This is a genomic window from Leucobacter sp. MMO-125, assembly GCF_037148395.1.
GTDB lineage: Bacteria > Actinomycetota > Actinomycetes > Actinomycetales > Microbacteriaceae > Leucobacter.
In genome coordinates, this window is sequence record NZ_JBBCTL010000003.1 from 171,595 (window position 1) to 399,692 (window position 228,098).

General features: G+C 66.4%; 210 protein-coding genes and 4 tRNA genes (2 of these 214 only partly in view). 95 read left to right on the forward strand and 119 right to left on the reverse strand.

The features are described from left to right. The 3 genes from WFI54_RS08425 to WFI54_RS08435 all read right to left on the reverse strand — a co-directional run. Positions 1-1,350, reverse strand: partial view of a glycine--tRNA ligase gene (locus tag WFI54_RS08425; protein ID WP_336652347.1) — the 5' portion only. 36 nt of this gene lie to the left of the window's left edge; the window shows 1,350 of its 1,386 coding nt (coding positions 1-1,350); it begins with the start codon at positions 1,348-1,350; its stop codon lies off the left edge, out of view. A 202-nt stretch (positions 1,351-1,552) separates the two neighbouring features. Beyond that, positions 1,553-2,347, reverse strand: a complete 795-nt coding sequence (locus WFI54_RS08430; protein WP_336652348.1) for a polyphosphate polymerase domain-containing protein — start codon at positions 2,345-2,347, stop codon at positions 1,553-1,555. Positions 2,348-2,572: 225 nt separating this feature from the next. Beyond that, positions 2,573-3,508, reverse strand: a complete 936-nt coding sequence (locus WFI54_RS08435; RefSeq protein ID WP_336652349.1) for a 2-hydroxyacid dehydrogenase — start codon at positions 3,506-3,508, stop codon at positions 2,573-2,575. A 99-nt stretch (positions 3,509-3,607) separates the two neighbouring features. On the opposite strand from WFI54_RS08435, the gene WFI54_RS08440 reads away from it, so the two are divergent. Next, entirely contained in the window at positions 3,608-3,808 is a 201-nt protein-coding gene (locus tag WFI54_RS08440) for a hypothetical protein (protein WP_336652350.1), read from the forward strand. A gap of 131 nt (positions 3,809-3,939) precedes the next feature. Here the strand turns inward: WFI54_RS08440 and WFI54_RS08445 are convergent, their stop codons facing one another. Further along, positions 3,940-4,905 (reverse strand): GGDEF domain-containing protein, encoded by a 966-nt coding sequence (locus tag WFI54_RS08445; RefSeq protein ID WP_336652351.1) that lies wholly within the window; start codon positions 4,903-4,905, stop codon positions 3,940-3,942. Between the two features lie 1,000 nt (positions 4,906-5,905). Between WFI54_RS08445 and WFI54_RS08450 the strand changes: the two genes are divergently transcribed. Then, entirely contained in the window at positions 5,906-6,349 is a 444-nt protein-coding gene (locus tag WFI54_RS08450) for a hypothetical protein (protein ID WP_336652352.1), read from the forward strand. Positions 6,350-6,451: 102 nt separating this feature from the next. Next, a complete protein-coding gene (locus WFI54_RS08455; protein WP_336652353.1) occupies positions 6,452-6,724 on the forward strand; it encodes a hypothetical protein in 273 nt (90 codons plus the stop codon). On the opposite strand, the gene WFI54_RS08460 is transcribed toward WFI54_RS08455, so the two are convergent. The 11 genes from WFI54_RS08460 to WFI54_RS08510 all read right to left on the reverse strand — a co-directional run bounded on the left by WFI54_RS08460 (position 6,721) and on the right by WFI54_RS08510 (position 15,804). Then, positions 6,721-7,413: an SOS response-associated peptidase gene (locus WFI54_RS08460; protein WP_336652354.1), complete on the reverse strand. Its 693-nt coding sequence runs from the start codon at positions 7,411-7,413 to the stop codon at positions 6,721-6,723. The two genes, WFI54_RS08455 and WFI54_RS08460, sit on opposite strands and share 4 nt — an antisense overlap. 100 nt (positions 7,414-7,513) lie before the next feature. After that, complete coding sequence (locus tag WFI54_RS08465; RefSeq protein WP_336652672.1) at positions 7,514-8,611, reverse strand: type I restriction endonuclease; 1,098 nt, start codon at positions 8,609-8,611, stop codon at positions 7,514-7,516. A gap of 103 nt (positions 8,612-8,714) precedes the next feature. Further along, positions 8,715-11,318 (reverse strand): tape measure protein, encoded by a 2,604-nt coding sequence (locus WFI54_RS08470; protein ID WP_336652355.1) that lies wholly within the window; start codon positions 11,316-11,318, stop codon positions 8,715-8,717. A 132-nt stretch (positions 11,319-11,450) separates the two neighbouring features. Continuing rightward, positions 11,451-11,816, reverse strand: a complete 366-nt coding sequence (locus WFI54_RS08475) for a hypothetical protein (protein ID WP_336652356.1) — start codon at positions 11,814-11,816, stop codon at positions 11,451-11,453. 237 nt (positions 11,817-12,053) lie between these two features. Continuing rightward, complete coding sequence (locus WFI54_RS08480; protein WP_336652357.1) at positions 12,054-12,335, reverse strand: hypothetical protein; 282 nt, start codon at positions 12,333-12,335, stop codon at positions 12,054-12,056. Between the two features lie 579 nt (positions 12,336-12,914). Then, positions 12,915-13,469, reverse strand: a complete 555-nt coding sequence (locus WFI54_RS08485; protein ID WP_336652358.1) for a hypothetical protein — start codon at positions 13,467-13,469, stop codon at positions 12,915-12,917. A gap of 14 nt (positions 13,470-13,483) precedes the next feature. Next, positions 13,484-13,738: a hypothetical protein gene (locus tag WFI54_RS08490; RefSeq protein ID WP_336652359.1), complete on the reverse strand. Its 255-nt coding sequence runs from the start codon at positions 13,736-13,738 to the stop codon at positions 13,484-13,486. A gap of 162 nt (positions 13,739-13,900) precedes the next feature. Further along, positions 13,901-14,101, reverse strand: a complete 201-nt coding sequence (locus tag WFI54_RS08495; protein ID WP_336652360.1) for a hypothetical protein — start codon at positions 14,099-14,101, stop codon at positions 13,901-13,903. Next, the gene (locus WFI54_RS08500; RefSeq protein ID WP_336652361.1) at positions 14,098-14,382 is read right to left on the reverse strand and encodes a hypothetical protein; all 285 of its coding nucleotides are present in this window, start codon (positions 14,380-14,382) and stop codon (positions 14,098-14,100) included. The genes WFI54_RS08495 and WFI54_RS08500 overlap by 4 nt, the downstream gene beginning before the upstream one ends. Then, the gene (locus tag WFI54_RS08505) at positions 14,375-14,584 is read right to left on the reverse strand and encodes a hypothetical protein (RefSeq protein WP_336652362.1); all 210 of its coding nucleotides are present in this window, start codon (positions 14,582-14,584) and stop codon (positions 14,375-14,377) included. Before WFI54_RS08505 ends, WFI54_RS08500 begins: the two co-directional genes overlap by 8 nt. 197 nt (positions 14,585-14,781) lie before the next feature. Next, a complete protein-coding gene (locus WFI54_RS08510) occupies positions 14,782-15,804 on the reverse strand; it encodes an AAA family ATPase (protein WP_336652363.1) in 1,023 nt (340 codons plus the stop codon). Here WFI54_RS08510 and WFI54_RS08515 point away from each other — a divergent pair. Then, positions 15,803-16,126 (forward strand): hypothetical protein, encoded by a 324-nt coding sequence (locus WFI54_RS08515; RefSeq protein WP_336652364.1) that lies wholly within the window; start codon positions 15,803-15,805, stop codon positions 16,124-16,126. The genes WFI54_RS08510 and WFI54_RS08515 overlap by 2 nt on opposite strands. Positions 16,127-16,166: 40 nt before the next feature. Here WFI54_RS08515 and WFI54_RS08520 read toward each other — a convergent pair whose 3' ends face one another. The 8 genes from WFI54_RS08520 to WFI54_RS08555 are packed head-to-tail and all read right to left on the reverse strand — an operon-like array spanning position 16,167 to position 18,931. Continuing rightward, on the reverse strand, positions 16,167-16,457 hold the full coding sequence (locus WFI54_RS08520; protein WP_336652365.1) for a hypothetical protein: 291 nt from the start codon (positions 16,455-16,457) through the stop codon (positions 16,167-16,169). Continuing rightward, positions 16,454-16,756, reverse strand: a complete 303-nt coding sequence (locus WFI54_RS08525) for a hypothetical protein (RefSeq protein ID WP_336652366.1) — start codon at positions 16,754-16,756, stop codon at positions 16,454-16,456. Before WFI54_RS08525 ends, WFI54_RS08520 begins: the two co-directional genes overlap by 4 nt. After that, positions 16,737-17,525 carry a ParB/RepB/Spo0J family partition protein gene (locus WFI54_RS08530; RefSeq protein WP_336652367.1) on the reverse strand — a complete coding sequence of 263 codons (789 nt, stop codon included), beginning with the start codon at positions 17,523-17,525 and terminating at the stop codon, positions 16,737-16,739. Before WFI54_RS08530 ends, WFI54_RS08525 begins: the two co-directional genes overlap by 20 nt. Then, positions 17,522-17,821 carry a DUF3039 domain-containing protein gene (locus WFI54_RS08535; RefSeq protein WP_336652368.1) on the reverse strand — a complete coding sequence of 100 codons (300 nt, stop codon included), beginning with the start codon at positions 17,819-17,821 and terminating at the stop codon, positions 17,522-17,524. The genes WFI54_RS08530 and WFI54_RS08535 overlap by 4 nt, the downstream gene beginning before the upstream one ends. Continuing rightward, entirely contained in the window at positions 17,818-18,108 is a 291-nt protein-coding gene (locus tag WFI54_RS08540; RefSeq protein ID WP_336652369.1) for a hypothetical protein, read from the reverse strand. The genes WFI54_RS08535 and WFI54_RS08540 overlap by 4 nt, the downstream gene beginning before the upstream one ends. Beyond that, positions 18,105-18,356 carry a hypothetical protein gene (locus WFI54_RS08545; protein ID WP_336652370.1) on the reverse strand — a complete coding sequence of 84 codons (252 nt, stop codon included), beginning with the start codon at positions 18,354-18,356 and terminating at the stop codon, positions 18,105-18,107. Before WFI54_RS08545 ends, WFI54_RS08540 begins: the two co-directional genes overlap by 4 nt. A gap of 14 nt (positions 18,357-18,370) precedes the next feature. Further along, positions 18,371-18,700 (reverse strand): hypothetical protein, encoded by a 330-nt coding sequence (locus tag WFI54_RS08550; protein ID WP_336652371.1) that lies wholly within the window; start codon positions 18,698-18,700, stop codon positions 18,371-18,373. Beyond that, entirely contained in the window at positions 18,701-18,931 is a 231-nt protein-coding gene (locus tag WFI54_RS08555) for a hypothetical protein (protein ID WP_336652372.1), read from the reverse strand. Positions 18,932-19,039: 108 nt separating this feature from the next. Between WFI54_RS08555 and WFI54_RS08560 the strand changes: the two genes are divergently transcribed. Continuing rightward, a complete protein-coding gene (locus tag WFI54_RS08560; protein ID WP_336652373.1) occupies positions 19,040-19,621 on the forward strand; it encodes a helix-turn-helix domain-containing protein in 582 nt (193 codons plus the stop codon). Next, positions 19,614-20,729: a tyrosine-type recombinase/integrase gene (locus WFI54_RS08565; RefSeq protein WP_336652374.1), complete on the forward strand. Its 1,116-nt coding sequence runs from the start codon at positions 19,614-19,616 to the stop codon at positions 20,727-20,729. The genes WFI54_RS08560 and WFI54_RS08565 overlap by 8 nt, the downstream gene beginning before the upstream one ends. A gap of 56 nt (positions 20,730-20,785) precedes the next feature. Here WFI54_RS08565 and WFI54_RS08570 read toward each other — a convergent pair. Continuing rightward, a tRNA-Tyr gene (locus WFI54_RS08570) sits at positions 20,786-20,870 on the reverse strand. A 95-nt stretch (positions 20,871-20,965) separates the two neighbouring features. On the opposite strand from WFI54_RS08570, the gene WFI54_RS08575 reads away from it, so the two are divergent. Next, on the forward strand, positions 20,966-21,430 hold the full coding sequence (locus tag WFI54_RS08575) for a GNAT family N-acetyltransferase (RefSeq protein WP_336652375.1): 465 nt from the start codon (positions 20,966-20,968) through the stop codon (positions 21,428-21,430). A gap of 106 nt (positions 21,431-21,536) precedes the next feature. On the opposite strand, the gene WFI54_RS08580 is transcribed toward WFI54_RS08575, so the two are convergent. From WFI54_RS08580 to hisC, 8 genes are all read right to left on the reverse strand, one after another. Then, on the reverse strand, positions 21,537-25,298 hold the full coding sequence (locus tag WFI54_RS08580; RefSeq protein WP_336652376.1) for a proline dehydrogenase family protein: 3,762 nt from the start codon (positions 25,296-25,298) through the stop codon (positions 21,537-21,539). Between the two features lie 241 nt (positions 25,299-25,539). After that, positions 25,540-26,331, reverse strand: a complete 792-nt coding sequence (locus WFI54_RS08585; protein ID WP_336652377.1) for an ABC transporter ATP-binding protein — start codon at positions 26,329-26,331, stop codon at positions 25,540-25,542. 4 nt (positions 26,332-26,335) lie between these two features. Then, positions 26,336-27,358: an ABC transporter permease gene (locus WFI54_RS08590; protein WP_336652378.1), complete on the reverse strand. Its 1,023-nt coding sequence runs from the start codon at positions 27,356-27,358 to the stop codon at positions 26,336-26,338. Positions 27,359-27,468: 110 nt separating this feature from the next. After that, positions 27,469-28,491 carry an ABC transporter substrate-binding protein gene (locus WFI54_RS08595; RefSeq protein ID WP_336652379.1) on the reverse strand — a complete coding sequence of 341 codons (1,023 nt, stop codon included), beginning with the start codon at positions 28,489-28,491 and terminating at the stop codon, positions 27,469-27,471. Between the two features lie 238 nt (positions 28,492-28,729). Further along, positions 28,730-29,521: an ABC transporter ATP-binding protein gene (locus tag WFI54_RS08600; RefSeq protein WP_336652380.1), complete on the reverse strand. Its 792-nt coding sequence runs from the start codon at positions 29,519-29,521 to the stop codon at positions 28,730-28,732. Between the two features lie 6 nt (positions 29,522-29,527). Further along, positions 29,528-30,490, reverse strand: coding sequence for an ABC transporter permease (locus WFI54_RS08605; RefSeq protein WP_336652381.1), 963 nt, complete (start codon positions 30,488-30,490; stop codon positions 29,528-29,530). A gap of 2 nt (positions 30,491-30,492) precedes the next feature. Then, the gene (locus WFI54_RS08610; RefSeq protein ID WP_336652382.1) at positions 30,493-31,497 is read right to left on the reverse strand and encodes an ABC transporter substrate-binding protein; all 1,005 of its coding nucleotides are present in this window, start codon (positions 31,495-31,497) and stop codon (positions 30,493-30,495) included. A gap of 256 nt (positions 31,498-31,753) precedes the next feature. Then, on the reverse strand, positions 31,754-32,830 hold the full coding sequence (gene hisC / locus WFI54_RS08615) for a histidinol-phosphate transaminase (RefSeq protein ID WP_336652383.1): 1,077 nt from the start codon (positions 32,828-32,830) through the stop codon (positions 31,754-31,756). A gap of 196 nt (positions 32,831-33,026) precedes the next feature. Between hisC and WFI54_RS08620 the strand changes: the two genes are divergently transcribed. Beyond that, a complete protein-coding gene (locus tag WFI54_RS08620; protein ID WP_336652384.1) occupies positions 33,027-33,530 on the forward strand; it encodes an Lrp/AsnC family transcriptional regulator in 504 nt (167 codons plus the stop codon). Positions 33,531-33,565: 35 nt separating this feature from the next. Here WFI54_RS08620 and WFI54_RS08625 read toward each other — a convergent pair whose 3' ends face one another. Beyond that, on the reverse strand, positions 33,566-34,675 hold the full coding sequence (locus tag WFI54_RS08625; RefSeq protein WP_336652385.1) for an ABC transporter ATP-binding protein: 1,110 nt from the start codon (positions 34,673-34,675) through the stop codon (positions 33,566-33,568). Between the two features lie 194 nt (positions 34,676-34,869). Continuing rightward, positions 34,870-35,427, reverse strand: a complete 558-nt coding sequence (locus WFI54_RS08630; protein ID WP_336652386.1) for a YbhB/YbcL family Raf kinase inhibitor-like protein — start codon at positions 35,425-35,427, stop codon at positions 34,870-34,872. A gap of 201 nt (positions 35,428-35,628) precedes the next feature. Between WFI54_RS08630 and WFI54_RS08635 the strand changes: the two genes are divergently transcribed. Beyond that, on the forward strand, positions 35,629-36,447 hold the full coding sequence (locus tag WFI54_RS08635) for a FadR/GntR family transcriptional regulator (RefSeq protein WP_336652387.1): 819 nt from the start codon (positions 35,629-35,631) through the stop codon (positions 36,445-36,447). Positions 36,448-36,483: 36 nt separating this feature from the next. On the opposite strand, the gene WFI54_RS08640 is transcribed toward WFI54_RS08635, so the two are convergent. Continuing rightward, positions 36,484-37,314, reverse strand: coding sequence for a MerR family transcriptional regulator (locus tag WFI54_RS08640; RefSeq protein WP_336652388.1), 831 nt, complete (start codon positions 37,312-37,314; stop codon positions 36,484-36,486). Between the two features lie 96 nt (positions 37,315-37,410). Beyond that, positions 37,411-38,799: a pyridoxal phosphate-dependent decarboxylase family protein gene (locus WFI54_RS08645; RefSeq protein WP_336652389.1), complete on the reverse strand. Its 1,389-nt coding sequence runs from the start codon at positions 38,797-38,799 to the stop codon at positions 37,411-37,413. A 104-nt stretch (positions 38,800-38,903) separates the two neighbouring features. Here WFI54_RS08645 and WFI54_RS08650 point away from each other — a divergent pair, with 104 nt between their 5' ends. After that, entirely contained in the window at positions 38,904-39,854 is a 951-nt protein-coding gene (locus WFI54_RS08650; protein ID WP_336652390.1) for a tRNA uridine(34) hydroxylase, read from the forward strand. Positions 39,855-39,876: 22 nt separating this feature from the next. Here WFI54_RS08650 and ppgK read toward each other — a convergent pair whose 3' ends face one another. The 4 genes from ppgK to WFI54_RS08670 all read right to left on the reverse strand — a co-directional run bounded on the left by ppgK (position 39,877) and on the right by WFI54_RS08670 (position 50,848). Next, positions 39,877-40,617: a polyphosphate--glucose phosphotransferase gene (ppgK, locus tag WFI54_RS08655; protein WP_336652673.1), complete on the reverse strand. Its 741-nt coding sequence runs from the start codon at positions 40,615-40,617 to the stop codon at positions 39,877-39,879. Positions 40,618-40,834: 217 nt separating this feature from the next. Further along, positions 40,835-44,542: an SdrD B-like domain-containing protein gene (locus WFI54_RS08660; protein WP_336652391.1), complete on the reverse strand. Its 3,708-nt coding sequence runs from the start codon at positions 44,540-44,542 to the stop codon at positions 40,835-40,837. A 278-nt stretch (positions 44,543-44,820) separates the two neighbouring features. Next, positions 44,821-48,513, reverse strand: coding sequence for an SdrD B-like domain-containing protein (locus WFI54_RS08665; protein ID WP_336652392.1), 3,693 nt, complete (start codon positions 48,511-48,513; stop codon positions 44,821-44,823). A gap of 331 nt (positions 48,514-48,844) precedes the next feature. Next, positions 48,845-50,848: a M13 family metallopeptidase gene (locus WFI54_RS08670; protein WP_336652393.1), complete on the reverse strand. Its 2,004-nt coding sequence runs from the start codon at positions 50,846-50,848 to the stop codon at positions 48,845-48,847. A 168-nt stretch (positions 50,849-51,016) separates the two neighbouring features. On the opposite strand from WFI54_RS08670, the gene WFI54_RS08675 reads away from it, so the two are divergent. Then, positions 51,017-52,375, forward strand: coding sequence for an MATE family efflux transporter (locus WFI54_RS08675; protein WP_336652394.1), 1,359 nt, complete (start codon positions 51,017-51,019; stop codon positions 52,373-52,375). Between the two features lie 32 nt (positions 52,376-52,407). Here the strand turns inward: WFI54_RS08675 and WFI54_RS08680 are convergent, their stop codons facing one another. The 3 genes from WFI54_RS08680 to WFI54_RS08690 all read right to left on the reverse strand — a co-directional run bounded on the left by WFI54_RS08680 (position 52,408) and on the right by WFI54_RS08690 (position 56,746). Beyond that, positions 52,408-53,910 (reverse strand): alpha/beta hydrolase, encoded by a 1,503-nt coding sequence (locus WFI54_RS08680; RefSeq protein ID WP_336652395.1) that lies wholly within the window; start codon positions 53,908-53,910, stop codon positions 52,408-52,410. 214 nt (positions 53,911-54,124) lie between these two features. Next, positions 54,125-55,684 (reverse strand): alpha/beta hydrolase, encoded by a 1,560-nt coding sequence (locus tag WFI54_RS08685; protein ID WP_336652396.1) that lies wholly within the window; start codon positions 55,682-55,684, stop codon positions 54,125-54,127. Between the two features lie 141 nt (positions 55,685-55,825). Next, positions 55,826-56,746, reverse strand: coding sequence for a helix-turn-helix transcriptional regulator (locus WFI54_RS08690; RefSeq protein ID WP_336652397.1), 921 nt, complete (start codon positions 56,744-56,746; stop codon positions 55,826-55,828). A 115-nt stretch (positions 56,747-56,861) separates the two neighbouring features. Between WFI54_RS08690 and WFI54_RS08695 the strand changes: the two genes are divergently transcribed. Beyond that, positions 56,862-58,199 carry an MFS transporter gene (locus WFI54_RS08695; protein WP_336652398.1) on the forward strand — a complete coding sequence of 446 codons (1,338 nt, stop codon included), beginning with the start codon at positions 56,862-56,864 and terminating at the stop codon, positions 58,197-58,199. Positions 58,200-58,430: 231 nt separating this feature from the next. Continuing rightward, on the forward strand, positions 58,431-59,123 hold the full coding sequence (gene nucS / locus WFI54_RS08700) for an endonuclease NucS (protein ID WP_336652399.1): 693 nt from the start codon (positions 58,431-58,433) through the stop codon (positions 59,121-59,123). A gap of 24 nt (positions 59,124-59,147) precedes the next feature. Here nucS and WFI54_RS08705 read toward each other — a convergent pair whose 3' ends face one another. Continuing rightward, on the reverse strand, positions 59,148-59,693 hold the full coding sequence (locus WFI54_RS08705; RefSeq protein WP_336652400.1) for a TetR family transcriptional regulator: 546 nt from the start codon (positions 59,691-59,693) through the stop codon (positions 59,148-59,150). A 158-nt stretch (positions 59,694-59,851) separates the two neighbouring features. Between WFI54_RS08705 and WFI54_RS08710 the strand changes: the two genes are divergently transcribed. Genes WFI54_RS08710 through WFI54_RS08725 form a run of 4 tightly spaced genes read left to right on the forward strand, consistent with a single transcriptional unit; the run spans position 59,852 to position 62,561 of the window. Then, positions 59,852-60,493 (forward strand): biotin transporter BioY, encoded by a 642-nt coding sequence (locus WFI54_RS08710; protein ID WP_336652401.1) that lies wholly within the window; start codon positions 59,852-59,854, stop codon positions 60,491-60,493. Between the two features lie 39 nt (positions 60,494-60,532). Then, positions 60,533-61,384 (forward strand): energy-coupling factor ABC transporter ATP-binding protein, encoded by an 852-nt coding sequence (locus tag WFI54_RS08715; protein WP_336652402.1) that lies wholly within the window; start codon positions 60,533-60,535, stop codon positions 61,382-61,384. Continuing rightward, positions 61,381-61,995 (forward strand): energy-coupling factor transporter transmembrane component T family protein, encoded by a 615-nt coding sequence (locus tag WFI54_RS08720; RefSeq protein WP_336652403.1) that lies wholly within the window; start codon positions 61,381-61,383, stop codon positions 61,993-61,995. The genes WFI54_RS08715 and WFI54_RS08720 overlap by 4 nt, the downstream gene beginning before the upstream one ends. Before the next feature lie 41 nt (positions 61,996-62,036). Then, a complete protein-coding gene (locus WFI54_RS08725) occupies positions 62,037-62,561 on the forward strand; it encodes an SseB family protein (RefSeq protein ID WP_336652404.1) in 525 nt (174 codons plus the stop codon). A 124-nt stretch (positions 62,562-62,685) separates the two neighbouring features. Here the strand turns inward: WFI54_RS08725 and WFI54_RS08730 are convergent, their stop codons facing one another. From WFI54_RS08730 to WFI54_RS08745, 4 genes are all read right to left on the reverse strand, one after another. After that, the gene (locus WFI54_RS08730) at positions 62,686-63,258 is read right to left on the reverse strand and encodes an HdeD family acid-resistance protein (protein WP_336652405.1); all 573 of its coding nucleotides are present in this window, start codon (positions 63,256-63,258) and stop codon (positions 62,686-62,688) included. A gap of 164 nt (positions 63,259-63,422) precedes the next feature. Beyond that, positions 63,423-64,817 (reverse strand): purine-cytosine permease family protein, encoded by a 1,395-nt coding sequence (locus tag WFI54_RS08735; RefSeq protein ID WP_336652406.1) that lies wholly within the window; start codon positions 64,815-64,817, stop codon positions 63,423-63,425. Between the two features lie 89 nt (positions 64,818-64,906). After that, positions 64,907-66,898, reverse strand: a complete 1,992-nt coding sequence (locus WFI54_RS08740; RefSeq protein ID WP_336652407.1) for a hydantoinase B/oxoprolinase family protein — start codon at positions 66,896-66,898, stop codon at positions 64,907-64,909. Then, the gene (locus WFI54_RS08745; protein WP_336652408.1) at positions 66,898-68,937 is read right to left on the reverse strand and encodes a hydantoinase/oxoprolinase family protein; all 2,040 of its coding nucleotides are present in this window, start codon (positions 68,935-68,937) and stop codon (positions 66,898-66,900) included. The genes WFI54_RS08740 and WFI54_RS08745 overlap by 1 nt, the downstream gene beginning before the upstream one ends. A 212-nt stretch (positions 68,938-69,149) precedes the next feature. Here WFI54_RS08745 and WFI54_RS08750 point away from each other — a divergent pair, with 212 nt between their 5' ends. The 3 genes from WFI54_RS08750 (at position 69,150) to WFI54_RS08760 (ending at position 71,252) form a co-directional block, all read left to right on the forward strand. Then, positions 69,150-70,376, forward strand: coding sequence for a PucR family transcriptional regulator (locus WFI54_RS08750; RefSeq protein WP_336652409.1), 1,227 nt, complete (start codon positions 69,150-69,152; stop codon positions 70,374-70,376). Positions 70,377-70,482: 106 nt separating this feature from the next. Further along, positions 70,483-70,773, forward strand: a complete 291-nt coding sequence (locus WFI54_RS08755) for a cupin domain-containing protein (RefSeq protein WP_336652410.1) — start codon at positions 70,483-70,485, stop codon at positions 70,771-70,773. Beyond that, entirely contained in the window at positions 70,770-71,252 is a 483-nt protein-coding gene (locus tag WFI54_RS08760; protein ID WP_336652411.1) for a GNAT family N-acetyltransferase, read from the forward strand. Before WFI54_RS08755 ends, WFI54_RS08760 begins: the two co-directional genes overlap by 4 nt. Positions 71,253-71,308: 56 nt before the next feature. On the opposite strand, the gene WFI54_RS08765 is transcribed toward WFI54_RS08760, so the two are convergent. From WFI54_RS08765 to WFI54_RS08805, 9 genes are all read right to left on the reverse strand, one after another. Continuing rightward, positions 71,309-72,499, reverse strand: a complete 1,191-nt coding sequence (locus WFI54_RS08765) for a glycerate kinase (protein WP_336652412.1) — start codon at positions 72,497-72,499, stop codon at positions 71,309-71,311. Positions 72,500-72,512: 13 nt separating this feature from the next. Next, positions 72,513-72,971 (reverse strand): acyl-CoA thioesterase, encoded by a 459-nt coding sequence (locus WFI54_RS08770; protein ID WP_336652413.1) that lies wholly within the window; start codon positions 72,969-72,971, stop codon positions 72,513-72,515. 177 nt (positions 72,972-73,148) lie between these two features. After that, on the reverse strand, positions 73,149-74,705 hold the full coding sequence (locus WFI54_RS08775) for a chlorohydrolase family protein (RefSeq protein WP_336652414.1): 1,557 nt from the start codon (positions 74,703-74,705) through the stop codon (positions 73,149-73,151). A gap of 11 nt (positions 74,706-74,716) precedes the next feature. Beyond that, positions 74,717-75,562 carry an ATP-binding cassette domain-containing protein gene (locus WFI54_RS08780; protein WP_336652415.1) on the reverse strand — a complete coding sequence of 282 codons (846 nt, stop codon included), beginning with the start codon at positions 75,560-75,562 and terminating at the stop codon, positions 74,717-74,719. Next, positions 75,562-76,413 (reverse strand): ABC transporter ATP-binding protein, encoded by an 852-nt coding sequence (locus WFI54_RS08785; RefSeq protein WP_336652416.1) that lies wholly within the window; start codon positions 76,411-76,413, stop codon positions 75,562-75,564. Before WFI54_RS08785 ends, WFI54_RS08780 begins: the two co-directional genes overlap by 1 nt. After that, the gene (locus WFI54_RS08790; protein WP_336652417.1) at positions 76,410-77,297 is read right to left on the reverse strand and encodes an ABC transporter permease; all 888 of its coding nucleotides are present in this window, start codon (positions 77,295-77,297) and stop codon (positions 76,410-76,412) included. Before WFI54_RS08790 ends, WFI54_RS08785 begins: the two co-directional genes overlap by 4 nt. Then, positions 77,294-78,244, reverse strand: a complete 951-nt coding sequence (locus tag WFI54_RS08795; RefSeq protein WP_336652418.1) for an ABC transporter permease — start codon at positions 78,242-78,244, stop codon at positions 77,294-77,296. The genes WFI54_RS08790 and WFI54_RS08795 overlap by 4 nt, the downstream gene beginning before the upstream one ends. A 3-nt stretch (positions 78,245-78,247) precedes the next feature. Then, positions 78,248-79,909 carry an ABC transporter substrate-binding protein gene (locus tag WFI54_RS08800; protein WP_336652419.1) on the reverse strand — a complete coding sequence of 554 codons (1,662 nt, stop codon included), beginning with the start codon at positions 79,907-79,909 and terminating at the stop codon, positions 78,248-78,250. 59 nt (positions 79,910-79,968) lie between these two features. Beyond that, on the reverse strand, positions 79,969-81,021 hold the full coding sequence (locus WFI54_RS08805; RefSeq protein WP_336652420.1) for an amidohydrolase family protein: 1,053 nt from the start codon (positions 81,019-81,021) through the stop codon (positions 79,969-79,971). A gap of 115 nt (positions 81,022-81,136) precedes the next feature. Here WFI54_RS08805 and WFI54_RS08810 point away from each other — a divergent pair, with 115 nt between their 5' ends. Genes WFI54_RS08810 through WFI54_RS08820 form a run of 3 tightly spaced genes read left to right on the forward strand, consistent with a single transcriptional unit; the run spans position 81,137 to position 83,268 of the window. Further along, entirely contained in the window at positions 81,137-81,820 is a 684-nt protein-coding gene (locus tag WFI54_RS08810) for a FadR/GntR family transcriptional regulator (RefSeq protein WP_336652421.1), read from the forward strand. Continuing rightward, on the forward strand, positions 81,807-82,988 hold the full coding sequence (locus WFI54_RS08815) for an MFS transporter (RefSeq protein WP_336652422.1): 1,182 nt from the start codon (positions 81,807-81,809) through the stop codon (positions 82,986-82,988). Before WFI54_RS08810 ends, WFI54_RS08815 begins: the two co-directional genes overlap by 14 nt. A gap of 58 nt (positions 82,989-83,046) precedes the next feature. Further along, on the forward strand, positions 83,047-83,268 hold the full coding sequence (locus WFI54_RS08820; RefSeq protein WP_336652423.1) for an SCO4848 family membrane protein: 222 nt from the start codon (positions 83,047-83,049) through the stop codon (positions 83,266-83,268). Between the two features lie 36 nt (positions 83,269-83,304). Here WFI54_RS08820 and WFI54_RS08825 read toward each other — a convergent pair whose 3' ends face one another. Next, on the reverse strand, positions 83,305-83,469 hold the full coding sequence (locus WFI54_RS08825) for a hypothetical protein (protein WP_336652424.1): 165 nt from the start codon (positions 83,467-83,469) through the stop codon (positions 83,305-83,307). 82 nt (positions 83,470-83,551) lie between these two features. Between WFI54_RS08825 and tagD the strand changes: the two genes are divergently transcribed. Further along, the gene (gene tagD, locus WFI54_RS08830; RefSeq protein WP_336652425.1) at positions 83,552-83,950 is read left to right on the forward strand and encodes a glycerol-3-phosphate cytidylyltransferase; all 399 of its coding nucleotides are present in this window, start codon (positions 83,552-83,554) and stop codon (positions 83,948-83,950) included. A 126-nt stretch (positions 83,951-84,076) separates the two neighbouring features. On the opposite strand, the gene WFI54_RS08835 is transcribed toward tagD, so the two are convergent. The 3 genes from WFI54_RS08835 to WFI54_RS08845 all read right to left on the reverse strand — a co-directional run bounded on the left by WFI54_RS08835 (position 84,077) and on the right by WFI54_RS08845 (position 86,900). Beyond that, positions 84,077-84,856, reverse strand: coding sequence for an amino acid ABC transporter ATP-binding protein (locus WFI54_RS08835; RefSeq protein ID WP_336652426.1), 780 nt, complete (start codon positions 84,854-84,856; stop codon positions 84,077-84,079). Next, positions 84,853-85,881, reverse strand: coding sequence for an amino acid ABC transporter permease (locus WFI54_RS08840; RefSeq protein WP_336652427.1), 1,029 nt, complete (start codon positions 85,879-85,881; stop codon positions 84,853-84,855). Before WFI54_RS08840 ends, WFI54_RS08835 begins: the two co-directional genes overlap by 4 nt. 122 nt (positions 85,882-86,003) lie before the next feature. Further along, positions 86,004-86,900 carry an ABC transporter substrate-binding protein gene (locus tag WFI54_RS08845; RefSeq protein WP_336652428.1) on the reverse strand — a complete coding sequence of 299 codons (897 nt, stop codon included), beginning with the start codon at positions 86,898-86,900 and terminating at the stop codon, positions 86,004-86,006. Between the two features lie 287 nt (positions 86,901-87,187). Between WFI54_RS08845 and WFI54_RS08850 the strand changes: the two genes are divergently transcribed. After that, positions 87,188-89,755 (forward strand): LuxR C-terminal-related transcriptional regulator, encoded by a 2,568-nt coding sequence (locus tag WFI54_RS08850; protein ID WP_336652429.1) that lies wholly within the window; start codon positions 87,188-87,190, stop codon positions 89,753-89,755. A gap of 68 nt (positions 89,756-89,823) precedes the next feature. On the opposite strand, the gene WFI54_RS08855 is transcribed toward WFI54_RS08850, so the two are convergent. Continuing rightward, entirely contained in the window at positions 89,824-91,446 is a 1,623-nt protein-coding gene (locus WFI54_RS08855) for an amidohydrolase (RefSeq protein ID WP_336652430.1), read from the reverse strand. Between the two features lie 266 nt (positions 91,447-91,712). Between WFI54_RS08855 and dhaK the strand changes: the two genes are divergently transcribed. The 13 genes from dhaK to WFI54_RS08920 all read left to right on the forward strand — a co-directional run bounded on the left by dhaK (position 91,713) and on the right by WFI54_RS08920 (position 107,964). Beyond that, on the forward strand, positions 91,713-92,711 hold the full coding sequence (gene dhaK / locus WFI54_RS08860) for a dihydroxyacetone kinase subunit DhaK (RefSeq protein WP_336652431.1): 999 nt from the start codon (positions 91,713-91,715) through the stop codon (positions 92,709-92,711). Between the two features lie 46 nt (positions 92,712-92,757). Beyond that, positions 92,758-93,384, forward strand: a complete 627-nt coding sequence (gene dhaL, locus WFI54_RS08865; protein ID WP_336652432.1) for a dihydroxyacetone kinase subunit DhaL — start codon at positions 92,758-92,760, stop codon at positions 93,382-93,384. Between the two features lie 103 nt (positions 93,385-93,487). Continuing rightward, on the forward strand, positions 93,488-96,004 hold the full coding sequence (gene dhaM, locus WFI54_RS08870) for a dihydroxyacetone kinase phosphoryl donor subunit DhaM (RefSeq protein ID WP_336652433.1): 2,517 nt from the start codon (positions 93,488-93,490) through the stop codon (positions 96,002-96,004). A gap of 136 nt (positions 96,005-96,140) precedes the next feature. Next, positions 96,141-97,766: a sigma-70 family RNA polymerase sigma factor gene (locus WFI54_RS08875; RefSeq protein WP_336652434.1), complete on the forward strand. Its 1,626-nt coding sequence runs from the start codon at positions 96,141-96,143 to the stop codon at positions 97,764-97,766. 208 nt (positions 97,767-97,974) lie between these two features. Further along, complete coding sequence (locus WFI54_RS08880; protein WP_336652435.1) at positions 97,975-98,472, forward strand: hypothetical protein; 498 nt, start codon at positions 97,975-97,977, stop codon at positions 98,470-98,472. Beyond that, the gene (locus tag WFI54_RS08885; RefSeq protein ID WP_336652436.1) at positions 98,469-98,642 is read left to right on the forward strand and encodes a hypothetical protein; all 174 of its coding nucleotides are present in this window, start codon (positions 98,469-98,471) and stop codon (positions 98,640-98,642) included. Before WFI54_RS08880 ends, WFI54_RS08885 begins: the two co-directional genes overlap by 4 nt. Positions 98,643-98,961: 319 nt before the next feature. Next, the gene (locus WFI54_RS08890) at positions 98,962-99,168 is read left to right on the forward strand and encodes an RNA polymerase sigma factor (protein ID WP_336652437.1); all 207 of its coding nucleotides are present in this window, start codon (positions 98,962-98,964) and stop codon (positions 99,166-99,168) included. Between the two features lie 292 nt (positions 99,169-99,460). Continuing rightward, the gene (locus WFI54_RS08895; protein WP_336652438.1) at positions 99,461-99,598 is read left to right on the forward strand and encodes a hypothetical protein; all 138 of its coding nucleotides are present in this window, start codon (positions 99,461-99,463) and stop codon (positions 99,596-99,598) included. Between the two features lie 476 nt (positions 99,599-100,074). Further along, a complete protein-coding gene (locus WFI54_RS08900) occupies positions 100,075-100,269 on the forward strand; it encodes a hypothetical protein (protein ID WP_336652439.1) in 195 nt (64 codons plus the stop codon). A 195-nt stretch (positions 100,270-100,464) separates the two neighbouring features. After that, on the forward strand, positions 100,465-101,025 hold the full coding sequence (locus WFI54_RS08905; protein ID WP_336652440.1) for a hypothetical protein: 561 nt from the start codon (positions 100,465-100,467) through the stop codon (positions 101,023-101,025). Then, positions 101,022-106,346 carry a DUF7507 domain-containing protein gene (locus WFI54_RS08910; protein ID WP_336652441.1) on the forward strand — a complete coding sequence of 1,775 codons (5,325 nt, stop codon included), beginning with the start codon at positions 101,022-101,024 and terminating at the stop codon, positions 106,344-106,346. Before WFI54_RS08905 ends, WFI54_RS08910 begins: the two co-directional genes overlap by 4 nt. 184 nt (positions 106,347-106,530) lie before the next feature. Continuing rightward, positions 106,531-106,845 carry a hypothetical protein gene (locus WFI54_RS08915; protein WP_336652442.1) on the forward strand — a complete coding sequence of 105 codons (315 nt, stop codon included), beginning with the start codon at positions 106,531-106,533 and terminating at the stop codon, positions 106,843-106,845. Between the two features lie 252 nt (positions 106,846-107,097). Next, entirely contained in the window at positions 107,098-107,964 is an 867-nt protein-coding gene (locus WFI54_RS08920; protein ID WP_336652443.1) for a hypothetical protein, read from the forward strand. A gap of 99 nt (positions 107,965-108,063) precedes the next feature. On the opposite strand, the gene WFI54_RS08925 is transcribed toward WFI54_RS08920, so the two are convergent. Continuing rightward, positions 108,064-108,147: transfer RNA gene (locus tag WFI54_RS08925), tRNA-Leu, on the reverse strand. Between the two features lie 155 nt (positions 108,148-108,302). Between WFI54_RS08925 and WFI54_RS08930 the strand changes: the two genes are divergently transcribed. From WFI54_RS08930 to pknB, 7 genes are all read left to right on the forward strand, one after another. Continuing rightward, positions 108,303-109,124, forward strand: a complete 822-nt coding sequence (locus WFI54_RS08930; RefSeq protein WP_336652444.1) for a DUF3662 and FHA domain-containing protein — start codon at positions 108,303-108,305, stop codon at positions 109,122-109,124. Then, positions 109,121-109,642, forward strand: a complete 522-nt coding sequence (locus WFI54_RS08935) for an FHA domain-containing protein FhaB/FipA (protein ID WP_336652445.1) — start codon at positions 109,121-109,123, stop codon at positions 109,640-109,642. The genes WFI54_RS08930 and WFI54_RS08935 overlap by 4 nt, the downstream gene beginning before the upstream one ends. A gap of 2 nt (positions 109,643-109,644) precedes the next feature. Further along, a complete protein-coding gene (locus tag WFI54_RS08940; RefSeq protein WP_336652446.1) occupies positions 109,645-111,003 on the forward strand; it encodes a Stp1/IreP family PP2C-type Ser/Thr phosphatase in 1,359 nt (452 codons plus the stop codon). Then, entirely contained in the window at positions 110,996-112,390 is a 1,395-nt protein-coding gene (locus tag WFI54_RS08945) for an FtsW/RodA/SpoVE family cell cycle protein (protein ID WP_336652447.1), read from the forward strand. Before WFI54_RS08940 ends, WFI54_RS08945 begins: the two co-directional genes overlap by 8 nt. Continuing rightward, positions 112,387-113,874: a penicillin-binding transpeptidase domain-containing protein gene (locus tag WFI54_RS08950; RefSeq protein WP_336652448.1), complete on the forward strand. Its 1,488-nt coding sequence runs from the start codon at positions 112,387-112,389 to the stop codon at positions 113,872-113,874. The genes WFI54_RS08945 and WFI54_RS08950 overlap by 4 nt, the downstream gene beginning before the upstream one ends. Further along, positions 113,871-115,637: a serine/threonine protein kinase gene (locus tag WFI54_RS08955; RefSeq protein WP_336652449.1), complete on the forward strand. Its 1,767-nt coding sequence runs from the start codon at positions 113,871-113,873 to the stop codon at positions 115,635-115,637. Before WFI54_RS08950 ends, WFI54_RS08955 begins: the two co-directional genes overlap by 4 nt. Before the next feature lie 66 nt (positions 115,638-115,703). After that, a complete protein-coding gene (gene pknB, locus WFI54_RS08960; RefSeq protein WP_336652450.1) occupies positions 115,704-117,416 on the forward strand; it encodes a Stk1 family PASTA domain-containing Ser/Thr kinase in 1,713 nt (570 codons plus the stop codon). 100 nt (positions 117,417-117,516) lie between these two features. Here pknB and WFI54_RS08965 read toward each other — a convergent pair whose 3' ends face one another. The 3 genes from WFI54_RS08965 to WFI54_RS08975 are packed head-to-tail and all read right to left on the reverse strand — an operon-like array spanning position 117,517 to position 119,092. Continuing rightward, positions 117,517-118,152 carry an anthranilate synthase component II gene (locus WFI54_RS08965; RefSeq protein ID WP_336652451.1) on the reverse strand — a complete coding sequence of 212 codons (636 nt, stop codon included), beginning with the start codon at positions 118,150-118,152 and terminating at the stop codon, positions 117,517-117,519. Next, the gene (locus tag WFI54_RS08970; RefSeq protein WP_336652452.1) at positions 118,149-118,310 is read right to left on the reverse strand and encodes a hypothetical protein; all 162 of its coding nucleotides are present in this window, start codon (positions 118,308-118,310) and stop codon (positions 118,149-118,151) included. The genes WFI54_RS08965 and WFI54_RS08970 overlap by 4 nt, the downstream gene beginning before the upstream one ends. Next, complete coding sequence (locus WFI54_RS08975) at positions 118,310-119,092, reverse strand: class E sortase (RefSeq protein WP_336652453.1); 783 nt, start codon at positions 119,090-119,092, stop codon at positions 118,310-118,312. The genes WFI54_RS08970 and WFI54_RS08975 overlap by 1 nt, the downstream gene beginning before the upstream one ends. Before the next feature lie 58 nt (positions 119,093-119,150). Here WFI54_RS08975 and WFI54_RS08980 point away from each other — a divergent pair, with 58 nt between their 5' ends. After that, complete coding sequence (locus tag WFI54_RS08980; RefSeq protein ID WP_336652454.1) at positions 119,151-119,426, forward strand: cell division protein CrgA; 276 nt, start codon at positions 119,151-119,153, stop codon at positions 119,424-119,426. 176 nt (positions 119,427-119,602) lie between these two features. Here WFI54_RS08980 and WFI54_RS08985 read toward each other — a convergent pair whose 3' ends face one another. Together WFI54_RS08985 and WFI54_RS08990 are read right to left on the reverse strand one after the other, a co-directional pair. After that, positions 119,603-120,541, reverse strand: a complete 939-nt coding sequence (locus tag WFI54_RS08985; RefSeq protein ID WP_336652455.1) for a rhomboid family intramembrane serine protease — start codon at positions 120,539-120,541, stop codon at positions 119,603-119,605. 8 nt (positions 120,542-120,549) lie between these two features. Beyond that, complete coding sequence (locus WFI54_RS08990; RefSeq protein ID WP_336652456.1) at positions 120,550-121,059, reverse strand: peptidylprolyl isomerase; 510 nt, start codon at positions 121,057-121,059, stop codon at positions 120,550-120,552. A gap of 183 nt (positions 121,060-121,242) precedes the next feature. Between WFI54_RS08990 and WFI54_RS08995 the strand changes: the two genes are divergently transcribed. Next, positions 121,243-121,740, forward strand: coding sequence for a DNA/RNA helicase (locus WFI54_RS08995; RefSeq protein ID WP_336652457.1), 498 nt, complete (start codon positions 121,243-121,245; stop codon positions 121,738-121,740). A 163-nt stretch (positions 121,741-121,903) separates the two neighbouring features. On the opposite strand, the gene WFI54_RS09000 is transcribed toward WFI54_RS08995, so the two are convergent. The 5 genes from WFI54_RS09000 to WFI54_RS09020 all read right to left on the reverse strand — a co-directional run bounded on the left by WFI54_RS09000 (position 121,904) and on the right by WFI54_RS09020 (position 126,743). Then, positions 121,904-122,398 carry an NUDIX hydrolase gene (locus WFI54_RS09000; RefSeq protein WP_336652458.1) on the reverse strand — a complete coding sequence of 165 codons (495 nt, stop codon included), beginning with the start codon at positions 122,396-122,398 and terminating at the stop codon, positions 121,904-121,906. A gap of 53 nt (positions 122,399-122,451) precedes the next feature. After that, positions 122,452-123,450 carry an alpha/beta hydrolase gene (locus tag WFI54_RS09005; RefSeq protein ID WP_336652459.1) on the reverse strand — a complete coding sequence of 333 codons (999 nt, stop codon included), beginning with the start codon at positions 123,448-123,450 and terminating at the stop codon, positions 122,452-122,454. A gap of 322 nt (positions 123,451-123,772) precedes the next feature. Beyond that, entirely contained in the window at positions 123,773-124,672 is a 900-nt protein-coding gene (locus WFI54_RS09010; protein ID WP_336652460.1) for a hypothetical protein, read from the reverse strand. Continuing rightward, entirely contained in the window at positions 124,669-125,382 is a 714-nt protein-coding gene (locus tag WFI54_RS09015; protein WP_336652461.1) for a response regulator transcription factor, read from the reverse strand. Before WFI54_RS09015 ends, WFI54_RS09010 begins: the two co-directional genes overlap by 4 nt. After that, positions 125,370-126,743, reverse strand: a complete 1,374-nt coding sequence (locus tag WFI54_RS09020; protein WP_336652462.1) for a sensor histidine kinase — start codon at positions 126,741-126,743, stop codon at positions 125,370-125,372. The genes WFI54_RS09015 and WFI54_RS09020 overlap by 13 nt, the downstream gene beginning before the upstream one ends. A gap of 115 nt (positions 126,744-126,858) precedes the next feature. Here WFI54_RS09020 and WFI54_RS09025 point away from each other — a divergent pair, with 115 nt between their 5' ends. Beyond that, on the forward strand, positions 126,859-127,614 hold the full coding sequence (locus WFI54_RS09025; protein WP_336652463.1) for a PIG-L deacetylase family protein: 756 nt from the start codon (positions 126,859-126,861) through the stop codon (positions 127,612-127,614). Between the two features lie 163 nt (positions 127,615-127,777). Here WFI54_RS09025 and WFI54_RS09030 read toward each other — a convergent pair whose 3' ends face one another. Beyond that, the gene (locus WFI54_RS09030) at positions 127,778-128,350 is read right to left on the reverse strand and encodes a GNAT family N-acetyltransferase (RefSeq protein WP_336652464.1); all 573 of its coding nucleotides are present in this window, start codon (positions 128,348-128,350) and stop codon (positions 127,778-127,780) included. A gap of 128 nt (positions 128,351-128,478) precedes the next feature. On the opposite strand from WFI54_RS09030, the gene WFI54_RS09035 reads away from it, so the two are divergent. Both WFI54_RS09035 and WFI54_RS09040 read left to right on the forward strand, forming a co-directional pair. After that, entirely contained in the window at positions 128,479-129,435 is a 957-nt protein-coding gene (locus WFI54_RS09035; RefSeq protein WP_336652465.1) for an endonuclease/exonuclease/phosphatase family protein, read from the forward strand. A 35-nt stretch (positions 129,436-129,470) separates the two neighbouring features. Next, a complete protein-coding gene (locus WFI54_RS09040) occupies positions 129,471-130,193 on the forward strand; it encodes a DNA alkylation repair protein (protein WP_336652466.1) in 723 nt (240 codons plus the stop codon). Between the two features lie 296 nt (positions 130,194-130,489). On the opposite strand, the gene WFI54_RS09045 is transcribed toward WFI54_RS09040, so the two are convergent. From WFI54_RS09045 to idi, 12 genes are all read right to left on the reverse strand, one after another. Further along, a tRNA-Ala gene (locus WFI54_RS09045) sits at positions 130,490-130,565 on the reverse strand. 135 nt (positions 130,566-130,700) lie between these two features. Continuing rightward, the gene (locus WFI54_RS09050; RefSeq protein WP_336652467.1) at positions 130,701-132,257 is read right to left on the reverse strand and encodes a carboxylesterase/lipase family protein; all 1,557 of its coding nucleotides are present in this window, start codon (positions 132,255-132,257) and stop codon (positions 130,701-130,703) included. A 40-nt stretch (positions 132,258-132,297) separates the two neighbouring features. After that, a complete protein-coding gene (locus WFI54_RS09055) occupies positions 132,298-132,972 on the reverse strand; it encodes a GAP family protein (RefSeq protein WP_336652468.1) in 675 nt (224 codons plus the stop codon). A gap of 32 nt (positions 132,973-133,004) precedes the next feature. After that, positions 133,005-134,687, reverse strand: a complete 1,683-nt coding sequence (locus tag WFI54_RS09060; protein ID WP_336652469.1) for a hypothetical protein — start codon at positions 134,685-134,687, stop codon at positions 133,005-133,007. A 26-nt stretch (positions 134,688-134,713) separates the two neighbouring features. Next, positions 134,714-135,397 carry a response regulator transcription factor gene (locus WFI54_RS09065; protein WP_336652470.1) on the reverse strand — a complete coding sequence of 228 codons (684 nt, stop codon included), beginning with the start codon at positions 135,395-135,397 and terminating at the stop codon, positions 134,714-134,716. 31 nt (positions 135,398-135,428) lie between these two features. Beyond that, entirely contained in the window at positions 135,429-137,636 is a 2,208-nt protein-coding gene (locus WFI54_RS09070; protein WP_336652471.1) for an MMPL family transporter, read from the reverse strand. Beyond that, positions 137,633-138,811 (reverse strand): prenyltransferase, encoded by a 1,179-nt coding sequence (locus WFI54_RS09075; RefSeq protein ID WP_336652472.1) that lies wholly within the window; start codon positions 138,809-138,811, stop codon positions 137,633-137,635. Before WFI54_RS09075 ends, WFI54_RS09070 begins: the two co-directional genes overlap by 4 nt. Then, the gene (locus tag WFI54_RS09080) at positions 138,808-139,143 is read right to left on the reverse strand and encodes a lycopene cyclase domain-containing protein (RefSeq protein WP_442918544.1); all 336 of its coding nucleotides are present in this window, start codon (positions 139,141-139,143) and stop codon (positions 138,808-138,810) included. Before WFI54_RS09080 ends, WFI54_RS09075 begins: the two co-directional genes overlap by 4 nt. Next, positions 139,140-140,744, reverse strand: coding sequence for a phytoene desaturase family protein (crtI, locus tag WFI54_RS09085; RefSeq protein WP_336652473.1), 1,605 nt, complete (start codon positions 140,742-140,744; stop codon positions 139,140-139,142). The genes WFI54_RS09080 and crtI overlap by 4 nt, the downstream gene beginning before the upstream one ends. Next, entirely contained in the window at positions 140,741-141,718 is a 978-nt protein-coding gene (locus WFI54_RS09090) for a phytoene/squalene synthase family protein (RefSeq protein WP_336652474.1), read from the reverse strand. The genes crtI and WFI54_RS09090 overlap by 4 nt, the downstream gene beginning before the upstream one ends. Beyond that, positions 141,718-142,824 (reverse strand): polyprenyl synthetase family protein, encoded by a 1,107-nt coding sequence (locus tag WFI54_RS09095; RefSeq protein ID WP_336652475.1) that lies wholly within the window; start codon positions 142,822-142,824, stop codon positions 141,718-141,720. The genes WFI54_RS09090 and WFI54_RS09095 overlap by 1 nt, the downstream gene beginning before the upstream one ends. Next, complete coding sequence (gene idi / locus WFI54_RS09100; protein ID WP_336652476.1) at positions 142,817-143,368, reverse strand: isopentenyl-diphosphate Delta-isomerase; 552 nt, start codon at positions 143,366-143,368, stop codon at positions 142,817-142,819. The genes WFI54_RS09095 and idi overlap by 8 nt, the downstream gene beginning before the upstream one ends. A gap of 114 nt (positions 143,369-143,482) precedes the next feature. On the opposite strand from idi, the gene WFI54_RS09105 reads away from it, so the two are divergent. Then, on the forward strand, positions 143,483-144,145 hold the full coding sequence (locus WFI54_RS09105; RefSeq protein ID WP_336652477.1) for a MarR family winged helix-turn-helix transcriptional regulator: 663 nt from the start codon (positions 143,483-143,485) through the stop codon (positions 144,143-144,145). Between the two features lie 102 nt (positions 144,146-144,247). On the opposite strand, the gene WFI54_RS09110 is transcribed toward WFI54_RS09105, so the two are convergent. From WFI54_RS09110 to dnaA, 9 genes are all read right to left on the reverse strand, one after another. Next, positions 144,248-144,703 carry a DUF4234 domain-containing protein gene (locus WFI54_RS09110; protein WP_336652478.1) on the reverse strand — a complete coding sequence of 152 codons (456 nt, stop codon included), beginning with the start codon at positions 144,701-144,703 and terminating at the stop codon, positions 144,248-144,250. A 901-nt stretch (positions 144,704-145,604) separates the two neighbouring features. Further along, a tRNA-Ile gene (locus WFI54_RS09115) sits at positions 145,605-145,681 on the reverse strand. 97 nt (positions 145,682-145,778) lie between these two features. Further along, positions 145,779-146,186: a DUF3566 domain-containing protein gene (locus WFI54_RS09120; protein ID WP_336652479.1), complete on the reverse strand. Its 408-nt coding sequence runs from the start codon at positions 146,184-146,186 to the stop codon at positions 145,779-145,781. Then, entirely contained in the window at positions 146,179-148,743 is a 2,565-nt protein-coding gene (gyrA, locus tag WFI54_RS09125) for a DNA gyrase subunit A (RefSeq protein ID WP_336652480.1), read from the reverse strand. Before gyrA ends, WFI54_RS09120 begins: the two co-directional genes overlap by 8 nt. Further along, a complete protein-coding gene (gyrB, locus tag WFI54_RS09130; RefSeq protein WP_336652481.1) occupies positions 148,733-150,730 on the reverse strand; it encodes a DNA topoisomerase (ATP-hydrolyzing) subunit B in 1,998 nt (665 codons plus the stop codon). The genes gyrA and gyrB overlap by 11 nt, the downstream gene beginning before the upstream one ends. A gap of 346 nt (positions 150,731-151,076) precedes the next feature. After that, positions 151,077-151,571, reverse strand: a complete 495-nt coding sequence (locus WFI54_RS09135) for a DUF721 domain-containing protein (protein ID WP_336652482.1) — start codon at positions 151,569-151,571, stop codon at positions 151,077-151,079. Then, positions 151,568-152,728: a DNA replication/repair protein RecF gene (recF, locus tag WFI54_RS09140; protein WP_336652483.1), complete on the reverse strand. Its 1,161-nt coding sequence runs from the start codon at positions 152,726-152,728 to the stop codon at positions 151,568-151,570. The genes WFI54_RS09135 and recF overlap by 4 nt, the downstream gene beginning before the upstream one ends. A gap of 12 nt (positions 152,729-152,740) precedes the next feature. Next, on the reverse strand, positions 152,741-153,883 hold the full coding sequence (dnaN, locus tag WFI54_RS09145) for a DNA polymerase III subunit beta (protein WP_336652484.1): 1,143 nt from the start codon (positions 153,881-153,883) through the stop codon (positions 152,741-152,743). A 418-nt stretch (positions 153,884-154,301) separates the two neighbouring features. Then, a complete protein-coding gene (gene dnaA, locus WFI54_RS09150; RefSeq protein WP_442918565.1) occupies positions 154,302-155,771 on the reverse strand; it encodes a chromosomal replication initiator protein DnaA in 1,470 nt (489 codons plus the stop codon). A 325-nt stretch (positions 155,772-156,096) separates the two neighbouring features. Here dnaA and rpmH point away from each other — a divergent pair, with 325 nt between their 5' ends. From rpmH to WFI54_RS09195, 9 genes are all read left to right on the forward strand, one after another. Next, on the forward strand, positions 156,097-156,234 hold the full coding sequence (gene rpmH / locus WFI54_RS09155; protein WP_010155609.1) for a 50S ribosomal protein L34: 138 nt from the start codon (positions 156,097-156,099) through the stop codon (positions 156,232-156,234). 24 nt (positions 156,235-156,258) lie between these two features. Further along, the gene (gene rnpA / locus WFI54_RS09160; protein ID WP_336652485.1) at positions 156,259-156,717 is read left to right on the forward strand and encodes a ribonuclease P protein component; all 459 of its coding nucleotides are present in this window, start codon (positions 156,259-156,261) and stop codon (positions 156,715-156,717) included. Beyond that, positions 156,714-157,022 carry a membrane protein insertion efficiency factor YidD gene (gene yidD / locus WFI54_RS09165; protein WP_336652486.1) on the forward strand — a complete coding sequence of 103 codons (309 nt, stop codon included), beginning with the start codon at positions 156,714-156,716 and terminating at the stop codon, positions 157,020-157,022. The genes rnpA and yidD overlap by 4 nt, the downstream gene beginning before the upstream one ends. A 5-nt stretch (positions 157,023-157,027) precedes the next feature. After that, the gene (gene yidC, locus WFI54_RS09170; protein ID WP_336652487.1) at positions 157,028-157,975 is read left to right on the forward strand and encodes a membrane protein insertase YidC; all 948 of its coding nucleotides are present in this window, start codon (positions 157,028-157,030) and stop codon (positions 157,973-157,975) included. A gap of 7 nt (positions 157,976-157,982) precedes the next feature. Next, positions 157,983-158,486: a Jag family protein gene (locus tag WFI54_RS09175; protein ID WP_336652488.1), complete on the forward strand. Its 504-nt coding sequence runs from the start codon at positions 157,983-157,985 to the stop codon at positions 158,484-158,486. A gap of 85 nt (positions 158,487-158,571) precedes the next feature. Further along, complete coding sequence (gene rsmG / locus WFI54_RS09180; RefSeq protein WP_336652489.1) at positions 158,572-159,216, forward strand: 16S rRNA (guanine(527)-N(7))-methyltransferase RsmG; 645 nt, start codon at positions 158,572-158,574, stop codon at positions 159,214-159,216. Beyond that, positions 159,209-160,126: a ParA family protein gene (locus WFI54_RS09185; RefSeq protein ID WP_336652490.1), complete on the forward strand. Its 918-nt coding sequence runs from the start codon at positions 159,209-159,211 to the stop codon at positions 160,124-160,126. The genes rsmG and WFI54_RS09185 overlap by 8 nt, the downstream gene beginning before the upstream one ends. Positions 160,127-160,128: 2 nt before the next feature. Continuing rightward, positions 160,129-161,139: a ParB/RepB/Spo0J family partition protein gene (locus WFI54_RS09190; protein ID WP_336652491.1), complete on the forward strand. Its 1,011-nt coding sequence runs from the start codon at positions 160,129-160,131 to the stop codon at positions 161,137-161,139. A 66-nt stretch (positions 161,140-161,205) separates the two neighbouring features. Then, positions 161,206-161,649: an SRPBCC family protein gene (locus WFI54_RS09195; protein WP_336652492.1), complete on the forward strand. Its 444-nt coding sequence runs from the start codon at positions 161,206-161,208 to the stop codon at positions 161,647-161,649. A 403-nt stretch (positions 161,650-162,052) separates the two neighbouring features. Here WFI54_RS09195 and trxA read toward each other — a convergent pair whose 3' ends face one another. From trxA to WFI54_RS09210, 3 genes are all read right to left on the reverse strand, one after another. Continuing rightward, the gene (gene trxA / locus WFI54_RS09200; protein ID WP_336652493.1) at positions 162,053-162,376 is read right to left on the reverse strand and encodes a thioredoxin; all 324 of its coding nucleotides are present in this window, start codon (positions 162,374-162,376) and stop codon (positions 162,053-162,055) included. Positions 162,377-162,406: 30 nt separating this feature from the next. Continuing rightward, complete coding sequence (trxB, locus tag WFI54_RS09205) at positions 162,407-163,333, reverse strand: thioredoxin-disulfide reductase (protein ID WP_336652494.1); 927 nt, start codon at positions 163,331-163,333, stop codon at positions 162,407-162,409. A 102-nt stretch (positions 163,334-163,435) separates the two neighbouring features. Beyond that, on the reverse strand, positions 163,436-165,757 hold the full coding sequence (locus WFI54_RS09210) for a DUF6049 family protein (RefSeq protein ID WP_336652495.1): 2,322 nt from the start codon (positions 165,755-165,757) through the stop codon (positions 163,436-163,438). Between the two features lie 53 nt (positions 165,758-165,810). Between WFI54_RS09210 and WFI54_RS09215 the strand changes: the two genes are divergently transcribed. The 9 genes from WFI54_RS09215 (at position 165,811) to WFI54_RS09255 (ending at position 173,003) form a co-directional block, all read left to right on the forward strand. Then, positions 165,811-167,235, forward strand: coding sequence for a CCA tRNA nucleotidyltransferase (locus WFI54_RS09215; protein WP_336652496.1), 1,425 nt, complete (start codon positions 165,811-165,813; stop codon positions 167,233-167,235). A gap of 87 nt (positions 167,236-167,322) precedes the next feature. Beyond that, positions 167,323-168,081, forward strand: a complete 759-nt coding sequence (locus tag WFI54_RS09220; RefSeq protein ID WP_336652497.1) for a PIG-L deacetylase family protein — start codon at positions 167,323-167,325, stop codon at positions 168,079-168,081. 147 nt (positions 168,082-168,228) lie between these two features. Next, entirely contained in the window at positions 168,229-168,588 is a 360-nt protein-coding gene (gene rpsF / locus WFI54_RS09225; protein WP_336652498.1) for a 30S ribosomal protein S6, read from the forward strand. 3 nt (positions 168,589-168,591) lie between these two features. Then, positions 168,592-169,134, forward strand: coding sequence for a single-stranded DNA-binding protein (ssb, locus tag WFI54_RS09230; RefSeq protein WP_336652499.1), 543 nt, complete (start codon positions 168,592-168,594; stop codon positions 169,132-169,134). A 54-nt stretch (positions 169,135-169,188) separates the two neighbouring features. Beyond that, positions 169,189-169,449, forward strand: a complete 261-nt coding sequence (gene rpsR / locus WFI54_RS09235; RefSeq protein ID WP_017884085.1) for a 30S ribosomal protein S18 — start codon at positions 169,189-169,191, stop codon at positions 169,447-169,449. Positions 169,450-169,468: 19 nt separating this feature from the next. Continuing rightward, positions 169,469-169,918: a 50S ribosomal protein L9 gene (gene rplI, locus WFI54_RS09240; RefSeq protein ID WP_336652500.1), complete on the forward strand. Its 450-nt coding sequence runs from the start codon at positions 169,469-169,471 to the stop codon at positions 169,916-169,918. A 590-nt stretch (positions 169,919-170,508) separates the two neighbouring features. Next, positions 170,509-171,885 (forward strand): replicative DNA helicase, encoded by a 1,377-nt coding sequence (dnaB, locus tag WFI54_RS09245; RefSeq protein WP_336652501.1) that lies wholly within the window; start codon positions 170,509-170,511, stop codon positions 171,883-171,885. Between the two features lie 219 nt (positions 171,886-172,104). Continuing rightward, complete coding sequence (locus tag WFI54_RS09250; RefSeq protein WP_336652502.1) at positions 172,105-172,686, forward strand: hypothetical protein; 582 nt, start codon at positions 172,105-172,107, stop codon at positions 172,684-172,686. Between the two features lie 29 nt (positions 172,687-172,715). After that, entirely contained in the window at positions 172,716-173,003 is a 288-nt protein-coding gene (locus WFI54_RS09255; RefSeq protein WP_336652503.1) for an ABC transporter ATP-binding protein, read from the forward strand. Between the two features lie 66 nt (positions 173,004-173,069). On the opposite strand, the gene WFI54_RS09260 is transcribed toward WFI54_RS09255, so the two are convergent. The 5 genes from WFI54_RS09260 to WFI54_RS09280 form a co-directional block, all read right to left on the reverse strand. After that, on the reverse strand, positions 173,070-173,564 hold the full coding sequence (locus tag WFI54_RS09260; RefSeq protein WP_336652504.1) for a hypothetical protein: 495 nt from the start codon (positions 173,562-173,564) through the stop codon (positions 173,070-173,072). Then, positions 173,561-174,397 (reverse strand): LssY C-terminal domain-containing protein, encoded by an 837-nt coding sequence (locus WFI54_RS09265; RefSeq protein WP_336652505.1) that lies wholly within the window; start codon positions 174,395-174,397, stop codon positions 173,561-173,563. The genes WFI54_RS09260 and WFI54_RS09265 overlap by 4 nt, the downstream gene beginning before the upstream one ends. Positions 174,398-174,654: 257 nt before the next feature. Continuing rightward, positions 174,655-175,509: a siderophore-interacting protein gene (locus WFI54_RS09270; RefSeq protein WP_336652506.1), complete on the reverse strand. Its 855-nt coding sequence runs from the start codon at positions 175,507-175,509 to the stop codon at positions 174,655-174,657. A gap of 232 nt (positions 175,510-175,741) precedes the next feature. Beyond that, positions 175,742-177,127 (reverse strand): adenylosuccinate lyase, encoded by a 1,386-nt coding sequence (gene purB, locus WFI54_RS09275; protein ID WP_336652507.1) that lies wholly within the window; start codon positions 177,125-177,127, stop codon positions 175,742-175,744. A gap of 151 nt (positions 177,128-177,278) precedes the next feature. Then, the gene (locus WFI54_RS09280) at positions 177,279-177,689 is read right to left on the reverse strand and encodes a phage holin family protein (RefSeq protein WP_336652508.1); all 411 of its coding nucleotides are present in this window, start codon (positions 177,687-177,689) and stop codon (positions 177,279-177,281) included. Positions 177,690-177,981: 292 nt separating this feature from the next. Here WFI54_RS09280 and WFI54_RS09285 point away from each other — a divergent pair, with 292 nt between their 5' ends. From WFI54_RS09285 to WFI54_RS09310, 6 genes are all read left to right on the forward strand, one after another. Next, positions 177,982-180,459 (forward strand): hypothetical protein, encoded by a 2,478-nt coding sequence (locus tag WFI54_RS09285; RefSeq protein WP_336652509.1) that lies wholly within the window; start codon positions 177,982-177,984, stop codon positions 180,457-180,459. Positions 180,460-180,559: 100 nt separating this feature from the next. Continuing rightward, complete coding sequence (locus WFI54_RS09290; protein ID WP_336652510.1) at positions 180,560-181,663, forward strand: histidinol-phosphate transaminase; 1,104 nt, start codon at positions 180,560-180,562, stop codon at positions 181,661-181,663. Positions 181,664-181,745: 82 nt separating this feature from the next. Next, on the forward strand, positions 181,746-182,933 hold the full coding sequence (locus WFI54_RS09295) for a thiamine pyrophosphate-dependent enzyme (protein ID WP_336652511.1): 1,188 nt from the start codon (positions 181,746-181,748) through the stop codon (positions 182,931-182,933). Then, on the forward strand, positions 182,930-183,931 hold the full coding sequence (locus tag WFI54_RS09300; RefSeq protein ID WP_336652512.1) for an alpha-ketoacid dehydrogenase subunit beta: 1,002 nt from the start codon (positions 182,930-182,932) through the stop codon (positions 183,929-183,931). The genes WFI54_RS09295 and WFI54_RS09300 overlap by 4 nt, the downstream gene beginning before the upstream one ends. 28 nt (positions 183,932-183,959) lie before the next feature. After that, on the forward strand, positions 183,960-185,297 hold the full coding sequence (locus WFI54_RS09305; protein WP_336652513.1) for a dihydrolipoamide acetyltransferase family protein: 1,338 nt from the start codon (positions 183,960-183,962) through the stop codon (positions 185,295-185,297). Positions 185,298-185,313: 16 nt separating this feature from the next. After that, on the forward strand, positions 185,314-185,937 hold the full coding sequence (locus WFI54_RS09310; protein ID WP_336652514.1) for a GNAT family N-acetyltransferase: 624 nt from the start codon (positions 185,314-185,316) through the stop codon (positions 185,935-185,937). 133 nt (positions 185,938-186,070) lie between these two features. On the opposite strand, the gene WFI54_RS09315 is transcribed toward WFI54_RS09310, so the two are convergent. The 4 genes from WFI54_RS09315 to WFI54_RS09330 all read right to left on the reverse strand — a co-directional run bounded on the left by WFI54_RS09315 (position 186,071) and on the right by WFI54_RS09330 (position 190,344). Next, positions 186,071-186,718, reverse strand: a complete 648-nt coding sequence (locus tag WFI54_RS09315) for an MIP/aquaporin family protein (protein WP_336652515.1) — start codon at positions 186,716-186,718, stop codon at positions 186,071-186,073. Positions 186,719-186,812: 94 nt separating this feature from the next. Beyond that, entirely contained in the window at positions 186,813-187,838 is a 1,026-nt protein-coding gene (locus WFI54_RS09320; protein WP_336652516.1) for a cation diffusion facilitator family transporter, read from the reverse strand. A 33-nt stretch (positions 187,839-187,871) separates the two neighbouring features. Beyond that, positions 187,872-190,118, reverse strand: a complete 2,247-nt coding sequence (locus WFI54_RS09325; RefSeq protein WP_336652517.1) for a heavy metal translocating P-type ATPase — start codon at positions 190,116-190,118, stop codon at positions 187,872-187,874. 4 nt (positions 190,119-190,122) lie between these two features. After that, on the reverse strand, positions 190,123-190,344 hold the full coding sequence (locus WFI54_RS09330) for a heavy-metal-associated domain-containing protein (RefSeq protein ID WP_336652518.1): 222 nt from the start codon (positions 190,342-190,344) through the stop codon (positions 190,123-190,125). Positions 190,345-190,467: 123 nt separating this feature from the next. Here WFI54_RS09330 and WFI54_RS09335 point away from each other — a divergent pair, with 123 nt between their 5' ends. After that, positions 190,468-191,760: a glycosyltransferase gene (locus WFI54_RS09335; protein ID WP_336652519.1), complete on the forward strand. Its 1,293-nt coding sequence runs from the start codon at positions 190,468-190,470 to the stop codon at positions 191,758-191,760. A gap of 84 nt (positions 191,761-191,844) precedes the next feature. On the opposite strand, the gene WFI54_RS09340 is transcribed toward WFI54_RS09335, so the two are convergent. Further along, the gene (locus tag WFI54_RS09340; RefSeq protein ID WP_336652520.1) at positions 191,845-192,912 is read right to left on the reverse strand and encodes an inositol-3-phosphate synthase; all 1,068 of its coding nucleotides are present in this window, start codon (positions 192,910-192,912) and stop codon (positions 191,845-191,847) included. Between the two features lie 149 nt (positions 192,913-193,061). Between WFI54_RS09340 and WFI54_RS09345 the strand changes: the two genes are divergently transcribed. Beyond that, entirely contained in the window at positions 193,062-193,979 is a 918-nt protein-coding gene (locus WFI54_RS09345) for an inositol monophosphatase family protein (RefSeq protein WP_336652521.1), read from the forward strand. A gap of 54 nt (positions 193,980-194,033) precedes the next feature. On the opposite strand, the gene WFI54_RS09350 is transcribed toward WFI54_RS09345, so the two are convergent. Further along, positions 194,034-195,440 (reverse strand): amidase, encoded by a 1,407-nt coding sequence (locus WFI54_RS09350; RefSeq protein ID WP_336652522.1) that lies wholly within the window; start codon positions 195,438-195,440, stop codon positions 194,034-194,036. A 129-nt stretch (positions 195,441-195,569) separates the two neighbouring features. Between WFI54_RS09350 and WFI54_RS09355 the strand changes: the two genes are divergently transcribed. The 5 genes from WFI54_RS09355 (at position 195,570) to WFI54_RS09375 (ending at position 199,752) form a co-directional block, all read left to right on the forward strand. Then, entirely contained in the window at positions 195,570-196,670 is a 1,101-nt protein-coding gene (locus tag WFI54_RS09355; protein ID WP_336652523.1) for a metal ABC transporter substrate-binding protein, read from the forward strand. Continuing rightward, positions 196,670-197,467 carry a metal ABC transporter ATP-binding protein gene (locus WFI54_RS09360; RefSeq protein WP_336652524.1) on the forward strand — a complete coding sequence of 266 codons (798 nt, stop codon included), beginning with the start codon at positions 196,670-196,672 and terminating at the stop codon, positions 197,465-197,467. The genes WFI54_RS09355 and WFI54_RS09360 overlap by 1 nt, the downstream gene beginning before the upstream one ends. Further along, positions 197,467-198,402: a metal ABC transporter permease gene (locus WFI54_RS09365; protein WP_336652525.1), complete on the forward strand. Its 936-nt coding sequence runs from the start codon at positions 197,467-197,469 to the stop codon at positions 198,400-198,402. Before WFI54_RS09360 ends, WFI54_RS09365 begins: the two co-directional genes overlap by 1 nt. Beyond that, a complete protein-coding gene (locus tag WFI54_RS09370) occupies positions 198,399-199,229 on the forward strand; it encodes a metal ABC transporter permease (RefSeq protein WP_336652526.1) in 831 nt (276 codons plus the stop codon). The genes WFI54_RS09365 and WFI54_RS09370 overlap by 4 nt, the downstream gene beginning before the upstream one ends. Positions 199,230-199,305: 76 nt before the next feature. Beyond that, on the forward strand, positions 199,306-199,752 hold the full coding sequence (locus WFI54_RS09375; protein WP_336652527.1) for a Fur family transcriptional regulator: 447 nt from the start codon (positions 199,306-199,308) through the stop codon (positions 199,750-199,752). Here the strand turns inward: WFI54_RS09375 and WFI54_RS09380 are convergent. Both WFI54_RS09380 and WFI54_RS09385 read right to left on the reverse strand, forming a co-directional pair. Next, the gene (locus WFI54_RS09380; RefSeq protein ID WP_336652528.1) at positions 199,724-203,281 is read right to left on the reverse strand and encodes an efflux RND transporter permease subunit; all 3,558 of its coding nucleotides are present in this window, start codon (positions 203,279-203,281) and stop codon (positions 199,724-199,726) included. The genes WFI54_RS09375 and WFI54_RS09380 overlap by 29 nt on opposite strands. A gap of 329 nt (positions 203,282-203,610) precedes the next feature. Further along, positions 203,611-204,390 carry an SGNH/GDSL hydrolase family protein gene (locus tag WFI54_RS09385; RefSeq protein WP_336652529.1) on the reverse strand — a complete coding sequence of 260 codons (780 nt, stop codon included), beginning with the start codon at positions 204,388-204,390 and terminating at the stop codon, positions 203,611-203,613. Between the two features lie 159 nt (positions 204,391-204,549). Here WFI54_RS09385 and WFI54_RS09390 point away from each other — a divergent pair, with 159 nt between their 5' ends. The 8 genes from WFI54_RS09390 (at position 204,550) to WFI54_RS09425 (ending at position 211,883) form a co-directional block, all read left to right on the forward strand. Then, complete coding sequence (locus tag WFI54_RS09390; protein WP_336652530.1) at positions 204,550-205,830, forward strand: dicarboxylate/amino acid:cation symporter; 1,281 nt, start codon at positions 204,550-204,552, stop codon at positions 205,828-205,830. A gap of 98 nt (positions 205,831-205,928) precedes the next feature. Beyond that, positions 205,929-206,987, forward strand: coding sequence for a virulence RhuM family protein (locus WFI54_RS09395; RefSeq protein ID WP_336652531.1), 1,059 nt, complete (start codon positions 205,929-205,931; stop codon positions 206,985-206,987). Next, entirely contained in the window at positions 206,984-208,174 is a 1,191-nt protein-coding gene (locus tag WFI54_RS09400; protein WP_336652532.1) for a hypothetical protein, read from the forward strand. Before WFI54_RS09395 ends, WFI54_RS09400 begins: the two co-directional genes overlap by 4 nt. 199 nt (positions 208,175-208,373) lie before the next feature. Next, positions 208,374-208,610, forward strand: coding sequence for a 50S ribosomal protein L28 (rpmB, locus tag WFI54_RS09405; RefSeq protein WP_042544302.1), 237 nt, complete (start codon positions 208,374-208,376; stop codon positions 208,608-208,610). Continuing rightward, the gene (rpmG, locus tag WFI54_RS09410; RefSeq protein ID WP_017884003.1) at positions 208,610-208,777 is read left to right on the forward strand and encodes a 50S ribosomal protein L33; all 168 of its coding nucleotides are present in this window, start codon (positions 208,610-208,612) and stop codon (positions 208,775-208,777) included. Before rpmB ends, rpmG begins: the two co-directional genes overlap by 1 nt. Before the next feature lie 2 nt (positions 208,778-208,779). Then, entirely contained in the window at positions 208,780-209,085 is a 306-nt protein-coding gene (gene rpsN / locus WFI54_RS09415; RefSeq protein ID WP_336652533.1) for a 30S ribosomal protein S14, read from the forward strand. 283 nt (positions 209,086-209,368) lie between these two features. Further along, positions 209,369-209,647 carry an HU family DNA-binding protein gene (locus WFI54_RS09420; RefSeq protein WP_017884001.1) on the forward strand — a complete coding sequence of 93 codons (279 nt, stop codon included), beginning with the start codon at positions 209,369-209,371 and terminating at the stop codon, positions 209,645-209,647. A gap of 151 nt (positions 209,648-209,798) precedes the next feature. Further along, positions 209,799-211,883, forward strand: a complete 2,085-nt coding sequence (locus WFI54_RS09425) for a cytochrome c oxidase assembly protein (RefSeq protein ID WP_336652534.1) — start codon at positions 209,799-209,801, stop codon at positions 211,881-211,883. A gap of 79 nt (positions 211,884-211,962) precedes the next feature. On the opposite strand, the gene dcd is transcribed toward WFI54_RS09425, so the two are convergent. Continuing rightward, positions 211,963-212,568: a dCTP deaminase gene (gene dcd / locus WFI54_RS09430; RefSeq protein WP_336652535.1), complete on the reverse strand. Its 606-nt coding sequence runs from the start codon at positions 212,566-212,568 to the stop codon at positions 211,963-211,965. 36 nt (positions 212,569-212,604) lie between these two features. Beyond that, on the reverse strand, positions 212,605-213,294 hold the full coding sequence (locus tag WFI54_RS09435; protein WP_336652536.1) for a TetR/AcrR family transcriptional regulator: 690 nt from the start codon (positions 213,292-213,294) through the stop codon (positions 212,605-212,607). Positions 213,295-213,431: 137 nt separating this feature from the next. On the opposite strand from WFI54_RS09435, the gene WFI54_RS09440 reads away from it, so the two are divergent. The 3 genes from WFI54_RS09440 (at position 213,432) to WFI54_RS09450 (ending at position 219,326) form a co-directional block, all read left to right on the forward strand. Then, positions 213,432-216,203 (forward strand): MMPL family transporter, encoded by a 2,772-nt coding sequence (locus WFI54_RS09440; protein WP_336652537.1) that lies wholly within the window; start codon positions 213,432-213,434, stop codon positions 216,201-216,203. Further along, positions 216,200-218,242 carry a YhgE/Pip family protein gene (locus WFI54_RS09445; RefSeq protein WP_336652538.1) on the forward strand — a complete coding sequence of 681 codons (2,043 nt, stop codon included), beginning with the start codon at positions 216,200-216,202 and terminating at the stop codon, positions 218,240-218,242. Before WFI54_RS09440 ends, WFI54_RS09445 begins: the two co-directional genes overlap by 4 nt. Positions 218,243-218,363: 121 nt before the next feature. Next, on the forward strand, positions 218,364-219,326 hold the full coding sequence (locus WFI54_RS09450; RefSeq protein ID WP_442918564.1) for a quinone oxidoreductase family protein: 963 nt from the start codon (positions 218,364-218,366) through the stop codon (positions 219,324-219,326). Between the two features lie 60 nt (positions 219,327-219,386). Here WFI54_RS09450 and WFI54_RS09455 read toward each other — a convergent pair whose 3' ends face one another. The 4 genes from WFI54_RS09455 to WFI54_RS09470 form a co-directional block, all read right to left on the reverse strand. Next, entirely contained in the window at positions 219,387-220,436 is a 1,050-nt protein-coding gene (locus WFI54_RS09455; protein ID WP_336652676.1) for a lipoate--protein ligase family protein, read from the reverse strand. Positions 220,437-220,477: 41 nt separating this feature from the next. Beyond that, entirely contained in the window at positions 220,478-221,347 is an 870-nt protein-coding gene (locus WFI54_RS09460; RefSeq protein WP_336652540.1) for an alpha/beta fold hydrolase, read from the reverse strand. 161 nt (positions 221,348-221,508) lie between these two features. After that, entirely contained in the window at positions 221,509-223,149 is a 1,641-nt protein-coding gene (locus WFI54_RS09465; RefSeq protein ID WP_336652541.1) for an amidohydrolase, read from the reverse strand. Positions 223,150-223,214: 65 nt separating this feature from the next. Further along, the gene (locus WFI54_RS09470) at positions 223,215-224,453 is read right to left on the reverse strand and encodes an MFS transporter (RefSeq protein ID WP_336652542.1); all 1,239 of its coding nucleotides are present in this window, start codon (positions 224,451-224,453) and stop codon (positions 223,215-223,217) included. Between the two features lie 111 nt (positions 224,454-224,564). On the opposite strand from WFI54_RS09470, the gene WFI54_RS09475 reads away from it, so the two are divergent. Continuing rightward, on the forward strand, positions 224,565-225,200 hold the full coding sequence (locus WFI54_RS09475) for a TetR/AcrR family transcriptional regulator (protein WP_336652543.1): 636 nt from the start codon (positions 224,565-224,567) through the stop codon (positions 225,198-225,200). Between the two features lie 208 nt (positions 225,201-225,408). On the opposite strand, the gene WFI54_RS09480 is transcribed toward WFI54_RS09475, so the two are convergent. Next, a complete protein-coding gene (locus WFI54_RS09480) occupies positions 225,409-226,173 on the reverse strand; it encodes a response regulator transcription factor (RefSeq protein WP_336652544.1) in 765 nt (254 codons plus the stop codon). Then, positions 226,170-227,588 carry a sensor histidine kinase gene (locus WFI54_RS09485; protein WP_336652545.1) on the reverse strand — a complete coding sequence of 473 codons (1,419 nt, stop codon included), beginning with the start codon at positions 227,586-227,588 and terminating at the stop codon, positions 226,170-226,172. The genes WFI54_RS09480 and WFI54_RS09485 overlap by 4 nt, the downstream gene beginning before the upstream one ends. A gap of 131 nt (positions 227,589-227,719) precedes the next feature. On the opposite strand from WFI54_RS09485, the gene WFI54_RS09490 reads away from it, so the two are divergent. Beyond that, on the forward strand, positions 227,720-228,098 hold the 5' end (the start) of the coding sequence (locus tag WFI54_RS09490; protein ID WP_336652546.1) for an ABC transporter ATP-binding protein. Its footprint extends 527 nt past the window's final position; the window shows 379 of its 906 coding nt (coding positions 1-379); its start codon is at positions 227,720-227,722; its stop codon lies off the right edge, out of view.

The following is a 228,098-nucleotide window of genomic DNA, read 5'->3' on the forward strand; positions in this document are numbered from 1 at the left end:
CAGTTCAGCCAGCGGCACGCGCTCCTGCTGCATCGTGTCGCGCTCGCGCACCGTCACAGCGTTGTCGTCAAGCGAATCGAAGTCGACGGTCACGCAGAACGGAGTGCCGATCTCGTCTTGACGACGGTAGCGGCGGCCGATCGCGCCCGAATCGTCGAAGTCGACGTTCCAGTCGTCGCGCAAATCCTGCGCGAGCTCGCGCGCCAGCGGCGACAGCTTCTCGTTGCGGCTCAGCGGCAGCACAGCCACCTTCACCGGCGCAAGACGCGGATCGAGCGCCAGCAGGGTGCGCGTGTCAGTGCCGCCCTTCGCGTTCGGCACTTCCTCCTCGCGGTACGCATCGACGAGGAACGCCATCAGCGAGCGCGTCAGGCCGGCCGCAGGCTCGATCACATACGGCGTGTAGCGCTCGTTCTTGGTCTGGTCGAAGAAGTTGAGATCTTTGCCGGAGTGCTTCGAGTGCGTCGACAGGTCGAAATCGGTGCGGTTCGCGATGCCCTCCAGCTCGCCCCACTCGCTGCCCTGGAAGCCGAAGCGATACTCGATGTCGGCCGTGCGCTTCGAGTAGTGCGACAGCTTCTCCTTCGGGTGCTCGTAAAAGCGCAGGTTCTCGGGGTCGATGCCGAGGTCGGTGTACCAGCTCATGCGCTCGTTCATCCAGTATTCCTGCCACTGCTCGTCAGTGCCGGGCTCGACGAAGAACTCCATCTCCATCTGCTCGAACTCACGGGTGCGGAAGATGAAGTTGCCGGGGGTGATCTCGTTGCGGAAGCTCTTACCGATCTGGCCGATGCCGAACGGAGGCTTCATACGCGCCGCCTGCAGCACGTTCGCGAAGTTCACGAAGATGCCCTGAGCGGTCTCGGGGCGCAGGTAGTGCAGACCCGACTCGTCGTCGACAGGACCGAGGAAGGTCTTGAGCAGGCCCGAGAACGCGCGCGGCTCGGTCCACTGGCCACGGGTGCCGCAGTTGGTGCAGACGATCTCGGCGAGCCCACCCTCGGGGGCGCGGCCCTTCTTCTCCTCAAACGCCTCAATGAGGTGATCTTCGCGCTGACGCTTGTGGCAGCTCAGGCACTCCACCAGCGGGTCGCTGAACACCTCAACGTGACCCGAGGCCTCCCACACCTGCTTCGGCAAGATCACGCTGGAGTCGATGCCGACCACGTCGTCGCGCTTCTGCACCATGGTCTTCCACCACTGGCGCTTGATGTTCTCCTTCAGCGCGGTGCCGAGGGGGCCGTAATCCCAGGCCGAACGCGAACCGCCGTAAATCTCACCCGCTTGGAACACGAAGCCGCGGTGGCGGGCGAGGGCGATGACCTTATCGAGGCGGGACTGTTCAGCCATGTTCTCTTTCACTCCAAGGGGCAAGCGGGGATCTTGGGCAACGACGAGCTCAGGGCTCGGCGCATCAGACCATCCTACGCCCTCGGGTGCGCCTCGGCCCCGTCAACAAGCCCTGTCAAACATGGCGGATCGCGCGCGCAGCGAGCACCCGGCCACTACCGCCTGTGCTCGATATGCGCGGCAAGCACGGCCCGCACCGCATTCACCCCCGCAACACGCGCGGATCGGTCTGCGATGCCGCCGCAAACGGCCCCCGCAGCAGACCCTCCCACCGCTGCCCCGGCAGCTCAGGATGCAGCGCAGCGGTTCCCGTGCCGAACTTGCAGAAGCGCTGCGGGCGGTGGCCCGCCCGCCACAGCTCCCTGTCAAGCGGGGTCGCCCCCGCCACCGACTTCGACTCGATCACCACCTGGCCAGGCAACGACAGACACCGCCCGTCAGCGTCGATCCAGGCCAGACCGCTGTCAAGCGTGGCGCGGCTGCCATCGGCGAGCAGCAGCGTGGCGCGCCGGTAACGGGTGGTCATCGCCGGGCGCAACAGCGCTTCGAGATCCGGATCAAACCCCATGCCCGCCAACGACTCCGCAGCATAGGCGCGCCCCTCATCGGTCAAGCGACCCAAATGGTGCGCGGCATATGGAATGCGATCTTTCACCGCCGCGCCTCCCCCGCCGCACGCCCGCATCTCCAAGAACGCGGTGCGCGTACCCGCATACACGCGCGTGCGCAACCTGAAACCGCGTCGGCGAGACTGCGCTGCCAAGCGATAGCTCAGCCGATCAGGAGTGTCGAAATAGACCGAGGCGTACTCCGAGCCGCGCACACCATCCAAGTCGAGTGCCCGCGTCCTCGCATCAAGGCGGCGGATCACCTCCACCGCATCGGCCGTCGGCAACAGGTACTTGCGGTCGACCCGCGTCGACCCGTCAACAGCGGCAGCGAGTTCACCAAGCGTCACCCCGGTAAAGCACTCGATGGAGCGCTCAATGGCGGTCATCGCGCGGCCCTCCGCGCGACCGACACCACACCAGCAATGAGGGTGAGGCTGAGACCGGGCATACCGAACTCCAATCGTCGAACGGAGTCGGCCATGGGGCATATGCCGACCTGATCCCATTCCAACGAATCGAGTGATGCGAATGCTATGCGATTGCTGAATAAACATTCAGAATGCGCCAAGGAGGCGAGCGCGCGACGTACCGCGATCCACTCACCCCCGCAATCAGCTGAGATCGATGAGGTTCTCCGGCGACTCCCCCGCCCGCAACCGCGCAATCTGACGTTTCAGCAGCGCCGCCATCCGCGGCATCATCGCACTCGAATCACCACCGACATGGGGAGTGATGAGCGTATTCGGACACTCCCACAGTGGATGCCCCTCAGGCAGCGGCTCAGGATCGGTGACGTCGAGCGCCGCGCGCAGACGCCCCGATCGCAGCTCGGCGACGAGCGCATCTGTGTCAACGACAGGGCCGCGGGCCACGTTCACGAGCAGCGCGCCGTCGGGCATCGCAGCGAGCGCAGCTGCGTCGATGAGCCCCCGCGTCTCCTCGGTGAGGGGAACCGCGAGAATGACGATCTCGGCCTCCGCAAGACGCTCATGCAACTCCGAGAAGCCATGCACCGCAACGGCGTCACCGGCAAGATTGCGCTGCTCGCGAGCCGAACGCGCAAGCCGCTCAAGGCGCACCTCGAAGCCCGTGAGTCGCGCTTCAACAGCCTGCGCCACACCCCCGTACCCCACCAGCAGCACCCGGCGATCCGCGAGACTCGGGAAGCTCCGCAACTCCCACCGCCCCGCATCGCCCGCGCGCACGAAATCGGGAAGACCCCGCTGCGCAGCAAGAGTGAGCGCCAAAGCCAACTCCGCGGTGGAAGCCTCATGCACTGTCGTCGCGTTCGCAATCGGCAGCCCCCTGGGCAGATGCTTCGCCACGCCGTTGAACCCGATCGACTGCCACTGCACCAGCCGCACCTCAACACCCGCGAGCGCCGACAGGCGCCGCGCACCACCCCAATACGGCGGCACCACAATGTCGAAGAACGAGCGCGGGGCCGGAGTGTCAAGATCCCACTCCACGAACTCGACCCCGGGCAACTCGCCCAGAACGTCGCGCAGCGGCTCTTCAGCGGGCAGGGAGACGACGAGGTCAGACATACGATCGAGTGTAGTGTCGACGCGTTCCGCCGCGGGAGCCCCCCGGCTTTCCGAAGCTCACTGCAGCGCTGCGCCGCACTTGGCTGTACGGTAATAGATATGGACACCTCGTCTTTTGAGCGGCTCCCCGAGAGCATTCAGAAGCTCGTCGTTGACGGCTTGGACGCCGAAGTGCAGGCCGGGCTTGAAAAGCTCGACGAGGCCAAGAAGTCGGGATCGCTCGGCACCGAGCAGCAGACCGCCATCGAAGGCGACATTCGCCGGGCCGCCGAACTGCGCAACCGCTTCGCCCCCGCCTGAGCCGCACCCCCGCAAGAACCACTAGCCCGAACTGCTCGGGGGACGAGCCTCGGGTTTAGCGGAGCCACGGGCAGTCTGCGCGCCAAGGGAGCAGTGTGACGGCGGATCGCGATCCGACATCGCACACAACGTCAGCCGGCCGTGAGCAGCCCGCTTCCCTTTCGCACCCGCTTCTGCTGATACATGCGAGCATCGGCGGCGGCGATCGCGTCAGCCATCGGCACCCGGCCAGGCTCAGCCACCGCAAGGCCCACCGAAGCCTCAACCTCAGCGGCGGCGAGCGCAGCCACGATCGCAGACAAACGCGCCTCGAACTGCGCCTGGGTGACACCGTTCGCCAACACCATGAACTCGTCGCCACCGCAACGGGCAACGTGGCTGCCAGCAGCGCACGCACCCGCCAGCGCCTGCGCAGCCCGAACAATCAGAGCATCCCCGGCAGCGTGCCCATGCGCATCATTGATGCGTTTCAACCCGTCAAGGTCGATCACCGCAACAGCCACAGGATCACCGAACGCATCCAGGCGCTCCTGCGCGTCAGCAACGACCCGCTCCCAGCCACGCCGGTTCAACACACCCGTCAATGGGTCGGTCTGCGCGAGCGTCTCAGTGAACTCGAGCCGCCTACGCTCACGGTCAACCCGACGCGAGAGCGCGAGCTGCGAAGTCAACAGCTCGCTGAGCAGGAACACCAGGCTTTCATCAACGCCCTCATCGTCGCTGAGAGGTGCGGGCCGCACACCGCAGAGCACCCCGAAAATGCCCTCGCGGTCATCCCCAATCGGGTAGCCAGCATAGGCGCCGACCGTGTCTGAGGCGGCCAGATCCGAGTAGTCGGGGTCATTGCGAGAGTTGCGCACTACATGCTTCGCGCCTGCCGACATGCGACTGCAGAACGACTCCGTCCACGCAACCCGGTCACCCACCTCGAGCAGACGATCATGGTGCACATGCAAGTGGATCTGCTCGCCCCCGGCAACACGCGACACCGACCAATCGGTGAGCGGCGTGTGCGCATTGAGGTAGGCAACAACACGCTCCGCAGACTCAGTGAATGATCGGGCACCGCTCATGCCCCGCGCACCGGGTGATTGCATATCGCTAATGTAGCCCACCGCCCCGCGCCCGCGCATCCGGGGTGCGGAGAGGGTGGCTGAGCGCAAACGCTTTCGAAGCCATCCGCTCATCTGGGGCGCAGATCACCCCACTGACCCGCAAAATCGGCTCAGAAACCACAAAAGCCCGGTCAGAATTCACTTCTGACCGGGCTTTTTGCTGGTGGCGGATGAGGGATTCGAAACCTTCCGACGCTCCAGCGGATGCCTCGCGTCGGTGCAAGTTGTTGTTTTTAAGCGGAGTTTCGATTTACTCGCGGCCGTTGACGGATGGTCATTTTCGGAAAAGTGTTGTCACGTCGTTGTCACGCACTCACCCCCGGAGGCGGCACAAGAACGGTGCAACGGCACGGCACGCCGAACGAGCACAACGCGCAATTGAGCTCCGGGCTGCACCAGAAGCAGAAGTGCGGCTGAAAGATGGACGAATCCTGATTCTCAACATGATTTGTGTTCATGCCACACGAAGAGCGGAGGCGCGCAGTGGGACTTTTTGTCCAATTGTTTGGAGGCCTGCCACCCCGGGCGCTAGCAAGGCGCGCATCGCTCGCAAGGGGCCCGCTTCTTCCTGTCGGGAATAAGCGGGGACACCATGCGAAACTTCGCCGGTGTTCCTGTTAGGAATAGCGACGAAGCCCTGATCCTGGCGGGATTCATGCTTACTCCTGACAGGAGTAAGCATGCCGCCTATTCATCGCGCTACCCGGCTAAATCCCTATTCCTCTTTCTCGCGGCCGAGAGGTGGCCCAGCCTGCTACTGACAACTGCAATCCAGCACCGACCGCAACAAACAGACCTTTTTGCTCGCAGGCCGCCCTTCTTCGGTCCTTGCTCATTGCCGCCCGCAACAAGCAACTCCCCCCGGAGTTTCTGCTTACACCACTGGCATTAGTGGATAACCGCGTCCCACGTTCCGTGACAACAGGAAGCGACTAGTGCGCCGAACACTCAGGAACGAGCGAAACGGTGTCATCATTTACGCATGAAGATACGCCCGGTCCTGACTCTCTTGGTACTGATGCCCTTGGGCTCGCTGACCGGCTGCATAAGCGTGAACATTCCGGGCGCACAGAGCGCTGATGATGCTGCGCTTTCAGACACGCCACTTTCTAAGCAGCACGATCGAGACCAGCAAGATGCATGTACTGAGGTCTGGGAAAGCGCATTCGCCGACTTTAACCCGTCTGACAATGGACTACAACACACTCAGAGCGCTTTCCTCGACGCAGCCGCCAAGACGCGCAACACCCCCGGAATGGAGCACTTCGCACTCCCCTTTGAAGAACTCGGCGAAAGAGTAAGAGTCTCGGCCCAAGCTTTGAACAACGGTGCAGTTGCAGAGTACGAGCGACTTTGGGGCATAGTTGCCCAAGACACCTACTCGCTGCAGATGGAGTTGTACTATTTCTGCGGATACGACAAATAGCCAGCCGTGCAGCAGGCCCTTGAACGGGCCCAGGTGAGCACGACCGGTAAATGTCGGCAGGCCGGCGTACTCTATTCGAACATAGTTTCGAATGGAGGCGTGATGCCGAACCCAGCCCCGATCCGACTCGACGCCGACACGTGGCTGATCATGCGCTACGACAAAGACCATCCCGCGGCCGTCGTGCACAGAGTCACCGACACTGCGAACGAAACGCGCTTCCTCGTCATGTCGTGGGCTGCTGACCCGTCGAAGCGACGCATGACCGGGATCCATGTCACGCTCGAAGAGGCCGACCGCTCGGTGAAGTGGGACACCGGGCCGGTGGATGAGATCTCGCGGAAGAACGCTGGGCCTCCGAACGGACGCGCCTAAGCCGGCTCGATAAGCTCTGGCCCGTCACCGCGCAGCGGGCGCACCGCCCACTCCCGCAACTGCTCCGAGATCGGTATTGACGCCTCCGACACCGCGTCGACGAGCAGCTGGTCACCCTCGGTCTCGGGGTCGAGCCAGTCGCGCACCAGCTCTTCCGCCATGAAGACCGGCATCCGGTCGTGCAGCGACTCCATCACCCCGGCGGAGGCGCGGGTGAGGATCGTGGCCGTGAGGTGCCACCCCTCGCTCTCGGCAGCGTCAGGCTCGCGCCACCACGAGTACAGGCCAGCCATCGGGAGGATCTGCGCGAGCCCGAAGATCGCGTGTGGGGTTCGAGCGGTCTTCGGCCCCGTCCACTCGTAGAAGCCCGTGACGGGGATCACGCACCGTTGCCGCTTGAGCGGCCCCTTGAATGTCGCCTTCTCTGAAAGCTGTTCCGAGCGGGCGTTGAACGTGGGATACCGAGACTTCATCTCTTTCGCCCACGGTGGCACCAGGGACCAGTGCGCCATCTCAAATCGCTTCGCCCCGTCTTTCGTGGAGGTCAGCGCGACCGGGATCTGCTGTGTCGGCTTCACGTTCCATGAAGGCTCGTATCCAGTGGGTCGCGCCATCAGCCATTTGGCCAGCTCGCTTCCACCCGCTACGTCCATGTTCTCGTCGTAGTCGACGATGACTCTCCCGCACATGCGCCCAGGCTACGCGCCCAGTAGACGCACGAAAAGGCCCCCGCTACTCCGAAGAGCAGCGGGGGCTGGTCAGCACTTACTCTTTTGTCGCTCCGACGAGTCAGCTGTAGTAGTGAACCGTCTCTCGGATCTGCTCCGCGAAGCGGTAGATCTCGTCCAGCGAATCAATAGGATGCCGGGTTTCGTTCTTGTCAGAGTCGAATAGCCCGATGTACTTCTGGGAGGTGTTGAACCAGAGTCTCGCTACGGGGCGGCGGTTGTTGTCGTCAAGGAGCACACCAAAGTATGTCTTCGTGTCACGCTGCGCAATGCGTGAGGGAGCCACTTCGCTGCAAGCAATCGCACGCACGATCTGGAAGGCTTCGATCTCCTCGAGCGTGGTCTCGATCCCTTTGTTCTTCTCAGCGTTTTCGATAGACGCCTCCGCCACATGTTCACTGGCCTCAGAGGACGATACCGAAGTGCTGTCAGAGACAACGGCCTGGCCGCCTAGAGCTGCCTTCAGCCGATCATTCACTCGATCATTCAGGAATTGTTTGCCGGCCTTCTCCACCAGACCAGTGAACTGATCCCGCACCTTTTGAGTGAACGCTCCCTCGTACACCCGAGCGGTCAGGAACTTCACCCAATCAGTATCGGGCGACAAGAACTGCGCCGCGAGCACTCGCTTGATCTCCCCCACATACTTCAGTTCTTCAGCAGCGCTGATGATCGAATCCAGATCGAAGGCATCCTTCGTGAGCTTCCTCAGCTCGGGAACTAAGGCGGCGTCTAGATCGGAGATCTGGATGACGAGGAATGGCTTCTCATCCATCTTGTTCGGAGCGTCCAGGTCTGTGAAGAACTGGTACTCGTCCCCGTTAGTGAGCACTGCAATGCGAGCATTCGCAACTGCGAAGTATCGGAACAGTTGAGAGGCGTGCTTAATATTCAGAGGGGCACCGATGTGCTTACACTCGATCAGGATCTGAACTTCGCCGTCTTTGACAATGGCGTAGTCGATCTTCTCGCCCTTCTTGGTCCCCACATCGGCCGTGAATTCGGGAACCACCTCATTCGGGTTGAAAACGTCGTAGCCCAAAACGAGCGAGATGAACGGCATCACGAAGGCATTCTTTGTGGCTTCCTCCGTCTCGATTGTCGACCGCTGTTGGGCAATCTTGGTTGCAAGACTCGAGAGACGCTCAGCTATATCCACCGACATTGAAACTCCTGTGTTTTCGAATGCATGTAAGCCTGATCCTAGCGCTACCGAGCAGGGTGCTCCTGCCTGAGGCGACAGGCAGGAGCACCCCACTCAGTTAGCGGGCGGTGGTGTATTTGCCTCCCCGCTGTCGCTTCCGAAGCTCATGCATCACAGTTCCCACATCGGAGTGCAGATTCCCCGAAGACACGAACTGCAGATTTCCGCCGATCACAGGAGCGGCCGGCGCCTGCGGCACGACAATGATCGGCTGCTGCGTCATCGACGACGGCGCGAAATCACGCGCATTGAAGCCCCGCGAGTAGGTGCCGGCGTTGATGCTCTTCAGCAGGCTACGATGCTTCGCGGCCTCGGAAGCGCGAATCACTTCCTCACCTCGGGAGAGGCGCACCAGAACCGAGTCCGATGTTTCCGTACCGCGACCGAACACCGTTCCCGACACGATCGCGCCGCCAACACCTGGCACGACGCCACCCGCGGCGAGTCCGATCGTCCCACCGACTGCGTATCCGATGGTGCCGCCGTTAGCTCGGGTCATCGTCCCCGACCCTCCCGTGTAACGGACACCGATTTCGGTTTCGCGTCTGCGGGCGAGGGTGTTCAGTGCGGCTTCCACCTCAGCGGCACCCTTCAGCAGAACATCGATATCTTTCTGGTCGGGCATACCGAGGATCTTGTCGGTGAGTTTCTGTGCCTCGTCCGCGCTGCCGGTCAGCGCGAGTGCGGTGTCGTAGATCTGCTGCCGGCCGGCAGCCAGACGCGCTTCGAAGTTCGCAGCCGCAGCTGAAGCGCCCAGCGTTTTCGCTTCAAGATCGAACTGTGCTTTCGCGTTCTTCTCCACGTCGGCGGCATAGTCCGCGAGCATCGCACGATTCGCGGACCCCGCTACCGTCCACTCGTCCAGTGAAGCGGAGTAGCCCTCGACACCGGCCTGCGCGTTCGCGACATGCTCCTGCAGTTTCGCGTAGGACTCCTGCAGGGTCGAGTTCGTCTGCTCCGCGGTCTGCCCCATACTGTTGAGCTCGCTCAGCGCGTCGATCAGGCCGAGGAGTTGATCGGTGACGTTCTTCGCCGCATCCGCTTGCTCCAGGTACTTCCTGGCCGCGCTCTCGGAAGCGTCCCCGCTTTCCTCCGCACTCGCAGCAACCCCACCGAATGCGAGCTTTAGGAGGTCCGCTTTTTCCGTGGTCAACCCGAAATCACCTGCAGAATCTTCCAGGGCAGACTTCAGGGCGGGCGAGTTCTGAATGAACGCCCACTGCTCCCGAGCCGTCCACTTGTATCCAGTGGAAAGCTCGGCCAACGCACTCGTCATGGCGGACACATCACCAGCTTCACCAAGCTTCGCGATCTCGTTCGCGGCGCTCTTCAACGCGTCGAGCGTGGACGACAGCTCACCATCGTTGATTCGCCGTGTCCAGAACAGACCCTTGTCGGCCTTCTCAGCCGCATACTCGAGAGCTTCAGCAACGCCCTCCACTCCGACCTTCACGTCTGGCGCGATCGCGGCGAGAACCCCAAGCTTCGATTTCGTGGTCTCCGCGGCCTCACCCATGACTGTTGATGCTGACGCGCCACGCTCGAGCGCGTTCGTGAGACCCGTGAGGTCACCCTCGGCTTCCTTCACGAACGCCGCGATCGTCCCGACAATAGCTACTGCGGTTGCGGCCCGCCCCACCCATCGCAAGGTTGTGGCGGTGCGGTCTCCTGTCGCACGGAGCTTGCTGAGCGCGTCCGTGAACTCGACGATGCGGGGCACGATGAGCATCGCGCTACCCAAGAACAGGGCGCTCGCGCCGGCAAGCCCCACCAGAGTCGTGGCGCTCGTCTTCACGGGTGTCGGCAGATCCTCGAAGGCGCGCATCGCGTCGGCTGCCCAGTTCAGGAGATCGACCAGCGCGCCGCCCCCGTTAGGGTCCACGAGCGGCTTCGCGAGCTCGGCAGAGAAGTCCCGCCAAGCAGCCTTCACCCGGTCGAGCGACCCCGCGAACGTGTTCTTCACGTTGTCAGCCGCACCACTGTAGGCCTCAGTCATGCCCTTCGCGAGAGCATCCAGAGCATCCTCTGCCGACAGGGTGCCAGCAGTAATGTCCTCACGGATCTGCGCGCCAGTCTTGCCCATCTGCGAACCGATCAGGTCAGCCGCATTCACGCCACGGTTACCGAACTCCATCAGATCCGTAGCTGTGATCTTCGACGAGGACTGGATCTTCGACATCGTTGCCACGATGCCCTCAATGTCAGCGTTCGACCCGCCCGCCGCCGCCACCGCGTTCTGGATCCCATCAAGGTACGGAATGACCTTCTTCGCCTCGATACCGAACGCGAGCATCTGCTGCTGCGCCGTAATAAACGTCGCCTTCGAAAACGGCGAATTGCGGGCGAAATCATCCAGCTTGTCCATCTGCGCATTAGCTGCCTGAGCAGAACCCAAAAGCGAAGTCAGCGCAGCCCGCGAAGTCTGCTGCAACGTGTTGTACTGAATGCCCGTCCTCAACGCAGCAACACCAACACCAGTGACCGCTACACCAACAGCAGTCAGCCCAGCTCCGACTGCGGACCATGCCTCACGCGAAGACCGGGCCGACTCCTCAACCTTCGTCTTCGTCTCCGCAACCGCATCCTTCGCGCGATTGAAGCCCTGCACCAAGCCAGTCGCCTCAGCGATCAGCTTGATAGTCACTACACGTTGTGACGCCATTTCTCCTCCAAAAGAAAACGGCGTCACGCCAGTATTGAGTTGTCCCCGAGCATCCCGCTCAGGTAAGCCCCACCCTTATTACTCCCGGACCGATGCCGGGAAGGTGGCGAGGACTTCAGATCGCCTGCGGCCTCACTCCGTGGCCGACAGGCTGCGGCAGTACAGGATCATCTCGTTCATCGTCGCGAACAGCTCCGGCACCAGCAGCAGGTTGCCGCACTCGAACGCGACCTCCGCAAGGCACAGGTACGACTCATGTACGACCGCCTGATGCACCACCGAAGGCTGATCCGCGAACGGGGCGATCCCATCACGCCAGTTCCGAGGCCGGCTCAGAATGTGCTCCGTCAGATACTGCACCCACGCCTCATAATCGACCCGCGTCAGCGACACCGACATGCCGTGCCCGCTTACGGTTACCGTCAACCCGTCATCCAACGCAGCAAGATCAGGAAGGAAAGAAGCAATCTCTGAGAAACGATCATCTTCAGGACTCATCGCGCCCCTCCGCACTCTGCTCTGCCGCTTCCTGCCGACAGCCAAGCTCCTGCTCCAACTGCCTGACCCGCCGTAATGCAGCACGTTTCCCAGCCCGCTCCTTCGCCAACGCCGACTTCAACCCCGCCAAAGGGTCAACTGCTTCACTCTCTGAAACCATCACGGCCCCTCTCATTTAGGAAACTAAAAGGGAGCCACAAACGTGACTCCCTCAACTACCTCTTTCGATGCTGCCGGTCACATATTCCAGCGAGCATTCGCAGCATCACGCGCAGACGCCGACCGCGACGCAGCACGACGCCCCTGCACCTCCCCTTCATCCGGGAGATCCAACTGCTTAATCGCACGATCAAACGCGGCCTGCTGCGCTCGCAGCTCCGCCAACAGCGGATTCGCCACGTCCTGACCCATCGACCCCTTCGCGAGCAAATCCGCTCCGTCGAGCTCAGCTTCAAGCAGTCCGATCTCATCCAAAGCGACACACGCGCCACGCAGAATCAACTTCTCGTGCGGCATCAAGGAGTACCTCTTCAACGACTCCCGCCACAGCTTCCGCCCCTCAGGGCTCGAGAACGAAACCTTCATAATCACCTCCAAACGATGAACTTTCACACCGAAAACACGACAAAACAGGCCGAATCAACACCCTCGCCCCGAACAGAAAACGGCTCAACCACACGCAGCAAGCCACCCCAGCACCCCAAAAAACAAGCAAAACCGCACGCAAATTCTTGTTTGTTAGCCCCGTCGGTCCAGGAGGCGGCGCGAGGGGGAGTCCCCCCGGTGGTGTCAGAGTTGGCCGGGGTGGAGGGGGTGCTTGATGAGTTATAGACTGCACACAGCAAGCAGGACTTATCTAAGGAGCAGTCATGGCGGGGAATAAGAGTTCGCGCCGTTCTTCTAGTTCTTCCTCGGGCAAGAGCACGACGCAGAAGTCGACTCCAGTTAGCCCGGCGCGACTGTCTCAGAAGAGTGGTTTGGCTCATAGCTTTGGTGGTTACACGAAGATCAATCATCGGAATGGCACGTTCAGCATGAAGAAGACCGGCGGGAAGTAGGGCGGCGCTCGGGTTTGAGCGCCGCCCCTTTCGTCTGTTGTTACTCCTTGGTCAGATAGCGTTCGATCGTGGGTGCCCATTCGTAGGTGATGGGTTCGTTTACTGCGCGGAGTGTGATGCTCCCGTGGTGTATGCCGCCGCGCAGTTCGATGGGTTCGCCGTCGAGTTCTGCGCCTTCAACGGGGATGCCGGCGTTCGTTAGCGCACGGATGCCGTTGCCGATGCTGGCCTGGTGTGCGCGGTGCGCTGTCTTCAGGGCGTTGAGTGCGTCTCGCGCGTTCCGTGCGGCAGCGTAGAAGTCGTTGCGGGTCTGCGCTTCTTCGTCTTCCGCGTCGCGGAGGAGCTTGCGTGCTGTTGCCGCGGTGGGGAGTTTGCGGCGCTCTGCGTCGGCATCCTTGGTAGCTTCCGCGAGCTTGAGCGAGATGATCTCGATCGACTCGCGGATCTCGGTGAGGCCGAGGAGAGGGCGTTCGCGCCGGCCAGGGTTCTTCACGTACTCGAGGTAGTCGGCCTCGTTGGTTTTCTCGTTCTCGAGGTCGGCTCGGAGTTCTGCTTCGAGGAGCGCAGCTTTAGTGCTGGTGATGCTGATGGTCATGGTGTAGTCCTTTCTTAACGCAGGGTCGCGTCGATGTAGCGGGCTGCTTTCTTGATCTGGGGTGGGTGGCCTCCGGTGCGGCCGTTGATGAAGATGTTGTTCGCGATGGTTTTCGCGTCGGGTTCCGGGTCGGGCTCCTCGATGGGTTCGGGTGCTGGCGCGGTGGGTGTGTCGGGGTGTTCGGCTTCTACCTCGTCCATCAAGGCATTGAGTTCGGCGATCTCGTTTCGGCGGTGTGCGGCTTCGATCCGTGCTCGTGCATCGGTCATGGTGTTTCTCCTCGGGAAATGAATGGAGCACCGTCTGTTGTGTGCGGGGCTCGGTGTGGTTGGTGCGGTGGTGGCCCGCTGGGTTACCGCTTGGTGGCGCGTCGCTGTAGTCGGAGCGTGTAGCGTCGGCGTGCGGTTGCTCGCCGGCGGTGGGTGGGCCAGTCAGCCATTGGTCACCCCCTCTCGCTGTTGTCGTTCGTGTTCGTCGCAGAGATCGTGGACTTGGTCGACGATGTGGCGGGCTTGGTCGTAGTGGAGCATGATGAAGACGGGTCCGTTGTCGATGCGGATCATGGGTGTTGCGCCGTGGGGGTCGCGCCATTCGTAGGCGCGTACTTGTGGGTTTCTGAAGCGGCTGGTCATGCGGTTTTCTCTCGTGTTGGTGTGAGGTTCAGGTCGGGCCACCATCCGGCTGCGGGGCGATCGGTGCTCGCGTAGTCGCTGCAGTGGTTGAGGAGCGGGCAGCCGGCGCAGATCTGGGTCATCACGGTCCGGTCCTCCTGTGGCAAGTCGGCGGGGTCGGTGACGTACCGATCATCGGCCGCGCAGTCGGGCACCGTCTCGATGAGAGCGGCCTGCAGCCGTTCCCATGCGGGGAGGGCTGCAGGCCGGATACGGGCAGAGGTCGTGATGCTCTTACTCATCGATCACGAGCCTGTCGATGAGCTGCTGGATTCCGTGGTCTTGCTGGAGCTGCTCGAGTTGCGCGATGAGCGCCGGGATCTCGGTGAAGTCGACTGCGATGGATCTGGTGCCGCCGAAGAGGCGGACGACATCGGTTTCGGTGCCGTCCGCGTTGCGCCATTTCGCGGGTCGGGTCTCGATCTTGAACGGTTTGCGGGTCATGGGTTGTTCCTCGTTCCTCATGTTCCCGGAGGTAGGGTCTGGGAACGGGGAACGCTCCCGTTCCGCACGTTCCCGGAACGTTCCCGGAACAGTCATAGAGCCAAAGTTGGTGTTCTCGGGGAACATGCTCGTTCCTCGTTCCTCGTGTTCCCGGTACCTATATGCGGGAACGGGGAACACGGCTTTACGGTCGGCGCTCATGCGGCCGTCCCCTGCGCTTCTTTCCACAGTCGCCACGCCTCGGACGCTTTCCCTGTCCCCCAGCCGCAGCGATCCTTGATGTCGCGCACCGACGACGGTGGCGGGGTCAGCTCGCGCAGCTTCTCGATGAGTTGTTCACCTGTCGCACCGTCGATCTTGTGGCTGAGCTTCGGCCGCTCCCCCGCTGCCGGGGCGCTGATGCTCCAATTCAGGGCGCCCTCGGTGTCGGTCATCGTGAAACGCCCCACGAGGGGCTCCCGATCGGTCGGGCAGTTCGCGCGCAGGCCGCCGTGGCGGTCTTTCACGAGCGTGATCTCTGCTGTTCCTCCCTGCCCGGGCGTGAACGGCGTCTCGACGGTGACGCGCAGCATCGTTCCCGAGATCGCCCGCTTCTTCGCTGCCGTGCCTGTCGCCCCGAAGCTGCGGGAGTCACTCCCTTTCGCCTGATGATCGATCAGGACGACACCCGCGCCGGCTGCTGCGAACGGTTTGATCGCCGCTGAGTGCACCCGGGTGAAATCGTCAGCACTGTTGGAGTTCGCCCCGTACATGGGCAGCAGCTCACCAACTGAGTCAATGACGACGAAGTCGGGACGCCATGCTGCAGCGTCGCTGACGATCCCGTTGATCGCTCCGGCGTCCTCTGCTTCGGTGTATCGGAACCGTGTCGGGTCGGTGAGCGTCGCTGCGGGTACTCCGAAGTTCCGCAGCCGTGAGATCGTCGCAGCCGGCCCGTTGTGATCGAGATCCACCAGCAGCACGCTCCCGCTCGTGAAGAGCACGTCGGCGGCTGCGGTGAGCGCGATCCACGTCTTCCCGCTCTCGGGGTCACCGATGAGCCCGTTTACCATGCCCCGGTAGAAGATCCCGACGCCGTCAACACGTTCCCCGATCTCGGGGGTGGGCGGTTGCACTGGTCCTTCATCGAGGAGCCGCTTCACGTCGCAGTAGAGCGCTGCTGTGTACCCCGTGGCGTGGTTATGCGGCGCGTCTACTGCGCTGAGATGGGATGTTGTCATGATCTACCTTTCCGGCCACTGGGGCGGCCCTGATCAAGGTCTGACTGTCGTTATTCGGTTGGCGACCGGCCATGGCGGCGAGGTCGGCTTCGAGTTGTTGCCACTGCTCTTCGGTGGCGGTTGCGAGTCCGTGGTCGAGGCGTGCGAGGAGTTGCTCGCGACGCTCGCCAGGGGTCATGAATGCGAGGTAATGCAGGCGTTGCACCTCGCGTTCGAGCTGATCGATTTCGTGCTGCCGCGACTCCCGGCCGAGGGCATGACCGACGTGCAGCCAGGCCTCTACGGCAAGGGGCAGCTCCCCGATGGAGAGCTGCCCCTGTAGGAGCTGGTCGAGCCAGCTTTCGAGTGTCGCGGTCGCGGTGTCAGAGATCCTGCGTCGGGCCATGCTGACCCCAGTCGACGCCGCGGACAATGTTGCTGAAGGTCTCGTGCTCCCGCTGTCGGTTCTCGCGGATCTCGGCCGCGATCTCCCGCAGCCGAGCTGCGACCGCGTCAATCACATCGGGATCATGGATGCTCTGCGCCAGGCCCGAGTGATCTTCGAGGAGGAACCCGGCCGCGCAAGTGCGTTCGTCGTGCTCGCCGGGGAACACCGCTACGACGTAGTCGCCGGCGGTCTGCCAACCATCGTCGATGTCTCCGCAGGTGGTCATGCGATCACCTCCCACACCCTGGCGGCTCGCCCGTACTTCGTGTTCCGGGTCTCGTCGGTGGCCTGCACAAGGCCTTGCTCGGCGAGTTCCGACACCGCGCTACGCACACGGGATGGGCTGAGCCCGGGGAGGAACTGCTCGAGTTCCTCGTGAGTGGCACCGACGCCGCGGGCCCGCATCGCGGCGAGGACGACGCTCTGCGACCGGCTGAGGTCCGCGGCGCGGCCGGCGTCGACACTCGTCACCGGGTCCGTCACGCGGGATCGCGGGTTGGGTCCGTCAAGAATCGCGATCGCCATGACCGCTCCTTTCCTTCTTCTCGCGGAGTCCGCACGGGTCTCTCAAGACCCCGAGCATCTCCACTACTACTCTTTCCTCAAGTGGCAGGAACTCTGGTCCTGCGTAGTGCGCCGCAACCTCGACAAGGAACTCTGGATCGAGGACCATGTCCTGTAGCGGTTCGTAGATCTTCGGGCCGAGGATCTTCCACGTCTCATGCGGATCGGTGGTTTTCAGTAGCGCTTCCCCTGCCCTAAGCGCCCGCAAGATCCGCAGAGGATCCACCCCGTTCGAGGCGAGCTGATACACGATGCTGAACAGGTCACCGTAGAGGCCATTCACCGCCTCAACGATCTGACGGGTACGCTCCTCCGCCTCCTCGCGACTCATCTGGGGATGGAAAGATTTACCACCCCGCCTGACCGCGGCCACGGTCGGGTGCGAACACCCCAGCCGTTTCGCGATCGCTCGATCCGACATCTCCGGGTGCCGGTCGATCTGGTCCGCGATGAGGTCGCGCATCTGCGCCTGGCTGATGGTGCGCCGCTTCAGGTTGAGGGCGATCGCACGATCCTCGGCCTCGTCATCATCTGTGACATGTACGGTTTCGGTCGGATACTCGATGCCGAGTTCGTCAGCGATCATCGCCCGGTTGTTGCCGTCGAGGATACGGCCGTGCTGGTCGACCACCACAGGTGTCTGTACACCGTGCTCGCGGATGTCCTCGCGCAGAGCGTCGATCGTCTCGGGCGTCTGTGCTGGCATGAACTGCAAACCGGTCGCCGTCATGCGTCCACCCCTTCTCGTCTCATCGCAAGCGCGTGGCGGCGTTCCTCGATCCGTTGTCGGATCTGACGCTCCTTCTCCCGCAGGGCTTCCTTCTCGGCCAACAGGTCGTAGAGGTCTTTGCAGTCTGGGCAGGTCTCGAGCCTGCGGTGTGCGACCTCTGCATTTGGGATTGCGTTCCGGCCTTGATGCTCAGGGAGCACGTCCTCACCGCAGAGAGCGATGGCGGGGGTGCCGTCGATGATGCCGCGCGTGATCGCAGTCTTGGCGACGTAATGGTTGTATTCCTGCGTGCTCACAGGCCACCTCCGATGCCTGCGAGCTCGGGTTCGCCGGGCTCGGTGCGGCGACGAATCTCGCGCTGTTGCACGGACATCATGAAAGTCGCGAGATCAGCGAGCTCGACACGGAGTTCCTGCAGCTCGGCGAGCGTGAGGGATTCCTCGAGCTGCACGATGCCGACCACCCACGGCTCTCCCTCGTTACGGTCGATGAAGTGCCGCTGCTTCGGGTTCACGTTCGACGGGAACGAATACTGTTCGAAGTCGGGTTCGACCTGGTGCGTAAAGATGGCGGTGATGCTCATCGTCCAGCCTCCTCATCGATGAACGCGGCCAGGCTCTGCAGAGCGGAAGCGAGATCCCGCGCCTCGAACGTCCGCAGCGCCAGCGTGTGTCCGGGGAGCTCAACCTTCACGAGCGTCTCCCCCAACCACTCCTCGTGCTGGGGCTCGAGGGTGATGGTGCCGCCAGCGAAACGGGCGTCAACCGTCATCTTGGGGTCGAAGGGCGGGTTGTCGATCTCGCGGGTATGCGAAACAATGGTGTGAGACATCAAAAGTCCCCTTCCTAGTGGTTCTTGTTGGTGTGGACCCCGCCGCTGTTTCTGTCGCCAAACTCGACAGCGGTGGGGTTGATCTTTTCAATGGGTGGTTCGGGGTCGAGCCAGAGCTTGCCGCCTCGACTGATCCGCGCTCTCATGCCGAGGATCATGTACTCGAGCGACTGCCGGTTCGCGAAGATCCTGAAGCCGTTCTCGGCGGTGATCTGGAACGGGCCTCCCCCGTTGAGGAGCTTGCGGATAGCTTCGTCCCCCGTGGGGTCGCTGTAGTTCAGCGTGTTCCGCGAGAGATCATCTGCTGCGCGGCCGGAAGCGCTCGACGAGCCGGGCGGAGCCATCTAGACCGCCTCCGCGGTGCCAATACGAGCCGTCGACCGGAGCCACACCATGCACTCGTCACGGTCATATACGACGGTCTTCGCAGTGGGCTTGTAGTAGGGCGGCCCTTCACCCTTGAAGCGAAGTTGAGAGAGCTTCGCGGTTGTCATGCCCGGAATGAGCTCGCACACTTCTTCCGGACCGAGCAGCGTCGTGCCCGTGACAGACTCTGCGGGGATGGCTAGTGACATTTCCGCACCTTTCGATTTTCGCGTTCCCGGTACATCTATTTTGAGTACCTACAATCACAGTACACTATTTCCGAGCGAGTTCAACTTATTTCTGATGTAATAGTTCTTGTGGCAGATTTAGACGCAAAACTAGCCCGCCGAATCCGAGAGGTCCGCGAGGGGATCGGGCTGTCTCAAGGAGACCTCGCCAGGCGCATGAACGAACGCGGCCACCAAGGCTTTCAACAACAAACCATCGCGCGCATCGAGAGCGGTAACCGCAAAGTCACATACGGTGAAGCAGTCGACCTTGCAACCGCGATGAATCACACCGCGGAAGGGCTCGTTGGAGTGCCAGGCGAAGACGCGCTTGTCGCCAAGGGTGCCCGCGTCGGCGAGACCTCAGAGGTGTTAGCTGACGCGGCGATCGCCTACACCCACGCGCTTTTCGACTTTGTCGTCACTGCCGATCAGATCGAAAGCCCTATCCGGGACAACCAGCAGCAGTATCTAAAGACCGTATTCGCTCGACAGACGCCCGCAATGCTCACGCTCGACTCAGGGACAGCCCTTAGCGCAGCGATGAGTCGCGCGAGGATTAGCGAGCCCGGCGTCTACCTCAAACAGCTAGTTGAAGCAATCGAACGCGATGAAGACGCACTCAGTGGGAACCGCCCCACACTCGACGAGCTACACAAACGCGATGGGTAGCATTCACCGTTACGAGAATGCAAAGGGTGAAACCCTTTACCGCATCGCGTACCGCCGTCCGGACAACAAGCAGACCAATGAGCGCGGGTTCAAACGAAAGCGTGACGCAGAAAAGAGGCTCGCCGAGGTCGAAGTGTCGAAGCACCGCGGCGAATTCATCGCTCCCTCTGACGGCCGCGCACTAGTCGCGGATCTTGGGAAGGAGTGGTTGGAGTCGAAGAAGGGCGTTCTGAAACCAACGAGCTATGCCCCACTCGAGGCCTCGTGGCGGAACTACGTCAAGAAGAAGTGGGGTGCTCGCACGATCGCGAGCATCCGGCATTCAGAAGTTCAGTCCTGGGTGTCCGGTATCGACATGAGCCCCACTGTCGTGATTCGCGCGTATGGGATCCTGGCGAGCATTCTCGATGCCGCCGTGCGGGATCGACGGGTGGCGAGGAACGTCGCCCGAGATGTGACGCTCCCCCGCAAGGTGTCGAAGAAGTCGCGCCGCTACCTTTCACATGAGGAACTGTGGCGCGTTGCCGAGTCTGCGGGCGACCACAAGACGCTCGTGCTCACGCTCGGCTACTGCGGGCTCCGCTGGGGTGAGCTCGTCGCGCTGCGCGTTGCCGACATCGACTTCGCGAGGCGGCGCATCAACGTGACGCGGAGCGTGTCGCAGGTTGGTAAGGAGTTTCATGAGGGCACTCCGAAGACGTACGAGACGCGCTCCGTGCCGGTCCCGACTGAGGTGGCGAAGCTCGTTAAGGAGCGCTGCGAGGGTAAGAAGTCGAAGGATCTCGTGTTCGATGACGGTCATGGCGGCTATCAGCGGCGGGTGCATTCCTCGGAGAAGGAGCGCTCGTGGTGGAATACCGCATTGTCGACGGCCGGTGTTGAACGACTCGTCCTTCATGATCTGAGGCATACGGCGGCGTCGCTCGCGGTGTCGGCCGGCGCGAACGTGAAGGCTGTGCAAAGGATGCTCGGTCACGCCTCGGCCGCGATGACCTTGGACGTGTACGCGGACCTGTTCGATGACGATCTTGAGGCGGTTTCGGAGCGTCTGGATTTGGCGATTGCTTCTCGGGGTGTTGTCAAAGTGTTGTCACGGGACGATTCCTAAAACGAAGAAACCCCCCGACTCCCTAGCTTTTTCTAGGTGAGTCGGGGGATCTCGACTGGTGGCGGATGAGGGATTCGAACCCCCGTAGGCAGTGCCAGCTGATTTACAGTCAGCCCCCTTTGGCCGCTCGGGTAATCCGCCGTCGGCCGCGCAAGCACGACCAAGAGACCACTTTAGCGCCTCCCTCCCGCGAACGGAAATCGGCGGGTGCCGTGAGGGCGTGGCAGGATCGGAGCATGACCACTCTCCCTGAAGAACTCACCCTGGTCACCGCCGACAGCGTCGACGACATCCCCACACGCATCTTCTACCGCATCGCCCAGCTTCGGCAGGAGGTCTTCGTGGTGGAGCAGGAGTGCGTCTACCTCGACCTCGACGGGCGCGACCTCGAAGCGGGCGCGAAGCAGCTGTGGGCGCAGACCGCTGACGGTGAGATCGCCGCGACGGTGCGCGTGCTCGACGAGAGCGCGCAGGAGGCGAATCTCATGAGCATCGGTCGCGTCGTCACCGCCCCCGCCTGGCGCGGCCGAGGCGTCGCCGCCGCGCTGCTGCGGGCCGCGATCGCGGGGTGCGCGGGGCGTCCGATCCTGATTCACGCCCAATCTCATCTCGCCGGCTGGTATAGCGGCTTCGGGTTCACCGCGTGCGGCGATGAGTTTCTCGAAGACGGCATCCCCCACACCCCGATGCGTCTGGGCTAATACCCGCACCACGATCCTTCACACATCGCCAGACCGTGGCCGCGACAAGGCGAGGCTAACCTCCGGCAAGCCAGAGGCCCAACTCAGCTCAGCTCAGCACACCGCGTTAATCCTCGATGAGCTCGTCGAGCCCGGGCACCTCGGTCGCCAGACCGTGCCGGTTCGCTCGCGCCGACACCGCTTGCTCGCGCAGCAACGTGAGCAGTTCGACAGGGCCCGCCATGGTGACCGGCTGCGCCCAGAGCGCCACGCGATCCAACCCGCCCAGCCACTCGGCGGTGCGCACCGCGTCGCCGCCGATGAGCCTCACCCTGTCGGCCGCCACACCGTCGGCGCTGACGGGGCCGGAAACCGCCAGGCGCTCGACCCAGTCATCGTCGCGTTCGAGCGACACTTCAACGCCCTGCCGCTCGAGAAACGCGGTGACCGCAGTCGGCAGCAGCTCACCGGTCGACACCGACACTGGCGCGCGCACGAGCAGGGCTGCCGCGAGCACGCGCACCAGCGATGCGATGCTGCCTCCCTCGGCGAGTCGCAGCTGTGTGATGACGGGCAGATAGCGGATCACATTGCGTTCGACGCCCAGACCGATGGTGTCGCGTCTCAGCCCGAAGGAGGTGCGCCAGGCGAGCGCGTCGGCGAGCGCCGCTCGCCGCACCTCATCGAACTCCTCGTAGTGCAGCACCGTCTGCGCCGCCTCGATGAGCAGGCGCACTTCGGGTTCGAGCCCGCGCAGATGCAGTGTCTCGCTGCGTGTGCCCTCTCGCAGCTGCCAGGCACCGAGCGGCAGCAGGCGGTTGGGGCCGCCGCTGAGCGCGGGCAGGCCCATTGCTGCGTCGTTCCAGGCGCCGCCGGGGTGCCGTTCAATACGCGCCGCCGTGGTGGGGCGGTTGATCGCCAAGAATGCTGCCTCGACCCCTGCGAGCCAGTTGAGAATCTCATCTGTGTCGTTCGATTGCAGGCCCGCCGCGACGCCGCTGCCCGCCGCGTTCTGCAGGCGCAGCGCCTCATCAAGGGTGTGGGCGTGCGCGATGCCCAGCACCGGCACACCGCGGGCGTCGTTCCAGAACGATGACGACGCAGAAACGCCGAGACGCACTCCGGGGCTCCACAGTCGCCCCTCGGCGTCGAGCCTACGCGGCTCGACAAGCCATGATTCGCCACGCCCGAGTTCGGTGAGGGCTCGGAGCGCCGCCTCACCGGGGGCCGTAGCGAGCGGCCCTACGTCGAAGCTGAGCGGATCCGCCTCCTCAGGCTTCGCGGTGTCGCCGACCCGAAGGGCGCGCACCGCGTCGGCGAGGCCGTCGCGGAAGCGACGCGAGCGCCCCACACTGCCGAGCAGAATCGCCACCTGGGCGGTGCGCGGGTGGGCTCCCGCCGCAGAGAAGGCCGAAGCAACGAGGTCAACGATCGCTCGGTCGATTTCGGCCGATGGCGCCACGAGCACAGTGCCTCGCGCATGGAATCGGCCCTCGATCTGCAGATCGGGTCTGCGGCGGGCGATCTCGCGCGCTGTGGCGCGGTCGCCGAGCACAATCGCCCTGTCGATGCCGGCGTGGGAAATTCGCTCGAAGAGCTGCAGGGGCTCGCCCGCTGATTCGATCACTACTGCGCCAGGGGTGATGCCGCCGACCTCCCATTCTTCGCGCAGCGCCTCGGCTGAACGCATGAACCGCTCGGGCACCGCCCACAGCACGCCGTTGCCCGCGCCGAGCGCGGCGAGCACCGACTCTGCCTGTTGTGAGAGCGGTGTGGTCGCGTCGGCGACGACGAGCACCAGGCCTTCCGAGACGAATGTGGCTCCGCGAACCGCCGCCAACCCTTCTGCGAGCTGACCACAGTAGCGGGCGGCATCGACGATGTCGCCCACTTCGGCGTCGAGCTCTGCTGCGGGCGCCCCGGTGTCGGCGGCGAGCGTCTGCAGCAGGCGGTCGCGCGCGGCGACCACGGCAAGCGCGGCCCGCCGCAGCCGCGACGCTCGCGCCCGCGGGGCTTGGCCGCTCCACCGCTGGCCGGCATCACGTGCCGCGCGCAGCAGCTGCTCGGCGGTATCGGGGGTGGCGGGGGTGGCGGGGGCGTCAGCAGCCCCGGGCTGCGCATCGGCCGTGGTGTCATCTGCGAGGTCGGTGCCGCGCGCGTCGGCAAGGGCATCATCAGACTGCGCACTTTCAAGCTGCGCGCTGTCAGCCGCGCGGGCGAGCAGTGCTCGCACCCAGTCGCGGTTGCCTGCGAGGCTTGCATCGGTGGCTGGTTCGCCCGCGAAGCCAGATTCCGAGACCACCGGGATCGGGCACGGCGGGGCCAACGGTTCGAGACGCACTTCACCCGTTGAACCTCGGGTGAGGCCGAGCACGGCGGCGGTGAGGCCGCCGGTGTCGAAGCGCGCTGGTTCGTCGGGTGCCCGGTAGAACAGGGCGCTGTCGCGCTCGCTGGGATCCCATTCGCGGGCGCGCAGCTGGGTGCGGTGCGATGCGGGGGGCGGATCAGCGGCGAGTGCGGCAGCCGCCCGGAACGCCGCCTGTTCCGCCTCAGCCCCCTCCGCCTCGACCAGCGCGTCGAAGCGGGCGATCACCGACTCGGGATCCGCCGCTTCGGCCGCGAAGCCCACGAGCAGATCGACAGCACCCGAGAACTCTCGTGGCGCGACGACGGGCAGCGAGACGCGCACCTCGGGGGCCGCGTCTGCGATCACCTGCGCGAGACCGGGGGCAATGCCGCTGCGTAGCTGCAGGGAGAACAACTCCTGCGCACCCAGCTGCTCGGCCAGGGCTACGGTGCCGCTCAGCACGAAGAGGTCTTCAGAGGCGATGATGGGGCGCAGCACGGCGGCCCGAGCCGGGTGCAGCGCCAACTCGATCAGGCGCAACAGCTGCGCTGTGACCTGCTCGCGCTCCTCGAGCACGGGCACCGGCAGCCCGCTCTCAATAGAGGCGATGCGCTCGGCGCTCGCCACCCCGGAAACCCCGATCACGGCTTCAACTGCTGCCCCGCCATCGGCCGCGCGCTGCTGCGCCCAGCGGCTGATGCGGTCGTAGTGCTCACGCGCTTCGGGCAGCTCGGCCATGATGCGCACCCCCAGCCGCACGCGGTCGAGCGCTGCATCGGCGAGGGCGCGCACCACAATCTCGGGCAGCAGGCGCGCCCAGCGCACGCTACGGGGTTCGAGGTGCACAGTGGTGCCGTGCTCGGCGGCCGCGTCGAGCACCGGGCGCAAGGCGCGCACCGCGCGCAGCACGTCGTCTTCGGCAGACCAGTCACTGCCGCCGGGTGCGATGCGGGCGGGATCGACCACGAGGTGCCCCACTGCGGGCAGCGCGCAGAGCGCCACTAGCCTGGCCACCTCGGCCTCGGCACCGGCAGGCCCGTGCACGGCCTCGCCGAGCGGCACGACCACGGGCACCATGTCGGCTTCGGCCACACGCCGCAGCGCCTCGGTAAGGCGACTCATGCGCGCCGGGCCTGCGAGCCTGCCGCTGCTCGGCAACTTCGCGGCGAGCACCAGATCGGCAACTCTGTCGCGCAGGCGCCGTCGCGCCATCGGCAGCACGGCCCAGGGCAGGCCCAGCGACGTGGCACCCCCGGCACGCACTGCCAGGCGGTCGCGTGTCGGCAACGACGGGGGCACCTCCTGTGAGACTTCTCGCAGCCCAGCAGCAGACGCGAACACGTCTTCGGTGCTTGCCAGCAGTTCGAGCAGGCGCCGAGTGAACTCGAAGCTCTCGGGGTCTTGTCGCATCGCCCGCAAGAAGCCCGGCTGCGCATCGCCGTCGCGAGCACTCAGCGCTGCGAGCCACCCCGCGGCGCGAGCCTCAGCCTGATCGGCGATCGCCTCCCACGTCGTGTCGCGACCGAACATCTCTGCTGCCATGTGCCCACTGTAGAGGTCACCTCCGACAAAATCGGGAGCGCACGCGGGCACCGCTCAAGCCCCTGCACACGGGTATCGTCCATGCCCGCAAGCAGTCCCCGCCTCCGCGCCCGATCCGCGCCAATCGCCTGCATCGAGGTAACGCGTGTGGTCGTTATCGCGCCGGATAACGACCACACGCGTTACCTCGTCGCCACCGACAGCAGGGAGGAAGCGAGGAACGGAGGCAGGGCGAGAGCCCCTACGAGAGCAGCGCGCGGTCGTCGAGCTGGGCGCCCTTGATCTTGCCGAACTCCTCGAGCAGGCGCGGCACCGTGAGCGTGCGCTTCTCTTCTGCAGAGGCCGAGAACACGATCCGCCCCTCGTGCATCATGATGAGGCGATTGCCGAGATTCAGCGCCTGCTCCATGTTGTGCGTCACCATCAAAGTAGTCAACCCACCCTGCGACACGATGCGCCCGGTGAGTTCGGTCACGAGCGCGGCCCGCTGCGGATCGAGCGCGGCCGTGTGCTCGTCGAGCAGCAGGATGCTCGGATGCGTGAACCCGGCCATGAGCAGTGACAGCGCCTGCCGCTGACCGCCCGAGAGCAGGCCGACCTTCGCGGTGAGCCGGTTCTCAAGGCCGAGTTCGAGCGACCGCAGATCTTCGCGAAAACGTTCGCGCAGCGAGCGGGTGAGCGCAAGACCCAAGCCGCGCCGTTTGCCGCGCCGCACCGCGAGCGCGAGGTTCTGCTCGATGGTGAGATCAGGAGCGGTGCCCGCCATCGGATCCTGGAACACGCGGCCCACATACGCGGCCCGCTGATGCTCCTTGAGCTTGTTCACGCGGCGACCGTCGATCTCGATGCTGCCACTATCCACGGTGTAGCGGCCGGAGATCGCGTTAAGCAGCGTCGATTTGCCGGCACCGTTCGAACCGATCACGGTGACGAAGTCGCCCTCGTCGAGGTGCAGACTGAGCCCGGCGAGCGCGCGCCGCTCATTGACGGTGCCCGCGAAGAAGGTCTTCTCAATAGTGTCGATCTTGAGCATGCGACTACCTTCCGCTGGTCTCTGAGGGGGATGCACCGTTGGCGGGCGCGGCGGTCGCCGGTGCGGGATCCGCCCCGCTCACCGCAGCCTGCGCAGCCCTGTCGGCTTCGGTCTCGATCACCACCGAAGCCCCGCGGCGACGCAGGGCCGGTAGCTTGCGCAGGAAACCCCAGCGCGGCAGCAGCAACGCCACCACCACCAGGGCGGCCGTGATGAACTTCATGTCGTTGGGGTCGAGCCCGGCGCGCAGTGCGAAGAAAATAATGAGGCGGTAGAGCACGGCACCGAAGATTACGGCGAGGCTTGCCACCCAGATGAAGCGTTGCCCGAAAATCGCCTGGCCGATAATCACGGAGGCGAGACCCACGAGGATGAGACCGACACCCATACTGATGTCTGCGAAGCCCTGGTACTGCGCCACGAGCGCACCGCAGAGCGCGACAAGACCGTTCGAAATCGCGAGGGTGAGGATCGTGGTGCGATCGGTGTTCACACCGAAGCTGCGGATCATCTGGCCATTGTCGCCGGTCGCCTGGATCGCGAGGCCGAGGTTGGTCGACAGGAACCAGTCGACCACGAGCTTGAGCACCAGCACACCGGCCGCGATGATTGCGACGCCGCCCCAGCTGCCGAGCAGATCGCCCTCGCGCAGCGGAGTGAACAGCGTCTCGGCGCGCAGCATCGGCAGGTTGGCGGCACCTGTCGCGCCCTCTTTCGCCGTGCCCATGATGCGCAGATTGATCGACCACAGCGCGATCATGGTGAGAATGCCCGCCAGCAGGCCATCGATGCGGCCCTTCGTGTGCAGCAGGCCTGTCACGATGCCCGCGATCACTCCGGCACCGGCGCCGGCCGCCGTCGCGAGCACGGGGTTCTGTCCGAGCGTGATCAGCGCCGCCGCGACGGCTGCGCCAGTGGTGAAGCTGCCGTCGACGGTGAGGTCGGGGAAGTTCAGCACCCGGAAGGTGAGGTACACACCAAGCGCCATGACTCCGTAGATGAGTCCGAGTTCGAGCGCGCCGATCATGCGATGTTCCTTACTGTCGTACAGAGCCGCCGGCCGAGCCGTCGGGGCGGGATCCGAGAGAGGATCCGGGCCCCGTCGAGCTCAGCCGGCGGCGAATCTGCGGGTCTCGGCTACTCGCCGACGGTCTCAGCCTGGTCGAGGATGTCCTGCGGGATCTCGACGCCCATGCGCTTCGCAGCGCCCGGGTTGACGACGTAGGCGAGCTCGGTGGCGAACTCGACGGGCATGGTGGCAGGCTTCTCACCCTTCTGCAGGATGCGGATCGCCATCTCACCGGTCTGACGGCCGAGCTCGGTGTAGTCGATGCCGAGCGTGGCGATCGCGCCGCCCTCGACGGTGCCAGCCTCGGCGCCGATCACGGGGATCTGGTTCTCTTCAGCGACCTGCACGAGCGAGGAGATGCCACCCACGACAAGGTTGTCGGTGGGCACGTAGATGGCGTCGACGTCACCGAGGGCCTCGGTGGCCTGCGCGATGTCGTTGGCGGTGGTGACCGTCTTGGTGACGATCTCGAGGTCGAGACCGGCGGCAACCTTCTCAGCTGCGGCAACCTGCACCTCGGAGTTCACCTCGCCCGAGGCGTAGACGATGCCCACAGTGGTGGCGTCGGGCACGAGCTGCTTGATGAGCTCGAACTGCGCCTGCAGGGCATCCTCGGGCACGGCATCGCTGGTGCCGGTGACGTTGCCGCCCGGCTTCGCGTTGGAGTTGACGAGCTCGGCGGAGACCGCGTCGGTGACAGCGGTGAAGAGCACGGGCTTGTCGGTGATGGCCTGCGCTGCTGCCTGCGCGGCCGGGGTGGCGACGGCGAGCACGAGGTCGGTGTCGGAGGAGGCGAAGCCCTGAGCGATCGACACGGCGGTGGCCTGCTCGCCGTTGGCGTTCTGCAGATCGAACTCGACGGTTTCACCCTCGACGTAGCCGGCGTCGATGAAGGCCTGCTTGAAGCCTTCGGTGGCCGAGTCGAGTGCAGGGTGCTGCACGAGCTGGCTGATGCCGATCGAGACCTTCTCGATGGAGGCATCGGTGCTGTCGGTTGCTTCTGAGGAGCCTGAGCAGGCGCTGAGCGTGAGCGCGGCAGCAGCGGTGAGGCTGACTGCGGCGAGCGCACGGCGGAACGAGGTCTGACGCATGTGTTATCGATCCTTCGCAGGTCTACCCGCCGAGGCCAGTGCCTCGGCGAACTGAGAGATCGGCGCGAGTAAACGCCGATTCAAGCATCGTAGACTGCGGCGACCTTATTCGCGCAAACCGGCCGCGGTTTCGTGATCCACACGTTGTGTTGGGGTGACGCGATACGCCGCCTCGTTCTGCCAGAGGCGGCGTATCGCGACTCCCCGCGGGAGGGGCGGGCATGGGGCCCGCCCCGGTTCAGGCGAGCAGTGCTCTGTCGTCGAAGCTTGCGCCCTTGATCTTCGCGAACTCAGCGAGCAGCAGCGGCACGGTGAGGCGCTGCTTCTCCTCGGCCGAGGCCTGGAAGACGATGCGCCCCTCATGCATCATGATGAGGCGGTTGCCGAGCTTCAGCGCCTGCTCCATGTTGTGCGTCACCATGAGGGTTGTCAGACCGCCCTCGGCGACGATGCGCTCGGTGAGGTCGGTGACGAGCGCTGCCCGCTGCGGATCGAGCGCCGCGGTGTGCTCATCGAGCAGCAGGATCCGCGGCTTCGTGAAGCCCGACATGAGCAGGGACAGCGCCTGCCGCTGACCACCCGAGAGCAGGCCGACCTTCGCGGTGAGCCTGTTCTCGAGGCCGAGTTCGAGCGAGCGCAGCTCCTCGACGAACTGCTCGCGCCTGGCCTTCGTGATCCCGAGGCCGAGGCCACGGGTCTTTCCGCGCTGCAGCGCGAGCGACAGGTTCTGCTCGATCGTGAGGTCGGGCGCGGTGCCCGCCATCGGATCCTGGAACACGCGGCCCACGTAGCGTGCGCGCTGGTACTCCTTGAGCTTGTTGACCCGGCGGCCGTCGATCTCGATGGTTCCGGTGTCGACGGTGTATCGACCCGAGATTGCGTTAAGGAGGGTCGACTTGCCGGCGCCGTTCGAACCGATGACGGTGACGAAGTCTCCCTCGTCGAGCGTCAGGCTAAGTTCGACAAGCGCCTTGCGTTCGTTGATGGTGCCCGCGAAGAAGGTCTTCGAGATGCGATCGATGTTCAGCATGTGCGCCTACCTTTCTGCGCCGGGAACGGTGACGCCGGTGGTCGCCGAGGCGACGAGATCGGGCGCTGGATCCTTCGATCCCGGTCTGCGGTTGCCGCGATCCTTGAACGATGGGAGCTTCTTGAGGAAGCCCCAGCGCGGGAGCAGGAGCGCGAGGATGACGAGCACTGCGGTGACCGCGCGCATGTCATTCGGGTTGAGGCCGACCGACAGTGCGAAGAACACGATGAGTCGGTAGAGCACCGAGCCAATGAGCACCGCGAGGCTCGCCATGAACAGGTTGCGCTGTCCGAGCACCGCCTGGCCGAGGATCACCGATGCGAGGCCGACGAGGATGAGGCCGACGCCCATGCTGATGTCGGCGAAGCCCTGATACTGCGCGACGAGTGCGCCTGCAAGGGCAACGAGACCGTTCGAGAGGGAGAGGGTGAGGATCTTGGTGCCGTCGGTGCTCACACCGAAGCTGCGGATCATCTGCTCGTTGTTGCCGGTGGCCTGGATCGACAGCCCGAGGTCGGTCGACAGGAACCAGTCGACGATGAGCTTGAGGAGGAACAGGGCCACGGCGAAGACAAGCACCGCGATCCAGGTCTTGCCCATCCAGCCACTGTCGCGGAGCGGCGTCATGACGGTGTCTTCACGCAGCAATGGCACATTCGCTTTGCCCATGATGCGGAGGTTGATCGACCAGAGGGCGATCATCGTGAGGATACCGGCGAGGAGTCCGTCGATGCGGCCCTTCGTGTGGAGGAGACCTGTGACGGCCCCGGCCACGAGCCCGGCCGCGCCACCCGCGAGGGTGGCGAGGACCGGGCTCTGGCCCGAGGTGATGAGCGCCGCGGCAACCGCAGCTCCGGTGGTGAAGCTCCCGTCGACGGTCAGGTCGGGGAAGTTCAGCACCCGGAAGGTGAGGTAGACGCCGAGCGCCATGACTCCGTAGAGGAGCCCGAGTTCGATTGCTCCGATCATCGTTACTCGATGACGTTCGAGGCGCGCTCAACGAGAGCCTGCGGCACCTCAACGCCGAGACGCTTTGCCGCTTCGAGGTTCACCGTGAGCTCGAGATCCTTCGAGGTTTCGACAGCCATCGTTGCGGGGTCGGCGCCTTCCTTGAGGATGCGCACTGCCATCTCGCCGGTCTGGTAGCCGAGCTTCTCGTAGTCGATGCCGAGGGTGACAACGGCACCGCCCTTCACATGCTCGGAGTCGGCGCCGACGACGAGGATGCCGCGATCCTCGGCAACGCCGATGATCGAACCGAGGCCGGCGATGACGAGGTTGTCGCTGGGGGTGTAGATCGCGTCGACGTCGCCCAGTGCCTCAGTGGCCTGCTTGAGCTCGTTCGCGTTCGTGACGGTCTGCTCGACGAGCTTCATGCCGCGCTCCTCGGCGGCCTTACGCGCCAGCTCGACCTGCACCTCGGAGTTCACTTCGCCGGAGCTGTAGACGACGCCGACGGTCTTCGCATCGGGGTTGATCTCGGTGATGAGGTCGATCTGGTCGGCGACGGGGTTCATGTCGCTCGTGCCGGTGACGTTGCCGCCCGGCTTCTTGTCCGACTTGACGAGGTCGGCGGCGACGGGGTCGGTGACGGCGGTGAAGAGCACCGGCACCTCGGTGATGTTCTGCATGGCGGCCTGTGCCGAGGGGGTGGCGACGGCGAGCACGAGGTCGGGGTTATCGTTCGCGAGCGTCTGGGCGATGGTCGTGGCGGTAGGCACTTCGCCGTTCGCATTCTGCTCGATGTACTTGATGTTCTCGCCCTCGGTGTAGCCCGCGTCTGCGAGGGCTGCCTTGAATCCCTTGACTGCGGCGTCGAGGGGCGGGGCCTGTACGAACTGGCTGATACCGACGGTGGTCTGCTCCGAGCCGGAGCCCTCGCCACCGGCAGGGGACGAGCAGGCGCTCAGCGCGAGCGTCGCGGTTGCGGCGAGACCGAGCAGAGCAAGTGCCTTGCGGTTGCGGGTGAATGCCATGGTGGAGTCCTCACTCGAGTTCCATATTGCGTGCCTCGGGCGGGATTGCGCCGAGGAAGATGGGGTCACACGACGCGATAGGACTGCGTCGTCCGATTGGTGTTGATGCTAGCTCCGAGGAGCCGATACGGCAAAGTTGCCATGAGAAAACTGGCGAGATGTAGCAACTAGCCCAGGACAACCCGGGTTTGGCTATACATTCTGTGCAATATTGCTCCGCGGATCGGCCGTCCCGCCGATCTGCGAAAGCTATGCATCAGCTCAGCGCTTCGACCACCGCGTCGTTCTCCGCGGGCGTTCCGATCGAGATCCGCACCCCCTCCCCGGGGAAGCAGCGCGCAGAGATCCCACGCGCACTCAGACGCTCGGCGACCGCTGCACTCGCAGCGCCGGCCGGCAGCCAAACGAAATTCGCCTGCGACGGGGTCACTGCGTGCCCGGCAGCGACCAGCCCTGCGGCGAGCCGCGCGCGCTCCGCGATCATCACGTCGATCCGCTCCTGGAGCTGCGCCTCAGCACGGAGCGAGCACACCGCCGCCTCCTGCGCGAGCCTGGTGACGGCGAACGGGATCGCCACCTTGCGAAGCGCCTCGGCAACCTCGGTCGGGGCGATCGCATACCCGACCCGCAGCCCGGCGAGCCCGTATGCCTTCGAGAAGGTGTGCAGCACCGCGACGTTCGGCCGGCGGCGGAACACCTCGACACCGTTCGGAGAATCAGGGGCGACGTCGAAGTGCACGTATGCCTCGTCAATGACGACGAGCACGTCCTCAGGCACCGCTTCGAGGAACGCGTCGAGCTCATCGGCCGAGACGACGGTGCCCGTCGGGTTGTTCGGGTTGCACACAAAGATGAGTCGCGTGCGGTCGGTGATCGCAGCGGCCATCGCGGGGAAATCATGCCGCGCACCGGCGTCGAGGGGCACCTCGACGGGTACAGCGCCTGCAACGCGGGTGAGGATCGGGTAGGCCTCGAAGGATCGCCAGGCGAACATCACTTCGTCGCCTGGCGCCGTCATCGCGTGGATGAGCTGCGCCGCGACCTCTACGGAGCCAGCCCCGAGAACGATGTGCTCCGGCTCCACCGCGAAGCGCTCGGCGAGCGCCGCCGTGAGCTCGGGGGCGGCGATGCTCGGGTAGCGACTCACCGAATCGCCAATGATGCGCCCGAGGTGCTCGACGACCTCGGCAAGCGGCGGGTACGGGTTCTCATTCGAGGAGAGCTTCGCGCTCAGCCCGTCCGGGCCGACGGGTGCCGGCTTCCCGGCACGGTACGCGGCGATCTGTTCAAGCCCGGGACGGAATCCCAGGCGGGGTGCTGTGTGCGACGTCATCGGCGTTCACCTTTCGAAACGGGGGCGTGTACTGCGATGTCGTCACCCTAGGAAGCAGGGCCGAAGATCGTCAAACCGTCCATAAAATCAGCAGCAAGCTGCTCAGAACGTATAGCGCTCCCGGGCTTGAATCGTACAGAATGTATATGTTGGGGCGATGGCCGCCCGACGGCACCAGCGGACGCGAAGGAGCACCGTGAGCATCGATCAGCTCGACGTGAAACTCATCACCCTCATCAGCAAAGAAGCAGGCATCTCAGTGGTCGAGTGCGCCAGACGCCTCGGCATCGCCCGCGCCACCGCCCAGGGACGCCTCGATCGACTCAGGCGTACGGGCGTCATCTCTTCGATGGCCCCGCACATCGATCCCGTGGCGATCGGCTACTCGATCCGCTGCTTCTGCTCACTCCAGATCAGGCAGTCCGTGGGGCATCAGCGCGTCGCCGAAAACCTCACCCAAATTCCCGAGCTCCTCGAACTCCACACCGCCACTGGAGACGCCGACATGATGGCCACGATCGTCTCGCGCTCGACGCAGGATCTGCAGCGCGTGCTCGACCTCATCTCCCGCACCGAAGGAGTCGTCAGGGTCTCTTCACGACTCGCGCTCGGCACCCACTTCGAGGGGCGCACACTCCCCCTCGTGGAAGCTGCCGCCGGCGAGGGGGCCCGGGCCGCCGATTCCGCTCGCGCGAGATGATCAGGCGACCCGAGCTCCGCTGAGCCGAGCGAGCGCTACACCAGCTCGCGGGTTTCGTGCAGCGTGCCGATGCGCTCGCCGCTCTCGAAATCGAAGAGGTGCACGCGGTCGGGCTGCGGCGAGACCGTAACAAGGTCGCCGGGATCTGCGTGGTCGCGGCCATCCACCCGCACCACCAGCGACACGCGCTCGCCCGCGAGCTCCGCGTCTCCGAACAGGTAGCCGTCAGCTCCCAGCTCCTCGATGAGGGTCGTCTTCACCGGGATTCCCTGGTCACCAGCACCGCCGACCACCAGATCTTCGGGGCGCACACCGACGGTCACCCGGCCGCCGCTGATCTTTGCCCGCACGCTCTCCGCCACCGGCAGCACGGCGTTGCCGAGCAGCAGGCCGCGGTCATCGACCTCGACCGTGAACAGGTTCATCGCCGGGCTTCCGATGAAGCCCGCCACAAAGGTGTTCACCGGGTGGTCGAGCAGTTCACGCGGCGACCCCACCTGCTGCAGCACACCGAGCTTCATCACCGCGATGCGATCCCCCATCGTCAGCGCCTCAGTCTGATCGTGGGTCACGTACACCGTTGTGACGCCGAGCCGACGCTGCAACGTCGCGATGCGCGAACGGGTCTGTACGCGCAGCTTCGCGTCGAGGTTCGACAGCGGCTCGTCCATTAGGAACACCTTCGGGGCGCGCACGATCGCACGGCCCATCGCAACGCGCTGCCGTTGGCCGCCCGAGAGCGCCTTCGGTTTGCGATCGAGGTACTCGGTCAGGTCGAGTTGTTCGGCGACCTCCTCGACCTGCTTGCGCCGCTCCTCCTTGGAGACGCCCGCAATCTTCAGAGCGAAGCCCATGTTCTCCGCCACCGACATATGCGGGTACAGCGCATAGTTCTGAAACACCATCGCGATATCGCGATCCTTCGGGGATACCTGCGTGACATCCTGCTCATCGATGAGGATGCGCCCCTCGGTGACCTCTTCGAGACCCGCGAGCATGCGCAGGGCCGTCGACTTGCCGCAGCCCGACGGACCCACGAGCACAAGAAACTCGCCGTCCTCGATGTCCAGATTCAAATGCGTCACCGCGGGCCGTTCAGTTCCCGGGTATTGCAGGGTCACGTCGTCGTACACGACTCTCGCCATTGAGGTTTCCTCTCGTTCCACCGGCAGGTACGTGCCGGACGATCCGTTGTGAAATCGAAGTCGTCGGCGCGGCGGCCGACGCTGCCAGTGTGGCAGAACCATTCTGCATTGCCAAGGAGGGGCGGATCACGGGCCGGGTCTCGGCACGCGATCAATGCGGGGGCGGATCGCGATCCGCACCACCTCCCCCGCGATCAGGCCGCCTGCCCGTACTCCCCCGACGCCACGATGACGGCGCGCGCGATCACCGCATCGCGCATCATGAACCCCATGACCGCGGGAGTGGCCTGCGGGTCGAGGTCGATGTGCTCGACATTCAGCGCGTGCACCACGAACCAGTAGTGGTGCACGCCCGTACCCTCGGGCGGAGCCGCGCCGGTGAACACCGGCTGCCGATACTCGTTGGGCATCGCGAGAGCCCCCGCAGGCAGCAGCGCGCTACCTGCCGAGCCAGCACCCGCCGGCAGTTCCGTGACGCTCCCCGGGATGTTCGCGACCGCCCAGTGCCAGAACCCAGACCCCGTCGGCGCATCGGGGTCGAAGCAGGTCACGGCAAAGCTGCGGGTCTCAGCGGGGAACCCCGACCAGCTCAGCTGCGGCGAACGGTTCGATCCGCCCGCTGACTCGGCGTACAATTCCGCCGGCAGCGGTTCTCCGTCCTGGATATCGGCGCTCGTCACCGTGAAGCCGGGCACCTCACGCATGCCGGCGTATGGGTTGATCGCGCCTCGACTCGGATTCTTCTGCGTCATCGCTGGAGCCTTCCTCGGTAGCTTCTTCGGGTGCCCGACGCGCCCAGCACGGCGCCGTGTGCGCCGCACTGCGATCGGCCGAATCGGATCCTCACCCAGCCTAGGCCCGAACCCACCGCTCCGCACAGCCCTCCCACCCCCGCGGATATACTGGGCCGGGACCAGATGGATCCGCGGCGGCGAAGCGAGGCGAGGCGAGGCATGGCAAGTACCACAGGTTCTGAACGAGCCCGTGCCACACTCGCCTACCTGCGGCGCAAGATCACCACAGGCGAGTGGCCCGTTGGCAGCCGCATCCCCATCGAGCCCGAGCTCTCTGAGCAGACCGGCGTCGGCCGCTCCACAGTGCGCGAAGCCGTGCGTTCACTCGCCAGCATGGGCATGCTTGAAACGCTGCCGGGCCGCGGCACCTTCGTGCGCTCCTCGGCACCCACGAGCACCCTGCTGAACGAGTTCTTGAACGACTTCACGCTCGAAGAAATCCTCAGCTATCGCCGCGCACTCGAAATCGAGGCCGCGCAGCAGGCCGCACTGCACCGCACCGATGAAGACGTCGCCGCACTCGAGCAGGCGGCGGCCGAAGAAGTGGGCTGCACCCGCTGCCCCGTACTCGGCCTCGCCGCAGGATCAGACAACTCTGCCTTCGACAGCAAGTTCCACCGCCTCGTCTTCGACTCGGCGAAGAACCGCCTGCTCGCCTCGCTCTACGCGGGCATCAATGATCAGCTGCGCACCCCCGAGCACCGCGGGCGTCTCGCCAATGTGGCCACGGGTGCCGAGATGGAACGCGACCACGCGCGCGTGCTCGACGCGATCCGCCGCCGCGACTTCATCGACGCCGTGCACGCCATGGTCGACCACGTTGACCACGACGTGGTGATCGTCAACGACCAGCACGAGGTCGTGCCGCCGCTGGCGCGCACCCCCGAGCAGCAGCAACGCATCAACGACGCGCGCGCCGCAGAAGACGCACGCGTCGAAGAGGGGGCGCGCACGGCGCCCAGCACCACCACCGTCTGACCAAATGCGGCGGCACGCGCTCACGCGCGGAGCTGCCTAGACGGTGAGCTCGTGCTCCACGTAGACCCGCAGCGCATCGCGCACGAATTTCGCGCCTGCCGCGCCACCGTAGTTCGCGGCGAACCGCTCATCGGCCACATACATCTCTGCAAGACCGAGCACGTAGCTGGCGAGGTCGCCTCCGGCCTGGTGCGCCGGGGTGCCCGGGATGCCCCGCAGCCACTCGACGTGGCGGCGGGCCAGATCCTGGCCCGTCGGCGCGGCGGGATCCGCCCCGCCCTCGGCGGCCGCAATCCAATCTCGGCCCAGCTGCTCCATGACGCCACGCCACTCGGCCCGGCCCGCGTCGCCGAGACCACGCCACCAGCTGTCGCTGCTCGCGTAGGCCTCCGCTCCCCAGCGCTGCTCGACTTCCTCACGGTAGCGAGTGTGATCGAAGCCGTCGAACATGTTCTCTGACATGAGATCCTCCTGTCCCTCTGTCTGCTCCGAAGCGGCATCGGAGGCTCGGGTAAGCGCCGCTATCGTGCGCTCAACTGATCCGATCTGCGCGTCGATCCGCCCCCGCTCCCGCAGCAGCAGATCGAGGTGCGTGTGCAGCACGCGCGCTTCTGCGGTCGCGGGATGCTCCCCGCCGCGCGCCTGCGCGTCCTGCGCCCGCAGTACCTCGCCGATGGCGTCGAGCCCGAGCCCGAGTTCGCGCAGCAGCAGCACCCGCTGCAAGCGCACGAGCGCGCGGTCATCGTAGTAGCGGTAGCCGTTGCTGCCGATGCGGCTCGGACGCACAAGCCCGATGCTGTCGTAGTGGCGCAGGGTGCGCGAGGTTGTGCCCGCGGCTCGCGCGATCTGCTGGATCGAATACTGCACGCTGCCCTCCGGAGATTCGGCCGAGTATCTCCCGGCTCACTCCCCACGCTAGATCTTGACGCTACGTCAAGGTCAAGCGCTTCGCTACGGCGAGCGTCACGCCATCGTGTCGAGGATCTCAGTGAGCTGCTCGAAGGTGGTCAGCGGGTTCACGATCGCGAAGCGTGTATTGGGGCGCCCCGCATGCGAACTCGGCACCACAAAAGCTCTCTGCTCGTCGAGCAGGCGATCCGACCACTGATCGTAGTCGGCGCGCTGCCAGCCATCGCGCTCGAACACCACCACCGACAGCTGCGGCTGGCGCACCAGGCGCAGACCCGGGCGGCGTTCGATCTCGTCGGCGATCCGCCTAGCAAGCGCGATCGAGTGCGTGACCGCCTCCCGGTAGGCTGCCGCGCCATAGGTGGCGAGCGAGAACCAGAGCGGCAAGCCGCGAGGCCGTCGAGTGAGCTGGATCGAATAGTCAGAGGGATCGTAGTGCGCCTGCTCGGTGAGCACGTCAAGGTATTCGGCGTGCTGGGTGTGCGCCTGCCTGCCCGTCTCGGGATCGCGGTAGATCAGCGCACACACGTCGTAGGGCGCGAAGAGCCACTTGTGCGGGTCGACGATCACCGACTCGGCGCGTTCGACGCCCGCGAAGTGCGGGCGACCGAGCGGCGAAAGCATCGCGGTGAGCCCGTAAGCACCGTCGACGTGCAGCCAGAAGTCGAAGTCGTCTTTCAGCGCGGCGATCCCCGCAATGTCATCAACCACGCCGAAATTCGTCGAACCTCCCGTAGCGACCACCGCGAAGACCCTGTCACCGTGCTCCGCAAGCGCCTCGCGCACCGCCTCCGCGCGCAGCACCCCATCAGCATCAGCCGACACCGGCACCACGTCAACATCCATCACCCGCGCAGCCGACTTGATCGAGGAATGCGCCTCAGCGCTGCACACCACCGCCCAACCGTTCTCGGGGCGCGCAGCCGAGCCGGCCGCTTCGCGCTTCGAGCGCGCATGGTCGCGGGCCGCGACCAGCGCAGACAGGTTGCCGATCGTGCCGCCCTGCACGAAAACACCGCCGGCACCCTGCGGCAGCCCGAACTCGGCGGCGAGCCAGCCCAGCACCTCATTCTCGGCGTAGACCGCACCCGCGCCCTCCATCCACGAGCCGCCGTAGAGCGCGCTCGCCGAGACCACCAGATCGAAGGCGATCGCAGCCTTCGAGGGGGCCGAAGGAATGAACGAGAGATACTGCGGGTGATCGGTCGTGATGCATGCCGGTGCGAGAATATGCTCGAACACCGACAGCGCCCGGCGGCTTCCCAAGCCCTCCTCACTGATGGTGGTGCCCGCCAGTCGACGCAGCTCCTTCGGGGAGACAGCATGGTCGAGCGGCGTATCAGTTGCGAGGATGCGGCGTCTGGAATAGTCGAGCACCAGATCGACAATGCCGCGGGTCTCATCCGAGACGGAGTGCATGCGCGCGTGGTCGGGCTGGTTCATGGTTCTCTGCCTCTCAGAAGTGGGTCGCTTCGGCGCGTGCGCCCGCGAGCGCTGCCCCGATGCCAGTGTCGCACAGCATCATGGCGCGCACGTAGCATGGACAGGTGAGCGAGCCCAAGATTCTGCTGTACTACGTTTTCGCACCCGTCACCGACCCAGAGGCGGTACGGCTGTGGCAGCGCGAACTCTGCGAGTCACTGGGACTGCGGGGGCGGATCATCATCTCTCCGCACGGCATCAACGGCACCGTGGGCGGCGAGCTCGACGCCTGCAAGCGCTACCTAAGGCGCACCCGCGAGTATGCGCCATTCGCAAATCTCGAACCCAAATGGAGCGAGGGCACCGGCTTCGACGACCCAGAACTGCGGTTCGACGCCGCCAGTCTCACGGGCAAGACGCGCCCGGCGCCGTGGCGTCGCATCACTGACTTCCCCAAACTGAGCGTCAAAGTGCGCGACGAGCTCGTCGCATTCGGCATCCCCGACGAACTGCGCGTCGATGCCTCCGGGGTGATCGGCGGCGGCACGCATCTCTCCCCGCAGGCGGTGAACGAACTCGTCGACGAGCGAGGCGACGAGGTGGTGTTCTTCGACGGCCGCAACGCCTGGGAGGCCGAGATCGGGCGCTTCAAGGGTGCCGTGGTGCCCGACGTCGATACGACGCACGACTTCATCACCCAGATCGACAGCGGCGCCTACGACGACCTCAAGCACCGCCCCGTCGTCACCTACTGCACGGGCGGGATCCGCTGCGAGATCCTCTCAGCAGCGATGCGCGAACGGGGCTTCGAAGAGGTCTACCAAATCGACGGCGGCATCGTGCGCTACGGCGAAGCATTCGGCAACGACGGCCTGTGGGAGGGGTCGCTCGCCGTGTTCGACGGTCGTGAAGCACTCGATTTCGCTCCGGGGGCGGCGGTGCTCGGAAGCTGCGAGGTGTGCGGTGCAGCCTCCAACAGGCTGGCGAACTGCGCCGATGCGAGCTGCCGTGCACGCTTCGTGGCCTGCGACACCCACCCGGAAGCCACCTGCGCGGCGCACGCGTCACGCGGGTAGCACCGCGCGGTGCCGCGATCCGCTATTCGATGCTGTGCAGTGCGGCGCCGACGATCCCCGAGTTCTGACGCAGCCGTGCCGGCACCAGATCGGCCCGCACCGAGATCAGCGGCAGGAACCGATCGGCCTTCCGGCTGATCCCGCCCCCCACGATGAAGAGGTCGGGCGAGAACAGCTGCTCGACGTGCGAGAAGTAGCGCTGCAGCCGCAGCCCCCACTCCTCGTAGCTCAAGCCTTCCCGCTCGCGAGCCGCAGCCGAGGCGCGTGACTCGGCAACCGCACCGTCGACCTCGAGATGCCCGAGCTCGGTGTTGGGCACCAACCGGCCATCGACGAAGAGCGCCGACCCGATCCCGGTTCCCAGCGTCAGCATCATCACCACGCCGTCGCGCCCGACGCCGGCCCCCAGACGCATCTCCGCGAGCCCTGCCGCATCGGCGTCGTTGAGCGACCGCACGGGTGCGTTCAGACGTTCAGCCAGGCGCTGCTCCAGGTGCTCACCCAGCCACTCGTCGTCGATGTTCGCCGCGGATCCGACGACCCCGTCCTTGACCACGCCCGGGAAGGCGCAGCCGACAGGGCCGCTCCAGCCGGTCTGCGCCACCACGGCAGCAGCCGTGTCGAGCACCGCCGCGACCGTCGCGGGCTGCGGCGTGTCGAGACGCACGCGCTCGCTCACCAGATCCCCGGACGCGAGATCGACGACCCCGCCCTTGATGCCCGTTCCGCCGATGTCTAATCCGAACGCAGTTCTCACCCGCATCTCCTCCCGGTCGCCGCTTGCCTGCCCCAGATGCGGGGTGCGGCTCGGCACAGCCATCGTTGCACACGTCGCTCACCCCGACCAGAGAACGCCGTCCATTCCTGGCGAAGCGTGCCCGCTGCGCGAGCGCGCACGCTCGCACAGCCCGGAACGCAGCGGGGCCGCGCCCCCGCTTGTGCGCGGGGCGGGCCCCCACGGGGTGCGGATCGCGAACCGCCTACGCGGCCACCTTCCGGCGCCGGATCACCTGCGCCGCCCCGCCAAGACCGAGCAGCGTGATCCCTGCCACGATGAGGCCGCTGAGATCAGCGCCGGTCACCGCGAGCGGCGCCTTGTCGATCTCAACCACACCGGCATCCCAGGTGGGGTCGATGCCCTCGCTGGCGTCCACACCGTTCTCGTAGTTGCGGGTGAGCGCCTTGTTCGTGTCGTCGAGCACGAACTTCTTGCTCACACCCACGAGCGGGTTGCCGCCGGTGACCGCATCGGAGTCGCTTGCGGCGTCGCCAACGTTCGGCTTCGTGAAGCGGTAGCGCTTGCCCTGCTCGTCGGTCAGGGTGAAGCGCACCTGGTAGGTGCCGGCATCGAGCATGTCGAACTTGTAGAAGCCGCGGGAATCGGTCTTCGTCGTTGCGACGACCTCGCCCCGCTCGTTCAGCAGTTCGACCTTCACTCCGGGCAGCACGGGCTCGCCCGCGTCCTGCTTGCCGTTCTTGTTGGTGTCGATCCAGGTGTAGTCGCCGACCGCGTACGACTTGGCGTAGGCATTCCACACGTCGTTGTCGGTCACCGTGGCACCGTTCACTTCACCGCGAGCGGTGACCGTTGCGGTGTCGCGGTGGCTCTGGCCGGCTTTCAGGCCGGGGAGCGTGCCCGAGCAGTCGAACTGCGTTGCAAGCTCCATCGGGCCGGCCCAGGTGGTGCCGGTGCTGCCATCGGGGAACTCGCAGACGAGATTCTGGATCTCGCCGGCACCAGCGGTCAGCGCATCGGAAACGGCGATGTCGACCAGGCGGTCGGGGCCGTTGTTCGACACGGTGAAGTTGACCTGCTGGGACTTGCCGCCAGCGAGCGCCTTCCCATTGAAAGCGGCGGGGTCGTCGTAGTCGCCTGCGTAGCCATCGGCGATCAGTGCACCGTTCGCGTCGTACTCGGGGCCACTGCCGGGCCCTTCGTCATTCCACTTCTCGATGTCGATGCCGGGTGCGCCGATACCGTCGATCGTCGTCGTGGAAATCGGGGTGGTCAGCCCCTCGAGCTGCAGCGAGTTCACCACTTGCTGGCTGCCGTCGTTCACCTCGACGAGGAAGCGGAACGGAATCTTGCCCTGCACGGGGAAGCGCCCGCTCTTCTGCTCGATGGTCACCGTGTGCGTGGTGCTGTTGTAGCTCGCCTCGATGCCGCTCTTCGCAACCGGCCCTGGCACCGCGTCGCTGTTCTGCGGATCGCTCCACACCGCGGGATCATCACTCGTGATGAAGCCGATGAAGTTGACGTTGCTCGGCAACTTGTCGATCACCGTGGGAGCGTTCAAGGAGTTGTAGCTGCCGTGGCCGAGCAGCTCGACCTCGTAGGCGTAGCGGGGCTGGCTCAGCTTGCCGTTCTCGTACGCGACCTTCAGGAAGGGGCTCCACTTCTTGGAATCCCAGATGCGCTTGCGCGCTTCGAGCTCGTCGCCCCACGAGGTAGCGGAGGCGTTGTTCTCGGCCCAGTAGGCGGCTTCGTCGTCGGCACCGTACAGCGTGGCGACGTTTCGCACCTCAAGGGTTTCCCTGCCCTGCAGCACGCGCGTGCGCAGCACGAGATCGACAACGAGGTTCTGCCCAGCGGGCTGCGCCGCAACCTTGTCTTTGCCGCTCTGCGTGAGCGTGATCGTGAGATCGCCCTGCTTCGCGCTGAGCTTGTTCAGGCTGAGATTGAAGTCTGCGGCGTTCAGGTTCGCCCCGGAGTAAGATCCCGAAACCACCACATTGGGCGCGTGCAGGGTATCTGCCGCGACGTCGAACACCGACAGGTCGAGATGGTCGACCAGGTGCAGATCCTGCGCCACAATCCCGGCATTTGACGAGGTCTTCCCCGTCTTCACCGTGAAGCTGTAGGGGATGTTCGTCGCCTGGTCAGGCGTAGCCGAAAGCTCGCCCGCAGGGCCAGCCTTCGTGAACGCGTCGGAGTCATTGAGACCCGGGGTGCGGTCCTGGGGCAGCTGGATCGGCCGCACATCGGCGTCGCGCGTCACGGCACCCGTGGAGTCCGAGAACGTGAAGCTTGCCGCGTTGCGGAAGCGGTAAGCCGTGGCGCCCGCGACGTTGGTGGTGCCGTTCACGATGAGACCCGCACCGTTGCCCGTCGTCGGATCGGCCAACCGGTCCAGCTGCGCGTTCACGAGGATGCCGAGGTTCGTGTCCTTGTTCTTGCCGACGTTGACGCGCAGGGTCTGACCGTCGACGCAGTAGCGGCCGATATTAGCGTCGCTGGCGATGGTGGCCGCGTCGCAGGTGCCGGTCGCGAGGGTCAGCGATGAGAAGTCGGGGCTGGTCGAACCGCTCGCGAGCGAGACGACGCCCGCGCCGCTCTTCCAGCTGGCCTGAGCCGGCAGGGTGTCGGTGACGACAACGTTGCGGTTCAGGGTGTAGTACGAGTTGCTGCCATCCCAGGTGCTCAGCTTCGCGGTGAGCCGGTATGAGATGTCAACGGGCGCGGGCAGGATGTTGCCGGCGACGTCGGTGGCGAGCTCACGCTTCCAGCTGCCGCCCTCAACAGTCTTATCGAAGACACCGTTGCAGCTCGGGCAGGGGCCCGGCACCGTGCCGCGGATCTGAATGCTCGCAGTGTCGGTGCGCGAATCCGGCCCGAAGGTGGCGGTGTTCGTCTTGGTGATGCCGTAGCTGCCCGGCGCCTTCGGATCGGTGCGCCCGTTGTAGGCGGCGGCGAGTTCGGTCTGATAGGCAGCGACGTCGACGATGCGCGCCGCATAGGTCACGGTGAGCTTGGCGGGGTCCGTCAGCGGGATCGTGCCCGCGAAGGAGTTGTCGCCCGCCTGCACCGTGGGGGCGAAGGTCGGGTTGGTGACCACACCGGCGGCCGCGCCGCCGACGCCGCCGGGTGCGTACTGCGTGAGCGTCGCGGTGGTGGCGACGTTGCCGCCGGCACCCGCGAGTCCGCTCTGGCCAACGTACTGCATGCCCGCTGGCAGCAGGTCGCCGATCTGATAGGCGGGATAGCTCTGCCCATCGGGGATGTTGACGGTGAGGGTGTAGGAAATGTCCTCGTTCGCGATCGCGGGATCGAGGGAGTCGAACACGTAATCACCGTTGCCGTCACGCACCTGCTTGACGAAACGGTCAAGATTGCCGGCCGACACCGCCTTGTCGACGGTATCGGGCACCACGATCGGCGGCACCTCATCGCGGTCGCGCACGTTGATTGTGAGGGTCTGGTCTTCGCCGCCGATCGTCCAGGTGATGGGGCGCGGGCCCGAACCGTTGACATTGGCGAGCGCGAACTTGAGACCGAAGTCGCCGCCGATGATGCCGGCCGGCCAATTCTCCTCGTTGTGGAAGGTGATGCGCACGGTGTCGCCGCCCACGAGCTCGAACTTCTCGATGCCCGAGGTGCCCGCCGGCAGCGGGGTGCCGAGGGTGGCGTTGGGGCCGAGCTTGAAGTCGATCGCCTGCCCCTTCGCGAGTTCCGAATAGGCGACCTCAAGCGTGAGCACCGTGCCCTCGTCGAGCTGAGCGCCGTCGGCCACAGGGTTTCCGTTGCTGTCGACGATCGTCGCCCCGGTGATACCTGCGGGCAGCGCCAGGGCGGCCGTGCCACCGACAGACAACAAGCCGATGCTCATCGCGAGCGCCGCGATCACGGAGACCGCCCGCTTCCAGTGAGTCTTGCGCCGGAACTCTTCACGAGATCCGGGGATCCTCATACTCCACGACACTTCTGCATTCCTCCCCCGAAGATGACCGGCGGAGTATCCGCCGGCAAGATCCTTACCCAGCGTGCACTTCGTCATACACCGCGTCGGCTCACCAACGCACAGCCCTAAAAGCCTCCAACAATATACAGCGTATGTAGCGCATCCTCGGACATTCCACCTCTGAAGCAACCTTTCACCCGCACATTCACCCCCGATACCTCGACTCACGACAAGTGCCGCCTCGGGATGCTCCTCCCGAGACGGCACTTGTTCACTCGCGCTACCGGCTATTCGCTCGCTGCGCTTCGGCGGCGCACCACCAGCAGCGTGCCCCCCAGTGCGAGCAGCGCGAGCGCTGCCGCGACGAAGCCGCCGATATCGGTTCCCGTCGCCGCGAGGCCAGCGGCCCCGCCCGGCACCTCGATCACACCGGCATCCCAGGTGGGATCGATGCCCTCGCTCGCCTCATACCCGTTCGGGTAGTCGCGGGTGAGTGCGGGGTTCGAGTCGTCGAGCACGAAACGTTTGCTCAAGCCCACGAATGGGTTGGTACCCGTAATCGCATCGGAGTCGAGCGCCGCATCGCCGGCGTTCGGCTTCGTGAAGCTGTAGCGCTTGCCCTGCTCAGCAGTCAGCGTGAACCGCAGCTGATACCTGCCTGCAGCAAGGTTGTCGAACTTGTAGAAGCCGCTGGCATTCGTCTTCGTGGTCGCGACAACCGCGCCGAGCTCGTCGAGCAGTTCGACCTGCACGCCCGGCAACACAGGCTCGCCCGAATCCTGCATCCCGTTCTTATTGATGTCGATCCAGGTGTAGTCGCCCACCGCATACGACTTGGCGTGCACGCTCAAGGTGTCGGTGTCGTAGACCGGGGCGGGATTGACCTCGCCGCGGGCCGCAACAGTGACGGTGTCGGTGTGCTGCTGGCCAGGCTGCAGCGCGGGAATGGTGCCGGAGCACTCGAAACGCTGAGCCGGCAGCAGGGGGCCTGCCCAGCTCGTGCCCGTGCTCGCGTCGGGGAACACGCAGGCGAGGTCGGTGACCGCGCCGGCACCCGAGGTGAGGGCGTCGGAAACCACGATGTCGCGCAGGTTGTCGGTGCTGTCGTTCGACACCGTGAACTTCACAGCCTGCGGTTTGCCTGCCGCAATGCCCTTCGTGACATCGAGATCATAGTCACCGGCGTAGCCGTCGTTCGTCACCGAACCATCGGTGCCATACGCGGGGCCGCTGCCGGCACCCTCATCGATCCACTTCTCGACATCGATACCGGGCTGAGCGCCGGCAACAACAGTCTCGCTCTTCGCGACACCGTAGCTGTTCCAGGCAAGGCTGTTCGCAACCTGCTTGGCATTGGCATTGACCTCGACCATCAGCAGGAACGGCACCGTCGCGCCGCGCTGGTACCAGGTGCCCTTCGGCTTGGAAACGCGCACCTGATGCGTCGCAGCGTCGTAGCTCGCCGCGAGTCGGTTCTTCGTCTGCGTCGGCACCGTCGGCGTGTTCGGGTTGCTCCACTGAGCCGGGTCAGTGCTCGTCACGAAGCCCTTGAAATCGACGTAGGGCGCGAGCTGATCCACCACATTGATGACCGCATCATCTGTGAAGTTGTTGAACGACTTGAACTCGATCTGGTAGACGTAGCGCGACTGCACCACATTGCCCTGATCATCGGTGAGCGCCTTCAACGATCGCTGCCATACCCCGTTCTGCCCGTCCCAGACGCGCTTCGTCACGGTAATCTCAGATCCGTACGAGTTGGCCTCCGCCTGCACCTCTGACCAGTAGTCAGCAAGACCATCAGTGCCGAAGAGGATTGCCTTGTTCGGGATGCTCAGGCTCTCCTTGCCGTTCAGCTTGCGCGTCTGCAGGGTGAGGTCGATCGTCAGACGACCACCCGGGGCGCGCTTCGACACCTCCTCTTTGCCTGCCTCAGACATGCGGATCACCAGATCACCGGCCGCGTTGAGACTCAAGACGAAATCGCTCTGAGTGAGCGCTCGTGCACCCGAATAGCTCGCGTTCTTGATCTGCACTGCGGGGGCCGTGAGCTGGTCCGCTTTGAGTTCGAAGAAGCGCTTGTCGAGGTTGTCGACCAGGTTGAGGTCAGCCGCTGGAGCGGTCTTGTCGGTGTAGATCGTGAAGCGGTAGTCGATCAGCGCCTGACCGTTCGGCTGCACACGCACCGTGCTCCCTGACGCAAGCTGCTTGCGGAACGCGCTGCTGTCCTTGAGGCCGTCAGTGGAGGGCTCGGGCAACTGCACCGGGTAGCTGTCGACACTGTCAGTCTTGTCGTAGCTGACGCCGGGGAACCAGCGGAACTTCGCCTCGTTTCGAAGCGCGTAGGCGGTGCCGCCCGACACACTCGTCGATCCGCTCTTTGGCAGTCCGGCGACGGTGGTGAGCGCAGCGAGCGCCTTCACAGTCACCCGCGTGCCCTTGTTCGCACCTACGTTGACCAGCAGTGTCTGGCCGTCGACGCAGTAGCTGCCGATGTTGGCATCGATCTCGATGTCGGCGATGGTGCAGGCACCCGTGAACTTGGTCAGCGAGGTGAACTCGGGCGAGGAACCATCGAAGGTGATGAAGCTCGGGTTTGCGGTGCTCCAGCTCGCCTGACTGGGCAGCACATCGGAGATCACCGCATTGCGCTGCAGCTCGAATGCCGGGTTCGGCAGGCCGTCGACGCCGTTGCGGGCATCCCACTGGCTGAGGTCAGCCTTGAACCGGTACTCGATGCGCGCACGATCCGCGGGCGAGACGATGTTGCCCGCAGCATCGGTGACGAACTCGCGCTGCGCGCTGGCCCAGTCGTCGCTCTTATCGAAGGCTGTATTGCCAAGTCCGTCGCACACGGTGAGGCAAGGGCCATCGATGCGTCCGGTGATCTCGGTCGATGCCTTGCGTTCTGTAGTGCCGGAGGGGGTGACGAACTTCGCGGTGTTCTCGAGCGCCAGCTTGAACTCGCCGTACTCGGCGTTCTCGGGGTCGAGCGCACGCTGCTGCAGACGGGTGAGGATCGGGCCACGGTCGGTGATCCGCGCCTGGTACGCGATGGCCACCTTCGCGGGGCCGTTGATTGTGAGCTGCCCAGTGAAAGAACGGTCGTCGTTCCCCACCTCAGCAGCGAAGCCACTGAGCGCCGTGATCGGGGTGGGGTTGAGCCCGTTGGCGTCCCACTGCGTGCCGGTGATCGCGACAGGCACTTCCTGGCCCGCCCAGAGTTCGTCACCGTTCGAGTCGACGTACTGCATGCCCTCGGGGAGCACATCCTCGATGTCGATCACACGGTTGACCGCGCCGTTGGGCACGTCGACGGTGAGTTTGTAGCTGATGAGTTTGCTCTCGATCTCGGGCTTCAGCGCTTCAACGCGCTGCCAGCCGTTGCCGTCCTGCTCGTAGTCGATCATGTCGGTGAGGGCGCCCGAGGTCGTGGACTTGCCAAAGCTCTCGTTCACGGTTTCGGGCTTCGGGGGCACCGGCGCCGTCGGATCCGCGATTTCAACATCGACGGACACCACCTCGGTGCCGACCTCCCAAGAGAGCGGTACCGTGCCGGGGCCGGCGTCGGCGTTCAGGGTGAATTCGAGCAGGAAGACACCGGCGGTGACATCGGGCCACGCTTCGGGGTCACCCTCCTCGCCGTCGCCCCTGAACTCCACGCGCAGTACATCACCGACCATCGTGAAAGACTTCACCGCGTCGTTCTTCAGCGCCGCGGGGTTGCCGATCGTGGCGTTGGGGCCGAGCTTGAAGTCAACGGTCTTGCCCTTCGCACCCATGTCGTAGCTGACGCGCAGGTACATTTTGTCGCCGCGCTTCGCGGGAGCACCGGGCTGCACCGGCGCAACCTCGGAGGTCGTGCTGTTGCTGGTGACGATGTAGGCCTGAGTGATGCCGGTGGGCAGTTCGGCATGCGCGGCGGATCCGCCCACTGCGAGCAGCCCCACGCTCATGGCGAGCGCGGTCAGCGCTGCCAAGCCGCGCCGCAAGCGGCCCGTGCTCCGGCTTCGTTCTGGGGATCTCCCGATCCCGGTTCTCGACGACAACTCGTACCTCCCCGATACTCTCGTCGGCGGAGTCTCCGCCGATGACGCGGAGCGGGCAGGCGCAGCACCATCGGGCGAACCGTTCCCCACGCACGCCCGGGTTTCACGCATCGAGAACCCGCTCAACCCTTCACGCTATTGAAGGGATCGGGTCACGCATTCCAGAACAGGATGTATTTCACCTGTTAATTCACCCTGTGCGGCTTGTGCGGCAGCTGCGGGTGAACACCTCACCTGTCGGCACGTATACCGCCGAGGTCGGCTACCAGATACTGACGCGCTCCTCGGGGTCGAGCCACAGGCCATCACCCGGCTGGGTGCCAAATGCCTCATGAAACGCAGCCAGGTTGCGCACGATCTGGTTGCAGCGGAACTCATTCGGCGAGTGCGGATCGATGGTGAGCAGGCGCACGGTCTCTTCAGGGCGCGACTTCTGCTGCCACGCCTGCGCCCACGCCAGGAAGAACCGCTCAGCACCGGTGAGGCCGTCGATCACCGGGGGCTGCTCGCCGCCCAGCGAACGCAGGTAGGCCTTCCAAGCGATCTCAAGGCCGGACAGGTCGCCGATATTCTCGCCGATCGTGAGCTCGCCATTGACGGTCTGGCCGTCGGCACCCTCGGGCGAGAGCGCGTTGTACTGGCCGATGAGGGCAGCCGTCAAACGCTCGAACGCCGCGCGATCTTCTTCGGTCCACCAGTCGGTCAGACGGCCATCACCGTCATAACGCGAACCTTGATCATCGAAGCCGTGCCCAATCTCGTGGCCGATTACGGCACCGATCGCACCGAAGTTGACGGCAGCATCCCATGACGCGTCGAAGAACGGCGGCTGCAGGATCGCCGCGGGGAACACGATCTCGTTGAACCCGGGGTTGTAATACGCGTTGACGGTCTGCGGTGTCATGAACCATTCGTCACGGTCGATGGGCTTGCCGACCTTGCCGAGCTCGCGCACGAACTCCATCTCGGCGACGCGACGCGAGTTGCCCAGCAGGTCGCCCGAGTCGGCAGCAAGCGCCGAATAGTCGCGCCACTTCACCGGGTAGCCGATCTTCGGGGTGAAGCTGTCAAGTTTGGCGAGCGCGCGCTGTCGCGTCTCGGGCCCCATCCATGTGAGCTGCTGAATCGACTCGCGGTACGCCTCGATGAGGTGCCCCACGAGTGCGTCCATCGCGGCCTTCGAGTTCTCATCGAAGTGCCGCTCGACGTAGAGACGCCCCACGGCTTCACCCATCGCACCTTCGACGAAGGAGACTCCGCGACGCCAACGCTCGCGCTGCTCGGGCGCCCCCGTGAGGGCGGTGCCGTAGAAGTCGAAGTTGGCCCGGGAGAGCTGCTGCGTGAGCAGGGATGCGGATCCGCGCACGATCGCCCACAGCAACCACGCGCGCCATGCTTCGAGTTCATCTTCGACAAGCAGCTCGGCGAGGCCCGCAAGCGCCTCGGGCTGCGCGGCGACGACCTCGGCAAAGGCCTCTTCTGGCGCACCCATAGCGGCGAGGTATGCGCGCCAGTCAAGCTGCGGAGTGATCTGCTGCAGGCCCTCGAAGGTGCGCAGATTGTAGAGCTTTTGAATGTCGCGGCTGGCGACCTTGTCCCAGTGCGACGCGGCGATGCGACGCTCGAGATCGTAGGCGAGTTGCGCGAGGCGCTCGGCCTCAGCACCCTCAGCCACACCGGCGAGATCGAGCATGCGGGCGATGTGCTCGCGGTACTGCTCGCGGATCGCGGCGAACTGCTCTTCGCGGTAGTAGGACTCGTCGGGCAGACCGAGCCCGCCCTGCATCACGAACACGATGTAGCGGGCCGGGTCGCCGGGGTCGTTGTCGACGAACATGCCATAGAAGCCGGCCACACCCTGCCGCTCCAGCTCGGCCACTACCGAGATCAGCTCAGGGATCGACGCAACCGCGCGCGCCTTTGCGACGTCTCCCACGATGGGCTCGGCGCCGAGGCTGTCGGCCCGCTCTGTATCCATGAAACTGGCGTAGAGCGCTGCCACTTTGTCGGCCTCGCGATCCGCACCCCCCGTGATCAGACCGGGCGCAGGGGCCTCTGTGCCGGTGATGATGTCTCGCACGGCTTCTTCGGCGTTCTCGGCCAGCACCGCGAACGACCCGTAGCGCGCCTTATCTGAGGGGATCTCGGTGCGGTCGATCCACTTGCCGTTGACGTGGCGGAAGAGATCGTCTTGCGGTCGCACCGCAGGGTCGAGTTCGGCGAGGTCGATGCCGGAAGTGTGCGGAGCGGGAGCTGCGTCGGTCATGCCGACAGCCTATCGAGGACGTCTGACATGCAAGGTGCAAAAGATTCTGACCGAAACTTCACCTGTCATCCACTCGTGTCAACTTCTTTACAGTGTGAGCGCTCCGCCCGGCGGCTGCCCTGTTCGCGCTCCGCATCGATGTCGGGGGTCGCCGCTAACGTGGTCAGCATGCCCCGTTCCAGCCCTATCCCGCCGCGAACGCCTCGCGGCGAGCGCCGCCGTATCGATCGCAGCATCGCGCACCTCGCGGTGCCCGCGCTCGGCGCCCTCGTGGCCGAGCCGTTGTTTCTCGTGGTCGACTCCGCGCTCGTGGGGCATCTGGGCGCAACACCGCTCGCCGGGCTCGCGATCGCGGCGGCGATCCTGCAGACCGCAGTGGGGCTCATGATCTTCCTCGCCTACTCCACCACCCCATTGGTAGCGCGCCGACGCGGTGCCGGCGAGCTGCGCGGCGCCGTACAGGCAGGCATCGACGGGCTCTGGCTCGCGCTCGGCATCGGCATTGCTGTGGGGGCCGCGCTGTGGGCGGCGAGCGGGCCGCTCGTGTCACTGTTCCACGTGGAACAACGCACCGCTGATCAGGCGCTGGCCTATCTCACGGTCTCGTGTCTCGGCATCCCCGCGATGCTCGTGGTCTTCGCGGCGAGCGGCCTGCTGCGCGGCTTGCAAGACACGAAGACCCCGCTCGCAGTGGCCACCATTGGCTTCGCGGTCAACGCGCTGCTCAACTGGTGGTTCATCTACGGCCTCGGGTTCGGAATCGCAGGCAGCGCCTGGGGCACCGTCATCGCCCAGTGGGGCATGGTCGCCGTCTATCTCATCGTCATCGTGCGCCACGCCCGCCGAGCTGGGGCAGGATTCTTCCCGCACCGCGACGGACTGACCCACGCCGGCCGCAGCGGGGGCTGGCTGTTCATCCGCACCGTGGGGCTGCGTGCCGCACTGCTCGTCACGGTTTTCGCAGCGACAAGCCACGGCACCACCGCCACTGCCGGCTACCAGGTGGTGTTCACGATCTTCTCGACAGCGGCGTTCGCGCTCGACGCGCTCGCGATCGCTGCGCAGGCACTGGTGGGCGATGCGCTCGGAGCCCGCGATGCGAAGCGCGCCCGCCTCATCGTGCGGCGCACCGTCTTCTGGGGCATCGCCTGCGGGGCCGCGATCGGCGCGCTGCTGGCCGTCGCGAGCCCGGTGTTGGGGCGCATCTTCACGAGCGACGAGAGCGTGCTCGCGATATTGCCTCCCGCTCTGCTGGTGCTCGGCGTCTCACTGCCCCTCGGCGGCTTCGTCTTCGTGCTCGACGGTGTGCTCATGGGTGCGGGCGACGCCCGCTACCTTGCGTGGACGAGCCTCGTCAACCTCGCCGTCTACCTGCCTGCGCTCTGGCTGCTCACCGTGCTCGTGCCGAGCGGCACGGCGGCGCTTGTCGCACTCACAGCGGGCTTCACGCTGGTGTTCATGCTTGCGCGGGCCGTGACGCTCGGGGTCCGCACTCGAGGCAGCGCCTGGGTGCGGCTCGGTGCCTGAGCCCGCCTGAGCCCGGCTCAGATCCGCGCCGCTCAGTCGGTCTTGCAGACCGTCCCCTCGGCGGGCAGCTCGCCCGTAAGCAGGTAGGCGACGGTCGCGTCGTTCACACAACTCGAACGCTCCGCAAAGCTGGCACCGTGTCCGTGGCCGTCGAGGGTGAGCAGGCGCGCGTTGCCGAGCTCGCGCACGAGCTGCTGCGACCCCTCATAGGGGGTGGCGTGGTCGCCGGTCACTCCGACCACGAGGATCGGCGCGTCTGGAGATCCCGAGAACGACTCGGTGATGTCGTCCCCGCTCTCGGGCAGCGCATCGCACGAGAGGTCGACCCACGGGCCCAGCGACTCGTCATTGACCTCGGGGCCGCCGAGCAGCTCAGGGATGCCCGCCTCCTCGACGTACTCGACAAAGCCCACGAGGTCGGGGTCGGCGGGGAAGGAGTGGCAGCGCACGATCAAGCCCTGGGGGCCGACCGCTGCCCCACCGTTCGCCATGCTCTCCACGATGCCGTCGATGCTCTGCTGTTCACCGCGCATCGCGCCGGCGAGCGTCTCGAGCGCGAGGTCGCGCGTCTCTGGAATGCCGTACAACGACGAGGCGAGGTAACTGAAGAGCAGGCCGCCGTCGATCTCGCTGCCGTCGCTCGCCACGAGCGGCGCCTCGGCGAGGCGCTGCATCGCCTGCCGCAGGGCTTCTTCGCTATCGATCGGGCAGTCGGCCTGAGCGTACTCCGTCGCGCAGGTACTCAGCAGCTCGACCACCTCGTGCGCCGTCGCCGCCTGCTGGGCAAAGGTCTGCTGCGGACTCGCCCAGCGAGCGGCGATCGCACTGTCGAGCACCATCCGACCCACACGCTCGGGAAACAGCGTGGCGTAGGTCGCCCCGAGCACCGTGCCGTAGGAGTACCCCAGATAGTGGGCCTTCTCGTCGTCCACGAGCGCGCGCAACAGCTCCATGTCGCGCGCCACCTGCGAGGTGCCCATCGAGTGAGCGAGCGGGTTCGCGTCGGCGCAGAGCGCGATCTCCAACTCGCGCACGCTCGAGAAGCCGGGGGAGTCGATGGCCGAACTGCGGCCGATGCCCCGTGGATCGAAACCGACGACGTCGTAGCGCTCGGTCACTGGCTCGGCACCGTTCATGACCGACACCCGGTAGGCGAGATCGACGCCGCTGCCGCCCGGGCCACCCGGGTTCACGAACAGCGTGCCGATGGGCTCACCGTCGCCCGTCGCCGCGCGGCGGTTGACCGAGAGCTCGATCGTCTCGTGATTGCTCGGGTCGTTCCAGTCAAGCGGCGCCTCGACCAACGCGCACTCGTACTCGTCGAGCGGCGCGCCCCGCTCTTCGAGACGCTTCGCAGCGCGATCCTCAATCTCCGAGAGGTCGCATTCGCCCCACTCGATCGACTGCGCGTACACGCCAGGGAAGGACTCCGCCTGACGGGCGCTGGCGGAGTCGTCCACAGCCGGGCTGCAGGCGGAAAGCCCGAGACCGCCGAGGGCGAGCAGCGCGAACGCTGCGGTGGTCCGGTTCCTCATGAAGCTCCTCCTGAAAAGTTGGATACAGTACATCACAGCTGAGCGCGGCGAGGAGCGCACACGCTGCGACTAGGCCGGGATCGGCGAGGCGATGACTGCGACGGAGCAATCCTGCTCTGAGAATCACGGGCACCCGGCAAGGGGCGGCGGTTCACGCGCAAACTGCATCGAGCGAGCGCGAAATGCACGCCCACGCCCTGCCGACGCGAGCAGCTCAGTCGTCGGTGCAGACCGTGCCGGCCTTCGGCATCTTCCCGTCGAGCAGATAGCGCGTCACCGCGTCATCGATGCAGCTCGAACGACCGGTGTACGACGCTGCGTGCCCCTGCCCGTCCAAGGTGAGCAGCGTGGCATCACCCAACTCATCGGCGAGCACCTGTGCGTACTGGAACGGTGTCGCGTGGTCACCGGTGATACCGATGACGAGGATTGGGCCCGCACCCGCGGCGTCGAAGGACTCGGTGTAGTCGAGCCCGCTCTCGGGCAGGGCGTAGCAAGAGAGGTCAAGGAACGGCGCCAGCACCTCGTCGGTGAGTTCGGACCCGCCGAGCAGCTTCGGCACCCCGGTCTCCTCGATATGCGCGAGCAGCCCGGTGACATCGGGCTCAATCGGGAAGGAATGGCAGGTGACTACTGTGAACGCAAGGTCGAGACCTGCTCCGCCTGCGGCGGCCTCGCCGATTCCGTCAATGGCACCCTGGTCGCCGAAGAGCGCAAGGGCGATGGTGTCGAGCGTGCGGCCTCGCTCGAAGGTGCTCGAATAGAGCGCATCCCAGAGATAGCCGCGTAGCACCTCGCCGGTGATTTCGGTGCCGTCGCTCGCAACAAGCGGTGTGGCATTGAGCTCCGCGATCACAGCAAGCAACGACTCTTCGGAGGTGAACGGGCACACCTCCACCTCATCTGCATACTCGGTGCGGCATGCAGTTGCGAGAGCAACCATCGCGTTCGCGGCCGCTACCTGTTGGTCGAAGAGGTGGATCGGGCTTGCCCATGCGGCGTTCTCTGCGCTGTCAAGCACCATACGACCGACTTCATCAGGGAAAATGCTCGCATATGTCGCTCCGAGCATGGTTCCGTAGGAGTAGCCCAGATAGTCAAGGCGATCCGCCCCGATCAGGTGCCTGAGCAGCTCCATATCGCGTGCAACCTGCACCGTGCCCATCGTGTGCACGAGCGGGCTGCGCTCCCCGCACTCCGCGATCTGCACTGCCACGATGTCCGAGGTGATGTCGTCGCAGTCGAGGGGCGTGCTGCCGCCAATACCGCGCGGATCGAAGCCGAGCAGATCATACGATTCGAGCACGCCTTCGAAACCCGGCGACAGCGGCATGCCAAGCATGAAATCGACCCCGGTAGCGCCAGGCCCGCCAGGGTTGCCGGTGAGCGTGCCAATGGGCTCATCCGAACCCGTCGACGGGATGTGCACGATCGAAAGTTCGATCGTCTCCGAATTCTCGGGGTCGTTCCAGTCGAGCGGGGCGAGCACTGCCGCGCACCCGACTTCGTCGAGATCGACCCCGACTCCGGCCAACTCCTCGGCGGTGGCGTCATCGAGCCCCTCATCGGGGCCGCACTCGAACCACTCGATCTCTTGCGCATAGAGCTCCGAGAATGCTTCGGCCTGCCAGGCAGCCCCGCGCGTCGACGGGTCGAGCAGAGCCGCGGTGTCGTCGGTCGGCGCGTTGGCAGAACACCCCACGAGTGCGACAGTGGCGCAGCTTGCGAGAGCAGCAGCGGTACGAATACGGAGGGCGCGTCGATGCACGGTCATACCCTCAGATTAGGCGGAACCCGCACGGTCGGCCGCGCCCCATCGCTAGTCGTGCGCAGGCTGCTCCATTCCGGCGCACGATTCCACCCCAAACCCAGCCCACACTCAGGCCCCACGCTCCCGGCAGACCGAAAGGCCGCCTCAGCGCCCGGATCGCAGCTCTCGGGGCCCGAGGCCGTACACATCCTCAAGCGCGCGACGCATACTCGAGCTCGATCCGAACCCTGCCTGCACTGCAAGCTCACCCACGGCGAGCCCGTCGAATCTGGCATCCTGCAGCATCGAGCGGGCCACCCGCGCCCGCTCCCTGCGGATCTCCCCGGCGACAGAGCTCCCGGCCTCCGCGAAGATCGCCTGCAAATGCCGCAGCGACACCCCCGCGCCCCGGGCCACAGTCTCCGGGGTGAGGCCGAGCTCGGCTCTGCGCGCCGCGATCTCAGCGAGGGCCCGCTCCCGCACAATGGCGCGCGGCGTGCCACGAAGCGTATCAGTGCCGGAGCGCCCCAGTAGCAGCGTGCCGGCCATGTCGATGACCAGCCGATCCACGGTCTGGCTCTCACTCTCGCTCACCTGCTGCTGCTCCGAAACCGCCTGATCGAGAAACGCCTGCATGGCCCGCTCGGGCACGGTGAGTTCGGAGTAGATCCCCACGGTGTCCGCGAGCATCGGCACATACGGCAGCACGGCCTCACGCGGAATCCGGGCGACGACGAAGCGCCACTCCCCCAGAAACCGCACTCGGTGCGGCAAACCGCTCGGGGCGACGAGCAACGGCCCGGACGACGCCTTCCACGATCCGCCATCGAGATACTCGAACTCGCCGCGCTCCACGAAAATGATGTCGATCGTCGAGAAGCCCGGCCGCAACGGTCGGCGTTCGATCTCTGCGCCGGCACCCCATGCCTCGATCACGAGAACCGCCCCGAACGCGCGCACTCGCGCCTGCATACCGAGTTCGCCGTCGACGCCGCGCACACCTTCGCGGTGGAAATCCCCGCTCCGATACTCCGTGATCGAACGCTCCGGGAGGCCCTCTGCGTTCGTCTTCGAATTCTTCCCCACGGCGAAACATTACTGTACTTCCGCTCGCACCCGCAGCAGGTGAGCGCGCGGCCTGCGCAGGTATGAGCAGGGCGATGCAAGCCGGGGCGTTCGTGCCACGCTCTAGACTCGATCCGTGGCAGAGCGGGCAGCAAGTGAACGAAGCAGAGTCGTGCGCTGGGTGCGCACCGTACCCGTCATCTTCCTGCTGCTGGGCATGAGCTTCGGCACCTGGCTGAGCCGCCTGCCTGCGGTGCGGGATCACCTCGGCGCCACAGCGAGCGAGATGAGCGTCTACGGTCTGTGCCTCGCGGTGGGCAGCCTGTCGGGGCTCATCATTTCGGGCCGCATCGTGCACCGCTTCGGCCCACGCCGCACGATCTTCGTCGGCACTGTCGCGATGGCGATCACCTTGCCGAGCGCGGCGGCCATCATTCTGTACGGCGCGATCCCGCCTGGCCTGGCCGTGCTCTTCGCCTACGGCTTCGCGTTCAGCATCTGCGACGTCGCGATGAACGTGAGCGGCGCGAACGCGGAGGCGGCGTTCGGGCGGCCCCGCATGCCGCTCATGCACGCGGGTTACAGCCTCGGCGCTGTTGCGGCGACGGGCCTCGGCGGTCTCGCCGAAGCGCTCCGCGTGCCCGTGCCTGTGCACTTCGCCGCGGTCATGCTCGTGAGCGCGGTCGTACTGTTTGCTCTGCTGCGCAATCTGCCACGGGATGAGCACGCGGCACGCAGTGCCGCCGAGCTGGCGAGCTCGGGCCACGACCCCGCCACAGGCCCGATCCCTGTGATCGACTCCGCAGCGGGCGAGCAGCCCGCCTTCACCACGGTGACGGGGTCGATTCCTGTGCAGCGCCCCGACCGCGACAGCGGCCCGAACAGTGAGGCGTCGCAGGCGCTCGGATCCGCCCGCCCCTACAGCCCCTGGCGCGACCCACGTATTCTCTGCATCGGCCTGCTCACGCTCTCGTTCGGCCTCTTCGAGGGCACCGCGAGCGACTGGCTGCCGCTCGCGCTGGTCGACGGTCGCGGCCTCAGCAATCAGCTGGGATCGGTGATGCTCAGCGTGTTTTTCGTCGCGGTGATGGCGGTGCGGATCGCCGGTTCGTGGCTCATCATGCGTTTCGGCCGGGTGCCCGTGATGCGAGCATCTGCGGTGATCGCAGCGACCGGCGTGATGATGACGATTCTGCTGCCCGGCACGGCGGGCGCGGTGGCCGGGGTGCTCGCCTGGGGCGTTGGCACGAGCCTCGGCTGGCCGATCGCGATTTCAGCGGCGGCGGATCGCGCCGACACCGCCGCCCGCGACGTTGCCGCGGTGTCGGCGCTCGGCTACGGTTCGATGCTTGTGGGGCCGATGGCGTTCGGATTCCTGGGCGAGCACATCGGGCTACTTACTGCGTTCTGGGCACTGTTGCCCTTCGCCGCCTACGTGCTGTTCGCGGCGTCGGCCGCTCGATCGCGGCGCTGATCCGCTGCGCGGCCCCTCATTCTCCCGCCCTGCCCCCTCCCTCCCTGCCTGCCCCCTCCCCCCCTTCCCCGCCGAGAGGCGGATTTCGCATGGGAAAGCTTCCGCGGAGCTGCGAAATCCGCCTCTCGACGCCCTGTTGAGTGGGCATAGGGGGCGCAGGAGGGGGAGAGCAGCATGGGGGAGCCTCTTCGGCGCGGCCGGCGCAGCGCGCGAGCGGGTAAACTACCGCGGGTGCGAATCGTTGTTGCAGACTGCTCGGTCGACTATGCAGGCCGCCTCTCGGCCCACCTGCCCCGAGCCAAGCGCGTGCTCATGCTCAAGAACGACGGTTCGATCCTGGTGCACAGCGATGGCGGCTCCTACAAGCCGCTCAACTGGATGAGCCCGCCCTGCTCGCTCACCACCGTCGAGCTCGACGAGGATCAGCAGGCCGCCGGCATCGTCGAGGCTTGGCAGGTCACCCACAAGAAGACCGCCGACAAGCTCATCGTGTCGGTCTTCGAGGTGTTCCACGACTCCTCGCACGACCTGGGCGTCGACCCCGGTCTCATCAAGGACGGCGTCGAGGCGCACCTGCAAGAGCTGCTCGCCGACCAAATCGAGCTCGTGGGCGAAGGGCACACGCTCGTGCGCCGAGAGTATATGACGGCGATCGGCCCGGTCGATATTCTTGCCCGCGACGCCGAGGGCGCATCGGTGGCGATCGAGATCAAGCGCCGCGGCGGCATCGACGGCGTCGAGCAGCTCACCCGTTACCTCGAACTCATGAACCGCGACCCGAAGCTCGCGCCGGTGCAGGGCATCTTCGCGGCGCAGGAGATCAAGCCGCAGGCGCGTACCCTCGCCGAGGATCGCGGTATCCGCTGTCTCGTGCTCGACTACGACGCGATGCGCGGCATGGAGGATCAGAACACGCTGTTCTGAGGCTCTCCCGTGGCCCTTTGCGGGTCAGCCGAGCCCGCGGAGGATGATGTCGAGGCCGCGTTCGAAGGAGGCCTCGAGGTCGGTTGACGCGGCGGGGTCGGTTGCTCCGCCTCGCGGCAGGGCAGCGGGATCGATGAGGGCGCCGAGCGCTTCAGCCTGCCTGTGGGTCTGCGTCGATTGGGCGTGGCCGAAGGTGTAAAGCAGCAGCGTGCGCGCGCCGTCGGCACCAACGAGCCCGGCGAGGCGCCGTTCCGCTTCCGACGCACCGAGCCGGAATGCCGCGGCCGTCGCCACGACGTCGGCGCCGTCGCGCACGGCGAGCATCGCCTCGCGCAGGGCGATGCAGCAGGATCGCGGATCACCGGCGGCCGCCCCGAGCGCCGTCGCCGGCCCCACGATCTCATCGGCCATGAGCGCGAGCAGCGTCTGTTTGTCGGAGACGTGGTGGTAGAGCGCGCTCGGCTGCACGCCCAGCTCGGCGGCGACGCGGCGCATCGAGCAGTGCTCGAGCCCGTGCGCGTCGAGCACGCGCAGCCCGGCGGCGACCACGTCGGCGAGGCTGTTGCGCATTCGACCATCCTACCGCTAACCTGAACACCGTTCACCAGAACAGTGTTCAGGTAGCGCTCGGATCGCATCCGAGCACGCCCCCGAGATCCGCCCCGGATCCGCTCCAGAAATTCAAGATCCCCAGCTCCCTCCCGGAGCCCAACCACCCAGGAGTCAGCGTGTCAGCACCAGAAACCGGCACCGCCAGCGCAGCAGAGACCAGCGCAACCAGCGCCGAGACCCCCGCGCCGAAGCGCAACGTCGCCACCGACATCGCGCTTATCGCCACCTTCGCCGCACTCATCGCGGTCTGCGCACTGCTTCCCGCCATCAGCGTGGGCGGTGCCGTGCCCATCACCCTGCAAACCTTCGCGGTGATCCTCGCCGGCACCGTCCTAGGCGCGCGCCGCGGCTTCCTCGCCGTGCTGCTCTACCTCGCAGTCGGCGCCGCTGGCCTGCCCGTCTTCTCCGGCGGATCCGCAGGCCTCGCCCCCTTCTTCGGCCCCTCCGTCGGCTACCTCGTCGCCTTCCCGTTCGCCGCGCTGCTCGCCGGCTTCATCGTCGAACGCCTGCCCCGCCGCCGCATCGCCACCAGCATCCCCCTCATCTTCGTTGCCGGCATCGTGTCGAGCTTCGTGTTCGTGCACCCGCTCGGCATTCTCGGCATGGCCTGGCGGGCCGACCTCACCCTCGGCCAGGCCTTCCTCGCCGACCTCGCCTTCTGGCCCGGCGACATCATCAAGAACCTGCTGATGGCGGTCGTGGCAACGGCCGTGCACCGCGCCTTCCCCGCCCTGCTGCCCGCGCGTCGCCGCAGCTGAACCCATCGCCCACCCGCCCACACCCCGTAGGATCTCCGAGTGATCGAACTGCGAGACGCGAGCGTCGTCGCCACCACGCACGACGGCGAGACGACGATTCTGCACCCCACCTCGCTCGCCCTCAGCGAGCGGCGGGTCTCGATCATCGGCGCCAACGGATCGGGCAAGTCGACCCTCGCACGCCTGCTCAACGGCCTGGTCGAGCCGAGCTCCGGCAGCGTCACCATCACCGCGCAGGAGACGGCGGGTGCAGGAGCAGAGGCGGCAGCGAACGCATCAGCGATGGGTGGCGGATCGGGCGGAACCCCGGCAGGCGCACGCGATCCGCGCCCCCTCGACACCCGCCGCGACGGGGCCGCCGTGCGCCGCCGCGTCGGCTTCGTGTTCACCGACCCCGCCGCGCAGCTCATCATGCCGACTTCGGTCGAAGACGTCATGCTCTCACTGCGCCGCGCGCACCGCGACAAGCGCGCCCGCCGCGACGCCGCGCTCGCCGTGCTCGACCGCTTCGGCCTCGCGGATCTCGCCGACCGTAGCGTGCACACCCTATCGGGCGGGCAGAAGCAGCTGCTCGCGATCGCCTCGGTGCTCGCGACCGACCCTGCGATCCTCGTCGCAGACGAACCCACCACTCTGCTCGACCTGCGCAACGCCCGCATGATCGGCGATCTGCTCATGGCGCTGCCGCAGCAGCTCGTCGTCGTCACCCACGACCTCGAACTCGCCGCGCGCGCCGACCGCACGCTCGTCGTCGAAGCGGCACGCGTGGTGTTCGACGGGAAGCCCGCCGCCGCGATCGCCCACTACCGGGAGTTGAGCGGGGCCCCGTCTGCACCGAGCGCGGACACCGCCGGATCCTCCCCCAACAGCCCCGCCGAGGAACGACCGTGAGTATCCCCTCACCACTCGGGGCCTACCTGCCGGGCTCGGGCCCGCTCCACCGCCTGCGGCCCGGCGCGAAGCTACTCGGGCTCTTCGCGTTCGCGATCACGGTGGTATCGACGACCGGCGTACCGCTCACCGCGCTGTGGCTCGGGATCGCGGTCGCCCTCGCCGTGCTCGCGGGCCTGCGCGGGCACGACTTCTGGCGGGTCGCACGCGGCTTCGCGCTGGTCGCGATCCCGCTCTTCGCGTTCCAGGCGTGGCAGCACGGCTGGGAGCGCGGTGCCGAAGTGGTAGGCGACCTCTTCGCGATGATCCTCGCAGCGAGCGCCGTGACCGCGAGCACCGCAGTCGACGACATGCTCGACACGATCACCTGGGCACTCGGCCCGCTGCGCCGCTTCGGGGCGAAACCCGAGCGCGTCGCCCTGGCGTTCTCGCTCGTGATCCGGGCGATCCCCACCATCCTGGGCGTTGCCCGCGAAACCCAGGCCGCGGCGCGGGCCCGCGGGCTCGAACGGGATCCGCGCGCCCGCCTCATGCCGCTCGTGCTGCGCACGGTCGCGCACGCGCAGCGCACCGGCGAGGCTCTTGCCGCGCGCGGCGTCGGCGAGGAGTGAGGGTCACGAAAGCGCGGGCCGCACGCTCTAGGCTGGAGGGCATGGCCGAGAACCCGCAGCTCCCCGAATCCGACGCCGCGAACGACGCCGCGGCACACGAGACCGCAGCACACGAGGCGCTGATCCCGGACGAGGTGCACCCCGACTACGCGAACGACGCGGTGCGCGAGGCGCTGCGCGAACTGCAGCAGCAGCCCGACTACGCGCGGCTCGCCGCCTTCCTCAACGCATTGCGCGACGGCTACTTGGTGGCCGATGTGACCGGCACCTCGTCGAAGAAGAAGGGGCCGCGGGTGCGCACGATCCGCTCCACGAAGGGCCAGCTCGTGCTGCCGCTCTTCACCTCGATGGCAGAGCTGCGCGCCGTCGCCCCCGCCGAGCGCCGCGCCGAGGTCAAGGGCGCCATCATGCCCGCGCACGAGGCGATCGCGCTGATCCGCACCGACCGTTTCGTCGCGGCCGAGTTCGACAAGGCCGGCGCCTCGCTCGTGGTGCTGCGCAAGTACCTCTCACTCGCGCTCGAGCCAGACCTCGTCACCGCGGATCAGCTCGAGCAGATGCGCTGAACCGGACCGGGCCACCGCAGCAGCGGCGGATCCGCCATCGCAGCCAACAGCCCCAGCAACGACTGAAGCCCGGAGCGCAACGCGCCCCGGGCTTCACTCTTCAGCGGCAACCGCCGCCCGGGTGCTACTCCGCAGAGCCGATCTTGAAGGCGCGCACCACCTGCACGACACCCATCACGACCATCGAAATGCCGAGCAGCAGCCACAGGGTGACTGCCCCGACCAGCGGCGACAACATGAGCGCAAGGCCGGCGATGACGCTAATGATGCCGTAGATGACGGTCCAGGTCTTATTGCCGCTCTGCTTCACAACGGTGAACGCCATCACGCCCTCGAAGAGCCACAGCACACCGATGGTCACCGACAAGAAGATCGCGAGCACCGCGGCGGTGGCGCCGAGGTTCGCCATCATCACGACGCCGCCGATCACGTACAACACACCGAGCAGAATGTGACCGGTGCGAGCCCAGCCACCGAGCGTGCGGCTGAAGATCGCCGAACCGATGTAGACAACGCCCACGACAAGCGCGTAAGCGGCCATGACGGCGGCGATGATCTGCATGGCGACCGCGCCCGTCTTGCCGGGGAAGAACATGATGAGCAGGCCGAGCACGATTGCGATGAGACCGCCCACGCCAAACGCGGTGCGCACCCCGTCTCCCGCGCGCTGCAGCAGATTCGTTTCGGGTGAGGTCATGAGAACTCCTTCGCTGAGAAAGCGTCCGCAGACGCGGCGCATACCCTCATCATGGCGCATCAGCGGTCACGGCACTACTCCCGGCTATGCTGCGGCGGCGTCTGCGCCGCGGTTCGCGGGCAGCAAGAGGGGCGGATCGGCCCATCGCCGATCCGCCCCGCCTCTCACGCGCCGACGACGGGGATGAGCCCGGTGCGGCTTGTCGGATTCGTCTTCCAGAGCAGCGCGTAGACGAGCGCGGCCGATACGGCGGTGAGAATCGGCCCCCAACTCGACCCGATGCCCGCGAGCTCCGGGTTCATCGTGCCGAGCTGCAGCATGCCGATACCGATGACCGTCGCGACCACCCAGGCAATCAGGCCGTTCGTGTTGAACGCCCGGTAGCGCTCGTCACGGATGCCGGCGTGCTCCTGCCCCTTGCCGCGCCCCATCAGCACATGGGTGAGCGCGATCGCCACCCACGCCGTGACGAGCACGCCCTGCCAGGCGAGTGCGATGAGGATGTACTGCACGACCGGTAGCAGCATGAGCAGGTAGATGATGAGCGAGGAGAGGAGCACCCAGGCGAGATTCGGCATGCGCAGCCGGAAGACCTTCTCACCGAACGCGCGCAGATTCGCAGCGCCGAGATAGTAGTTCGCGGTGTTGATGCGCGTCTGCGTGGCGATAACCACGATGATCCCGAGGAATCCCATCAGCTGCACGATGCCACCCACGATGCCCGTCTCCGAGGCCTCTGTGCCGGGAATCGTGAATGTGAGGATGATGCCGACCACCGCGGAGAACGCGAAAGCCACGAGATAGAAGAACGGCCCGAAGGTGAACACCTGATGGAAGCGGGTGTCCTTACGCTTCCCGAGTGCGGCGTAATCCATCGTGTACATCATGAGGATCCACACCCCCATGTAGCCAGAGAACGTTGCCAGCCAACCCGGTCCGCCCGCAACGAAGGGCAGCGACACCTCGGGGGTGTGCGTCAGCCAGTCCGGGTTGTAGCCGTACTGCACGGTCGCCCACACGACCGCTGCGATGAGGCCGAAGAAGTAGATCGGCAACAGGATGCCGTTGATCTTGTCGAGGAAGCGGCGAACACCACCGATGATGAGCGGCGTCGTGCCAACCACCACGACGAGACTCCAGAACCACATCTCGCCCCCGAAGGCCGCCATGAACGCGTAGGCGACGAGTGAACCTTCGAAGACGGCGTAGTAGATCGCGATGAGCGCGAAAATGATCATCGCGATAGCGGATCCGGCGTTGCCGAGGATGGTGCGTGAGAACGCGGCCACCGTGGTGCGGTTGTTGATGGCGTAGCGGGAGAGCACGGCGTTGATTGCGCCGTAGACGATGACAGAGAGGGCGATGCCGATGAGGGCGTTGACGGTGCCGTAGGCGATCGCCATGGCCGCGCCGATATAGACGAAGAAGAATGCGCTCGCAACGCCGTACCAGGCCATCGCGAGGGAGCCACGGCTCATCTGGTCTTCGTCGCTGCCCTCGCGAGCGAGGGCGTCGGTGGCTTCAACATCTTCGTTGCTGCCGGTGAGATTGATGGACACTGCTGATACCTCCATTGGTATTTCGGGCAGGGCGCGATGGCCCCCGGCTACGTTGCCGGGGGCCGGTGCGCCGAAAGGACTGGTGCCGGTTATCGGCTCCAGTGGTCGAGCGAGCGGCGGCTCATCTGCGCGCGGTGCTGCTTAGTCGTCTCCTCGAAGAGCTCGCCGGTGCCCCAGTCGAGGATCACGCCGTGGCGGCGGATCACGTCGAGCAGGTCGAGGTGCCCCGCGCGGTACTGCTCTGCCACCTCGTGGGGATCGGCCTCGAGCCAGGAAGCGCGGTGCTCGCGGATCCAGGCGCGCTTGGCCAGCGTGGCCTCGCGGTCGATCTCGTAGCGGTCGAGTTCGGGGTCGATCGGCACGATGACCACACCGTAGTCTTCGGCCGCGCGCTCGACGGAGACGTAGTCGTCGATAACGTCTTCGAGCACTTCTTCGGGGGTGCGGTCGAGGGGGTCGCCGAAGCCGCCGCCACCGGCGGAGGGACGGTAGAAGGTGTCGCCGGGCTGCACCGGTACCGACGAGAAGATGGAGCCGAGGAAGCGCTCGTTCTCGGTGTCGCGGTTGAGCCATACGCCGTGCGGGATCGAGGGCAGGCCGCCCTCAATCCCCCAGGTGATGGACCGGGCGCGGTCGCAGCAGTAACTCATCACCGAGGCATCGGCATCGGTGAGGGTACCACCCTTCTCGACACCGCAGCCGCCGCGGAAGCGGCCGGGCCCGCCAGAGTCGGTGCCGATCCGGTGCATCGTGGTGAGCACCGGCGTCAGCCGCTCCTGCCCCTCGCACGCCTGCACCGCGAGGCCCACCCCGAACACGGGAGCGGTGGCACTGGAGCCGTCCTTGGAAGAGCGGCCACCCCAGCCGCCGGCCATCCAGTCGTACCACATGAAGTACGGCTTCGACTCGCTGCGAGCATCGCGGCCGCCCACGAGCAGGTACTCGAGGTTGAAGGCGCAGGCCATCGCCCGCTCGGGCATGAGCTGCGACCAGATCTCAAAGATGCCGTTCATGAGCTTCTCGTAGGGGCCCGAGCAGAAACCCGTCACCGCGTAGGGCCAACCGGCATTCACCACGGTGCCCTCAGGGCCGATGTCGGCGGTCACTGCGGCGTAGAAGCCGGAGTTGAGCGGCACGTCGGGGAAGAAAGTCTTGGTGCCCGCGTAGATCGCCGAGAACGTGGTGCCGTAGCCCGAGTTGAGGAAGGTGTCGACCACGTCGGCACTGCCCTCGAGATTGTAGTGGATCCCCTCGCCGTCGAGCGTCATGGTGATCTTGATCGGCACGAGCCCCTCGGGCTTGCCGGGGTCGAGGTCGAGGTAGTCGACGGTCTCCCAGGTGCCCCGGGGCAGGTCGGCGAGGCGGCGGCGCACGGTGCGCTCCACGTAGTCCTGCGTCTCCTGCATTGCGAGCTCAACGGTTTCGGTGCCGTAGCGGTCGACGAGGCGCAGCACCTCTCGCTCGCAGACAGCGGTGGCCTCGGACTGCGCGTGCAGGTCGCCGAGCGCCTGCTCGGGTGCGCGGGTGTTCGCGACGAGCAGCTGGGCGACGTCGTGCAGGAACACCCCCTTCGACCAGACGCGGATGGGCGTGATGCGCAGACCCTCGCCGAAGTGCTCGGAGGCCGAGACATCGAAGGAGCCGGGCACCTTGCCGCCGATGTCGGCCCAGTGACCCTTGTTCTGGGCGAAGGCGATGATGCGGCCCTCTGAGAAGATGGGGCGCACGAAGGAGACATCGTTGAAGTGCGTGCCGCCGCGGTACGGGTCGTTGATCGCAAACACGTCGCCTGGGTGGATGTCTTCGCCGAACTGCTCGATCACCGCCTTCGCCTGGAAGTGCAGGGTGCCCACGTGCACCGCGATATCGCCTGAGCCCTGCATCACCGTGTTGCCGTGCGCGTCACACAGCGCCGACGAGAAGTCGCGGGAGTAGATGACGAAGGAGTAGCAGGTGCGCAGGATCTGCTCGCTCATGAGGTCGACGCTGGTGGCGAAGGCGTTCTTCAGCACCTCGAAGGTGACGGGGTCGAGCGCGGTCTGGCGGGCCGCAACGGGGCTGAGAGTAGTGGTGTCGCTCATCAGTGGATCTCCTCGAGGTGGATGCGGATGTTGAGCCACTCGTCGATCTCGGCGCGAGTGTACGGGGGCACGACCGTGGTCGAGTCGAGCTGGTTGATGATCGCCGGGCCCTGGAACGCGGTGCCTGCGGCGAGCGCGTCGCGATCGTAGACAGGGGTGTCGAGCCAGCCGGTGACCCCGAAGTAGACCGGGCGGCGCTCAGCGGGCTCGCCGGGAGCCTGAGGGACGGGGTCGGCGGGGCGGAACGAGGGCTTCGGGATCTTGCCGACGGCGCCGAGATGCAGCTGGTAGACCTCGACAGGGGCGTCGTCTTGACGGAATGCGAACTCGCGCTCGTACTGCTCGTGGAAGGTGCGCACTGCCTGCTCGAGCGCGCCCGGGCCGGCGCCCATGGGCACCTGCAGCGAGCGCCACTGGCCTTGGTAGCGCATGGAGATCTTGCGCTGCAGGATCGCGTTCTCCTCGGCGACGCCTTCGTGGCGCAGGCGGGCGCTGGCCTCGGTCTCGAGGGTGATGAAGGCCTGCTCGATGCCTTCTTCGTCGGCGCCGGAGGCGAGGCCCGTGTACATCTGTGCGAAGTCGTGCTGGATGTCGACGAGGAGACATCCCATGGCGGAGGTAACGCCGGGGTTGGGCGGTACGACGACGGTGGGGATGCCGAGTTCGCGTGCGACGTCGGCGCCGTGGAGGGCACCGGCACCGCCGAAGGCCAGCAGGGCGAAATCGCGAGGGTCATACCCGCGGCGGATCGAGACCAGGCGCACGGCGTCGGCCATGTTGGCGTTTGCGACGGAGACGATCGCCTGAGCCGCTTCTTCGAGGCCCATGCCGAGGGGCTCGGCGATGACGCGCCTGATCGCTTCCTCGGAGAGCGAGCGGTCGAGCTGCTTTACGCCGCCGGCGAGCGAGGTGCCGAGGCGGCCGAGCACCACGTTGGCATCGGTGTTGGTGGGCTGGTCGCCGCCGGTGTTGTAGCAGGCGGGACCGGGATCAGCGCCGGCCGACTGGGGGCCGTTGCGCAGTGAGCCCGCGATGTCGATGTGGGCGAGGGATCCGCCTCCGGCCCCGATGGTGAGCACTTCGATGGAGGGGAAGATGATGGGGTGGCCGTATTCGACCTGCCACTCCTGTGAGACCCGCAGCTCGCCGTCGGCGACGAGGGCGATGTCGGTGGAGGTGCCGCCCATGTCGAGGCTGACGGCGTTGTCGTAGCCGCACTGCTGGGCGATGTGCTTGGCCGAGATCGCACCGGCGGCGATGCCCGAGGCGGCGAGCCGCACGGGGAACTTCTCGACGAGACGGGGGGTCATCGAGCCGCCGCCGGAGTGGAGCAGCAGCAGGTCGCCGCGGTAGCCGCCTTCACGCAGCCGATCCGCGAGCCGGTTGACGTAGCCGGAAACCAGCGGCGCGAGCACGGCGTTGGCGACGGCGGTGTTGAAGCGCGGGTACTCGAAGATCTCGGGCAGCACCTCGGCAGAGGTGGAAACGGTGGCGTCGGGAATGACCTCTTCGAGGATCTCGCGCATGCGGGTCTCGTGGGCGGCGTTGGCGTAGGAGTTGAGGAAGCAGACCGCGATGGTCTTCACTCCGCGGCGACGCAACAGCTCGGCCAGCTGTCGGGCTTCGGTCTCGTCGAGCGGCGTGATGGTGTGCCCGTTGTAGTCGATCCGCTCGCTGACTTCGAAGCGGTCGCGGCGTCGGATGTAGGGCTCTGAGACATCGTTGTAGGCGTCCCAGAGATCATCCTTGGTGCCGTCGCGAATCTCGAGCACGTCGCGGAAGCCGCGGGTGGTGACGAGCGCCGCGGCCGGGAAGTTGCGGGTGATGAGAGCGTTCGTGGCGACGGTGGTGCCGTGGGAGAAGAGGGCGACCTCGTTCAGGTCGATCTCGCCTCGATCCACCCCGTTCATGACCGCGATCATGGGGTCGGCCGGCGTCGATGGCACTTTGGTCACCCGCATCTGCTGGGTGTCGTCATCGAAGATGCAGACGTCGGTGAATGTGCCGCCGACGTCTACTGCGACGCGAATACTGCTCATGGGTCCTCCTGGATTCATCGTTGACTTCCGGATGCATCAACCTTCGTGCCCGTCACGCCCGGGGTCACTAGAGAATACGAAGGTTTACGGCGCTCCCATTGTAAAATTCACAAAAATAGCGGGTCTGGCGCTCGGCAAACCTCCGCTTCGCACAATTCGCACGCAGGATAGCTTCGAACACGGACAAGCGCTGCCGCAGAGAGGACGGTTCCATGCTCGACACCCCAGACACCGCCTCCGAGATCGACCGCCTCCGCACCACGCTCGATATCACCCACGCGATGCTCGCGGCAGTGTCGTCAACCGACCCCGTGCGCTCCCTCGCGTCACGCGCAAGTACCATCTGCCACGGCACCGCTATCATCTATGACTTCGAGGGCGCCGTGGTCGCGAGCACGGGCGAAGCGCCCGTGCAGCTCATCTGGAACGAGGTCGCCGCCACCAACCAGCGCGAACTCGCTCTCGAGATCGGCCGCTGGCACGTGCGCACCCGACGGGTCGCCCTGCGCGATGGCGTGCACGTCATCGCGATCGCGAGCCGCGGTCCCGAACGGCTCGAACAGATCGGCGAGCTGCTGCTCGACACCTCGGAACGGCTGCTGGGTGCCGTGCACGGCATCCAGTACGGTGCGACGCAGCGCGACCGCCGCGACAACGAGCAGCTCATCGCAGCGCTGCACGACGGGATCGTGCCGGCCCGAGAGCACCGGTTCTGGAGCCGGCTCGCGCAGTTCCGCTTCCCCACCTACGCGAGTGTGCGCGCCGTTGAACTCGCTCCGCTCGACGCGCCGTCTGCGTCGGAGGCCCACATCGCCCAGCTCGTCTCGCGCGCCCGTTCCGACGACCTGCCGCTGCTCGTCATGCTGCGCCGCGTCGACATGGACGCGCCTGCGACGATCGCCGCACTAGTGCCCGCCTCGACCTCAGGCGAGCAGTGGCTCGCGTCGGTCGCGCGCCAGTTTCTCGTCGGCTCGTCGGCACCGACGCCGTCGCTCTCGACCCTCCCCGAATGCGTGCGCGAAGCCGAAACCGCTCTCGGCATCGCCAGGCAATGGGCAGCGGCAGCCGAGGTGCCGGAAGAGCTCGGGCCGGTGCTGATCGACCGCATCGACCTGTCGACCTGGCTGCTTTCACACGTCGACCACCGGCAGTTGCGTGACCGGATCGATCGCACACTCGCACCGCTCGACTCGCAGGTGTTGCGGGACACCCTCACGACATATCTCGCCACCGGGCAGAACGTTGCGGCCACGGCGCAGGCGCTCTTCCTGCACCCGAACACCGTGCGCTACCGCATCGGACGCGTTGAAGAGGCGATCGGCGAACCACTCACTTCCCCCTTCGCGCTGTCGAACCTGATTCTGGCGCTGTACCCGGAGATCATCGGCCGCGGCGCCGAGCTGGGCGAGCGACGGCCAGCCGGGCCATCCGCACCTTGAGACAGTCTCGTCACGAGCTATCCGCAGCAGTGTCCTCACCCGGAAACCTCCCTATGCTGGAGTGGGTGGGCCCAGTTGGGGCGCCCGTCGTGTATCGAGGAGGATCATGAGCACCGGATCTCACAGCGAAGTACAGCTCGAGAACGAGCATTTCCGCGTCACGAAGTGGACCATTGCACCGGGCGGGGCGATCCCGATGCACCGGCATGAACACGAGTATGTGGTGGTGCCGCTCGTGACCGACACCATGCATGTCACGAATGCCGATGGCAGCGAGATCGTGGCCGAGCTGGCAACGGGTCGCAGCTACACCCGCCCCTCCGGCGCTGAACACCGCATCGAGAACCGCGGCGACAGCGCTGACGTGGTTTTCGTCGAGGTGGAGAAGCTGTCGTGACCGGGCAGGCTGGCGGATCGGGTGCCTCCGCATCGCTCGTGGTGCGGCCCGTCGCGGCGGGTGACCGGGAGGCTTGGGCGGCGCTGTTTCGCGGGTATCGGGACTTCTACGAGAAGCCGCATGATCAGGCCGTGATCGAGACGGTGTGGGGGTGGCTGATGGATCCCGCGCACGAGAGCCGCGGGCTTGTTGCGGAGATCGACGGGCGGGTGGTCGGGATCGGTCATTTCCGTCGCTTCGCGCGGCCGGTCATCGGCGAGCAAGGCTTCTATCTCGATGATCTCTTCACCGCGGCTGAGGCGCGCGGCACCGGCGCGGGATCCGCGATCCTCGCCCGCCTCGTCGAGATCGCGCGCGATGAGGGCGCCTCGGTGGTGCGCTGGATTACCAACGAGAACAACACCACGGCACGCAGCCTGTACGACAAAGTCGCCACGCAGACCCCCTGGGTCACCTACGATCTGGCGCCCGCCGAGTAGTCGCGGCGCACCCCGGCAAGCGGAGCTCACCCGCGTTGCAGATCAGATCCACCGGGTCACTCTGCAGCACGGGTGAGCTCTGCAGCAACGATGAGCCGGCCGGTCTGCTCAAGGAGCGGCAGCGGATCGCGCATGCATCGTTCGGGGTCAGCCTCGAGCGCGGTGAGTTCGTAAACCTCACGAAAGCCCGCCGCGATCGCTCGCGCGCGCTGCAGCTCGCTGGATCCGCACACCACCACGACCGGCCTCCCGCCTGCCCGCGCCAACACCCCGGCCGGCGCCTTGCCGCTGAGGGTTTGCGCGTCGAATCTCCCCTCGCCGGTGATGATCAGGTCGGCACCCGCAACGGCGGCGTCGAAGCCGAGCAGGTCGAGCACGAGGTCGATGCCCGGCCGCAGTTCTCCGCGCAGCACCGCCAGTGCGGCGAAGCCGAGGCCTCCTGCAGCGCCCGCGCCCGGCCGCCGGGTCCACTCCCCCGGCGCCGCACCCCGGCTGCGCTCGATCAAGGCGCCGAAATGGCTGATGCCAGCATCGATTTCGGCGACTCGCTCGGGCGGGAGCCCCTTCTGCGGGCCGTAGACGGTGGCCGCGCCGTCATCACCACAGAGCGGGTTGACCACGTCTGAAGCGATGAGGATACGCGTGCGTGCGAGGCGCGGATCGAGACTTGCCGAGTCGATCCGCACCGCAAGCGCGGCACCGGCACCGCCGGGGCCGATAGCTTCGCCCGCCGCGTCGAGCATGCGCAGGCCGAGGGTTGCGAGCATGCCTGCCCCGGCATCGGTGGTGGCGCTGCCGCCCAGGCCGAGCACGACGCTGCGCGCCCCGGCGTCGAGCGCGGCGAGGATCAAATCGCCCACGCCCGCGCTTGTGGCGGTCGCAGCGTCCAGCACGCCCGAGCGTAGCGCCGCAGGGTCGACCAGGCGCACACCGCAGGCCTCCGCAACCTCGACCACCGCGACGCCGGCGCGCTCATCGAAGGCGAAGCGTGCCTCGCGGGGCTCGCCGTAGGGGCCTGTCACGGTGCAGCGGCGCTCTTCGAAAGCGGGGGCGGATCCTGCCGCAAGAGCTGGGTGCTTGGCGGCGAGCGCGGCATCAACGGTGCCGTCACCGCCGTCTGCCACTGGCAGCATCACCACATCGGAGTTGGGCTGTTCGGCGATGATGCCGCGGCGCAGCGCAGCTGCCACTTCCAGTGCGGTGGCCGAGCCTTTGAATTTGTCGCAGGCGATCAGTACGCGGGGCATTGCGGCACCCCGCTCACGCACCTGCCTGATCGGCTGCCACCACCGCAGAGGCGACTCGGCGGGTGGGCGCGTCGGAATCCCGCAGCCGCTCAGTGCCTTCGGTTGCGCTGGTGCGACCGTGAGCGACAGCGCGCCCCTCGGCGTCGACCGCGACGAACACGATGCTTTCGAGCGTCAGCACCTCCTGCCCGGTGACGGCGTTCTCGACACGGCAGCTCAGCGTCACCGAGGTTCGTCCGAAGGCTTCGACCCGATACTCGAGTTCGAGCAGGTCGCCACGGTCGGCTCGCGCCGAGAAATCGATGGCGGACATGTGCCGGGTCACCACGTCGATAGTGCCGAGCTGGGTCACCGCCACAATCGCGGCCTCCTCGTCGACCCACTGCAGCAGGCGACCACCGAACAGCGCCCCGTGCTGGTTGAGATCTTCGGGCTTCACCCATTTGCGCACCACGTGCCGGTACTCGCTCATGCCCCTCAGCCTACGCGGGAGGGCCGGGCACTGTCTGACCCGAGTCCGCCTGTCCGCCCCGTTCATCGTGTGCCAACCCATCGAGGTCACCCGTGTGGTCGTTATTCGGCTGGGAAACGACCACACGAGTGACCTCGATGCGAGGAGTATGCGACGCAGGCGGCTAGGAAGGGCAGATCAAACCCGCGGGAAAACCGGAGGGAAGAGCTGCGCCTCACTCGACCCTTCCGGGCCGGCGAGTGCGTCGCGCTCGGCGTAGGCGGCGCGCAGCTTCTCGAAGATCCGCTGCCCCTCCGCCCGCAGCGCCCGCTGGTCGAGGCCCGGGATCCGCCCGTCACGCATCACCACGCGTCCCTCGACCATGCTGAACACCGCGTCGCGACCCGTGCCCGCAAGGGTCAGCGTGCGGATCGGGTCGTCGACCGCGCCCATGCGCAGGTCGTCGAGCGCGAACGCGACGAGGTCGGCGGCGGCACCCGGGGCGATGCGCCCCAGGTCGGGCCGGCGCAGGGCGCGCGCGCCGCCGAGGGTGGCGGCCTCCACGTACTCGGCGAGCATTCCCATGCCGAGGTCGTCATGCTGCGCTTTCGAGAGCTGCACGCCCGTGTCGATCGCGCGGATCAGGTCCGGCGGGAACGAGTCGGTGCCGAGCGCAATGTTCACGCCGGCGTCGAGGTACTGCGAGAGCCGCTCCAGCCAGAACGCATAGCGCGCGTTGGTGAGCGGGCAGTGCACCACTGTGGCGCCGGCCTCGGCGAGGCGGGCAAGGTCGCCGCGATCCTCCCCGTGCACATCGGGGTGCACGTCGAGGTAGACGCCGTGCGCGAGCACCAGCCGCTCGTTCAGCAGCCCTGTGCGATCGAGCAGATCGAGCGGGGTCGTGCCACGATCGGCGGCGAGGATTTCGCGCTCGTCGGCAAGACCCTGCGTGGCGTGCACGCGCACGAGTGCGTCGCGCGCGGCCGAAACCTCGGCGGTGCGCGCGAGCAGCTCGTCACTCACGGTCTCGATCCGGCACGGCACGAGCACGCCCGTCACGAGCGGATCGGCCAGACCCTCGACGGTGTCGAGGAAGCGCACGGCGTCGGCGAATCCCGCTTCGCCCCGCGCCTCGTCCCAGTGGATGCCCGTCGAACCGTCCGAGTTGGTGACGTGCACACCGGAGCGATACGAGGGCCCGAGGAAGACCCGGAGACCGAGCTCGCTCGCGGTGCGGGCCGTGTCGAGCAGGTCGTCATGGGTCTCGGCCCAGGCGCCGTGGATCTCGGTGGAGATGGGCATCGCACTCGTGATGCCGTGCAGGATCAGCTGTACCAGCCCGTAGCGGCGCAACGTGCTGCGCTCGGCGGGGGTGAGCACCTCGTGCGGCGCCTCGGCGTACTCGGCCGACCACTCGAGCCGTGCCGCGTGCTCGGCACCCCACCAGGAGTCGAGCAGCAGGTGGTCGATGTCGACGAGACCTTCAAGGTCGATGAGGCCAGGCATGAGCAGGGCCTCGCCGAGGTCGATCGTCTCGTCGGCGCGTTCGGCGAGGGCGGATCCGGCCGCGGCGCCCGCCACAGCCTCAACGCGCGCACCGCGCACGAGCACCACCGCGTCGCGCAGCTCGGCGAAGCCGCCACGCGCCTCATCCCACACGATCGCGTGCGAGGCGCGCAGGGCGGTCGCTGACTCAGCCGAGGTTGCGGCCGGAGCCGCCACCTCTGCTTCTGTCGCGCCCGCTGCCCCCGGCACGCAAGCCCCCGTCACGATGCCAGGCGCTCGCGCCGCACCGGCTTCCAGCCGGGCCCCGGAACGGCCGCACGCAGCGCCCGCGTGTACGGGTGGGTGGGGTTGGCGAGCAGATCCGCCGTCGCCCCGCCGTCGACCACCTGCCCGTTCTCCATCACGATCATGCGATCCGAGATCTGGTTCACAACCGCGAGATCGTGTGAGATGAAGAGGTAGCTGATCTCGCGCTGCGCCTTGATGTCGGAGAGCAGGTTGAGGATCTGCGCCTGGATCGACACGTCGAGAGCCGCGACGGCCTCGTCGAGGACGATCACCTTGGGGTCTGCGGCGAGCGCGCGGGCGATGGCGACGCGCTGCCGCTGGCCGCCCGACAGCTCCTTGGGGAGGCGGTCGAAGAAGCGCTGCGGCAGCCCGACCGCGTCGAGGATCTCCTGCGCGCGGCCGCGCAGCTCGCGGCCGCCCCGCGACCCGCCGGCGTGCAGCCGCAGGTTGCCGAGGATCACGTCGCCGATGCGCTGCCGTCCGTTGAGCGACGAGTACGGGTCCTGGAACACGTACTGCACCTCGCGGGCGCGCTCGCGCCGATCCCGCAGGCGCTTCGGCGGCTGCGAACGGTCGTGCCCGCCCACGGTCACGGTCCCGCTCGTCACCGATTCGAGGCCGACGATCATGCGGGCGACCGTCGTCTTGCCCGATCCCGACTCCCCCACGATCGCGAGGCATTCGTCGGCGTGCAGCTCGAACGAGACGCCGTCGACCGCGACCACGTCGTCGCCCTTGGAGCCCCGCGGGGCGGGGAACACCTTGCGCAGTTCGCTCACGCTGATGAGCGGCGCGCCCGATTCCGATTCGCTGTGCATCACGACCTCGCCTTCAATTCCTGGTGCAGCTCGAGGTTGTACTCGAGCACGGGGAGGCGGTCGAGCCGCTGGTCGATGCTCGGGCGCGCCCCCATGAGTTCCTTCGTATACGGGTGGGTCGGCGCGTCGTAGACGTGCGCGCCCTGCTCGACGATCTCGCCCGCATACATGACCGCGAGCCGGTCACAGCAGGCGTTCGCGAGTTCGAGATCGTGCGTGATGAACAGCAGCGCCAGGCCGCGGGCCCGACGCTGCTCGTCGAGGATCGCCATAACGTCGGACTGGGCGGTCACGTCGAGCGCGGTGGTGGGCTCGTCAGCGAGGATCAGCCGCGGCTCCGCGAGCAGGACGCTCGCGATCATGACGCGCTGCAGCAAGCCGCCCGAGAGCTCGTGAGGGTACTGGCCGAGTCGCCGCTCGGGGTGGCGCACACCAACCTCGTCGAGCAACTGCACCGCTCGGCGCTCGGCCTCGGCGCGCGGCACGCCACGGTCGCGCACGAGCGCCTCGGTGAGGAAGTCGCCGACGGTGTGCACTGGATTCACGTGAGCGCGCGGATCCTGGAAAATCATTCCTACGTCGGTCGCCCGATAGCGCCGCAGCCGCTCACGGCCCATTCCGAGCACGGACTCGCCATCGAAGCGGATCTCGCCGTCAACCTGGAATCCCTTGGCGAGCATACGCATTACCGCGCGCGTAGTGAGCGACTTGCCCGAACCCGACTCGCCAACGAGGCCGAGGGCCTCGCCGCGGTCGAGAGTGAGGCTGACACCGTTCAGCAGGTCGAGTTGACGGTACCGGGTGACGAGGCTCGCGTGCAGGTTTTCGATCTGCAGCAGGGGTGCGCTCATCGGATGCTCCTAGCGTTCGAGGTGAGGCGATCACCGATCACGGTGATGCTCCACACGATCAGCACGATTGCGAGGCCGGCGAAGATGGCCTCTCCGGGCTGCCCGCGCAGCACCGAGTCGAATCCACTCTTGACCATCAGACCGAGGTCGGCAGTGGGCGGCTGCACGCCGAGCCCGAGGAATGAGACCGCGGCGAGGTCGATGACCGCGAAGCCGAGCGACGACACGGCCTGGGCGACCACGATGGGCTGCACATTGGGCAAGATCTGCGTGAGGCTGATGCTCACGCCCGACTGGCCCTGCAGCCAGGCAGCTTGCACGTACGGCATACCCCGCTCGCGCAGCGCGGCACCGCGAACGACTCGCGCCACGTAGGGGATGTAGCCGATCGCGAGACCGCACACGACGGTCACGAGGCTGGGGCCCCAGATCGCGACCGCGATGAGGCCGAACACGATTCCCGGCACAGAGAAGAGCACGTCGAGCACCCACGAGATCACAGTGTCGACGCGGCCGCGGTTCCACGCCGCGAGCAGCGCCAGCAGGGTGCCGACGACAGTCGCGATCAGGATCACGAACGTCGGCCCGAGTAGCGTGACGCGTGCGCCCCACATGAGACGCGACAGCAGGTCGCGGCCCAGCGCGTCGGCGCCGAGCAGGTGCTGCGCGCTCGGCCCGCTGAGCGCGGCGAACAGGTCGGGGAAATCAGGGTCGTAGGGGGCTACCCAGGGGGCGAGCAGCGCGGCGAGCACGAACACGGCAAGCACGACCGAGGCGATGATGCCAAGCGGGCCGAGCTTGCGCACGAGCAGGGTGAATCGGCCGGGATCGGCTGCGGCGGAAGCGCGCGCCAGCGCGATCTGTGTGGTGCGCGGTGCGCTCATTGCTTGCTCCCCAACTGGATGCGCGGATCGATCATCGTATACAGGAAGTCGACGATGGCGTTGATGACCACGAAGGCGACCACGAGCACGAGGATCACAGCCTGCACGACAGCGAAGTCGCGCTGCAGGATCGCCCGCACGAGCAGCGATCCGAGCCCGTCGAGGGCGAACACGCTCTCGACGATCACGGCGCCCGCGATGAGGGTGGCGACGGTGAGGCCCAGCACGGTGGTGATGGGGATCAGCGCGTTGCGCAGCACGTGCCGACGGATGATAATGGCGGGCTTGAGGCCGCGCGCTACCGCGGTCTGGACATGTTCGCGCCCCTCTTCCTCGAGCACGGCCGCGCGGGTGATGCGCGCGAGATAGGCGGCGCTCGCGACGGCGAGCGCTATCGCCGGCAGCGTGAGGTGCAGGATCGTGTCGAATCCTCCGCTCCCCGAGCCGTTGGTGGGAAACCACCCCAATCCGACCGCGAAGACGCTGATGAGCGCGACACCGATCACGAAGGTCGGCGTGGCGAGGCCCAGCGTGGCGAGGGTCGTGACGACCTGATCCGTCCAGCCGCCCTTGAGCGAGGCGAGGAGGCCCAGCCCGATGCCGACGACCGCGATGATGATCGTCGCGAGCGCGATGAGCGCCACCGTGGTGCCGATGCGGCTCCCGATGAGGTCGGTCACGCTTTGCCGGTAGACGATCGATTCGCCGAGGTTGCCGCGCACGATGTCGCCGAGCCAGGCGAAGTAGCGCAGGAAGAAGGGGTCGTCGAGGTGGTACTGCTCGGTGACCCTAGCGATCTGGTCAGGGGTCCCGCCCCGGGGCCCCAGCACGAAGCTGAGCGGGCTCCCCGGAGCGAGATACATGAGCCCGAACACCACGAACGAGGTGACCAGCAGGACGAGCAGGAGGCTTCCCGACCGTCGCAGGAGGAACGAAGGGATCGACACGGGTTACTCCACGCCGCCGATCGTGGCCGCCCAGGGGTAGTAGAGGTAGGCGACGGAGGCCGTCGCACCCGAGATCCGATCGTTTTGGACGAGGATGGTGGGCATGTAGTTGAGCGGCATCCAGGGCAGATCCTCGGTCACCTTCGCCTGGATCTCGTTGGTGAGCTCGGCGCGCGCAGTGGGGTCGAGCTCGGCACGAGCCTGCGAGATGAGGTCGCTCACCTCGGTGTAGTTGCCGAAGTTGCTCATGCCGCCCTCGGTGAAGACCTGGTAGACGTCGAGCGGATCGGTGACGTTGCCGTACCAGGTGGTGAAGAAGGCGTCGATGCCCTTGCGAGCCTCGGGATCGAAGTAGAGGTTGCCATACTGCTCGACGGGCACGACCTTCGTCTCGATGGTGAGGCCGACGGCCTGGCCGGCAGCCTGCAGCAGGTTCGCGGTCTGCTCATGCACTGCCGAGGAGCCCTGGATCGCAATGGTGATCGGCTTCGAGAGGTCGCCCACCTCGCCGAGTAGTTCCTTCGCCTTCGCGGGATCCGACTTCGCGCTGAACTCACTCCAGGCGGGTTCGAAGATGTCGGCACGGTCACCCCAGTAGTCGGGGCCGGCGAGGGTGGGAGCGGCGATGGCCGCGCCCTGGAAGACCACGTCGGCGACCGCCTGGCGATCGATCGACTGCAGCAGCGCCTCGCGCACCCGTGGATCAGAGAAGGGGCCTTCTTCGGTGGCGCTCGCCAGCGTCCAGAACACGAACGACTTGCCGTAAGTGGTGGTGACGGCGTCGCTCGACTCGAGCTGGCCGAGACCGGTCGGGGGCAGGTAGAAGAACTGGCCGTCGACGTCGCCCGAGCGCAGCGCGTTGATTGCGGTGCTTTCGTCGGCGATAAAGCTGAACGAGAGCTTCTCGACCTTGGGCGTCAGCTCCGCGTCCCAGTAGTTCTCGTTCTTGACGAGGTCGATCGACTTGCCTGCCTTCCAGGCGTCGAGTGCGAAGGGACCGGTGCACTGCATACCGCCCTGGGGGGTGCCGAACTGTTCGCCAGCGGCCTCGGCGGCGGCCTTCTGCACGATGGCGCCGGCGGCAACCGACATCGCCTGTTCGAAGAGTGCGTCGGGCTGCTTCAGCTTGACGGTCACCTCTCGGTCACCAGTCTGCTCGACGGACTCGACGGAGAGGAAGTACTCGTTGTAGTACGACGGCGTCTCGGGGCCGACCTGACGGCCGAGCGAGTAAACGACATCGGCGGGGGTGAGCGGAGTGCCATCCCAGAAGGTGACTCCGTCACGAAGGGTGTAGACGTAGGTGGTGTCATCGGGGGTGGCGACCGATTCCGCGAGCCCGGGCGAGGTGCTCAGGTCCGGGTTCATGCGCATGAGGCTCTCGCACATGTTCGCGATCACTGTGTTCTCGGCGTAATTGAACGAGAACCAGGGATCGATCGAAAGCGGCTCGTAGGGCAGGTTCCAGTTGACGACGTCGACGGGCTGCGTGCCCGGCTCGGTGGTGGTGGCGAGGTTGCTGAGGTCGACGTCGAGGCCGCCGCCCTGGGCTCCTGCTGCGCCGCCGGCCCCGCCGCCGGCGCAGGCGGTGAGGGTGAGCGCGGCGGCAACAGCCGCCCCTGCGAGGGTGAGACTGCGCCGCTTACGGCTGCTGTGTGTAGACACGGGTACTCCTTTGTTCCGTCTGGTGAGTTCTTCGGGTTCGTTGGTCGGCGGTTCGCCGCTCAGATCTGGTGGCCGTCGCGCAGCACGCGCAGCGGCGCGGGGCGGTCGACGACGAGTTCGGCAATGCTCGCGGCGTCGAACTCGAGCCGAGTGCCGCTCTCGGGCCCCTGCCACTCGGCGATCTCGGGGATACCGAGCATGGCACCGCCGGCGGTCGATGCGAGCCGGAAGGCACGTTCGAGCTCCGCGTCGGTGATCGCGCCGGTGCGGTAGGCGAGCAGGTGGGCGCGATCCACCATGCTGCCGGTGCCGAACGGGCTCCACGAGTCGCGCACGCCGTCGGATCCCGCTGCGAGGTTCACGCCGTACCGTTCGAGGAGGTCGATATCGGGCACGGGGTCGGGGCCAAGGGCGCAGCTGGCGATCCAGATGCCGGCCTCGGCGACGCGGTCGAGCGTCTCCCCCAGGCTGGGCAGCGAGGTGTCGCAGAGGGCGAAGGCGTGGCCGATGGTGACGCGGCCCTGCCGCCCGCCGGCGATGGTGCGGGCCGCGATCTCGCGAATCTGCTCGAGCCCCTGCTCGCCCTCGTCGTGGAGGTGGATGTCGAGGTCGCGTCCGGCTCGGTCGGCGAGTCCAAAGATCGCGTCGAGGTGGCCGTGGAGGTCAGATTCGAGACCGATGGGGTCGATGCCGCCGACGAGGTCGGCGCCGCAGTCGAGCGAGGCCGCCATCACGTCGAGGGTGCCGGGGTTCGTGAGCAGCCCGAACTGCGGAAAGGCGACGATCTGCACGGTGAGGTGCGGCGCGAGCCGTTCGGCTGCGGCCCGCACGCCCTCGACATTTGCGGTGCCAAGTTCGGTGGACACATCGACGTGGGCACGCATCGCCAGGGTACCGTTCTCGAGGGCGTGCGCGAGCAGCGAGTAGGCCCGTTCTTCGACACTGCGCTCGAAGGAGAACTGGGTCGCGCGATCGTTGTCGATGAGATCCTGCAGTGTCGCCGCGGGTCGGCGGGAGAGCCAGCTGCCGCCCCACGTTGTCTTGTCGGGGTGGATGTGCGCATCTACGAGTCCGGGAGTGCACAGCGGTGCGGAAGCTGGGGTCGCCGTCATTGGTGAGCCTTTCTCGGGGGTCTCGGTGCGGAGTGGTCGGTGCCGGGATGGCGCCAGACAACTCGTCAGACATATGATAACCATATAACCAATCGAATCTGCAAGGATGTGACACGTGCGACAAATTCAACGACGATCACTCGTCGACACCGTCGTCGACGAGCTGAAGCGCGAAATCAGCCAGGGTCGATGGTCTATCGGCGACAAAATCCCCTCCGAAGCGGAGCTCACCACAACGCTCGGAGTCAGCCGCCCCTCCGTGCGCGAGGCGGTGCGAGCCCTGGTGCAACTCGGGCTGCTCGAAACCCGCCAGGGCGACGGCACCTACCTCATCGCCACCGATCCGACCCAGGTCGCACTGCGCCGGGCCCTCCGATCCGCCGACAGCCTTGAAGTGATCCGCGTGCGTCAGGCCCTCGACGCCCTCGCGGCCCGCGAAGCAGCCACGGCCCGCACCGAGGCGGATCTCAACACCCTCGCCGCGCACCTCGAAGCCCGGCGCGACGCCATCGCCGCGAGCGACACCCTCGCCTTCGCCGACGCCGACGTCGCCTTCCACCTCGGCATCGCCCGAATTTCGGGGAACCGCCTGCTCTCCGACATCTACGCGAGCTTCGACGGCTCCATCAAGGAATCCGTCACCGACGCCTCCTGCCTCGCCAAGGGCGACGACCCCGACCGCCACGACATGCATGAGACCCTCTTCCGCGCCATCGCGGCCGGAGACCCCGACGCAGCGCAGGCCGCCGCCCTCGGCGTGCTCGAGCAGCAGGAGCGTCTCCTCGATGAGCTCCTCTGAGGGGCGCCAGGGGGTCGCTGCCGGGATCCTGATCCTCGCCGTCGGGCTGAGCGTCCGCTTTCCCATCACCTCTGTCTCCCCCCTCCTCGGCGAGATCGGACACGCCTACGCACTGCCTCCCTCCGGGCTCGCCGTGCTGAGCGCGATCCCCGTGCTGCTCTTCGGCCTCGCATCGCCCCTCGCTCCGCTGCTCGTCGCGCGGCTCGGGCTCACGCGCGCGATCACTCTGCTGCTCGCCGCACTCTCCTTCGCCACGCTGTTACGACCACTCGCGCCGCCGCTGCTCTTCGTCGGTACCGTGGTCGTTGGCGCCTCGATCGCGCTGCTCGGGATCCTGGCTCCGCAGATCATCAGGCACGCCCTACCCCACCGTGGCGGATTCTGGACCGGGGTCTACACGACCTCCTTCGGCGTCAGCGCTGCCGCCGGTGCCGCCTTCGCCGTTCCCGTGCTGCACCTGCTCGGCGAGCGCGTCGGGGCCGCGCTCATGAGCTGGGGGATCCCGCTGCTTATCGCGCTCGCGCTCGCCATCGCCTTCGGGCCGCGACTCGGCGCCCCCGGCCCCGGCAGCCGACGCGACACCAGCACTCCCCGCAACTCGGTGTTCCGGGCGCCTGGCATCTGGCCGGTCACCGGCTTCTTCGGATCCCAGGCTCTGATCTACTTCTCGCTCACTGCGTGGCTGCCCACCATTGCCGTTGACCGCGGCATGGTGCCAGCACAGGCAGGGCTCCTGCTCGCGTGGATGAGCGTGGCCGGCCTCCCTGCATCGCTTCTCGCACCAACGCTCGCATCGCGGCCTCGGTTGCGCACCAAGCTCATCGTGGGAATCGCGCTGCTCTCCGCCACCGGGCTTACCGCTCTGGCCTTCGGCCCGCTCCCCCTTGCCCCGGTGGCCGTCGCGGTGCTCGGGATCGCGCAAAGTGCTGCGTTCGGGCTTGCAATCGCGCTCATCGTGTTCACAGCCCCCAGCGTCGCGCAGACGGCGAGCTTCTCGGCTGTCAGCCAGGGCATCGGATACGCCTTCGCAGCCGCAGGCCCCCTGCTGCTCGGCCTGCTCGCGCAGACGGGGCTCGACTGGTCGGTCATCCTCGCGCTGCTCATAGCCGTGGCTCTTTGCGAACTCGGCTTTGGGGTCGCCGCCTCGCGGGCCTCCGGCCGGGCATAGCTCACCTGCCCAAGCAGCGGATCCCGACAGCTCAGACACTCGCTCCTAGACTGGGGGCATGGTCGTCTTCGCAGGCATTGTGCTGCTTCTCAACGCCGTCTACAACGTGATCGTCTGGCCGCGTTTCTGGAAGCGCGTCACCCAGGATCCCCGGGCCCATGATGCGCAGGGGCGCCCCACGGCGTTCTACAGGGTGCACGCCGTGCTGATCGGCGTCGCACTGCTGCTCGCCTTCGTGTCGGCGGTCGCCGGTGTGCTGGTGCTCACCATTGCCGCCTGACGCGCGGGCCCGCGGCGGGAGCACCCGCCGCGGGTCTCACTCCTCTTCGTCATCGTCGCCGTGCGGGCGACCTGAGCCGAGGTGAGTGGCGGGCCCGAGGTGCGAGGCGCCGCCTTCGTCGACCCACTCGTGGCCGAGTTCATCGCTGTGTGCGGGATCCGACTCGTGATCCGGGCCGCGACGTTCTTCGTCGAGTTGCATCGTGACCTCCTCGTTCGTGGGCCGTGGAGTCCGTGGCCCTGTCTTTCCAGGGTACGCGCGCGCTGCGGCTTACGATAGAGAGATGAAGCGGATCCTCACCTACGGCACCTTCGACCTCCTGCACTGGGGGCACATTCGGTTGCTCAAGCGCGCGCGCGATCTCGGCGATTACCTCGTGGTCGCCGCCTCCACCGAGGAGTTCAATGCGGGTAAGGGCAAGAAGACCTACCACGACTTCGAAACCCGCAAGAACATGCTCGAGGCTGTGCGCTACGTCGACCTCGTCATTCCCGAGCAGGCGTGGGATCAGAAGATCCGCGACGTGCAGAAGTACGAGATCGACGCGGTCGTCATGGGCGGTGACTGGGAGGGCGACGAGCGCTTCGAAATCCTGCGCCCCTACTGCGAAGTGATCTACCTCGACCGCACCGAGGGCGTGTCGACCACCAAGATCAAGCGCGACCTCGGCGTCAACGCCTAATCCAAGGGTAGGCGGCGCGCTCCCGCGATCCGCACCCCGGAGACGACTGTTGCAGCGAGACTGACTCTTCCAGGGCCTCTGGAACAGTCGGTCTCGCTGCAACAGTCGTGCTTGGCGAGGGCGCGACTACAGCACCTTCGAGAGGAATGCCTTCGTGCGTTCACGCTGCGGGTTGGTGAGCACCTCGGTGGGATCACCGGACTCGACGACAACGCCACCGTCCATGAACACCAGCTTGTCGGCGACTTCACGGGCGAAGCCCATCTCGTGGGTCACGACGATCATCGTCATACCGCTCTGCGCGAGCCCCTTCATAACTTCGAGCACTTCGCCCACGAGCTCGGGGTCGAGTGCGGAGGTGGGCTCATCGAAGAGCATCAGCTTCGGTTCCATCGCGAGCGCCCGCGCGATCGCGACGCGCTGTTGCTGACCGCCGGAGAGGTGGGCCGGGTAGTAGTCGTGGCGTTCGGCAAGCCCCACCCGTGCGAGCAGCTCCATGGCGCGCGACTGCAGCGTCGCCTTGTTGCCCTTCTTCAGCAGCGTGGGAGCGATCATCACGTTCTCGAGCGCCGTCATATGCGGGAAGAGATTGAAGCGCTGGAACACCATGCCGATGTCGCGCCGCTGCTTCGCCGCCTCCTTCGGGTGCATCTCGTAGATTTTGTCGCCACTTTGCCGGTACCCCACGAGCTCGCCGTCGACCCAGAGCCGGCCGGCGTTGATCGTCTCAAGGTGGTTGATGCAACGCAAGAAGGTCGACTTGCCCGAACCTGAGGGGCCGACGAGGCAGAGCACCTCGCCGCGCTGCACCTCGAGCGAGATCGACTTCAGCACCTCATTGGAGCCGTAGGACTTCGACACGGCCTCGGCCTTCACCATCGGCGTGTCGGTCGCGTGCACGTTCATGCGCCACCTCCAGGTCGGTTGTGCGGGGGCACGATGGTCTCGCCCGCGGTGCTCGGATAGCTCGGCGTGGTGGGGTCCACCACACCGACGACACCGATCGTCTGCGTCTCGACTGTCGGCTTCATCACGTCCGGCCGCTGCTCCACACCGCGCGCGAAGTGCTTCTCCAGGTAGTACTGGCCCACCATGAGGATCGAGGTGACCGCGAGATACCAGATCGAGGCGACGATGAGCATCGGCACCGGCTGATACGTCACCGCGGTGATGTCACGGGAACGACCGTAGAGATCGAGCGTGAACGGCACCGCCGCGACCAGCGAGGTGGTCTTCAGCATCGAGATGACCTCATTGCCGGTCGGCGGGATGATCACGCGCATGGCCTGGGGCAGCACCACGCGGAGCATGGTGTGCCACCAACCGAGACCGAGGGCGGTCGCCGCCTCGCTCTGGCCCTTGTCGACCGAGAGCAGGCCTGCGCGCACGATCTCGGCCATGTAGGCGGCCTCGTTCAGCGCCAGGCCGATGATCGCGAGGGTGAAGTAGCTGAGCAGATCCTTCGTGCTGATCGTCGCGACGGCCTCCGTGAACGGAATGCCCAGCGTGATCGTCTTGTAGATGGTCGGGATGAGGCCCCAGAACACGAGCTGCACGTAGACCGGGGTGCCGCGGAACAGCCAGAGGTAGACCCAGGCCACCGATTTGACCACGGGGTTGGGCGACTGCCGCATGACCGCGATCGCGACGCCCAGCACGATTGCGATGATCATCGAGTAGATCGTGAGCTGGAGAGTGTAGCCCGCGCCGGTGACGATGCGGGTGTCGAAGAGGTACTTGCCGACCTCGGGCCAGTTGTAGACCGGGCGGTTGACAGCGGTGTCGTAGATGAAGAGGCCAGCGATGAGCACGATCACCACGGCGAACGTCACGCGCCAGGGATGCCTTAGCCGGATGGCCTGAATAGCCTCAGGGGTGGCGTGGGCGTCGGGGCCTCGGCCGCCTCCGCCCTCGGATGGGAGATGTGACATGACTCACTTCCAGAATTCGTTTCAGCGTCGTCGTCGATGGAGTGCGGACCGTGCCGTGCACGGAGACCGCTGCGGGCCGGGGCGACAACCGCACCCCGGCCCGCTGCGGCCGGAATCGGCTATCAGTTCTTGGCCGCGTTGATTGTTGCCGTGTCGACAGCGCCGGCTTCGATGCCCGCCGAGGTGAGGATCTTGAGGTAGGTGCCGTCATCGATGAGCGACTGCAGGGCTGCCTGCACGGCCTTGGTGGTGTCGCTGCCCTTCTGGGTTGCGAATCCGTACGGCGCGGCGTCGAACACCTCACCCACGGTTTCGAGCTGACCCTTGAGCTTCGCGACAGCGTCGCCGGTCACGGGCAGGTCGGCCGAGAATGCATCGGCGCGGCCGTCCACCACTGCCTGAGTCGCCTCCGGCTGGCCGTCGAAGCGCAGCACCTCAATGGCCGGCTTACCGGCATCGGTGCAGGCCTTCGACTTCGCCGGCAGTTCGTCGGTGTCTTGTACGGTGGTCGCCTGCACGGCGACCGTCAGGCCGCAGGCGTCGTCGGGGTTGACGTCGGAGCCTGTTGCCGCGGCCCACTGCGTGCCGGCGTTGAGGAAGTTGACGAAATCGACCGACTTCTGCCGCTCGACAGTATCGGTGAATGACGAAGAGCCCATATCGAGCGCACCCTCCTGAATCCGAGGAATGATGCTGTCGAAGCCCAGGATCTCCCACTTGGGCTCAAGGCCGAGCTTCGCGGAAACTGCCTCGGCGAGTTCGACGCCCCAGCCGGTGGGGTTGCCATCGGCGTCCTTGAACTCGTTCGGCGGGTACTCGGCATCTGTGCCAATGCGCAGCACGCCGGAGTCCTTGAGCTCGGCGGGCAGCAGGTCGACGGCGGCTTGATCCGCCTTGATCGAAGAGGCCTGCGAGCTGTCTCCGGTGCTGCCTCCCTCAGACGCCGCGTTATTGACGCAACCGGTGAGCGTGAGCAGCGCAGCGGCTGCGAGTGCGGGAACTGCGTAGCGAATCTTCATTGATTCCTCCAAGTGATGGATGACCGGGTGCGCCCCGGCGTGCGATCTCGCTCCGAGTGTACTGCTCGTGCGCGGCGGGGTGATCACAGCCTCTCTATGCGGCACCATAGAGAGGCTGGATCCCTCCCGGCACCCCGCATGTTTCCGCGGTGGGCCACCCCGAAACCTTGGAGATAACATTCGGGTTAAGCTGTATACGGGGGAAGGCCGAAGTCGGAACGTGCCCTGTGGAGGGAGCGCGAGGGGACGTTGCCGCCCGGGCACCAATCTGCGGAAGGGATATCGCTGTGTTTGGTGACCCCAAAAGCGGAACCGCGGTGCCGGTAGATGCGCCAGGCCAGTTGCAGCGTGAACGCCTGCTCACGAAGCTTGAGAACGGCGGCCGCGTCGTTATCGTGCGGGCGGAGGGCGGCGCGGGCAAGACGGCGCTCATCGCGCGCTGGGTGCGGGAGCAACAAGACACCGCTGTCGCCTGGGTAACGCTCGACGAGGGCATCCTCGACGCACGCAGCTTCTGGCTGCGCACGTTCTCAGCGCTGCATGCCGCAGCCCCCGAGACATTCCAGCACCTCACCGACGGCTACATGAGCGGGTTCATCTCCCCCGACAACGCCCCCGCACTGCTCGCTTCGACGCTCCTGCGCGCTGAAACCCGCGTGGCACTCGTGTTCGACGATCTGCACCTCACCTGCGACTCACTGCAAGACCAATTGGTGTCACTCGCTCGTGTCGCACCGCCCACGCGCATCATCGCCACCACCCGCCAACGCACTCGCTTCGAGTCTCCCCTCACCTCGACCGCGATCCACACCACCGTGATCGGCTCCGAAGAGCTCGCCTTCACCCGCGAAGAGATCGCCGAACTCGCAACCGCCCTGCCCTACGCGGTCACCGCTGTCGAACTCGCGATGCTCGAACGCATCACCCGCGGCCACTCGCTGGCGGTGCGACTCGCGCTCTCGGTGATGGACGGGCTCTCGGCGGGCGGATCACGTCGGCCCACCCTCGACGAGATCGAGCGCGGCGTCGCCGCGGTACTCGTCGACTTCACACCGTGCTTCGAAACCCCCGACGAGGAAGCCCTCGCACTGGCCCTCGCGCTCTGCCCCGAGGTCGATGAGGCCCTGGCCGCGCGTCTTGGCGACTCCGGCCTCGGCTGGGCCACCGTCGAGTCGTTCGAAGAACGCGGCCTCGGCCGCATCACCCTGCGACGCGGCCGGCCTGTGTTTCTCATGCACACCCTCATCACATCAGCGCTGCGCCACCGTGCACCGCAAGAGCTCAGCGCCGAACGTGTCGCCGAGGTGCGCCGCATTGCCTTCGAACAGCTGCGAGATCTCGCCGACCCTGTCGAAACGCTCGCGCTGCTCATCGACGGCGGCATGGACAACCTGATCTTCCCCCACTTCGCCCACTATTTCTCGGAGTTCAGCCAGTTTCGCTCTGCCGAGGTGATCGCCATGCTGAGCCCCCTCGCACCCGAGCGCCTCAAACGCGACGGTGGCGTGCCCATCGCGCTCACCATCGCCCTCAGCGAGAACGCGATCGTGCCGACGCCGCGCATCAAGCAGCTGCTGCGGATCGGCCTCGCCGAGTTGTCGCGGCGCTCGCCCGCGGCCGGCAGCATCGAAGCGAGGTTCGTGGCGCTCGCACGCTTCGGCGGGATGCGTGTGAGCCGCAACTACGAAGAAGCCTTCCGCGCAGGTGAAGAGTTCATCCGCCTCGTCGAGGAAGCCCGCAGCCCGAGCGGCACGTCATGGCTCTACGCCGGCAATCTGCAGATCCTCATCACGGCGCTGCTCGCGCACCGTATCCCCCGCGTCTTCGAGCTCGCCGCCGGCATGGAGGGCGATCCGCATCCCGGGCGCCCCTTCCACACCCGCTCCATCCTGTCGTTCGTGCGCGCCTACGCCGGCGATTTCGTGGGTGCCGAACGCGAGATCGCCATGATCGGCACCTCGCCGTGGAGCGGCTGGGAAGGCTCGCTTCACGCGCTCAATTGGCACCTCGCATCCGCCCTGTCAGCGGCGAACCGCGACGACAGACTCGGTGCGCTGCAGGCGCTGCAGCCCATCACCACACGCATCGACGAGTTCGAGCAGTGGCCCCTCATCGCCTGGACCCGCGGCGTGGTGCGCCTGGTGGGCGGCGAAGCGGGTCGCGGCCTCGAAGAGCTCGAGGCGACCCGCAACGAACTGAGCGCGTATCCGCTGAGCTCCGGGTGGGCCGAAGAACTGCGCACGCTGCACGCCGATCTGCTGCTTGCAACAGGCGACCTGCTGCGCGCCCGCACGGTGCTCGCCCACAAGAGCGAAAGCGGCGAGGCACCCGTCACCGTGCTCACGCGCGCGCGTCTGGCCCTGCTCTCCTCACAGCCGGAAGAAGCCGTGACACTGCTCAGCGACCTCAGCACTACCGGGCTGTATCCGGCGCACCAAGCTCAGCACCTCCTGCTGAGCGCGGCGTCGCACGCGCGACTCGGCAACACCGGGCACGCGTCGGCGCTGCTCGAACAAGCGCTGTACGCCCTCGACCGCACCAACAACAGGCTGCCGCTGTCGTGGGTGCCCACCGCCGACCTGCGGATGCTGCGCTCGCTCGTGCCGGCAAGCATGTGGATCGAGCCGGTGAGCGCCCCCTTCGAAACCGAGACCGAGGCCTTCGAGAAGCTGTCGCGGCGCGAGTCGCTGGTGCTCGCAGAGCTCGCGAGCGACGCCTCGATCGAGGAGATCGCGGCGGCACTGCACGTCTCAGCCAACACCATCAAGTCGCAAACGCGCAGCATCTACCGCAAGCTGCAGGTGTCGTGCCGCGCCGATGCACTCTTGCGCGCTCGGCAGATCGGGCTGCTCTAAGCCGTCTCGGCGGGGCGATCCGCACCCACGGTGATTCGCCCCGCAAGATCCGCCCCGCGAGACGCGAACTATCCGAGCTCCCCGTCGACAGCGCTGGCGAACACCCGCGCCCCCGCAAGCGCCTCTGGCGCTGCGCTGCGCGGATCGACATCGAGCACCGTGAAGTCGGCGCGGAGGCCGGGGGCGAGCGCCCCGATCTCATGCTCGCTGCGCAGCTGCCAGGCCGCGTTCGCCGTGTGGGCGCGCAGGGCGTCGAGTCTGCTCGCAGGGGTGCCGCCGCCCAAGTGCCGCCCGGTGCGGGAGGTGCGGGTCTCGGCGACCGCCATATTGCGCAGCGGCTCGTAGGGCGTGACCGTGCCGTCGTTGTGGAAGGTGGCGCGGTGGCCGGCCGCGAAGGCCGCGCCGGCGTCGGCCCAGCTCGCACCACGCTCGCCGAAGAGGTCGTCGATGAGCACGTCGCCCCAGTAGGTGATGTGGTCGACGAAGAGGCTTACGGTGACGCCGAGCGAGGCAGCGCGGCTGAACTGATCCGGTGTCATCAGCCCGCAGTGCTCGACACGAAAGCGGTGGTCGCGCAGCGCGAAGCGCCTGATGAGCTCCTCGTAGGCGTCGAGGGTGCTGTCGATGGCGACATCGCCGTGGGAGTGGCAAGCGATCTGCCAGCCCTCGCCCGCGTACTGGGCGCCGATGTCGATGAGCTGCTCGGTGGTGTAGTTCGCCTTGCCGATGTGGCCCGGTTCGAGGCCGATGGCGTGGGTCGCCTCGGTGTCGAGGTAGGGGAAGGAGGTTGCGATGTTGCCCACCCATGGCGATCCGTCGCTCCACACTTTGATGCCGACCTGCCTCACCCGGGCGTCGCCGTTGACGAAGGGCCGGGTCGCGTGGGCGCCCGGGCTCGACGTCTCGTAACCGCGCACCCGCACGGGGAGCCGCCCGGCTGCGTGCAAGCCGTCGAACAGCGGCCCAAGCTCGGCGCTCCAAGAAAGATCGGCGATGGTAGTGATGCCGTGTCGTCGCACCTCCGCAAGGTGCGCGGCCATGCGCTCGGGCAGGCGCGCACGCGCGGCTTCCATCACGGGGCCCGCGATCCGCGCCATCGCCGCAGCTTCGTACGCGACACCGCTCAGCTCGCCTGACGCGTCGCGCCCGTACGAGGCACCGGCGGGATCGGGGGTGTCGCGGTCGATACCTGCCTCACGGGCGGCGGCGGTGTTGAAGTATGCGGAGTGCAGAGAGTTGTGCACGATGACGAGCGGGATGTCGCCGGCCACGGCATCGAGGTCGGCGCGGGTGGGCTGCACCAGGCCGCGCTGCAGCAGCGGATCCCATCCGTTGGCGAACACCCGCTCTGGGCGAGGGTCGGCGGCGAGCGCTTGCTTGATGCTGCCCCACACCTCGTCGGCGCTTGCGATGGTGACGGGGCGGATGTCGATGACACCCTCACCCATCAGCAGCGCCACCTCTGAGGGGTGGCCGTGCGGTTCGATGAGGCCCGGGATCGCCCACCCTTCGCCGAGGTCGAGGTGGCGCCCGCCGGCGGGTGCAGGCACCTCGTCTCGGGAGCCGATCGCCACGATGGTGCCGTCTTCGACGAGCATCGCCTCGGGGGCGGATGCCGGATCGGGGTTCTCGCCGACACAATCGAGGTCGGTGCGCACGAAGCGCCCGGTGATGCGGAGTGTGGGTGCCATGGTCAGGTCCTTTCCCGGGTGGGCTGCAGAGCCCTGCATCATTTGTACCTGTCGGTGCTGGCCCCTGGGAAGCTGTGCGGGCGGCTTCGCACGCGATTTCACCCGGGGCTACTCGAGGTGGTCTCGCCGCCGCCACCATTGACAGCCCCCGCCCGATCTAGAAGTATCGGCAGTGTCGACGGAAGTTCACAGGCGAGGTCGCCCGTCGACCCGCCGCCTCCGCCGCGATCAGTTTGAACACTCATCTCGACGTGGAGGTTGCAGTCATGAAAAAGCTCATCAACGATCCGGCGGATGTGCTCGCCGACGCACTTCGAGGCCTGGCGAAGGCCCACCCCGAGCTCGACGTCGATCACGAGCACCGGGTGATCTACCGACGCGAACCCAAAGCGCAGGGCAAGGTGGCGCTGCTCTCGGGCGGTGGCTCCGGGCATGAGCCGCTGCACGGCGGATTCGTAGGCCTCGGAATGCTCGACGCCGCCTGCGCAGGTGAGATGTTCACCTCGCCGACGCCCGATCAGGTGGTTGCGGCAACAAAGGGCGCGGATCGTGGTGCCGGGGTGCTGCACATCGTGAAGAACTACACGGGCGATGTCATGAACTTCGAGATGGCGGCTGAAATCGCCGCCGCCGAAACCGGCGTCGAAGTTGCGACAGTAGTGGTCGCCGATGACGTTGCCGTGCAGGATTCGCTGTACACGGCGGGGCGCCGCGGTGTCGGCCTCACCGTGCTCATGGAGAAGATCGTGGGCGCGGCGGCAGAGGAGGGGCGTGACCTCGCGGCTGTCACCACGCTTGCGGAGAAGCTGAATGAGCGAGGCCGGTCGATGGGTATGGCACTCACCAGTTGCACGGTGCCCGCCGCAGGCAAGCCCACCTTCGACCTTCCCGACGACGAGATCGAAATGGGGGTGGGCATTCACGGTGAGCCCGGCCGCAAGCGGGTGCCGCTCGCGCCCGCCTCGGAGATCGCGGCGCAGCTTGTGGAGCCGATTCTCGCCGACCGCGACTTCACCGGAGAGCCCGTGATCGTGATGCTCAACGGTATGGGTGGCACCCCGCTCAGCGAGCTGCACCTGATGTACGGCGAGGTCGCCGAGCTGCTCGAACAGGCAGGCGTGGAGGTGGCCCGCGTGCTCGTGGGCAACTACATCACCTCGCTCGACATGGCCGGCTGTTCGGTAACGCTGCTCGCAGCCGATGACGAGATCCTGCAGCTCTGGGACGCCCCCGTGCGCACCCCCGGACTGCGCTGGCTCGCCTGAGCTGCAGCGATCCGCCACCTCACCCCGTCACGCACAGGAAGCCACTATGACGAACACCATCACCGTCGACACCCTCACCCGCTGGCTCACCGGCTTCGCAGACCGCGTCGCCGAACAACGCGAGTACCTCACCGAACTCGACTCTGCGATCGGTGACGCCGACCACGGGGCGAACATGGCCCGTGGCATGGCGGCTGTGGTGGAGAAAGCGGGGCAGGATCCCGCCACCACAGCCGATGCGCTGCTGAAGACGGCGGGCATGACGCTCGTCTCATCGGTGGGCGGTGCCAGCGGGCCGCTCTACGGCACCTTCTTCTTGCGCATGGGAGCGAGTGCGGGCGCGGCAACCGAGCTCGATGCGGCGGCACTCGGGGCTGCATTGCGGGCCGGCTATGAGGGAATTCTGCAGCGCGGCAAGGCGGAGCCCGGTGACAAGACCATGGTCGATGCCATGCTGCCCGCGCTCGACGCCTACGATGCGGCGGCGGCCTCGGGGTCGCTGGGGGATGCGCTCGCGGCGGCGAGCGCTGCAGCGGCGAAGGGGCGCGATGCGACTGAGCCGTTGGTCGCCCGCAAGGGTCGCGCCAGCTACCTGGGCGAGCGCTCGGCCGGGCACATCGACCCCGGCAGCGCTTCGACCGCGCTGCTCTTCGAAGCTCTCGCCGCCGCCTGAGCCCCCACCCCCACCGCGAGGCGCATGTCGCAGCGCAGATCACCGCTCCGCCTGCGAAATCAGCCGGTCGGCCGCTCTCGCGCCACACCATCGGAGGTCTAGCATGACCGAACGCGTCGGCATCGTCGTGGTCTCGCACAGCGCACCCCTCGCAGCAGCAGCGGCGGAGCTCGCCCTTGAGATGACTCCCTCGAATCCGCCGCGGGTGGTACTCGCAGCGGGCACCGCAGATGGTGGCACCGGCACCGACGCCATGCGGGTGGCAGAGGCGATCGGCGAAGCAGCTGCCGAGGGAGGCGGGGTGCTCGTGCTCATGGATCTCGGCTCGGCGGTGCTCAGCGCTGAGATGGCGCTCGAGTTCGCCGACATCGGCGACACTCCTGTGCGGCTCACGAGCGCCCCCATCGTGGAGGGTCTGCTCGCCGCCGTGGTGACCGCCGCGGCCGGGGCTTCGCTCGATGCTGTCGCCGCGGAGGCGCTGGGGGCGCTCGGGGCGAAACGTGCGCACCTCATCAATGAGGAGGCGGGTGCGGATCCGGGGGCCGCAGGCGCCACCGGATCGGCCGGGCCCGAAGATGCCCCTCCCACGCAGCCCGATGCGACGGTCGAGGTCGTGGTGCGCAACCGCGACGGCATCCACGCGCGCCCGGCCGCGCTGATTGTCGCGGCGCTCGCGGGCCGTGACGCAGTGCTGCGGATCGCACGCACCGGCGAGGAAGCCGTGCGCGTCGGCGGACCCACCGGGCTGCTCGCGCTTGGTGCGAGGCAGGGCGAAACGCTGACGCTCACAGCCACCGGAGCCGATGCGCAGGCCCTGTTTGATGAGCTCGCCATGCTGTTCGCCGACGGCTTCGGCGAGCCATGCGATCCCGAAGTTGCCGCCGCTCCTTCCGCGACAACGACACGCACCGACCCCGATGCCGCGAAGCCGGCGACCCCCGCCGAGAAGCAGCTGCCGGCCGCAACGCACTCAGGCGGGCCCCTCACAGGCGCGCTGGGGGTGAGCCCCGGACGTGTGGCGGGCAGGGTGGTGCGCATGCCGAACCCCATCGCTGCACCAACAGAGGGGCCAGAGATCACGGAGGAGTATCGGCAAGCGGAAAGCAGCCGCGTCGCGGAGGCCGCCGACGCCGTCGCCGAGGCCCTGCGACATCGCGCCGCGCGCGCAGACGAGACCGGCAGCGCAATCCTCGAAGCCGGTGCCGCGATCGCAGCCGACGAAGATCTCAGAGAGACTGCCCGCGAGCGGGTGCGCGCGGGTGCGCCTGCGGCGCGCGCCGTCTGGGACGCCTTCGGTGCGGCCGCTGACACGCTGCGCAGCCTTGGCGGCCGCACTGCAGAACGCGCCGCAGACATCCTCGACGTGCGCGCCCGCATCGTCGCGCAGCTCACCGAGCAGCAACCACCGGGGCTGCCAGACACCGACGAGCCGTATGTGCTCGTGGCCCACGATCTCGCACCGGCCGACACGGCACTGCTCGACCCCTCGCTGTGTCTCGCCCTCGTCACCGAGGAGGGCGGGCCCACCTCGCACACCGCGATCCTCGCGCGCGGGCGCGGCATCCCTGCGGTGGTCGCGGCCCGTGGTGCCTGGAGTGAGCCGGGAGGTGAGACGCTGCTCGTCGACGGTGCGAGCGGCGAACTCGTGTGGAATCCTTCGCTCGAGCAGCTCGCTTCGATTACGGAGCGGGCCGAGACCCCGCCCTTCGACGGCGCGGGCCGCACCGCTGACGGCCACCGCGTGCCGCTGCTCGCGAACGTCGGCAAAGCGAGCGACGCTGCAGAGGGAGCGCGGGCGCTCGCTGAGGGTGTGGGCTTGTTCCGCACCGAGTTCTGCTTTCTCGGCCGCGCGGAAGAGCCGAGCGTTGAGGAGCAGATCGAGATCTACCGCAGAGTGCTTGCGGCATTTCCTGGGAAACGGGTCGTGGTGCGCACGCTCGACGCGGGATCCGACAAGCCGCTCGCGTTCGTGCCGAGCGGCGAGGAGGAGAATCCCGCGCTCGGCGTGCGCGGGCTGCGAACCTCGTGGATCGTGCCGGGCCTGCTCGACAGGCAACTCGACGCGATCGCCGCCGCAGCATCGCAGGAAGCTGCGGAGGTCGCTGTGATGGCGCCGATGGTGGCGACCGTCGCGGAGGCCGCAGACTTCGCCGAGCGGGCGCGGGCGCGCGGCCTCGCGCACGTGGGTGTGATGATCGAAACGCCATCGGCCGCGCTGCTCGCGAATCGTCTCTTCGAGGTGATCGACTTTGTGAGCCTCGGCACCAACGATCTCACGCAGTACACGATGGCAGCGGACCGGCTGCTCGGCAGTCTCGCCGCACTCAACGACCCGTGGCAGCCGGCCGTTGTCGAACTCATCGGCCGGGCCGGGTCGGCCGGGGCCGCCGTCGGCGGCGGGGTGGGGGTGTGCGGCGAAGCCGCCGCGGACCCGCTGCTCGCCGCAGTGCTTGTGGGAGCTGGTGCGACCAGCCTCTCGATGGCGGCCCGGGCAATCCCCGCGGTCGCAGCACAACTGCAGAAGGTCACCCTGGAGCAGTGCCGGCAGGCCGCCGCAGCCGTGATCTCCGCCCGCGACACCGCCGCAGCCCGCAATGCAGCCGCCGCGATCCTGAGGTGAGGGGGTGGGCCAGGGGCGGACTCTTCCCGCACCAGCTTCACTCAACAGCCTCAGCACCACTCTGGGACTTTGACGAACAGGTGCATCGAAATCCACACTCGTATCACGCCTGCGGAGCGCGTATATTAAGTCCATCATGGCCAAGAGACCGAAGCAGCGTCGCACCCGCATCGAATTACAATCGCTCTCCGATGCCGCCCTGATCGATCTCACACGCGCTGGCACTCCAGAGGCATTTGCAGAGCTCTGGTCACGGCACCATGGTGCCGTCGTCGCAGCGACTCGGTCGTTCACCCGGTATGAACCCGAAGATCTCGCGCAGGAGGCGTTTGCGAAGGTCTACGCGAGCATTCTGCGAGGTGGAGACATGACAATCTCGTTTCGCGCGTACGTCGCGACTGTCTCTCGCAGACTCGCGATTGACCAGTCTCGCAGAGACCGCGGCCTCGCTCTCGAGAGCTTCGACGACGATCTCGACCCGGTCGATCCAACGGCGGGAGATCACGCGGAACGCGCCCTCGAGAAGACCACTACCACGAAGGCGTTCAAGGCGCTCTCCGCCCGCCAGAGGGAAGTGCTGTGGTATCGAGACGTCGAAGAACTTCCGGTTGTCGAGATCGCCCGATATCTCGGGTTAACCGAGAATGCTACTAGCGCGCTCATCAAACGATCGCGGGAAGCATTCAAGGCTTCATGGATCTCAGCTCAGCTCAGCTCTGAGCACAACCGGCATCCCAATTGCCTCGCCATTTCACCGATGCTCGCGCGTTTTGCACGCGGAACGCTCACAGCACGTGACACTGCTGCAGTCGCGCGACATCTTTCGAACTGTGCGCACTGCGCTGGCATTGCCGCAGAAGCTGATGACTTGCATCGCAAACTCGCTCTCGTCCTCCTCCCGCTCCTTTTGCTGGGCGGCGCACCCGGCTATTTGGCATGGGTGCGGTCGAGACCTCAGCAGCCCCTTTCCGCAACTCAGGCGCACATCGCCGAGACCCCCATCGTCTCACCGGCAACAACCGTCTCACTGCCATCCGCAGGCGTTCCATCCTTGAGACCTGCAGTCGTTCTCGCGGCGAGCCTGACGGGGATACTCCTGGCGGGTGGCGCAGCGTTCGCGACCGGTGTTCTTCGGGCCCCCGGGACGATCGCAGCGGCCTCAGATCTCACCCGAGAGCAAGTCCAGAACGACCCGGGCAGCCCTGAATCCGGCCTCCCGGCCCCGAAGGACCAGTCCCCTTCTGACACTTTGGACACGGCCTCCGTCGTCGCGGCACCACGAGACAGCGGCGCCCAGACCGCGCGCTGGCAAGGATCCACGCTGCGCGCCGAGTCGTTGCCGCCCGCGCCAAGTGTTCAAACGCCTGACCCTTCACTGCTTCCGATCACCTCCTCGTCACCGCCGGCCGACCCCCCCGCCTCGTCGTCATTCGATCCTGTGATCTCACCGATCCTTTCGCCTCCATCAGCGGTTGTCTATCCCGAGTACCGCGAACTCTCGACCATGTCTGCCGATAGCCCGTTCCGCTTTTGGATCTCCGCAACCCCGTTGTCGACGGTCGATCTGCTGATCCAGGAGGCCGGCCAGCCCGACATCGTGCTTTCCTTCGCGATCCCGACGAGCGGAGAGGTCATGTACGACTTCCCGCAGCATCGCACCCGGGTAATCGACATCACTCTCACTCAGTACTACGCGACGGAGAACGGCATCATCCGCAGCGACGCACTCGCCTTTACTCAGTACCCGATCCCAGCTCATTAAGCCGCCTCGGCCCCCCACCCCAAAGGCCTTGCACCCCATCTCGTGGACTGAGCCTAGGATTGGCAAATCTGAAGCACGACTCGAACTTGCGATAGCGCCGCGGCACTGGTCCTTCTTTTCACTCACTCGCGTCGGATTCGCGGCACCGAATCCGTCTCTTTAGACGAGGGGAGTTCGCCCCTCATCTCTGAAGGGGAATGGAAGAGACATGAGGGAGACGACGCGCACCCCGAGTGCGAGTTGCGTGCTGCGCAGCGCTGGGTTAGCCCTAGTGCTTGCACTGACCGGCTGCGGGAATGACGCGCCGCCGGAGGAGCCGTTCCGTGCGATGCGCGACAGCGTGCAACTGAGCGGCGACGAGCGCCAATCATTGATGGAGCTATCCAACTCCCTCGACACGCAAGTCCAGCCAGGAGCGCGGGTAGACCTGATCGTCGCCCCTCACGCGGGCCGCGAGGCCGTCGCACAGATCGTGCTTCCCACCGATACCGCTCTCCCCACGTCTGCCGACGTCACGGCGGTTCTGGGAGGGATCGAGGGCTCTCTCCTCGCTGCTGCCTTCGACTGGCGAGTTGAAGCCGTCTCCCCGACAGGCGCACTCGTCTCGCTCGAAGCATCGGCACTCGCGGCAGGAGTCGGCGCCGCCCACATCTCTCCCTTCGGAGAACTCCGAATCGACGCCCCCATCAGCCAGGAGGCATCATGAAGCCCGCTTTCCCAGCACTCGCGAAACGGGTGCGCGTTGTCACTGCCGCGGGAGCGGCACTGCTCCTCACTACCCTGTGGACCGTCACCGGCGCCGCGCCGGCAGCTGCCAGCGTCGGGGCTGCGCAGCTCGCCCTGCGCCGCGTACGTCGGCCCCGGGGCTCCTGCTAACAGACTCAGGGGTTCCCGCGCTCCTTCCCCCTTCCCCCTAGAGTGGCGGGGCCCCTGACAGCGGCATCCGATTCCCCCTTTCCCCGGGATGCCGCACCCCCGGTTCGAGCGCAGTGCTCACCGGAACCAGCCGGGGGCGATCCCGGACCCCTCGCTGGGTCCGGGTCGCCCCCGCACACTGGTCACGAGGCATGTGTGTCCTTCATATACATGCTGTGTGCAGCTACCTCAAGATGTCATGCTTTGGACGTCGGGTTGGCGCCTACAGTATTGATCCTCGTATTCTGTCGATCCATCCAATACGTATATCGGGTGAATCATGGCAAAGAAGGCGCGGTCGGTCCCGACGAGCCTGAACCTCTCGTCGATGTCCGACTCCTCGCTCATCGAGCTGGCCGGTGGTGGCACCTCCGAAGCACTCGGGGAGTGGTGGAAGCGTCACCGGGGAGCAGTGGTTGTCTTAACGCGCTCGTACACCGGATACGAGGCGGAAGATCTGATGCAGGAGGCATTCGCGAAGGCCTAGTCCAGCATCATGCGTGGCGCTGAGGTGAACGCGTCATTCCGGGCAAATGTTGCCTCAGCCTCTCGGCGGATCGCCATCGATAAGGCCCGAAAGGAGGGCGACTTCCGCACCGAGATCTTAGGAGGAATCGCTCGACGCGGGATACGCGTCCTTAGGCGATCATGCCGACGGAATTCTTGAGAAGTCCACCACCGTTCAGGCGTGTAACTCCCTGACGTCTGGGCACCGTGAGGTCCTGTAGTGCCGAGATGTCGAAGACCTTCCCGTAGCGGAGGTCGGTAGGTACGTCGGCATGAGCGAGAATGCAACCAGCGCGCTGATCAAGCGTGCTCGTGAGGCGTTCAAGATCTGGTGGCTCGCTGTCCACCTCGATTCCGATCGCGCCTCAGATCCTGAGTGCAGGGAAATCATCCCCTCACTGCCGCGCTAGACGCGAGGGGCGCTTGCGCCGCGGCATACGGCGAAGCTCGAACTGCACGTCTCCGACTCTGTGCACTGCGCCGCGATCGCGGCAGAGGCCGATTCGCTGCGCAAGAAGCTCGCGCTTGTGCTCTTGCCGCTTTTGCTGCTGGGAAGCACCCCGTCCTGCGTCGAATGGGTGCAGTCGAAGCAGAATCGCACTCCTGCCCGGCCCAGGCGATTGCCGAGCAGTGGACGCGGTCTCGACGTCCACCGGTTCGTTGGCGACAACGTACTGAGGATCCGCAACGCAGACAACCGTTCGGTGCAGGTCGCTCATTCGCAAACAACTCCGCTTCCAGCCCTTCCTGCCGACCCGGCAGTGATTACGGATCCCACCCCTCCAGCGCCAGCGGTCTACCCGACCCTCGAGAGCTCACCACGATGTCAACCGACGGCCCGTTCCGGTTCAGGGTCTCAGCCACCCCGCTTTCCACAGAGATACTGGTGATTCGGGAAGACCCCCTTCCCGAAGTCGTTGACGACCTCGCGATCCCCTTGAGCGGTGAGGTAATGTTCGACTTCCCGCAGCATCGTGGGAAGGTGATCAGCTTCTCGCTCACTCAGGAGTACACGACCGCGAACGGCACTGTCACCAGCGATCTGCTGGCCTTTGTGAATTTCCCGGTCCCGCTCTACTAGGTCGCGTGGCCCGAACTCCACGTTCCTCGCCGCAAGTGAGCCATATCGCGCATCGCTACTGGTGAGCGAAGCCTCGGCATCGGAGAATTCAGTGCCGACTCGAACTCGAGCCACCGGCCAATTTCGCGACGGTGCCAGGCAGGCCGTGTGCTGCTGCGAGAAATTTCTTGCTGTTCTCGTCGGATTCCTGCCCGATTGTTCGTCTCAGTAGTCGAGGGGATGTTCCATTCCCTATCGATGTGGACGAAATGGGGAACTATGAGGGGCGAGAAACGAGCGTCGATCACGGCGCATGTGCTCGTTATCGGGGGACTGATTCTGCCGCTGGCACTTACAAGCTGCGCCGCAGAAGAGCAGCAGCCGGAGGAGGTCAGAGCCAGCTACGACAGCGTCAATCTGACCGGCGATCAAAAGCAAGAGCTGATGAATCTCTCCAACGGGCTGGACGCACAGGTCCAGGCCGGTGCCCGAGTGGATCTGGTGATCGATCCCGACACAAGCACGGAAGCCGTGGCTCAGATTGTGCTCCCCAGTGATCACGTAGTACCCACTTCCGGTGACCTCACCGCAGTTCTAGAAGCCATCGACCAGTCGACCACCGCCACGGCGTTCGCCTGGAGGGTCGAAGCGGTCTCCCCAACAGGGGCACGGGTCTCACTCGCCGAAACCGCTCGTGAGGCCGGTGTCAGTCCCGTTCAGATCTCCCCATTCGGAGACATTCGTATCGAAGCCCCCCTCGAGGAGGAGCAGTCGTGAACACCCAGAAGACCTCACTCTTCAAGGCGGGCCGCGCGATTACCGCGGGCCTCGTCGCCTTCGCAATCGCCCTTCTCAGCGCGGTGACCGCGGTGACCCCTGCCCTTGCAGCGAGTGTGGGCTCGGTCGCGATATCCACGTCGTCGCCCACGACGCAGGAAGTCTCCAGCACCTTCGATTACCAGGTGTCCTGGTCATGTTCAGGTCTCGTTGGTGAGGACTGCGTCCGGCCGGTGATCGAGATTCCGATCACCCTCATCAACCCGAACCCCGCGGCGATGCAGGACATGTCGACTTGGGGAGTGACGTTCACCCCACCATCGACCTCGTCTGCGAACTTCACCCCGACAGTCGTGCGCTCGGACACGGAACTCATCCTGCGGCTGACCTCCACCCGCACCGTGCCCGCGGGCACCCAGGAGTCCTTCATCGTGCAGGTTCGCCCGCACCCGTCCACCGGTGACGGGGTTCGATTCTCGTTCGGATCCGCAACGATCAACTCAGAGAGCTTCTCGGAAGCCACCTCGAACCGTCTCGAGGGCGAAGTCGTCACACGCCTCCTGGAACCAGTAGACAAGGAATTCCTCGGCGGACTGGTGCTTTCGGACGGGACCACTGCTCGCGCTACCTACCGGATCACCCCCAACATCCGCGGGGTCTGGGAGCCGCTGACCGACACCTGGTCCTCCTGCGTGCTGCAGGACAATAATCAAAACCGGTGGGATACCGCGCGCGCCGAGACCATCGAAATCGTCGACACGCTCCCCGCCCAGGCCACGTTCGTTTCAGCGACCGGAGGTGGCATCTACGACCCCGCCACCCACACCGTCACCTGGAACGATTGCTCCAACTACCAGGACCTGCCCTGGTACGTCATCGTCGAGCTCCCCGCAGCGACCGATTCGTCAGACCCCGCATACACAGATACGATCACGAACTCGGTGTCGCGCTCATTCCTAGACACTGCCGGGAACATGCGGACCTCGGAAGATTCCGTCACCCATGACAACATCTTCCGTGCGCGTCCCACCCCCGAGCTTGCCAAGTGCGGGCAGGGCCGGGTGACCCCCACCACTGAGCCAGCTCCAGGCGGCCAGTGCGCTCCGTGGCGATTCTCTCCCACGTACGCCTACTCGGGTGGTGCCGGGGTGCACTACTACAACATCGATGCACGACGGATCCTGCAGGGAGATGAAGTCGAGGTCACCGACTGGATGCCCTGCGCGTCGAGCCCGACGGTCGATGGGTACGCCTCCGAAGCCGGCTGCACTCAGCCGGTCGAAGAACTCACCCATCTCACCTTCACGACCGCGCCGGGTGGCGTGGGGAACCGCAACCTGAGCTACCAGACACTCACGCTGTTCCTGAGCGACGGGACGCAGCAGGACTTCACACCCGCTCAGCCCATCGCTTCGCTGGCGCCCCTGCCCGCACCCCCAGCAGGGCTCCACTACGTCGGGTTCCGTGTCGTCCTCAGCGGGCTGAGCCTCGACGGTTCTGTCCGGGTAGCCGTGCAGACGCGACTTCTGCCCGGAGCCGACCACGACATGAACCTCGAGAACCGTGCACGCGTCGCGGTGACCAATGACAGCGACGGCTACTTCTTCGAAGGTGACGCCACGGGCATCGGAGCTGTGCGGGAAAGCGTCGTGGGAACCTCATCAGCCGGATTCTCGGTATCCGGGTCCGGTATCCGATATTCGACCGCATCGTTCGGGGCGTTTGCGCTCGACCCGTCGGTTGCGCTGCCCAGCTATGTGCAGGTGCTGCCCGCCGGGTATGTCGTCGCCGGCCAAACCACGAACAGCATTCTCATCACCGACAGCGATGGGCGCACTAACCGCAGCCACTACACAATCGAAATGATCCCTGAGGATACGGTGCTTGGACACCCCGCCCTGGTGCGCATCACCCCGATGCCGGGGACTCCCGCGGTGCCCTCGAGCCCCAGCGAAGGCTGGCCGTATGTCAGCGTGCAGACCACGCTCGAACGCACCTGGGGCGCCCAGTACGGGACGCTCGCAACGGAAGCGTTCACGTCGATCGACGGTTCGGCTTCTGCGATCGACAACTGCCTGCAGTACTCGCCTCGCGTGGCCGATGATTCTCGCGATCTCGACGGTGACGGCCTCACCTCCGGGGATTCCGGATGCCTGGCTTACGGAACACGCCAGTTCAACTCGACCTTGAGCGCAGCGACCAGCGTCGTTACGAAGCACGTGCGTGACGTGCACTCCAGCAGCTGGTCGGGAGCGAACCAGGTGGCCGGCATCACTTCCGGTGAGGCGGAGTACCTCCTGCACTGGGAGAATGCAGGACAGCCCGCACTCTCCGACGTCGTGCTCTATGACTTACTCCCGCATGTCGGAGACACCGGTGCGACCGCAGCAAACCAGGGCATGAGAGGGAGTGAATTCACCCCCACCTTCAACGGCCTGTCCCGGGCAGTCCCTGCGGGCGCTCAGGTCCACTACTCCGCATCCATGAACCCCTGCCGTCCGGAGGTGTTTCCTACGAACCCGGGCTGCGACAACGACTGGACGACCGACCCGAATACTCTCGGCGGAGTTGCAGCAGTGCGAGCATTGCGCGTCACGCTGCCCGGTGAATGGCCTTCAGGCTCGAACATCAACCTCGCCTTCAACATGCTCGTGCCTGCCGGCACTGTGAGCGGTGATGTCGCATGGAACACCGTCGCCCAGGTTGCCAGCAGTGCCGGTTCACCCCTGGTCGCCGCTGAGACTGCGCGCACCGGAATTATGATGCCTGCAGATGTCGTGATCGAGAAGAACAGCGAGCAGTCGGCCGCGCCGGTTGGCGTGGGAGACACGGTCAGCTACACCATTGATCTCTCGAACCGCCTCGCCACGACAGCGAACGGCATCCGTGTCGTTGATGACCTTAGCGGCGTGCTGCAGACAGCGACATTCAACAACGATGCAACGACCGATCGTGGCACCGTCGTGTGGGATGACGTGAACCAGCAACTGATCTGGACCGGAAACCTGGCCGTCGGAGAAGCCGCAACGATCCACTACACGGTAACCACCACGTCGCCGACCGTTGCCCCGGGCATGCGGAACACGGTCACCGGCCAGGTCGGCTCACTCCCGACGCACTGCACCGACGGCACCGAGGACGGATGCTTCGCCCTCGTCGAGGTGGTCGCCCCGGACGTTCAACTGCAGAAGACCGCGCAGGGCGTCACCGAAGGGTCGACCATCGCCGGACTCACCAACGTGACTTGGGACTACACCGTCCGCAACTCCGGCACGGAACCGCTCACCGATGTGTCCGTGGGGGACAGCGAGGGAGTCATTGTGACCTGCCCCAGCACCGCCCTCGACATCGGCGAATCCATGGTGTGCCAGGGAACCGGAAATGTCGGCAACGGCCAAAGCTACGAGAACATCGGCGCGGTGATCGGCACCGGTGCGATCAGTGGCGATCCCGCCTCAGCCGAAGACACCTGGTCTGTGGTGATCTCCCCGTTGACCCCTGCGCTCACGATCGACAAGACCGCAGACGGCGTCGCCGAAGGCACCCCCATCCCGGCTCTCAGCACGGTCACCTGGAACTACCAGGTGGTGAACGCAGGAAATGAGCCCGTCAGCGCCATAAATGTCACCGACAGCCAAGGGGTCGCAGTGACCTGCCCTGCAACGGTGCTGGCGGTCGGCGCGTCTATGGACTGTACCGGCACCGGCCCGATCGGACTGGGGCCGAGCTACCAGAACACCGGCGTCGTCGTCGGCACAGGTGATCTGACCGGTGCCCCGGCAACCGCGACCGACACCTGGAACGCGGAAGTGATCCCCTTGGAGCGGGCGATCGAGGTGGTCAAGTCTTCGCCTGACACGGTGGAAGGCGGCACTCTTCCCGCATTCACAATAGTGAACTGGGAGTACCTCGTCACGAACACCGGCGAAGAACCCGTGACGAACCTCGTCGTGACCGACGACCAGGGAGTCGCGGTGTCCTGCCCGGTGACTTCGCTCGCAGTCAACGAATCCACCACCTGCACGGGGTCCGCCTCAATCGGTGCTGGCCCGGCTTACCGGAATGTCGCAACCGCTGCGGCTGTGGCTGAGTACACCGGACTTCCCGTTCAGGATCAGGACGACTGGTCGATCTCAGTTGCCCCGCTCAACCTCGATCTGCAGCTCGACAAGCGGGCCCCCGCAGTGCAGGAAGGGTCCTGGGTGCGACCAGGCACAATGGTGGACTGGGAGTACATCGTCACCAACACCGGCGACGAAGACCTGGCCGACCTCCAAGTGCTGGACGACCAAGGCGTCACCGTCAGTTGCCCAGGGACCATGCTCTCAGCGGGAGATTCGATGACCTGCACCGGTACGGGCAGCATTGGCAGCGGCCCCGGCTACACCAACATCGGCATAGCCGAAGCCGTGGGTGCCCTCAGCCTGACTCCCGTGACCGCAGAGGACGACTGGAGTGTTGAGGTCCGCGAACCGGTCACTTCGATCTCCGTGGTCAAGGGCGCGGAGAACGCGCTCGACGGGGGTACCGTTCGCCAGGGCACCGTTGTGAACTGGAACTACGCGGTTACCAACACCGGTGAAGAACCGGTCGAGACGCTCACCGTGACCGACAGCCAAGGCGTTCAGGTCACTTGCCCAGCCACCGAACTCGCCCCCGCAGAAACGATGGTCTGCACCGGCTCAGGCCCCATTGGGGCGGGACCGGACTATGCAAACACTGCCGTGGCCACCGGAACCGGAACAGTGACCGGAGCCGAGGTCACCGCGGAGGACACGTGGACGACCCTGGTGCAGGTACTTCTGTCCGGGATCGCAGTGATCAAGGACGCGGTCGCCTACGACACCGGGGCCACCGTCCCGGCGAACAGTGATGTGGCATGGAACTACACCGTGATCAACATCGGCGAGGACGCGCTCTGGCGCGTCACCGTCACCGATGATCGTGGCGTTACTGTCACCTGCCCGGACGGAGAGCTCGCGGTTGGAGCGTCGATGGTGTGCACCGGTGCAGGAAGCGTCGGCTCTGACGCCAGCTACACCAACGTCGGAACCGCCACCGGAACCGGCGCGGTCAGCGATCAGCCGGTATCGGCGGAATCCACATGGACGGCGGTCCTCACGCAGGATGCACCTCCGGAGGCTCCCACGCCCGCAGAGCCGGTCACCCCGCAGGCACCGTCAGACCCGCCCGGGATGCTTGAACTCACCGGCGGCGCAACCATTACCGTGTTCGGTGCAATCAGTGGTGGTCTGCTGCTTGCAGGTCTGCTCCTCCTGCTCGTGAATCGACTCCGTAGAATCCGAGGAGGCCACCGGTAAAGACTGAGGGCGGCCCGCATCCCCCGAGGGCGTGCTGACTACCCTGACTCGGCACTTGACCCGCTAGATGCCGTACCCGGCCCGAGCCCTTAGCTCGCCGGATGAAGAAGGGGCGATCCTCAGGCACTTTCGACTGCCGCAGGATCGCCCCTTTCCCTTCCCCACCTAACAGGAAGGTCTCTGCATGGAACTGAGCCCCTCAGATCTTGCCGCACTGCAGCGGGACTTGCGGATGGACCTGATCGAAGAAGGCATCAAGAGCGGCTACGTTTCGAGCCCGCCAGGCAAGGTGGGATGCTCGCTGTGCGAACTCAGGCACCAACCCTCAACGGCTTATCTACCGCGGTTCCTGGAGGATGAAAGCACAATTCCTATAGCGGTGAATCGGATTCCGGAGGTTGCAGAAGGGATTCGGTGGAAATTCGAAGAGGATCTCCGTGCCAGCGCCTGCGACGACCGATACTTCTACCTTCCGGACGCAGCGGAAGATTTGATCTGATCGCTCCCCGAGCTGCAGGAGAGGCTGATCAGGTTGGCGAACATAGTCACCAGTAGCCCGCAGGCGGTCACTCTGCACGAAGCCTCGTTGTTCCTCAGCCTGCACTCGATTCGGAACCGCAGTTACCTTTTGCACTGACTGAGGAGTGGTCAGAGCTCTGCACCCTGGCGGCCTCACCATGCGCTGAGCCGCACGACGACTGTGACAATTGCACGCCCGCCGAGGACCTCCCCTTGGGAAAGGAAGCCCGCCATGAGCGAGCAGACCCCGGGCACCCCGAAAACCCCCGACGCCACCACACCGGCCGCAGTGAAGCGGCCCTGGCACCAGCGACCCGCGCTCATCCTCCCGATGTGCGCGCTCGTGGTCACCGCCAGCACCGGCATCCCCGTCGCCGCGAACGCAACGGCACAGGCGCAACGGATCGAGCAGTACAACTCCTCCGTCAACGCAGCAAACACCGCGTTCGCTGACGCCGCAGCAGCGGAAGACGCGCTTTCCGCAGCAGGCGACGCGGCAGTAAAAAACGCGGACGCCTACCTCGCGGCATTCTCTAAGGCGGGCGATGCCGGTGCCACGGCAATGACTGCCAAGCAGCAGCTCGCCGATTCGCTTGCCGACCTCGCGAACACAAAGAGCACCAAGCTGGAGGCCGAGGCCGCCCCGGTCTTCGGCTTCGAGCACACCGATCAGCTCCGCGAGACCGCGACGGTCCGTAACACGCTTGCTGCGTTCCTGAATTCCGCCGCTGCGGCCGCCGCGATTGCAGAAACCTACGTCGTTTCCTCGGGGCAGACCGTGGCCAACCCATACTACGTGGGCTGCAGCATTGGCGTCACCTGGTCAGGCGGCGGCTCCAGCTCGGGAGGCAGCAACTCGGGCGGGTGCATTCCTGCGCCTGGCAGCGTCACGCTTGGGCTCGAGAAGGACGTGATCAAGCACCTGCAGAAATTCTCTTGGAGATCAGAGGACTGGTTTCACGCGTATGGGCGGCGCGATCAGGTTGAGATGAGCAAGATGCTGTTGAAACATCCGGGAGACACAAACCAGAAAGATGGAGCGGTGCGCACGGGCGAGAGTATGCGTACGACTATTTCGGGGTGCGCGACGGTGCTGTGAGCGTCGCTGAAACGAAAAAAGGTCCGGATCGTGGTGCTGATCCGAACCTTTCTTCAATTTCACGAAATAAAGATCGCTAATTCTGAGAAACCATCCTCGTGCGCGAGGGGGGACTTGAACCCCCACGCCCTTGCGGGCACTGGCACCTGAAGCCAGCGCGTCTGCCAATTCCGCCACTCGCGCGAGTCGTTTTCCGGCCTTTCGGCTCGGACAACTCTGCAAGCTTAGCAGCACCGCAGCCCTCACACCAAAGCGGGCTAAACTGCGGGATACACTAAAGCGAACATCGCAGCCGATCGGCGTGCGATCACACCGGAGCAGAGAGGCAAGCGCAGCACGTGGGCATCCTGGATAGCGTCGAGCGTGGTCTTGAGCGCGCCGTCAACGGCGCGTTCGCCCGCACCTTCCGCTCCGGCGTGCAACCCGTCGAGATCGCTGCCGCGCTGAAGCGCGAACTCGACATCGGCGCCGTGATCGTCGACCGCGACCGCGTGCTCGCCCCGAACCGCTTCGTGGTGCGCGTCTCCCAGAAAGACGCAGATCGCCTGCGCGCCCTCGGCGACACCCTCGAACAAGAGCTGCGCGGCGTCGTCGCGAAACACGCGAAGCAGCAGCGCTATCAGCTGCTCGGCGAACCCGACGTCGAGGTGCGCCCCGACAGCGCCCTCACCACCGGCGTGCTCGAAATCGACTCTTCTCGCGTGGAGGGCTCGGTCGATTGGGTGGCCGTCATCGACGTCGACGGCACCCGCCACCAGCTCCCCCGCGGCACCACCACTGTGGGCCGCGGCAGCGACTGCGGCATCCGTATCGGCGACACCGCGGCCTCCCGCAAGCACCTTGAGATCATCTGGGACGGCACCGCCGGCCTTGCCCGCGACCTCGGTTCCACGAACGGCTCGAAGATCAACGGGCAGCGGTTCCGTGAAGCGGCCCTCTCGCAGGGCATCGTGATCACCATCGGGCAGACCGCGCTGCGCTTCCAGCTCGTTCCGGGCCGCGCCGACCGGGCCGCCCGTCCCGCAGCAGCTCCTCCCCGACCTGCCTCACCGCCCCCTGCGGCGAGCACCAGCCCTGCGCCGCCCCCGAGCGCCGCAGCACCTCCGCCATCAGCGGGAGCCGCCCCCGGCATCGACGAAGATTTCTGGAGGGGACTATGAGCGAACTCGCCCTGCTGATCCTGCGCATCGGCTTCCTGCTGCTGCTCTGGTTCTTCATCTTCGCAATCGTCTACGCACTGCGCAGCGACCTCTTCGGTGCCCCCGTGCGGCGCCTCCGCACCGACGGCAGCGCCGCACCGCAGCCAGCGCTGCAGCTCGCAACACCCGCAGCAGCCCCGGCACCGGCCGCGCAGGCGAGCCCCGTGCCGTCAGCAGGCAGCTCGGGCCCGGCACGCCAACTCGTCATCACCTCCGGGGTCGCAAGCGGCACTTCCATCCCACTCGACGACGACATCCTCACCATCGGCCGCAGCGGCGACTCCACCCTCGTCATTGTCGACGAATACACCTCCACCTACCACGCACGGCTCGCCCGCAGCGGTGAAGACTGGGTGCTCACCGACCTCGACTCCACGAACGGCACCCGCCTCGACGGCACCCGCGTCACCAAACCGGTGCGTGTACCGCTATTCACGCCCGTCACGATCGGCACCACAACCTTCGAGCTGAGGCCCTGAGCGTGACGGTCGGCTACGAAAGCGCCATCGGCTCGCATGTCGGGATGGTGCGCTCCAACAACCAGGACTCCGGTTTCGCGGGCGACTACCTCTTCCTTGTCGCCGACGGCATGGGCGGTCACGCGGGAGGCGACGTCGCCTCCGCTATCGCCGCGAAAACCATGGCCGACTTCGACGTCGCCCCCACCGGCAGCCCGGAGGCGACCACCAACACCCTGCGCTCCGCGATTCTCGACACCAACGCGAAGCTGCGCAGCACCGTCAAGGACCGGCCCGAGCTTGCGGGCATGGGCACCACCTTCACAGGCTTCATCACCGTCGGCGATCAGCTCGCCCTCGCCCACATCGGCGACTCGCGCCTCTACCTGCTGCGCGACAATGAGCTGCGGCAGATCACGAAGGATCACACCTTCGTGCAGCGCCTCGTCGACAGCGGCAAGATCACCGAAGACGAAGCGAAGGTGCACCCCCGCCGCTCCGTGCTGATGCGTGTGCTCGGCGATGTCGAAGCCTCACCCCAGGTCGACACCGAAGTGCTCGATACCCAGCCCGGTGACGTCTGGCTGCTCTGCTCCGACGGCCTCTGCGGCTACGTCGAAGATTCAGACATCGAAAAGATCCTGCGCCGTCGCGGCTCCCTGCAGGGCGCCGTCGACGCCCTCATCGACAAGAGCCTCGCGCACGGCGCCCCCGACAACGTCACCGTGGTGCTCGTCGAAACCGTGCCGGCGCCCGAGGCGCCCGAGACCGTCGCCGCAGATCCCCACGCCTCCGCCGCCGCATCCTCCACCGACACCGTCGAGCTCACCGACGTGCTCGACCAGGCCGCGCGCGCCGCCCAGGAAGCCCGCGCACCGTCGAACCGCCGCTTCGCCGGATCCGCCGCCACTTCAGCGGGATCCCGTGACGGTGCCGTCACCACCGCCCGCACCCGCCTCATGGGCCGCCGCCGCACTGTGCGCCGCCCACCGCAGATCGAAGAAAGCCACTTCGAGCCGCGCGTCGACGAGTATCTCGCCGAGCTCATGGCTGAGACGAAGCGCCGCAACAAACGCCGCCGACTGCTGTGGGCGCTCGGTGCGGTGGCGGTGCTGCTGGCCATCGGCGGTGCCGTGCTCTTCGGCTACCAGTGGACGCAGAGCCGCTACTTCGTGGGCACCGACGGTTCAACAGTGATCATCTATCGCGGTGTGCAGCAGGAGATCGGGTCGTTCTCGCTCTACTCCACCGCAGAGAACACCGAGATCCCGCTTTCCGAGCTCGACGGGCTTGAGCAGCGGCAGGTCAAGCGCACCCTCAGCGCGGCCTCGCTCGAGGAGGCCCGCGATATCGTGCTCCGGCTGGGGGTGCACGATGAGTGACACCAGCGCCAGCAAGGAGCCGCGCACCTTCGAGAAGACCCGCACCAGCGAGACGGTGTTGCAGCGCATCACCGCGCTGCGGGCACCTCGCAAGTTGCGGGCGCTGGAACTGGCACTGCTGCTGTTCGCGATCGCCATCGGCATCGCCGCCGTGGTGATCGTCGATCTCACCCTTGAGGGCGCGCCGAGCACGACGCTGCTGCCCACGGGCGTCGCGTTCATCGTCGCGCTGCTGGGGCTGCACATCACCATCCGACGGGTCACGCCCGACGCCGACCCGCTCATCATGCCGATCGCGGCAATGCTCAACATGGTCGGCGTCGCGATGATCTACCGCATCTCGTTTGAAGACAGCGGGGCGGATCCAGTGCGTCAGCTGCTGTGGTCGACGGTGGCGGTTGTCGCGGCGATCGTGGTGCTGCTGGTGATCCGCAACCACCTGGTGCTGTTCCGCTACACCTACCTCACCGGTCTCGGTGCGGTGATCCTGCTGCTGCTGCCGATGCTGCCCGGCATCGGCAAGACCATCGGTGGGGCGCGGGTGTGGATCCACATCGGTTCGTTCTCGTTCCAGCCCGGTGAGATTGCGAAGATTCTGCTCGCGATCTTCTTCGCCGGCTATCTGGTGCGCAACCGCGACGCCCTCTCGATGGTGGGCAAGAAGGTGCTCGGGATCCGCTTCCCGCGTGCCCGAGATCTGGGCCCGCTGCTCGTGTTCTGGCTCGCCGCGATGTCGGTGCTCGTGTTCCAGCGCGACCTCGGCACCTCGCTGCTCTACTTCGGCCTGTTCCTGTCGATGCTGTACCTCGCGACCGGCCGTGTCGGCTGGATCGTGCTCGGTGTGGGGCTCTTCCTCGCCGGCGGGCTCATCGCCAGCCAAACCCTCGACTACGTGAACCGCCGCTTCGCGAACTGGCTCGACCCCTTCGCCGACCCGCACGGTGCGAGCCACCAGATGGTGCAGGGCCTGTTCGGCATGGCGAACGGCGGTATGACGGGCACGGGCCTCGGCCAGGGCTATCCCGCCGACACCCCGCTCTCGTTCAGCGACTACATCATTCCGAGCATCGGCGAGGAACTGGGGCTGATCGGCCTGTTCGTGATCTTGGCCGCCTACCTGCTGCTCATAGGTCGCGGCCTGCGGATCGGCTTCGCCGGTCAGGACGACTTCGGCAAGCTGCTCGCGGCGGGCCTCGCCTTCACGATTGCGCTGCAGGTCTTCATCGTTGTCGGTGGTGTTGCTCGGGTGATCCCCCTGACGGGGCTCACCTCGCCGTTCCTCGCCGCCGGCGGCTCCTCTCTCGTCTCGAACTGGATCATCATCGCGCTGCTGATCCTGCTCTCGAACTCCGTGCGCAACCGACCGAAGCTGGTGATCCGCTCGTGAATAAGCAGCTCAAGTTCATCACTCGCACCGTGTTCGCCATGTTCCTGGTGCTGTTCTTCGCCGTGACGATGATTCAGTTCGTGCAGGCCGACGATCTCCGCGCGAACGAGCTCAACGGGCGCACCATCAAGAACAGCTACAAGGTCGAACGCGGCTCGATCCTCGTCGACGGCGAACCTGTGGCGTACTCCACGCCCACCGGCGACTCGTTCCGCTTCATTCGTCAATATTCCAACGGGCCGCTCTACGCGCCGGTCACCGGCTACTTCTCGCATCTGCAGGGCGCCTCCGGTCTTGAGGCGGCGATGAACCAGGATCTTGCGGGCATCGGCAATGCGCAGTTCTTCACCCGCATCATGAACACTCTCAACGGGGTTGAGCCGCAGGGCAGCTCCGTTGAGACGACGATCGACCCCGCCGCGCAGGAGGCTGCAGCAGCCGCGATGGCCGAGAACGGCTTTGAAGGCGCGGTCGTCGCGATCGATCCCTCGACGGGCCGGATTCTCGCCCTCGTATCGACTCCCAGCTACGACCCGAACCTCCTCTCCACCAACGACGACGCCGAGATCATCACGAACTACCGTCAGCTCGACGACGACCCGGCGCAGCCGTTGAAGAACCGCGCGATCGCCGGAGATCTCTACCACCCCGGCTCCGTCTACAAGCTGCTCGTTGCCGCAGCCGCCATCGAGGCGGGCGCCGCAACACCGAGCACCGAGTTCGACAACCCCGCCCAGCTCACGCTGCCGCAGTCGACGGCGATCATGCAGAATGCCTCACGCACCAGCTGCGGATCGGGCGCGAAGGCCACGCTCGAGCAGGCGATCGTGCTCTCGTGCAACATCCCCATCGCTGAGCTCGCGATGAGCATGGATCGCAACGCGGTGCCGAACATGGCGAATGCCTTCGGCTTCGGCAGGGATCTGTCGATTCCGCTGAAGGTCACACCCAGCCAGGCGCCGCTTCCCGCCGATCAGGCAGGCGTTGCGCTCTCTTCGATCGGTCAGCTTGACGTGCGCGCCACCCCGCTGCAGATGGCGATGGTTTCGGCGGGCATCGCGAATGACGGCGTGGTGATGAGCCCCTACCTCGTCGACAAGGTGATCACGCCGGATCTGCGGGTGGAACGCGAATTCTCGCCCACCGAGTTCTCGAAGCCCATCTCAAGCGATACGGCGCATGCGGTTGCTGAGATGATGGAGCGTGGCGTCTCGAACCCCGAGGGGCTCGCGAAGAATGCGGGCATTGAGGGCGTGCGGGTGGCGGGCAAGACGGGCACGGCCGAGAACGGTCAGGATGAGGCGGGCAACGATCTGCCATTCACCCTGTGGTTCACAGGATTCGCGCCCGTTGACAACCCGAAGGTTGCTGTGGCTGTTGTTGTGGCCAACGGCGGCGGCGAAGCATTTGGATTTGGGGGCGGATCATACGATCTGCCCACTGCAGTCGGAAAACGAGTAATGGAAGCGGTGTTGAGCGAATGAGACCAGCGGCAGGGATCACATTCGGCGGACGCTACGAGCTGAGCTCGAGGATCGCCGTCGGTGGTATGGGCGAGGTGTGGAAGGCAACGGACAGCATCATCGGCCGCACCGTCGCCATCAAGATCCTCAAGGATGAGTACATGGGCGACCCCGGGTTCCTTGAGCGCTTCCGCGCTGAGGCCCGCCACGCGGCACTCGTCAACCATGAGGGCATCGCGAACGTCTTCGATTACGGTGAGGAGCAGGGCTCCGCGTACATTGTGATGGAGCTCGTGCCTGGCGAACCGCTTTCGGCGATCATCGAGCGCGAGGGGCGTCTCCCCGCGAATCGTGTGCTCGGGATCGTGGCGCAGACCGCAACCTCGCTCCAGGCCGCGCACGATGCGGGTCTGGTGCACCGCGATATCAAGCCGGGCAATCTGCTGATCACCCCCGAGGGCCGTGTGAAGATCACCGACTTCGGTATTGCTCGAATTGCGGATCAGGTGCCGTTGACGGCTACCGGTCAGGTGATGGGCACGGTGCAGTATCTCGCGCCGGAGCAGGCGAGCGGTCACACGGCGACGCCGGCGACCGATATCTACTCGCTCGGTGTTGTCGCGTACGAGTGCCTCGCCGGGAAACGCCCCTTCACGGGCGAGTCGCAGGTGGCGATTGCGATGGCGCAGATCAACGACACCCCGCCGGATCTGCCAGCTGATGTGCCTGAGCCGGTGCGCAATCTGGTGATGGCATGCCTCGCGAAGGATGCGGCCGGTCGGCCTCAGACTGCGGCGAAGCTCGCGCAGGCTGCGACTGCGTTGCACCGCGGCGATGTGCGCCTCGCTGCGAGCTACGTACCCCAGGTGTTGGGTGAGACGGAGCCGGTCACGACTGCGCTGCCGCAGCAGACACGGATGATGGATGCGGCGACGACTGCGCTGCCGCAGACCACGGCGCTGCCGGGCCAGACCGCTGCGACTGCGGCCTTCGCGGCCGACCCTGTGGAGGGCGACGGCGAGGAGCCGCCGCAGAAGAAGAAGCGCAGCCCGTGGACGTGGCCGCTCATCACGCTGCTCGCTCTGCTGCTCATCATCGGTGTGGGCACTGCTGTGGCGCTCATGAACCAGAACAACACCGACGAGAAGCCGACTGCCACCACGAGCACGCCGAAGACCACGACGAAGAAGCCTACGACCACGAAGCCGCCCACCACGGGCGTGGTTGACAGCGGGGCGATCATCGGCAAGAACATCGATGAGGCCGTGGGCTACCTCACGGGTCTCGGCTTTACGAATGTCTCGCCGCAGGAAGGCAACGCAGCGCCTGACGATCAGGTGGGGCTCGTCACTGCCGTCAATCCGACTGGCGACAAAGTGCCCTTCGATCAGCCGATCACGCTCACTTACAACGTGGCCTTCGGGCAGGCGGGGCAGCCGGCCGCACCGACCACCGCTAACGCTGAGGTGAACTCAGGCCAGGCCTTCACCGTGCAGCTCGCGCCGGCGCAGAGCTTCTGCCCCACGAACTTCACCGTGCAGAACTACGCGGTGAACGTTGCCGGCACAGGCTCGCTCACGGGCATCTCCGGTGCGACCGCGAACCTGCAGGCGCAGACCCTCAACCCGGGCGATCCGAACGGCACGATCACGGTCACCTATTCCGCGACCTGCCAGAACAGCGCAGGTGTGGTGCGCGAGTCGTCCATGTCGCCGGAACTGACGGTGACGGTGAAGGCCCCGTCGAATAATGGCGGCGGCAACGGCGGCTCCACCAACCCCTAGGCAGCCGCGGCGGGCCTCCTTCACGGGGTCTCGCACAGCACCTGCCCCTATACACTGGACACATCTATGAGCACGGAAGAGGTGGACATGCCGGAGACGCCAAGTGGCGGCGAACAGCGCATCCTCGCCGGGCGCTACGCCATCGGCGAGTTCGTCGGTCAGGGTGGCATGGCCACGGTGTACCGCGGCACTGACACCAAGCTCGGGCGGCAGGTCGCCATCAAGGTGATGAAGGCGGATCTGGCCGGCGATGAGGAGTTCCGCTCCCGTTTCCGCCAGGAGGCGCAGTCGGCCTCGCGCATGGCCCATCCCACGGTGGTGCGCGTGTTCGATGCGGGTGACGATCTCATCCAGACAGCTGACGGCCCCAAGCGCCTGCCCTTCATCGTCATGGAGTACGTGGAGGGCACCAATCTGCGCCAGCTCGTCTCGGAGGGCGCGCTGTCGCAGACCGAGGCCTGCCGCGTTGTGGATTCGGTGCTGACCGCGCTCGAGTATTCGCACCGCGCGGGTATCGTGCACCGCGACATCAAGCCAGCGAACATCATGATCAGCAAGACCGGCCAGGTCAAGGTGATGGATTTCGGCATCGCGCGCGCAGTCTCCGAAACCTCGTCGACGCTGCAGCAGACCACTGCGATTCTCGGCACTGCCGCCTACTTCTCTCCCGAGCAGGCGAAGGGCGAGTCGATTGACGCTCGCACCGATCTCTACTCGACGGCGGTGCTGCTCTACGAACTGCTGACCGGCGATGTGCCGTTCCGCGGTGACACGGCGGTGGCCGTCGCCTACCAGCATGTCAGCGAGCGGCCCACGGCTCCCAGCGAGCGCGAGCCCGCGGTGACCGCTGAGCTCGATCGGGTGGTGCTGTACGGTCTCGCGAAAGATCGCGCGAAGCGTTTCCAGTCGGCATCGGAGTTCCGTGATGCGCTGCGCACCGCGGCGAGCGGCCAGATGCCCAAGCTGCTGCTGCAGCAGACAGATACGGTGCTGTTCTCCAGCGGAAACGAGGTCTCCGAGTCGGATCTGGCGCTGCGTCAGCTCTCAGAGGGGAGCGGAGGCGCACGCACGCAGAGTCGCCCACCGGTGATGTGGACCTGGGCAGCGATTCTCACGATCGCTGCCATCATCATCGCCGTGGTCTTCTGGCTGGTGACGCTCGCTCCGCAGACCTTCCAACCCGACACTTCGCGCGAGGTGCCGCAGCTGGTCGACCTCAAACGCGCGGATGCCATGACCCTGTTGAGCGAGCACGATCTGACTCCGATCCCGATCGAGCAGACCAGCGATGAGATTGCGGCGGGGCACGTCATCTCCTCCGATCCTGAGGCAGGCACCATGCTCAGCCGCGGCGATCGCGTGACGCTGTACATCTCCACGGGCCCGGTCACCGCAGCGGTCCCTGATATCGACCGTATGACGCTCGACAGCTACAAGCAGGCGCTGGCCGACCTCGGTCTCACAGTGGGTCTGGTCACGAGTGTCGATGATCCGCTCTCACCTGCGAACCGCGTGCTCGAGGTGACCCCTGCACCCGGCACCGAGCTGCGGTCTGGTGAAAGCGTCGAGCTGACGGTTTCAAGTGGCAAGGTGCAGGTGCCTGAGGTGATCGGTCAGCCGCTCGAGGTGGCTCGATCGATGATGGACGGGCTCGGCCTGAACGTCACCTACACCCCGGAAACCTGCCCGTCCCAGGGCAATTACCCCGTCAATGGCCAGTCGATCATCGGCGAGCAACAGCAGGGTGCAGCGATCGAGATCAAGTACTGCGCGGCGTAGCCGCCACCTGGCAGTACGAAGCTGGCCCGGATCCTTCTAGGATCCGGGCCAGCTTCGTGTGGGTGCCGGGTCTCACGCTGAGCGAGGCCCGAAACCCGACCTAGGCCTTCAGCAGCGGCGACAGGCTCTGGGCGATGATCGCGGCGTTGGGCAGACCGACGACCGCGAGCCAGTTGCCGAGTTGCTGATACCCGCCCTCGGTGAGCACCGATTCGGGGTGGTACTGCACACCGTAGATTGGAAGCTCCCGGTGGCGCAGCGCCATGACGATGCCACCGGCGGTTTCGGCAGTGATCACGAGGGTCTCGGGCACGGTGTCGCGCACCACCGCGAGCGAGTGATAGCGGGTGGCATTGAACTCGGGGGCGACGCCCTCGAAGAAGCGGTCACCCGAGTGCCGCACCCGGGATATCTTGCCGTGCATCAGTTCCTCGGCGTGGGTGACCGTGGCGCCGAGCGCTTCGGCGATGGCCTGGTGCCCGAGGCACACGCCCAGCACAGGCACGCCGGTGCGCAGCGCGATACCCACCATCGAGATAGAAACGCCGGCGTCGGCGGGGGTGCCGGGGCCTGGCGATATGAGCACGCCATCGTAGTCGGCGACAAGCTGTTCGAGTTCGCCGGGACTCACCTCATCATTGCGGATCACCCGCGTGGAGGCGCCCAGCTGTTGCAGGTACCCGTTGAGGGTGTAGACGAAGCTGTCGTAGTTGTCGATGATAAGAATGTTCGTCATGTTCCGACAGTCACCTCTTCTGGTTCGAGGAATTCAATGGCCACCCACGGGTAGACGTAGGTGATGAGCGCGTAGACGAGCGCTGCCGCAACCAGCAGCAGCACGATCACGCGGAACCAGGCCGGGCCTGGGAAGAAACGCCAGAGCAGTGAGAACATCAGCCTTCCTGATCTCCTCTCAGGGCCTGGTGGCCCTCCATCGTTGGGTTGAGCTCGAGCAGCTCAGCCGGGGGGCCATCGGCGCGCGGCTGGAACGATTCGAACACGGAGTAGGCGATGGCCCGCTCATCGCTGCCCGCCCACTTCGGGTGGCAGGTGGTGAGGGTGAGGATCTGGTCGGTGCCTGGCACTCCATCAAGCCGCGGGAAGGGGTTGAGCACATCTCCCTCAGTGGGCAGCACATACTCGATGTTGCGGAACCGGTAGGTGTACCAGCCGTCTGCCGTTTCAAGGAATAGCGGGTCTCCGACGCGCAGGTTCATCACCTCACGGAAGGAGTTGATGAGGGGGCCTGAGCGGTGGCCCGCGAGAGCCACATTGCCCGGCTCGCCAGGCATCTGCGTGTTGACGTAGTGCCCGATGCCCTTCTCGTCGAGGTTGAGCACGGTTTCCCAGTCGGTGCCTTCGGCAACCCGGTTGGCGTACGTCGTGCCGAAGGCGGGCACGCGCAGCACGCCGAAGACCTCGCTCTTCGCAGGCCTCGCGGTGACAGGCACCACGCCGTCGTAGGGCTGCGCGGTCTGCTCAGTATCCCACCGAGCAGAATCTTGGGCAGAGAGATCGGCCTGCTTCGCCGTCACGCCGATACCGGTATGCCAGGGCTGCCAGATGATGTAACCCAGCACTCCCAGGCCGCCGAGCAGCAGCAGTTCACCGACCACCGTCAGTGGGCTCAAACGGGCCCGTCGGCGTCGGGCTCGCCTGTCGCGGGCTTCCGTCACCCTCCACATTCTAGAGCGATTGGCTGAGGTCAGCCGGAATCCCGGTAGAATCGACGACATGGCAGCAGCTGGGAAGAACGTAAGCAAGCGCAAGTCGGCAGAGCTCGCTCAGGAGCGCGCAGAGATCGCGTCGACGCGCAAGGATGCCCCGAACCCGGTGTGGTTCAAGCCGGTGATGTTCGGCTTCATGCTGCTGGGCCTGATCTGGATCGTGCTCTACTACATCACGAGCACCACGGTGCAGCTGCCAGTTCCGGCGCTCGGGCAGGCCAACATCTTCGTCGGCTTCGGCCTGGTGCTCGTCGGCTTCCTCATGACCCCCTGGTGGAAGTAGCCCGCTGTTCCGTGCGGTCTCAGGTGGCATCATCGCCTGATCAGCCCCACTACGTGACAATCACACCGGTGTAATTCCTCCCCAGCTGGGGATACATCTGTGGATAACGAACTGAGGCCCCGGCAATCGCCGGGGCCTCAGTCATAGGCTCTCAGGTGGCACCGAAGACATGCTGCTCACGGAAGCACCACGAAGTAGGCGAAACTGAGCGCCACGAGCACGGCGGTCACCGCCACCAACGACACGATCCGCTGCGTGCGCTTACGCGGCCCACGATTCGAGACCAGCAGCCACATCGTGAGCGCACCCACGATCATGCCGCCCAGGTGCGCCTGCCACGAGATGTTGGCCCCAGGCAGCAGCCCGATTCCGAAGTTGATGGCGATCAGCGCGACGAGAGACCCGACATTCACGCCGGCCGCCCGGAAGGCCACAGCCGTAGCACCCAGCACTCCGAAAATCGCACCCGATGCGCCCACAGTCGGCACAATCAGAGCGCTCGGATCGGCGTACACCCACAGCATCACGGCCAGCGAACCGCCCAGCCCAGCCAACAGATAGAGCACGAGGAACTGCACGTGCCCCATCAGACGCTCGAGATTGCGGCCGAAAAGCCACAGCGCATACATGTTGAACAGGATGTGCAGCAGGAAACCCGTCGAGTGGGTGAACGTTGCCGTGAGCATGCGCCACGGCTCGAACCCGACATCGCTGAACAGCTGACTCGATACCGACTCCGGCATCGAATAGATCGGCATGTACCAGAGCGCGCGTGTCACCCCATCGGAGAAGAAGTAGCGGCTCAACAGCTGCAGCACGAAGAGCACCACATTGACAGCCACGATGCCGTAGGTCACCGGAGTATCGAGTGCGGCGAGACGACGCCCCGTGACTCGGGCGGTGCGCGAAGCACGCTTGGCCGCACCGGGTTGCGTCTGCTTCACGCACTCGGGGCACAGCACGCCGACGGCCGACACGACCTGGCATTCAGGACAGATCGTGCGGCCGCAGCGCTGGCACAGCGTAAAGCTGTGCGTTCGCGGGTGGCGGTAGCAGACATCATCGGGGCCGTATTCGACGCGCTCGCCGAACACCGGCCCTGAGCCGTTCGCCACCACTGAACTCAGGCCTCGGCGATATCGACGCCGGTGATCACGACGTCCTCGACGGGGCGATCCATCGCACCGGTCTGCACCGACTCGATAGCGTCGACCACTGCCTTGGAGGCGTCGTCAGCCACCTCACCGAAGATGGTGTGCTTGCCGGTCAGCCAAGCGGGCTCAGTGGTGGTGATGAAGAACTGCGACCCATTCGTGCCAGCGAGACGGCCGGTCATGTCGGGGCGCTTGCCCGCGTTGGCCATGGCGAGCTGGTACTTCGTGTTGAAGGCGAGCTCTGGGTGGATCTCGTCGTCGAAGGTGTACCCGGGGCCGCCGGTGCCGGTGCCCGTGGGGTCACCGCCCTGGATCATGAAGTCTTTGATGATGCGGTGGAAGATGACGCCGTCGTAGAATCCCTTGTTGGCAAGGTCGACGAAGTTCTTCACGGTCTTGGGAGCGTGATCTCCAAAGAGGTTAATGACGATGTCGCCGTGGTTGGTGTGAATCGTGGCTACGGAAGTATGAATGCTCATACCGACCAGTCTAGGCGCGGCCACCGACTCGCAGGCAGCGGCGCGGGCGGCAGAGCCTACCGTCAACTGGGAATCAGGGGCAAGCGGGTCCTCCAGTGCCGCACGACTGTCGCCGTTCGGTGTAGCGTTGAGACACGAGCGATGTCGCTCTGAGCATTGCCTCGCCGAGCTAGGAGGACAGGTATGAAACTCTCACGCAAGCGCCGCCGCGAACTCCGCCGTCTGCGCAAGGACGCCCAGGAGCTGCTCGACCAGCAGCGCGTCGTCCTCGGCCACGCCGGAGATGTGCTGCACTCCGCCGGTCACCAGGCGCGACGGCTGAGTGACGAGCACCTGCAGCCCCGAATCGACCGCGCTGTTGAGACTGCGCGCCCCACAATCGAGCGCGGCGTGATGAGCGCCCGCCGCTCGGCCGAGAACGTGCGCCGCTTCTCAGCACCGTTCGTAGCAGCCGCGCTGACGCGCACCATTCGCGCCCTCGACGAGATCGAAAACCACGACGCTGCCAAGCAGGTGCGGGGCTTCGGCGAACGCACCGGCTACCTCAAGCCCACGAAGAAGCGCCGCGCAGGTGGCGTCATCGCACTGGGTCTCGGCCTCGCCGCAGCAGCCGGTGTCGGCTACGCGCTGTGGCAAGCCTTCCGCACCGATGAAGATCTCTGGGTGGCCCCCGAGAACTAATCGGCGACGCACCGCAAACGGGCGGTGTCGGATCCTCACGATTCGGCACCGCCCGTTGTGCGTCTCAAGCTTCGGGCGGGCCCGCAGGGTCAATCGGATCGGAGAGATCACCCCGGGTGCCGAGCCCTGCAGCGACGGAGCACCGGGCGAACGCGTGCCGTCGCTACTTGCGCGGCTTCGCCGACTTCCCGCCCTGCCGTCCACCCGACTTGCCGCCGGACTTCGACGGGCTGCGGCGCGAGGTGATCCCCGCCATGCGAATGCCCGTCTGCACGAGCGAGAGCGTGCGCAGCGAACGGATATCGCGGATCGCGACCCAGCGCGCCTCATCCGAGGAACCATCGACCTCGTGCTGCAGCGGGCCGTCCTTCACAGAAGCCCGGTAGACGATGCGGATCGTGTGCAACTCGGGATCGGTGCCCTCGGGCACCTCCTCGCGCACCATGACCCGCGAATCAACGCCGAGCAGCTTGCCCACCCGGGCCTCCAGCCCGGTCTCCTCGAACACCTCACGCACCACAGCGTCACGGGGATCCTCACCGGCTTCAAGGCCGCCGCCAGGGAGCGTCCAGCCGTGCAAATGACCACGGCGCCAGTGAGTGAGCAGGATCTTGCCGCGGCGTTCCACCACCGCGTAGGCGGCCACTCGAAGATCCATGGTACGAGCCTAGCCTGTCGTGCTGCGAGCCCGACGCGCAACGCACACCTCGATCAGCCGGCTCGCCAGCCTCTCAGCCAACGATCCAGGCGAGCATAGGCTTCGTTCCGCACCGGCTCGCTCGACAGGAACACATCGTGCAGCGCCCCGTCGATGCGATCCACCGTCACCGTCGAGCCCAGTTTCAGCGCGGCCTTCGCCACCTCGTCAACATCGAGCACCGAGTCTGCTCGCGTCAACTCCTCACTCCACTTAAGCGGGATCGCCGTGCGCGCTGAAAGCAGCACCTCAACGGGTTCCGCGATCCCGAGCCCCCGGCTCACCCGAGTATGCCCCTCAAGGATCGCGCGCAACCAGCCCCCGCGCACCGCGTGCGTGCGCTCGGGGCGCCACACCGGATTGACGAGGTCGAGCTCGTCGCGCGGCCCCACCTCACGCTGAGCACGGGTGTAGAAACCGTAGTCAAGCTGCGGGGCCACCTCGTAGGGGTTGGTGCGCGCTCCAAGATTGAGCAGGGGCATGAGCACCTGCCGCCCCGTGCTGGCAAGCTGAAATTCGAGCCACGGGCTGTTGAGCACCAGCGCAGCGGCCTTGCCGGGATGCGCCGCCGCCCACAGGCTGAGCACCAGCCCGCCCGTCGAATGCCCAAACAGCACCAGTGGGCGAGGCTCAGGCTCACCCTCCCCCATCACCTCAAGGGCCGCCTCGATCTCGAGATGATAGTCGTCGAGTCGCTCAATGTAGCCGGGTGTCTGCCCCTCGCGCAGACTGCGACCGTACTTGCGCAGGTCCAGGGCGAAGAAACGCGCGCCTCGGTTCGTCCAGAACGCTGCCAGATCGCGCTGGAAGAAGTAGTCCGACCAGCCATGCACGTAGAGCACGTCGACACCGTCGAGCACACGTTTCCCGTGAAACACTCGCTCCTGCCACGAGCGGCGATCCGGCTTCGCGCGCACAAGTGTCGCGACAAGCGGGCCCTCGTCATCGCTGCCGAGCTCAAGGTCAGTGCACTCGAACCCGGCACCGAGCACGTCCTCACGCCACTGCGCCATCTCGCCAGTCTAGGGCGTGTCTCGCAAATCCTCGCCTACTGCGCGCGCCTGTTCGGGGCACCTCGCTGCGTTGTCGTCGTCAGATTTACAACCAGCAAACCGTCCTCCTCCGCCTTGCGAGGCACCCCGCCCAGACGCTGCTCGCAACGGCAACGACTTACGAGACACACCCTAGGGGGCACAACGCAGATCCTCGCCTCCTGCAGGCACCGAACCGTTGCACCATAGGGGCCGGCTCCGCTCCACAGAGCAGGGCCGCCGGTGCCGGGCCATCCGCAGACAGCCCGGCACCGGCGACCGTATGCGCACCGATTCGCGGCGCTCAGCCCCGCGAGGTCTCCCGCAGCACGATCCTCGCTGCCTCAGCGCTCGCCTGCACGCGATGCTGCGAACTCTCGTCAACGGTGAGCTGGTTGTCGACGGCCCCCACCTCTGCCGAGGCCTCCACGCGGTACGCGCCCTTCGGCAGCTCCAGCACGGCCTTCCCCACGCTCGCCTCAACGTCTACCGAATCGGGCTGATCGCCCGTGAATGCGAGCTGCGCATCCCCCGCCTCGACCACAATGTCGGCCGTGCGAACATCACCAGCGTCGATCTGCGCCTTCCCGCCCGAAACCTCAAGATCGATCGCCGGAGTGCTGCCGCTGTATTTCAGCTTTCCAGCCTCGACACCCGCAGAAAGCTCTGAGAAGTCGCCCTCCGCGGTGAGCGTCGCGGCGCTCACCGTCAGTTCGGCGGCGATCCCGCCATCCTCCGACAGCCACTGCGGCAACACGAGCTTCACCCGTTCCTCGCCAACGTTCGGGCCGAAGTTGGGGCCGTCGAGACGTTCCGCCACGAGCGTGCGGCCTTCGACGTGCATGCTCCACTCCGCACCGCTGCCGCGCGTGGCCGAATACTCTACGGTGAGTTCTGCGTTCTCAACATCTCCGAACGCGAGATCGAAGGTCACCGCTTCAGCGTCCACTCGGAGCGACTGCACCTCATCGACGGGCACCGAAAGGGTGTCGTCGGTCCAAGCGACCTGCGGCTCATTGATGCTGTTGGCGGCAGGACCCGTCGAGCCAACGTCAGTCAAGCTGCTGATTCTCGCCTGGATCGGGCCGAAGGCCGATGAGAAGGCGACCGCAAGCAACGCACCGCCACCGACCACCGCGGTCACAATGCTGAGCGTGCGAGCAGTGCTCGTCACGGTTTTGGGGGTCTGCTGGGGGCTGGTCATGAGGATGGTCCCGTCTGTGTGTGGGGTGAAATGTGAGCACTCGAGAAACCGGGCGCCGGTGGAGCGGTGCTTTCGATATGCGCGATTGCGGCGAGCACGCGGCGGTTGCCGCCCTCCTCCGCGTCGAGCCCGAGCTTCTGGAAGATGGCCGTGATGTGCTTCTCGACGCTCGCCTCCGACAGGAAGAGCAGCGCCGCGATGGCCTGGTTGGAACGCCCCTCGGCGAGTGCCGCGAGCACGGTGCGCTCGCGATCGGTGAGGGAGCGCATACGGTCGTCGCGGCTGCGGCGGGTCAGCAACTGCGCGACCACTTCGGGATCGAGCACGGTCGCACCCTGGCCGATCCGCTCCACCGACTCGATGAACTCGCCGACATCGGCGACGCGATCCTTCAGCAGATACCCGAAGGCCCCGCCCTGGCCCGTGATCAGATCGCTCGCGTACCGCTCCTCGACATACTGCGAGAGCACCAGCACTGCGAGCCCTGGGCGGGCACGCCGCAGTTCCAGGGCCGCGCGGATTCCCTCATCCGTGAATGTCGGCGGCAGGCGCACATCGAGGATGCAGAGATCCGGATCGGTCTCGCCCACTCGCTCCATCAGCCGGCTCGCCTCGGGCAGGGCGGCGACCACCTCGTGGCCACCGTGCTCGAGCAGGCGCACGAGCCCCTCGCGCAGCAGCACGGAATCTTCGCAGATCAGGATGCGCATGGCACACTCACCTCCAGGGTGGTCGGACCGCCCTGCGGGCTGTCGAGTCGAGTGGTGCCGCCCGCGGCGAGCACCCGGTTCATGACGCCGTCGATTCCGCCCCCGGGCAGCACACTGGCTCCCCCGACACCGTTGTCTTCGACGCGCGCCCAGAGAATACCGCCCTCGCGCACCCGCACCACCACGCGGCACTCGCTGGCGCGCGAGTGCTTCGCGGCGTTGGTGAGCGACTCGGCGATCGCGAAGTAGACGGCGGCCTCGGCGGTGCGACTGCAGCGCTCAGGCAAACGCACATCGAGCTGCACTGGCACATGGGATCGCGCTGCGAGCGCGGACAGGGCCGCATCGAGGCCGCGGTCGTCGAGCACGGAGGCGTAGATGCCGCGCGCCAGCTGCCGCAGCTCTGTGATCGCCGCCTTCGTCGAGGTGTGCGCCTCGGCGACAAGCGCCTTCGCAGCCTCTGGGTCCGTGTCGATCTTCTGCTGCGCGAGGCCCAGCGTCATCCCCACCGAGACGAGGCGAGGCTGCACCCCGTCATGCAGATCACGCTCGATGCGCGTGCGCTCGACATCGGCGGCGCGCACCGCCCCCTCGCGCTGCGCAGTGCTCGTACGCACCTGCGCGGTGAGCTCTTCTTCCTTCACATCAGCCCCCAAGATGGCGACCGAGATGAGCCGGTGCAGCAGCGCCAATCCCACGATGCCGACCCCGCACAGCAGAGCGCTCAGCAGGCCAGGCTGCCACCACACTGAGATCGTGCTGAGCACCGAGAACATCGAGTGCACGAAACCCTGCGCGAGCGCAAGCACCGCCACACCCATCACGCTCGCAATGCCGAAGCTCGCGAGTGCACGCCACATACGACCGTCGGCGGACTGCCGCGCAAGCGCCCGCAGCCACGCCTTGAACCCGTGCCCCGTCTGTGGCGTCCACCGCAGCGCGGGGGTTCCCAACTGGTACAGGCCGCTCACGCGCTGCGTCTCGAACCAGGCGATCCCGAACATCGCATACACGAGCCCCACCAGCACCACAGCACCAATACCGAGCACCAGCAGCAGCCCGAGGCCCGTACCGAGCGCGCCGAACAGCAGGCCGATTACCGAGAAGCCGATCAGACCGGCAGCAGCGAGGTGCAGAATCGTCATCACGATGCGCAGCGGCGGGCGGCGCAGCGACTCCTGGGCGGCGGTGAGCGGCGAGGCGGTGCCGGTGGCCGCGGTCCCAGTGGCGAGATGCGGGAGTTGCTGAGTGGTGTGCGCATCCGCGATGTGCGGGACCGGCGGCTGCGGGGTCGGAGTGGTCGGCGCCGGTGTCTGCCCGGCTGCCGGCTGCCCCTGAGGCAGCGATGTCTGTGATGTCATGGTGTCTACGCTAGGCCGTGGCCTGCGAGGGGCGACACCGAGAGATCCGGAGAGAACGCTTCCGGTTTTCCCTACCCCCTGTTCTGGGTTCGGCATCCCGGCTTAGGCTGAGGCCATGAACTCCCATGACGCACCTCAAGTCGCCGCGGCTGAGCCGCTTCCGCTGCTCGACGAGCTGGGGATCGGGCGGGTGCTCGTGGTGGTGGCGCACCCCGACGACGCCGAGTACGGCACCTCCGCAGCCGTCGCGCACTGGACCTCCCGCGGCATCGAAGTCGGGTATCTGCTGCTCACCGCCGGCGAGGCGGGGATGCAGCGCCCGCCGGAAGAGGCGGGCCCGCTGCGCGCCCGCGAGCAGCGGGCGGCCTGCGACGCGGTGGGTGTGGAGCGGCTTACGATGCTCGATTTCCCTGACGGGGTGCTCGAATACGGACTGCCGCTGCGCCGCGCGATCGCCCGTGAGATTCGCGCCTTCCGCCCCGATGCTGTGGTGTGCGGATCAGGTCAGCTCGCGGTAGCGTGGGGCTTCGATCACGCGGATCACCGCGCCGCCGGCCTCGCCACCATTGACGCGGTGCGCGACGCCGACAACCGCTGGGTGTTCCCAGAACTGGTGCACGACGAAGACTTGGCACCGTGGAGCGTGCAGCGTCTGCTGCTCACCGGGGCCAGCGCCACCCACTGCGTGCCCGTCGATGCGGAGGCTGAGCGTCGCGCTGTCGCGTCGCTCAGCGCGCACGAGGCGTATCTTGCCGATCTGCCCTGGCATCCCGCACCCCAGGAGCTCATCACCGGCGTGCTTGCCGAGCAGGGGCGTCTCGCTGGCGTGCCGCGCGCGGTCGCCTTCGCCGAGCACCGCCTGCGAGGCTAGTCACGCCGCGGCCGCGCCCATTCGCCCCGCTGCAGTGGCCGACTCCGGGCGCGCATCACAGCGGCCGGATGGCGGATTTCGCACAAGATACCGCCGGTCCGCCTGCACCACCCGCCTCTCGAGCCCACTGTGCAGCAGGGCCACCCAGCAGAAGCTCGTGCGCTCAGGTCAGCGGTAGGCGCATCAGCACTCGTGGGAAGCCGTCGAGCATCGAGCGCGTGTCGGCCACTTTCTCGAAGCCCGCCGACTCGAAGAGGCGCCGGGTGCCGACGTAGGCCATGGTGAGGTTCACCCGTTCGCCCCCGTTGTCGAGGGGATAGCCCTCGATCGCGGGGGCACCGTTCGCGCGGGCGTGGGCGACGGCACCTTCGATGAGCGCGTGCATCACGCCCTGCTTGCGATAGCCGGGCCGCACCCGGAAGCACCATAGCGACCACACGTCGAGGTCGTCGAGGTGAGGGATCAGCCTATTGCGGGCGAAGCTGGTACCGGCTCGCGGGTGCACCGCGGCCCAGCCCACGGGTTCGCCGTCGATGTAGGCGAGCACACCGGGGGGCGGATCTTGCTCGCACAGTTTGCGCACCCTGGCAGAACGAGCCGGCTCACGCAGGGCCACGTTCTCTTTGCTGCCGATACGGTAGCTCAGGCAGAAGCACACGTTCGAGGTGGGCTTTTTCGGACCGATGACCGCGGCGACATCCTCGAAGACCGTTGCCGGTCGAACCTCGATTCCCATGCGAAACAGTATGGACTGCGGGGCGTCGTCGCGGAAGTCCCGCACGGGGCCGGCACGCACACCGAGCCGCAGGGCCCGAAGGCCCGCGGTCAGCGGGCTCCGAGGCGCGCGGCTTTACGATCTTCCGAGTGAGTTCCCTCCCCCGCAGCGCAGACAGCCCAGCGCCCGACCGCCGTGGCGGCGAGTCGCGCCGTCGCGCCGGGGCCGCGATCAGTGCGGCGGCGTTCATTGCGCTGGTGCTGCTGGGATTCGTGCCCGGGATCGTGGGCACCGCTGTCGCGGTGATGCTGCCGTGGCTCTGGATCCCAGCACTCGTGCTGTGCGTCGCCGCGCTGCGGGTGCGCGGCCGCCGCTGGATCGCGGCGGTGCCTGCGCTCACATGGGTGCTCGCTGTGTCGACATCGATCACGTGGCTGCCCGCAGCGATCACGGGTTCTCCCTGGCAGACTGACGGCAATCTTGTCGTTGCGAGCCAGAATGTGCAAGCGGGTTCAGGCACTGCGGATGCGTCGGCGCGGGCACTGCAGCAGCAAGGGGCGGATCTCATTGCGCTCACCGAGCTCGACGCCGAGTCGCGTGAGCAGGCGATCGCGGAGCTTGCCGGCAGCCATCCCTACTCGTACCTGGTGGGAACGGTGGGTCTGTGGAGCACGCTTCCGATCGCGGAGGCGCACCCGCTCGATCTCGGTCTGGGCTGGCGGCGGGCCTTGGCCGCGCAGGTGGAGGCTCCCGGCGGGCCCATCGAGGTGTATGTGATTCATGCGGCGTCGTTGCGGCCCGGTTCGCAGTCTGCGCGCGACACGATGCTGCGCGCACTCGGCGACACGATCGCGGCGGATGCGGCGGATCGGGTGATCGCGATCGGTGATTTCAATGCTGCGGCGACGGATCCGGCGCTCGCTGCGATCCGCGCACAGCTCGATGAGCCGCGGCAGGAAGCCGGCGGCTTCGGATTCACCTGGCCGGCTGGGGTTCCGCTGGCGAGGATCGACCACGTGTATCAGCGCGGCTTCGTGGATTCCAGCGCGAAGACGCTGCGCGCCGGGGAGAGCGACCACCTGGCGATTCTCGCCGCGCTCGGGTGAGGCCGGTGCTGGTTCTCCTGCCGTAGCATCGCTTCATGCACACCGCAGATGCTGCCGAGCGCGTGAACTCGCGCGAACTTCTTGCGATGCTCAGGGCGGAGGCCTCAGAGCGGCATCGGCTCAGCGTGGTGCGACTCGGTATTCCTGAGGCTGACAGCATCGGTGTGCCGATACCAGTGATCCGCAGGATCGCGAAGGGTGTGGGGCGCTCGAACCCGCTCGCGCGCGAACTGTGGGCGACGGGGGTGCACGAGGCGCGGCTGCTCGCGGCGCTGGTGTTCGATCCGGCGACGCTGGCCCTCGATGAGGCGAGCGGGCTGCTGGTGGATGTGCGGTCGTGGGATCTCTGCGATCACCTGTGCAATTCGCTCTTTTTGCGCATCGAGGGGTATGGATCGCGCATTCCCGTGTGGGCTGCCGCGGAGCCGACGTACACGAAGCGGGCGGCGTTTGCGCTGATGGCGTCGGCGACGACGCACGATCGTGCACTGTCGGAGGAGACAGTGGGCGTCTATCTCGACCTCATCGAGCGGCACGCGGGTGATGCGCGATTGCACGTCAAGAAGGCTGTTTCGTGGGCGCTGCGGGAGGTGGGTCAGCGCGATCTAGTGAGCCGGGATCGGGCTGTGGAGGTGGCGCAGCGGCTGGTGGCCGCCGCCGAGCCGCCGCGGGTGTGGGTGGGCCGTGATGCGCTCAGAGATCTGGAGCGGATGCGCTTCGTGGAGGGGAAGCGTCGCTTGGTCGTGGTGCGCGACTGAGGGAGATTGACTATCCCCAAGTTGTGAATAACAACTTCGAGAGCCGCAGCGTCTGTTTTCGCCCTGCGCGCGCGAGGATATGTGTCATTTACCCCCTCCCCCGAATCACACCACTGTAATTCATCCCCAGCTGTGGATAACTCTGGGGATAGGTTGCGCCGAGACATTGCCCCCAGCTGGGCCCCCGCAGCCGCAGCTGCGATAGACAGCCAGAGCGGGTAACCCCCAGGGCCACAGACAAACCCTGACCCACAAACCAAAAACCCCGGATCTCGAAAGACCCGGGGTTGTGTGAGTGGTGGATCCTGGGAGAATCGAACTCCCGACATCCTGCTTGCAAAGCAGGCACTCTACCAACTGAGTTAAGGACCCGAAGCCGCTAGGCGACTTCCGCAGCGGGAGATCGAATCGAACTCCTCCGGGCTGAACTTCTGCCCGTCGCTGACCTAGACAACCTTAGCGACTCAGGAAGCGACGCGCAACATGAGCGCGCGTCGCCCCGCCAAATCAACGGAATGTAAGCACCTCGTCGCCCCAGCCTGCCCGCAACTGCCCGTCGAGATCATCGACGCAGCGGTCCTCCCGAGCGATCACCAGCGTGGCGCGCGACTCAAGATCATACGGCCGCCACTCAGCCGCATCCGCGGGCGCAGCGCCCTGCAACACCTCAACCTCCGGCTCTCCACCGCGCGCGAACGCCGTCCAACGCGCACGCATGCGAGCACCGATCCTGCCAGCCTCACGGCGCCCACCGAGCCGGAACGTGGGATCCTTCGGCCCTCCATCGAGGTTGCCCCACAGGTAGGGCAACTCGGTGGCGTGCGTGGCGCCGAGACCGATCACCCTCAAGAACGGGGTGCTGTAGTCAAAGCGGTAGAACCACACCGGCGCCACCGCGCTGTGCCCCTCCGCAATCCACACGCTCGGCATACGGAAGCCGATATCCCTCGCCACCCCGAGCCCCAACACGCGATGCCGCACCCCCTCATAGGCCGACATCACCTGCTGCACCGACGGCAACTCCACATCCGGCACCTCAGCCTGCATATCCGTGAACATCTCCATGATCCGATCCTCAGTAATCGGAATCAGGGGCGACTTCATGAACTTGAACAGCGACGCCTCATCGCGATTCGTGCCGATAATGAGCGGCACCGGATGCCCGCGCCCCTCGCGCAACACCGTAATCGGCGGCTCAGGCAGCAACGAACCGTCAACCACCGGCGCAAACGCCAACCGCCCCGGCGACTGCTGAGGCACGGCCGCATACACAGCGCTGCTCGCACGCACAATCTCATCAACGGGCAGCTCGCGCACCCGGGCAGCATCCGCCGCAGACACCCCCACCTCAGTGAGGAAGCGATCCGCCACCTCCCGCGCCCGCTCCGGCCCATACATGCTCGATGCCGGAGAAGACTGCGCGATCGCGCGATGGAACAACCCCGCCGCAGAAGGCACCGCCAGCAGCGCCGTCACCAAGCCGCCGCCCGCCGACTCCCCGAACACCGTCACCCGCGACGGATCCCCGCCGAACGCGGCAATGTTCTCCTGCACCCAATTGAGCGCGAGCAGCACATCCTTCAGCGCGAGATTGCCGTCGAACGCCTCGGGATCCACCCCCGAAAGATCGAGGAAACCCAGCGCGCCCAGCCTGTAGTTCACGGTGACAAGCACCACACCGCCATCACGCACCAGCGTGGCACCCTCATACAGTGGCTGCGCCGACGACCCGAACGTGTAAGCCCCGCCATGCAGCCACACCATGACAGGCAGCGCCTCAGCAGACTCGGGTGCCCACACATTGAGGAACAAGCAATCCTCATCGATCACGGCACCATCGCCGAGCGGTACCCCGGGATTGGGGGCCTGAGGTGCCGCCGGGGGTTTGCTCACACATGCCGTCGGCTCGGACAGCGCCGGTGTCGCGACAGGATCACGCCACCGCAGCTCGCCCACAGGCGGCAGCGCATACCTGATGCCGCGCCACACCCGCACGCCCGACTCCGCCTCCACGGACCCGATGAACGTGCCAGCACCCGCCTGCGCAATGATCTCCTCGGACATGTGCGCTTCCTTTCGTTGAGACGGCGCAGAGCACCGCAGTTCAGTGGAGCAGTGCGTGCAGCAGGTGCCCAATCTCCGAAGCCGCCAGCAGAAGGAAGAGCACCGACATGATGATCGCATTATGTCCGATGAGCTCAGCCTTCAGCCGCTGCAACGCCGCAGCAATACGCTGCGAGCGGCTGGCCGCGAGCAGCACCAGCACGATCAGCACCAGCGACGCACCCACCGCGAACACCGCGCTCACACCGACAACCGCCACCACAGGCAGATCATGGGCCCCGATCAGCGCACCAGCCTTCAGCGCAAGCGGAATGTTCTTGGCGTTCGTCACACCCATGAGCGCGCCCAGACCCGCGGAGCGCACCGGCGTAAGCGTGTCAGCGACAGCAAGCCACGACGGCGTCTTCGCCGGCTCCCCGTTGCGCGGCCTGCCCAACCACCTCGTCACCGCAAGCACGAGGAAGCCGAGCGCGAGCACCGCCGTGATCACGAGCACCACAACGTCGTCACCGTCAGAGTGGCCCGCGCCAGCGCGCGACGCCGTCAACCCGCCAAGCAGGGTCCAACCAAACACCACAACCACACTCGCCCCAACAAAGGCGAGGCCGTTCACCCGGCCCCGCGCCGAGAGCAGCAGGGCAACCGCCGCGACAATCGGGAGCGGTGAGATCATGACTCCAACGGCGATGGGGATCAACTGGGTGAGATCGTTCACGGGTTCCGCCTTCTCGCTGGGTAATTCGAACGCTAGCGCGTCGCCCCAAACGGATCTGCGGAATGTGCGGTTGGCACGACTGCCGGCACCGCGAGGCTCGCACGCAACACAACATCACCGCCCCGCTGCCCCAACTCCGCACCGATCAGCGCCACCGGCGCATCCCCGCGCAACGCCGCACCGGCAGGCAGCACACCGGCGCTTACCACCTCCACGTCGAGCCGCACTCCGGCCGCCGTCTGCACCCGCGTCACCGACACCCGCACCTGAGGCGCTGCAGCGTGCTTCACCGCATTCACCAGCCCCTCGGTCACCACCTCGGCCGCACCCGCCGCCGCACCGGGGGCGGCTTCCAGCAGCTCGCGCGCTTCAGGCGAAATCTCGTGCATGAGCGGAACCACGCGAGCCCAGTCGTGCAGCACTGCATCGAGCGGCGCGGCACCCGAGTGAACCGCAGGCACCACAGCGGCCCCGAGTGGTGCCAGCGCCTCACGCAACTCCAGCAACGTCGCTTCAGCAGGCTCACCCCCAACACTCGCGAGCATCCGCACGCAGGCCGCCTGTACCGCGCCGTGCAAGCGTCGACTCGTCGCCTCCGCCACGCGATGTGCCTCAGCATTCGCCGCAGCAAGCGAACGCTGCCGCTCGCGCACCATCGTCTCGAGTCGGCGCCCGTCGAGCCCCAACCCGTGCACCAGACCCGTGCAGCGGCACAGCACCAGGGCCACGAGCGGCAGCGCCAGCGCAGAAACCCAGGCGTAGCGCAGGGGTGCACCACTGCCCAGCAGCACGAGCAACGCGAGCACCACGCCCGCCACGCTCCAGAGCGCGAGCAGCACCGCCACCCTGTTGACGGCGCGGATCCGCCGCCTGCGCACCGCAACGTCGATCGCGAGCCCACCCCCGATCAGCAGCAGGCATGACACCGCGAGGGTCGCGGGCGGCAGCTGCCGCACCGCGTAGGGCAGCACCAGCAGGGCCCATAGCGCGCTCACCGCGCCGACTGGCGGCACCCGCAGCATCGCACCCGGCAAGCGCCCGCCGCCCCGGGGCGTCGCATCGGCCGGGTGCGGATCGGCTCGCCGGTTCCGCGCCGCCTCCGCCTGCTGCGCAAAACGGTGCGACCACTCCCGCACGCGCTGCGAGAAGCGCGCCACAGCCTCGCCTCGCTCGGGGTCGAGATGCGCAGCCTCGCTGACGAGCTCGCCCCGGCACTCCTCCACCAGACGCTGCACTGCCCGCGCCCGCTCGGCGCCCTCGTGCTCAATGCTCGCAAAATCGGCAGCGAGCACGGCGAGGCGACGGTTGGCGATCCGTCTCTCCCTCACCGTCTCAGCAAGCAGCGCAAGCACCGACAGCACCGCCCACCAGACCACTAGGTTCGTGGCGACCCGAAACGGCAGCCACTCAGGCGGCGCCGCAATCGCGCCCACCATGCCGCACAACGCATCGAGCAGCAGCGGGCGCGTGCCCGCCAGCACCGTGACCACGACAGCCACCGCAACCGCCCTGCCTGTCGGATGCGCCCACCGGGCCACCCACCGCGCAAGCGGCCACAGCACCGCCACCGCGACCACCCACGACGCTGCCGAGACCACGAACAATGCACCGGGGCGGTCGCCATCCGAGCCGAAATAGGCACCCATCACCGTGACCGCCACCGGCAGGGTGCCCCACAACGACCACCGTGAGAGGAAGCGACGGCCACGCAGCACCGACCACCACGTTTGGGCCAGCCGTGTCACCTCACGGGCCCGAACTCGGCAAGGTATTGAGCCGCAGCCGCCACCCGCGCATTCACTCCGCGATCCCCCGACACCTCGAGTCGCTCGAAGATGCGGCTCACCGAACGTTCAACGGCCCGCAGCCCTGCCCCCGACTGCTCGGCGATCTGCTCGTTCGACCAGCCGCGCGCCACCATGCTCAGCACCCGCAGCTGGTGCCGAGTGAGCGATCCGATACCGTTGCCGCCACCAGCCTTCGCAGCCCCAGAAACAGCATCAGCACCAGCCCCCGGGCCATCGCCAAAGACGTCACCCGCGCTGCTCCCCAGGGCCCCCTCGACGGCCGCCACCAGCTCATCGGCTGAACCGATCGCCGCCTTACTCAGAAACACCGCATCGGCGAGCCCAAAGGGCTGCGCGCCCGCGGCAGCCCGAGGGTAACTCGATAGGAACACGACCCCCAAGTGCGGGGCGCGAGCGCGAAGAATCTCTGCCAGCTCAGCACCATCGGGTCGCGCTCCGAGATCGATGTCGGCCACCAGCACATCAGGGTCGAAGGCATCGAACGCTGCCAGTGCTTCAACGCCCGTGGCGGCGCTGCACACCTCGAAGCCGCGCTGCTCGAACAGCTCCCGCGTCAGGGTACGCAGCACCGCCTGGTCTTCAACCAACAACACACGACGAGCCCACCCCGGTTCCATGGCATCACGCTACCGCGGACGGGGCCTCGCATCACGACACCGCGCGCTGTCGGCTCAGCTTCGACGGCCACCACACTGCCGGCCCGATGTCGTACATCAGCGCCGGCACGAGCAGCGCCCGCACGATGAAGGTGTCGAGCAGCACACCGAAGGCGACGATGAACGAGATCTGGGCGAGGAACAGGATCGGGATCACAGAAAGCGCGGCGAAGGTCGCCGCGAGCACGAGGCCCGCCGAGGTGATCACGCCGCCCGTCACCGATAGACCGCGAATGATGCCCTCGCGGGTGCCGTGCTGCAGCGATTCTTCGCGGATCCGGGTCGCAAGGAAGATGTTGTAATCGATGCCGAGCGCCACCAAGAACACGAAGCCGTAGAGCGGCACCGCCGGATCCGCCCCCGGGAAGTCAAAGACGAAATCGAACACCAGAGCCGACACCCCGAGCGCCGTGCCGAAGGACACCACGGTGGTGAGCACCAGCAGCACCGGTGCCAGCACCGAGCGCAGCAGCAGCATGAGAATCACCAGAATCACCAGCAGCACGATCGGGATGATGAGCGTGCGGTCGTGGATCGACGCGTCGTTCGTGTCGATCGCCGTCGCCGTGACACCGCCGACGAGTGCCTGAGTGCCGTCGGTGGCGAAGGTTGTGCGCAGCTCGCGCACCGTCTGCTCCGCTGCCGCCGAATCTGCGGCGTCAGTGAGGGTGCCCTGCAGCAGCACGTCTCCGCCTGCGACGGTGGGCTGGGGTGCGGGAGTGCCGGGCGGGCCGAAGGCGGTGATGCCGTCGGCGGTGACCGGCGCGGTGCCCGAGGGCGAGTCGGCGCTGAGCACCGTCACACCGTCGACACCCGAGCTGCCGAGCAGCACATCTGCCGCGGCCTGCAACTGGTCCTCGGCCACCAGCACTGACACAGGGCTGCCCGATCCGCCGGGGAAATGCTCGCCCAGCGCGATCTGGCCATCGCGCGCTTCAGAGGCGCCCAGCACGAGGTCTGACTGCGGCACACCCTGTGCCTGCAGTTGCGTCACCCCCATCGCGCCGATCAGGAGCACCACCGCAGTGGTGACCCAGATGGCGCGCGGCCGCTTGCGGATGAACACGCCCAAGCGGTGCCAAAGCCCCCGAGAGGGTACTCCGCCCTCGGCTGCCACCACCTCGGGCTCGTACTTCGGCCGACGCGGCCAGAACGCTGCCCGCCCGAAGGCGAACAGGATCGACGGGAGCAGCGTCAGCGCCGAAAGCATCGCAAACACGATGCCGATCGATGCGACAGGGCCCAGCGAACTATTCGACTTCAGATCGCTGAACAGCAGGCAGAGCAGACCTGCGATAACCGTGCCGCCAGAGGCCAGAATTGGTTCAAACGACCCGCGGATCGCGCGCATCGTCGCCGTCCACTTGTCGTGCTGCACGCGCAGCTCCTCGCGATACCGCGACACGTAGAGCAGGGAGTAGTCGGTTGCGGCGCCGATCACCAGGATGAAGAGAATGCCCTGCGTCTGCCCACTGAGCAGCAGCACGCCGGCCTTCGCAAGCCACCACACCGTGAGCAGCGCCACGGTCAGCGCGAACAGGCTGGTGGCGAGCACGGCGATCGGCAGCAGGAAGGAGCGGTAGACGATGATCAGGATGATGAACACCGCAATCAGGGCGACGAGCAGCAGAATGCCATCGATGCCGGAGAACGCCTCGACCAGGTCGGCCGTGAACCCCGCTGGCCCTGTCACGAACGATTCGACGCCCTGGGGAATATCGGCGCGCAGTTGCGCCGATATCTCGGAAACGACATTGCCGACCTCGGAGGTGCTGTCGATGGGCACGAACACCTCGACCGCGAGACCGTCTTCCGACGGGATCAACGGCGAGGCGTCGGGCAGCACCCCTGTGATCTTCGTGAGATCGTCGACCGCGGTCTGCAACTGCTCGACTTCGCTGTCGCTGAGTTTCTGCGAGGCGGTGAACACGATAACCGCCGGAATGGCGTTCTGCTCACTGAAATCACCCAACCGCTCCTGCACGCGCGTCGCATCGGCAGACGCCGGCAGATAGGAGGTTTGATCGTTCGACGACACCTCGCTCACCTTGCCGAAGTAGGGGCCGCCAATCCCCGCCCCGGCGAACCAGACAAGAATCAGCACCGCCGGCAGCAGAATCCTGAGCCAGCGCGGCACGCGGCTGCGCTGCGGGGTTGAGGGTGCGGTGGGCGCTGCGTGGCGCCGCGATGACTCGTTCATGATGAGACGCTCCAGAACAGGATCAGGATCAGAGTGACGAGAAACCCAGAAAGGTAGTTGAGCCAGATAAACCGGCGCCACGCGCGATTACTGCGCGCGGAATCCGCATCGGTGACACGCACGAAGGGGGCACAATTCAGAAGGTAAGGGATCGCGATCACCGCGGCCAGAGGGCCGGGCCACGGCACCGCCAGCATGAGCAATCCCGCGACGAGCCACATCACCAGGGCGAGCCTCACCGTGCGCGCCGCACCGAAGGCCGTGGCGATGGAGCCGATACCGGCCTCACGATCCGGCACAATATCCTGCACCGCACCGAAGGCGTGCGCCGCGACCCCCCAAATGAAGAACGCTGCCAGGGTGAGCACCAGGCCGGCATCGACGCGCGCGCCAGCGAGCGCAAGCCCCACCACAGCCGGTGTCACGAAGTGCGCGCTCGAGGTGAGCGAGTCGAGCACCGGGCGCTCCTTGAACCGTAAACGCGGAGCCGAGTAGGCCACCAGCGCGAAGGTGCTCACCGCGATCGCAAGCGCAGAAGCTGGGGTGCCTGCGGCGAGGAGCACGATCAGGAACGGCACATTGCTCGCGAGCGCAAGCCACAGCAGCGGCCTGTGGAACTCTGGCGGTAGCAACGCGCCTTCGATGCCGCCCTTGCGAGGGTTCTGCACGTCTGAGGCGTAGTCGAAGACATCATTGATGCCGTACATCGCCAGGTTGTAGGGCACCAGGTAGTAGAGCGTTCCCACAACAAGCAGCCAGTCGATTTCGCGTGTGGTCAGCAGCATTGCCGCCGCGAACGGAAACGCGGTGTTGACCCAACTGACCGGCCGGGAAGCCACCCACGCGTGCCGCAGCAGAGCGCCGGCCGACACGGCCTGTCGCCGAGTCAGCAACACCCACAGCGCCGGCAGCGCAACCGCCACAGCGAGGGGGTACGCAAAATCCTCCACCGGCGCGAGCCCCACGCGCACCCCAGACACCAGCCCATCCTCGTAGGTGAACAGCCCGGCAGCAATCATCAGCGTGTCGAACACCGCGGTGAGCACCAACAGCGCAACCCCCGCAATCGCCACCGCACCCCACACCGGACGGGCCGGCCCCGCGGCACGCGCAAACAGCACCCCGCCGAGCACCGCCACCGCAAGAAAACCGGCTGAGAGCAGCGCGTACGTCATGACGCCCTCCGCTCAGCTCGATGCGCGATCAGCCGCGCAGCCCCCGTGTACAGCACCATGGTGCAGAGCACTAGGAAGACCAAGAACACGGGCTCCTCAAGCGGCAACTCGGGTGCGAGCACGACACCGGAGGCGATCCCGGATCCGCCCCGCAAGAAAATGCCCGCCGCAATGCCCGCCGCATCCCAGAGCAGCAGAAACGCGGTGCCCGCGAGCGTCACAAGAGTGGCCGCCGCCGCATCACGCCAGAAGAACAGCCGAAAGCGGTAATCGATGAGCAGCATGCACCCAATGCCGGCGAGCAGGCAGGCGAGGTAGACGAACGAGATCATCGCGCGGCCTCAGAGCGCAGCGGCGCAGCCGCCATGCGCGGCACCGTCGGACCCGCCGAGTGATCGCCCCTGATGCGCTTCAGCACCAACTCGGCGCTGATCAGGCACATCGGCACCCCCACCCCAGGAGCCGTTGTGGCGCCGGCGTAGAACAAGCCCTGCACCCGCTTCGACGCATTCTGGGCGCGGAACATCGCACTCTGACGCAGCACATGAGCCGGGCCGAGCATGCCGCCCTGCCAGGAGTGATACTGCTCGGCAAAATCGGCGGGGCCGATCGTGCGCCGCACCACGATCCGCTCCCGCAGATCAGGGATCCCAGCCCACTCCTCGATCTGGCGGATCGCGGCATCCGCAGCACGTTCCACCAGCGGATCGCCTGCGCCGTCTGCTCCCCCAGCACCGATCTGCTCATCGGCGGGCACGGGAATCAGCACGAACAGATTCTCGTACCCCTCCGGCGCTACTTCGCTGTCGGTCGCACTCGGCCGGCACACATAGATCGATGCGGGATCGGGCACACTCGGCTGCTCACCGAAAATAGCCCGGAAATTGGCCTGCCAGTCACGCGTGAAGAACAACGAGTGATGCTCCAGCTGCGGCAGCTCGCCACGCACCCCGAGCAGCACGAGCACAGCGCCCGGCCCGCTCTCCAGACGGTCCCACCACGGCTCCGGGTAGCTGCGCAGCTCGGGCGGCAGCAACGCCGTCTCGGTATGGTGCAGATCCGCACCGGACACCACGAAATTGGCGTGCTCGACATGTTCGACACCGGCAGCATCGACCCAGCGCACCCCGCTCGCCACCGCGCCCTCTCGAGAGCTGCGCGTCAGAATCTCAGTGGCTTGCGCCTCCGTCACGATCTCCACACCCGCGTCGCGCGCCAACTGCTCGATGCACTCGACCAGCCGCCAGAATCCGCCCATCGGATACTGCACACCCTCATCAAGATCGAGTGCGCTCATCAGGTGGTACATCGCGGGAGCGCGGTCAGGATCAGTGCCGAGAAACACCGCCGGATAGCCGAGCACCTGGCGCAGCATGGGGTCGGCGAAACGCTTCCCTGCGAATCGTGCGAGCGAGGTGCCCAGCAGGCTGACCAGCCGCGGTGCAGCTCGCAGCACCTCGGGGGCGAACAGCGAACGCCACCGAGTGAACGGGTTGTACAGAAAATAGCGCTCCGCCATCTCCGAGGCGTGAGCTGCGGAGTCGAGGTACCGGCTCAGGCGGCGGCCGCTCCCCGGCTCGCGCTCTTCGAAGACCGCCTCCACGCGATCGCGCCCATACGGTACCGTCATCTCCGGCACCGAACCGTCGACAGCGGGCTCGCCGAACACCCGGTATCCGGGGTCGAGGGTGCGCAGATCAAGCTGCTCCTCCGCGCTCGTTCCGAGCAGTTCGAAGAAGTGCTCGAAGACGCGCGGCATGAGATACCAAGACGGCCCCGTATCGAAACGGAAGCCATCGATCTCCATGCTTCCGGCGCGGCCACCGATGTCTGCCCGCTGCTCCAGCAAGCGCACCCGATGCCCCTCTCGGGCGAGCAGCGCAGCGGTCGCCAAACCGGCGACACCGCCCCCAATAACAATCGTGCGTGTCATGCGAGACCCACCCTCCGTGCCGACACCAACGCCCGCAATGCGAGCCACACCTTCACAGGATTCGACACCCGAGCGCGTCGCTCGCGGAGCCCATCAGCAGGAGTACGCTCCAACTGGTCGGTCAGCTTCGCAAAGAACCGCAGAGCGCACCCTACAGCGCCCCGCGCGTCACCGGGCAACAACGGGAGCACTGCTTCGGCGTCGGTGAGTTGACGGCGGATCGTGAGGATCCACCGCTGCTGCTGTTCGGGAGTCAGCTCAACTTCGGCACCCAAATAGCCTCGCCCCAGGCGCTCGGTGTCGTCGCCCAGATCTCGCAGGAAGTTGACGTTCTGGAACGCAGCACCCAACTGCCGTGCCCCATAATCCAGGCGGCGCAGCTGATCCTCGCTGCGCGCCTCCCCACGCATGAACACCCGCAGGCACATCAGGCCCACCACCTCTGCCGAGCCGTGCACATACACGGCGTGTTCCGCCTGGTCGAAGGCTCGAATACCGGCGGGGCTCGCGGTGGCATGTGCGCCCGCTACGGGCTCGGCCGCGACTTCGGATGCGGGCTCTGAGGCTGGCTCTGATGCACCGTCTGCGGGCAGATCCATCCGCATCGAAGCGAAGAAGGGTCGTGTGAGTTCGGGGCCGATATCGGCCTCGCGGGCCGTGCGAGCAAAGGCGTGCACCACCGGGTTGCTGCTGTAGCCGGAACGCATCGCCGCCTCGGTCTCCTGTTCCAGAGCGTCCAACTGTTGGCGCTGCTCAGCAGCCCCCATGCCCACCTGCGCGGCCACCCCGTCGACGAGTTCATCGGCTACCCGCACCAGGGCGTACAAATTGCGCACGTGACGCCTGTGTCGCGCACCGAGCAGCGCCGTCGCCGTGCCGAACGATGTCGAGTACGCCGAGATGATCCGCCCCGCCGCATCTTCGCAGGCGATGCTGTAGCGCTCAAGCGAGCTGAGTGTGTCCGTGCTGGCCATTACACCCGCCTTCCGTCCAGGGAATCGATGATGCCGATCAGGAAACCGCGCAGTGCCGCGGGCATCGCTGTGGCCTCGCGCGAGGTGATCTCGACTGCGGCGCGAATGCGTTCGTCGACGATCGAACGCACGAATCCTTCCGCCCCGCACTCCACGAGGAGCGTGCGGATGGCCTCGGCGTCTGCCTCGCAGAAGTCTGGTGACCCCAGCAGTGGTTCGATGTTGGGCCACGCCCCTGTCATGCGCGCATAGGCGATGATCGCCGTTTCCTTGCCCTCGCGGAAGTCGGAGAACACGTCTTTGCCGTGCTCTCGGCTGTCTCCGAACGCGCAGAGCAAATCGTCCTGCAGTTGGAACGCCACACCAAGGTGCCGGGCGACCTCCCCCAGCGCATCTTCCAGCCGCGGAGGCGCACCGGCGAGCACGGCTGCGGCGCGCAGCGGGAATTCGAAGGTGTAGGTCGCTGTCTTCAGGCGGCTCATCTCGAGCACCGTGTTGAGATCGGAGGGGATGATGCGATCGCCGAGCCCGATATCAGAGTGCTCTCCGACAACCGACTCGGTCGTGGTGCGCCGCAGCAGATCGAGGAGCCTGCGACGCGTGCTGTCTGCGAGGGGTTCCCTCGCGAACACCTGGTGCACCTCGGAGAGCATGAGGTCGCCGAGGAGGATGCCGCTGCTACGCGCCCAGTGGAGGGCGCGCGAGTCTGCAACCTCTTCGCCGCGTGCGAGATCCGCTTCGTGCAGCAGCCGTCCGATGACATTGGGTGCGCCGCGGCGGGTGAGATCTTCGTCGATCACGTCGTCGTGGAGCAGGAAGGCGAAGTGCAGGAGTTCGATGGCGGCGGCGATGCGGAGTGCGGCACGGCGGTCGGCCACGTTGTCGGAGGGCGGATCTGTGATTGCGGCGTAGGCACCCATGAGCAGTCTGGGGCGCAGCATCTTGCCACCGAGCAGGCACTCGGAGCCAAGGTCCCAGAGGTGGCCGAAGTGGGGGCCGAGCGACGCGGTGCTGGCTTTGCCGATGTCGAGCAGTTCTCGGAGTTGCTGTTCGATTTCAGCGGTGACAAGGTCGGCGCTGCGTTGTTCTTGCACGGTGTCAGCCATGGCTCTGCGCTCCGGAGAATGCAGCGACGCTTGCGAGCGCGGGGAGTTGTTCCCTGAGCCAGGGGCTGAAGATGAACGGTGTGCTCTGCAGGGAGCGGATCGCGTCGCCGGGTTCGACCCACGCCCACTCTGCAACTTCATCGGGTTCGGGGAGCACGGGGCCGTGTGCCACTGCGGTGTAGACGGGGCAGATCTCGTTCTCGACGATGCCATTGGCGTCTACGGCGCGGTAGCGGAAGTCGGGCAGCTGCAGTTCGACGCGCTCGACCTCAACATTGAGTTCTTGGGAGGCGCGTCGGTGCAGGGCGCTCTCGATATCTTCGCCCGGGCCGGGGTGCCCGCAGAAGCTGTTGGTCCAGACACCGGGCCAGGTGCGCTTAGTGAGTGACCGTCGTGTGAGGAGCAGGCGGCCGCTGTCGTCGAGGAGATAGCAGGAGAAGGCCAGGTGCAGCGGTGTCTCTACTGTGTGCACCTCGCTCTTGGGTGCGGATCCTGTGGCGGATCCGTCTTCTCCCATCAGCACAACGAGTTCGATCTGACTCATGCGATTCCCCTCTTGAGCGAGTAAAGTATCCGTAAGAACATTATTGCTCGTATGAGATATTACACACAAGGATACTTTCTCAGAGAGATGGTTAACAAACTCTAGGATTACGGTATGGAACATTCCTCCGACGAGACCGGCGATCGGATCTCGGAGAACCTCTACCGGGTCGGCCTGAAAGCTGGAAGCAGCGACCTCGTAGATGTGTCGAACGTGACCCCTGCGGCAATGGACGAGATTGCAGAGCTGATGAAAGCTCTCGTGCGGTTGCGGGAGGCCGAGACCAAACTCTCCGAGGCGTCTCGCAAGTACATGAAGCTGAGCGAGCAGGAGATGCGCGCACTCCACTACCTGATCGTCGCGAAGCGTCAGGGCGATATCGTCACGCCTGGAATGCTCGCAGCGCACCTGCGCATCTCCCCCGCATCGACAACGAAGCTCCTGAACCGGCTCGAACGTGACGCGCACATCGTACGCAGCATGCACCCGAGCGACAGGCGCGCCTTCATGATCGGCATCACCCCAGAAACCGAATCATCTGCGAAGCAGACCGTGGGGCGCCAGCAGGCGCGACGCTTCTACGCCGCGGCCCGCCTCAGCAGCGAGGAACGCGCCATCGTCACCCGCTTCCTCAACGACATGGCCGACGAGATCTCACTCACCCGCGCCGACTGGGCCAGCCCCTCCGACACTCCCTCGATCGCTGCCGCAGACACACCTGGTGCCACTCCTCCCGGCCCTCCCGGCCCTCCCGCCGGCGGCCCCGCAACTGCGTAGCCCGCATACGACAAAGGGCGGTCGATTTCTCGACCGCCCTTGCGTATGTTGGTGGGATCACCAGGGTGAGCGCCCTGTGCTGTTCAATCCCTTCGCAGCTGATTATCCGCGCTCGTTGAAGTCGCGCGACAGCTGGTTCGCTGCGTTCAACCACTTGTAGGTAAAGATGAACGGCCCGACAATGATCAAGCTGCCGAGGATGTTCCAGAGCCAGAAATCCGAGCCCCCTACGCTTGCGCTCTGACCGCGACGCTGCTGCTCGCGAGCCATGCGGTCGCTGGTCTTGTACCACCACACCAGGGTGACAATGCCCAGCGTAATCGGCCCGAGGAGCAGCGCGACAAGCCAGAAGTTCATCGAGCGGCGACCGTCGTATCGACCGGCGATGGTGTTGAGGTCTTCGCCGGTGCGGGCAGTCAGGTAGACCCCGTAGATCCCGAGGGTGATGATGCTCAACAGAATCATCTTTACGAGCGAACGGTTCGTTGAGAGGTTCGCGTAGGGGCGAGCGGCCTGCGCCTGCTGCGGGGCATCGATCTGGGTATCGACCTGAGTCATGGCATCCTTCAATGTGAGGTGATGAGGCTGAGAAAGGTTCACATTGTCACTGCACGATCTCTGTGAACCAGTTGATCATACTAGGAATTGACTGTGCAAACAGCACAGGCCTCCGCTACGCCGCCATCGCGGAGCAGCCTCGCCGCAGCAGAGTAGCCCGTGTGCGACACGGGGCGGTTGTCGACCGCCCTCGCGCACGTTGGTGGGGCTACCAGGAGTTGAACCTGGGACCTCATCTTCATGAGTGAGGTTTGTCCGACTGTGCACGACTTTGTCTGCATCGATTCTGCGGTGCACAACATGCATCAGTCAGGCGAGGCTCGGACAAAGGTTAGGTGCCTGACATGGTCTGTGCTCATCTACGCCACTCACGCTAGAAGCGATTGACGCATCTTGTCTTCCGGGTGAATGCGGCTCCTCAGCCTCACGTGCGACGGGCGGCGAGGTCCGCGCAAATACTCGCGAGAACATCGTCAGTGTCGAGCAGTTCGATCTTGCCGTTCTCAATGTCGTCGATACGCTGCCGAAGATCGCTGCGCCATGCTGCGTTCTACCTCGGCTTGATCGTTCTCAACCCCGTTTCCATCTTCGAGGCTCTACAGGCCATGTGCGGATGACGGCGGCGCACTCATGGTGGTCGAGCGCGAGCAAAGTCCGTTCAACCTCAAGCACATGCGCGTTCATATAGATCAGTGTTGCCCTGATAGCTCCAAGCACGGTAGCAGCCGCCGCAGTTGTTCCGATGCCCTCTGGCACTTCGGAGCGCCCAGAATACAGCGCATGGCATGACTCCGGGGGATCCCGTCACAAGGAGGACAAGTGCGCCACTTCTGTTTCAAACTTCTGGGCGAGCACCGGAACGACGAAGGGCGGTCGATTTCTCGACCGCCCTTGCATATGTTGGTGGGGCTACCAGGACTTGAACCTGGGACCTCTTCATTATCAGTGAAGCGCTCTAACCACCTGAGCTATAGCCCCTTGACCAAGCAACAACATTATCCGATTCGGGCCGAAATCAAAAATCGAAACCGAACACCGGGCGAGTTGCCGTGGTCGCGCACGCGAAGTGCGCCGCTTAGTTGCTGGTGAAGCCCAGCTGGAAACCACCCAGCACGCGCACCAACAGGTTATAGATCAGCGAGCCGATGGCACCGAGCGCGGTGCCCACGATGGTGTTCAAGATTCCGACAACCACCGAGAAACCCAGCACCTGCGAGAAGCCGATGAACTTCATCAGGCTGTTGTCCTCACCCACGATGTCCATGAACAAGGCGTCGACCTGCGAGAACACTCCGGTCTGCAGCAGCACCGTGTAGATGAGAATCGCAGAGACCACGCTCACGATGCCCACGCACAGCGACACCAGGAACGAGAATTTCACCGCAGACCAGAAGTCAACGTAGACGAGCTTCAGGCGAACCTGCTTCGCGGGGGCCTTCTTGCGGGTCTTCTTTGCCAGCTTGTCGGCGACAGTGTTACTCATTCACGTCTTCCTTGTTCTCTGCGTTCTCGGTGCCCAGGGACTCGGACTCTTCGTCGTCGAGCCCGCGCTCCGTGTTTCGCGCGATGCCAATGATACGGTCCCGCTCTGGGAATCGCGCAAAGACGACACCCATAGTGTTGCGCCCCTTGGCCGGCACTTCGGCCACCGCAGACCGCACAACCTTGCCGCTTGCGAGCACCGCAAGCACCTCATCAGTCTCGTCAACGATGAGCGCCCCGACCAGATCGCCGCGGTTCTCATCGAGCTTCGCGACCTTGATGCCATATCCGCCGCGGTTCTGCACACGGTACTCATCGACGGCGGTGCGCTTCGCGTAACCGCCCTCGGTGACCACGAACACGTAGCCCTCAAGTCCGTCGATCCGCGAGGCCGACAGCAGCGAGTCTCCGTCACGGAAGTTCATGCCGCGCACACCGCTGGTCGAGCGACCCATCGGTCGAAGCGCCTGATCAGACGCTGTAAATCGCACTGACATGCCGTGCTTCGACACGAGCAGCACATCGTCGCTCGACTCCGCGATCAGCGCAGACACCAGTTCGTCGCCCTCACGCAGCTTGATGGCGATGATGCCACCGGTGCGATTGGTGTCGTACTCGGTGAGCGCCGTCTTCTTCACCAGGCCGTCTCGGGTGGCGAGCACCAGGAACCAGCCGTCGGTGAAATCGCGCACATCGAGGATCTGCGTCACGGTCTCGTCGGGTGCGAGCGCCAGCAGGTTTGCCAGGTGCTGACCCTTGGAATCCCGCCCACCCTCGGGCACCTCGTAGGTCTTCGTGCGGTAGACGCGGCCCGTGTTCGTGAAGAACAACAGCCAGTGGTGCGTGGTGGTGACGAAGAAGTGCTCGACGATATCGTCGGCGCGCAGCTGCGCCCCCTTCACTCCCTTGCCGCCACGGTGCTGCGAGCGGTAGTTGTCGATGCGCGTGCGCTTGACGTAGCCACCGCGTGTGACGGTCACCACCATCTCCTCTTCGGGGATGAGGTCTTCCATCGACATATCGCCGTCGAAGCCGTGCAGAATCGTGGTGCGGCGCTCATCGCCGTACTTGTGAACGAGTTCGCTGAGCTCCTCGATCACGATCGCACGCTGCTCGGTGGGCGAGGCCAGAACGCCCTCGTACTCCTTGATCTGCGCTTCGAGCTTCGCGGCGAGATCGAGAATCTTCTGTCGCTCCATCGCGGCGAGGCGACGCAGCTGCAGGCCGAGGATCGCATCTGCCTGGATCTGATCCACATCAAGCAGGCTCATCAGGCCTTCGCGGGCCTCCTCCACAGTGGGAGAGCGGCGGATCAGCGCGATAACTTCATCGAGAGCGTCGAGCGCCTTCAGGTAGCCGCGCTGGATGTGCGCCTCTGCCTCTGCCTTCCGCAACCGGTACTCGGTGCGGCGGACAATGACCTCGATCTGGTGCTTCGCCCAGGCCGTGATGAAGCCGTCGAGCGCGAGTGTGCGGGGCACACCATCGACGATGGCGAGCATATTCGCGCCGAAGTTCTCCTGCAGCTGCGTGTGCTTGTACAGGTTGTTCAGCACGACCTTCGCAATGGCGTCGCGCTTCAGCACGACGACGAGGCGCTGGCCGGTGCGGCCGCTGGTCTCGTCGCGGATATCCGCAATGCCCTGAACCTTGTTGTCTTTCACAAGATCGGCGATCTTGACCGCAAGGTTGTCGGGGTTCACCTGGTACGGCAGCTCGGTGACGACGAGGCAGGTACGACCCTGGATCTCCTCGATGTTCACCACGGCGCGCATGGTGATCGAACCGCGCCCGGTGCGGTAAGCCTCGCGGATCCCCTTGGTGCCGAGAATCTGCGCGCCCGTTGGGAAGTCGGGGCCCTTGACCCGCTCCATGAGTGCTTCGAGCAGCTCTTCGCGGCTTGCGTCGGGGTGTTCGAGGTGCCAGATTGCGGCTTCCGAAACCTCGCGCAGGTTGTGCGGTGGGATGTTCGTTGCCATACCGACAGCGATACCCACGGAGCCGTTGACGAGCAGATTCGGGAAGCGCGCAGTGAGCACTGTGGGCTCCTGCGTACGGCCGTCGTAGTTGTCCTGGAAGTCGACGGTCTCTTCGTCGATGTCGCGCACCATCTCCATGGCGAGCTGCGACATCTTCGTCTCGGTGTAACGGTGCGCGGCCGCGCCATCGTTGCCGGGAGAGCCGAAGTTGCCCTGTCCGAGCGCGAGGGGGTAGCGCATAGCCCACGGCTGCACGAGTCGCACCAGCGAGTCGTAAACCGCGCTGTCGCCGTGCGGATGGAACTGTCCCATCACGTCACCGATGACACGGGTGCACTTCGAGAATGCCTTATCGGGGCGGTATCCGCCGTCGTACATCGTGTAGATCACACGACGGTGCACGGGCTTCAAGCCGTCGCGCACATCGGGAAGGGCGCGCCCCACGATCACGCTCATGGCGTAGTCGAGGTAGGACCGCTGCATCTCGAGCTGTAGATCGACCTGGTCGATCCGACCGTGGTTCGCCTCTTCGGCGGCCTCCTGCTCGAGGTTGTCGGGGGTGGTGTTTTCAGATGTCAAGGAAACGCACGTCCTTCGCGTTCTGCTGAATGAAGCCACGGCGTGCCTCGACATCTTCACCCATCAGAGTGGCGAAGATCTCGTCGGCGGCTACCGCGTCGTCCATGGTGATCTGCCGCAGCGTTCGAGTCTCGGGGCTCATCGTGGTCTCCCACAGCTCCTCGTAGTTCATCTCGCCAAGACCCTTGTAGCGCTGCACGCCGCTCTCCTTCTGCAGGCGCTTGCCGTTTTCGGCGCCGAGGGCAAGCAGGGCGTCGCGCTCCGAGTCGCTGTAGGCGTACTCGTGTTCGGCGTTGACCCACTTGATGCGGTAGAGCGGCGGTTGCGCAAGGTAGACGTAGCCGAGATCGATGAGCGGGCGCATGTAGCGGAAGAGCAGCGTCAGCAGCAGCGTGGTGATGTGCTGGCCGTCGACGTCAGCATCGGCCATGAGCACGATCTTGTGGTAGCGGGCTTTCTCGGGATCGAACTCTTCGCCAATGCCGGCACCGAAGGCTGTGATCATCGCCTGCACCTCGGCATTGCCGAGGGCACGGTCGAGCCGGGCCTTTTCCACGTTCAGGATCTTGCCGCGCAGCGGCAAGATGGCCTGCGTTGCGGGGTTGCGACCCTGCACAGCAGAGCCGCCTGCGGAGTCGCCCTCCACGATGAAGATCTCGGAGATCGACGGATCCTTCGAGGAGCAGTCCTTGAGCTTGCCGGGCATACCACCTGACTCGAGGAGACCCTTGCGGCGGGCGGTCTCGCGGGCCTTTCGCGCGGCAAGTCGCGCGGTGGCTGCCTGGATCGCCTTGCGGATGATGTCTTTCGCCGCACCGGGATTGCGCTCGAACCAATCGCCCAGCTGATCGCCCACGACCTTCTGCACGAAGGCCTTGGCCTCGGTGTTGCCGAGCTTTGTTTTGGTCTGGCCCTCGAACTGCGGCTCGCCGAGCTTGACCGAGATCACGGCAGTCAGACCCTCGCGCACGTCGTCGCCGGAAAGATTGTCATCCTTGTCGCGCAGGATGTTCTTCTCGCGGGCGTATTTGTTGACGAGCGTAGTGAGCGCTGCTCGGAAACCCTCCTCGTGCGTGCCGCCCTCGTGTGTGTTGATGGTGTTCGCGTAGGTGTGCACACTCTCGGTGTAGGCCGTCGTCCACTGCATCGCGATCTCTGCCGAGATCTTGCGCTCGGTGTCTTCAAGCTCAAACGAGATGATGTCGTCGTGCACGAGCTCGGCGCGCTTGGCCGAATTGAGGTAGTGCACGTAGTCTTCGATGCCTTTTTCGTACAAGAATTCGTCGCGCGGAGCCGGCGGCGCAACAAGCTCGCCCTCCTCGTTCTCGACGAGCTCTTGCGGGCGAAGATCGGTGACAATGATCTTGAGGCCCTTGTTCAAGAAGGCCATCTGCTGGAAACGTGTGCGCAGCGTCTGATAATCGAACTCAATGGTCTCGAAGATTTCAGCGCTCGGCCAGAAGGTGATGGTGGTGCCGGTCTCCTCACTCGGTTCTCCTTGCGCGAGGGGCGCATCGGGAACGCTGCCGGTGAACGACATGTTCCACGTGAAACCTTGGCGCTTCACCTCCACTTCGAACCGGCTCGACAGCGCATTCACCACGGAGGAACCGACGCCGTGCAGACCACCGGAAACCGCGTAGCCGCCTCCGCCGAACTTGCCTCCGGCGTGGAGCACCGTGAGCACAACCTCGACCGACGACTTCGAGGGGTCGGACGAGTGGGGATCGACTGGAATACCACGGCCATTGTCGATGACACGCACTCCCCCGTCTTCGAGGATGGTGACATCGATGGTGTCGCAGTGACCGGCCAGTGCTTCATCGACAGAGTTGTCGACGATCTCATAAACGAGGTGGTGCAAGCCACGGGGGCCCGTGGAACCGATGTACATGCCAGGACGCTTGCGCACTGCCTCAAGGCCCTCAAGCACCTGGATCGCTCCGGCGCCGTAGTCTTCCGCAGATGCGGCCTGTTCTGAACTCATGCCTTCAATGATCCTTTTCCGGCCCTCTCAGCGTGCTTTTACGCTCAGGACACTTCCGCACACCAGTCTATCAAGGACAGGCCGAGAAAAGCCCTGCGGCGGGCCGCTGGAGGCCACATTCAAAGGCGGATCGACCCCTATTCGCACCGCAAAGCTCGCGATGCACCGCGTCTCGCGCACGACGCGGCCCATGGATCGAACGCTTCTCGCTCCGAGTTGCGGGGTGTGGTGCCACTCATATAGCAGAATGTTTGCGCGCGCAGTGGTGTTTGGAAGATGCTCTGGTGCCTGAACGCCGACACCAGCCCATCGCGCACTGGCATCACCCTGGCGACACGATATCTCGTTACCCGTAGGTATCGCGCGGGCCGCGGCCCTTGACCGTACGTGGGCCGTGGCGCCAAGTGGGGGCACCTGGAGCAAGAAATCGCAGATCACGCACCTCTGCGTCGGGATAGTCGCGTAGGAGTCGCGTCAGCATCTCGGCTCGGAGGCGACGCAGCTCAGTCGCCCAGGTCGTTGAGTCGCACTGAATTTGCAGCACACCGTTGCTAATCCCGATCACCTTGGTATGTTCCGCGGTCGCCTCTCCGGCGAACTCAGGCCATTCCGCCAACAGGCGCGCCTGTTCGAGCTCGGCACTCCACCCCATGTCATTCGCCATGACCGTGAGCACTTCTCCGAGAGCGCGCGGATCACGTCCACCGCCGAACGGCCGCCCCCCGGGCAATTCATCATCAGTGCGGCGGCGATTTTTGCGCCGCAACGGAGCCCCGCGCCAGATTGATTTGGCACGCAGATATGCCTCGGTGGTGAATCCGTTCCCCGCTGAAGACGTCACGCACCCTCCTCGACGATTCTGCCCGCCTCGATTCGAACTCGATGCCAGGCTACGCCGTCAGGCACATCATCTTCCACGGCAGCGGTCACAATCACCTGCTCGAAGCCACTCACCGCCGACATCAATCGCTCCCGTCTCCGCGAATCAAGTTCCGCAAAAACGTCGTCGAGAATAATCACCGGATCCCCCGCAGGAGATTCGGCCCGCAGCACCTCTGCCAGCGCCATCTTCAACGAAAGCGCGAACGACCACGACTCACCATGGCTGGCGTAGCCCTTGACTGGCAGTTCGTTCAAACTCAGGAGGAGATCGTCACGGTGCGGGCCCACCAGCGTCACTCCCCGCTCGATCTCGCGCCCCCGCACCGCACGCAATGCAGCGCGAAACTCTTCTGCGAGTGTTTCACGTGAAACGTCAGCGAGTTCCTCCGTGCTGCGCGTTTCACGTGAAACATCGGAGGTCGCACCACTCACAGACTCATTCAGCGCCAATGTTGGTGCGTGATCCTCGTCGACCAGTGCTCGATAGCCGGCTCGGAGGGGGGCACCCAGATCGCGCACGAGTTCTCGACGCGCCAGCATGATCTGCACCCCATACTCGATGAGCTGCTCATCCCAAATACTTAGCGTGGATTCGAGTGCGTCCGCGCCCCGGCGCGCCGATTTTAACAACGAAGTGCGCTGTCGAACGGCACGTTCGTAGTCGCTGAGAGCCCCTGCAGCCACCGGATGCCGCGAAACCAGCGCATCATCGAGAAAGCGCCGCCGTCCTGAGGGCTCTCCACGAACGATTCCGAGATCTTCTGGCATAAATGAGACCGCAGAAAACCATCTCGTCACCTCTCGGGGACGCACCACATTGCGATTCACCTGCGCACGATTCGCGCGATCACGGTTCAGTTGGAGTTCGAGCAGCACGTCTCGCTGTGCCGCCTCAACCCTCATGCGTGCAATCGCGGACTCGGCGCCCGCTCGGATCATCGGTACGTCACCGCTCGCGCGGTGCGAACGAAGGATCGCGAAATACGCGATGGCTTCGACGAGATTCGTTTTGCCCTGACCGTTACGGCCCACCAGAAGGTTCGGGCCGGCCTGCAGTTCGAGCTCGGCGGTGGCGTAGTTGCGGAAGTCTCCGAGCGAGAGGTGCGCGACCCGCATCGCTCCCCTCCCCTATCGCAGCAGCAGGTTAGGCTGCAGCAGGTAGCGGAAGCTCTCTTCGTCAGCGTCGTCTTTGCTGCGCTGGCTCGTGATCAGCACCGGGCCGGGCTTACCGGGGTTGTCGGTGCGCGTAAACGCGATACGAGCGAACTCGGAGTGCGTTGAACGCAGGCCGTCAAGCAGGAACTGAGGCTTCAGTGAAACCACCATATCGTCGCCCACGAGGTGCGCGTCGACGGTTTCAACCGCTTGCGCCGACTCGGTACCAGCAGCCTCAAGAGTCACGGTGCCCTCGGCGAAGGAGAAACGAAGCGCGGCTTCGCGCTCAAGCACGAGCCCGACACGACCAACCGACTCGACAAGCTCAGCCGTGTTCACCACTGAGTAGTTGTCGACGGTGGTGGGGAACAGCCTGCCCACCGGGGGGTAGTTGCCCTTGATCAGCAACGAAGTCACCGTCTTCGATCCGCCCGTGAAGGCGATGAGTTCACGCTCATCATCCTTGATGATCGAAACCTGCACCTGGCCGTCGCCGGAGAAGGTCTTACCCACTTCAGTGACGATCTTCGACGGCACGAGTGCGCTGAGATCGTTCTGGCCGCTCTGATTCTCCCAGTCGATGCTCCGGGTTGCCACGCGGTAGCGGTCAGTAGCGGTGAGGGTGAGCGAGTTTTCAGTGACCTCGAACTGCACGCCGGTAATCACCGGGGTGACATCGTCCTTCGATGCAGCCAGTGAGACCTGCGCAATCGCATCAGCGAACAGATCAGCGGGAACCGAGCCGGAAATGGAGTCGATCTGAGGAAGCTGCGGGTACTCTTCGACAGGCATTGCGGGCAGACGGAATGACGCCGATCCGCACCGCACCTCAACACGGTTCTCAACGAGCGACAATTCCACATCGGCGTGCGGAAGGCGCTGGGCGATCTCGCTGAGGAGGCGACCTGAGACGAGTGCTCGACCTGCCTCAGAAACATCTGCGGTGACGCTCGTGCGTGCAGAGACTTCGTAGTCGAACGAAGATACTGTGAGTTTGTCGCCCTCAGCCTCGATGAGAGCACCACTGAGCAGGGGCTGGGTGGGGCGCTGCGGAAGCAGCTTCACTGCGAACGACACAGCGTCGCTGAACACGTCACGGTTGACGGTGAATCGCATTTGGCTTCCCTCCCATGCGCAAGCGCGCATGAATCTCATCGGTTCACAATCTTTGCATACTCGGAGGCGAGGGGCATCCGTCACCTTCTTGTAAGGCGGATCTCAAGGCCCGGTCCCCAGCCGGTCTGCGTGATCGAGCGCCCGTTAACAAGAATTGAGATGTTAACAGTGTTAACAGCTGTGGATACTGTGGATAACTCGCGACATCCCAGTGTTCCGTAGAGAACTACATCTTTGTGAGATGTTGGCGAATGGTGGATGAGTGGGGATCGGCGGAATGACGCGGAAATCTTGTCATTCATGAGTTTCCACAGGCCGCCGGTTTCCCTCCACAGATTTGTGCGACTTGTCCCCATTTATTCACAGGGCGGTGGATAACTGTGGATAATTTCGCCCGCCGCAAGCGGCGGGCGCCCCCTCAGCGAGAACCCTGCTTGATGCGCGTAGTGAGCTCGGTGACCTGGTTGTAGATCGAGCGACGTTCGGCAATGAGCTGCGAGATCTTCTTATGGGCGTACATCACCGTCGTGTGGTCGCGCCCACCGAAAAGCTGACCGATCTTCGGCAGTGACAGCGGCGTCAACTCCCGGCAGAGGTACATCGCGATCTGTCGTGCAGTGGCGATCTGCTGCGCACGCGTGGGGCCGTACAGATCGTCAACTGAAAGATCGAAGTACTCGGCCGTCCGGCTGATGATGTCCGAGGGCTGCACCTCATTGTCGGCGTCGAGCGTGATGAGATCTTTCAACACGGTGTGCACGAGCGGCATATCGATCCGCTGCTGATTCAGACTCGCGTAAGCGGTGACGCGAATCAGCGTGCCTTCGAGCTCTCGAATGTTCGAGGAGAACTTGCTGGCGATGAACTCGAGGATGTTGTGATCGATCTCGAGATTCTCTCGCTGCGCCTTCTTGCGAAGGATTGCAATACGCGTTTCGAGGTCTGGCGCCTGGATATCTGTCAACAGACCCCACTCGAAGCGCGACAGCATGCGTTCCTCGAAGCCCCGCAGCTGTTTCGGCTGCACATCGCTCGTGATCACCACCTGCTTGTTGTGATCGTGCAGCGTATTGAACGTGTGGAAGAACGCTTCCTGCGTTTCGACCTTGTCTTCGAGGAACTGGATGTCGTCAACAAGCAGGATGTCCACGCTGCGGTAGCGGGCGTGGAAGGCTGCTCCCTGATTGTTCGCGATGGAGTTGATGAAGTCGTTCGTGAAATCTTCCGAACTGACGTAGCGCACGCGCACGCTGGGAAAGAGCTCTCTTGCGTAGTGCCCAATAGCGTGCAGCAGGTGAGTTTTGCCCAGGCCGGAGTCGCCGTAGATGAAGAGCGGGTTGTAGGCGCGGGCGGGCGCCTCAGCCACAGCCACGGCTGCGGCGTGCGCGAAGCGGTTGGACTGGCCGATCACGAAGCTGTCAAATCGGTATTTCTCATTGAGCCGGCTGTCGAGTTGCTCATCTACCCCATGGCGGCTGCGCGGCTCTGAAACGGGGCGGTGGGTGTCGTGCCGCGGTTGGGATGCGGCGTGCAGCCCCGGATCTGTGTCGACGGCGTGCAGCGGCACTGACACAGGCGGGGGCACGGGCTCCGGCTCGGGATCAAGCGCGGGGTGGGCGTCTTCGTCGACGATCACCACGAAGCTCTCGATCTCCTGCGCGTCGGCGATTCCGGAGATGGCGTTCATGATGGCGGGGCGCAGCCGGTTCTCAAGCAGCTTGAGGGTGAACTCGAGCTGCACGGCGAGGTAGAGCGTTCCCGCGGCGATACCGCGGGGCACTGCGAGGGCCAACTGTGCGCCAACAGCCGGGCCGACTGCGGGATCGGCCATTACGGCCTGGGTGACTCTGCCCCAGACTTCTTGCAGTTCGTCGTCTGTCACGCGGATACTCGGTTCGGTTTCGTAGCTGGAAAGAGATATGTTATGCCCAGCTTTATCCACAACTTGAAGAGCGTGAACCCCCGGGATTACTGGGGAGTTCGGGCCGGACGAACACCTGCGCCCACGTTAGTCACAGATTTGTCCACAGGCAAGTCTGGAATTGGACGGGCGGTGCGCGGGCGGGAATGACAGGAATCCGCTTTGACTGTGGCCCGATTTGGGCGTAAAGTAATGACCTTGTATGGGCGGTAGCCACTGCTGCCCTGCCCAATTCCGACTTCCTCGACGCTCCGAGCTGCGGGGATCTGTTCCATAAGTCACGGAGTCTTTCATGAGCAAGCGTACGTTCCAGCCCAACAACCGTCGTCGCGCCAAGGTGCACGGCTTCCGCGCCCGCATGCGCACCCGTGCCGGTCGCGCCATCGTCGCGGCTCGTCGCGGCAAGGGCCGCTCGAAGCTCACCGCGTAGTCGCTTCTTCTTCCCTGGATCATCGTGCCTGCCAAGCGGCATCGCGTTACCCGGGGTGAGGATTACCGGTTCGTCGTGCGAACCGGCCGCCGCGTGGGTGGTGCGTTCTGCATCACCCACGCGGTTTTGCGTTCTCAGGAGGGCGCCGGCGGTGTCGGCTCAGCCCAGACCATCACCGAGAGCACGTCTGAAACTGCCGGTGCAATCCGCGAAAGCGACCCGGCCCTTGCCGCAATGCAGGCCCAGGCCCGGTTCGGGTTCATCATTTCCAAGGCTGTGGGCAATGCGGTCACCCGCAATCTGGTGCGTCGCCGCATGAAGTCGGTGGTTGAGCGCCGCATTGCCAGTGGCATGCAGGGTGTGGATGTGGTCTTTCGCGCGTTGCCCGCTGCGGCGGATGCATCGTTCGAGGCGTTGGAGCGTGAGATGAACCGCGCGCTTGACAGGGTCGAGCGTGAGGTGCACGGAGGAGAGCGGAAATGAGGCGTCTGGCGTATGACCTCTGGTTCCTCCCCCGGAATCTGATGATCGGTGTCATGCACCTCTATCGCCGCTTCATCTCACCGCTCTACGGCCAGGTGTGCAGGTACTACCCATCCTGTTCCCGATACGCTGTGGAGGCGTATCAACTGCGCGGATTCATCGTCGGATCGCTTGTGACGATCTGGCGTTTGCTGCGCTGCAACCCGTTCAGCCCCGGCGGCATCGATGATGTCACGCCCGGGCGGCGCCAGAACTTTGTGATTAATCAGCGCGGCTTCGTCCGCCCCATCGAGCGAAAGGCCTGATCCCGGTGGACTTCTTCGAAACGATACTTTGGCCGTTGCGCTGGCTCGTCGAGCTGGTGCTGTGGGCTTGGCACTGGCTGTTCACCGCGCTCGGCCTGGATCCGGCATCGGGTGTGACCTGGGTGCTGTCGATTATCGGCCTGGTGGTCGTGGTGCGTTCGGCCCTGATTCCGGTGATGGTGCGCCAGATCAAGTCGCAGCGCCGCATGATGGAGATCGCTCCTGAGCTGAAGAAGGTTCAGGACAAGTACAAGGGCAAGAAGGATCAGTTCTCGCGTGAGGCCATGAGCCGCGAGACGATGGCGCTGTACAAGAAGCACGGCACCAACCCCTTCGCGTCGTGCCTGCCGATCCTGATTCAGATGCCGATCTTCTTCTCGCTGTTCTACGTGCTGCGGCACGCGGCTGAGAACAAGACCGGTATCGGCTTCATGACACAGGATCTCACCGAGAGCTTCAATGCGGCGTCGATTTTCGGTGCCCCGCTGAAGATGACGTTCACCCAGGGCTGGGAGAGCGGCAACTGGATGGTGGTCGCGCTGCTCGGCACCATCATGGTGCTGATGATCGCGTCGCAGTTCTTCACGCAGCTGCAGATCATGTCGAAGAACGTCTCTGACGAGACGAAGAACTCGCCGATGTACCGTCAGCAGCGCGTGCTGCTGTACATCATTCCGTTCGCCTTCCTGTTCTCGGGTGTTGCGTTCCCACTCGCGCTCAACATCTACTGGTTCTCCTCGAACCTGTGGACCATGGGGCAGCAGTTCATCGTGATCCGCAACATGCCCACCCCGGGCAGCGATGCGTGGCGTGCACGTCAGGCCCGTCTCAAGGCGAAGGGTAAGCTGACCGACGAAGAGGCGAAGGCTCTTGAGGTTGCCGAGCAGCCGAAGCAACTGGGCCAGCGCCAGCAGCCTGTCAGCGCGAAGCGCGCCAAGAAGAAGAAAAAGTGAGGTCACTGTGAGCATTGACGAGGCAATCGCCGACCGCACGCACGTGGAGCCGGCTGTCGAAGAACTCGAATCCGACGGCGATCTCGCTGCCGATTACATTGAGGGTCTGCTCGACATCGCTGAACTCGGTGGCGACATCGACATCGATGTTGCGAACGGGCGTGCCTATGTTGCCGTTAACGGTGGCGGCTCCGATCTTGATCGGCTTGCCACGCCTGACGTGGTGCAGGCCCTGCAGGATCTGACGCGCCTTGCGGTGCAGGCGAAGACGGGGCGCTTCTCGCGGCTCATCATCGATGTGGGTGGGTCGCGCAATGCGCGCGCGGCTGAGCTCAAGGGCATGGTTGACGCCGCGATCGCTCAGATCGCTGCCGGCCTGGACCGGGTCGAGCTGGAGCCGATGTCGTCGTACGAGCGCAAGCTGGTGCACGATGATGTGGCTGAACGCGGCTACTTCTCGGAGTCGCGCGGCGAGGGCAAGGATCGCCGGCTCGTCATCAGCCGCGGTTGAGGGGCCGCACGCGCGTTTCACGTGAAACGCCGCTGCAGGCCTGCTGCCTGAGCATGACCGGACACACGAACGCGAAGGGGGCGCAGTGAGCGAGAGCGAGCTTGAGGTCGAACCGTCGGCCGCGGCGGAGATTGCGGGCGACCGCATCGAGGTGCTGCGTGAGTTCGCGCGGGATCTCGGCGAACGCGGTGAAGAGCTCGGTCTGATCGGGCCGCTCGAACCGCCGCGTCTTTGGACGCGTCACCTGCTGAACAGCGCGATTCTCGCGCCGCTCATCACTGCGGGTGCCAAGGTCGCTGATATCGGCACGGGTGGCGGAATGCCGGGCTTGGTGCTGGCGATTGTGCGCCCCGAAGCGGAGTTTCGGCTCATCGAGCCGATGGAGCGCCGTTGCAACTGGCTGAACGAGCAGATCGAGCGCTTGCAGCTCGACAATGTCGAGGTGTTGCGGGGGCGTGCCGAGGAGTATCACGGCGCCTTTGAGGTGGATCAGGTTACTGCGCGCGCGGTGACTGCGCTGCGCAAGTTGGTGCCGCTGACCGCTCCCCTGCTGCGCGACGGCGGTGAGATGCTGTTCCTCAAGGGCACTTCGGTGCAGGGCGAGATCGATGCTGCCGAGAAGGTGCTACGCAAGCACCGGGTGCGGGAGATCTCGGTGGAGGAGCTCGGCGCGGGGCAGCTGGCCGAGACGACGCGCGTGTTTCGGGCTAAAATCGGTTCTCATGGCTGAGGCGGAGAAGACGCTCGTCGGCGATCACCTCGTCGACAAAATTAGGCGACGCCGCAAACTCGCTGAGACGGTGTCCCCGCTTCCTTCGGCACCGCGCATCATCACGGTTTCAAACCAGAAGGGCGGCGTCGGCAAGACCACCACCACGGTGAACTTGGCTTCGGCGCTGGCTCGCCGGGGCGCGCGGGTGCTGGTGATCGATCTTGATCCGCAGGGTAATGCGTCGACGGCGCTCGGTGTGCCGCATCGCCCTGAGGTGACGAGTGTGTACGACGTGTTGTTGGGTGACAGCAGCCTCGAAGATGCGCTGCAGCCGACCACCGATCACGAGAATCTGTTCTGTGTGCCGTCGACGATCAACCTCGCGGGTGCTGAGATCGAGCTGGTGTCGTTGGTGGCCCGTGAGCAGCGTCTGCGCACGGCGCTGCAGAGTTTCCTCGCGCAGGCAGAGCACGCCTACCACTACGTGTTCATCGACTGCCCGCCGTCGCTGGGACTGCTCACGGTCAACGCTTTCGTCGCCGCTGACGAGGTGCTGATCCCGATTCAGTGCGAGTATTACGCGCTGGAGGGCCTGAGCCAGCTACTGGGCAACATCCAACTGATCCAGAAGCATCTCAATCCGGGGCTCGCGATCTCCACGATTTTGCTCACCATGTACGACGCGCGCACGAATCTTGCGCAGGAGGTTGCCGGTGAGGTGCGGTCGCATTTCCCTGAGCAGGTGCTTGCTGCGGTGATTCCACGGTCGGTGCGCATTTCTGAGGCACCGAGCTACGGGCAGACGGTGCACGCGTATGACGGCGGTTCGATCGGTGCGCTTGCGTATCTTGAGGCGGCTGCTGAGATGGCGGATCGCGGCGCTGGCGCACCGCAGGGGGCAGACTCACACGAAGACGGAGAGGCGTAGGCATGGCGACCAAGAAGCGAGGCGGGCTCGGCCGCGGGATTGGCGCGCTCATTCCGCAGGCGCCATCGACCGGGGAGCGCCCGGTCGATGTGTTCTTCCCCGCGAACAATGGAGCGGCAGCTGTTGCCGCCACCGAGAGTGAAGAGGCGACGGGCGCGGCGTCGGAGACTGCCGATGCCCCACGTTTGCAGGAGGTGCCCGGCGCGCAGTTGACGCGTTTGGCGGTTGCTGAGATCGTACCGAACCGTTCGCAGCCTCGCACCGAGTTCGATGAGGAAGCGCTTGATGAACTGACGCACAGTGTGCGTGAGTTCGGCGTTTTCCAGCCGATCGTGGTGCGTGCCATCGAGCCGGCCCCCGCGGAGGGCGAGCCCCGGTACGAGCTGATCATGGGTGAGCGTCGTCTGCGTGCTTCGAAGCGTGCGGGCTTGGAGACGATCCCCGCGATCGTTCGCAGCACCGCCGATGAGCACATGCTGCGCGACGCGCTGCTTGAGAATCTGCACCGTGCGCAGCTGAATCCTCTGGAGGAGGCGTCGGCGTATCAGCAGCTGCTCGCCGATTTCGGCATCACGCAGGAGCAGCTGGCTGAGCGGATCGGGCGTTCGCGCCCGCAGATTTCGAACACGATCCGTTTGTTGCGCCTGCCTGAGCAGGTACAGGCGCGGGTGGCTGCGGGTGTGTTGTCGGCGGGTCACGCGCGGGCGATTTTGTCGCTTGATGGTGACGGCGAGTCGATGCAGCGTCTGGCCGACAAGATTGTGAATGAGGGTCTGTCGGTGCGCGCGGCTGAGGCTGCGGCATCTGAGGAGCCGAAGCGTCGGGTGCCGAAGCCGCGGGCGGGCGGCGTGCAGGCGCAGCTCGGTGAGATCGCGGATCGTCTGGGCGACCGTTTCGATACGCGGGTGGCGGTGAAGCTGGGCGCGAAGAAGGGGCAGATCATCATCGACTTCGCGACGATCGCCGACCTGAAGCGCATTCTGTCGGAGCTCGGAGACCCCGGCTTCAGCTGAGCCTCTCTTGATACTGCCGAAGGCAGGTGAATGGTGGCGGCTCCCCCGCTGTGGTTGACTGGCGGCATGACTGAGCAAAGCCGCATTGTGACCGCTGAACGGGTGATCGCCGCTGATGCGGCCGCCATATTCGAGCTGATCGCCGATCCGGCGCAGCAGCCTCGCTGGGATGGCAACGACAATCTGGTGGAGGCTCCCAGAGGGCAGCGTGTGCACGGCGTGGGCGAAGTGTTCGTGATGCGCATTCACAACGGCGAGGGCCGCGAGAATCACGTCATCGAGTTCGAGGAGGGGCGGCGGATCGCGTGGAAGCCGGCTCCGGTGGGCGAAGAACCGCGGGGGCACGTGTGGCGCTGGGAGCTGGAGCCGACAGATGGCGGCACCTTGGTGCGCCATGTGTACGACTGGTCGCAGCTCACCGATGAGTCGCGGTTTGCGCGGGCTCGGGCGACGACGGCTGAGTCGTTGCGGGGGTCGATCGATCGTTTGGCGGCGCTTGTCGAGGGCTAATCGCGGGGCGTTGTGCTGTGGGAAGTTCCAGGGGGATCCCGGGTGGTGACCGAGGAAAAGCGGAAGCTCCGGCGAAGATAGCAGCACTGGCGATGGTAAGTGTGGCTCCGGCGGTCACAGTGCCGACGGCACCTGGAAGCTGCAGACCGGTCTTGCGAAGACCGGCCTCGGTGAGGCACCCGTGAGCTGGGGCGTCGTTGCCGGTGCGGCAGCGGTGCTCGGCGCGACTCTGCTCGCCGCGCAGGCCCTGGTGCGCCGTCGCCTCAGGTAGCGCCTTCGCGGCCCCCGCACACAACGAATCCCGCCTCGGGCCAGAGCCCGAGGCGGGATTCGTTGTTCATTCCCTTCGCAACCGACCGCGATCAGTGCAAACGTAAGCCGCACCGCCGCGAGGAGAAAGGGCTTAGATGATCCCGTTCAGGTGCTCCTCGATCATCGGCTTCGGCATGGCGCCGATAATCTCGCGCACCTCCTCGCCGTTCTTGAACACCTTCATCGCGGGGATGGAGGTGATGCGGTACTGCGCCGCGAGGTTGGGGTTCTCGTCGACGTTCAGCTTGACGATGCGCAGCTTGCCATCCTGCTCGGCCGCGATCTTGTCGAGCACGGGAGCGACAGCACGGCAGGGGCCGCACCACGCAGCCCAGAAATCGACAAGCACGGGGATGTCGCTCTGCAGCACAACCTTTTCGAAGGTCTGCTCGTCAACGTTGATGGGTTCTGACATTGTTCTTCTCCTTGTGTGAGCGGGTGGGGCTCAGCCGTCGAGGGCGGCCAGGTAGTGCTCGGCGTCGAGCGCTGCGACCGTGCCCGAACCTGCGGCCGTGATGGCCTGCCGGTAGGTAGGGTCGACAACGTCGCCTGCTGCGAAGACACCGGCGACGGAGGTGCGCGAGCTGCGGCCTTCGACGGCGATGGTGCCCTCTTCGGTGAGATCCAGCTTGCCGTGCACCAGGTGGGTGCGCGGATCGTTGCCGATCGCAATGAAGAGGCCCTGCAGCGCAAGCTCGCGCTCGGTGCCGTCGACGGTGCTGCGCAGCGTGAGGCCGGTGACCTCGTCTGCGCCGTGGATCGCGGCGACCTCGGAGTTCCAGATGAACTCGATCTTCTCGTTGTCGAAGGCACGCTGCTGCATGATCTTCGACGCCTTCAGCTCCTCTCGCCGGTGGATCACGTAGACCTTGTCGGCGAAGCGGGTGAGGAAGGTGGCCTCCTCCATGGCAGAGTCGCCGCCGCCGACCACCGCGATCGTCTTCTCGCGGAAGAAGAAGCCGTCGCAGGTGGCGCACCAGGAGACCCCGTGACCGGAGAGGCGATCCTCGTCAGGCAGCCCCAGCTTGCGGTAGGCCGAGCCCGTCGCGTAGATCACGGTGCGGGCCTCGTGCACGCTGCCATCGCCGGCGGTGACGCGCTTGACGTCACCCGAGAAATCGACGTCGACGATGTCGTCGTAGACGATTTCGGTGCCGAAGCGCTCGGCCTGCTCCTGCATGCGCTGCATGAGGTCGGGACCCTGGATACCCTCGGGGAAGCCGGGGAAGTTTTCCACATCGGTGGTGTTCATCAGCTCGCCGCCGATGCCGATCGAGCTCGCGAAGAGCACCGGCTTCAGGCCTGCGCGTGCGGCGTAGATGGCCGAAGTGAAACCGGCCGGGCCGGAACCGATGATGATGATCTGGTGCATGGAGCTCCTCGCGCACGATGCTGGTGGGAGGCGGGCCGTAGGCCGCCGCGGGTAGTACAACCAATCCTAGGCGTGGGCTATTCCGCGGGGGCCGGGGCGCGCTCAGGCAGGGTCAGTGTCGTTGCCGAGCCGAGTGTTGTTGCCACTATCAACGCCGCTATCGCTGACACCGGCAGCGCCATTCTCAGCGTGGGTTGCGACAGCAGCATCGTCGGCGTCGGCACTGGCACCAGCGTCGGCACCTGCGCCGGCAGTGCGGCGGCGACGCAGGCGACGCACACTGCGCCAAATGCCGAAGCCGAGCAGCAGCGATGCCAGCGCACCCAACACGCTGAGCGCTACGGTTTCCACCCCGCTGCGAATCGAGATGGGCAGCGTGCCCGTGAACACCGTGAGATCGTCTGAGGTTGCCGTAATCGTCACCACTAGGCCCGACTCCCCCGAAGAAACACGGCTGTTCACCGGCACCAGCACGCGCTCATTGCCCTCCGGCGGCACCACCACATCTGCGAGGCGGGGCTCTTCGACGGTGAGCCCCGCAGACGCCGGAACAGCCTGCACATCGACGATCGCCTCAAACGGAAGAGAGTTGTGCAACTGCACTGGAACCCGAGTGGAAGCACCCACCAGCTGCATGCGCTCAGTGGTGATCGCGTGCACGCCCTGCAGCAGTTCTGCATCACGCTCGCGATACTGCCCCGCAACCTTCGCGAAGTCGGTGCCCGGCAGCGCATAGCGCGTGGCGAACAGGTCGAGCAGGCGGGTGCGCTGGTAGCCGCTCAGATACTCGGGATTCACGAGCACCGCCCCGAGCTCGTTGACCGTCGACTCGCGCCCCACAGCCGCCCGCAGCAGCTCGCGCCGCTCTTCCAGCGTGTCGGCGCCCCGCAGCAGCGCCGTGCCTTCGTCGAGCCCCGAGATCGGAGTCGACGCCACCCAATCGAGCGCCCGCAACTGCTCGATGAGCGCTGCAGGATCTTCGGTGTCTGCGACCGCGCCCCTGTCGAGGCCCAGCACGAGATCACCGGATCCGCTCTGAGCGGCCAGCAGCAGCTGCGCCGCCAAGCGGGAGACACCCGCGGCGCGCTCCACCTCGCTCGAAGCCGCGAGTGCCGTGCGCGCAGAGGCCGCAAGCATCGTGTCGGTGATCACCGCGGTGCCCTGCTCGAGAGCGACGCGGGGACCGCCGCTCGAACGGTCGACATTCTCAGAGTCGAGCACGACAGTGTTGATATTCGACGCACGCAGCAGATCGAGCGTGGCCTGATCTACCGACCCCTCAGCGGGCCAGGCAGTGGGCTGCACGGTATCCCACTGCAGCAACTGCGCGAGTGAGGGCGTCGTTGCGGTGTCGCTCTCAGGGTTCGAAGGATCTGCGCTGCCGCCATCGCCGGAACCCCCCGCAGTGCCATAACTATCAGCAGCAGCGGTATCCGAGGCGCTACCAGCGCCTGACTCGCCCTTCGCGGCATTTCCCGCCGTGCCATCTCCGCCGACCGCTGTTCCCGGCTCAGCGCCGCCAGGAAGCTGCCCGCCAGCGCCCTGCTTCGTATCAGCCGAGAAATTGCCGAATCGTGTTACAAAATCGAGATTGCTCGGCTGCATCAGTGCGGAGAACCCGAGGTCGGCCTGGGCTGAGGGATCCGCATCGGCGAACTGCAGCAGAAAATTCGGCAGCGTGCTCGCCTCAAGCCGAGCCAAGAACTGCCTGGCCGACTCAGGCGCCTCATCACCGTACGCACGAATGCCAGCCACCACCCTCGGATCGATCGCGAGCGTCGCCTGAGCGGTGCGCGCCTCATCGAGCAACCGCGACCAACCCGACTGCAGCTCTTCGAGCTGCGAACGCGTGGGCAGCGTATGAGTATCGCTCGGCAGCACGATCGGCACGATCATGCCAAGACGCACCGCGCTCCCCGCGCCGCCCTTCCCCGGCCAGGTCGCACCCTGCCACACCAGCGGCACCGTCACGCTGAGGTCTGGAGCAGCTGACACCCGCAGCAGATACACCCCCGAAGGAGTATCCGAAGTGAAGGGCAACTTGTTGCGCGGCACCGTCAGCGTGGTGGTCTGCTCGGCATCGGGCGCAACCGCGCTGAGCTGCCCCTCGGCGAGATCGAGCGGATGCTGCGGGAACACCCCATCGAGATCGTCAGTCGACGCAATCGGACGCGGATCGAGCGCGAGCTCAAGCGTGGTCTCGGCCAGCGGCTGCGCACCACGATTGCCCACAAGCACATCGATCTTTAGCTCGCTCGCATCGTTGCGGAGCACCGGATCACGCGGTGACGCCACGATCGTCGCATCGACAGCGTCAGCAGCCGGAAGCTCGGCGGCTGAAGCCGCCGCCGGGCCACCCAACAGGGCCAACGCGAGCGCCGCCACGATGAGCGTGCGCTTGCGAGACCCGGCAGAAAACGACATGGCAACCAGTCTAGGGAGCACCCCCGATACGCACGCCCAGGTACCCTTATTGGATGCCCTCTCTCGCCGAATCCATGCTGGCGCTGCGCTCCATCGCCGCCTCCGCTCCGGTCGCAAGCCTCGCAGAGGCCTTCGCTGACCGCGGCCACGAGTTCGCCCTCGTCGGCGGCCCCGTGCGCGACGCGCTGTTGGGCAGAGCGGTCACCGACCTCGACTTCACCACCTCGGCCCGCCCCGACGAGACCCGCGCGATCCTCGACTCGCTCACCAAGAACGTGTGGGATGTCGGCCGCGACTTCGGCACCATCGCGGCCCGTCTGCACGGCGAAACCGTAGAAATCACCACCTATCGCGCCGAAACCTACCGCGACGACTCCCGCAAACCCGACGTCAGCTTCGGCGACACCATCGAAGGCGACCTCGTACGCCGCGACTTCACCATCAACGCGCTCGCGCTCATGCTGCCCGAGATGCGACTCGTCGACGTGTCGGACGGCATCGAGGATCTGCTCGCCGGGCGGATCCGCACCCCGGGCTCTCCCGAAGCATCGTTCACCGATGATCCGCTGCGAATGCTGCGCGCCGCACGCTTCGCATCGCAGCTCGGCTTCGAAGTGGTGCCAGAGACCCAGGCGTCGATGTGGGAACTCGCCGAACGCCTCGACATCATCTCCGCCGAGCGGGTGCGCGACGAATTCGTGAAACTGCTGTCGACCGCCGACCCGGTGCCCGGCATCCGGCTGCTCGTCGAAACCGGCCTCGCCGACCGCTTCCTGCCCGAACTCAGCGCTCTCACCTCCACCCAAGACGACCACGGCCGCCACAAAGACGTCTACGAGCACAGCCTCACCGTGCTGCGGCAGGCGATCGAGCTCGAGGCTGAACGCGGGCACGACCCCTCCCCCGATGTGGTGCTCAGGATCGCGGCCCTGTTGCACGACATCGGCAAGCCCGCCACCCGACGCTTCGAACACGGCGGCGTCACCTTCCACCACCACGACGTGGTGGGCGCGAAGCTCGCCAAGAAACGCCTGCGCGAGCTGCGCTTCGACAACGACACCATCAAGCGCACCGCGCGCCTCATCGAGCTGCACCTGCGGTTCTTCGGTTACAGCGACCAGCAGTGGACCGATTCCGCAGTGCGCCGCTACGTGCGCGACGCCGGCGACGAACTCGACCGCCTGCACATCCTCACCCGCGCCGACGTCACCACCCGCAACCGGCGCAAGGCCGAACGCCTCGCCCACGCCTACGACGACATCGAGCGCCGCATCGGCGAACTCGCCGAAGCCGAAGAGCTCGCCGCCGTGCGCCCCGAACTCGACGGCGAACAGATCATGGCGCTGCTCGATATTCCGCCGGGGCCGCTCGTGGGTCGCGCCTACAAATACCTGCTCGAAGTGCGCCTCGACGAGGGGCCCATCGGCGAGGCCGCAGCCGAGGAGCGACTGCGCACCTGGTACGCGCAGCAAGCCTGAACCGGCACTGATCGCTCGGAATCTCTCGAGCGATGTGAAGCGCAAGACCTGCGAGACCCGAAGAATGCAACGAAGATGGAGAACGCGATGAGTGAGCAAGCAGCGGATCCGAACACTTGGTTCGATGGCCGCTCGCGCGCAATGTTCGTGCACGCGCACCCCGACGACGAAACCATCTGCACCGGCGGCACCCTCGCGGCGCTCGCCGAGGCCGGGCTCGAACCGCTGCTCGTCACCCTGACCCGGGGTGAGCAGGGCGAAGTGACGCCCGGGCCGCTGCAGGCGCTCGCAGGCACGCACGGCCTCGCTGTCGTGCGGCAGAACGAACTGAAGACAGCGCTCGGCATGCTCGGAGTGGAGCGCCACACCTTCCTCGGCGTCGAACCCGCGCGCGCCGAAGGGCTGCCCCCCACCATTTACGAGGATTCGGGCATGGCCTGGGGATCCGACGGTCGCGCAACGGCCGCACCCGAGGCGAGCCGCGACGCCCTCACCAGCGCGCCGGCCGTCGAGGCATTGAACGATCTGCTCGCCGCCGCCTACCTGGCGGGAGCGCAGGCGATCGTGAGCTATGACGACGGGGGCGGCTACGGCCACCCAGACCACCGCTTCGCACATCGGCTGTCGCGCGCCGTCGCGCAGGCGCTCGAACTGCCCTTCTGGGAGATCGTGCCCGGTGCCGACGAAACCGGCGAAAGCTACGACGTCTCCCCCTGGTTCGAGCGCAAGGTCGCCGCGCTGCGGGCCCACGGCACGCAGCTGACCGTCGACGGCGAAGAGATCGTGCACGTCGGCGGGCAGCGTGAGCCGATCCGCCGTGTGGAGCGGTTCCGTCGCCTCTCATAACTGGCCGGGCGGCCGCAGCACGAAGGTGCTAAGCTGTTCGAGTTGTCTGCGTGCAGAGCGATCCGCTCAGTGCACGGGCACATCGCATAAACACCCTCCTGCCACAGAAATCCTGTGGCCGTGAAGTCCGAAGGAGGTGGGTCAGTAATGCATCCGTACGAACTCATGGTGATCCTCGATCCGGGTATCGACGAGCGCACCGTGGCCCCCAGCATGGACAAGTTCCTCGGCGTCATCCGCAATGCGGGCGGCGAAATCGAGAACGTCGACATCTGGGGCAAGCGCCGTCTCGCATACGAGATCAAGAAGCAGGCCGAAGGCATCTACGTCGTGGTGAATTTCTCCGCGACCCCCGAAGCCACTGCCGAGCTCGACCGTCAGCTGGGTCTCTCCGAGGCCGTGCTGCGCACCAAGGTGCTCCGCGCAGACGAGCTCATCGCTCAGCGTGCCGCCCAGGCCAAGCGCGATCAGGCCAAGGCCGCTCGTGCCGCGAAGGTGGGCGCGTAGCTCATGGCCGGCGAGCCGCTGATCACTGTTGTCGGTAACCTCGTTGCCGACCCCGAGCCTCGCGTGAGCCAGGCCGGCAAGTCGTGGGTGACCTTCCGGATCGCCTCGACGCCGCGCGTGCGTGACCGTCAGTCGGGCGATTGGTCTGACGGCGAACCGCTGTGGCTCGGATGTCGCGCGTACGGCGAATACGCCGATAACATCGCGGCATCGCTCACGAAGGGCATGCGCGTTATCGTGCAGGGTCGCCTCACGCAGCGCAGCTACACCGACAACCAGGGGCAGCAGCGCACCTCGCTCGACCTTGAGGTCGAAGAGGTCGGCCCGTCGCTGCGTTTCGCCACCGCTCAGGTCAGCCGCGGTCAGTCGCGCGGCCAGGTCGGCGGCTTTGGCGGCGGCAGCCAGCAGCCCCAGGGTCAGAGCAGCTGGGGTCGCCCCGCTGCGCAGCAGCAGGAAGGCAACCCCTGGACCAACTCCGGTCAGGGCGGCGCTCCCAGCGGCGGCAACGACTTCGGTGGCGGCTTCGACGACGAGCAGCCCTTCTAGGCAGATAACTTCTTGATCCGGCCAGCCGGATCGCATCACGAAAAGAGACCAAATATGGCAGGCAAGTCCAGCGGCGCAGGCCGCAAGCCGGGTCGGGGTAAGAACGCCAAGACCCTCGCACCCGCGAAGAAGCAGACCGTCGGCGTCATCGACTACAAGGATGTCGCGACGCTGCGCAAGTTCATCTCTGAGCGCGGCAAGATCCGCGCCCGCCGCATCACCGGCGTGTCCGTTCAGGAGCAGCGACTGATCGCGAAGGCCGTGAAGAACGCCCGCGAGATGGCGCTCCTCCCCTACGCCGGCTCCGGCCGCTGAGCCGCGAAGGAAGCACATCATGGCGAAGGTAATTCTCACGAACGAGGTCCAGGGCCTCGGTTCCGCCGGTGACGTCGTCGACGTCAAGAACGGCTACGCACGCAACTACCTCGTGCCGCAGGGCTACGCGGTGCACTGGACTCGCGGTGGCGAGGCCCAGGTTGCACAGCTCCGCGCTGCGCGCGACGCTCGTGCGCTCGCTTCAGTCGAGGACGCTCAGGCGCTCAAGGCCAAGCTGCAGGAGGGCAAGATCCGCCTGCTCGCAAAGACCGGTGCTGAGGGCCGTCTGTTCGGCTCGGTGAAGCCCGCGGCCGTGGCCGCTGCGGTTTCGGAGGCTGGTCTGGGCGAGATCGACAAGCGCAAGATCACCGTTCCGACCATCAAGACGACCGGCGAGTACGCCGCCATCGTGCACCTGCACGAGGGCGTCGATGCCAAGGTGACCCTCCAGGTCATCGCGCAGCGCTAATCTCTGCGTTTCGAGCGGGGCGGGCATCCTTCGGGATCCCGCCCCGCTTTCGTGCGTGCGGGGTGGATCGGGCGCTAGCTGCGAGAGTGTCTCCGGTTGCTGCGGGCTCGTGTGGGCCCGCAACATCCGTCCGCGTGCCTCTGGGGCCAGACGGTCGCCTATCGGCACCTGGCGGGCCTCAGGTCGGCTCTGAGCGCGGATTTCCGCGGGATGGCCGCTGGGTGAACGGCGCAGCGCGCGCGGGCTGCGGAAAACCTTTGACAGCGGCGGGTTTTCCCGCTAGTTGTCCACATGTGGGTGCGCCGCAGAAGCCTCAAGTTCTACCTGAAACTTGAATAACTTTTCCCCTGTGGAAAGTTTAAATACCTGATCAAGCGGTAGTATTTCACCCCATCCCACATCTTCTCCACAAGTTGTCCCCAGCGGTGTGGAAAACATGTGGCTTAAATCGGCAACTTATTCACCTAGTTATCCACAGGCAGGATTTGCGGTCACTTGAGTCGCCCATGCGGCGCTCGTACCGTGAATGTCGGGGGTCTGGTGTCTCATCAGTTGGTAACAGACCCGCACAACACAAAAGGAGTCGTCGAGTGTCGATCGCACACCTGGGCATCTCAGATCCATTCGAGGCTGACGAGCCGCGCGGCCACGAGCGCACCCCGCCCTACGACCTGCTCGCAGAGCAGAGCGCCCTCGGCGGCATGCTGCTCTCCAAAGACGCCGTCGCCGACGTCACCGGCATGCTCAAAGGCAGCGACCTCTACGTGCCCAAGCACGAGGTCATCTACGAGGCCGTGCTCTCGCTGTACTCACGCGGCGAGCCCACCGACGTCATCACCGTTACTGACGAACTCACCAAGGCGGGCGAGCTGCAGCGCGCCGGCGGTGCCGAATATCTGCACACGCTCACCAGCATCGTCCCCACCGCAGCGAACGCCGGCTTCTACGCCGAGATCGTCGCCGAAAAGGCGCTGCTGCGCCGCCTGGTCGAAGCCGGCACCCGGATCGTGCAAATGGGATACGCCGGCGAGGGCGAAGCGATCGACCTCGTCAATGTCGCCCAGTCTGAGATCTACGGTGTCACCGGTGAGGCGCAGGGCGAAGACTATGTGCCGCTGCACCTCGCCGTCGACGCCGCCCTCGAAGAGATCAACAAAGCGAACAGTGCCACCGGCGGCATGCTGGGCGTGCCCACCGGCTTCAGCGAACTCGACGCGATGACCAATGGCTTTGCCGGCGGGCAGATGATCATCATCGCGGCACGACCCGCCATGGGTAAATCGACGCTCGCGATGGACGTGGCACGCAACGCCTCAGTGCACGCGGGCGCCCCCACCGTCTTCTTTTCGCTCGAAATGGGGCGCGCCGAGATCGCCATGCGACTGCTCGCCGCCGAAGCCTCGATCCCGATGCAGACCCTCCGCAAGGGTGCGCTCGACAACCGAGACTTCCAAAAGCTCGCGGCAACGCAAGCCAGGGTTGCCGAAGCGCCCCTCTTCATCGACGACAGCCCCAACCTCACCCTCGTCGAGATTCGTGCGAAATGCCGCCGCCTTAAACAGCAGCACGGTCTGCGCATGGTGGTCATCGACTACCTGCAGCTGCTGTCGAGCGGCAAGAAGTCGGAGAGCCGCCAGCAAGAGGTCAGCGAGTTCTCGCGAGCGCTCAAGCTACTCTCCAAAGAGCTCGACGTGCCCGTGATCGCGCTGTCGCAGCTCAACCGTGCCTCCGAGCAGCGCGCCGACAAAATGCCTGCCATCAGCGACCTGCGAGAATCGGGTTCGCTCGAGCAAGACGCCGACATGGTCATCCTGCTGCACCGTGAAGCCGTGGGCGACCGCGACAGCCCGCGCGCCGGCGAGGCCGACTTCATCCTCGCCAAGCAGCGCAACGGGCCCACGGGCACCGTCACTGTTGCCTTCCAAGGCCACTACTCGCGCTTCCAAGACATGCCGCAGGGCGTCTGAATTGATGGCGCATCCCGCAAGCGTAGATACGCTGCGGTAGGGCCGACCACCTCGCGTTGAGGCGCGGGTTCCGTTCACCGGGGGCGCATCCCGCAAGCGGTGAAGCGCGGCCGTAGGCGCGTCTGGTCTGCGGAGCTGGCACTTGTCGCGGTGGCGGGGCGGCTCCTCAGCGAGCTCGCGGCAGGACGCGATAGACTGCCAGACGAAGAAAGGGGTGTCATGTCCGCTGCTGTTCCGAGCGCTGCGGAGCCGACGACCCCGCACGTCGCGGTCTCCCGCTCCGTGCGACTGGTGCGTGTGGCTGTGCTGATCATTGCCGGCCTCGCGATCGCGTTCAGCGCGACCATGCACGAGCGTCTGGGCTTCGACCTGGGCCTCACCGCGGCGAGCCTCGGGGGCATCGGCATCGCGCACCTCATCGAATGGTTCGCCCGTCGTGCGACGAGCCCCAGCTCGCTGCCCCTCATGCTCGGCCTCACCGCCGGTGCCGCCGCGATCGCGGTGCCGTTCATGGCCTCCGCTGTCGGCTTCGCGGTGCTGATCGCCGCCTGGTCGCTCGTCAGCGCTCTGCTCGAGTTCATCGGCGGAGTAGTGCAGCCCGGCAGCCGGCAAGATGCCACCCTGCTCGGTGCCACCGGTGTGCTGCTCGCCCTGCTGACACTGCTCGTGCGCGAAGACCCCGTGGCCGTGCTCGGCTTCTTCGGCGCCTACGCCGTGCTCAACGGCGTCTTCCTCGGCATCTCAGCCTTCGATACCCGCCGCGCGAACACCGCCACGCAGACCGCCGTCAACGCGGGCTGACCCATACGCTCCCTACCTGAAAGCAGACGATGACTCAGCCCAACGAGCCCGCACCGCAGGATCCCGTGACCCCGTCGCGCCGTGACCGCCTTCGGCCGCTCGAGCTCGTCGGCTTCTCTGCAGTGCTCGGCATCTTCGCCGGCGCTGTGGTCTTCTTGACCACCCGAGATTGGGTGCTCGCGCTTATCTTCCTGGGCGTGGGATTCATCGTCTCCGTGATGATGGTGGCGCTCGTCGGCCTCGGTGGCAAGCCGAGCCGGGAAGATCTCGAAGCTCGAAAAGATCTGCACCGCCCCCAGGGCGACGACTGGCACTGACCGGGCATCTGCCCCGATCCGCACCGGCCTCATTGCGGCCCCGAAGCCGCAAAGCTGACTCCCGCGTCAGTCGCGCCGTCTGCGCGTCCAGGCGCGCGCATCTCTGCTTGAAAGTGCCAGCAGAATCAGAATGTCGAGTGCGAGCGTGAGCAGCGTGGTGCGCACTGTGATCTCCTCGCCCGTCGCGAAATAGGCCACCGCTGATGCCGTAATGCTCGCGGTCGCCCCAAACATCACGAGCAGCCGCGCACGGTTGCCACCCCGCCAGACCATCGAGGCGAGCATGAGCAGCAGCAGCATCCACAACCCTTGCACGCCCAGCAGCACGCCCAGCACCACTCCTGACTCGCCAGGCTCAAGGTCGAGATCGCCCTGCAGCGATCCCCACTCACGCAGCAGAGACACGCTCCACAGCGCAGTGCCGGCTGCGCGAGCCACAACCAAGGCGGTGCCACCCGAAACCGAGAGCGGCCTGCGACTCGGCGGTGCCAGCTCCGCCTCGCGTTCAAAGAGGCTCACCGCGGGTTCGAGCGCCGCGCGCTTCCGGTGTCGATCGGTCACGAGGCCGCTCCAATCTCGGTCACGTCGATATCGCTCAGATCGATTACGGGCAAGTCACCATCGGTGCGGATCGTGTCGCCCCCGCCGTTCCGGGAGTGATAGCCGGTCGAAAAGTCGGCGAGGATCTCGACGCGCGCCGCCGCATTCGCGGCCAGCACCGTCGAAACGACATGATCCCGTTCCACATCGATATCGGCGTCGATCTTGTGGGTGATCTGCAGTGTGAACAGCGAAAACCCCACAGCGCGGTCGAAGGTGCCGGCGCCCAGCCAGTCCACCCGGGCCCCGCCCGGCAGCAGCCACCCATCCGGGGTGCGCCAAAAACGTACGTGGTGGCGCTTCGCGGGATTGCCGGCCACCTCCTGCTGATAGGCGACATCCTGCATGCGCCCGAACAAGAACAGCGGGCTCACCGGTGCGCGGTCGTAGCTGCGGCGTGTGACCGTCGACACCACGATGTTCCACGAGGAGCGCAGCGTCACAGGATCGGCGCGAGTCCAACCCGCACGCTCCATCGCCTCATGCAACTGCTGCTCGCTGCCGCGCAGCGACAAATTGATGGGGTCGCCCAGCAGGCCATCGCTGGTGCGGGTGCGAGCAATGAAGTAGTTGGGCACGTAGATCGTGGTGAGAATACGGTGCACGCGGGGGAGCGCCAGGTAGGCGAGCAGCACCCAGAAAGCGATCACCGACAGCACGCCGAACCAGCCGAAGCTGAAGCTCTCGGTGAGAGTCAGCCACGCCAACCAGACGGCCGCGATCCCGGCGTACACGAAGAAGAACTCGTCGAGCACGGCCGTGAGTGAGATGCGCGAGCGCTGCACGGAGCCCATGGCACCATGCTAGGGCGTGTCTCGCGGATCCTTGCCTACTGCGCGCGCCTGTTCTGGGCGTCTCGCTGCGTTGTCGTCGTCAGATTTACGACCAGCAAACCGTCCTCCTCCGCCTTGCGAGACACCCCTCCCAGGCGCTGCTCGCAACGGCAACGACCCACGAGACACGCCCTAGTCACGCGGGGCGGGTCCGCGCCGTCGAACGGCCCCGCCGATCCGCACCGCAGACCACCGGCACCGCCTACCAGCGCCGCCGCTCAGTCCTCGGGATCCTCAGGGTCGATGGGGGCGTGGTGATCGAAATTGACCATGCCGCGCTTCCAGTAGCCGCTGAGGGCGAACTGCTCGCGGGGGAGACCGTACTCGTACTTTACGAGGCGGCGCAGCGGGATGAGTCTGGTTGCCTCGCCAGCTGCGAAGAGGAAGGTGCCGTCATCGATGCCGGCATCCGTCGCCGCGTCGGCGAGGGAGCCGAAGGCCTCGGTGACGGTCACGGCGCGGCCGCCGTGCTCGTGCAGGTAGGGCTCGATCCAATCCAGATCGGCGGAGGAGGCGTCGACGACAACCTCGACCTCGGTGCGCGCGGGCACCGAGGCGATCCAGCGGGTAGCTGCGGGCAGTGCGGAGGGGTCGACGATGAGCAGCAGCCTGTCGGCACCCTGCGGCGCCGTCGCCGACCCGCGGGGCCCCACCACGACGATCTTGTCGCCCGCCTCGGCGGCTGCCGCCCACGCTGATGCGGGGCCGGGGTCGGGGTGTTGCAGGAAGTCGACGTCGAAGGCGCGCAGGCCGGTATCGGGGTCGGTGCGCATGTTCAGGGGCGTGAAATCGCGGGGGAACATCGGTGCTTCGGGCCGCACGATGCCGTCGGCGTCTGGCCCGACCGGGGCCGGAGCGACCAGCTCGCCGGTCAGAGGATGCGGGAAGAACAGCCGCGCGTGATCCGCGGGGCCATCCGAAACGAAGTCGTGCAGCTCGGGGCCTGAAAGGGTGACGCGGATGAACGGCCCGCCCGGCGAGGTCACCGCCGTCACGACGGCCTCGCGTGCGGTGAAGCGGTGACGCACCCGCTGGCGGGCGAAGCGAGTGGCGGCCGGCAGATTCTCTGTCACAGCGGTCCTTTCATCGGATGTTTCCACTCTGGCATAGTTCGGCGCGAAGCGGCAAGAGAACGCAGGCCATCCCGATGAGCCCCAAAGTTGCTATCGCGTCTGCTGCGTTCAGATGCGATCGCGCACTGCACACGAGGGCGAAACGACGAGTGCCCCCGCCACAAGACGGAGGCACTCACGCGCGCGGCGCGCGGATCAGTCGGAGCCGTAGGATCGCGCGGATCCGCCCCGCCTACCGCTGCAGGTAGTCGAGCAGTCGCGCCGCATCACCCACATAGGTGGCGGGGGTCAACGCAAGTAGGCGCTGCTTGGCTGCCTCGCCGATCTCCAGATCCTCTACGAACTCGACGAGCTCAGCCTGGCCGATCCGGCGGCCGCGGGTGAGCTCCTTGAGTGCCGCGTACGGATCCTTGATCGTCGACCGACCCGCCGTCACCTCAGCGCGAATCACGGTCTGGATCGCCTCACCCAGCACCTCCCAGTTCGCGTCGAGATCCGCCGCGAGCACCTCGGGGGCGGCATCGATCTGGCCGAGCCCCTTGAGGATGTTGTCGAGCGCCAACACCGAATGGCCGAGACCGACACCAATATTGCGCTGCGCCGACGAATCGGTGAGGTCGCGCTGCCAGCGGCTGGTCACCAGCGTCGCAGCCAGCGAATCGAGAATCGCGTTCGACAGTTCGAGATTCGCCTCAGCATTCTCGAAGCGGATCGGATTGACCTTGTGCGGCATCGTCGACGAGCCCGTCGCGCCGGCCACCGGGATCTGACGGAAGTAGCCGATGGAGATGTAGCTCCAAATATCGGTGGCGAGATTGTGCAGAATCCGGTTGGCGTGCGCGATGCGCGTGTACAGCTCGGCCTGCCAATCGTGCGACTCGATCTGGGTGGTGAGCGGGTTCCAATCGAGCCCCAGACCCTCCACGAACTCCTGCGACACCTGCGCCCAATCAGTGTCGGGATCCGCCGCGAGATGCGCCGCGAACGTGCCGGTAGCACCCGAGAACTTGCCGAGATACTCGACATCGTCGATCTGATTGAGCTGCCGCTCCAGACGGTGCACGAACACCGCAAGCTCCTTGCCGAGCGTCGTGGGTGTTGCCGGCTGACCGTGAGTGCGACTCATCATAGGCAGCTCGCGGTACTGCTCGGCCTGGCGCGCGATCTCAACGATGACCGACTCGAACTTCGGGCGCCACACATCGGCGATCGCCTGCTTCACGGTGAGGGCGTACGAAAGATTGTTGATGTCTTCGCTCGTGCAGCACACATGGGTGAGCTCGGCGAGACGACCCAGATCGAGCTCGTCAAGCTTGCCGCGCACGAGATACTCGACAGCCTTCACATCATGCTGAGTGGTGCGCTCAGTCTCGGCGAGCATGTCGATCTCGGCCTGACCGAAATTTGCAGCCCAATCGCGCAACGCCTGCAGATCGGCAGTGGGCAGAGGTGTCGCACCCAGCAGTGAATGCTCAGTGAGATAGGCCAGCCACTCAACCTCGACATGCACCCGGGCCTTGTTGAGCCCCGCTTCGGAAAGAGTGTCGCCGAGACCTGCGACCGCGGCGCGGTAACGGCCGTCGAGGGGGCTGATGGGCTGCGGGGGAAGCGGAGTCATGGGTGCCTCTCGGTGGTTCGGGATCGCGGGCCAAAATCCATTCTCCCACGCGGGTGGGGTGGCGGATCCGCCATCGCTTGCACGCTCCACCTTTGCCGCCTGAGAGCATCGGTGTTCCTATGCGCGCGAAAGAACATTCTGGCCAGGGGGTCTAGCCCCGGCCGCGCTTCCGATTGGTGCCGAGCAGGGCATTCATGATCCCCGACAGAACCGACATCACGAGCGCGGCGAGCACACCCCACCAGAATGACTCGATCCGCAACCCGAAGCCGGCGAGATCAGAAAGCCACGCGACCACCGCGAACAAGATGCCGTTCACGATGAGGCCGAACAGGCCGAGCGTCAGAATGTACAGCGGAATGGAGACGAAGCGCACCACCTTGCCGAGCGTGCCGTTCACGAGCCCGAACACGAGCGCGACCAGCAGCAGCGTGACGATCGGGGCATAGTCATCATCGCTGATCGCCTCGATCCACACCCCGTGAGGGCCGTCGCCGCCCACAATGAGCGTGGTGAGCCACAGTGCGAAAGCGCTGACGAGCACGCGGATGACGGTACGCATGCACCCAGTCTGACAGCCGCGGCTGAGTGTCCGGGGGCCCCTTGCAAGTGAAGCACAGATACTCCATCGCTTTTCCTTGGTTTGTGCACCCGTTCTGCAGTGGTGGCGCGAGGCAGTATCCTGGTGCATTCTGAGTGTTTCCCCGGTCATACCGAAGCCGAGGAGACCTGCCCTCGAACCCCGGAGTCGTGCCGTCTTGGAACCACTTGAACCACACCTGCAACAGGCGAATCCCGCCCCGAGTCAACCCGCGCCGGGCTCCAACGGTCACCAGCCGGCCCCCGCACCCTCGGTGCCCTCCGCACCGCCGGGCTCCCCAGCCGCAGCCTATGTTCGCACCATTTTCTCGGCGAGCGGCGCGATCACCCTCGCCTGGGTTGCGGGTGCCGTGTTCGCTGCGGGCCTGTTCGGCGCGGGCCTCCTTTTCTCCGCGGTCTTCGCCGTCGCGTTGAGCGAGGGCTCCGGCAGCGGGGGAGCGGAAGATGTGCTGAGCATCGACTTCGGGCAGGTCATCGCGGGCTTTCTCGTGCTGCTCGGTGCCCTGCTCGGCGGCGGCATCGCGATCGATGCCGAGGTGAACGCCGGTCTGTTCGCGGCGAGCGGTGTCGTCTCCGCGCGGGTGATCCCATTCGGCATCTATGCGCTGCTCATCGCAGGCGTTGCGCTCGTCGCCGGTCTGCGCATGCGTTATCAGCGGATCCCGGCGCCCTCGGTGGCCGCAGAGGCCTGTCGGGCCGCCGTCGAAGGTGGGCTGGTTGCTGCGTTCTTGGCGGCCATCACTGGATTCGCGTCGTTCGGCGGCTCCGCGTACTTCGGTGGCATCGCTGTGCGCACCCAGGCGCCGCTCGTCTTCCTCACGGTGTTCTTCGCCGTGGCAGCCACCCTCTGGCTGACGCGCGCACTCCTGCAGGGCCGCGCTGTGGGCGCATTCGCCCGGGGCTGGGCGGCCTCGCTGCGTGAAGCCGCCTGCTACCTGACCGTGCAGGGCGTCGTCTTCGCAGCGGTGGCGCTCGTGGTGCTGGTGATCGCCAGTGTGCACGTCGGCAACGGGGCACCGGTGCTGGCAGGCTCCGTGCTGCTCGGCAATTTCGCCGTCGCGGCGGCAGCGCTCGGGCAGTTCGGCGGCCTCACCGCGGGCACCAGCAGCGCGGGCAGCATGAGTGTGACGGTGTTCGACGTGCCAGACGGGCACGGAGCGTGGCTTCCTGTGTTCGCTGTGGTGGTGATCGTCGTGGCATCGATAGTTGTGGGAGTGCGCAGGCCCCGCACGGATCGCCCCGAGTGGCGGCGGGTCTGGCAGATGCCGCTCGTGGTGTTCGGGGGGTGGTGTGCGCTGGCGCTCGGCATCGTCGGCGTGCACGTCGACGGCGAAGTGTCGGCCGCGATGCAGCTGGGCCTGGTGGGCTCTGTGGGCCTGAGCTGGCCGTCACCGTTCTTGGCGGGAATCGCCACGGGGGTGGCGTCCGTCGGCGCAGAGTTCATCCCGCTGGTGCTCTTCCGCATTAACCCTGCACTCCTCGCCGTCCTGGGTGGGCGCCGAGCCGCGCAGCTCTGGCTGCACGGCAGCCGGGTGCCTGCACCCGCCGCTCCGTCGGCAGCTTTCCCTGCGCCGGCAGCGTCGAACCCGCAGGCACAGCACCCGCAGCAGCCGAGCCCGGCCGAGCAGAACCCTCAGGCCTGGTACACGCCTCCTGTCGGCGCGGGGGCACCGGCATCGCAGCCGCATGATGCGGCAGCCGATGCGCCGGGGGCCGCACCCCATCCAGTGCTGGCACCACCGAAGCCGATGTCACACAAAGCGCGCGAGCGTCTCATCGTGTCGCTCTCGGTGGCTGGTGTGCTGGCAGTGCTCGCGATCGCCAGCGCCGCGACGGTGGCCATCGTGAACCAGAGCCGCGACCCCGCAGCGATGGTGAGCCAGTATCTGCAGCTGCTCGAAGCAGGCAAAGCCGACGAAGCGACGCGACTCATCGATCCCGGCCTTCAGACCAGCGACCGCGCACTGCTCACCGATGAGGTGCTGGGAGCTGCCGAGCAGCGGATCGAGGTGGTCCGAGTCGAGACGACCTCGCGTGCGGAGGGTACGGCGAACGTGCATGTCACCTACGCGCTCGACGGTGAGAGATTCGAAGCGGAGTTGCTTGTCGAGCAGGGCCCCAAGGAGTATCTGGTGCTCGACACCTGGGAGTTGCGGGAGCCGCTGCTCGTCTCGGCGACGCTCACGGGCCCCGAAGCGACGTCGCTTACGCTCGGAACGAGCGAAGTGCCTCTGGAACGCAACGAATATGGCGGATCGGCAAGCCGTGAGGTGTACGTCTACCCCGGCGTGTACACCGTCACCACCCCCACGAATGAGTATCTGCAGTCATCGACGGAGCAGCTGCGCGCCGCGGTCGGCCATGAGGCCGAGCCCGCAGTCGCCGAGGTGACCGTCAAACCCAGTGCGAAATTCGAGGCGGAGGTTCTACAGCAGGTGCAGCAGCGAATCACTCAGTGCGTGACGATTCCCACGAACATGGATGATGCGTGCCCGTACGTGACGCAGGACACCGACCTTGCTGAGATGAAGGTGGTGCAGCAGCCCGAGGGCTTCGAAGACATCTCGCTGACGCACTTCACCTCCCTCGAAGGCAAGATCGCCGTGCGCCAGAATCCGTCGAGCTGGATCAAGGAACCCAGCCTGCGCGAGTCCGACGTCACCGTCAGAGGCGAGATCGAGTTCGAGAAGGGCAAACCCAAGATCACCGAGATCAACGTCGGCGGCTGGTAGCCAGCGACGCGATCCGCTCACGGCCCCACACAGCCAACCCCACGCGGGGCGGCCGCCCCCACGGCGGCCCCCCCGCGCTCCCTCACTAGAATGGCGATTCATGAGCGAAACCGCCGCGCCTCCCGTTCGCATCCGCCCCGACGTGCTCGCCACCCCCGCCTACCGGCAGGGCGCGGCGCCCACGAAGCCGGGCTTCAAACTGTCGAGCAACGAGAACCCCTTCGCACCCCTGCCGGGAGTGCTCGAAGCGGTGGCGCAGCGCGCGGGCGAGATCAACCGTTACGCGGCGGCGGCCATGCCCGAGCTGCGCGCCGCCCTCGCCGGCGAGTTCGGGGTCAGCCTCGACCACGTGCACCTCGCCGCCGGATCGGTCGCAATTCTCTACCAGCTCGTGCAGGCGGCCGCCGGCCCCGGCGACGAATACCTCTACGCCTGGCCCAGTTTCGAGGCCTACCCCTCGCTCGGCCTCGCCTCAGGCGCCACCGGCGTAGGAGTGCCGCTGACCGCCAGCGCCGAACACGACCTCGACGCGCTCGCCGACGCGATCACCGACCGCACCCGCGTGATTCTGCTCTGCACCCCCAACAACCCCACCGGCCCCGCGATCCGCCGCGCAGACTTCGACGCCTTTATGACGCGGGTGCCCGCCGACACCCTCGTGGTGCTCGACGAGGCCTACCGGGAGTTCGTCGACGCCCCCGACGCCGTGCGCGGTGAGGACGTGCTGCGCGCCCACTCCAACCTCGTCGTGCTGCGCACCTTCTCGAAGGCATACGGGCTCGCCGCGCTGCGCATCGGCTACGGCGTCGGGCACCCGGCGATCCTGTCGGCCGCCGCAAGCGTGGGGATCCCCCTCTCAGTCACCGGCGTCGCCGAGAGCGCGGCGCTGGCCTCGCTCACCCCCGCAGCCCGCGAGGCGCACGCCGAACGGGTCGCAGAAATCTCGCGACGACGCGACGCGCTCGCCGCCGGACTGCGCGAGCTCGGGATCGCCGTGCCCGAAGCGCAGGGCAACTTCGTGTGGCTGCCCGAGGGGCGAGACCGCGGCGGTGTCGCGAACGCCCAGGCGCTCGCCGATGCCTTCGCCGATGCCGGCACCCTCGTGCGCCCGGTCGCAGGCCACGGCCTGCGCATCTCGGTGGGCGAAGCCGAGAGCATCCCTGAGGTGCTGCGCGTGGTGAGCGCGTTCCTCGCCGCCGACTGACCCTTCTGACTCGCACCCCCCGATCCGCCCACCCCGCGATATATCCGCGCGGTGACGGGGGTGCTCATTACACTGGGTCAGGATGAGCGAACAGACGACTTACGGCCCGCTGCACGGTGGGGCGGATCCCGAGCCGATCCGCTTCCTCGACGAGGCGGGCGCCTACGCGCCCTCGGCCACCGCAGCCGAGTTCGCCGACGAGCTCGCAGCCGTCGGGATCGACGAATTCAAGCAGTGGTACCGCGACATGGTTTCCACCCGCGCCTACGACACCGAGTGCACCCACCTGCAACGGCAGGGCCAGCTCGCGCTCTGGGTGCCAAGCGTCGGACAGGAAGGCTGCCAGGTGGGCCTCGCCCGTGCCGCCGAGCCGCAAGACCACATCTTCCCCGCCTACCGGGAGCACGCCGTCGCGCTGATCCGCGGTGTCAGCTTCCTGCAGATCGCCGCACAGTTCCGCGGTCTCACCCACGGCGGCTGGGACGTCACCGACCCCGCCCACGGCAACTTCCACCTCTACACGCTCGTGCTCGGCGCGCAGACCCAGCACGCCACCGGCAACGCCCTCGCACAGCTGCTCGACGCCAAACGCAGGGCCGGCGACACGAGCATGGACGCCGGTGAGCCGGGCACCGCAACCGGCGAAGCCACCATGGTCTTCTACGGCGACGGCACCTCGAGCCAGGGCGACCCCAACGAAGCGATGATCTTCGCCGCCAGCTACCAGACTCCTGAGGTCTTCGTGGTGCAGAACAACGGCTGGGCCATCTCGGTGCCCGTCACCCGTCAATCGCGCACCCCGCTCTACCGCCGCGCACTGGGTTTCGGGCTGCGTGCCGTGCAGATCGACGGCAACGACCCGCTCGCTGCCTACGCGGTGGGTCGACGCTTCCTGCGCCTCGCCCGCGAAGGCCAGGGCCCCGGCTACATCGAAGCGCTCACCTACCGCATCGGCGCCCACACCACCGCCGACGACCCCACCCGCTACCGGCCAGACGGCGAGCTTGAAGAGTGGCAGCAGCGCGACCCGATCGTGCGCCTCGAGCAGCATCTGCGCTCCCTCGGCGTCGACGACGCCTTCTTCGCAGAGGTGCGCGAGACCGCAGATCGCGAAGCCAAGCGTGTGCGTGACGGGATCCTCAGCCTCCCCGCGCCCGAAGTCGACTCGATGTTCGCCCACGTCTACGCCGAGCCCCACCCCCGCATCGAAGAGCAGCGGGCCTGGCTCGCACGCTACGAAGCGTCGTTCGCGGAAGGAGCGGAGCAGTGAGCCCCGTCACCACACTCACCGAGCGCACCACCCTGCCGCTCGCCCGCGCCATCAACGAGGGGCTGCGCACGGCTATGGTCGCCGACGAGCGCGTGCTGCTCATGGGCGAGGACATCGGCCCGCTGGGCGGCGTGTTCCGAGTCACCGACAAACTGCAGGCAGACTTCGGTTCGGCCCGCGTGCTCGACACTCCGCTCGCCGAAGCCGGCATCGTCGGCAGCGCGATCGGTCTCGCAATGCGCGGCTACCGCCCCGTCATTGAGATCCAGTTCGACGGCTTCATCTTCCCCGCCTTCAACCAGATCGTCACCCAGCTCGCGAAGATCCGTGCTCGCCACGACGGCAAGGTCGACATGCCCGTGGTGATCCGCGTGCCCTACGGCGGACACATCAACTCCATCGAGCACCACGAAGAGAGCCCCGAGGCATACTTCGCACACACCCCGGGCCTGCGCGTTGTCGCACCGTCGACTCCCAACGACGCCTACTGGATGATTCAACAGGCGATCGCCTCGAACGATCCGGTGCTGTTCTTCGAACCCAAGGCGAAGTACTGGCAGAAGGGGGAGGTGGATCCTGCCGAACCGACTGCGGGGCTCCACCAGACCCGCATCGCACGCAGCGGCACCGACTGCACCGTCGTCGGCTACGGCGCCATGGTGACGACACTGCTGCAGGCCGCCGAGGTTGCGCAGTCCGAGGGCACCAGCCTCGAAGTGGTCGACCTCCGCAGCGTTTCCCCGATCGACTACGAGCCGCTGCTCGCCTCCGTGCGCAAGACCGGGCGTCTGGTCGTCGCGCAGGAAGCCGTGGGCAACGCCAGCGTCGGCAGTGAGATCGCCGCAACGGTCGCCGAGCGCGCGTTCTACTCCCTGCAGGCCCCCGTGTTGCGCGTCTCCGGCTACGACGTGCCCTTCCCCGCAGCGGCCATCGAATCGCTCTATCTGCCCGACGCCGACCGGGTGCTCGAAGCCGTCGACCGCACCATGCACTACTAGAACTTCCGATCCAATCCCAGGAGCAACCATGAGCGAGATGACGTTCCCGCTTCCCGACGTGGGAGAAGGCCTGACCGAGGCGGAGATTGTCACCTGGCACGTCGCACCCGGCGACACTGTCGAACTCAACCAGGTCATCTGTGAGATCGAGACCGCGAAGTCGCTCGTCGAACTTCCCTCGCCGTTCACAGGCACGGTCACCGAACTGCTCGCCGAGGTTGGGCAGACGGTTCCTGTGGGAGAGCCGATCCTGCGAGTCACCACCGCGGCCACCGACGGGGCCGAAACCGCTCCGGCACCCGGTGCTGAGACGGCGCTCGCCGACGAAGAAACCCGCACAGCAGTCGCAGATACCGCCGCCAGCGTCGAGCACGAAGAGGGCGGCGGAGCCGTGCTCGTCGGCTACGGCACCGGCGGCACCGTGAAGTCGCGCCGTCGTCGCGGCGGCGAGCCGCTGTTGCACGGATCGCCCCGAGCGCAGGCGCCGATCCCCGTCGCCGAGGCCAGCCCGATCATCGCGAAGCCTCCCATCAGAAAGCTCGCCAAAGACCTCGGCGTCGATCTCGCACAGGTCGCCGGCACCGGGATCGCCGGAGAGATCCTGCGTGACGACGTCGTACGGCACGCCACCCAGGCCAGCCTCTTCCGCAACATCTCCACCCCCGAGGTGTCCGAAGCGCGTGAAGAGCGCATCCCCCTGAAGGGCATGCGCAAGCAGATCGCGAAGGCGATGGTGACCAGCTCGACGGAGGCCCCCCACGTGGGCGTCTTCACCGACGTCGACGCCACCCGCACCATGGAGTTCGTGAAGCGACTCAAGAACTCCACCGACTTCGCCGGGGTCAAAGTGTCACCGCTGCTCATCTTCGCGAAGGCGATGCTCTGGGCGATCCGCCGCAATCCCGAGATCAACTCGACCTTCACCGACACCGAGATCATCCGTCACAACTTCGTGAACCTCGGTATCGCCGCGGCCACACCGCGCGGTCTTGTGGTGCCCAACATCAAGGACGCGCAAGAACTCAGCCTGCTCGACCTCGCGAAAGCCATCGAGCAGCTCACCCTCACCGCGCGTGAGGGCCGCACGCAGCCGGCCGAAATGCAGAACGGCACCATCACTATCACCAACATTGGTGTTTTCGGCATGGATTTCGGCACCCCCATCCTCAACCCCGGCGAGTGCGCCATCATGGCGATGGGCACCATCAAGCAGAAGCCGTGGGTGGTCGACGGTGAGGTGCGGCCCCGCATGGTCACCACCGTGGGCGGTTCCTTCGACCACCGCATTGTCGACGGTGACGTGATCTCGCGCTTCGTCGCCGATGTGGCCTCCGTGCTCGAGGAGCCCGCGCTGCTGCTCGACTGACCGACGGGAGACCCCGATGACCCTCGACCACCCCGGCACTCTGCTGGGCAAGCTCGTCACGCTCGAACCGCTCGCCGCCGAGCACCACGACGAGCTTGTCGAGGCGGTGCGCGACGGCGAGATGTGGCGGCGCTGGTACGCGCGCGTGCCCTCCCCGGACGGCATGGCCGCCGAGATTCAGCGTCGGCTGGAGCTGCAGCGGCAGGGCTCCATGCTGCCCTTCACCGCGCGCCGCACCGACACCGGCCGTGTCATCGGCATGACCACCTTCATGCACATCGACGCCACCACACCGCGCGTCGAGATCGGGTCGACGTGGAACGCCGAGAGCGCTCACGGCACCGGAACGAACCCGGAGTCGAAGCTGCTGCTGCTCGCGCACGCCTTCGAAGTGTGGGGGTGCCCTGCCGTCGAGTTCCGCACCGGCTTCCACAACCAGCAGTCGCGCGACGCGATCGCCCGGCTCGGGGCGCGGCAGGACGGGATTCTGCGCGCGCACCTGCGGGAACCGGCCGGCTACCTGCGCGACACGGTCGTGTTCTCGATCACGCAACCCGAGTGGCCGGGCGTGCGCCTCGGGCTCGAGCATCGTGTGGCGCGGCATCTGGGGGAGGCACCGGGCGGCTTTCGCCTCGGCTGAGCCCGCTGCGACCGGGTGCAGGCATCGCCGCTGAGCCCGGGGCCGCTGAACTCGCTGAGACTGCCAGGCCTCGAGAACGCCGAAGGGCGCCCCGGCCGGTGAGCCGGGGCGCCCTTCGTGCGTGTGCAGCGGATCAGGCCGCGCTGGCCTGCAGCTTGTCGTGCGTATTGAGCGCGCGGAACGCGAGCGCTGCGAGCGCTGCGCCGACGAGCGGGGCCACGATGTAGAGCCACAGGTTGCCCCATGCGAAGTCGCCGTGCACGGCGAGGCCGAGGGCCACAGCCGGGTTGAAGCCGCCGCCGGAGATCGGGCCGACGATCGAGGCGCCCACGAACACGGTGGTGCCGATGGCGAGGCCGTAGAAGGAGTTGCCTGCGTGATCCTTCGAGGTGGCGACGTTCAGCACCACGTAGACGAGCACGAAGGTGAGCACGGCCTCAGCGAGGAATGCCGGGCCGGTTTCGATCTCGACGGGCGCTGCAGCACGGGGCCACAGGGCGGTCGCGAGCAGGGCGCCGAGCGCGCCGCCGATGAACTGGGCGACGATGTAGGCGATGAAGTCGCCGAGGGTCATGGCACCGCGCAGCAGGGCACCGAGCGACACGGCCGGGTTGAGGTGGGCACCCGAGAGGTGACCCGTCGCGTAGACCAGCACCATCAGCGTGAAGCCGATCACGAGGGGCGTGAAATCGCCCGCGTTGTTGATCGCGCCAACGATCGAGAAGACGAACAGGAGGGTCGCGAGGGCTTCAGCAACCGCGTTACGCACGGTACCGGTCATTTCGACTCACTTTCTTAGAGCTGTTGGAAGACATGCTTGCCCTTGATTATCTCAAAGCTGTGGCCGCGCTCGGGCACTGTCGACAGGCCCCGCACTAGGCATGCAGCTGCCGCGGCTCGCCGGGGCTGTGGCTTGCGGGTTCGAGTTGCAGGGTGACGTGCGAGGTGTCGAAGTGCTCGTGCAGGCACGCCCGCAGCTCGTCGAGAATTGCGTGGTAGTCGCGCTCGCTCCATGCCGCATCAGAGACGGTGACGTGCGCTGAGAACGCCGGCACCCCCGAGGTGATCGTCCACGCGTGCACATCGTGCACCTCGGTGACGCCGGGCACGGCGAGCATGTGGTCGCGGGCGGCGTCGACATCAATGTTCTTGGGGGACGCCTCGAGCAGCACATCGACCACATCGCGTAGCAGACTGATCGCGCGCGGGAAGATGAGTAGTGCGATGAGGATCGACGCGATCTGGTCGACGGTGTTCCAGCCGGTGAGCATGATGATCACACCGGCAATGATCACCGCAACAGAACCGAGCAGATCGCCCAGCACTTCGAGGTAGGCGCCCCGCACGTTGAGGCTCTCCTTCTGCCCGGCCTGCAGAATCAGCAGCGACACCAGGTTTGCGAGGGCACCGATCACCGCCGCCACGAGCATGGGCCCTGAGTGCACCTCGACCTCCGCGCCGAAGCGCGAAATCGCCTGCACCAGGATGACCACCGCGATCACCCCCAGCACGATGCCGTTGACGAGCGCGGCGAGCACCTCGACGCGCAGATAGCCGAAGGTGCGCTTCGAGGTCGCGGGCAGCCCGGCGATGAGGCTCGCGATGAGCGCAATCGCGACGCCGGTCGCGTCGGTGAGCATGTGCCCCGCGTCGGCCAGCAGCGACAGCGAGTTCGAGATGAACGCGCCCACCACCTGCACGACGAACACGCCGAGGGTGATCGAGAGCACGAGGATCAGCCGCTTGCGATGCTTCGCAGCTGCGGTGCCCGGAGAGGCGGATCCGCTGCCGATTCCGTGGTCATGGGAGTGGCCGTGGCCGCCCCCATCGGCGGCATCGGGCCGCTCAGGGTGCCCGGCGCTGAACTCGGGCTCGCACTCGTCCTGCATCGCTTCTCCCATACCTGTCACTCCTGAACGTTACCCGCCGCCGCCCTACCCGGCGAGGCTCCTGAAGCGGCGCAGGCGCAAACTGTTGCCTACCACGAACACGCTCGAGAACGCCATCGCCGCCCCCGCTAACATGGGGTTGAGCAGCCCCAGCGCGGCGAGCGGAATCGCGGCGACGTTGTAGGCGAAGGCCCAGAACAGATTGCCCTTGATCGTGGCGAGGGTGCGGCGCGACAGCCTGATGGCGTCGGCCGCGCTGCGCAGATCGCCGCGCACCAGCGTGATGTCGGCGGCCTCGATCGCAGCGTCCGTGCCGGTGCCCATCGCAAGGCCCAGGTCGGCGCGAGCGAGCGCGGGAGCGTCGTTGACGCCGTCACCGACCATCGCAACGACGCGGCCCTCGGCCTGCAACGCCGCGATGACATCGACCTTGTCGCCTGGGAGCACCTCGGCGTGCACGCGCGCGATACCTAGCTCGGCGGCAACCCGTTCGGCGACGGCCCGGTTATCACCGGTCAGCAGCACCGTTTCCAGGCCGAGGCGCTCAAGCGCGCGGATCGCCTCGGCGCTGGTGGGCTTCACCGAGTCGGCGACCGCGAAAAGACCGCGCGCCTCCCCATCCCAGGCGGCCACCACAACGGTGCGACCGGCATGCTCAAGCCGCTGCTTCTCGGCGAGCAGCGCGGCATCGACGGTCACCGCCCAATCCTCAAGCAGCGAGGTGCGGCCCACGATCACCGCGGTTCCCGCCACAATCGCGGTCACACCACGCCCGGCAACGTTCTGGAACGACTCCGCCACAGGCAGATCCGCCACCGCAATGCCCAGCTCCGCGGCGGCGCCGCGCCCGATTGCCTGCGCAATGGGATGCTCCGACGCGATCTCCACGGCACCGGCCAGGCGCAATAGCTCGGCCCGGTCCTGACCCGGCGCGGGCACCACCTCAGCCAACTCCATACGCCCGCTCGTCACCGTGCCCGTCTTATCGAGCACAATGGTGTCGACGCGGCGCGTGGACTCCAACACCTCGGGCCCCTTGATGAGAATCCCCATCTGGGCACCGCGACCCGTGCCCACCAGCAGCGCCGTCGGCGTAGCCAGGCCTAGCGCGCACGGGCACGCGATGATGAGCACGGCCACCGCAGCGGTGAACGCGCTCGCCGCCGAGAACCCCAGCGCAAACCAGGTGATGAGCGTCGCGAGTGCGATCACCAGCACGATGGGCACGAACACGCCGGAGATGCGATCCGCGAGCCGCTGCACCTCGGCCTTGCCCGACTGCGCCTCCTCGACCATGCGAGCCATCTGCGCGAGCTGCGTGTCGGCACCGACTCGGGTGGCGCGCACCACGATGCGCCCGCTCGTAGACACCGTGCCGCCCGTGACGGCATCGCCGACTGAGGCCTCCACGGGCACGGACTCGCCCGTCAACAGGGAGGCGTCAACAGCGGTGGCGCCCTCGACGATCACACCATCGACGGCGATCTTCTCGCCGGGCCGCACCACGAACTCGTCGCCGACACGCAACTGCTCGACGGGCACGCGCACCTCAGCACCATCGCGTCGCACCGCGACGTCCTTCGCGCCGAGTTCGAGCAGCGCGCGCAGCGCCGATCCGGCCTGCCGCTTCGAACGCTTCTCGAAGTAGCGCCCGGCCAACAAGAACATGGTGACGCCCGCGGCCACCTCGAAGTAGATGTTGCCGGCCCCGTCATGCGGATGCACGGTCAATTCGAAGGCATGGGTCATGCCCTTCTCGCCCGCGGTGCCGAAGAACAGCGCATACAGCGACCACAGGAACGCCGCCGAGGTGCCCACCGACACCAGCGTGTCCATCGTGGCGGCACCGTGCTTCAGGTTGACCCAGGCCGCCCGGTGGAACGGCCACGCCGCCCACACGATAACCGGGGCCGTCAGGGTGAGCGCCGCCCACTGCCAGTAGTCGAACTGCAGGGCCGGAATCATCGAGAGGAGGATCACGGGCACCGAGAGCCAGACCGAGCCGATGAGGCGCTGGCGCAGGGAGGCGAGTTCGGGATCTGGGGTGTCTGTGCGTTCTGCGTCTTCTGAGGTGGGTGCGGGCGCGGGGAGCGCCGCGGTGTAGCCGGTCTTCTCGACCTCGGCGATGAGCTGTTGCGGATCGAGGTCATCAGGGGCGGCGACGTGCGCCTTCTCAGTGGCGTAGTTGACGCTGGCCTCGACGCCGTCGAGCCTGTTCAGCTTCTTTTCGATGCGGGCTGCGCAGGATGCGCAGGTCATACCGCCGATTTCAAGTTCGTAGGTGGTGCTCACGGTGTCACGCCCTCGTCGCGGTGTAGCCGGCTTCGTCGACGGCGGTGCGGATCGCGGTGTCGTCGATCGGCTCGGCGTGCTCGACGCGCAGCAGGCCGGTGGCGGCGCTGACCTCGACCGAGGTGACGCCCGGCACTGCGGTGACCTCCTGGCGGATGGCCTGCTCGCAGTGGCCGCAGCTCATGCCGGTGACAAGGTACTCGGTGGTGCGGGGTGCGGCGGTCATGGCGGATCCTCTCGTTGCGGCTTCTCTCAGCATACCCCCATGGGGTATCAATTGCATCAACTCGGGCGCGCTTCGGGCTATTCCCGCCAACTCGGTGGTGGCGGTGGGCGATACTCTCGATCCATGTCTGCCCTGCGTATCGGCTTCGTGATGCTGCACACCTCGCCCCTTGACGTGCCCGGCACCAAAGACGCCGGAGGCATGAACGTGGTGGTGCGGGCGCAGGCCGACGCGCTTGCGAGCTCGGGCCACGAGGTCACCATCTTCACGCGCCGCAGCGACCCTGCTACACCGCCCCGCACCGTGCTCGAATCGGGGCTCGTAGTGGTGCAGATCGACGCCGGCCCCGCGCGGCTGCTCGCAAAGGGTGAACACGAAGCCGTGATGGCGCAGTTCGGTGAAGGCCTGCACGCCGCGTTGCAGCACACCCCTGTCGATCTGCTGCATGCCGAGCACTGGTTCTCGGGTATTGCGGCGCTGCCGGTGGCGCGCCGCGAGGGAATCCCGCTCGTGCAGAGCTATCACTCGATTGCGGCGCCCCCCGAGTCGCCGCTCACCGATGGCGAGCGGCCGGAATCGCCGGGGCGTTTGGCGGGGGAGCGGCGGCTGGCCCACGAGGCCGACCTGGTTATTGCGGTGAGTGAGGCTGAGCGGCGTACGGTGCTCGACAGGCTCGCAGGAGACCCGGCGCGTGTGCTTGTGGTGCCTCTCGGCGTCGATACCGAGCTGTTCCATCCGTGCACCGATCCGCACGGTGTTCAGAATCTCGGTGCGGCGGATCGCGGTGACACGGAGCACAGCGACACGGAGCGCGGCGCCTCGGCTCACGGCTCGGGTGACCGCGCAGAGGTGATCCTCGTGGGCCGGCTGCACCCGCTGAAGGGTTTCGATCTCGCCATCGATGCCGTCGCCGCGCTGCCGCCCGAGCTGCGCCCCACCTTGCGCATTGTCGGTGCGGCCCCGCCCGACGGCGACGACTACGTGCGCGCCCTGCATGAGGCTGTGGCGAAGCACGGCATGTCCGACACCACAGTGTTCGAGGGTGCTCTGCCGCGCGAGGAGCTCGCCAAGCGCGTGCGCTGCGCGACAGTGATGCTCGTGCCCTCGCACTCCGAGACTTTCGGGCTGGTCGCTCTCGAGGCTTCCGCGTCGGGTGTGCCGGTGATTGCGCGCGACACCGGCGGGCTGCGCGAGGCCGTCGTCGACGGCGAGACGGGGCTGCTGGTGCGGGGCGACGATCCGCGGGTGTGGGCTGCGGCGCTGTCTTCGCTTCTGGAAGATCCGCAGCGGATCGCGCCCCTCGCTCGCCGAGCACGCCCGCACGCCCTCGCTCACAACTGGGCGGCCTCGGCTGAGCGGCTGCTCGACGTCTATCGCGGGCTGCTGACGGCCGAGACGCCTGCGCCCCTCGGCTGATCGCCACCCAAGAAGCACGGCCACAAAGGGACCGCCCCGGCCGCAGAGTGCGGCCGGGGCGGTCTCAGGCGCTCCGCGCGTCGCCTACTTCTCGGCGAGGAAGGCTTCGAGCTCTTCGCGCGCCACGTGATCCGCCTTCTGCACCGGCGGCGACTTCATGAAGTACGCCGAAGCCGCCTCAACAGGGCCGGCCTGCCCGAGATCGAGGGCAACCTTCGCGCTGCGGATCGCATCGATCATGGTGCCCGCCGAGTTGGGCGAATCCCACACCTCGAGCTTGTACTCCAGGCTCATCGGAACGTCGCCGAAGCCGCGGCCTTCGAGGCGCACGAAGGCGAACTTGCGATCCTCCAACCACGGCACATGGTCGCTGGGGCCGATGTGCACGTCGTCTGCGTCGAGGTTTGCCGAGATGTTCGAGGTCACGGCCTGCGTCTTCGAGATCTTCTTCGACTTCAGGCGGCTACGCTCAAGCATGTTCTTGAAATCCATGTTGCCGCCGACGTTGAGCTGGTAGGTGTGGTCGAGGGCGATGCCGCGGCTCTCCATAAGGTGCGCGAGCACGCGGTGCGTGATCGTGGCACCGACCTGGCTCTTGATGTCGTCGCCCACAATGGGAAGGCCGGCCTCGACGAACTTCGCCGCCCACTCGGGGTCGCTCGCCACGAACACGGGCACCGCGTTCACGAAGGCGACGCCTGCGTCGAGCGCGGCCTGGGCGTAGAACTTCACGGCCTCTTCGCTGCCGACGGGCAGATAGCAGGCGAGCACCTCGGCGCCCGAGTCGCGCAGTGCCTGCGCCACATCCACAGGCTCAGCGGGCGACTCCACGACCTCGTCGCGGTAGTACTCGCCGAGGCCGTCGAGGGTGGGGCCGCGCTGCACGGTCACGCCGATCGGCGGCACCTCGGAGAACTTGATGGTGTTGTTGCGGCCGGCCCAGATGGCCTCGCTGAGGTCGGCTCCGACCTTTTCGGCGTCGACCTCGAAGGCGGCGACGAACTCCAGATCCGAGACGTGGTAGCCGCCGAGCCGAACGTGCATCAGCCCCGGCACCTCGGCGTTGTCATCCGCGTCGCGGTAGTACTCGACTCCCTGGACGAGTGAGCTTACGCAATTCCCGACGCCCGCGAGGGCAACCTTCACAGTCATAGCACCAATTGCTTTCTTTGCTGTTCTTCCCCGTGTCATCGGGGCGCACCAAGTTTCGATTTTACTCCTGTTGCTGAACGGGCCGAAATGGCTCGAAACGATCCGCCCGCGAGGAGCGGCGCGAAGCCGTGCGAGCGTAGGCTTGGCTCGTGAAGCGCTCGCCCACGGGCGCCGAACGAGGGGTGAGCTGCCGAATGAGCGAAACAGGCCTGCATCAGGGGCGGATGGTCGTTGCAACTGCGATCCGCGCCGCTCATGAGGCCGGTGCGATTGCCCGTGAGGGCTTTCGCGGCGGTGACCTCGGCGTCGCCATCAAAACCGATATGCACGACGTCGTCACCCATTTCGACCGCGCCGCAGAAGCCCACATCCGCGGGGTGATTCTGGAGTGCTTTCCCGACTCGGCGATCGTGGGCGAAGAAGCGGGCGAAACCGCGGGGGCGGGGCCACTCACCTGGTACATCGACCCGATCGACGGCACCTCGAATTTCGCGCGGGGCATCGCGATGTGGGCGGTGAGCATCGGGGTTGCTGTGGCCGGGGAAATGGTTGCCGGGGTGATCTACGACCCTGTTGCGGCGCAGCTGTTCTGGGCCGACGAGCGAGGTGCCTTTCTCGCCGAGCAGCCGGTGGACGCCACCGACGCGCTGGTGCGTAGCCGGCCGCTGCAGAGCGTGGGGGCGACCGTGCCAGCGCAGGCCACCGTCGCGTTGAACTTTCCGCTCGCCCGCGATCTGGTGCACTTCCCCGAGCTGGCGCTTGAGCAGTTCGCCGAGGTGACGCGCACCTTCGCCCAGGTGCGGGGTCTGGGAAGCACCTGCATCGCGCTCGCGTGGATCGCGGCGGGGTGGCTCGACGCGACGGTCTCGTTCGAGACGAACCCATGGGATGTTGCGGCGGGAGCGTTCATCATCCGCCGCGCCGGCGGGGTCTACCGCTCCTACGCGCACGGCGAGGCGTTGCCCGAGCACGGCGATCACCTCGGCCCGCACTACTACGCCGCGGTGGCGGGGGGCGACTTCGAGCTGCTGCACGAGATCATGCGCACACAGAGCCGTCGGCCCTGAGGGCCGCTGCTTCTGGTGGGGGGTGAGGATCCGAATGCTCCGCCCTCGTCCGTTTCAGCCGCTGGTGAGCTGTGCCGCGAGCTGCAGCAGCAGTGGCTCCGAGCCGGGGTGCCCGATGAGCTGCGCCCCCATGGAGAGTTGCCCTGCCCCGTGCGGGTTGGGCACGGTGAGCGTCGGTACCGCGATGGCCGGCAAGCCGGAGACGTTGACCATCGAGGTGAACGGGGTCCACTCGCACTGGGCGCGGTAGTCGGCGTCGGGGTGCAGGTTCATGAACGCACCGATGCGGGGCGGGGGCGTGGCGAGGCCCGGGGTGAGCACCACGTCGTAGCGCGCCCACTCCGCGCGCAGCCCCGCCGCAATGCCGCGCAGCGCTTCCGCCGCGGCGAGGTGGGTCTCGCGTGGTGTGGCGAGGGCGCGTTCCCGGTACAGGCGGGTGAAGGGGGTGAGGCGCGCCTCGGCCTCCGGTGACAGTGCGAGGAGCGAGAGCCCCGCCATCCAGCAGCTGGTGAAGACCTCGGTGTAGCGCGGATCATATGCGAAGCGGGCCTCCTCGACGTGGTGGCCGCGCGCGATGAGGCCGGCGGCTGCGGCCTCATAGGCGGCGTGCGCCTCAGCGGAGATCGGGGTCGGATGCGCCGATTCGAACGGCGACGCCGTGCTCATGCCGATGCGCAGCCCGGTGAGTTCGTCGGCTCGGCGCACCGCTGGGAGGCTCGGCGCGGGGGAGCCCGTCATCGCGTCGTACAGCATGGCGGCGTCTGCGACCGTGCGCGCGAGGGGGCCGCTCACAACGAGCTTCGGTGCACCGAAGTCGTCGAACGGTCCGCCGATGACGTCGCTGGGCACTGAGCCGAGCCCGGGCTTCAATCCGATGAGCCCGCAGGCGAGGGCGGGAATCCTGATCGATCCGCCTCCGTCGCTGCCGGGTGCGACAGGCAGCAGGCCGGCGGCGACGGCGGCTGCGCTGCCGCCCGATGAGCCGCCGGGGGTGCGTTCGGGGTCGAGGGGGTTGCGTGCCGGGGCGGCCACGAGGTTTTCCGAGTAGGCGTTGAGGCCGAGTTCGGGCACCTGTGTCTTGCCGAGCGAGACGGTGCCGGCCGCGCGCAGCACCGCGACGCTGAGGTGGTCGTGCTCGGCGACGGCGGTGGGCAGTGCTGCCGTGCCGCGGCTTGTGGGCGCACCGGCCACTTCGACGAGGTCTTTGTGTGCGATGGGCAGGCCGTGCAAGGCAGGCAGGGCGCCGGGAATCGCGCGCTCCTCGGCGGAGAGCGCGGCGAAGCGGGAGTCGGCGGCGTCGGCCTCGGCGAGGGCCTGCTCTGCGGTGACGGTGACGAATGCGCCGAGTTCGGGTTGCTCGGCGATGCGGTCAATGTAGTGCTCGGTGGCCGCGCGAGACGACAATTCGCCCGAGCGCAGGGCCGCTTGGAGTTCGAGGGCGGTGCCGGGGAAATCGCTCATGCCGCCACTCTAAGCGCTGGCCCTCGGCGGCGCACGGGCGGTCCAGACGTTGCCCACCTCAGCGCCCTTGTTGCGAACGGTTATCAAGAACTGTTAGAGTGAGACTCGTTCTCATTTAGAAAGTCACTCATGCCTCACGCATCACGCACCCACCGCCGCCTCAAGATCGCTTCGCTCGGAGCCGCGGCTCTCGCCACAGCTCTGCTGCTCACCTCCTGCAGCGGATCCGCTCAGAGCGCCGACGCATCCGATGGTCTCAAGGTCGTTGCCACAACTACCCAGCTCACCGACTTTGCCAGCCAGGTCGGTGGCGCAGACATCGCACTCACCGGGCTACTAGCACCCGGCGGCTCCGCGCACCACTTCGACCCCACACCCGCCGAACTGCTCGCCCTGAGCGAGGCCGACGTGCTCATCGTCAACGGCGCCGGCCTCGAAACCTTCATCGACGGGGCGATCGAGGCCTCAGGCTTCGACGGGCGCATCATCACCGCGGTCGACGGCCTCGACTCCGAGCTGCTGCGCGAGATCACCGCCGAGGGGGGCGAAGCCCACGAGCACGAAGCCGGCCACGAAGCCGACGCGCACGCCGCTGAGGAGGCCGCGGGCGACCACGCCCAAGGTGAAGAAGAGCACGACCACGACCACGGCGACGTGAACCCCCACATCTGGACCAGCCCGCGCAACGCCGCCGGCATGGTGCAGGAGATCGCCACCGGCCTGAGCGAAGCCGACCCTGCCCACGCCGCCGACTACGCCGCCCGCGCCCAGGGGTACCTCGACCAGCTCGACCAGCTTGACACCTGGATCGCCGCGCAGTTCGAGCGCGTGCCAGCTGCAGACAGGGTGCTCGTCAGCGGCCACGACTCGCTGCGCTACTACCTGCACGACTACGGCATCACCTTCGCCGGGTCGATCCTGCCGAGCTTCGAAGACAACGCCGAGCCGAGCGCCGCCGACATCGATGCCCTGGTGGCCTCCATCACAGAACGCGGCGTCAAGGCCGTCTTCGTCGAATCGTCGATGAGCCCCAAACTGGCGCGCACCATCGCCGCCGAGGCCGGCGTCGAGGTGATCGATGCCGAATCCCTCTACGCCGACTCGCTCGGTGCCCCCGGCGCTCAGAGCGGTGGAGCCGACACCTACATCGGTGCCACCGTGCACAACACGCGCGTCATTCTTGAGGCGTGGGGCGTCACGCCCGATCCGCTGCCCGCTAGTCTGCAATGATGACCGACGCACCCTCCGCAGCCGCGCTCGCCCTCGACGGCGCAGCCTTCGGCTACGCCGGTGTGACGCGCGTCGAACGGCTCACCCTCGAAGTGCCGCGAGGTGCCGCCGTCGCACTCATCGGCCCGAACGGCTCTGGCAAATCGACGCTGCTGCGCGGCATCCTGGGGCTGTCGGAGCTCACCGCCGGCAGCGTGAGCGTGCTGGGCGGCACGCCGGATCGGGCGCGGCGCAGCATCGGCACACTGCCGCAGGCAGACACCCGAGATGCCACACTGCCCGTCAGCCTGCGCCAGGTCGTCACCATGGGGCTGTACCGCTCGCGTGGCGCGCTGCAGCCGATCGGCCGCGCAGGTCGCGCCGCCGTCACCGAGGCGCTGGCGCGCGTCGGGCTCGCAGGGCTCGCCGGGCGCCGCTTCGGCGAACTCTCCGGCGGTCAGCAGCAGCGCGGCATCCTGGCGCGGGCGCTCGTGTCCGATCCGGAGCTGCTGCTGCTCGACGAACCCTTCAACGGTCTCGACCGTGAGAACCGCGACACGCTGCTGCGGCTCGTGCGCGAGCTGCGCGACGAAGGGCGCACCGTGATCGTGTCGACGCACGATCTCGAGATCGCGCAGCAGGCGTGCACGCACGTGCTGCTGCTGGCGAGCGGCCACGCCCCCGATGAACCGGGGCATCCGGCCGCCTTCGGCCCGCTCGACGAGGCGCTCACCCTTGACGCCGTGCAGCACGCCTTCCAAGACACCACCGTCGAACTCGACCACCACACCGTCACGACCACGAGAGAGACGGAGTAGTGCTCGTGCGGCTCGCGGGGCTTCTCGCACCTGCCGGATCCGGCCCGCTCACCGAGGCGATCGCCCCACTCATGGCGAGCCCGCTGGCTGCCGTCTCGCCCGTCGAAATCTTCACGCTGCCGTTCATGTGGCGCGCGCTCGTGACCGTCGCGATGCTCGCGGTTGCCGCAGGCGTGGTGGGGCTCTTCATCAGCTTCCGCGAACTCGAGTTCGTGAGCGACGGGCTGGTGCACGCGGTGTTTCCCGGGCTCGTGGTGGGTGCGGCGCTCGGCGGCGTCGCCGGGGTGCTGCCCGGTGCGGTGGTAGCGGCGCTGCTCGCTGCGGTGCTGTTCACTGTGATCGAGCGGCGCGGGATCGGGGCCGACGCGGCGATCGCAGTGGTGCTCACAGGCCTCTTCAGCCTCGGCGTGGTGCTGGTCTCGCGGCAGGAGGGCTACGTCTCGCAGCTGCAAGAACTCCTCTTCGGCCGCCTGCTCACGGTGACGTCTGCGCAGATCTGGCAGATCGCAGTGGTATCGGCCGCGGCCATCCTCATCGTGCTCCTCACCCGTCGTGCGCAACTCTTCCGCGCCTTCGACCCCGCTGGTTTCGAGGCCGCAGGGTTTCGCACGCTGCGCACCGACCTCGCGCTGGGAGTGGCAGTCGCACTGCTCACCGTGGCCGGGGTGCAGGCGCTCGGCGTGCTCATGGTGGTGGCACTGCTGACAGTGCCAATGGCGGCGGCTCGGCTGGTCTCGCGCGGCTTCGCGCTGCTCATCCCGATCGCGATCCTCGTGCCGCTCGCGGCCGGCTTCGCGGGGCTGTGGCTGTCGTTTGAATGGTCGGTGGGCGCCGGTGCGACGGTGTCGCCGGGAGCGGTGGTGGTGCTGCTGCTCGTGGCCGCCTACCTGCTGGCGGCGCTGCTGCGCACGCTGCGTGATCGGATGCGCGCATGAGCTACTTCGCGCTCGCCGCCATCGAGCTCACCCTGTTGGGCCTCCTCTCCGGTCTCGCCGGCACCCTCATCGTGCTCCGACGCCGCTCCTTCTTCGCGGTCGCACTGAGCCACGCCACCTTCCCTGGCGGCGTCGTCTTCGCGGTGTTGGGGTGGAACCTGCTGCTCGGGCAGGCGCTCTTCGCGCTGCTGCTCGTACTCGTGATGACGCTGCTCTCGCGCATCCCCGGGCAGGGGCGCCAGGTCGCGAGCGGCGTGGTGCTCTCGCTGGGCTTCGCCCTCGGCACACTGCTCGCAAGCCTCAACCCGGGGTTGGGAGTGCCCGTCGAAGCGCTGCTTATCGGGTCGCCGCTCGGCGTGACCATCAGTGACGTCGCCGCAGCGGGGGCGGTGCTGCTGCTCACGGGGGCCGTGCTCGCGATGACACGGCGCCGGATTCTGTTCCACACCTTCGACCCCGTGGGCTTCGCAGCCGCCGGATTCCGGGCCTGGCCCGTGGAGCTCGTGGTGGTCGGCGTGGTCGCCGCGGCAGTGGTGGTGGCGATGCCGGCAGTGGGCGCGATCCTCGGGGTCGCGGTGCTCATCGGACCCGCTGCTGCGGCGCTCGCGCTCACCGACCGCATCCAGTGGGTGCCGCCCATCGCGGCCGGGCTGGGTATTGCTGGCGGCCTGCTCGGGCTCTGGGCATCGCGGCAGTTCGGCATTGCGGCGGGCGGATCCGTGGGCCTCGTGATGACACTCGTATTCCTCGGGGCTGTCGCGATCCGCACCCTGCGTACGCGAACCTTGCCGCAGACCAACCACGCGCGGCGCCCGCGCAAGACCTGAGCGAGCCGCCAGACTCTGAGGAACCGCGCTACGGTGGAGGGCAGACGCGCAAGAAAGCCCCAAGAGAGGAAGCGCCATGCAGCCGAAACGGAACACGTGGCAGCGCGAAGCCGTGCGTGCGGCGCTGGCCGGCGCCCACGGCTTCGTCAGCGCCCAGCAGCTGCATCAGGAGCTGCGCGACAGCGGATCCACCATCGGCCTTGCCACCGTCTACCGCGCCCTCGCAAGCCTCACCGAAACCGGTGAAGCCGACTCGCTGCAGTCACCCGAGGGCGAAAACCTGTTCCGCTCATGCACGATGACCGGACACCACCACCACCTCATCTGCCGCAGCTGCGGCGACACCCGCGAACTCTCCGCCGCCGTGGTCGAAGAATGGACGCGCAAGGTCGGAGCCGAGCACGGCTTCACCGAGATCGAGCACGTCGTCGATCTCTTCGGCCTGTGCGAGCGCTGCCGCGCACGAGCCGAAGAGACCTCCGACGAGGCCGCAGCTACGCCGCCCGCTTCCTCCGCGCAATGATCCGCTGAGCCCGGCGTCGCGCCCGGCGCAGGCTCACCCGCTCCCGCCGCCGCTCAACCAGCGTGTAGAGAATCGGCACGAGCACCAGGGTGAGCAGCGTCGACGACACCAGACCGCCGATCACCACGATGGCGAGCGGGCGCGAAATGAACACGCCGCCACCCGTAAGCCCCAGCGACATCGGCACCAGCGCGAAGATCGTGGCCGCAGCGGTCATCAGAATCGGCCGCAACCGCAGACGAGTGCCGTGCTCGACAGCATCCTCGAGAGACGCACCCGCGGCACGCAAACGGTTCACAAGATCCATCAGCACGATCGCGTTCGTCACCACAATGCCAATCAGCATCAACAGACCGATGAGCGCGGGCAGGCCCAACGGGGTGCCTGTCAGCAGCAGGCCCAGGATCGCGCCCGTCGCCGCGAACGGAATCGAGATCAGCAGCACGAGCGGCCCACGGAAACTGCGGAAAGTGGCCACCATCACCAGCAGCACCAGCATGATGGCGGCGATCATCGCGGCACCCAGTTGCGCGAAGGCCTCATCCTGCTCAGCACTCACGCCACCGAGCTCGAAGCTGACACCGGCGGGCAGCTGCGCAGTGGCGATCGCGCGTTCCACAGCCGCGTTCGCCGCGTCCAACTTGCCACTGCGCGGCGTCACCGTGAGCGTGACCTGGCGCTCGCCGTCGGCGCGCGTGATCGTAGGAGCGGTCAACTCCTCCTCGACGGTCGCAATATCGGCGAGAGCGATCGCGGTGCCGGTGATGCGGGCCGCCGCCTTCTGTTCGGCCTCCGCCTGCTCCTGCTGCGCGAGCTGCTCAGAAGCCTCGGTCTGCGACTGACGCAGCGCCGAGATCTGCTCGTCGATGCCCTCGATGCCGCTCTGAGCGCCGGCGATAGCTCCCTCCAACGCAGCAAGTTGCTCCGCCCGCTGCTGGGCGGCACGCATCGCAGCCTCGTCAGCGGGATCCAGCGGCGGCTCAGGCACCACTGGCAGGCTCTGCAGCTGGGCGAGCTGCGAGTTCAGCTCGCCCAGCTGGGAGACGAGCTGCGCGCGCTGCGCCCCGGCCTCGCGCAGCTGCTTCGCCAGTTCGTCATTGGCGCGGGCGCGCTGCGTCTCAGCCTCGGCCTCGGCCCGCTCCTGCAGCGCGTCGGCGGCGATCTTCTGCGCCTGCGCCGTCTGCTGCGGGGTGACGGGCAGCATCAGCGAGCCGAGCTGCTCCGCCGTGCGCTCCGCACCGGGGGTGCGCAGCACGATGTCGCGTTCACGGCCCTCGAACATCATGCGGCCGACAGTCTTACCCTCAGACGCGGTGCGCACCGCGTCTGCCACGAGCGCACGGTCGAAGCCGAGCAGCGCGGCCCGATCCTCGTTCAGCTTCACCCGCACCACCGGCTGCTCGCCCGTGAGCTCGCTGCGCACAGACTGTACGCTCGCCGACTCGCTGAGCTGATCCTCGAGCAGCTTGCTGGCCTGCCGCAGCGCCGCAGGGTCGTTGCCACGGATCTGCAGCGCAATGCCGCCACCGCCCGCGCCGCTGACAAAGGCGTCCTGGGTGAGCAACTGCACCTCTCCCGCATCAGGCACACGCCCCACGGCACGCTCCACAGCGTCGCCCACGGTCTCCGCGTCGGCGCCGTCTTCAAGCTGCACATCGTAGGAGATCGAAGCGGGCATGCCCGCGGCGCCGCCGCCCACGGGAATCGACGTCATCACGTCGCGCACACCCGGCACCTTCGCGAGCGCACGCTCGACAGGTTCAGCGGCCGCGACAAGCTGCTCGGCGTCGCCCGTCTGCGGCGGGGTCTGCGTGAGCTGCAAGCTCTCATTGCCGGAGGAGCCCAGGAAGTCGCTCTGCAGGAACGGGGCCATTGCGAGCGTTGCGACAAGCACGAGAGTGGAGGCGATGAGCGTGATCGCCGGGTGCCTGCGGGTTGCGGTCAGGGCGGGCATGAGGGATCGCTGCAGCCTATCGGGTGCGGTGCGGGTCTCAGCAAGCTCGTCATCGTGCTCCGGATCCGCATCCTGCGCCCCTGCCGTGCGCGCACCGCGCCGGTTCATGAACCAGTAGGCGAGCACCGGCACGATCGTGAGGGCGACGAGCAGCGACGCAAGCAGCGCGATCGTCACGGTCACGGCGAAGGGCCGGAAGAGCTGCCCGGCGATGCCCGAGACCAGTGCGATCGGCAGGAAGACCGCGACGGTGGTGAGCGTCGACGCGGTAATGGCGCCCGCGACCTGGCGCACCGAGGCGACCACGCCCGCCACGGTGAGCGGCCCTGAACCACGACGCCTGCTGATGTTCTCGATCACCACGATCGAGTCGTCGACCACGCGACCGATCGCGATGGTGAGTGCGCCGAGGGTGAGAATGTTCAGCGTGTTGCCGCTCCACCACAGTCCGATGAGCGTGATGAGCAGCGACAGTGGGATCGAGACCGCCGCGATCACCGTCGAACGCCACGACCCGAGGAAGGCGAGGATGACAAGCACCGCGAAGAGCAGGCCCAAGCCGCCCTCGACCGAGAGATCGTGAATGGACTGCTCGATGTAGGGAGCCTGATCGAAGATCGTGACGAACTCGGCCTTCAGGCTCGGCGCGACCTTGTCGAGCTCGGCGGTGACGGCGTGCGAAATGTCGACGACATTGGCTCCGTGCGCGGGAAACACCTGCAGGGTGAGCGCCGGCTTCCCGTTGACGCGGGAGATCGATTCGGCAGGCACGGCCTCGGTGGTGACATCGGCGAAATCGGAGAGGTGCACGACGGCGACGGTGTCGTCTGCGCCGGTCGTGGTGAAGGGCAGGGCCGCGATCTCCTCGACAGTGCTGAGGCCGCTGCCCACGGTCACGGAGAGCTCGCCCCGATCAGAGGCGGCCTGCCCGGCCGGGAGGGCCGCCCCGCGAGCCTCTAGCGCCGGAGCGATCTGAGCGGTGTCGATCTTCAAACGGTCGACATCGGCGGGGCGCAGCGCGATTAGGATCCGCTGCTCCTGCCGCCCCGCAAGCTCCACCTTCTGCACCCCGTTCACGCCCTGGAGGGCGGGCACGACCGAGCGTGCGAGCTCGTCGGCGAACGCGGCGGAATCGCCTGTGGTGCCGGCGCTCAGCACCATCGCGGGCATGTCGTCGGCGCCGCCCGAGAACACCTGCACCTCGCTGCCATTCGGGAACGTCGACTTCAGCGAGTCTGCCGCGGCACGGATGGTGCGTAGCGTCTCCTCCTCACCCTCTTCGAAGGGCCATTCGACGGTGATGTCTGCGGTGCCGCTCGCGGTCGTCGAGGTGACGCGGGTCACGCCGGGCACTGCGCGCAGCGCCTGCTCAGTGGGTTCGGTGACCGTGCGCGCCATCTCCTCGGGGGCGAGCCCGGGTGACTGCACCGACACGAACGCGGCAGGCACCTGCATGGAGGGCATCAGCTCTTGTTTGAGTGAGCCCATCGAAATGAGGCCGAGCACCGCAACGGCGACGGTGGCGAGCCCCACGATCAAGCGGTTCTTCAGGCTGGTGCGAGTGAGAAAGGACATGTGCTCTTTCGATGTGAGCGGGCCCGGGCAGGGGAGGCTGCCATCGCCGGGCCTGCTGCGGGCGGATCGCCGCGGCTGCTGCGCGCACGGCTCGGTCGATGGTTCCATCCTGTCGTTCCGCACGGGTGGCCGCATCGTCCCCGGGTACTATCTCGGCTCATCCCGAAGGATGATTCTGGGAAGCCAGAAAGATGGCGCGGCGGCTGCTGAGAGGTGGCGCTGAGACGGTGGGGTGGATCGGCTGCTGCTGATCCGCCGCCGCTGATGGCTTGCTTCTGATGAGCGGATGCGGATCGCGATGCGTCGAGCGCGATGCCGCGACCACGGCATCAGCTGCGTGGCGTCACCCAGGTCCACTCGGCGTACTTGGCTGTGCGGCCGTCACCGCTTGATCTGCCGGTGAGCCGGCGCCGCACCCACGGCACGACATGCTCGCGCGTGTAGCGCAGCTGCTCGCGACGGGAGGGAGCCGCAACCGGTGCCGCATCGAGCACCCAGTCGATCGGTGCAGGGCGGTCGAGCGCGCGCAGCACATTCGCCGCAACGCGGTGATGGCCGATGGGTGCGAGATGCAGGCGGTCGGGTGACCAGTACTGCCGCTGCGCCAGTCCAGGGTCGCTCCAGTTGTCGGCGAAGCGGATGCCCAGTCGCGCAGCAATGCCCTCGGCCTCGCGCACGAGCGCGTCGCCCTTCGCGCGCACCCGCGCCCCGCCCGGCAGGCCGGCGGTGGGGTTCGCACCGGCGAGCAGCAACGGTTCAGCACCCGCATCGATGATGCGCTGCAGCGCCCGCTCGGTCTCACCCATGATCCAGGCAATGTCAGTGCCCGGGCGCAGCATGTCGTTGCCGCCGCCGTTGAAGGTGACGAGGGTGGGGCCCAGGGCGAGAGCCGGTGCCAGTTGCTCGGCGATGATCGGGCCGAGGAGACGGCCTCGGATCGCGAGGTTCGCGTACTGGATCGGCTGGCCAGCCGCATCGGCGAGACCCTGCGCCACAAGATCGGCCCAGCCGCGCACCGAACCGTCAGGCTGTTCGTCGCCAACGCCCTCGGTAAAGCTGTCGCCGATCGCTACGTAGCGAATCGCTGCCCGCTGCTGCTGCTCGTCCACCGCTCCAGCCTACGCCCGCAGGGCCGCGCTCAGCTGCTGCCGGCCCGGCACCGTCGTTCCGTCTGCGTACACTGTCTGCAGCGCTCCGAGCCGGGGCGCGCCCTCGCCGGAGCCGTCGAGCGCCGCGCGATCCGCCCGTCACCGGCCCAGAAGGATCCCATGAAACTGTTCCGTTCCATCCCGCTGCTCGGCTGGATCATCATCGCGATCGTGCTCGGCATCCTGCTCGGACCTGTCATGCCGGCCTGGCTCGGTGGCGTGTTCCTCACCTACAACTCGATCTTCTCGGGCTTCCTCGGCTTCGCGGTGCCGCTCATCATCCTCGGCCTCGTGACGCCCGCGATCGCCGAACTCGGCACCGGCGCAGGCAAATGGCTTGGCATCACGGCAGCCATCGCCTACGGTTCGACAGTCATTGCGGGCCTGATCGCCTACGGTGTGAGCCGATGGCTGTTCACAGCGTCGATGGCAGGCGGCGGCCTGCGCGAGCTGGGTGACGAGGGCGGATCTGGCTTCGCCCCCTACCTCAGCGTCACCGCGGCACCCGACGGGGCTGCGACCGAGATCGTGCTGTCGCCGGTGATCGACGTGATGAGCGCGCTTGTGCTCGCCTTCGTCGTCGGCATCGGGCTCACGGCGTTCCGCAGCCGGGTCATCTTCCGCGGCGCGGTGGAGTTCCGCACGATCATCGAGTCGCTGATCCGCCGCATCATCGTGCCCGCCCTGCCCCTGTTCATCTTCGGTATCTTCCTCGACCTCTCCGCGAGTGGGGCGGCGCTGCAGGTCGTCGGCAAGTTCCTGCTCGTGGTGATCGTCTCCTTCGCGCTGACGCTGGTCGTGCTGCTGCTGCAGTACTCGGTGGCGGGTGCCATGTCAGGCAGCAACCCACTGCGCGCGCTCTGGAACATGCGCAACGCCTACTTCACAGCGCTCGGCACCTCCTCATCGGCTGCCACGATCCCGGTGACGCTGGCCTCGACCAAGAAGAACGGCGTGTCCGACTCGGTCGCCGGCTTCGTGGTGCCGCTCTGCGCCACGATCCACCTGTCGGGTTCGATGGTGAAGATCACCTGCTTCTCGATCGCAGTGCTGCTGCTCACCGGCGGCGACGTGTCGTTCTGGGCCTACTTCCCCTTCATTCTCATGCTCGGCGTGATGATGATTGCCGCTCCCGGCGTGCCCGGCGGCGCCATCGCCGCAGCGGCGGGCTTGCTCGTGCAGATGCTCGGCTTCGGCGAGGCGGAGGTCGGCCTGATGTTTGCGGCCTACATCGCCCTCGACAGCTTCGGCACCGCCACCAATGTGACCGGTGACGGGGCCATCGCGATGATCGTGAACAAGTTGACCCGCGGACGCCTCGGTGAGCAGGCCCAGCAGGGCGCTGATGAAGAGGTTGAGCTGATCGACGGTGCCGTGGATCAGCGCCACTCGCTGGGCTGATCCGCACCTCGGTGCGGGTAGGGTGCGCCGAATGTCAGAGGTGGGCGAGAGGATGGAACTACATCGACGCTCGAGTCGTGCCGCGAAAGGGGAGCCACATGCCTGACCACGCCGGAAGTGGTGCAACACCGAGAGTGCAAAGCGTTCGCAACAGCACCGTCGAATTCCTGCTCTTCACCTCACATAGAGACGACGCAAGCATCGAAGCGCGTTATGAAGACGGCACCATTTGGCTGACACAGAAGCTCATGGCCGAGCTATTCGGGGTCGATGTTCGAACGATCAGCGAACATCTGCAGACCGTGTTCCGCGAAGGAGAGCTTGAGCAGTCTGCAGTTATCCGGAAAATCCGGATACCTGCATCCGACGGCAAGCATTACGCCGTTCAGCACTATGATCTCGACGCGATTATTTCGGTGGGCTATCGGGTGAACTCCAAGCGGGCGACGCATTTTCGACAGTGGGCCACCACTGTGCTGCGCGACTTCGCACTGACGGGCTATGTGCTCGATCGAAAACGCATGGAAAATGGGAGCTACCTCGGCGAGGACTACTTCGAACGCTTGCTCGAAGAGATCCGCGAGATCCGCCTTTCGGAGCGCCGGTTCCATCAGAAGGTGACCGATATCTTCGCCACCAGCCTCGACTACAACCCGGCTTCGCCGCTCGCGCGAACGTTCTTCGCCACCGTGCAGAACAAGCTGCACTTCGCCGTGCACGGACGAACAGCCGCCGAGTTGGTGCATGAGCGAGCCGACGCGCATAAGCCTCACATGGGAATGGTGACTTGGGAGAACGCTCCTGACGGCAAGATTCTGCAGCGCGACGTCAACGTCGCAAAAAACTATCTTGATTCGGAAGAGCTCGATCAACTCGCCCGCCTGGTGAGCGCCTTCCTCGAACTCGCTGAGGGGCGAGCGAGGCGAAGAATCCCCATGACCATGGAAGATTGGGCGAAGAACCTCGATGCCTTCCTGACGCTTGACGGTCGCGAAGTACTCTCCGGGGCAGGCGCGGTATCGCACGGCCAAGCCGAATTGCATGCGCGTTCGGAGTTCGAGAAGTTCCGCGTGGTGCAAGACCGAAACCACGTCAGCGCCTTCGACCGCTTCGAGCAGCTCACCGAAGGCTCGCACGACGACTGGCAGCAGCAGTGAGCAATCCCCAGGGAGACCAGCGGCCAATGGGGGTGAGCGCCGCGACAAGCGATGAGGATCAGAGCCGCTCTGAGACGTTCATCGCGTTTCTTGCGTGGCCAATACTCACGCTGATGCTGCTCGCATTTCCGTTTATGGCGGCTCAGGCCATTTCCTCCGAACTGGGCGAAGACTTTGATAATGCCGTGAAGCTCGTCGCTCGGTGGCTGGGCGGTTCTGCAGATGAGTGTGCCCAGTGCGCGGGAGGATTCGACACCGCTCCGGGGTTTGGCTATCTCGCAGTCGTCGCTGCCATCGCCATCGGCTTGGCGTTCTCCCTCCCGCCCGGCGGTGTGAGGGATCTTCCAATTGTGAACCAGCGGTTAGTTGTTGCGATCGTGATCGGAATCCCGCTCACCGCGGCCGTTCTGTCTGCCACGGTCATCTGGAACATGCTGGCGGGAACGACAAGCCTCGAAATGTTTCTGCTACTGGCAGGAGCCTGGCTCGTGTCGCTTCTCACGTCGATCGTGGACTTGAAGCGATCGACCCGCCACCTGCTGCAGCAGGCCGAGAGAGAGTGGGAACGGTACAGCAAAGCGGCAGAAAAGAAGCGCATCTTCCTCGATTCGGCGCCCAACATAGTGCGCTTTGGGCCAGCATGGCTCTTGTTCTGGATCTTTCCCCTACTCGCGTCGGTCTTGCTCCCCTACCTCGGCCTGGTTCTAGACTTGCGCGGCGGCGATATTCCAAGTGAGGCCTGGGCCTTCCTCTTCGCAGTGCCGATATCTGTTTACTCCTTGCAGTGCGCGTTCCCAGTGGCCTATCCACCTCGCCCTACCATTGAGACGGGCTGGAAGTGGCTGGCGGGGCTATTCGGATCTAGCTTGCTGGTCATTATTGTGATCGCGGCGGGGATGGCGCAGTCGTGGGCGTTGCTCGCTTCTGTGCTTCTTGTCGCAATTGCTCAGCTGCTGCTCACGCTTCCGGAGTTCGCGGAACAGTTTTCGTACATTCGTGTGATTCGTCTTGCCGCTACAGTAAAGCGGCTTGAGAGAGCTCACGATTGGCTTGTGCAGGTACGAAAAATGTATGAACTCGAGTGCGCGGCAGCTCGAAAGGAAGAAGCAGCGCAGCCGCTGGTGCGGGTTGAGATCTTTCGGAGAAGGCCGAAGAAGATGGGCCGCTCTGGCGACTCACTGTCGTAGTCATAGCCGGCCGCGACACGCCCGGGGTTGCGTGGGAGGCGATGCTGGTCTAAGCTCGATCTTTGGCTGTGCGCCGTCCCAGTGCGCAGACCGCGGGAACCGCTCGGTTCGAGACCGGAATGATTCATCAAGCCGGGGTTCCTGCAGACAAGAAATCTTGGGTGAGGCCGTCCGGCCTCACGGTATGAGAGGAAACACCATGGCAGCAGTGTGCCAGGTGACAGGCGCCGTTCCCGGCTTCGGTCACAACATCTCGCACTCGCACCGTCGCACCAAGCGTCGGTTCGATCCGAACATCCAGAAGAAGACCTACTACGTGCCGTCGCTCGGCCGCAAGGTGACCCTCACCCTGTCGGTCAAGGGCATCAAGGTCATCGATGCCCGTGGCATCGAGTCCGTCGTTGCTGATCTGCAGAAGCGTGGGGTGAAGTTCTAATGGCGAAGGACAAGGACGTACGTCCGATCATCAAGCTCCGCTCGACCGCGGGCACCGGGTTCACCTACGTGACGAAGAAGAACCGTCGCAACACCCCCGATCGCCTCGTGCTCAAGAAGTACGATCCGGTCATCCGCAAGCACGTCGAGTTCCGAGAGGAGCGTTAATCATGGCGAAGAAGAGCATGATTGCGAAGAACAAGCAGCGCCAGGCGATCGTCGACCGCTACGCGGAGAAGCGCGCTGAGCTGAAGAAGGCCCTCGTCGACCCCAACGGGACCGACGAGAGCCGCGAGGCCGCTCGCGTGGGCCTGCAGAAGCTCCCCCGCAACGCTTCGCCGGTGCGCGTGCGCAGCCGCGACGTCATCGACGGCCGCCCCCGTGGCGTCCTGTCGAAGTTCGGCGTTTCGCGTGTTCGCTTCCGCGACATGGCGCACCGTGGCGAGCTGCCCGGCATCACCAAGTCGTCCTGGTAACAGGCCACAGACGGTACGACCGCTGAACGCGGCCGCCACCGGCTGACGAACGGGCGCGGATCCTCAGGTATCCGCGCCCGTTTCGCGTATGTGAGGTGCGCAGCCTGGGATTCCGCCCCCTTTTTCAGGGTTTCTGCGGTGAAAACGGCGCAAGATCCGCAGGATTCCGCCGAACTAGGGTAGATTCGTACGCGATCAACCGATCGGCCTCACCCACCGGGCGGGGCCACCTGAACCAGATCAGGGGCGGACGCCTCGCGTCGATGCCCTGGAAGGACACAACATGGCACTCAACAAGACTGAGCTCGTTGCCAAGATCGCCGCAGAGACCGGCCAGAGCCAGGCCGCCGTTTCGAGCGTGATCGACGGCCTCTTCGCCGCCGTCTCCGAGACCGTCGCCGGTGGCGACAAGGTGTCGATCCCGGGCTGGATCTCCTTCGAGACCGCGACCACCGCTGCCCGCACCGGCCGCAACCCCCGCACCGGCGAGACCATCGAGATCCCCGCTGGCAAGCGCGTCAAGGTGTCGGTCGGCTCGAAGCTCAAGGCTGCCGTGAAGTAACTTCTTCACCTCAGAAGACCCCGGCCGACGCTCGTCGTCGCCGGGGTCTTCTGCGTTTCCGGGCGAAGAGCAGGGGCATGCCCAGGAGAGAGTGCAGGGCGGCCCGGGCCTTCCGAAGGAGACATCAGGCTTGCCGCGTTAGGCTGGTTCGGTGCCCCGATATCTGCGCGTGCTCGCTCCTGCCCTTTTGCTCGCGGCGACCCTCGTGGCGTTGTTCATCGGGCTCGGGATCGGTGGAGCCGCCGACGAGCGTACGCTCGCAGACCCGGGCACGCTCGTGCGATTCGGTGTTCCGCTCTCGCGCACCCTCGTGAACGTATCGATGGCTGGCCTCATCGGCTCTGTCGTGATGGCGGTCTGGGCGCTTGCGGGCACCGCCGTCCCCGGCCACGGCTCGAAAGCGCGCACGAGTGATGCCCGCAGCAGCGACGGACGCCGCGCATCGGAGCCGCCGGCGGAGACGCGAGCGGCGATGGACCTCGCCGCCGCCTCGGCCGCGGTGCTCACCGTGGCGAGCGCTGCGACGATCCTCTTCACCTACGTCGACGTTTCGGGCCAGCCGTTCTCACCGGATCCGCAGTTCGGGGCGGGGCTCGCGATGTTCGTGACCGAGATCGAACTCGGGCAGCTGTGGATGATCGAACTGCTGCTGGCTGCGGTCACCACCGTGCTCGCATTCGCGATCCGCGGCCGCCGGCTGACCCTGCTCGTGCTCGTCGCCGCCCTGCTCACTACGCTGCCGCTGGCTCAGCAGGGGCATGCTGCGGGTGCCTCCGGGCACGGCCTGGCCGTGAACTCGCTGCTCGTGCACCTGCTCGGGGCCGCGGTGTGGCTGGGCGGCCTGCTCACCCTGATCTTCGTGGCCCGGGTTGTCGACAAGCAGCGGCTCGCGGTGCTCACCGCCCGCTATTCAACGCTGGCGCTGTTCGCGTTCGTTGGCGTGGTGGCATCGGGTGTCGTGAGTGCCTGGCTGCGCATCGGGTCGTTCGACGCGCTGTTCGGCACCGGCTACGGGCAGCTGGTGCTGCTCAAGACCGCGGCGCTCGTGGTGCTGGGCGTGTTCGGTGCGGTGCAGCGCACGCGCTTGATTCCGCGCATCGCGAGCGGGGGCACGCGCATCTTCGTGTGGTTTGTGCTGGCCGAGCTTGCTGTGATGGGTGTGGCGAGCGGCGTTGCCGGCGCGCTCGGCCGCACGGCGACGCCCGTTGCGCTGGAGCCCGCACGTGACCAGGGCGGCCGGATCAGTCCAGCTGAATGGCTGACCGGCGATCCGCTGCCTCCCGAACTCACCTTCGAGAGCTATCTCACCGTGTGGAAATTCGACCTCGCCTGGGTGCTGGTGTGCGTGTTCGGGGCGGCACTCTATCTGGCCGGCGTGATCCGTCTCGCTCGCCGCGGTGACCGCTGGCCGGTGGGCCGCACGATCTCGTGGCTGCTCGGCATGCTGCTGCTGTTCTACACGACGAACGGAGCGCTCAACGCCTACGAGCAGTACCTGTTCAGCGTGCACATGCTGGGCCACATGATGCTCACCATGCTGATTCCGCTGATGCTCGTGCTCGGTGCGCCCGTCACCCTCGCGTTGCGCGCTGTGGAGCGGCGCACCGATGGTTCTTGGGGTGGGCGCGAGTGGATTCTGTGGGCCGTAGCAACCCCCTACTCGAAGATCATCACGCACCCCGCCGTGGCAGCGGTGGTCTTCTCGGGGTCGCTGTGGGTGTTCTACTTCACTCCGATTGCGCGTTGGGCGGCACAGGAGCACCTGGGGCACCAGTGGATGATCATCCACTTCCTCATCGCGGGATACCTGTTCAGCCTGTCGATGGTGGGCGTCGACCCCGTACCCTACCGCTTCCCGTACCCGCTGCGCCTCGTGACGCTGTTCGCAACGATGGCGTCGCACGCCTTCTTCGGTGTGACCCTGATGACCGGCGACGGGCTGCTGCTCGCCGACTGGTACGGCGCGATGGGCCGCACTTGGGGGGCCACACCGCTCGAAGATCAGTCGACGGGTGGCGGGATCGCGTGGGGCATCGGTGAGCTGCCGACGCTCGCGCTCGCGCTCGTGGTGGCAGTGCAGTGGTCTCGCAGCGATGCGAAGGAGCAGAAGCGCAAGGATCGCGCCGAGGAGCGCTCGGGTGACGCAGAACTGCAGGCGTACAACGCGATGCTCGCCGCGCAGGCTGAACGCGATGAGCGGGTGCGGGCGTCGGGGCGCGCGACTCCGGGAGTGTGAGGGCGGATCGCGCGGGGTGTGAGCGGCCCCGCGCGATGCTGCGCTCGGCTGGGAGCCTGCGTGCTGCGACCGGAGTCGGTTACGCCCCCGGTGCGCCCTCGTCGGTGACGGTGACGTCGGCGCGGTGGAAATTGAGGTGCGAGCGTGAGGCTGTGGGGCCGCGCTGGCCGAGGTAGCGCGAGAAGGTGGCTCCCGCTCCGTAGGGCCTGTCGGCGGGCGAGGAGAGCTTGAAGAAGCAGAGCTGGCCGATCTTCATGCCGGGCCAGAGGCGGATCGGCAGGGTCGCGACGTTGGAGAGTTCGAGGGTGACGTGCCCTTCGAAGCCGGGGTCGATGAAGCCAGCGGTGGAGTGCGTGAGCAGGCCGAGGCGGCCGAGTGAGCTTTTGCCTTCGAGGCGGGCTGCGACGTCGTCGGGCAGGGAGACTTTCTCGAAGGTGGAGCCGAGCACGAATTCGCCGGGGTGCAGAATGAAGCCCTCTGCGGGGTCGACCTCGATGAGGCGGGTCAGCTCGGGCTGCTCGACTGCCGGGTCGATGACCGCGTACTTGTGGTTGTCGAAGAGCCGAAAGTAGCGGTCGAGGCGCACGTCGACGCTCGACGGCTGCACCATCGAGGCCTCGCTGGGCGTGAGGCCGATGCGCCCGGAGGAGAGTTCGGCGTTGATGTCGTGATCGGAGAGCAGCACGCGATCGATTCTATGCGAGGGCGGCTGCGGGGCGGATCAGTTGCCCTGTACCTCTTCGGTGAGCACGAAGAGCAGTTCGGTGATGCGCTCGCCGAGGTCTTCCGCTCCGACGTGGGCACTCCCGCCAGAGATCGCAGCGAGCCGCGCTGACCGATCGTACAGGCCGTCAAAGGCGGCGAGGGCACGCTCGACTGGAAGCACGAAGCGACGGCCTGCCGCGTCGACCAGTTTCTCGACGACCTCGGCCAGTTCGCCCTTCAGCGAGTCGAGGAATCCCGCGAAGCCTGGTGGCGCGAGTTCGGGGTCGCGCATGGCGAGCAACATGAACTCGGTTTCGAGTGCGAACCAGGCCGATTCGGCCTCGAGCGGAGAGAGAAACTCCTGCACGTAGCCGGCGACCTCGGCCGGTTGCAGGGGCTCGGCGCAGCTCTGCAGATGGGGGAGGAGGCTTTCAGCGCGTTGGGTGAGCTGTGTCGCGCGTCGTTGGTACTGGTGCTGCAGGGTGGCGAGGAACAGCTCCTCCTTGCTGGAGAAGTTCGAGTAGAACGCGCCTCTGGTGAACCCGGCGCGGCTGCACACTTGCTCGACGGTGGCGCCCTGCAGGCCTTCTTCGGTGAAGACCTCGGCCGCCGCATCGAGCAGCCGGTTGCGGGTCTCCTGGCGACGAGCGCTGAGTGCCGGGTCCACGGCAGCGCCGGGCGCTGTGGGGTCGACGGCGGAGAACATGCCTGTCATTCTCTCACGCGCATCCGAAGCTGGGAACGTTCCGATACATCGGTGTATCGGAACGCATACACTGGTGTATCGAAGCGGTGCGCTCGTGCATCGCATCATCCTGCCCGCGCCGCCACCGAAAGGCACGCATGTCGACGCTGCTCTACGCCCTCGGACGCTGGGCGACCCGCGCCCGCTTCCTCGTGCTCGGTCTGTGGATCGTGCTGCTCGCGCTGCTCGGCACCGGTGCCGCGCTCTTCGGGCAGGGCGCCAACGCGCCCATCACCATTCCCGGCACCGAGTCACAGCAGGCCATCACCGAGCTCAGCCGCACCTTCCCCGAGGTTAGCGGCACGAGCGCCACCATCATCGTGGTCGCAGCCGATGGCCAGCGCGCCGATGACCCCGCCTACGAGCGCATTATCGACGACGCTGCGGCCGAACTCGAACAGGTCGACGGGGTCACCGCCGTGCAAACCCCCTTCAGCGAGCAGGGCGGAGGGCTCGCCGAGGACGGCAGCGCCGCGCTGATCACCGTGCAGATCGAGGGTGAGGTGAGCAGCGTCTCTGACGCCACAGTCGCGGGCATTGAGCGGGTCACCGACACCATCCGGGATCACCTCCCGCAGGGCGCCGAAACCTCTTATGGCGGCGAAGCCTTCTCCGCCGCCGTGCCCGGCATCAGCCCCACCGAGGCCATCGGCGTGGTGATCGCGTTCGTAGTGCTGATCCTCACCCTTGGTTCGCTCATCGCCGCCGGCATGCCCCTCCTCATCGCGATTCTCGGCGTTGCCGTCTCAATCGCGGGGCTCTTCCTGGTTACGGCGTTCGCCGATCTGACCTCCACCACCCCGATGCTCGCCCTCATGCTGGGCCTCGCCGTTGGCATCGACTACACGCTGTTCATCGTGAGCCGCCACCAGGAGCAGCTGCGGGCAGGCACCGCTGTCGACGAGTCGATTGCGCGGGCAACCGCCACCAGCGGATCGGCGGTCGTGTTCGCCGGCCTCACCGTCATCATCGCGCTCGTGGGCCTGGCCGTGGCGGGGATTCCCTTCCTCACCGCGCTCGGCGTCGCCGCGGCTGCGGCGGTCGCCGTCGCCGTGCTCATCTCGGTGACGCTCACTCCTGCGATCATGGCGATGGCCGGGATGCGCATCCTGCCCAAGCGGCAGCGGATCGCGCTCGCCGCAGCATCCGACACCGCTGACGCCGCTGCGGTGCACTCCGCTGCGGCCCCCGCATCCTCCCGTGCCGACCGCTTCTTCGCGGGCTGGGTGCGCGTCGTCACCCGCCGTCCGTTGCTCACCATCGCGGCCGTGCTCGTCGCGCTCGGCATCGCCGCCGTACCAGCGCTCGACCTGCGGCTCGCGCTGCCCAACGCCACCTCGCTGCCCGCCGACGATCCGGCCCGCGTCACCTACGAACTGACCGGCGAGCACTTCGGTGAGGGCCACAACGGGCCGCTGTTGCTCACCGGCTCGATCATCACGAGCACGGATCCCCTCGGTCTCATGGCTGACCTCGCCGATGAAGTGCGTGCCGTGCCCGGTGTGGCCGATGTGCCGCTCTCGACGCCCAACCGGGGCGCTGACACCGGCATCATCCAGGTGGTGCCCGAGGAGGGGCCGCACGCTGAGAGCACCACCGAGCTGGTGCACACGCTGCGCGAGCATCACGATGAGTGGCAGCAGAAGTACGGGGTGAGTCTCGCGGTCACCGGCTTCACCGCCGTTGGCATCGACGTCTCCGAAATGCTCATGCATGCGCTGCTGCCCTTCGGGGTGCTCGTCGTGGGCCTGTCGCTGATCCTGCTCGCGATGGTGTTCCGCTCTGTCTGGGTGCCCATCAAGGCGACACTGGGCTATCTGCTGTCGGTGGGTGCTGCGTTCGGTGCGGTCGTTGCGGTGTTCCAGTGGGGCTGGTTCGCCGATCTGCTGCACGTCAGCTCGACCGGGCCCGTGCTGAGCTTCATGCCGATCATTCTGATGGGCGTGCTCTTCGGTCTCGCCATGGACTATGAGGTGTTCCTCGTATCGCGCATCCGAGAGGAGTACGTGCACGGTGCAAGCGCTCGTGACGCGATCCAGCGTGGTTTTGTCGGCAGCGCGAAGGTGGTCACCGCCGCCGCGCTCATCATGTTTGCGGTGTTCGCGGCCTTCGTGCCCGAGGGCGACCCGTCGATCAAGGTGATCGCCCTGGGTCTCGCCGTCGGTGTGTTCGTCGACGCCTTCATTGTGCGGATGACGCTCGTGCCCGCCGTGATGGCCCTGCTCGGTGACCGGGCCTGGTGGATGCCCCGCTGGCTGTCGCGCGTGCTGCCGGCCTTCGACGTCGAAGGTGAAGGTCTCGCACGCGAGATCGAGCACCGCGACTGGCCGTCCGAGATGCCGAACGCCGTCGTCGCGGTGCAGCGGCTCGCGCTGCACGGCGGTCTGCGGCTGCCTGAGCTGCGCATCGCGCCCGGCGAGACACTGCTGCTCGACCCGCGCGATCCACTCTCCCTTCCGCTCGCAGAAGTGCTCACCGGCCGCGCCCCGATCGTCACCGGCACGGTGAAGGTCGACGGTCTGCTGCTGCCTGAACGCGCCGCGTCGCTGCGCGCACGCACCGCGTGGGCCACCCCGGAATCGCTGCGCGAAGCACTGCAGGATCACCCCGCTATCGTGATGCTCGACCTGCGGGCGGCAGCCGAACGGCCCCTGCCGCTCGCGCTCGTTGAGAGCGCGCATTCGGCGCTCGCCGCAGCGGGGATCGAGGCGGTGCGCGGATCGCGCCCGGCGCCCACGGTGATCGTGCTCGGATCGCGCGAACTCGCCGAGCGCCTGCTGCTTGAAGACACCGTGTTTGTGCAACCGCCATTGGCTGCCGGTGATCCGCACGGTCCCGAATCGCACACCCTGGAAGGAGCTGGCCGATGACCGCCACCCTCACCCCGCTGCGGGGTCGCAAGCCTGTGCACTGGACCACCCTGCTCGGGCTCGTGCTGGTGCCGCTCACCGTTGCGGCCGTGCTGCTGTGGGGGCTCTGGAACCCCACGGAGCGACTCGACACGGTCACCGCCGCCGTGGTCAACCAGGACAAGCCTGTCGAGGTCGACGGGCAGACCGTGCCGCTCGGCCGTGTGCTGGCAGGCGAGCTGATCGGGTCAGAGGGCGGATCGGGATCTGCCTCCGGCTCCGACGCCGAGCGCACCAACTTCACCTGGGTGCTCACCGACGCAGACGACGCCCAGCAGGGGCTTGACGAGGGTCGCTACGCCACCGTCGTCACGATCCCCGAGAACTTCTCGGCCGCAGCCACCTCGCTGTCTGATGGGCCCGACCAGGCCGAGCAGGCCCACATCGACATCGCCGAGAGCGACCGCGGCAGACTCGTCGATACCGCACTCAGCGGCATCGTCACTCAGACCGCCACCAGTGTGCTGAACCAGCAGCTCGGCGAGCAGTTCGTGGGCAGCGTGTTCGTGGGGATGAGCGAACTGCACCGCGGCATCGGGAAAGCCGCAGAGGGTGCCACCCAGCTCGCCGACGGTGGCGCGCAGCTCGCCGAAGGGGCAGGATCGCTCGCGACCGGCACCCAGCGGCTGTCGGACGGCACGCAGCAGCTCGCCGGCGGTGCCGGGGAGCTGGCGAACGGCGCGGGGGAGCTGGCTTCGGGTGCTGCGGGGCTGAGCGGCGGTGCCGCTCAGCTTTCTGCCGGAGCCAGTGGGCTCGCGGGCGGCGTACGCCAGTTGGCGAGCGGCGATGGGGCCGGAAACCCAGGTCTTGCCGGGCTCGCCACCGGGGTCGAGCAGTACACCGGTGGAGTGAACGAGGCGATCTCCGGGCTGCAGCTCGGGGCTGGTGCGGCAGTCGGGCCCCTGACTCAGCTGCGCGATGCGATTAGCGCGGGCTTGATTCCCGTCGATGACCGAGACGGGGCCGTTGCTCAGCTCAATGCGCTCATCGCCCGGTTGCAGGGTGCGGCGAGTGGTGCCCCGGAGTCTCCCCTGCAGCAGTTGAAGAACAACGGTACCCAGCTAGCAGGCGGTGTACGCGCCGCTGCTACGGGTGCCGAGGAACTGGCAACGGGTGCCGAACAGTTCGCCGGCGGAGTCGCCGATTTCGCCGCAGGAACCGCTCGGTTCTCAAGCGGTGCTGCAGCGCTCTCAGCAGGCGCCTCCCAACTCGCAACCGGCACCTCGGAGCTCGCGGCGGGCACCCCAGCCCTTGCTGAGGGTGCCTCGCAGCTGGCTTCCGGCGCGGAGCAGTCGGCATCCGGCGCGCGCGACCTTGCGGGTGGGCTCGGCGAGGCCGTCAGCGGCATCCCGAACTACACCGAGGCGCAGCGCGACAAGCTCGCCGAGACGGCGATTGCGCCTGTGGAGGCGCGCGGCGGCAGCGACGAGCTGTTCAACGCCTCCGGTGTGCCGCTCTTCGCGGGGATCGCGCTGTGGGCTGGTGCGCTCGCCATGTTCCTGGTGCTTGCGCCGCTGTGGCGCCGCACCCGCGAGGCCGCTCGCGGCATCGGGCGGATCACGCTGCGCAGCGCGGTGCCGGCGGTGGCGCTGGGTGCTGTGCAAGGTGCGATCGCGGGCGTCGTGCTGCCGATGGCGCTCGGCTACGACCTGGGGCGCGCTTCGGCGTTCTTCGGGCTGGCGCTGCTCGCGGGCATTGCGTTCGCCCTCGTGGTGCAGGGGCTTTCGGCGCTGCTCGGCGGGCTCGGACGCTTCATCGCCTTCGTGCTGCTGGTGGTGGCTTTCGCTGTGGGCATCGTCTCGACCGTGCCGGGCCCCCTCGCCGCGGTGGGCGATGCGAGCCCGATCGGGGCGGCGCTCGGTGGATTCCAGGCGATTGCAACGGGCGCCAGCGGTGCGGCGGGCGCGGCTGTCGCGCTGACACTGTGGGCGCTCGGCGGTCTCGCGCTGACGGCGTTCGCGGTGGCTCGGGTGCGGAAGGCGGCCCGGGCCGAGGGGTAGCCCAGGGCCGGCGGTCTCGGGGCGGATCGGGATTGCTCCGTGCCGAGATCGGCTCTGGCCCTGCCCGGCCCCGACGCCCCTGGTTCCGTTCGGGCCGGCGGCGTAGGGTCGAGGTATGACTATGCGAGCGATCGTTGCGGAGCGGGCCGGCGGCCCGGAGGTGCTCGAACTGCGTGAGTTGCCCGAGCCTGCGCCGGGACCAGGCGAGTTGCTCGTGCGCACCGCCGCCACCGGAGTCAACTTCATCGAGACGTATCAGCGCTCCGGCGCCTACCGGGTGGGCTTCCCGTTCACACCCGGTGCTGAGGCGAGCGGCCGGGTGATCGCCGTGGGCGCGGGCGTTGCGGGCTTTGCCGTGGGTGACTTGATCACCACAGCTGAGGCGCGCGCAACGTATGCCGAACAGTTCGTGGTGGGCGCTGATCGTGCGGTGCGTGTGCCCGAGGGCATCGCTGCCGACACCGCCGCGGCGCTGCCCCTGCAGGGCCTCACCGCCCACTACCTGTCGGTCTCTGCTGCGCAGCCGCAGCCCGGCGACACCGTGCTCGTGCACGCCGGTGCCGGCGGTGTGGGCCTGCTGCTCACGCAACTGCTCGTGCGGCGCGGTGTGCGCGTGCTGACCACGGCTTCCACACCCGAGAAACGCGCGCTGAGCCGCGGCGCTGGTGCCGACGAGGTGATCGACTACGGCGGTTTCGCCGAGCGGGTGCGTGAGCTCACCGGCGGCGAAGGGGTTGCCGTCGTCTACGACGGGGTGGGCAAGCAGACCTTCGACGACTCCTTGCGGTCGCTGCGGGTGCGCGGTGAACTGGTGTTGTTCGGGGCGGCGAGCGGCCCGGTGCCGCCGTTCGACTTGCAGCGGTTGAACGCGGGCGGATCCCTCTCGGTCACCCGCCCCTCGATGGGACACTTTCTGCGCACCCCAGAGGAGCGCGAGGCTCGCTATCGCGACCTCTTCGACGCGATCGCCGACGGCAGCCTCGACGTGCGCATCGGAGCGCGCTTCCCGCTCGCGGAAGCCGCAGACGCCCACACTGCCCTCGAATCCCGCGCTACAACGGGCAAAGTGATCCTCGAACCCTGACGCCCGCGCGCCCGGTGCGGGCGACGTCGGCCGGATACGGTGCGGGCGATGCCACCGAGCTCAGGGCACGCGCCTGATCCACGCCTCCGTCAGAAACTTCTGCTCGACCAGCCGCTCCGCAGCATCCCACTCGCCCTCAGTGACTTCGCTTGCGGTGCCGCCGTGGCGCTGCTTGAACACCTCGACCATCTTCTCGATGATCTCCTCACGGCTGAGGCCGGTCTGGCTGCGCAGCGGGTCCACCCGCTTTTGCGCGCTTGTCGTGCCCTTGTCGGAGAGCTTCTCGCGCCCGATCCGCAGCACCTGGGTCATCACCTCAGGATCCATGTCGTAGGCCATCGTGACGTGGTGCAGCACCGCACCAGATCCGAGCCGCTTCTGGGCCGCGCCGCCGATCTTTCCCTGCGGGCTCGTGATGTCGTTGAGCGGCTTGTAGTGCGCGTCGATGCCGAGCGCCTGCAGCGCCTCCAGCACCCACTCGTCGAGGTAGGCGTATGAGTCGGCGAAGCTCATGCCGCGCACCAGCTCGCCGGGCACGTACAGGGCGTAGGTGATGCACGCCTCGGGTGCCATGTACATCGCACCGCCGCCGGAGATGCGGCGTACGATCTGCGCGCCGTGAGCCGCGGCCTGCTCCTCATCGACCTCGTTCTTCACCGACTGGAAACTGCCGATGAACACGGCGGGTGCGTTCCACTCCCAGATGCGCAGCGTGGGGCCGCGCAACCCCTCGCCTACGGCCGCTGTGAGCACCTCGTCGAGGGCCGCATTGAGCACGGGCGAGATGGGCGGCTCGTGCAGAATCTGCCAGTCGTAGTCGCGCCAGTGGGCGGCGCCGGTGATCGCGCGGCGGATCGCCACCCCCACTGAGCCGGGCGTGAAACCGAGCAGGTGCACCTCGGAGGGGAGTGCGCCACGGATCGCCTCGGCGAACTCCTCGATCGTGCTCGATGGGTTCATGCCCTCGACGGCGCTGTTGATACAGCCGAGCGCGTCGTCGGGTTCGAGGAAGAAATCTCCCGAGAGCGTGAAGCCGCTGATGCGCCCTCCGACCACGTCGAAGTCGACGACCACCAGCTTGCCGCCGGGAACCTTGTACTCACCGTGCATGCTCATGCACTCAGCGTACGCCTCCCGGCGCAAACACCGCACTACTCAGCAGCGACGCGATCCACCATCCAGGTGATGAGATCCGCGAACACCTCGTCGCGATTGGTCTCGTTCAGGGTTTCGTGCCTCGCGTCAGGGTAAATCTTCACGGTGACGTCGCGCACTCCGCGCTTGCGGTAGGCGTCGGCGAGCTGTCGCAGACCGTCACCCCTGGTGAGCGGATCTTCGCTGCCCGACACGATCAGGATCGGCAGCTCGCTCGGAATGCCCGGCCCCGGCTTGCCGAACAGTCGCAGCGAGTCGGCCACACCGAAAAGCCGCGCAATGTCGGCGCTGAAGCAGAGCTCGTCGGCGATGAAGGCCTGCGTAGTTGCGGCGTCGCGGCTCAGCCACTCGAAGCCGTTGGCGCCCTCGGTCTTCCATTTCGCGTTGAGGTCGCCGCTCTCCATGTGTTTGAAGGTGCGGAACGCCGAGCCGGAGAGCACCAGAGCGTCCCAGGCCAGTGGGTGCTCGTTCACGATGCGCTGCGCCATGAGCGATCCCCACGAGTGAGCGAACATCACGACCGGAAGCCCAGGGTGCCGCTCACGGGCAATGCCGGTGAGCTGCAGGATCGCGGCCTCGGCCGCCCGCAGGCCGCCCGGGCCGAGTCGCCCGAGCTTCGACAGCTCGCCCCCGTGCTGCCGGCGCCCGGTCTCGCCGTGGCCGCGATGATCGTCGGCGTAGACGGTGAAGCCCGCCTTGGTGAGGGCGCGGGCAAAGGCGTCATAGCGCTTGGCATGTTCGCCCACGCCGTGCGCGATCTGCACGACCCCGATGGGCTCATCAGCAGTCCACTCGTAGGCCGCGATTTCGATGCCGTGCGCGTCGGTATAGCTGAACTCGGTGTAGCCCGGTGCTTCAGTCGTCATGCACTCATTCTGGCGGGCGGGCCTGGGCGGCGCCAGGGCGGAATGGGTGCTGCGGGGCGGCAGCAAGAGATATGGGATCTGCCGTCGCTATGTCGATCCAGGGCGGATCGGGCATAGGAACGGCAGATCCCATATCGAAGGAAGGGGCTGCCCGCCTGGGGTTACACCGTGCCGTGCATGACCTCGCCGTCGACGAGCGTGAGGGCCGCCTCAGTATCGAGCAGCGTTTCAGGTGCGTCGGTCAGCGCGTTTGCGGACCACACCACCACGGTCGCCCGATAGCCGGCAGCGATACGGCCGACCTCGCCCTCACGACGCGTCGCGGTCGCCGTGCCCAGCGTGAGTGCTTCAAGGGCCTCTGCCGGGGTGAACACGCGCTGCGGCTGGTACGCGTCGCGGCTGCGATCCAGCGCCGACTTCGCGGTGAGCGCGATGAACAGGTTGTTTGGCGCCTCGTGGGGCGCGGTGGGTGCGTCGGTGCCGAGTGCGAGCAGCACGCCCGCATCACGGAACTTGTGCCACGGGAAGCCCGTGTGTGCGCGCTCATCACCGAGCACCGCCTGCCAGTTGTCGAGCACGGCGGGATCGCAGTGCACCGGCTGCATCGACGCGGTCACGCCCAGGGCGGCCATGCGGGCGATCGTGTCGTCGGCCACCGACTCAAGGTGCTCGACACGGGGGCGGCGATCCGCACGCGGACCATTCACGCGCACGCACTCCTGCACCATGTCGAGCGCGATCGTGCTCGCCTCGTCGCCGATCGCGTGCAGCGCGAGCTGCAGCCCCGCAGCATCAGCCGCGACAGCGGTGGGCAGCGCGAACTCGCGCTCCCAGATGGGGCCGGGCAGATCGCCGTTCGCGTAGGGTGCGCGCATCGTGGCGGTGCAGGCGTCGATCACGCCGTCGAGGATGAACTTCACGCCCGCGATCCGCAACCACTCATCGCCATATTGCGCAGCGACCTCATCACGCAGCCGTGCAACCTCATCGATCTGGGCGAGATCTGTGTCGAGGTTGCCCGTCGCGGTCAGCATCCAGTGAGCGTTCACCGGGAACGGCAGGCGACCGTCACGATCGAGCAGGCGACGGTAGGTCGCGAGATCGGCGTGCCCGAACGACATCTCGGTGGCGCCGGTCACGCCGGTCTCGAGGTACGCGGCAAACGCTGCCGCAAGGAAACGATCGCGATCCGCATCGGTGGTGACCTCGTCGAGATACCTCCACGCGAACTGCACCGCAGCCGTCTCGATCAGGAAGCCCGTCGCATCCCCATTTTCATCACGCACAATCTCGCCACCCACAGGATCAGGGGTGTCACGGGTGATGCCCATGGCCTCAAGAGCCGCCGTGTTGGCCCACACCGAGTGCAGATCGTTCGCGTCGAGAATCACGGGCACATCAGACACCGCGGCGTCGAGCATTGCGGCCGTGGGGCGCTCGCCCTCCTCGAAGATGTCGAACAGCCAGCTCGTGCCCAGCACGCGCGGCGCATCGGGGTTGGCCGCACGGGCGGCAGCGAGGCGCTCCTGCACCTCGGCGACGGTTTTCGCGTCGCGCAGCTGCACCTTCGTCAGTGATTCGCCCAGCATCAGCATGTGCGAGTGACCCTCGATGACGCCGGGAGTGACCAGAGCACCGCCCAGATCGATCTCCTCCGCGTCGCCTGCGGCCAGACGCACCGCATCGAGGTCGCCCGCCGCGAGGATCCGCCCCTCGCGCACCGCGAAGCTCTCGCGGGGAGCAGCGGACGCATCGCCGGTGAAGACCGAAGCATTGCGGTAGATCGTGGTGGTGGCAGTCAAGGGAGCTCGCTTTCGTGGGGTGGTAGGGGTGATGCTGTCGATCGTAGCCGCTGGGTACTGTGGGCTCAGGCCTCGGCAGGCACGGTGGGTGCGGGAGATTCGGCTGCGGCGGATCGTGCGAGTGCGCGCTCCGCGCCGACCGACACCCGCGCGATGATGACGGTCGGGATGATCACGGCAAAGCTGATGAGGCCGGTGACGAGGGTGAACACGGGAACCCCGAACCACTCGATGAACGCCCCACCGATGAGCGGCGCGAAACTCGAACCGACGAGATACGCGCCCAGCAGGGGCCCGGACCAGCGGCCTCGGGCGTCGAGTCCAGCTGCAGTTGCGATGTAGAGCGTGAACGCAAAAGCGTAGACCGTGTTGACGGCGATGATCAGCGCGGCGAGCAGAGCGGGGTCGGCGGCGAAGCCGATCCAGATCTTGAGGGCGCCGCCGACGGCGAGTGCGACGGCGAGCGGCACGGCCCGGCCGATGCGGTTGCCGAGCACGGTGACGATCAGCATGCCGATGATGCCACCAGCCGCGGCAAGGCTCAGCGCGAAGCCGAGCGGCTGCTCGCCGAGGCCGACCGCCGCACCGAGCGCGGGCGCCATCGTCCAAATCGCGTCTTCGCTCGTTCCCCAGAGCGGGAACACCAGCAGGATTGCGATGCCGGCGATGGTGATGCGCCGCGGTTCGGCGATCTGCAGACTGGTGGTTACGTCGGCCGGTTCGGCGTGTTCGGGGGAGTCGGGCAGCCAGGCAGCGAGGGCGAGACCGACGAGGGAGATGAGGGCGAGGGCGCCGAAGACGCTGCCCTGCGTGATGCCGAGCACCGGGATCACGGCCAGCACGATCGTAATGAGCACGCGGTTGACGAGGCCGCTGGTGGCCGCCACCCGGTTGGGGTTCCTGAGTGCCGCGATCGCGGCGCCCGAGGTGGAGATCGCGGCACCGACTCCGGCGCCGCCGACGATGAGGCCCGTCACGGTCACTGCGGGCGCGGGCACGAGTGCTGCGGCGGTGAAGGCGACTACTGCGAGGGCGAGACCGGCCATGGCCAAGGGGCGGCGGGCGCGGCCCGAGGCGAGCCGGGCGGTGGCGAGGCCGACGACCGCGGAGGCCAGCAGCGCCCAGGTGAGCACGTTGCCGCTCTCGATGATGTCGAATCCGAGCGCGCCGAGTGCGGTCATGATGAAGGGTGCGAGGTTCGCCATCATCAGGCTGGCGAGCGCGATGAGGAAGGTCGCGCTGCCGTTGCGCAGCGTCAACGGAAAGCGGGGGTCGGCGATGGGGGTGGCGGTGTGCGTATTCACGGGATCTCTTCTCCGGCGGCTCTGGCGGGAAAACCGAAATCATTTCGGTTAATGTGAATATCGTGGCTCCTGTGGGAGGATCTGTCAAGCAGGAACGCGAAAGGAGGCTCCGTGGCGAGACCCCGTACCGCGCGACTGAGCCGTGAGATCATCGGCCGCGCCGCCATCGAGATGGTCGAAGACGGCCAGGAACTGCAGCTTGTGCCGCTCGCGCGCCGCCTCGGCGTGAGCGTCTCCTCCCTCTACCACCACGTCGCCGGGCGCGAGGGTGTGATTCAGGCCATGCGCCAGGTGCTCGTCGCGCAGTACATCAGGCCGCTCCCCGATGCGAGCGATTGGCGCCGCAAGATCCGCCAGGAGATCGAGCTCACTTGGCGCATGTACGCCGACCATCCGCGGGTGCTGCAGCTCATGCTCACCGTGGTCATCGACGAGCCGGATGTGCTCAGCGTCTACCGCGTGCTCACTGAGGCGCTTATCGAAGCAGGGCTGCCCGATCAGGAGATTCTCACCACCATCGAGGTCATCGACGCGTTCACCTTCGGAGTGACGCTCGACGCGCTCTCACCTGACGAGATCCTCGATCCGGAGCGCGCGGGTGGCACCCTGGGAATGCTGATCCGGGAGCACCCTTCGGGCAGTGAGCGCAACCGGCGGGTGTTCGAGCGCGGTCTCGACCTCCTCATCGCGGGCATTGAGGCGCGGGTGCGTGAGACCCGCGATCGAGAGTCACCCACGCGGCACTGATCGGACTCACCGGGTTCAATCGCGAGCGGCGCTGCGGAGCTGCGGCACTGCGGCGCTGCGGCACTGCGGCACTGCGGCGCTGCGGTGCCTTGCGGCTCTGCGGCGCCTTGCGGCAGCTGGCTGCGGATCACCGGGGGTGGATCGCGCGAAACCGTCTCCGTGGGTGACGTAGATGGGCGAATCGCGTGGGCTGGCTCTTGGAGGTTGATTAGGCGGAGCGATTGCCTCCTACTGCGACGCCCTGGGTGTGCGCCCACACGACCGCTTGGATGCGGTCGCGCACGCCCAGCTTCTGCAGCACGTTTGAGACGTGCGTCTTGATGGTCGCCTCGCCGAGGAAGAGCGCGCTCGCGATCTCGGCATTCGATCGACCCTCGGCCATGAGCGCCAGCACCTCGCGCTCGCGCTCGGTGAGACCGGCCCGGTCGAGCGCGGCAGCGGCATCGGGTTCGCCCGCGGTGTCGGGCGTCGCCCCGGGGCCAGGGGCACCCGCGCGGGTGGTGAGCGGCCCGGCGGCGCCCGGTGCGGACACGGACGGGGCGGGTGCGCCACCCGAGATGCGCTCGATCACGGCTCGTGTCACATCTGCGCCGAGCAGTGCCTGGCCGGCCGCAAGCGTGCGCACGGCGTCGATCAGCTGCTCCGCGCGCGAGGTCTTGAGCAGGAAGCCGCTGACGCCCGCCGCGAGCGCGTCGAAGAGGTAGGCGTCGTGCCCGAAGGTGGTGAGGATCAGCACGGGCGGACCGTCTGCGCTGGGGCTGCCGAGGATGCGCCGTGCGGCCTCGATGCCGTTCATCTGGGGCATTTCGACGTCCATGCAGATCACATCGGGGGAGAGGGCGGCCGCGAGCTCGACGGCCTCGACGCCGTTCGCGGCCTCGCCGATAACCTCGATGTCGGCTTCGCTTTCAAGGATGATGCGGAAGCCCGAGCGCACCAGTGCCTGGTCGTCTACGAGTAGTACGCGGATCACAGGCGCACTCCCAATCCTTCTGCAAGCGGCACGGTGCCGGTGCCGGCTCCTGTGCCTGCTCTTGCTCCTGCCTCTGCTCCTCCTGCGCCGAGATCTGCCACCGGCCGCGTTGCGGGCTCGGCGCTCCCGATGAAGCTCTCACCGACGCTCGGCACTGTCGCCCGCACCAGGAAGCCACCGGCCGGCGATCCGGTGCCCGGTTCGCGCCGACCCGCCTGCACTGTGCCGCCGACGGCCCCGATCCGCTCTCGCATGCCTCGTAGGCCAAGACCCGAGCCCTCGGCTGACGCACCGACTCGCTGACGCACCCCGTCGTCGCTCACCTCGACCTCGACCGCCTGCTGCTCGAAGCGCAGCCGCACCTCCGCCGAGGCACCGCGGCCCGCGTGCTTGCGCACATTGGTGAGGGCTTCCTGCACCACGCGGTAGAGGGCCACATCGACGAGCATCGGCAGGGGTCGCGGCTCGCCCGCCACGATGAGCGTGGTGGGCACGCCTGCACTCTGCGACTCCGCGACGAGCGTGGCGAGCTGCGCGATGCCGACGGTGCTCGACGCCCCCTCAGTCTCGGGGGTGCGCAGCGTGTGCACGAGCCGCCGCAGCTCTTCGACGGCGGTGTGGGCGCTCTGCTCGACCACTTCGAGTGCGGCAGCGGCGCGGGCGGGCTCTCGGTGGAGGCTGCGCCGTGCGGCGGCAGCCTGGATGCCCATGACCGAGACGTGGTGCGCGACCACATCGTGCAGCTCGCGAGCGATGCCGAGCCTGTCGAGGGCCACTGCCTGGGCGGCGCTGGTCTGCCGCTCGAGCGCGAGTTCGCGCCCCTGCGTTTCGAGGAGCGCCTGGGTGCGGGCCGCTCGCCACGAGCGCTCGCCGAAGTAGAAGGCCCCGCCGAAGTACATGAAGTTGGTGATGAGCTGGATCACCGCAAAGGTCGCATAGGCCGAGAACAGGCCGGATCGTGACAAACCGGGGAAGGAGTCGGTGTCTGAGGACGAGATGATGAGCGAGAGCACCAGCCATGCCATGAGCGCACCGCCGATCACGATCCGCGTCCAGACGGAGAGCGCACGCCGCGGCTCCCAGGCCCCCACCGTGTACAGCGCGATGAAGAGGCAGATGTTGACGATGAGGATCTCGGGCACGGCGAACTGACCGCAAACGAAGAAGCCGATCGACACCGCTGCGGCGACGGGCACCGGGTAGCGCCGCCGCACCGCGAGCGGCAGGGTGGTGAGCCCCAGGCCCAGCGCCCACACCCACGGCTCGGCGGGCTCGGCGATGAGGCCCGTGCGTTGATAGAGCAGCGAGGTGGTGAGCGCCGCGACCGCGAGCAGGAGCGCGAGCCCGATATCACCGCGCAAGCTCGCCCGGCTCGGCTGGGGTCGCACCCACTCGGCTGCGCTGTGTGCTGTCATGTTTCCAGGTTAGGGCGAGCCTCTGACATTCGCTTCCTCCCTCTGGCGGAGGCGGTTCCTCCCCGCGGGGGAGGTGCGATGTCAGAGGCTGCCCGTAGCGTGGAGACAGCTAGGGAAAGGAACGAGACGAGATGATCGAAATCGCAGGCGTCTCCCGCAGTTTCGGAGAACGCAGAGTGCTCAGCGAGGTGAGCTTCGGCGTCGAGGGCGGCCGCATGACAGGCTTCGTCGGCGGCAACGGCGCTGGCAAGACCACCACGATGCGCATCATCCTCGGGGTGCTCGCGGCCGACAGTGGCACGGTGACCCTCGCGGGTAGCCCGCTCACCGCTGCCGATCGGGCACGCTTCGGCTACATGCCGGAGGAGCGGGGCCTGTACCCCAAGATGAAGGTGCTCGAGCAGCTCGTCTACCTGGGTCGGCTGCACGGGATGAGCGCCGCCGCTGCGAAGGCATCGGCGAGCGGCCTAGTCGAGCGGCTCGGCCTCGGTGAGCGCGCGGGCGACACCC

Excerpts from the sequence above, each read along its gene's own strand:
- WFI54_RS08430 (WP_336652348.1), bottom strand. The coding sequence starts at position 2,347 with ATGACCGCCATTGAGCGCTCCATCGAGTGCTTTACCGGGGTGACGCTT.
- WFI54_RS08435 (WP_336652349.1), bottom strand. The coding sequence starts at position 3,508 with ATGTCTGACCTCGTCGTCTCCCTGCCCGCTGAAGAGCCGCTGCGCGAC.
- WFI54_RS08440 (WP_336652350.1), top strand. The coding sequence starts at position 3,608 with ATGGACACCTCGTCTTTTGAGCGGCTCCCCGAGAGCATTCAGAAGCTC.
- WFI54_RS08445 (WP_336652351.1), bottom strand. The coding sequence starts at position 4,905 with ATGCAATCACCCGGTGCGCGGGGCATGAGCGGTGCCCGATCATTCACT.
- WFI54_RS08450 (WP_336652352.1), top strand. The coding sequence starts at position 5,906 with ATGAAGATACGCCCGGTCCTGACTCTCTTGGTACTGATGCCCTTGGGC.
- WFI54_RS08455 (WP_336652353.1), top strand. The coding sequence starts at position 6,452 with ATGCCGAACCCAGCCCCGATCCGACTCGACGCCGACACGTGGCTGATC.
- WFI54_RS08460 (WP_336652354.1), bottom strand. The coding sequence starts at position 7,413 with ATGTGCGGGAGAGTCATCGTCGACTACGACGAGAACATGGACGTAGCG.
- WFI54_RS08470 (WP_336652355.1), bottom strand. The coding sequence starts at position 11,318 with ATGGCGTCACAACGTGTAGTGACTATCAAGCTGATCGCTGAGGCGACT.
- WFI54_RS08475 (WP_336652356.1), bottom strand. The coding sequence starts at position 11,816 with ATGAGTCCTGAAGATGATCGTTTCTCAGAGATTGCTTCTTTCCTTCCT.
- WFI54_RS08485 (WP_336652358.1), bottom strand. The coding sequence starts at position 13,469 with ATGACCATCAGCATCACCAGCACTAAAGCTGCGCTCCTCGAAGCAGAA.
- WFI54_RS08490 (WP_336652359.1), bottom strand. The coding sequence starts at position 13,738 with ATGACCGATGCACGAGCACGGATCGAAGCCGCACACCGCCGAAACGAG.
- WFI54_RS08495 (WP_336652360.1), bottom strand. The coding sequence starts at position 14,101 with ATGACCAGCCGCTTCAGAAACCCACAAGTACGCGCCTACGAATGGCGC.
- WFI54_RS08500 (WP_336652361.1), bottom strand. The coding sequence starts at position 14,382 with ATGAGTAAGAGCATCACGACCTCTGCCCGTATCCGGCCTGCAGCCCTC.
- WFI54_RS08505 (WP_336652362.1), bottom strand. The coding sequence starts at position 14,584 with ATGACCCGCAAACCGTTCAAGATCGAGACCCGACCCGCGAAATGGCGC.
- WFI54_RS08515 (WP_336652364.1), top strand. The coding sequence starts at position 15,803 with ATGATCTACCTTTCCGGCCACTGGGGCGGCCCTGATCAAGGTCTGACT.
- WFI54_RS08510 (WP_336652363.1), bottom strand. The coding sequence starts at position 15,804 with ATGACAACATCCCATCTCAGCGCAGTAGACGCGCCGCATAACCACGCC.
- WFI54_RS08520 (WP_336652365.1), bottom strand. The coding sequence starts at position 16,457 with ATGACCACCTGCGGAGACATCGACGATGGTTGGCAGACCGCCGGCGAC.
- WFI54_RS08525 (WP_336652366.1), bottom strand. The coding sequence starts at position 16,756 with ATGGCGATCGCGATTCTTGACGGACCCAACCCGCGATCCCGCGTGACG.
- WFI54_RS08530 (WP_336652367.1), bottom strand. The coding sequence starts at position 17,525 with ATGACGGCGACCGGTTTGCAGTTCATGCCAGCACAGACGCCCGAGACG.
- WFI54_RS08540 (WP_336652369.1), bottom strand. The coding sequence starts at position 18,108 with ATGAGCATCACCGCCATCTTTACGCACCAGGTCGAACCCGACTTCGAA.
- WFI54_RS08545 (WP_336652370.1), bottom strand. The coding sequence starts at position 18,356 with ATGTCTCACACCATTGTTTCGCATACCCGCGAGATCGACAACCCGCCC.
- WFI54_RS08550 (WP_336652371.1), bottom strand. The coding sequence starts at position 18,700 with ATGGCTCCGCCCGGCTCGTCGAGCGCTTCCGGCCGCGCAGCAGATGAT.
- WFI54_RS08555 (WP_336652372.1), bottom strand. The coding sequence starts at position 18,931 with ATGTCACTAGCCATCCCCGCAGAGTCTGTCACGGGCACGACGCTGCTC.
- WFI54_RS08565 (WP_336652374.1), top strand. The coding sequence starts at position 19,614 with ATGGGTAGCATTCACCGTTACGAGAATGCAAAGGGTGAAACCCTTTAC.
- WFI54_RS08575 (WP_336652375.1), top strand. The coding sequence starts at position 20,966 with ATGACCACTCTCCCTGAAGAACTCACCCTGGTCACCGCCGACAGCGTC.
- WFI54_RS08580 (WP_336652376.1), bottom strand. The coding sequence starts at position 25,298 with ATGGCAGCAGAGATGTTCGGTCGCGACACGACGTGGGAGGCGATCGCC.
- WFI54_RS08585 (WP_336652377.1), bottom strand. The coding sequence starts at position 26,331 with ATGCTCAAGATCGACACTATTGAGAAGACCTTCTTCGCGGGCACCGTC.
- WFI54_RS08590 (WP_336652378.1), bottom strand. The coding sequence starts at position 27,358 with ATGATCGGCGCGCTCGAACTCGGACTCATCTACGGAGTCATGGCGCTT.
- WFI54_RS08595 (WP_336652379.1), bottom strand. The coding sequence starts at position 28,491 with ATGCGTCAGACCTCGTTCCGCCGTGCGCTCGCCGCAGTCAGCCTCACC.
- WFI54_RS08600 (WP_336652380.1), bottom strand. The coding sequence starts at position 29,521 with ATGCTGAACATCGATCGCATCTCGAAGACCTTCTTCGCGGGCACCATC.
- WFI54_RS08605 (WP_336652381.1), bottom strand. The coding sequence starts at position 30,490 with ATGATCGGAGCAATCGAACTCGGGCTCCTCTACGGAGTCATGGCGCTC.
- WFI54_RS08610 (WP_336652382.1), bottom strand. The coding sequence starts at position 31,497 with ATGGCATTCACCCGCAACCGCAAGGCACTTGCTCTGCTCGGTCTCGCC.
- hisC (WP_336652383.1), bottom strand. The coding sequence starts at position 32,830 with ATGACGTCGCACACAGCACCCCGCCTGGGATTCCGTCCCGGGCTTGAA.
- WFI54_RS08625 (WP_336652385.1), bottom strand. The coding sequence starts at position 34,675 with ATGGCGAGAGTCGTGTACGACGACGTGACCCTGCAATACCCGGGAACT.
- WFI54_RS08630 (WP_336652386.1), bottom strand. The coding sequence starts at position 35,427 with ATGACGCAGAAGAATCCGAGTCGAGGCGCGATCAACCCATACGCCGGC.
- WFI54_RS08635 (WP_336652387.1), top strand. The coding sequence starts at position 35,629 with ATGGCAAGTACCACAGGTTCTGAACGAGCCCGTGCCACACTCGCCTAC.
- WFI54_RS08645 (WP_336652389.1), bottom strand. The coding sequence starts at position 38,799 with ATGAACCAGCCCGACCACGCGCGCATGCACTCCGTCTCGGATGAGACC.
- ppgK (WP_336652673.1), bottom strand. The coding sequence starts at position 40,617 with ATGCGGGTGAGAACTGCGTTCGGATTAGACATCGGCGGAACGGGCATC.
- WFI54_RS08660 (WP_336652391.1), bottom strand. The coding sequence starts at position 44,542 with ATGAGGATCCCCGGATCTCGTGAAGAGTTCCGGCGCAAGACTCACTGG.
- WFI54_RS08670 (WP_336652393.1), bottom strand. The coding sequence starts at position 50,848 with ATGACCGACGCAGCTCCCGCTCCGCACACTTCCGGCATCGACCTCGCC.
- WFI54_RS08675 (WP_336652394.1), top strand. The coding sequence starts at position 51,017 with ATGCCCCGTTCCAGCCCTATCCCGCCGCGAACGCCTCGCGGCGAGCGC.
- WFI54_RS08680 (WP_336652395.1), bottom strand. The coding sequence starts at position 53,910 with ATGAGGAACCGGACCACCGCAGCGTTCGCGCTGCTCGCCCTCGGCGGT.
- WFI54_RS08685 (WP_336652396.1), bottom strand. The coding sequence starts at position 55,684 with ATGACCGTGCATCGACGCGCCCTCCGTATTCGTACCGCTGCTGCTCTC.
- WFI54_RS08705 (WP_336652400.1), bottom strand. The coding sequence starts at position 59,693 with ATGCGCAACAGCCTCGCCGACGTGGTCGCCGCCGGGCTGCGCGTGCTC.
- WFI54_RS08725 (WP_336652404.1), top strand. The coding sequence starts at position 62,037 with ATGGCCGAGAACCCGCAGCTCCCCGAATCCGACGCCGCGAACGACGCC.
- WFI54_RS08730 (WP_336652405.1), bottom strand. The coding sequence starts at position 63,258 with ATGACCTCACCCGAAACGAATCTGCTGCAGCGCGCGGGAGACGGGGTG.
- WFI54_RS08740 (WP_336652407.1), bottom strand. The coding sequence starts at position 66,898 with ATGAGCGACACCACTACTCTCAGCCCCGTTGCGGCCCGCCAGACCGCG.
- WFI54_RS08745 (WP_336652408.1), bottom strand. The coding sequence starts at position 68,937 with ATGAGCAGTATTCGCGTCGCAGTAGACGTCGGCGGCACATTCACCGAC.
- WFI54_RS08750 (WP_336652409.1), top strand. The coding sequence starts at position 69,150 with ATGCTCGACACCCCAGACACCGCCTCCGAGATCGACCGCCTCCGCACC.
- WFI54_RS08755 (WP_336652410.1), top strand. The coding sequence starts at position 70,483 with ATGAGCACCGGATCTCACAGCGAAGTACAGCTCGAGAACGAGCATTTC.
- WFI54_RS08765 (WP_336652412.1), bottom strand. The coding sequence starts at position 72,499 with ATGCCCCGCGTACTGATCGCCTGCGACAAATTCAAAGGCTCGGCCACC.
- WFI54_RS08770 (WP_336652413.1), bottom strand. The coding sequence starts at position 72,971 with ATGAGCGAGTACCGGCACGTGGTGCGCAAATGGGTGAAGCCCGAAGAT.
- WFI54_RS08780 (WP_336652415.1), bottom strand. The coding sequence starts at position 75,562 with ATGCACAGCGAATCGGAATCGGGCGCGCCGCTCATCAGCGTGAGCGAA.
- WFI54_RS08785 (WP_336652416.1), bottom strand. The coding sequence starts at position 76,413 with ATGAGCGCACCCCTGCTGCAGATCGAAAACCTGCACGCGAGCCTCGTC.
- WFI54_RS08790 (WP_336652417.1), bottom strand. The coding sequence starts at position 77,297 with ATGAGCGCACCGCGCACCACACAGATCGCGCTGGCGCGCGCTTCCGCC.
- WFI54_RS08805 (WP_336652420.1), bottom strand. The coding sequence starts at position 81,021 with ATGACGGCGACCCCAGCTTCCGCACCGCTGTGCACTCCCGGACTCGTA.
- WFI54_RS08815 (WP_336652422.1), top strand. The coding sequence starts at position 81,807 with ATGAGCTCCTCTGAGGGGCGCCAGGGGGTCGCTGCCGGGATCCTGATC.
- WFI54_RS08820 (WP_336652423.1), top strand. The coding sequence starts at position 83,047 with ATGGTCGTCTTCGCAGGCATTGTGCTGCTTCTCAACGCCGTCTACAAC.
- WFI54_RS08825 (WP_336652424.1), bottom strand. The coding sequence starts at position 83,469 with ATGCAACTCGACGAAGAACGTCGCGGCCCGGATCACGAGTCGGATCCC.
- tagD (WP_336652425.1), top strand. The coding sequence starts at position 83,552 with ATGAAGCGGATCCTCACCTACGGCACCTTCGACCTCCTGCACTGGGGG.
- WFI54_RS08835 (WP_336652426.1), bottom strand. The coding sequence starts at position 84,856 with ATGAACGTGCACGCGACCGACACGCCGATGGTGAAGGCCGAGGCCGTG.
- WFI54_RS08840 (WP_336652427.1), bottom strand. The coding sequence starts at position 85,881 with ATGTCACATCTCCCATCCGAGGGCGGAGGCGGCCGAGGCCCCGACGCC.
- WFI54_RS08845 (WP_336652428.1), bottom strand. The coding sequence starts at position 86,900 with ATGAAGATTCGCTACGCAGTTCCCGCACTCGCAGCCGCTGCGCTGCTC.
- WFI54_RS08855 (WP_336652430.1), bottom strand. The coding sequence starts at position 91,446 with ATGGCACCCACACTCCGCATCACCGGGCGCTTCGTGCGCACCGACCTC.
- dhaK (WP_336652431.1), top strand. The coding sequence starts at position 91,713 with ATGAAAAAGCTCATCAACGATCCGGCGGATGTGCTCGCCGACGCACTT.
- dhaL (WP_336652432.1), top strand. The coding sequence starts at position 92,758 with ATGACGAACACCATCACCGTCGACACCCTCACCCGCTGGCTCACCGGC.
- dhaM (WP_336652433.1), top strand. The coding sequence starts at position 93,488 with ATGACCGAACGCGTCGGCATCGTCGTGGTCTCGCACAGCGCACCCCTC.
- WFI54_RS08875 (WP_336652434.1), top strand. The coding sequence starts at position 96,141 with ATGGCCAAGAGACCGAAGCAGCGTCGCACCCGCATCGAATTACAATCG.
- WFI54_RS08880 (WP_336652435.1), top strand. The coding sequence starts at position 97,975 with ATGAGGGAGACGACGCGCACCCCGAGTGCGAGTTGCGTGCTGCGCAGC.
- WFI54_RS08885 (WP_336652436.1), top strand. The coding sequence starts at position 98,469 with ATGAAGCCCGCTTTCCCAGCACTCGCGAAACGGGTGCGCGTTGTCACT.
- WFI54_RS08890 (WP_336652437.1), top strand. The coding sequence starts at position 98,962 with ATGGCAAAGAAGGCGCGGTCGGTCCCGACGAGCCTGAACCTCTCGTCG.
- WFI54_RS08895 (WP_336652438.1), top strand. The coding sequence starts at position 99,461 with ATGAGCGAGAATGCAACCAGCGCGCTGATCAAGCGTGCTCGTGAGGCG.
- WFI54_RS08915 (WP_336652442.1), top strand. The coding sequence starts at position 106,531 with ATGGAACTGAGCCCCTCAGATCTTGCCGCACTGCAGCGGGACTTGCGG.
- WFI54_RS08920 (WP_336652443.1), top strand. The coding sequence starts at position 107,098 with ATGAGCGAGCAGACCCCGGGCACCCCGAAAACCCCCGACGCCACCACA.
- WFI54_RS08935 (WP_336652445.1), top strand. The coding sequence starts at position 109,121 with ATGAGCGAACTCGCCCTGCTGATCCTGCGCATCGGCTTCCTGCTGCTG.
- WFI54_RS08945 (WP_336652447.1), top strand. The coding sequence starts at position 110,996 with ATGAGTGACACCAGCGCCAGCAAGGAGCCGCGCACCTTCGAGAAGACC.
- WFI54_RS08955 (WP_336652449.1), top strand. The coding sequence starts at position 113,871 with ATGAGACCAGCGGCAGGGATCACATTCGGCGGACGCTACGAGCTGAGC.
- pknB (WP_336652450.1), top strand. The coding sequence starts at position 115,704 with ATGAGCACGGAAGAGGTGGACATGCCGGAGACGCCAAGTGGCGGCGAA.
- WFI54_RS08965 (WP_336652451.1), bottom strand. The coding sequence starts at position 118,152 with ATGACGAACATTCTTATCATCGACAACTACGACAGCTTCGTCTACACC.
- WFI54_RS08970 (WP_336652452.1), bottom strand. The coding sequence starts at position 118,310 with ATGTTCTCACTGCTCTGGCGTTTCTTCCCAGGCCCGGCCTGGTTCCGC.
- WFI54_RS08980 (WP_336652454.1), top strand. The coding sequence starts at position 119,151 with ATGGCAGCAGCTGGGAAGAACGTAAGCAAGCGCAAGTCGGCAGAGCTC.
- WFI54_RS08990 (WP_336652456.1), bottom strand. The coding sequence starts at position 121,059 with ATGAGCATTCATACTTCCGTAGCCACGATTCACACCAACCACGGCGAC.
- WFI54_RS08995 (WP_336652457.1), top strand. The coding sequence starts at position 121,243 with ATGAAACTCTCACGCAAGCGCCGCCGCGAACTCCGCCGTCTGCGCAAG.
- WFI54_RS09000 (WP_336652458.1), bottom strand. The coding sequence starts at position 122,398 with ATGGATCTTCGAGTGGCCGCCTACGCGGTGGTGGAACGCCGCGGCAAG.
- WFI54_RS09005 (WP_336652459.1), bottom strand. The coding sequence starts at position 123,450 with ATGGCGCAGTGGCGTGAGGACGTGCTCGGTGCCGGGTTCGAGTGCACT.
- WFI54_RS09010 (WP_336652460.1), bottom strand. The coding sequence starts at position 124,672 with ATGACCAGCCCCCAGCAGACCCCCAAAACCGTGACGAGCACTGCTCGC.
- WFI54_RS09015 (WP_336652461.1), bottom strand. The coding sequence starts at position 125,382 with ATGCGCATCCTGATCTGCGAAGATTCCGTGCTGCTGCGCGAGGGGCTC.
- WFI54_RS09020 (WP_336652462.1), bottom strand. The coding sequence starts at position 126,743 with ATGACATCACAGACATCGCTGCCTCAGGGGCAGCCGGCAGCCGGGCAG.
- WFI54_RS09025 (WP_336652463.1), top strand. The coding sequence starts at position 126,859 with ATGAACTCCCATGACGCACCTCAAGTCGCCGCGGCTGAGCCGCTTCCG.
- WFI54_RS09030 (WP_336652464.1), bottom strand. The coding sequence starts at position 128,350 with ATGGGAATCGAGGTTCGACCGGCAACGGTCTTCGAGGATGTCGCCGCG.
- WFI54_RS09040 (WP_336652466.1), top strand. The coding sequence starts at position 129,471 with ATGCACACCGCAGATGCTGCCGAGCGCGTGAACTCGCGCGAACTTCTT.
- WFI54_RS09050 (WP_336652467.1), bottom strand. The coding sequence starts at position 132,257 with ATGTCCGAGGAGATCATTGCGCAGGCGGGTGCTGGCACGTTCATCGGG.
- WFI54_RS09065 (WP_336652470.1), bottom strand. The coding sequence starts at position 135,397 with ATGGAACCGGGGTGGGCTCGTCGTGTGTTGTTGGTTGAAGACCAGGCG.
- WFI54_RS09070 (WP_336652471.1), bottom strand. The coding sequence starts at position 137,636 with ATGAACGAGTCATCGCGGCGCCACGCAGCGCCCACCGCACCCTCAACC.
- WFI54_RS09075 (WP_336652472.1), bottom strand. The coding sequence starts at position 138,811 with ATGACGTACGCGCTGCTCTCAGCCGGTTTTCTTGCGGTGGCGGTGCTC.
- WFI54_RS09080 (WP_442918544.1), bottom strand. The coding sequence starts at position 139,143 with ATGATCTCGTTCGTCTACCTCGCCTGCCTGCTCGCCGGCATTGGGTGC.
- crtI (WP_336652473.1), bottom strand. The coding sequence starts at position 140,744 with ATGACACGCACGATTGTTATTGGGGGCGGTGTCGCCGGTTTGGCGACC.
- WFI54_RS09090 (WP_336652474.1), bottom strand. The coding sequence starts at position 141,718 with ATGGCCAGCACGGACACACTCAGCTCGCTTGAGCGCTACAGCATCGCC.
- WFI54_RS09095 (WP_336652475.1), bottom strand. The coding sequence starts at position 142,824 with ATGGCTGACACCGTGCAAGAACAACGCAGCGCCGACCTTGTCACCGCT.
- idi (WP_336652476.1), bottom strand. The coding sequence starts at position 143,368 with ATGAGTCAGATCGAACTCGTTGTGCTGATGGGAGAAGACGGATCCGCC.
- WFI54_RS09105 (WP_336652477.1), top strand. The coding sequence starts at position 143,483 with ATGGAACATTCCTCCGACGAGACCGGCGATCGGATCTCGGAGAACCTC.
- WFI54_RS09110 (WP_336652478.1), bottom strand. The coding sequence starts at position 144,703 with ATGACTCAGGTCGATACCCAGATCGATGCCCCGCAGCAGGCGCAGGCC.
- WFI54_RS09120 (WP_336652479.1), bottom strand. The coding sequence starts at position 146,186 with ATGAGTAACACTGTCGCCGACAAGCTGGCAAAGAAGACCCGCAAGAAG.
- gyrB (WP_336652481.1), bottom strand. The coding sequence starts at position 150,730 with ATGAGTTCAGAACAGGCCGCATCTGCGGAAGACTACGGCGCCGGAGCG.
- recF (WP_336652483.1), bottom strand. The coding sequence starts at position 152,728 with ATGCGGGTCGCGCACCTCTCGCTCGGAGACTTCCGCAACTACGCCACC.
- dnaN (WP_336652484.1), bottom strand. The coding sequence starts at position 153,883 with ATGCGATTCACCGTCAACCGTGACGTGTTCAGCGACGCTGTGTCGTTC.
- rpmH (WP_010155609.1), top strand. The coding sequence starts at position 156,097 with ATGAGCAAGCGTACGTTCCAGCCCAACAACCGTCGTCGCGCCAAGGTG.
- yidD (WP_336652486.1), top strand. The coding sequence starts at position 156,714 with ATGAGGCGTCTGGCGTATGACCTCTGGTTCCTCCCCCGGAATCTGATG.
- WFI54_RS09185 (WP_336652490.1), top strand. The coding sequence starts at position 159,209 with ATGGCTGAGGCGGAGAAGACGCTCGTCGGCGATCACCTCGTCGACAAA.
- WFI54_RS09190 (WP_336652491.1), top strand. The coding sequence starts at position 160,129 with ATGGCGACCAAGAAGCGAGGCGGGCTCGGCCGCGGGATTGGCGCGCTC.
- WFI54_RS09195 (WP_336652492.1), top strand. The coding sequence starts at position 161,206 with ATGACTGAGCAAAGCCGCATTGTGACCGCTGAACGGGTGATCGCCGCT.
- trxA (WP_336652493.1), bottom strand. The coding sequence starts at position 162,376 with ATGTCAGAACCCATCAACGTTGACGAGCAGACCTTCGAAAAGGTTGTG.
- trxB (WP_336652494.1), bottom strand. The coding sequence starts at position 163,333 with ATGCACCAGATCATCATCATCGGTTCCGGCCCGGCCGGTTTCACTTCG.
- WFI54_RS09210 (WP_336652495.1), bottom strand. The coding sequence starts at position 165,757 with ATGTCGTTTTCTGCCGGGTCTCGCAAGCGCACGCTCATCGTGGCGGCG.
- WFI54_RS09215 (WP_336652496.1), top strand. The coding sequence starts at position 165,811 with ATGCCCTCTCTCGCCGAATCCATGCTGGCGCTGCGCTCCATCGCCGCC.
- WFI54_RS09220 (WP_336652497.1), top strand. The coding sequence starts at position 167,323 with ATGAGTGAGCAAGCAGCGGATCCGAACACTTGGTTCGATGGCCGCTCG.
- rpsF (WP_336652498.1), top strand. The coding sequence starts at position 168,229 with ATGCATCCGTACGAACTCATGGTGATCCTCGATCCGGGTATCGACGAG.
- ssb (WP_336652499.1), top strand. The coding sequence starts at position 168,592 with ATGGCCGGCGAGCCGCTGATCACTGTTGTCGGTAACCTCGTTGCCGAC.
- rpsR (WP_017884085.1), top strand. The coding sequence starts at position 169,189 with ATGGCAGGCAAGTCCAGCGGCGCAGGCCGCAAGCCGGGTCGGGGTAAG.
- rplI (WP_336652500.1), top strand. The coding sequence starts at position 169,469 with ATGGCGAAGGTAATTCTCACGAACGAGGTCCAGGGCCTCGGTTCCGCC.
- WFI54_RS09250 (WP_336652502.1), top strand. The coding sequence starts at position 172,105 with ATGTCCGCTGCTGTTCCGAGCGCTGCGGAGCCGACGACCCCGCACGTC.
- WFI54_RS09255 (WP_336652503.1), top strand. The coding sequence starts at position 172,716 with ATGACTCAGCCCAACGAGCCCGCACCGCAGGATCCCGTGACCCCGTCG.
- WFI54_RS09265 (WP_336652505.1), bottom strand. The coding sequence starts at position 174,397 with ATGGGCTCCGTGCAGCGCTCGCGCATCTCACTCACGGCCGTGCTCGAC.
- purB (WP_336652507.1), bottom strand. The coding sequence starts at position 177,127 with ATGACTCCGCTTCCCCCGCAGCCCATCAGCCCCCTCGACGGCCGTTAC.
- WFI54_RS09280 (WP_336652508.1), bottom strand. The coding sequence starts at position 177,689 with ATGCGTACCGTCATCCGCGTGCTCGTCAGCGCTTTCGCACTGTGGCTC.
- WFI54_RS09290 (WP_336652510.1), top strand. The coding sequence starts at position 180,560 with ATGAGCGAAACCGCCGCGCCTCCCGTTCGCATCCGCCCCGACGTGCTC.
- WFI54_RS09295 (WP_336652511.1), top strand. The coding sequence starts at position 181,746 with ATGAGCGAACAGACGACTTACGGCCCGCTGCACGGTGGGGCGGATCCC.
- WFI54_RS09305 (WP_336652513.1), top strand. The coding sequence starts at position 183,960 with ATGAGCGAGATGACGTTCCCGCTTCCCGACGTGGGAGAAGGCCTGACC.
- WFI54_RS09310 (WP_336652514.1), top strand. The coding sequence starts at position 185,314 with ATGACCCTCGACCACCCCGGCACTCTGCTGGGCAAGCTCGTCACGCTC.
- WFI54_RS09315 (WP_336652515.1), bottom strand. The coding sequence starts at position 186,718 with ATGACCGGTACCGTGCGTAACGCGGTTGCTGAAGCCCTCGCGACCCTC.
- WFI54_RS09320 (WP_336652516.1), bottom strand. The coding sequence starts at position 187,838 with ATGGGAGAAGCGATGCAGGACGAGTGCGAGCCCGAGTTCAGCGCCGGG.
- WFI54_RS09330 (WP_336652518.1), bottom strand. The coding sequence starts at position 190,344 with ATGACCGCCGCACCCCGCACCACCGAGTACCTTGTCACCGGCATGAGC.
- WFI54_RS09335 (WP_336652519.1), top strand. The coding sequence starts at position 190,468 with ATGTCTGCCCTGCGTATCGGCTTCGTGATGCTGCACACCTCGCCCCTT.
- WFI54_RS09340 (WP_336652520.1), bottom strand. The coding sequence starts at position 192,912 with ATGACTGTGAAGGTTGCCCTCGCGGGCGTCGGGAATTGCGTAAGCTCA.
- WFI54_RS09350 (WP_336652522.1), bottom strand. The coding sequence starts at position 195,440 with ATGAGCGATTTCCCCGGCACCGCCCTCGAACTCCAAGCGGCCCTGCGC.
- WFI54_RS09355 (WP_336652523.1), top strand. The coding sequence starts at position 195,570 with ATGCCTCACGCATCACGCACCCACCGCCGCCTCAAGATCGCTTCGCTC.
- WFI54_RS09360 (WP_336652524.1), top strand. The coding sequence starts at position 196,670 with ATGACCGACGCACCCTCCGCAGCCGCGCTCGCCCTCGACGGCGCAGCC.
- WFI54_RS09370 (WP_336652526.1), top strand. The coding sequence starts at position 198,399 with ATGAGCTACTTCGCGCTCGCCGCCATCGAGCTCACCCTGTTGGGCCTC.
- WFI54_RS09375 (WP_336652527.1), top strand. The coding sequence starts at position 199,306 with ATGCAGCCGAAACGGAACACGTGGCAGCGCGAAGCCGTGCGTGCGGCG.
- WFI54_RS09380 (WP_336652528.1), bottom strand. The coding sequence starts at position 203,281 with ATGTCCTTTCTCACTCGCACCAGCCTGAAGAACCGCTTGATCGTGGGG.
- WFI54_RS09390 (WP_336652530.1), top strand. The coding sequence starts at position 204,550 with ATGAAACTGTTCCGTTCCATCCCGCTGCTCGGCTGGATCATCATCGCG.
- WFI54_RS09395 (WP_336652531.1), top strand. The coding sequence starts at position 205,929 with ATGCCTGACCACGCCGGAAGTGGTGCAACACCGAGAGTGCAAAGCGTT.
- rpmB (WP_042544302.1), top strand. The coding sequence starts at position 208,374 with ATGGCAGCAGTGTGCCAGGTGACAGGCGCCGTTCCCGGCTTCGGTCAC.
- rpmG (WP_017884003.1), top strand. The coding sequence starts at position 208,610 with ATGGCGAAGGACAAGGACGTACGTCCGATCATCAAGCTCCGCTCGACC.
- rpsN (WP_336652533.1), top strand. The coding sequence starts at position 208,780 with ATGGCGAAGAAGAGCATGATTGCGAAGAACAAGCAGCGCCAGGCGATC.
- WFI54_RS09420 (WP_017884001.1), top strand. The coding sequence starts at position 209,369 with ATGGCACTCAACAAGACTGAGCTCGTTGCCAAGATCGCCGCAGAGACC.
- WFI54_RS09435 (WP_336652536.1), bottom strand. The coding sequence starts at position 213,294 with ATGTTCTCCGCCGTCGACCCCACAGCGCCCGGCGCTGCCGTGGACCCG.
- WFI54_RS09440 (WP_336652537.1), top strand. The coding sequence starts at position 213,432 with ATGTCGACGCTGCTCTACGCCCTCGGACGCTGGGCGACCCGCGCCCGC.
- WFI54_RS09445 (WP_336652538.1), top strand. The coding sequence starts at position 216,200 with ATGACCGCCACCCTCACCCCGCTGCGGGGTCGCAAGCCTGTGCACTGG.
- WFI54_RS09450 (WP_442918564.1), top strand. The coding sequence starts at position 218,364 with ATGCGAGCGATCGTTGCGGAGCGGGCCGGCGGCCCGGAGGTGCTCGAA.
- WFI54_RS09455 (WP_336652676.1), bottom strand. The coding sequence starts at position 220,436 with ATGCACGGTGAGTACAAGGTTCCCGGCGGCAAGCTGGTGGTCGTCGAC.
- WFI54_RS09460 (WP_336652540.1), bottom strand. The coding sequence starts at position 221,347 with ATGACGACTGAAGCACCGGGCTACACCGAGTTCAGCTATACCGACGCG.
- WFI54_RS09485 (WP_336652545.1), bottom strand. The coding sequence starts at position 227,588 with ATGACAGCACACAGCGCAGCCGAGTGGGTGCGACCCCAGCCGAGCCGG.